Here is a 229,576-nt window from a genome sequence, read left to right as displayed (position 1 = left end):
CGCACGGCGGCCAAGTCGGAACCGGCGTTGGGCTCGGTCAGGTTCATGGTACCGGTCCATTCGCCGGTCACCATCTTCGGCACGTAGCGCTGCTTGAGCTCGTCGGAGCCGGCCACCAGCAGGGCCTCGATGGCGCCCTGGGTGAGCATGGGGCACAGGGAGAAGGCCATGTTGGCCGACTTCCACATCTCGTTGACCGGGGTGGAGATGATCTTGGGCAGGCCCTGGCCGCCGAATTCGGGGTCACAGGCCAGGGCGGTCCAGCCGTTCTCGGCGAACTGCTGGTAGGCGGCCTTGAAGCCGGCCGGCATGGTCACGGCGTTGTTGGCCCATTTGGCGCCTTCCTGGTCGCCGCTGTAGTTGAGGGGCGACAGGACATTGCCGGCGAACTTGGACGCTTCGTCGAGGATGGCATCGGCCAGGTCGGCGGTCGCTTCTTCGCAGCCGGGCAGCTGGGCAACCTGCTCCAGACCGGCCAGTTCCTGCATCACGAACTGCATTTCGCGAAGGGGGGCGATGTATTCAGCCATGGAAAGCTCTCCTTAATGGTGGATGCGTTGATTTGAGCAAGCGAACTACGGTCGTTCTGTTTTATTTTTTGGCCAGGTACTGGGCATCGTCGAACAGCGACACCCATTCGGGCCGGTAGATCACCATCAGGGTCACCACCATCCCGGCCAGCCATCCCTCAGAAAAGCCAAGCAGCAAAAAGTACGGCAGGTAATCCTCGAACAGCGTGCCGAAGGGGTAGAGCCCCGCACTGCCGAGGGCCAGCAGGACGGTCAGGCCGGTGAGGAACACCACCAGGGCCGAACCAAAGAATCCGTTGGCGAAGATGAAGACGAAGACGTTTTTGGGCAGGTAGCGGTCCCCCAGCCGGAACAGCCCCCAGCTGAGGCCCACCGGCAGGGCCACCATGAGCAGCGCATTGAGGCCGAAGGCCTCCCAGCCGGCACTGCCGTTGAGCGTCACCGCCGCCAGCACCGCGGTCAACCCGAGGAAAGCCAGGTTCGGCCCCACCTCCAGGGTGAACACCATGGCGCCGAGCAGGTGCAGGGACAGGCCGGGAAGCACTCCGGCCTTGAGGCTCCACAGCAGCGTCAGGGCGACGATGGAGCCGAGCCAGACATTGCTCAACCCACCGTCGGTGAGACGCCGCCACGGCGCCCAGCGCAGCGCCCCGGCCAGAATCAGCGCGAACAGCCCCCAGCCGACGCCGATCCAGGCGCTGCCGAGAAGGCCGTCCGGCAGGTTCATGGCCGGGGGCGGGCCGCTCAGAGGGCGGCGGTGAGCTGGGGCACGGCCTCGAAGAGGTCGGCCACCAGACCGTAGTCGGCCACCTGGAAGATCGGCGCTTCCGGATCCTTGTTGATCGCCACGATCACCTTGGAATCCTTCATGCCGGCCAAGTGCTGGATCGCGCCGGAGATGCCGACGGCGATGTACAGCTCGGGGGCGACGATCTTGCCGGTCTGGCCCACCTGGTAGTCGTTGGGCACGAAGCCCGCGTCCACCGCGGCGCGGGAAGCGCCCAGGGCGGCGCCCAGCTTGTCGGCCAGGGGCTCGAGCAGGGCCTTATAGTTGTCGCCGTTGCCGACACCGCGGCCGCCGGAGACGATCACCTTGGCGGCGGTCAGCTCGGGACGCTCGGACTTGGTGATCTCGCGACCCACCAGCTTGCTCTTGCCGAAGTCGGCAGCAGCGGCCACCGGCGCCACGCTGGCGGCACCGCCGTCGGCGGCAGCGTCGAAGGCGGTGGTACGGACGGTGATGACCTTCACCGCGTCGGCGGACTTGACCGTGGCCAGGGCGTTGCCGGCGTAGATCGGGCGGACGAAGGTGTCGGCGCCTTCAACACCGACGATGTCGGAGATCTGGGCCACGTCGAGCAGGGCGGCAACGCGCGGCAGGGCGTTCTTGCCGTTGGCGGTGGCGGGGGCCAGCACGTGGCTGTAGCCGCCGGCCTTGGCCACGTCGACGATCAGGGCGGCCAGGTTCTCGGCGGTCTGGTCGCCGTAGTGGGCGGCGTCGGCCAGCTTCACCTGGGCCACGCCGGCCAGCTTGGCGGCCTGGTCGGCCACGGCGGCGCAACCGGCACCGGCCACCAGCACGTGGATGTCGCCGCCGATCTTGGCGGCAGCCGTCACCGCATTGCGGGTGGCGGCCTTGAGTTGGGCGTTGTCGTGTTCGGCAATAACGAGAATGGCCATTTAGATCACCTTCGCTTCGTTCTTGAGCTTTTCCACCAGCTGGGCCACGTCGGCCACCATCACGCCGGCCTGGCGCTTGGCCGGCTCGGCGACCTTGATGGTGGTCAGGCGGGGGGCCACATCGACGCCCAGGTCGGCCGGCTTGACGGTGTCGAGCGGCTTCTTCTTGGCCTTCATGATGTTGGGCAGGGTGGCGTAGCGCGGCTCGTTCAGGCGCAGGTCGGTGGAGATCACCGCCGGCAGGCTGACTTCCAGGGTTTCCAGGCCGCCGTCCACTTCGCGGGTCACGGTGGCCTTGTCGCCGGCCACCACGACCTTGGAGGCGAAGGTGGCTTGCGGCCAGTTGGCTAGGGCGGCGAGCATCTGACCGACCTGGTTGGCGTCGTCGTCGATGGCCTGCTTGCCGCAGATCACCAGTTGGGGCTGTTCCTTGTCGGCCAGGGCCTTGAGCAGCTTGGCCACGGCCAGGGGCTGCAGGGTCTCGGCTTCTTCGGCGCTGGTTTCGATCAGGATCGCCCGGTCGGCACCGATGGCCAGGGCCGCGCGCAGGGTTTCCTGGCAGGCGGCGGCGCCGGCGGAAACGGCCACCACTTCGGTGGCAATGCCGGCTTCCTTGAGGCGGACGGCCTCTTCAACGGCGATTTCGTCGAAGGGGTTCATCGACATTTTCACGTTGGCGATATCCACGCCCGTGCCGTCGCTCTTGACCCGCACCTTGACGTTGTAATCCACCACTCGCTTGACTGGTACCAGGATCTTCAAGACTTTCTCCTCACAAGTGTCCTCTGTCCGAGGGAAACATGAGCGCACATGCTACGCCGGCGCACGCCCCTTTGCATGCCCCGCCGCCGGGCGGAGCATTCCGCAGCGCCCGCCCCGCCGCGGTTTGACAGCGAATGGGGCACCCCGGACAATAAGCCCATACCTTGCGGTATGGATTCGCATACGGTACCGTATGGAAAAAAACGCGTCAAGCCGTCGTCCCGCCCGGGTTTCCAGGCGCAAGGCCGGCCAAGCGCATCGCACCGCCACGGCGCTGCCCCCTCCCCCAACACTCTCGGGACCCGCCATGCCCCAGGAACGCGTCAAAACCCGTACCTCGCTGGACCGCAGCGACTGGATTCACGCCGCCCTCGACGTCCTGGCCGACAAGGGCCTGGACGGCCTGCGCGTGGAAGTGCTGGCAAAAGCCTTCGGCGTCACCAAGGGCAGCTTCTACTGGCACTTCAAGGACCGCCAGGATCTGCTTTCCGCCGTCCTCACCCTGTGGAAGGAAGGACGGATCAAGGACATCATCAAGCAGACCACCGCCGCTCCCGGCCGCACGCTGCCCCAGATCTACCACGTCATCGAGGTGTACTCGGCGGCCCGCAGCCGCAAGGGGATGAACATCGAACTGGCGATCCGCGACTGGGCCCGGCGCGATCCCGAAGCCGCCGCCGTGGTCGAAGAGGTGGACCGCTGGCGCCTCGAATGCGCCAGCCGCCTGTTCATCGAATGCGGCCTGCCGGAAAAGGAAGCGAAGAGCCGCAGCCTGCTGCTCTACGCCTACGTCTTCGGCCAGAGCCTGATGGTGTTCGACCAATACGACGCCGACGTGCCGAGCCTGCAAAGCTGGATCGCCGACGTCATCACCCTCCCCACCCCCCCGGCGTTCCCCGCCGGCAACGCCGTTCCGGCCACCCAATCATGACCACGCCCCTCACCCACGTCTGCGTCTACTGCGGCTCCAACACCGGCACCCGCCCCGAATACGCCGAGGCCGCCCAGCAGCTGGGCCGCCTGCTGGCCGAGCGGAGCCTGACCCTGGTCTATGGCGGTGGCAACATCGGCCTGATGGGCATCGTCGCCGACGCCACCCTGGCCGCCGGCGGCCGGGTCGAGGGCATCATTCCCCAGGCCCTGGTGGACAAGGAAGTGGCCCACCTGGGGCTGACCGAACTGGTCACCGTGGCCAACATGCACGAGCGCAAGCTGGAGATGGCCAACCGGGCCGGCGCTTTCATCGCCCTGCCTGGCGGCATCGGCACCCTGGAAGAGCTGTTCGAGGTGTGGACCTGGCTGCAACTGGGCTTTCACGCCAAGCCCGTGGCCCTGCTCAACACGGCCGGCTACTACGACCACCTGCTCAAGTTCATCGACCATCAGGTGGATGAGCGCTTCCTCAAGCCGCACCAGCGCGACCTGCTCCAGGTGAGCGCCGATCCGGCCGCCCTGCTCGACCGGATCGCCAGCTACCAGCCCGAAGCGGGCGACAAATGGTATTCGCGCCGCAATCTCGCCTGAATCTCGCCGAAAACCGACGCCAGCATCGCATTCCGCCCCCGAAAGCGGCGGATGAAACGGGAACAAAGGCCAAACCCGTCCGGTTTTTCTATACGTAACCCCCGCCGGATCGCAAGCAACCGCGCGGTGCCATAGCGAAAATGGCGACAAATTTATTTTGTTGCGTATAATATTTCATTGATATTTCAGATCAGCTTCAAAGCTGTCGAAAACATCAATAAAAATGCTTAAAAAATAAGAGCCGGCAGCAATGACCGGACAGCAGCGGCACGCTCAAGCAGCGCCGTTCCGCCCACCCCCCGCGAGACAAACACCCCATGAAGGCCAACCTCCCCGTCACCGGGGTCGAGCGCATGCTCGACCCCGGGCGCCCGATCGTCACCAAGACCGACACCAAAGGCCGCATCACCTACGCCAACGATGCCTTCGTGCAGATCAGCGGCTTTTCCGCCGCCGAACTGATTGGCCAGAACCACAACGTGGTGCGCCACCCGGACATGCCGCCGGAAGCCTTCGCCGACCTGTGGAGCACCGTCCAGGCCGGCCTGGCCTGGCGGGGTCTGGTCAAGAACCGCTGCAAGAACGGCGACCACTACTGGGTCGACGCCTATGTCACCCCCATCACCGAGGACGGCCACGCCGTCGGCTACATGTCGGTGCGCTCCCGCCCTTCCGCCGAGGATGTGCGGGCGGCGGAAAGCCTTTACGACGTCGTGCGCCGCCAGCAGGCCACCCTGCCCGCCACCGCCCGGCAGCGCCACCGCCTGTCGATCAAGCAATCCCTGCTGGCCTTTTCCGTGGCCTTGATCGCCCTGCCCCTGGCCGCCACCCAGGTGCCGGCCCCCTGGCTGCTCACCGTGCTGGCCGGCAACACCCTGCTCGCCCTGGCTTTTGCCGCCTGGCTGTTGAGCAACGTGCGCCTGCCCCTCAAGCAGGCCAACGCCATCATCCGGGAACTGAGCGAGGGCCGGCTCAACGCCGCCTTCGCGCCGCAGCACCGCTTCAAGCTCAACCGCCTGACCATGCGCCTGCAATCCCTGCGGGTGCATCTGCGCGCCATCTTCGCCGACGTGCTGGCCCATAGCCGGCAGGTGGAAGAAGAAGCCCATTCGATCCAGGCCCAGATGGCGTGCATCACCACCACAGCCCGGGAACAGGCCGGCCACGTGGAATCGGTGAGCGCCTCCATGGAACAACTGGCGGTGGCCTCGGCGGACATCGCCGGCCACGCCGGCACCGGCTTCAGCCTGGCGGAACAGGCCCTGGCCGAGGTAGGCCACGGCCAGGCCCAGATGGCCGAAACCCGGACCCTGTCGCACCAGGTGCTGGCAGTGGTCGGCTCCCTGCACGGTCAGCTCGAACGCCTGGGCCAGTCGGTGGGCCAGATCGGCTCCCTGAGCAACACCATCCGGGAGATCGCCGACCAGACCAATCTGCTCGCCCTCAACGCCAGCATCGAGGCCGCCCGGGCCGGCGAGGCCGGGCGCGGCTTTGCCGTGGTGGCCGACGAGGTGCGCAAGCTGGCCGAGCGCACCGGGGATTGCACCGCTGACATCGCCGCCACCCTGGTGGATATCGGCCGGGAATCCCAGGCCGCTCTGGACACCATGGGCGAAGCCGCCGCCCGGATCGAGCAGAGCGGCAGCCAGATCGAACGCTGCGACCAGAGCCTGGCCGCCATCCGCCAGGCCAGCGAATCGGCCCGCCGGGCCAGCGAGGAAATCCGCACCATGCTGGAGCAGCAGGCCAGCCTGACGGAGAACGTGGCCCAGACCCTGGAGCGTTTCCGCCAGAACCTGGAACAGGGGGTGGAGGACGTGGAGAAGGTGGGGGCCTCGGTGGAGGTTCTGACCCGCACGGCGGATGAGCAATACCAGCTGGTGCGCCACCTGGAAGGCCGGCTGGGCTGATTCCGCCCGGCGTCCTCACGGGCCGCCTGCGGGCGGTCTTTGCACTCATGGGTAGAGCGAACGGCCGGCGATGGGATCGCGGGCCGAACGCCCGGCACCTATCCCTTGCGCGACTGGAGCAGCTGAAACACCCGGTCGAGCAGTTCGGTGCCCTGGGCCAGGGCATCCTCGTCGATGCCAGCGAGCAGGTCCCGGCTGAAGGCATCGAGTTCCTGTTGCAAGCCTTCAGTCAGGATCAATCCTTCGGTGGTCAGGGTCAGGAGCTTGCTGCGCCGGTCCTTGGGATCGGTGCTGCGGACGACCCAGCCCTGCCCTTCCAGGCGGTCGAGCAGGCGCACCAGGGTCGGCCCCTCGATGGCCAGGCGCCCGGCCAGCTCGGTCTGGTTCATCGGCTCGGCCCGGTTGCGCAGGATCAACAAGGTGCGCCAGGTGGCCTGGGACAGGCCGGTGGGCTTGAGCCGCTGGTCCAGGGCCTGGCGGTAGAGGGCGGCGGTGCGGTGCAGCAGAAAGGCAAAACGTTGCGGCAGGTTGTCCATGTTCCTTCTCTCCGGAACGGGAATGGCGCCCGGGCATGTGGTATTGCGGCGCCGGACGGCACGGCCGCAGGCGCGGGCATGGGCGTCGAAGCGTTGCAGCGCCGGATCGGGCGGTGAACGGGCAGGTGAAGTTTCGTCGCGGCAATCGGCAATCGGCACTCAGCAATCGAAACTGCGCGCTCAACCGCTCCTGAAACTTCGTCACAATAATTAGCTTGCTAATTATTTCTCCGATACCTTATCATCTTTGCATTAGCCCGGCAAGGAAGGATCGCCGGTACTCGGCCCCAGCGCGCTCCGGCGCCCTCTTCCCGTCCATGACCGCTCCCCACACTCCGCCGCCCCATCCCCGCTCCCTGGCCGCCCTGCGCCAGCGCCACGGCGACGCCTACAAATGGCGCCTGCTCATCGCCATGTCCGTGGGCATGGTGGCGTCCGTCATGTCGGCCACCATCTTCAACGTGGCCACGCCCCACTTGATGCGCGACTTCGGCCTGGGCCACGACGCGGTGCAGTGGGCGGTGACCGCCTACATGGCGGCCATGACCGTGGCCATGCTGCCCACGGCTTGGCTGATCGACCGCTTCGGCTTCCGCCACGTCTTTCTCGGCGCCCTGGTCATTCTCGGCATCGGCAGCATCGGCGGCGCCCTGAGCCCGGCCTTCGGCGTGGTGGTGGCGATGCGCATCCTGCAAGGGCTGGCCGCCGGCATGCTGCAACCCATGTCCACCCTGATGGTGTTGCGCGCCTTCCCCCTCGAAGACCAGGGCCGAGCCATGGGCCTGCTCGGCTTCGGCATCGTCCTGGCCCCAGCGGTGGCGCCGGTGCTGGGGGGCTTTCTGGTGGACCACTTCGGCTGGCGGCCGATCTTTTTGATCGTCCTGCCCGGCTGCATCCCGGCCCTGATCATGGGCCACTTCCTGATGCCCCTGCGCGACGTGGATACCCCCTCCGGCCTGCCGCCCCGCCATGGCTTCGACTGGTGGGGCCTGGGCCTGCTCGGCACCGCCATCCTGGCCCTGTTGCAGACTGCCAGCGGCCTGCACGCCCACGGCTTCGCCTCCCTGCCGACCATGGTCGGGGTGAGCATTGCAACGGTGGCCCTGGCCCTGTTCGTCCGCCATTCGCGGCGCGTGCCCGGCGCCCTCATCCAGGCCAGCATCTTCCGCGACCGGCCGCTGCGCGTCGGCACCGTGGTGGCCTTCACTTACGGCCTGGGCCTGTTCGGCTCCACTTACCTGTTGCCGGTGTTCATGCAGACCGTGCTGCACTTCAACGCCACCTCCGCCGGCCTGGTGCTGCTGCCCAGCGGCATCGCCCTGGCCCTGATGATGCCGGTGGCGGGCAACCTGACCAACAAGCTCGCCACCCACCGCCAGACCGCCGCCGGCATGGCCCTGTTCGCCTTGGCCTTCTTCATGTTCTTCGCCGTGGCCTATGGCGAGCATCCGGCCTGGCTGGCCGCCGGCCTGACGGTAGCCGCCGTGGTCAGCCGCATCGGCCTGGCCCTGACCCTGCCGGCGCTCAACATCGGGTCGCTACGCACCCTGCCCAAGGACAAGACGGCCCAAGGCTCCAGCCTGACCAACTGCGTGCGCCAGGTGGGCGGCACCATGGGCATCAGCCTGGGGGCCGTGTTCGTCGAGACCCGCAGCCAGATGCTCGGCGGCGGCAACGGCGCCGAGCACGAGGCCTTTGCCGAAGCCTTCCTGATCATCGGCGCGCTGTTCGTCCTGGCCACCGTGATCGCCCTGGGCATGAAAGCAAAAACCGCCCAGCCCGAAACCGTTTCGGAGTGAGCGGCAAGGCATGGGCAGGAAGCGTGGCGGGGCGCCGGAGTCAGCCAGAGTCAGCTGTCGGCCGGGGTCAGCCCTCGGCCGGAGTCAGCGGAGTCAGCCAGTGGCAGCCATCGGTCGTTTGTCGGCCCGGTGCTGCCCCGGAATCTCCTGAACCCACGGCCCCCTCTCCCGCCCTCAGCCCCAGGCTTTCACCCGGGGCAAAATCGGCGTCGTATTTTTTTGGCCTGGCCGGAACACCGCGCCAGTGCTTGATCTCCAGGCACCCTACCCACAGCGCAAGAATTGGCGCGGCTCTCCAGGCATACCCCGTGAAAGTCCGCGCCAGGCCTAGGGTTTAGGGCAGCCGCTCGAAAGCGGCCCCGTAGCGCCGGCTGTCAACGCCGGATCAGCAGCCCTTCCACACCGCCGGACGCTTGGCAATGAAGGCGTCGATGCCCTCGGCCACGTCCTCGGCCATGGCGTTGCAGGCCATCACCTCGCCGGCCAGCTGGTAGGCGGACTCCAGCCCCATTTCCAGCTGGCGGTAGAACACCTGCTTGCCGGCGGCCACGGCCACCGGGGTCTTGGCGATGATGCTGGCGGCCAGCTTGTCCACCTCAGCGTCGAGCTGCTCCAGGGGCACCACCCGGTTCACCAGGCCCCGTTCCTTGGCCTCGGCGGCCGAGATGAATTCCCCGGTGAGCAGCATCTCCATGGCCTGCTTGCGCCCCAGGTTGCGCGACAGCCCCACCCCCGGGGTGGCGCAGAACAGCCCCACGTTGATGCCCGAAACGGCGAACTTGGCCACGTCGGCCGCCACCGCCAGGTCGCACATCGACACCAGCTGACACCCCGCCGCGGTGGCGATGCCATGGACCCGGGCGATCACCGGCTGGGGCAGCTTGGTCACGGTCATCATGACCTTGGTGCACTCCTTGAACAGGGCCTGCATGAAGGCCTTGTCATGGTTGGCACGCATTTCCTTGAGATCGTGGCCGGCACAGAACGCCTTGCCATCGCCGGCAATCACCACCACCCGCACCTTGGAGTCCTGGGCGATGGCATCCAGCTCGGCCTGCAGGGCGGCCAGCATCTCCTTGGACAGGGCGTTGAACTGGCTTGCGCGGTTGAGGGTGAGCGTCGTCAGGCCGTCGGGGCGGTCTTGGCGTAGGACGTAGGGGAGAATAGTCATTTAGCATGTCTCTTTAAAAATGAATTAACTTTCCATATTCCAAAACACTCTCACACCAACCCTTCCAAACAGAATAAAAACAATATAACCCCAAAGTAGCCGCACATCATAGCCACAACAACCCAACCTAATAGCCAACTAAAAATTATATTTTTGGGCCACTAAAATTCGCTTTTGGCGAATCATCCAGACCATCCAATTCAAGTCGACTATAAATAGCATTATCAACCAAATTAATATTTGTATTCGGCGAAATATCAGGACCCAATATAGTCTGAGCAACAATTAGATAACGAACTCCTCCATTAGCGCCAAGAAACCCCTTTACCGCATCAACACTTTCTTCATCAAAGTCAAGCTCGTACCCCTGAAAATATCTATTGGTCAAGCAGTATGAAAAATATTCGCAGTATGGGTAAACATTTCGGTCATTCTTATTAAGAACCAACAAATGACTAGTTGGCAGTGTGAAGGAACTAGCTTGGTGGGTTCCACTTTTTTCTTGGCAATCATAAAAAACAGTGCGATGAAAAGAAGAATTACTGCCATATCTTTTAAGCTGATCCTCATCGAGAGCTGCAAAACATGACTTGGACTCATCACTAGAGTTGTGGTAAATGCGCTTTGCTTCAAGGAAAGCAACACCTTCTAAAACCTTAGAGGAATCAAATATTAGTTGCACAAGGACACCAATATCACCATGCTTTTGCTCCATCCCCATTTCCATGGTGTTCTTATACACATCCCAGCAACACTTTATATTCTTCCCGCTTACCTTATCCTTCTCAATTGTAACTGAGGAGTGCTCATCTCTTAGCGCAGCCAAAAGATTTCTTGTGAGGTGATCCTCATCTTTCCAATCCCTCGGGTAACATTTCAAAAGAGACTCATTTACTGTCTTATTAACAGCCTCATGCCAATCAAACCATTTGCGGTATTTTTTCATTTCTTAACAAGGAGTAAAAATATCATAGGCTTTCATAAAAAAACGCACCACCTTGCAAAAAAACCTCATTATCTTTGCTTTCATTAGAAATGAATAAACAAAAAGCATTAATTATTCGTCTCTTTATTAAATAAATTATTTAAAATCGATCTTGTCGCAAAAATAAAACGCCCCGGACAGCAAAGCCCGAGGCGTTTTTAATCGCAAGCCGCTAAAACTTACTCAAACGCCGCCGTCGACTTCGCCCGGTCACGCAGCACGAACTTCTGGATCTTGCCCGTGGAGGTCTTGGGCAGGGCGCCGAAGATCACGCGCTTGGGCACCTTGAAGCGAGCCATGTGCTCGCGGCAGAACTCGATCATCTCTTCTTCCGTGGCGTTGCTGCCTTCGCGCAGTTCGACGAAGGCGCAGGGCACTTCGCCCCACTTCGGGTCGGGGGTGGCGACCACCGCCGCGGCCAGCACCGCCGGGTGCTTGTAGAGGGTGTCTTCCACCTCGATCGACGAGATGTTCTCGCCGCCGGAGATGATCACGTCCTTGGAGCGGTCCTTGATCTTGACGTAGCCGTCGGGCTGCATCACCGCCAGGTCGCCGGTGTGGTAGTAGCCGCCGGCGAAGGATTCGGCCGTGGCCTTCTCGTTCTTCAGGTAGCCCTTCATCACCAGGTTGCCGCGGAACATGATCTCGCCCATGGTCTCGCCGTCCCAGGGCACCGGGGCCATGGTGACGGGGTCGAGCACGGTGACGTCTTCCTGGCCGTGGTAGCGCACGCCCTGGCGGCCGTTGAGGGTCACCTGGTCGGCCAGGGGCAGACTGTCCCACTCGGTGTGCTTGGCGCACACCGAGGCCGGGCCGTAGGTTTCGGTCAGGCCGTAGACGTGGGTGATGTTGATGCCGATCTTGGCCATGCTCTCGATCATCGAGGCCGGCGGGGGGGCGGCGGCCACCAGGCCGGAGACGCCGTGGGTGATGCCTTCGCGCCATTCGGCCGGGGCGTTGGCGATCATGCTGTGCACGATCGGGGCGCCGCAGTAGTGGGTGACCTTGTGCTCGCGCATCAGGGTCAGGATCAGCTTGGCATCCACCTTGCGCAGGCAGACGCTGGTGCCGGCGTTGGCGGCCATGGTCCAGGGGAAGCACCAGCCGTTGCAGTGGAACATGGGCAGGGTCCACAGGTACACCGAGTGGGGCGGCATGCCCCAGGAGACGATGTTGGACACGGCGTTGAGGTAGGCGCCCCGGTGGTGGTAGACCACGCCCTTGGGGTTGCCGGTGGTGCCGGAGGTGTAGTTGAGGGAGATGGCGTCCCACTCGTCGTCGGCACCGCGCCAGGCGAAGTCTTCGCTACCGGCGGCCAGCAGGGCCTCGTAGTCGATCTCGCCGAGGCGCTCGCCCGGGCCGGTGTATTCAGGATCGTCCACGTCGATCACGGTGATGGCGCGGCCGAGCTTTTCCAGGGCGCCCTTGACGATGTGGGAGTATTCCTTATCGGTGATGAGAATCTTGGCCTCGCCGTGGTTGAGCATGAAGGCCACGGCTTCCGGGTCGAGACGGGTATTCAGGGTGTTGAGCACGGCGCCGGTGACGGGCACGCCGAAGTGGCACTCGTACATCTCCGGGGTGTTGTTGAGCATCACCGCCACGGTGTCGCCCTTCTTGATGCCCCGGGCGACCAGCGCCGAGGCCAGGCGCTTGGCCCGGGCGAAGGTCTGGCCCCAGGTGTAGCGGCGCTGGCCGTGGATCACCGACAGCCGGTCCGGGTAGATGTACGCCGAACGGGCGATGAAGGTCAGCGGGGTCAGCGGAACGTAGTTGGCCTGATTCTTTTCCAGGCCGATTTCGTAGATGTTTTGAGCCATGCGCAATCCTTCGATCCCTATTTGGATTCTGAATACTTAATTACGAAGCGAGCTTCGAACTATACCGCCCCTTCCTTACTTCGTCCTTGCGTCACGGCAAACCGCGCCGTTTTCGCTGTCGAGGCGGGCCACCAGCACGGCGGCATCCCGGTACAGGGCGTCCGCCGCCTGGGCCTGGGCCGCCACGCCGCCCCGGGCATCCGGCGTTGGCGCCGGCACCGCGTAGGCCACGTCCCGACCGGCCACCAGGCGCCGGCGGGCGTCAAGCACCGTCAGGCGCCCGGCCAGGCGGGCCTGGCTGGCGTCCGGCGCCGTGAAGGTCTGCTCGAACAGGTCTACCTCCACCCGCACCAGGCAACCGCCCTGCCCCGCCGCGCCAAGCTGGCGCCGCAACCGCGCCGCCAGCAACTGGGACGGCGCCGCCGCCCAACGGCTCTGGGCGTAGTCGCGGCGCCGGGTGGCGTCCTCATAGGCCAGCCGGTAGGTCATGGCCTCGCTGTCCATCCAGCCCGGCAGGCGCACCTCCACCGCCAGGGGATAGGGGTGCAGCGCCCCGGCGTCGGGCACCCCCAGGTCGAACGCCGCGACTGGCGCGGTGTTTCGGGTAGCACACCCGGAGAGGCCCGCCAGCAAAAGGATTCCGAGCACGATGCCCGGAAAGCCAATACTGGCGCGGGGTTTGGTGAAAGGTGATTTTAACGGCATAAACGGCCTCGTAAAGTCGGGACGCTCGAAATGGTGCAGCGGAGTAGCGCTTCAGCGGCCTGCAAGCCCGGCCACCGGCGACGGCCCTCAGGGCGCCGTGCCGCCGGCCGGCGCGGCAAAGCCGGCTTCGCCCGGACCCGGCGCCGCCGGTGGGGCGCCGAAAATCAGGCTCTGGGGATTGCGCTCCAGGTGCTTGAGCAGCCGGTTGAGCTGGCGCACGTCGGTGGCCACCTGGCCGGCCAGTTCGTCCCAGCGCGGCGAGAGCACGCCGAAGCCGCTGCCGGCGGATTCTTCCACGCCCCGGTCGAGGCGTTCGGCCACGGATTGCAGGCGCCCCGCCAGCTGCTGGGCCTCGCGCAGGGTGCCGGCGGCCTCTTGGGTGGCGGCGGCGGTGTTCTTGAGGGTGCTTTGCAGGGCGGCGACGTTCTCGGGCGAGACGGCGCTGCGCAGGCCGGCCAGGGTGGGTTGCAGCTCCCGGGTGGCGGCTTCCAGGTGGTCCAGGGTGGCGGCCATGCGCGCCCGGTTGTCGTCGTCGGTGAGCTTGTTGAGGTTGGTCACCAGCTGGCGTACCTGGCGCAGCACGTCGGCGCCGGAATCGGCCAGTTCATCCACCAGGGAGGGCTTCATGGCGATCACCGCCGGGGCCTGTTCCGTGGACACCAGGGGCGTGGGGTCGCTGCCCGATTCTTCGAGCTGCACGTAGGCGATGCCGGTGATGCCCTGGTAGCCGAGCTTGGCGGTGGTGCCGCGGGTGAGCGGCACGTCGTCGCGGATGCGGATGCGGATGTGGATCACCGCCGGATCGCGGTGGTCCAGGTCGATGCCCTGCACCCGGCCGACCCGGATGCCCCGGTAGCGCACCTGGCCCTGGGGGTTGAGGCCGGTGACGTTGGCCCGGGTCTCCACCACGTAGTCCCGGGTCTTCTCCTGCTTGTTGCCGAACCACCAGAAGGCAAAGGCCGCGGCGATCCCGAGCAGGATCACGAACAGGCCGGCAAGAAGGGCATGGGCACGATTTTCCACGGCAGGCAGTCGTCGTCAGGAAGTCAGGGTTGAGGGGCAGGCGCGCCGGCAAAGAAGGCCTGGATGAAGGGGTGGTCGCTGCGCCGCACCGCTTCCGGGGAGCCTACCGCCACCAGCTGGCCGTCGGCCAGCACCGCCACCTGGGTGGCGAGAGCCGAGAGGGATTCGACGTCGTGGGTGACCATCACCACGGTGAAGTGCAAGGCTTCCTGCAAGCAGCGGATCAAGTGCACGAAACTGCGGCTGCGGTCCGGGTCCAGGCCCGAGGTGGGCTCGTCGAGCACCAGCAGGTCCGGCTCCAGGGCCAGGGCCCGGGCCAGGGCAACGCGCTTGACCATGCCGCCGGACAATTCGGCCGGCATCAGGTGGGCGTGGCGCGGTTCCAGCTCCACCTGGGCCAGCTTCTGCAACACCAGGGCGCGGATCAGGTCCGGGTCGAACCACTTCAGTTCGCGCAGCGGAAAAGCGATGTTGTCATAGACCGACAAGGCCGAAAACAGTGCCCCTTGCTGAAAGAGCACGCCGAGGCGGCGCTTCAGGGCACGGCGCTCGTCCCCGGGCACCCGGTACAGGTCGGCGCCGAACAGGCGCACCTGGCCCTGCCAGGGCGGCAGCAGGCCGACCATCTGGCGCAGCAGGGTGGTCTTGCCGCTGCCCGAGCCGCCGACGATGGCGCACACGCTGCGCCGCGGCACCTCCAGGGAAATGCCCTGGTGGATGACGTGGCGGCCGTAGCGGGACCACACCTGGTCCAGGGCCACCGCCGGGGTCGGGTCGCAGGGGCCGTTCATTGGGCGGGAATCCCGATTTCCCGGGTGATCAGGGCGAAGATGGCGTCGGCCAGGATCACCACGGTGATGGCGGTGACCACCGAGCTGGTGGTGCGGGCCGACAGGCTCTCGGTGTTGGGCCGCACCTTGAGGCCGAAGTGGCAGGCGATCTGGGCGATGAGAAAGCCGAACACGGCGCCCTTGGTCAGGGCGATCCACAGGTTGGGCACCGGCACCGCCCGGGCCAGGCCGTGGAGCAGGAAGTCGAAGGTCAGCCCCAGTTGCAGGTGGGCCGAGACCATGCCGCCGAGCAGGCCCATGGCCGAGGTCCACACCACCAGCAGCGGCATGGCCAAGGTCAGGGCCGCCACCCGGGGCAGCACCAGGCGCAGGGTGGCGGGAATGCCCATGGTGGTCAGGGCGTCGATCTCCTCGGTGACCCGCATCACGCCGATCTGGGCGGTCATGGCCGAGCCGGAGCGCCCCGCCACCAGCACCGCGGCGAGTACCGGGCCAAGCTCGCGGATGATGGCCAGCCCCATGACGTTGACGATCAGGGGCTCGGCGCCGAAGTTGCGCAGTTGCAGGGCAGACAGGTAGCTGATCACCACGCCGACGAGAAAGCCCACCAGGGCCGTCACCGGCAGGGCCTGGGTACCGCTCTTGTAGACGGTGGCGGAAAACTCGCGGAAGGGAATCCGGCGCGGGTTGCGCAGCAGGCCCACGGCATCCAGGACGAGCCGGCCGAGCAACTCTGTGAGTTCGACGAAATTGCGCCCGGCGCGCAGCACCTGGTTGCCCAGGGCTTCCACCTCGGCGAAAGGCCGGCGCGGTGCCGGCGGCAGGGCCTCGGGCACCGCCGCGGCCCGAGCGAAGGCCACCCGCTCTTCGTCACCGAGGGCCACCTCGGCGGGCCAGGCCCGGCCCCAGGCCCGCCACACCAGGGTGGCGGCGGCGCTGTCGAGGCGCTCCACCCCGGTCAGGTCCCAGGGCAGGCGGCGGGCGGCGAAATCGGCGAGGCGGGCTTCGAGGACGTTGCGGGGCACGGGCTGGCGGACCAGGTTGGCCAGCGTCCAGTCGCCGGCCAGGACGATGCGTCCACCCTCTTCCTTGAGAACCAGTCCCCCGCCGGGCATTTAGGCGGCTTGGGTGAAGGCGCCCGGCACGACCCGGGGGGCCTCGCCCTCTCCCGGCAGGGCGACCACGTTGCCGCTGCGCTCGCCCCGTCCCCGGGGCTTGAGCCGGAACGTCAGGCCGACGCCGCGCCAAGCCTCGGCCTCGTCGTCCAGAGCGGCGGCGGTGAGCGGGTTGGCGGCCAGCCAATCGCCGGGCAGTTCGAGCAGGAAGCCCTTATCGCCGGCGCGCACGCCCCATTCGCTGGGCGGGTGGCTTTCCCGGGAGCGCATCAGAATGGTGGCCAGGCGCAGGGCAAAGACCATCAGCCAGTTCACGTCGCCGTAGGGCAGCGCCCCCACCTTCTGCAACTTGCCCTTGTGGCCGAGCACCAGCATGGCCAGGCGGGCCTGCTCCTTCTTGGAGAAGCCGGGCATGTCGGCAAAGGTGAGGATGTAGGCGCCGTGCTTGTGGTAGCCGTTGTGGGCCACCGACAGGCCCAGCTCGTGCAGCCGGGCCGCCCAGCACAGGAAGTGCTCGTCGTTGACGTGCTCCACCGGGTGGGTGTCGAGCCGCCCCGGGGTGAGGGCGCGGAACACGGTCAGGGCCACCTGCTCGACCCGGCCCGCCTGGGCGGAATCGACCTGGTAGCGGCGCATGAACTGGGTGACCGTGGCGTCGCGCATGTCGCTGTGGTGGAAGCGGCCGAGCAGGTCGTAGAGCACCCCCAGGCGCAGGGCGCCGTCGGTGTAGGTCATGCGCTCGATGTTTAGCTCCTGGAACACCGCCATCATGATCGCCAGGCCGCCCGGAATCACCGGCAGGCGGTCGGACTTGAGGCCTTCCAGGTCCAGGGCTTCCAGGGAGCCGGCCTTGATCAGCAGTGCCTTCATGCGCTCCATGCCGGCCCGGGTGATGCCGATGGCGCCCCCCGGGTTGAGGCCGTTCAGTTCCAGCACGTCGGCGATGGCCCGGGCCGAACCGGATGAGCCCACGGCCTCTTTCCAGCCCTGGCGCAGGTAGTCGTGGGCGATGGTCTGGATTTCCTTGCCGGCGGCCACCTCGGCCTCGCGGAAGCGCTTCTTGTCGATGCGCCCGTCCGGGAAGAAGCGCCCGGTGTAGCTGACACAGCCCATGTACAGGGATTCCATGGCCATGGGGTCGAAGCGCTTGCCGATGATGAATTCGGTGGAGCCGCCGCCGATGTCCACCACCAGCCGCTTGTGGGCCACCTGGGGCAGGGAGTGGGCGGCGCCGATGTAGATCAGGCGCGCCTCTTCGCGGCCGGCGATGATTTCGATGGGAAAGCCCAGGGCGGCCTCGGCCAGTTGCAGGAATTCGCCGGCGTTCTTGGCCACCCGCAGGGTGTTGGTGGCCACGGCCCGGACCTTTTCCGGCGGAAAGCCGCGGATGCGCTCGCCGAACTTGGCCAGGGCATCCAGGGCACGGCGCTGGGAGGCGTCGTCCATGTAGCGCTCGGCAGTCAGCCCCGAGGCCAGCCGGACCGCCTCCTTGAGGGAATCCAGGGTATAAATCTGGTCATCCACCACCCGCCCGACTTCGAGGCGAAAGCTGTTGGACCCGAGGTCGACAGCGGCAATCAATTCGTTTTGCATGATGGGCGGGAGGCGACGATGCGGCGCTAGGCCGGGATGGAAAACCGGGGCATTCTAACACCCCGGCACGGCGGAAAAGGGGTTGCAAACCGGTTGCAAACGCTTCGCACTACCGGGCCAAACCCCGCGCCAGTACTGGATCTTGGCCATACCGTGAAAAAATTCCGCCTGTCATCTTTGCGCAACAACCTTGTAACATAATTTGGCGCCCCAACACCGAATACTGCCCGCCGACAGAGCCCCCGACGCCATGAACCGCATGACCTTGACCCGCCGCTTTCCCCCGGAAAACTACCTGAACCGCGAACTGGGGCTGCTCGCCTTCAACCGCCGGGTGCTGGCCCAGGCCGAAGACGCCCGCATGCCCCTGCTCGAACGGCTGCGCTTCCTGTGCATCGTCTCCTCGAACCTGGACGAGTTCTTCGAAATCCGCGTCGCCGGACTCAAGGAACAGCTCAAGCTCGGCTCCACCACCCGCACCACCGACGGCAAGACGCCCCGGGAGGTGTACCGCCAGGTGAGCCATGAGGCGCACCGCATGGTGGCCGAGCAGTACACCCTGCTCAACCAGGAGATCCTCCCGGCCCTGGACGCCGAGGGCATCCGCTTCCTGCGCCGCACCACCTGGACCGACATCCAGCGGGAATGGATTCGGGACTACTTCTTCCGCGAGGTGATGCCGGTGCTCACCCCGATCGGCCTCGACCCCTCCCACCCCTTCCCGCGCATCCTCAACAAGAGCCTCAACTTCGCCGTGGAACTGGAAGGCCGGGACGCTTTCGGGCGCAATTCCGGCGTGGCCATCGTCCAGGCCCCCCGGGCCTTGCCCCGGGTCATCCGCCTGCCCGCCGAGCTGGCCGGGTGCGAGTACGGCTACGTCTTCCTCTCGTCGGTGCTGCACGCCTTTGTCGGCGAGCTGTTCGCCGGCATGACGGTGCGCGGCTGCTACCAGTTCCGCGTCACCCGCAATTCCGACCTGTTCGTGGACGAGGAAGAGGTCAAGAACCTGCGCACCAAGATCCAGGGCGAGCTGCCCCAGCGCCACTTCGGCGACGGGGTGCGCCTGGAAGTGGCCGACAGCTGTTCTGACACCATGTCCGAATTCCTGCTCAACCAGTTCGCCCTGGAGCCCCAGGACCTGTACCGGGTCAACGGCCCGGTGAACCTGGTGCGCCTGATGCAGGTGCCGGATTGGGTGGACCGCCCCGACCTGAAGTTCCCGCCCTTCGCCTCGGGCTTTCCCAAGGCCTTGCAGAAGAAGCGCAGCGTGTTTTCCGCCATGCGCGAGGGCGACATCCTGCTGCACCACCCCTACCAGAGCTTCGCCCCGGTGGTGCAGTTGCTCGAAGAGGCCGCCGACGATCCCCAGGTGGTGGCGATCAAGATGACGGTGTACCGCACCGGCACCGACTCGGTGCTGATGAACGCCCTGATCCGCGCCGCCCAGAACGGCAAGGACGTGACCGCGGTGGTGGAACTGCTGGCCCGCTTCGACGAAGAGGCCAACATCAACTGGGCCAACAAGCTCGAAGAGGTGGGCGCCCACGTGGTCTACGGCGTGGTGGGCTACAAGACCCACGCCAAGATGCTGATGATCGTGCGCCGCGAACGGGACGAGGACGCGGGCCGCAGCCGCCTGCGCCGCTACGTGCACCTGGGCACCGGCAACTACCACCCGCGCACCGCCCGGCTGTACACCGACTTCGGCCTGCTCACCAGCAACGAGGAAATGGGGGCCGACGTGTCGGAGGTGTTCAAGCAGCTCACCGGTCTCGGCCGCGCCCAGGCCCTGCATCACCTGTGGCAGGCGCCCTTCTCCCTGCATTCCAACGTGGTCGCCGCGATCAAGCGGGAAACCGAAGTGGCCAAGGCCGGCGGCAAGGGCCGCATCATCGCCAAGATGAACTCCCTGCTGGAGCCGGAAACCATCGCCACCCTCTACGAGGCCAGCCAGGCCGGGGTGGACATCGACCTGATCGTGCGCGGCGTGTGCGCCCTGCGCCCGGGGGTGAAGGGGCTGTCCGAGAACATCCGGGTGCGCTCGGTGATCGGCCGCCTGCTCGAACACCACCGCATCTTCTACTTCTGGGCCGAGGGTGAGGAAAACGTCTACCTGTCCAGCGCCGACTGGATGGAGCGCAACTTCTTCCGCCGCATCGAGCTGTGCTTCCCGGTGCGCGATCCGCGCCTCAAGAAGCGCGTCATCGCCGAGGGCCTGCGCATGTACCTGGCGGACAATCAGCAAGCCTGGGAGATGGATTCCAACGGCACCTACCACCGCAAGCGCCAGGGCCGGGCCAAGCCCCGGTCAGCGCAAAACGAACTGATGGCGGCCCTGGGCGGGGTCTGAGGGCGCGCGCCCTGCTCACCCGCCCCCCCTGAGCGCCGCACCGGGGCTGGCGCCAGGGCGGCCAACCCGGTCCCAAATCCGGCGCCGGGCCGGGTGATGCATGAGACCGGGCGTCCCTGCCGCCCCTTCGTTTTGCGCGGCGCCGCTATCGGCGCGCGCGTCCTCCGGGGAAGCTGGAAGGCCCGCCCAACCGGCGCGGGGTATGATCGGCAGCGAGGCAAGATGCCGCCTTGGCAAGCCCCGAACGATTGCAGCCGCCGGGCAGCGGTATGCGGCATGCCCCCGAACCTGGACAGCGAGGAGAGCGCCATGTTGATCAACAAGGCAAGCGAGCGGGAATGGATGGCGACCCACTACCCGGGCATCGAGCGCAGCCTGTTCCGCCACAACGAGGAAGGCGGGCGCTCGTCCCTGGTGCGCCTGACCCAGGGCGCCCATTTCCCCCGCCACCTTCACCTGGGCGGCGAGGAGGTGCTGGTGCTCGACGGGCGGGTGGCCATCGACGGGGTGGCGCTCGAAACCGGCGACTACCTCTACACCAGCCCCGGGGAGGAACACGACGTGGTGGCCCTGTCCGAGGCGGTGATCTTCGTCTCTTCCCAGAAGCCCACGCCCCTGGTCAATCGCTAGACAGACCAGGCTCCGCACGGGTCCGGATACGAAAAACGGGAAAGGTTCTCCCTTTCCCGTTTTCATGACGCTTCTGCCAAGCCCCGCGCCAGTGCTGGCGCGCAGGCTGCCCCGCTTACTTGGCCTGGGCGACGTCCGGCAGCACGATGTTGACTTCCAGCACCTCGAAGTTGCCCTGCTTTTCCAGGGAGACCTTGATGTCTTCCTGGTTCACCGAGACGTACTTGGAGATAACCTGGATCAGCTCCTGCTGTAGCTTTGGCAGGAAGTCCGGCGCGCCGGCGGACGCGTCGGTGCGTTCCCGGGCGATGATCAGTTGCAGGCGCTCCTTGGCCACCGAGGCGGATTTCGGCTTCTGGCCGAACAGAATGGAAAGCAGCGACATGGTCACTTCCCTCCGAAGATGCGCTTCAAGATGCCGGGCTTTTCATAGTCGACGAAGCGCAGGGGCTTGTCCTCGCCGAGGAAGCGGGACACCACGTCCTTGTAGGCTTCGGCCACGTCGCTGCCGTCCATGTGGATCGCCGGGGTGCCCTGGTTGGACGCCTGAAGCACGATCTCGGATTCGGGAGTGACGCCCAGCAGGGGGATGCGCAGCAGTTCCTGCACGTCCTTGTAGGACAGCATCTCGCCGTCCTCGACGCGCTTCGGGCTGTAGCGGGTCACCAGCAGGTGCTCCTTGACCGGCTCGTTGCCTTCCTTGGCGCGGCGGGACTTGGACTGGACGATACCCAGGATGCGGTCGGAGTCGCGCACCGAGGACACTTCCGGGTTGGTCACCACGACCGCCTCGTCGGCGAAGGTCAGGGCCATCACCGCGCCCCGCTCGATGCCGGCCGGGGAATCGCACACGGCGTAGTCGAAGCCCATGTGCTCCAGCTCCTTGAGCACCTTCTCCACGCCCTCTTCGGTCAGCGCGTCCTTGTCCCGGGTCTGGGAGGCCGGCAGGATGAAGAGGTTCTCGGCGTGCTTGTCCTTGATCAGGGCCTGGGATAGGTTGGCCTCGCCGTTGAGCACGTTCACCAGGTCATAGACCACCCGGCGCTCGCAGCCCATGATCAGGTCCAGGTTGCGCAGGCCGACGTCGAAGTCGATGACCGCGGTCTTGAAGCCGCGCAGCGCCAGGCCCGACGCGAAGGCGGCGCTGGTGGTGGTCTTGCCCACACCACCCTTGCCGGAAGTGACGACGATGATTTTCATGGGACCCCTTCTGATTTATCAGTGATTCGGTAGTGATTCGGATGCAGCGGAAGCGGCGGCCTCAGCGCAGGTTGAGCGGCTCCAGCCGCAGCTGCTGGCGCGCCGCGTCGGCGCCGCCGTCAAGGCGGACCTGGACCGGCTGGCCGGTGAGGGCTTTTTCCGAACCGGGCTCGAAGGTCCGGTAGACCCCGGCGATCGAGACCAGCTCGGCTTCGAAACAGGTGGTGAAGATGCGCGCCCCGGCATCGCCCAGGGCGCCGGCCAGGGCCCGGCCGCGCAGCGGCGCATAGACGTGGATGTTGCCATCGGCGATCACCTCGGCCCCCGGGTTGACCATGGCCAGTACGATCACGTCGCCGCCCCGGGCATAGACCTGCTGGCCCGAACGCAGGGGCCGGTCCACCACCAGGGTGCCGGTGAAGGCGGGAGTCGGCGCCGGAGCCGCCACGGGTTCGGGCGCAGCAGCAGGCGCGGACGGCACCGCGTCGGCGAACAGGTCGCCGATGGCGTTGGCGGAGGTATCGGCTTCAACGACGGCGGCAGGAAGCTGCTCATCCGCCGGCACCGGCGCAGCATCGCTGGCGCGGGCCGGGCGGGCGGCGGTTTCCACCTCCTCGGCGATCACCAGGCCGGCAGCCCGGGCGGCCTCGGCCTGGGCCGGAGAGGCGTTGCGCACGGCGAACGGGGTGAGCTGGTGGCGGCGCAGCAGGGGCAGCAGGGTGTCCCAATCGGGCAGCGCCTCGGGCGTCAGGCCGGCCAGGTCCACCACCGTGGGATCGTGGCTGAAGAAATCGGGGGCGGGACCGCACAGGTCGGCCAGGGTGCGTTCCACCGCGCCGGCGTCGGCGCTGCCCAGGGCGGCGTGGAGCACCGTCAGGGACAGGGTGGAACCCTTGAATTCGAGGATGGGGGCGGACTTCATCGGGGCCCAGGGCTTAAAAAAGGCGCAAGTCTAGCAGAGGCTGGCGACGGCAGCCCCGGGGGCGGAGCACCGGGCGGGACGGAACGGCGGCCAGGCGCGCGCTCATCCGCGCCGCGCCCCGACCACGCCGTCCACGTCGTGGATCAGCTTGAGCACCCGCTTCATCTGGGCCAGCTCGCCGATCTCCACGGTGAACCCCATGTGGGCCTTGCCCTGCTTGGAAAGGGTGTTCACCCCGATGACGTTGATCTTCTCCTTGGCGAAGATGTCCGAGATGTCGCGCAGCAGGCCCTGGCGGTCGTGGGCGTCCACCACGATGTCCACCGGGAAGATGCCTTCCGGCCGGCCGCCCCACTCCACCTCGATCACCCGTTCCGGGTGCAGGGCCGAGAGCATGGCGAAGTTGGGGCAATCGTGGCGGTGGATCGACACACCCTTGCCCCGGGTGACGAAACCGCCGATCTCGTCCGGCGGCGCCGGCTTGCAGCAGCGGGCCAACTGGGTGAGCAGCTTGTCCACGCCGACGATCAGGATGCCCCGGTCGGCAGGATCGACCTTGCTGCGCTTGCGCGGCGCCGGCTCGGCGGCGCGCTCGTCCGTGGGCGGCTCATGGCCGCGCACGGTGGCCTGGAACAGGCGCAGGCCCAGCTCGCCCCGGGCGGCGGCGATGTACAGGTCGTCGGCCTTGGCGAAGCCGAGCTTGCCCGCCAGCTCTTCCAGGTTGGCCCCGCCGGCGCCCAGGCGTTGCAGCTCCTTGGCGATGATGGTGCGGCCTTCGGCCAGGGTTTCTTCCAGGGCCAGGTTGGAGAACCAAGTGCGCACCTTGGTGCGGGCGCTCTTGGTGGCGATGTAGCCCAGGCTGGGGTTGAGCCAGTCCCGGGAGGGGCCGCCCTGCTTGGCGACGACGATCTCCACCTGCTGGCCGGTCTGCAACGCGGTGTTGAGGGGCACCAGGGCGCCGTTGACCTTGGCGCCGCGGCAGCGGTGGCCCAGGTCGGTATGCACCCGGTAGGCGAAGTCCACCGGGGTGGAGCCCTTGGGCAGATCCACCACCTTGCCCTGGGGGGTCATCACGTACAGGGTGTCGTCCAGGGCGGCCTGCTTGTAGTGCTTGACCCAGTCGGAGGAGTCGGTGACTTCTTCCTTCCAGGTGAGCAGTTGGCGCAGCCAGGCGATCTTGTCGTCGTAGCCCTCGTCGCTGCGCTTGCTACCTTCTTTGTAGCGCCAGTGGGCGGCGATACCCAGTTCAGCGTGGCGGTGCATCTCCCAGGTGCGAATCTGCACTTCCAGGCTGCGCCCGTCGGGGCAGCGCACCGCGGTGTGCAGCGAGCGGTAGTAGTTGCCCTTGGGGTTGGAGATGTAGTCGTCGAATTCCTTCGGGATCGGCGTCCAGATGTTGTGCACGATGCCCAGCACCGTGTAGCAGTCCTTGACCTCGTTGACGATCACGCGCAGGGCGCGGATGTCGTAGACCTCGGAAAACTCCAGGTCCTTCTTGCGCATCTTGTTCCAGATGGAATAGATGTGCTTGGGCCGGCCGTAGACCTCGGCCTGCACGCCCACCGCCGCCACTTCCCGCTTCACCCGCTCGGTGGCGTCGGCGATGAACTGCTCCCGCTCGACGCGCTTCTCGTCGAGCATCTTGGCGATCTTCTTGTAGGTGTCCGGGTGGAGGAAGCGGAACGACAGGTCTTCCAGCTCCCACTTCAGCTCCCACACCCCCAGGCGGTTGGCCAGGGGCGCGTACAGGTCCAGGGTCTCCCGGGCGACGTGGACGCGCAGTTCCTCGGGATGGGCGGCGTAGTAGCGCAGGGTCTGGGTGCGGGAGGCCAGGCGCAGCAGCACCACCCGGATGTCCTCGACCATGGAGAGGAGCATCTTGCGCAGCACCTCGACCTGGGCCTTCACCTCCTTGGGGTTGGCCTCGGTGTCGGCGACGAAGTCGCGGGTGATGGGGCGCAGCCGGTTGAGGCGGGAAATGCCGCTGACCAGATGCACCACTTCCTTGCCGAAATCGTTCTCGATGCGGACTAGGCCGTGCTCGTGGTGGCTGGGGGCGGCGAACAGCAGGGCGGCGACGCGGCTGTCGCAATCGAGTTTGAGGCCCACCAGGATCAGGGCCATCCCCAGGGCATGGGACCACACCCCCTCGCCGCTGCCCAGGATGGCGTCGCCATAGGCGTCCTGGGCGAACAGGGCGGCGGCGCGCAGCCGCTCGGCGTCCTCGGGGCCGAGGCCCTCGCTCAGGGTGGCGAGGGTCTGATCGAAGTCGGCCTGGGCGGCCACGGAATGAGCGACGGAAACCATGGTGACAATTATACGGTGCCTTGCCCCACCTGGCATGGGATTGCGGCGCAGATTACGCTGAAAACCGCGCCGGAGCGGGCAATCGCCCTGGCCCGGCGCCCTTGCCAGCGACATGGGGAAGGCCTACCGTGGCAGGCCGATTTCATCCGGAGCCCCCTATGGAACCCCGCATCAGCCTGATCACCCTGGGCGTTTCCGACCTGGAACGCTCCCGCGCCTTCTACCGCGACGGCCTGGGATTCACCCTGCGCCCGGAAAGCCAGGACGGCATCGCCTTCTTCGCCCTGAACGGGCTGTGGCTGGCCCTCTATCCCCGGGACGCCCTGGCCGAGGACGCCCGTCTGCCGCCCAGCCCGGCGGCGCCCGGGACCTTTCCCGGCTTCACCCTGGCCCACAACCTGCGTACCCGGGCCGAGGTGGACGAGGTGCTGGCCCACGCCGTGAAAGCCGGCGCCAAACTGGTGAAGCCCGCCGAGGAAGTGTTCTGGGGCGGCTACAGCGGTTACTTCGCCGACCCGGACGGCTTCCTCTGGGAAGTGGCGCACAACCCCTTCGTCTGGATCGAGTAAGGGCACCGCTTCCCCCATTCCCCTCCCTTTCCCGCCGCTCCGGCCGGACACCGCCGCCGGCGCTGTCGACGGCCCGGCCACGGGTGGCATAATCGCCTTCCCCAACCCGGCGCGGCCGTCAGGCCAACGCCGGAGCCCGCCCCAGAAAAACCAATAAACCGCCATGGCCCCCGAGTCCCGGGCGCACCTGCTGCGCCACCCCTACCTGCTGCTCACCCTCACCGCCCTGTTCTGGTCCGGCAACATGGTGCTGGGCCGGGCCATCCGCGCCGACGTGCCGCCCTTCGCCCTGGCCTTCTGGCGCTGGAGCCTGGCCTTGCTGCTGGTGCTGCCCCTGGCCCTGCCTCACTTGCGCAGCCAGTGGCCGATCCTGAGGAAGGGCTGGAAGCCGGTGGTGCTCCTCGGCGTCCTCGGCGTGGGCTGCTACAACACCTTCGCCTACATCGCCCTGCAATACACCGCCGCCACCAACGGGGTGCTGCTCAACTCGTTCATCCCCATCGCCACCATCGCCCTGTCCTGGGCCTTCCTCGGCAAGCGGCTGCGGCCCATCGAGGGGCTGGGCGTGGCCCTGTCCTTCGTCGGCGCGGCCACCATCATCTGCCGCGGCGACCTGGATGTGCTGGCGGGGCTGACCCTCAACCGGGGCGACCTGTGGATGCTCGCCGCCGTGCTGGTCTGGGCGGTGTACACGGTGGGGCTGCAATGGCGCCCGGCCGGGGTCGATCCCATGCTCATGCTGGCGGCCATGACCGTGGTCGGCGTGCTGGCACTGGCCCCGGCCTACGCCTGGGAGATGGTGGCGGAAGGACGCCATATCAACGTCCGTGCCGGCTCATTGGCGGGCATCGCCTACGTGGCGGTGTTCCCCGGCTTTCTCGGCTACGTCTTCTACAATCGGGGAGTGGCCGAGGTGGGCGCCAACAAGGCCAGCCTGTTCATCCACCTGATGCCGGTGTTCGGCACCCTGCTCTCGGCCCTGCTGCTCGGCGAGGTGCCCCACCTCTACCACTATGCCGGCATCGCCCTGATCTTCGCCGGCATCTACCTGACCACCGTCCTGGGGCCGCGGCTGAAGTGAACCGGAAGCCCGCACCATGATCCGCCGCCTGCTCGCCGCCCTGGGGCTGACCCATTCAGCCCCGCCGCCGGCCATCCCCGAGGCCCTGTGGCGCGACACCGTCGCCGCCCTGCCCTTTCTCGCCGCCCTCAACCGGGAGGAACTGGGCAATCTGAAGCAGCTGGCCGAGGCGTTCCTGGCCGACAAGTCGTTCACCGGCGCCGGCGGTCTGGAGTTGACCGACGCCATCTGCGTCTCGGTGGCGGCCCAGGGCTGCCTGCCGGTGCTCAACCTGGGGCTGCACTGGTACAAGGACTGGAGCGGCGTGGTGATCTATCCGGACGAATTCGTCATCCCGCGCCAGATCGCCGACGAGACCGGGGTGGTGCACGAGTACGACGAGGTGGCCTCCGGCGAGGCCTGGTCCGGCGGGCCCCTGATCCTGTCCTGGCGCGACGTGCAGATGGCCGGCGACGGCTACAACGTGGTCATCCACGAATTCGCCCACAAGCTCGACATGCGCGAGGGCGAGCCCGACGGGGTGCCGCCCCTGCACCCGGGCATGGACCGGGAACGCTGGATCGAGGTGCTGGACACGGCCTACGAGAATTTCTGGAACCGGGTCAATGCCGGCGAGGAAACCTGGATCGACCCCTACGGGGCCGAGCATCCCGGCGAATTCTTCGCCGTGGTGTCGGAAACCTTCTTCGAGTGGCCCGACGTGGTCCGGGACGAGTACCCGGCCCTCTACGACCAACTGGCCCGCTTCTACCGCCAGGACCCGGCCGCCCGCCAGCCCTACCCGGAACCGGTGCTCGCCGCCGACCGGCCGGCGGCCTGCGCCCCGGCGGTGCCTCCGGCCTTCCGCGGCAGCTGAAGCGTCCGGCCATGGCCCGGCTGCTGATCGTCTACCACACCCAGTCCGGCCGCACCGAGGAACTGGCCCGGGCCGCCCTGGCCGGCGCCCGGGAGGCGGCGCCGGCGGTGGATACCCGGCTGCAACGGGCCGCCGACACCGGCGCCGACGACCTGCGCAATGCCGACGGCTACCTGATCTGCACCCCGGAGAACTTCGGCTACATGGCCGGCCAGATCAAGGATCTGTTCGACCGCACCTTCTACCCCCTGGAGAACCAGACCACCGGCCGCCCCTACGCAGTGCTGGTGGCCTGCGGCAACGACGGCCGGGGGGCCCTGCGCGAAGTCGGGCGGATCGCCACCGGCTACGGCTGGAAGCCGGTCCATCCCGGCCACATCGCCCGCCAGCCCACCACCCCGGCCGACCTGGACGCCTGCCGGGAAATCGGCGGCCTGCTGGCCGCCGGGCTGGAGATGGGGCTGTTCTGACCCGGGATCGGGCTCAACGCCATCGAGGCCATCCAGGCCGCTTCCCCAAACCCCGCGCCCATGGCCGACCTCCACGGCATCACCCTGGAAAGCGGCGCCAATACTCGATGTAGAAACACGATGGCTGAAGATCGGCCATGGGCGCGGGGTTTCGCGGGGCGCTAATTTCCCCACATGTTCTCCCCCGACCGCCCTCCCCCGGCTTACAGCTGGTACGACTCCCCCACCCCGGCCATGGCCATTTCCACGGCCTTGCGGGTCAGTTGCGGGGCGAAATACTCGATGAAGTCGTATTCGAAGCGGCGCAGGTAGGTGCCGCGCTTCAGGCCGATGCGGGTGGTGTTGCGCTCGAACAGGTGGCTGGCGTCGAGCGCTTTGAGACCTGTATCCCGCTCGGCGTCGAAGGCCATGGCGGCGATCACCCCCAGCCCCAGCCCCAGGCCGACGTAGGTCTTGATCACGTCGGCGTCGATGGCCGCCAGCACCACGTTGGGGGTGATGCCGGCCCGCTCGAAGGCCCGGTTGATGCGGGAACGGCCGGTGAAGGCCGGGTCGTAGGTGATCAGGGGGTAGCGGGCCAGGGCTTGCAGGGTCAGGGACGGCTCGGCCAGCAGGGGATGCCCTTCCGGGGCGATCACCACGTGGGACCACTGGTAGCAGGGCAGCATCACCAGTTGGGGATACTGGTCCATGGCCTCGGTGGCGATGCCGATGTCGGCCTCGCCGCTGCTCACCCATTCGGCGATCTGGGTCGGGCTGCCCTGGTGCAGGGACAGGCGCACGTTGGGGTACTTGTCCACGAAGCGCTTGACCACCGCCGGCAGGGCGTAGCGGGCCTGGGTGTGGGTGGCGGCGATGGTCAGGCTGCCGGAGTCGCCCCCGGCGTACTCGGCGCCGACCCGTTTCAGGTTGTCCGCCTCTTTAAGTATGCGGCTGGAGATTTCCAGCACCGCCTTGCCCGGCTCGGTGACGCCCACCAGGCGCTTGCCGCTGCGTTCGAAGACGACGATGCCCAGCTCGTCCTCCAGCAGCTTGATCTGCTTGGAGACACCGGGCTGGGAGGTGTACAGGGCTTCCGCCGCTTCGGAAACGTTCAGCCCGCGCCGGGCCACTTCCACCAGATAGCGCAATTGCTGCAACTTCACGGCGACTCCTTTAAATAACAAAACGCTATAACAATCTAACCGGATATTCTTTTTGAATCAATAACCGGGTCTTACCATAGCGCCACTCCCAACTAGCAGGCCTGCACGGAACCTCCATGTACCGCTACGACGCATACGATCACGCCATCCTCCGCCAACGGGTCGCCCAGTACCGCGACCAGGTGCGGCGCTGGAAAAGCGGCGAACTGACCGACGACGAATTCCGCCCCCTGCGCTTGCAGAACGGCCTGTACATCCAGCGCCACGCGCCGATGTTCCGCATCGCCGTGCCCTACGGCCTGCTGTCGTCCACCCAGTTGCGCAAGCTGGCCGAGGTGGCCCGGGACTACGACCGGGGCTACGGCCACTTCACCACCCGGCACAACCTACAGCTCAACTGGCCCAAGGTGGAAGACACCCCTGACATCCTGGAAAAGCTGGCGGACGTGGAAATGCACGCCATCCAGACCTCGGGCAACTGCGTGCGCAACGTCACCACCAGCCATTTCGCCGGCATCGACCCGGACGAGATCGCCGATCCGCGCCCCTATGCCGAGCTGCTGCGCGAGTGGAGCACCTTCCAGCCCGAATTCGCCTTCCTGCCCCGCAAGTTCAAGATCGCCGTGAGCGGCTCCACCCGGGACCGGGCGGTGACCCTGGCCCACGACATCGGCCTCAACATCAAGAAGAACGCCGCCGGTGAGATCGGCTTCGAGGTGCTGGTGGGCGGCGGCCTGGGCCGCACCCCGATCCTGGCCAAGGTGATCGAGGAATTCCTGCCCTGGCAGCACCTGCTCACCTTCGTCGAAGCCATCCTGCGCGTCTATAACTCCTACGGCCGCCGCGACAACCCCTACAAGGCCCGCATCAAGATCCTGGTGCATGCCCTAGGGGCCGAGCAGTTCCGCAAGGAAGTGCTGGAAGAATGGGCCAACCTTAAGGACGGCCCGAGCACCGTCGGCGCCGAAGAGCTGGAGCGTATCGCCCGCCACTTCACCGCCCCGGACTACGCCGCCCTGCCGGCCAACGACGCCCGGGTCGACGCCCTGAAAGCATCCAACCCGGCCTTCGCCCGCTGGGTGGCGCGCAACGTGCATCCGCACAAGCAATCGGGCTATGCCGCCGTCACCATCTCCTTGAAGGACCCGCGCCAGCCGCCGGGGGACTGCACCTCGGAACAGATGGAAGCCGTGGCCGAACTGGCCGACCAATTCAGCTTCGGCGAACTGCGCGTCTCCCACGAGCAGAACCTGGTGCTGCCCGACGTGCCCGTTTCCGCCCTGCCCGAAGTCTGGGAAGCGGCCAAGGCCAAGGGTCTTTCCACCCCCACCGTGGGCCTGCTCACCGACCTGATCTGCTGCCCCGGGGGCGACTACTGCTCCCTGGCCAACGCCAAGTCGATCCCCATCGCCGCGGCCATCCAGGAGCGTTTTTCCGACCTGGACTACCTGTTCGACATCGGCGACCTGGACCTCAACATCTCCGGCTGCATGAACGCCTGCGGCCACCATCACGTCGGCCACATCGGCATCCTCGGCGTCGATAAGAACGGCGAAGAGTGGTACCAGGTCACCCTGGGCGGTCACACCGACGGCGTCAAGGGCCGGGAAACCGCCCTGGGCAAGGTGATCGGCCCCTCCTTCTCGGCCGCCGAAGTGCCCGAGGTGGTGGAAACCCTGGTGCGCACCTACGTGGCCCAGCGCCACGACGACGAGCGCTTCCTCGACACCTTCGAGCGCCTCGGCCTCGCCCCCTTCAAGGAAGCGGTCTATGCTGGCCGCCGCCCCGCCGCCCTCAACACCTCCGCCGCCCGTGAGTCGTCCCATGCCTGACCTGATCCGCCGCCCCCAGATCATCCGCTCCGCCCCGGCGCCGGCCATCGTCGCCGACGATTTCGCCCGGCTGGTGCTGACGGTCTCCGCCGACGCCCCGGAAAGCAACGAGAGCGCCGCCACCGTCGCCCTGCCCTCCGTCGCCGATGCGCCCAATCTGATCGTGCCCCTGGCCGTGTGGCAGGCCCGCCGCGACGAGCTGCTGGCCCGCCTGGCCCAGGGCGGCAAGCTCGGCGTGGTCCTGGCGCCGAACGAGGAGGCCGAACAACTGGCCGGCGACTTCGCCCACCTGGCCCTGATCGCCGTGGAATTCCCCAAGTTCGTGGACGGCCGCGGCTACACCAGCGCCACCCTGCTGCGCCGCCTCGGCTGGACCGGCGAGATCCGCGCCGTGGGCGACGTGCTGCGCGATCAGTTCTTCCTGATGCGCCGCTGCGGCATCGACGCCTTCGCCCTCAAGGAGGGCAAGGACCTGAACGACGCCCTGAAAGCCTTCGACGACTTCAGCTTCACCTACGCCGGGGCGGTGGACGATCCCCGTCCCCTGTTCCGCCGGGTGCATCGCGGCGACGCCAGCCTCGACGCCGGCAAGTCTTCCTGAGCGCTACGCCATGGCCAACTTCAACCCCGCCGTCCTCAAGGGCGACAATCCCCAGGCGCTGCAAAGCGCCCTGGCCAAGGCCGAAGCGGTGCGCGCCGTGCTCGCCGGCATCGCCGCCAAGCATGGCGCCGGCGCCGCCCTGGCCTCCAGCCTGTCCGCCGAGGACATGGTGCTCACCGACCTGATCGCCAAGGACAGACTGCCCATCGGCATCTTCACCCTGGACACCGGCCGCCTGCCGGCGGAAACCTACGACCTGCTGGCCGAGACCGCTAAGCGCTACCCGGACACCCCGGTGAGCGTGATCTTTCCCGAGGCGGCGGACGTGCAGACCTTCGTCGTGCGCTTTGGCATCAACGGCTTCTACGATTCGGTGGAAGCGCGCAAGGCCTGTTGCGGCGCGCGCAAGGTGGCGCCGCTCAACCGGGCCCTGACCGGCAAGGCGGCCTGGATCACCGGCATGCGCGCCGCCCAGTCCGCCACCCGGGCCGAGTTGCCGGTGGAAGACTTCGACAGCGACCGGGGCATCCCCAAGTACAACCCGCTTTCCGACTGGAGCGAGGCCGAGGTGTGGGCCTACGTGCGCCACTTCCAGGTGCCCTATAACGCCCTCCACGACCGCTTCTACCCGAGCATCGGCTGTGCTCCCTGTACCCGCAGCATCACCCCGGGCGAGGACGTGCGCGCCGGCCGCTGGTGGTGGGAGAACCCCGAAAGCAAGGAGTGCGGGCTCCACGTCAAGCAGGCCTGATTGAGGCCTGATTGCCATCTGGCCGACCGCTCCCCACGAACCGATTTCATTATTGCGATGAGTGCACCCATGACCACCCGCGTCACCCTCTCCCACCTGGACTGGCTCGAAGCCGAAGCCATCCACATCCTGCGGGAAGTGGCCGGCCAGTGCGAGAACCCGGCCCTCCTGTTCTCCGGGGGCAAGGACTCGATCTGCCTGCTGCGCCTGGCGGAAAAGGCTTTCCGTCCCGGCAAGTTCCCCTTCCCCCTGCTGCACATCGACACCGCCCACAACTACCCGGAGGTGATCGCCTTCCGCGACCGCCGCGCCTCTGAACTGGGCGAACGGCTGATCGTGCGCAGCCTGGAGGACTCCATCGCCCGGGGCACCATCGTGCTCAAGTCGCCCCTGGAATCGCGCAACCGCTTCCAGTCCGTGACCCTGCTCGAAGCCGTCGAGGAATTCGGCTTCGACTGCCTGATCGGCGGCGCCCGCCGCGACGAGGAAAAGGCCCGGGCCAAGGAACGGGTGTTCAGCTTCCGCGACGAGTTCGGCCAGTGGGACCCGAAGAACCAGCGCCCCGAGCTGTGGAACCTGTACAACGCCCGGGTGCGCAAGGGCGAGCACATGCGCGCCTTCCCCATCTCCAACTGGACCGAACTGGACGTGTGGCAGTACATCGCCCGGGAAGGCCTGGAGCTGCCCTCGATCTACTTCACCCACAAGCGCCAAATCGTGCGCAAGAACGGCCTGCTGGCCCCGGTCACCGACCTGACCCCGGCCAAGGACGGCGACGTGGTGGAAGAAATCGACGTGCGCTTCCGCACCGTCGGCGACATCCCCTGCACCGCGCCGGTGGAATCCACCGCCGACTCCATCGACAAGATCATCGCCGAGACTGCCAGCACCGCCGTCTCGGAACGGGGCGCCACCCGCCTGGACGACCAGACCAGCGAGGCCTCCATGGAACAACGCAAGAAGGAAGGGTATTTCTGATGGCTGCCCTGGAACGCATTCAAGACCACGGCCTGCTGCGCTTTCTCACCTGCGGCAGCGTGGACGACGGCAAGAGCACCCTGATCGGGCGCCTGCTCTACGACACCCGGGCGATCCTCACCGACACCCTGGCCCAGATCGAGCGCACCTCCCAGCGCCGCGGCCTGTCCGCCGTCGATCTGTCCCTGCTCACCGACGGCCTCTCCGCCGAGCGCGAGCAGGGCATCACCATCGACGTAGCCTACCGCTACTTCTCCACCGGCACGCGCAAGTACATCATCGCCGACGCCCCGGGCCATGAGCAGTACACCCGCAACATGGTCACCGCCGCCTCCACCGCCGACCTGGCGATCCTGCTGGTGGATGCGCGCAAGGGCCTGTCGGTGCAGACCCGCCGCCACGCCGCGGTATGCCACCTGCTCGGCATCCGCCACCTGGTGGTGGCGGTGAACAAGATGGACCTGGTGGAGTACGACCGGGCTGTGTTCGAGCGCATCCGCGCCGATTTCCAGGACTTCGCCGCCGGCCTGGGCCTGTCCGACACCACCCACGACGTCACCTTCGTGCCCATGTCCGCCCTCAACGGCGACATGGTGGTGGACCGGGGCGAAGCCCTGGCCTGGTACGAGGGCCCGACCCTGCTGGAACTCCTGGAAACCGCCCCCGGCGCCCACGGCGACGCGGCGGCCAAGGCCGAGCAGTTCCGCTTCCCGATCCAGTGGGTGTGCCGCCCCCAGGCATCCGACGACCCGGAGCTGCACGACTACCGCGGCTTCAGCGGCCGCATCGAGTCCGGCACCGTCCAGGTGGGCGACCGCATCCTGGCCCTGCCGGCTTGGATCGAGACCAAGGTGAAGGCCATCCACATCGGCGGCCAGCCCCTGACCTCGGCGGTGGCCGACCAGTCGGTGACCCTGCTGCTCGAAGACGAGATCGACCTGTCCCGGGGCGACATGCTGGTCAAGGCCGGCAGCAACGGCAGCACCGCCAGCGCCGCCAACGGCGACGGGGCCGTGCCGGAAGTGACCAAGCAGCTCGACGCCATGGTCTGCTGGTTTGCCGAGACGCCGCTCGACCGCAGCCGCAAGTACACCATCCGCCACACCACCCGCAGCACCCGGGCGGCGGTGGGCGAGATCGCCTACAAGCTGGACGTGAACACCCTGGAACAGCAGGGCGCCGAAAAGCTGGCCATGAACGACATCGCCCGGGTCAGCTTCCGCCTCGCCCAGCCGGTGTTCTGCGATTCCTACGCGAAGAACCGGGCCACCGGGGCCTTCGTCATCATCGACGAGGCCACCTTCGACACCGTAGGCGCCGGCATGGTGGTCTGAGGCGCCCGCCCATCCGAAGCGCTATAATCGCCCCCTTGGCCCGGCCGCCCACCAGCGGCCGGGCCGCATTCTTTTCTGCCGCAGGCCCCTACCGCCGGCCCGGCCGGTAGTGGGAAGAAACACCGCCGTTGGCGACACCATCGAGCCAATCCAAGTATTCAAAGAACAGCAACGGGAATCATGGAGAACCTCCAGACCGCGCCCATGATCGCGCTCAACGCGATCGCCAAGCGCTACCCCGGGCCCAGCCGCGACAGCGCCGCGGTGGAAGCCCTGAGCAACATCGACCTGACCATCGCCGAAGGCGAAATCTTCGGCATCATCGGCAAGAGCGGCGCCGGCAAATCGACCCTGATCCGCTGCATCAACCTGCTCGAACGCCCCAGCGCCGGCCAGGTGGTCGTCGCCGGCCGCGACCTGACCGCGTTGTCCGACGCCGAGCTGCGTGCCGCCCGGCGCGAGATCGGCATGATCTTCCAGCACTTCAACCTGCTGGCCAACCGCACCGTCTTCGCCAACGTCGCCCTGCCCCTGGAGCTGGCCGGCATCCCCCGGGCCGAGATCGCCGCCCGGGTGGACCCGCTGCTCGAACTGGTGGGCCTGGCCGCCCAGCGCGACCGCTACCCGAGCCAGTTGTCCGGCGGCCAGAAGCAGCGCGTCGGCATCGCCCGGGCCCTGGCCTCCCGGCCCAAGGTGCTGCTCTGCGACGAAGCCACGTCGGCCCTGGACCCGGAAACGACCCGCTCGATCCTGGCCCTGCTGCGCGACATCAACCAGCGCCTCAAGCTGACCATCGTGGTGATCACCCACGAGATGCAGGTGATCAAGGACCTGTGCGACCGGGTGGCGGTGCTCGACCACGGCCGCATCGTCGAATCGGGCCGGGTGTTCGAGGTGTTCACCGCCCCCACCCAGCCCATGACCAAGACCCTGATCGCCGACGTGATCGGCCACGAGTTGCCCGAGGGCCTGCTCGAACGGCTGGCCCAGCCGCACCTGCAAAAGGGCGGCCAGGTGGTGCGGCTGTTCTTCACCGGCGCCTCGGCCGACGCGCCCCTGATGTCGGCCCTGACCCGCCAGTTCGGCCTGGATGTGAACATCCTGCACGGCCAGATCGACGAGATCCAGGGCGAGCCCTTCGGCTCCCTGCTGGTGCTGCTCGAAGGCGACGTCGCCAACCGCCAGGGCGCCCTGACCTGGCTCGATCAACAAGGCATCCGCACGGAGGTGGTCAATGTCGCCTGAACTGCTTTCCCTGCTCTGGGACTCATTCATCGAAACCCTGGTGATGGTCGGCCTGTCCGGCGGCATCGCCACCCTGATCGGCATCCCCCTCGGGCTGCTGCTCGCCGTCACCGCCCCGGGCCACATCCTGGCCCGGCCGGCCTTCAACAAGATTCTGGGCCTGGTGGTGAACGCGGTGCGCTCCACCCCCTTCATCATCCTGATGGTGGCGATCATCCCCTTCACCCGCCTGATCACCGGCACCTCCATCGGCACCGCCGCCGCCGTGGTGCCCCTGGCCATCGCCGCCATCCCCTTCGTCGGCCGCCTGGTGGAAGGCGCCCTGCGCGAGGTGGACGGGGGCCTGATCGAGGCCGCCCAGGCCATGGGCGCCACGCCGATGCAGATCATCACCAAGGTGCTGGTGCCCGAATCCCTGCCCGGCATCCTCAACGGCCTGACCATCATGCTGGTCAGCCTGATCGGCTTTTCCGCCATGGCTGGCGCCGTGGGCGGAGGCGGCCTGGGCGACCTGGGCATCCGCTACGGTTACCAGCGCTTCATGCCCGAGGTGATGGGCATGGTGGTGCTGGTGCTGATCGTCTTCGTCCAGCTGGTCCAGTCCTGTGGCGACTGGCTGTCGCGGCGCCTGAACCATCGCTGATCACCGCTAATCAGCGCTGACGCCGGATCGCCCTTTTCCCTTGTTTCCGACCCTTAGCCAACAGGAGTCCCCATGAAAATCGCAAAAGCCCTCGCCACCCTGCTGTTGGGCGCCACCGCTCTAGCCAGCCTGACCAGCCTGGCCGCCCACGCCGACGACAAGGTCTACAAGATCGGCGTCACCGCCGGACCCCACGCCCAGGTGATGGAACAGGTCAAGAAGCTGGCCGAGAAGGAAGGCCTGAAGATCCAGGTGATCGAATTCTCCGACTACGTGCAGCCCAACGCCGCCCTGGCCGCCGGCGACCTGGACGCCAACAGCTACCAGCACCAGCCCTACCTGGACGACCAGGTGAAGTCCCGGGGCTACAAGCTGGTGTCGGTGGCCACCACGGTCAACTTCCCCATGGGCCTCTACTCCAAGAAGGTGAAGAGCGTGGCCGAGCTGGCCCACGGCGCCACCATCGGCGTGCCCAACGACCCGACCAACGGCGGCCGCGGCCTGCTGCTGCTGGAAAAGCAGGGCCTGATCAAGATCAAGCCGGGCGTGGGCCTCAAGGCCACGCCCCTGGACATCGCCGAGAACCCCAAGAAGTTGAAGTTCAAGGAACTCGACGCCGCCCAGCTGCCGCGCACCCTGGGCGACCTGGACGCCGCCACCATCAACACCAACTACGCCCTGCCGGCCGGCCTCAACCCGACCAAGGACGCCATCGCCATGGAAGCGGCCAAGGGCCCCTACGCCAACGTGATCGTGGTGCAGGAGAAGAACAAGGACGCGGCCTGGGTGCACAAGCTGATCAAGGTCTATCACAGCGCCGAGATCAAGAAGTTCATCGACACCGAGTTCAAGGGTTCCGTGCTGACCACCTGGTAAGCGCATCCCCAGGGGTTCTGCCCCATTGAAACGGCGACGCCCGGCTTGATGCCGGGCGTTTTGCTTTGTGGCAAGGCTGGGGAATGACGGCCGTGCGGCCTGACCTACTTGCCGCCGGCCGGCGCCGCCCGGTCGCCGCTGCCGGCGACGAAGGGATAGCGGGCGAAGATGGCGGCCACCGCCTTGTCCAGGGAGGATTGGGACACCGCTGCGGCCATGTCGTCCACCGTGCCGACGCCGACGCCTTCCCACACCAGCTGGCGCCGCCGGGCGTCCACCAGGTCCACGTTGAGGGTGCCCTGGGTGTACTGGATCACCTCCTGACCCCAGCCGTAGCCCGGCCAGGAGCCGTAGTAACCGCCCCGGTAGCCGTAATAGCCCATGGGCGCCGGGGTCGGCACCACGTCATACTTTTCCTCCAGCTTGGCGTTGAAGTTCACCAGCAGGTCGGGGGAGGCTTCCCGGTACACGTAACCGCGACGTTCCAGTTCGGCCCGGGCGGCGCGGCGCAGCCGGTCGGTCAGCAGGGTGCTGTAGCCGGAACGGTCGGTTCCCGCCGGCGAGAAGAAGGCGAAGGTGTGGTAGCGGGCGAAATCCGTCTGGGGATCGTAGTCGCTGCGCACGTTGGGACCGCTGGCGCAGGCCGCCAGCAGCAGGGGTGCGGCCTGCAGGGCGAGCCGCCCCAGAATCCGGCGCAGGCCGGCGGGTTGGACGAACAGGGTGACGAGGCGGGACATGGCGACCTCCTGAGCATGGATGGGCAATCTTCCGCTATCTTCCGGCGATGCGCCGGCTTTCCAAGAATAAGACGCCGGCTCCGCCCCCGCCGTTCCAGCGCGATCGCCGCCGACCTCCACGGCGCCGCCGAGCTGCCCCGCCCGGATGCTATCCGGGCGACACGGTCAGTGCTTGGTACCGAACAGCTTGTCGCCGGCGTCCCCCAGGCCGGGAATGATGTAGCCGTCGGCGTTGAGGTGGCTGTCCAGGGAAGCGGCGTGGATCGACACGTCCGGGTGGGCCTCGCTTACCGCCTTCACCCCTTCCGGCGCCGCCACCAGCACCAGGGCCTGGATCTGGCGACAGCCCTTGCGCTTGAGCATGTCGATGGTGGCGTTGAGGGAGCCGCCGGTGGCCAGCATCGGGTCGATGATCAGGGCCATGCGCTCTTCCAGGTTGCCCACCAGCTTTTCGAAATAGGGCTCGGGCATCAGGGTTGTCTCGTTGCGGGCGATGCCCACCACGCTCACCCGGGCACTGGGCATCAGGTCGAGCACCCCGTCGAGCATGCCCAGGCCGGCGCGCAGGATCGGCACCACGGTGACCTTCTTGCCCTTCAGCTGCTGCACCTCCACCGGGCCGCACCAGCCGTCCACCGTCACCGTCTCCACGGGAAAGTCGCGGCACGCCTCGTAGGCCAGCAGCCGGGCCAATTCCGCCGTCAGCTCGCGGAATTTCTTGGTGCTCATGTCCGCGGCCCGCAGCAAACCGATCTTGTGCTGGACGAGGGGGTGGTCGACGACGGTGAAGGGCATGGCGGTCTCGGCGGCAAGGAAATTGAACGGCGCGATTATCGCCCGGCGCGGCGGCGGCCGAAATAGCGGCGTACCGCCCGATGCCGCCCTCCGATCCGCCAGCCCTTGCGAACCCCGCGCCCAGCGCGCCTTTCCGGCCTGCCAGCGCCGGATGCCGCGCCCCTTGTGGTTTTCCACAACGCATGCCCGGAGAACGAGTACTGGCGCGGGGTTTCAATCCCCCTCGGGGCCGCGCCCTCTCCACGCCCCGTTCCGGCCGGGCTGCGCGGCGGGGATAATGCCGGCTTTTGCGCCCCCGGCGCCCGACCGCCATGCCCTCCCCCGCCTCCGTCCGCCATCCCCTCGCCCTGGGCGTGCTGTGCGCCCTGGGGGCCGGCCTGCTCTGGGGGCTGGTCTTCGTCGCCCCGCTGATCTTCGCCGACGTGGCCCCCGCCTCCCTGGCCCTGGGCCGCTACCTGGCCTTCGGCCTGGTGGCCCTGCTCCTGGCCGGCGCCGACCGCCCCCGTCTGGCGGCCCTGACCCGGGCCGACTGGAAGCGGGCCGTCGCCCTCACCCTGGTGGGCAACTTCATCTACTACGGCTGCCTGGCCGCCGCCCTGCAACAGGCCGGCGGCCCCCTGCCCACCCTGCTGATCGGCACCCTGCCGGTGGTCATCGCTGTATGCGCCAACCTGACCTCGCCGGACCTGCCCTGGCGGCGCCTGGTGCCGCCGCTGCTGGCCATTGCCACCGGATTGGCCCTGGTCCACGCCCAGGAGGCGGGCGCGGCCCCGGGGGACGGCTTTGCCGCCGGCCTTGCCCTGGCCGTGGGGGCGGTGGCCTGCTGGACCTGGTATCCCCTGGCCAACGCCGACTGGCTGCGCCGCCATCCGCGCCTGTCGCCCACCACCTGGTCCACCGCCCAGGGGCTGGCGACCCTGCCCCTGGCGGTGGCCGGCTTCGCCGTGCTGCTGGCCGTCCAGCCCACCGGGCGGATCTTCGGCGCCGACCCGGCGGCTTACGTCGCCGGCATGGCGGTGCTGGGGCTGGGCGCCTCCTGGGCCGGCACCCTGCTGTGGAACCGGGCCAGCCAGCTATTGCCGCCCGCCCTCACCGGCCAGCTGATCGTTTTCGAGACCCTGGCGGCCCTGGCCTATCTGTACCTGTACGCCGGGCGCGGTCCGACGTTTTTCGAGAAAGCTGGCATAACCTTGCTGCTTTGCGGCGTATTGCTCGGCGTGCGCGCCGTCCGCTCGGCGCAGCGCCATTAATGACGCCGAGGTGCTCATCGTGTACCCCTTCGCGCGGCGCACAAATTTCGTTTGCATAATCTTAAATTGCACCGGAATATTTCCCTTTCCTATAACGCAACCAGGCCTTTTTCAGGCCAATTTTGCAAAGGGGAAAAACCATGACGTCGCCGCACTCTCGTCCACCGCTCGCTCCCGAAGCCAGCTCCTGCCTCGAATGCCTGAGACTGCATCTCACCAGCAAACGCCCGGCGAGCACAGCGGCCCCTCCCTTCGACGATTGCCCCGGCGACTACCGCTGCCCGCTGCGTGAAGTGCGGGCCATCGGCCGCATCACCGACCGGGTCTACAAGGCCACCTGGGTGGCCCTGGTGGGCCTGGTGGGCATCATGATCACGGCCGTCCTGACCAACGTCTGATCCCGGCAGGGGCTCCTCGGAGCCCCTTTTTCGAGCACCGTTTTCCTACCCGCTCGCTTATTACAATAATTAATAAAATTAAAGGATTTTATTCTTTTTCAGCAGAAGGACCCGTCGATACAGTACGCCCATCCCCTTTCGATCATCCGACACCACGAGGATCACCATGGCGTACTCCAAACCCCTGCCCCGCCTGCTCGGCACCCTGGCCCTGGCCTTCTCCACCGCCTTCGGCGCGGCCCACGCGGCCGACATTAACCTGCTCAACGTTTCCTACGACCCGACCCGGGAGCTGTACCAGGACTACAACGGCGCCTTCGCCAAGTACTGGAAGGCCAAGAGTGGCGACAACGTGACCATCCGCCAGTCCCACGGCGGCTCCGGCAAGCAGGGCCGCTCGGTGATCGACGGCCTGGAAGCCGACGTGGTCACCCTGGCCCTGGCCTACGACATCGACGAGATCGCCGCCAAGGCCAAGCTGCTGCCGGCCGACTGGCAGAAGCGCCTGCCCCACAACGCCAGCCCCTACACCTCGACCATCGTATTCCTGGTGCGCAAGGGCAACCCGAAGAACATCAAGGACTGGGAAGACCTGGCCAAGCCGGGCGTCTCGGTGATCACCCCCAACCCCAAGACCTCCGGCGGCGCCCGCTGGAACTACCTGGCGGCCTGGGGCTACGCCCTGAAGAAGTACGGTAGCGAGGACAAGGCCCAGGAATTCGTCGGCCGCCTGCTCAAGAACGTGCCCGTGTTCGACACCGGCGCCCGGGGCGCCACCATCAGCTTCGTCGAGCGTGGCCTGGGCGACGTGCTGCTCGCCTGGGAGAACGAGGCCCTGCTGGCCACCAAGGAGATCGGCAAGGACAAGTTCGACATCGTGGCGCCGGAAACCTCGATCCTGGCCGAGCCGCCGGTGTCGATCGTGGACAAGAACGTGGACAAGCACGGCACCCGCAAGGTGGCCCAGGCCTACCTGGAATACCTGTACTCGCCGGAAGGCCAGGACATCGCGGGCAAGCACTACTACCGCCCGGTGGATGCCAAGGTGGCGGCCAAGTACGCCGGCCAGTTCCCCAAGGTCAAGCTGTTCACCATCAACGACGTGTTCGGCGGCTGGGAAAAGGCCACCAAGGCCCACTTCTCCGACGGCGGCTCCTTCGACCGCCTGGTCGGCGGCAACCGCTAACGGGAGCCCAGGCAACGCCATGACCGCCCTGGAAGCCCTGCACGACGTGGTCCGCTACTTCAACGACCACGCCTTCGCCCGCCCCACCGGCCAGCCGGCCCTGAACGTGACCCCCCAGCAGGTCGAGGGGCTGTTCACCGACCTGCGCCTGGAATCCCGCTACCAGCCCCTGATTTCGGTGCGGGACGGGGCCAGCGTGGCCCACGAGGCCCTGCTGCGCGCCTTCGGGCCGGACGGCACGCCCCTGTCGCCGGAAGACGTGTTCTCCCTGCCGGGAGGCAGCGAGGAGATGGTGCACCTGGATCGCCTGGTGCGCACCCTCCACGCCCTCAACTTCCTGGCCAACGGGGCTCGGGGCGACCTGCACCTGAACGTCCATCCCCAGCACCTGCTGGCGGTCCAGGGCGGCCATGGGCAAGTCTTCGAAACCATCCTGCGCCACCTGGGGTTGTCCCCCGCCCAGGTGGTGCTGGAAATCGTCGAAACCGGTGACAGCAGCGGCGGTGACGGCAAATCCTACGAGGCCCACCTGGCCCGGGCCATCGCCGGCTGGCGCGAACGGGGCTACCGCATCGCCCTGGACGACTTCGGCCGCGCCCACTCCAACGTGCACCGCCTGGCCTGGTTGTCGCCGGACATCGTCAAGCTCGACGGCACCCTGATCTACGCCGCCGAGCAGGACCGGCGCCACGCCAGCATCCTCAGCCGCATGGTGGCCATCGCCCACGACATCGGCGCGGTGGCGGTATGCGAGGGCATCGAAACCCCGCGCCACCTGGAGCTGGCCATCGCCGCCGGCGCCGACCAGGTGCAGGGCTACCTGTTTGGAAAACCCGCCTCCCTGGCCCAGCTACGCCAGGGCGACGGAGACGGCGGGGCCTCCCTGGGCGCCGCCCTGGACACCCTAAAGGCCCTGCTCGCCGAACTCGGCGAGGCGGCCAACGCCGGCACCGCGCCGGCCCAGCCCAAGGAGCTGGCGGCCTGAGTTTGCCTCTTGCCGCCTCCCCCTTCCCCCCAACGAAACCTCCAACGAAAAAGGCCCCGAAAGGGGCCTTTGCGTTTTGCGGACCGTCCGTCGCCGGCTCAGGCGCCCAAGCGGCGGCGCCGGGCTTCGAACAGGCAGACCCCGGCGGCCACCGAGACGTTGAGGGATTCGACGCTGCCGAGCATGGGGATGCTCACCAGGGTGTCGCAGGTTTCCCGGGTCAGGCGGCGCAGGCCCTCCCCTTCGGCCCCCAGCACCCAGGCGGTGGCGGCGGGCCAGTCGGCCTCGTAGAGGTTGGAGGTGGCTTCGCCGGCGGTGCCCACCACCCAGATGTCCCGCTCCTTCATCTCGCGCAGGCTGCGGGCCAGGTTGGTGACCACCACGTAGGGCACGGTTTCGGCGGCACCGGAGGCGGCCTTGATCGCCACGTCGGTAAGCCCCACCGCCCGGTCCTTGGGCGCCACCACGGCGTGGGCGCCGACCGCGTCGGCCACCCGCAGGCAGGCCCCCAGGTTGCGCGGATCGGTGATGCCGTCCAGCACCAGCAGCAGGGCCGGCTCGGCCAGGGTGTCGAGCACGTCGTCCAGGGTGACGTGGCGGATGCGGGCGTCCACCAGGGCGATCACCCCCTGGTGGCGGGCGCCGGGGGCCATGCCGTCGAGGCGCTTGCCGTCCACCGGGATGACCCGCACCCCGTGGGTTTCGGCATGGCGCAGCAGGTCCTTGGCCCGGGCGTCCTGGCGCTGGGCGTCCAGGTAGATTTCCTTCACCGCCTCCGGATCGTGGCGCAGCTTGGCGATGATGGCGTGAAAGCCGTGGATGGAACGGGTCTGGGAGCGGCTTTCGGCCATGGTGTCTACCTTGCGGAATGGGGAAACAGGGCGGCGATTGTAGCGGTTCGGGCGGCGGCGGCGAAACGTCCGCCGCCGCCGCCCGGCAACCTGCCCGATCAGCCGGCCTTGGTGCGCTTCACAGCCGGCTTGGCGGCAGCCTTGCTGGCGGTTTTAGGCGCCGTCTTGCGGGCGGCCTTCGGAGCCGCCTTGGGGGTCGCTTTGGGGGTCGCCTGGACCGCAGCCTTGGCAACCGGCTGTGCCGCCTTGGTCACGGATTTTGCGGGCTTGGCAGCCTTCGCACTGGCCTTGCCGGACGGCTTGGCCCGGGCGGGGGCGGCCTTCTTGGCCTTGCCGTCGGCCTTGGCCTTTGCCGCAGGTTTCTTGGCGGCCGCGGTTGCCGGCTTGGCCACCTTGGCCTTGGCGGGTTTCCCCTCTTCGGCACCCTTGCTCCGCTTGGTGGCGCTCGGTACCGGAACCTCTTCCACCCGCGGCAGCGGGACGCCGCCCAGCAGGGCGGCTACCGGGGCCTTGCGCCGCCGCGCCGGAACGGCCGGGATCGTGTCCCCCGCGCCGGACGCCGTGCCCTGGGGCGGACCGAAATAGGTGGTGGGCCGATCCTCGTCCGTCACCGGGCGCGGTGCGGGCCGGGACGCCGGACGTGCCTTGGCGACCGGGCCACGCGCTTCCGCACGAACGACCGGAGCCGCCTTGCCCCCCTTCCCTCCCTTGCCACTGCTCTTGCCCCGGGGGGCAACGGGAGCGGCATGCCGCTCCTCGTCACGGGCAGGAGCGGCTTCGTTGCGCCGGGCCGCCCGGCCGCCGGCCCCGTCCTTGACCAGGACGAAGTCCACCTTGCCGCTTTCCAGATCGGCCCGCACCAGCTTGACCTTGACCCGGCCGCCCAGGCGGTAGGAAACGCCGCTGCGCTCACCGACCATGGCGTGCTTGACCGGATCGTGGTGGAAGTAGTCCTCGCCCAGTTCGGAGACGTGCACCAGGCCTTCCACGTACACCTCGTCCAGGGCGACGAAGATGCCGAAGGGCACCACCGTGGAGATGGTGCCGTCGAACACCTCGCCGATGCGCTCCTTCATGTAGAAGCACTTCAGCCAGTTCTCCACGTCCCGGGTGGCCTCGTCGGCGCGGCGCTCGGTGGCCGAGCAGTGCAGGCCGATGGATTCCCAGTTGGCGTGGTCCTTGTCCTTGGGCGTCTCCGCCGGCAGGGCCTTGGCGGTCTTGGCCTCGGCGGGGCGCTGCTGGGCGCCGTTGCGCTTGAAGGGCTTTTCCGGAATCAGGATCAGGTCCTGGTAGCCCTCGGGCTTGTAGCGCTGGCCGGCCAGCACCGCCTTGATCGCCCGGTGCACCAGCAGGTCCGGATAGCGGCGGATCGGCGAGGTGAAGTGGGTGTAGGCCTCGTAGGCCAGGCCGAAGTGGCCCAGGTTGTCCGGGCTGTAGATGGCCTGGCGCAGGGAGCGCAGCATCACCGTCTGCAACAGCGGCGCGTCGGGCCGGTCCTTCACCTTGTCGAGCAGTTCGGCGTAGTCCCGGGCGCCCGGGGCATCGCCGCCGCCGATGGACAGGCCGAATTCCTTGAGGAAGTCGCGCAGGGCTTCGAGCTTTTCCGGCGTCGGGCCCTGGTGCACCCGGTACAGGCAGGTCTGCTTGTGCTCTTCGAGGAAGTTGGCGGCGCAGACGTTGGCCGCCAGCATGCATTCCTCGATCAGCTTGTGGGCGTCGTTGCGGATGACCGGGATGATGGTGTCGATCTTGCCCTGGTCGTTGAAGACCATCTGGGTCTCGGTGGTCTCGAAGTCGATGGCCGCCCGCTGGTCCCGGGCCTTGGAAAGCACCTGGAAGAGCTTGTAGAGGGTTTGCAGGTGGGGCAGGACCGCCACGTGGGCGTCGGCTTCGGGCTGCGCGGCACCGGAAATCCAGTTCCACACCTGGGTGTAGGTGAGGCGGGCCCGGGAGCGGAACACCGCCGGGTAGAAACGGTACTCCTTGATCCGCCCGGCGCTGGTGATCTGCATGTCGCAGACCATGGACAGGCGGATCACGTCCGGGTTGAGGGAGCACAGGCCGTTGGAGAGCTTTTCCGGCAGCATCGGGATCACCCGGCGCGGGAAATACACCGAGTTGCCCCGGGAGAAGGCGTCGTGGTCCAGGGCCATGCCCGGCTTGACGTAGTGGGAGACGTCGGCGATGGCCACCACCAGGCGGTAACCCCGGCCGACCTTTTCGGCAAAGACCGCGTCGTCGAAGTCCCGGGCGGTCTCGCCGTCGATGGTCACCAGGGGCAGATGGGTCAGGTCCTCGCGGCCGGCAGTATCGACCTTGCGCACCGTGTCCGGGATGGCCTTGGTCTCGGCCTCGGCTTCCGGCGAGAAATCGAAGGGCAGATCGTGCTTGCGCAGGGCGATCTCGATTTCCATGCCCGGGTCGGCGTAGTTGCCCAGCACCTCCTTCACCCGGCCGATGGGCTGGGTGTAGCGGGTCGGCTGCTCGATGATCTCGACCACCACCACCTGGCCGGTGCGGATCTCGGGCACGGCCCCGCGCTTCTTGCTCTTTTTGGCGCCCTCGGCCTTTTCCTCCGGGGCGAGCAGAATCTTCTGGTTGATGCGCCGGTTCTCGGGGACGACGAAGCGCACGCCGTGTTCCTCGAACACCCGGCCTACCACCAGAGAATTGGCCCGTTCCAGCACCTCGACGATGGCGCCTTCGCGGCGGCCGCGCCGGTCCACCCCGGTGACCCGGGCCAGGGCCCGGTCGCCGTGGAGCACCCGGTCCATCTGCTTGGGTTCCAGGTACAGGTCGTCGGACTGGTCGTCGGTGACGAGGAAACCGTAGCCGTCCGGATGGCCGATCACCCGGCCGGGGATCAGGTCCACCTTCTCGGGCAGGATCAGGGCGCCCTTGCGGTTGCGCAGCAGCTCGCCCTCCCGCTCCATGGCGCGCAGGCGGCGCTCGAACAGATCGCGTTCGAAGGGGGCGATATCGAGCAGGGTGCACAGGTGCTCGACGCTGACGGGACGGCCCTGCTCTTCCAGGGTCAGGGTGATGTATTCGCGGGACGGCAGCGGCGACGGATACTTTTGTACCTCCCGTTCGAAGAACGGATCGCGGCGGCGCACTTTCGACAGTTTGGGTGTTGACACTTTTTTGGGGGTCCTTATAATCCGGCCTTCTTCGATGTTCGCACATCGCCCAGATGGCGGAATTGGTAGACGCACTAGTTTCAGGTACTAGCGCCGCGAGGCGTGGAGGTTCGAGTCCTCTTCTGGGCACCAATCGCAGAAAAAAGCCAGCTTCCGAGCTGGCTTTTTTCATTTCTGCGTCGCCAGTTTCTCAGCGCCATCACGTTCTAGCCAGTGCATCCTTGGGTTTGCGGTGGCCCCCGCGGCAGCGGCACCCTTGGTGCCGGCCAGCACGGAGGCCGGAAAATCGATGCGTGCCAGCATGTCGGCATGGCAACGCAGGCAGATGATACCAGCCCCGGGCCATGTCTTCAGTTAAATCCCCGCCCGGGCCGTTCCGGCGCCGGCCATGGCTCGGCCCGACACCCCGGAACCGCCAAAATGGCCGATCCGCGCCTCGTCCGTGAAAATGGGCCGGAAAGTGCAAGAAAACGGACTCATCGGGAGAAATGGGGAGTCGACAGCGAATCCCCACGAAGGCTGGACCACGGCCCGATTGTCCTGGTTAGGGCGGGCGCGTAATAACGTTTGCGTTCCCGGCCTGAAGTCCCTATAATCCGCGCCTATTCGATGTTCGCACATCGCCCAGATGGCGGAATTGGTAGACGCACTAGTTTCAGGTACTAGCGCCGCGAGGCGTGGAGGTTCGAGTCCTCTTCTGGGCACCAATCGTAGAAAAAAGCCAGCTCCCGAGCTGGCTTTTTTCATTTCCGGGCCTAACCCCGTCCCAACGCCCATCCCAAGTCCTAAAAAGCGAACGGCCATGCCGATTCTGGCATGGCCGTTTGCGTTCGGCGGAAAAGACGCCGAGCCGGGGATTACAGCTGGCCCAGACGGCGGTACAAGGTGTTGCGGCTGATGCCCAGCTTGCGCGCCGCCGCCGAGATGTTGCCCCCCACCGCTTCCAGGGTGCGCTGAATCGCCTGGCGCTCCATCTCCTCCAGACTCACCATCTCGCCGCCCGGCATCAGGGGCCGGACCATCGCGGCCGAGGCCGGCATTTCCGCCATCGGCGCGACGATCGGCGCATCGGACGCGGCTTCGAGCAGGTCTTCGAGCAGGTGGCACTCGTTGATTTCCGACTCGTCGTCGTCGAGCAGGGCCAGGGCGACCCGCAGCACGCTGGTCAGTTGCCGGATGTTGCCCGGCCAAGGGTAAGCCTCGAACAGGCGCATGGTGCTTTCGGACACCTGCACCGCCCGGCCCTCGGCCTCGGCGCCGATGATGTTGTGCACCAGCTGGCGCAGGTCGGCCCGCTCGCGCAGGGGCGGCAGGGTGACGCTCAGGCCGTTGAGGCGGAAATACAAATCCTCGCGGAAGGCGCCCCGGGCCACCTCGTCGCGCAGACGGCGGTGGGTGGCGCAGACCAGGGCGATATCCACCGGGATGGTCTTGCCGCTGCCCAGGGGGGTGACGCAACGCTCCTGGAGGACCCGCAGCAGCCGGGCCTGGAGGGCCAGGGGCATGTCGCCGATCTCGTCGAGGAACAGGGTGCCACCGTGGGCTTGCTGGATCTTGCCCACGGCCCCTTCCTTGCGCGCGCCGGTGAAGGCGCCGCCCTGGTAGCCGAACAGTTCGGACTCGATCAGGTTTTCCGGAATGGCGGCGCAGTTGAGCGCCACGAAGGGGCGGTCGCGCCGCGGGCTGCTGTTGTGGAAGGCCTTGGCAAAAATCTCCTTGCCCGCGCCGGATTCGCCCTGGATGAGGATCGGGATGTCCCGGCCGATCACCCGGCGGGCCCGATCCACCGCGGCCTGGATGCGCGGGTCGCCGGTGCACAGGGACTCCAGGGTGATCTCCGCCGGCTCGGCGGGCTGCACTTCGGGCAGCCGCACCGGACGGATCGGTTCCTCCGCCACACCGATCACCCGGCCGCCGGCGCCGACGGCCGGCAGGTTGCCGCGCAGCCGCACATAAAAGGTCTTGCCTTCCCGGGTACGCAGGGCGATAGGCCGTTCCGGCTCGCGGCGCGCCTGATCCACCAGCCGGCCCAGCACGCCCTCGAAGATCACCGAAAAATCCCGGTTCATCACCTCCTGGCGGCGCAGGCCGAGCAACTCCAGGCCCGAGACGTTGACGGCCGAAATGAAGCCGTCGCCGTTCACCGCCAGCACGCCTTCGCCGAGGGTGCCCAGGTAATCGTCCCGGGAATGGAAGCACACCAGAATCTGGCGCGACTGCTCGAAGTCGAACAGACGGCGCTCCACCATCTGGGCGGACATGCGCACCAGACCGAAGGTGTGGGGCTGATAGCGGCGGAAATCGGTCGAAATATCCAGCACACCGATGACGTTCCCGTAGGAGTCGCGCAGGGGCGCCGAGCTACAGGTGAGAAAGCCGTTGTGGTCGAGGAAGTGCTCGGCCCCGAACACTTCCAGGGGGCGCTCCTCGACCAGGGCGGTGCCGATGGCGTTGGTGCCGCGCACCGACTCGTCCCAGGAGGAACCGGGCTGGAGGGCGACGCGCTGGGCCCGGGAAACGAAATCCGGGTCGCCCAGGCTGTGCAACAGCAGGCCGTTGCTGTCGGCCAGGACCACCACGCAGCCCGAATCGTGGATGTGCTCGTAGACGTGCTCCATCACGGGCAGGGCATAGGAGATCAGCGACCGGCTACGGTCCTGCTCCTGTTTGAGCACCTGCTCTGCCACCGGATCGGCGGCTACGCCACGGACGGCAGTCTCGATGCCGGACCGATGACAGCGCTGCCATGAGCGCAGCACCTCGGTACTGAGGAGCTCGCCAGGCAGATCGCCACGCTGGAAGAACAACTGTCGTGCCTTGAGGATGCGCAGGGTGCGCGCATCCTCGGCAACCAAAGCTTGCCGCATATCCCTCCTCCTTGTTCTCTGCTGCCTACCGCTGTCTCGCTCGACCGATTTCGTATCGGTTCATGTGTCACTTGTGTTGCAGAACGTAGCACCTGCCCAATTGTTTAGCAACGCATGTGTCGGTGCGAACCCGATCTAGCAACCTCCGTGCCTGGACAAGTTGCTGAAGCGTGCAACAAAACCCCTGTTTCACCGCCTGGCACGGGGCTTGCTGCCTGGCTCCCTGTCATGGGCCTCGCGGCCCCTCGCCGGCACAACACTACAAATCATTTCTTCGACCAAAGGAAACCAAGGTGAAACTGACCCTCCGCACCACGCTTCGATCGATCCCCGTCCTGCTGCTCGCGCTGATCGCCGCCAATGCCATCGCCCACGGCGACGTGGTTCCCCATGCGGTCGACACCACCGGCCTGGACAACCTGGGCAGCGAGTGGCGCGCCACCAACCCCTTCCGCAAGAACGAAACCGCCATCCGCATCGGCGATTCGGCCTTCAACCAGAACTGCGCCCGCTGCCACGGCCTGGGCGCCGTGTCCGGCGGCATCGCCCCGGACCTGCGCTACCTGCCCGAAGGTGACGAGGGCGACGAGATCTTCCTCAACCGCATCCGCCACGGTTCCACCCGGGATGGCCGGGTGTACATGCCCCCCTTCGAGGGCACCCTGTCCCAGGAAGCGATGTGGGCGATCCGCGCCTGGCTGGAGAAGGTCCATGTGGACTAAGCGCCGTACCTCCCTGCGCCTGCTGGCCGGCCTCGCCCTGGCCGGTCTGGCTTCCTTCGCCCGGGCCGGCGACGTCCCGGTACAACAGCCCGGCGTGCTACGCATCGCCGTCTATAACGATTTCGCCCCCTACTCGGCCAAGGGCCAGGGCATCGACGTGGACCTGGGCCGGGCCCTGGCGGAAAAGCTCGGGCTCAAGCCCGACTTCGTCTGGTTCAGCGCCGACGACGACATGGGCGACGACCTGCGCAACATGGTGTGGAAGGGCCATTACCTGGGCACCCGGCCGGCGGACGTGATGATGCACGTGCCGGTGGACACCCGGCTGGCCCAGGCCAACAAGCAGGTGACGATCTTCGCCCCCTACTACCTGGAAACCCTGGCGGTGGTGCGCGATCCCCAGCGGGTGCCGCCGGTGACCGGCTCGGCGGCGGTGGCCTTGGAGGTGTTCACCCGGGAAAAGATCGGCGTCGAAGTGGGCTCCCTGGCCGACTCCTTCCTGCTCGCCTCCCTCAGCGGCCGCATCCGCGACCAAGTGGTGCATTACCGTTCCGTGGCCAAGGCCGTCGGCGGGCTGCGCGCCGGCGAGGTGGCGGCGGTGATGGCGCCCAAGGCCGAACTGGAGGCCGCCCTGGGCAGTGCCCCGAGTCCCTACGCCATGGGACCGGTGAAGATGCCCGAGATGCGCATCAACGGCTGGGCGCTGGGGCTGGCGGTGAAGGCCGACAACCCGCAGCTCGCCGACACCCTGGGCCAGGCCATGGCCCAGCTGGAAAAGGACGGCACGGTGAAGCAGATCTTCGCCCGCCACGGCGTTACCCACCAGACCACGGGAGACTGACATGAACGCCCCCCTGCCCCGGCAGTCCCCGCTCCCGCGACTGGCTCTCCTGCTCGCCCTGGCCGGCATCGCCGGGCCGGGGTGGTGCGGTCCCAACGCCTACGTGCCGAACGAGAAGAGCGGCACGGTGAGCGTGATCGACACCGCCACCGACCAGGTGATCGGCCAGATTCCCGCCGGGGCCCGCCCCCGGGGTATCGCCGCCGACCCGGCCGGCAGCCGCCTGTACCTCACCGATGCCAAGGCCAACGGCCTGACCGTGCTGGACGCCGGCACCCGCCAGATCGTCCGCCAAGTGCCCCTGGGCGAATCGCCGGAAGGCATCTACATCTCCCGGGACGGCAGCCGCCTGGCGGTGGCCGTGGAAGGCACCAATGCGGTGGCCCTGGTGGATGCCGCCAGCGGCGCGGTGCAGGCCACGGTCAAGGTCCAGGGCAAGAACCCGGAGCACGCCGTGTTCAGCCCCGACAGCCGCTGGCTCTACGTCAGCGCCGAGGAGGCCGAGCAGGTGGACGTGATCGACGTGGCCCAGGGCAAGCAAGTGGCCAGCATCCCGGTGGGCAAGCGCCCCCGGGGCATTGCCTTCCTGCCCGACGGCTCCCGGGCCTACGTGGCCTGCGAACTGGCCGGGGCGGTGTACGCCATCGACACGGCCAGCCGCCAGGTGCTGGCGCGCATCCCCGCCGGCCAGATGTCCAACGGCGTCGCCGCCCTGCCCGACGGCTCCCGGGTGTTCGTCTCCAACGGCCGCGACGGCACGGTGATGGCCATCGACACCGCCAGCCACCAGGTGCTGGCCACCATCGAGGTGGGCAAGCGCCCCTGGAACATGGCGGTGACCCCGGACGGGCGCAAGCTCTACGTGGCCAACGGCCGCTCCAACAGCGTCTCGGTGATCGACACCGCCGGCCTGCGCCGCGTCGCCGACGTGGCGGTGGGCGAACTGCCCTGGGGAGTGGCGATCCGATGAGCGCGCCCCGCTACACCCGCACCGCCATCCTGCTGCACTGGGTGCAGGCTGCCCTCGTTCTCACCCTGCTCGGCCTGGGCTGGTACATGGCCGACCTGCCCAAGGGGCCGGACAAGACCGCCACCTACGCCCTGCACAAGTCCCTGGGGCTGTGCGCCCTGGCCCTGGTAGCGGTGCGCCTGCTGTGGCGCTGGCAGCACCGCCCGACGCCCCTGGCCCGGGTCACCACCCAGGAGCGCCTGGCGACGGCGGTGCACCATCTGCTCTACCTGCTGCTGGCGCTGGTGCCCCTGGCCGGCTACCTGTCGGCCTCGTTCACCAAGTACCCGATGAAGCTGTTCGGCATGCCGGTGTTCAAGGCCGGCTGGGCCGACGAGACGATCAACGGCATGTTCAACGCCCTGCACAAGGGCAGCGCCCTGATCCTCGCCATCCTGGTGGGCCTGCACGTGGCGGCAGCCCTCTACCACGGGCTACGCCGCGACGGGGTGCTGGCGCGCATGTCGCCCCACAATTCCCGCGCCGGCACCGCCCTGGAGTGACGCCGGCCCCCCCTGCTCCATTCCCGTTTTTTCCTCTCCCTTGCCAGGCCCCAGCAACACCGGGGCCTGTTTTTTTGCCCGCTATTTGCCCGCTTGCCGCTTTGGCAGCCCCGAGTTGTTGCAAAAGAAAACACCTGCTCCAAATTGGAGCAGGTGTCGTTTTCATTGGGTAAATCGGTTTTACCCTGTGGCGGCACTAAGCAGTGCAGCGCGGGCCGAACGCACCGCAATGCCTCCAGCGCCACCTCCCGATCAATCCAGGTTCAGCACCCATTCCAGGGCGGCGCGCAGGTCGGCGTCGTTAATGCGCTCCGGCGGATTGGGGGTCATGGGAATCTCGCCCCACACGCCGCTGCCGCCCTCCCGGACCTTCTTGGTCAGAATGGCCAGGGCGTTGGGGTTGCCCTTGTACTTGGCGGCCACGTCCTTGTAGGCCGGGCCCACCAGCTTCTTGTCCACCGCGTGGCAGGCGACGCAGCGCGCCTTCTTGACGATGGCCTCGGAAGCCGTGGCGCCGCCGGCTGCAACGGCGGCGGCGATGAGGAACAAGCAGTGCTGCACTTTCATGGGAATCCTTCCAAAAACAGGGCGACGAATGGGGGAAATCGGGGAGAGCAAAGAAACGGGGCGCCTCACACCAGGCCGGCCCGCTCCAGTTCGGTCCATTCCTCGTCGCTGAAAAAGCGTGAACGGGCGATGAAGCTGACGCCTTCCGGGCCTTCCAGGGAAAAGGTGTCGCCGTTGCCCGGGGCGACGTCGATCACCAACTGGGTGTGCTTCGAATACTCGTACTGGGACTGGCCGATGTAGAACGGGCAGCCGCCGATCTCGCCCAGATGCACGTCGTAGCGGCCGATCGCCAGTTCGCCGGCCAGGTAGCACATCGGGGCGCTGCCGTCGCAGCAGCCGCCGGATTGAAAGAACATCAGCCCCGCGCCGTGCCTGGCCTTGAGGCGCTCGATCAGCGCCAGGGCCGCCGGTGTTGCCACAACCCGATCCACCACGATCGTCTCCCGAAGAAAAAACGGGGCGGCAGGGCCGCCCCGAACATCAGCTCAAGCAACGTGGAGAGCAGAGGAGAGACTTAGAAGAAGCCCAGGGCCTTCGGGCTGTAGCTGACCAGCAGGTTCTTGGTCTGCTGATAGTGGTCGAGCATGACCTTGTGGGTCTCGCGGCCGATGCCCGATTCCTTGTAGCCGCCGAAGGTGGCGTGGGCCGGGTAGGCGTGGTAGCAGTTGGTCCACACCCGGCCGGCCTGGATGGCGCGGCCCATGCGGTAGGCAGTGCTGCCGTCGCGGCTCCACACGCCGGCGCCGAGGCCGTAGGGGGTGTCGTTGGCGATGGCCAGGGCTTCGGCTTCGTCCTTGAAGGTGGTCACGGCCAGCACCGGCCCGAAGATTTCCTCCTGGAAGATGCGCATCTTGTTGTGGCCCTTGAACAGGGTCGGCTGGATGTAATAGCCCTCGGCCAGCTCGCCGCCGAGATGGGCGCGATCGCCGCCGACCAGCACCTGGGCGCCTTCTTCCTTGCCCAGTTGGAGGTAGGACTGGATCTTGTCCATCTGCATCTGGGACGCCTGGGCACCCATCATGATCGAAGTGTCCAGGGGGCTGCCCTGCTTGATGGCACGGACGCGGGCCAGGGCGCGCTCCATGAACTTGTCGTAGATGGATTCCTGGATCAGGGCGCGGGACGGGCAGGTGCACACTTCGCCCTGGTTGAAGGCGAACAGCACCAGGCCCTCGATGGCCTTGTCGAAGAAGTCGTCGTCGGCGCGGGCAATGTCCTCGAAGAAGATGTTGGGGGACTTGCCGCCCAGCTCCAGGGTGGCCGGGATCAGGTTGGTGGCGGCGGCCTGGGCGATGACGCGGCCGGTGGCGGTGGAGCCGGTGAAGGCGATCTTGGCGATGCGCTTGCTGGTGGCCAGCGGCATGCCGGCTTCGCGGCCGTAGCCGTTGACGATGTTGAGCACCCCCGGCGGCAGCAGGTCGGCGATCAGCTCGACCAGCACCAGGATGGAAATCGGGGTCGACTCGGCCGGCTTGAGCACCACGCAGTTGCCGGCGCCCAGGGCGGGAGCCAGCTTCCAGGCGGCCATCAGGATCGGGAAGTTCCAGGGGATGATCTGGCCGACCACGCCGAGAGGCTCGTGGAAGTGGTAGGCGATGGTGTTCTCGTCGATCTCGGACAGGCTGCCCTCCTGGGAGCGCAGGCAGCCGGCGAAGTAGCGGAAGTGGTCGACGGTGAGGGGGATGTCGGCGTTGAGCGTCTCGCGGATCGCCTTGCCGTTATCGACGGTCTCGGCGTAGGCCAGCAACTCCAGGTTCTGCTCGATGCGGTCGGCGATCTTGAGCAGGAGGTTGGCCCGGTCGGCGGCCGGGGTCTTGCCCCACTTGGCGGAAGCGGCATGGGCGGCGTCCAGGGCCAGCTCGATATCCTCGGCGGTGGAGCGGGCGGCCTTGGTGTAAGGCTTGCCGGTCACCGGGGTGATCACGTCGAAATATTCGCCCTTGACCGGGGCGACCCACTTACCACCAATGAAGTTGTCGTATTTGGCCTTGTACTGGATCTTGGCGCCAGAATGGCCGGGCAGTTCGTAAATCATAGTCTCCTCCTTGGATAGGATGGGTTGGCAACGCTCTTGAGTGAAGGCGTTCTCTCCCTAGGCAGAGACCGTGCCAGCTTTTCGCCATCCCCCGTCACCCCTGGCCAAAACCGGCCTGGCCGGGCAAACCGGGGTCGCCGGGGGCAGGATGCCCGGTCACTCTGGAGCACCCCCTGTCTTAAAACGGGACAATTGCTCCACGACGCAACGCGCCCGCGCCGGAAAAACTCCTGAAACCCTGACCAGGAGCGGACTTCGGTCAGGCACGGATCATGCACCATTCATAAGATGGAACATGACGACGCCCCCACCTCGCCGATCCGCCGCTCCTGGGAGCGCTGCGCCGAACTCGGCCTCTCCCCCGGCCAGCCCCTGCCCGACGCCAGAGTCTCCCAGGCGATCCTGGCAGAGCGCCTGGCCGCCAACGAACGTCTGGTGGCCTACGCCCAGCCGGTCATCGAAAATCTCCACCAGCAGATCGCCCGGTCCTCGTCCACCGTGCTGCTGGCCGACAGCAGCGGCATGATCCTGCGCTCGGTGGGGGATCTGGACTTCCTCACCAAGGCCACCCGGGTCGCCCTCACCCCCGGTTCGGTCTGGTCGGAAACCCACATGGGCACCAACGCCATCGGCACCGCCCTGCTCGAACAGCGGCCGGTGGCGGTGTTCGGCGACCAGCACTACCTGACCCGCAACCACTTCCTCACCTGCATCTCCACCCCCATCCACGGGCCGGAAGGGGGGCTGCTCGGTGTGCTCGACATTTCCAGTGACGCCCGGGTGACCCATACCCACGCCCAGGCCCTGCTGCGCACCACCGCCGAGGTGATCGAGAACCGACTGATCGAAACCCTGCCCGGCGGCGTCCTGGCCCTGCGCTTCCACGCTGCGCCGGAAGCCCTGGGCACGCCTCTGGAGGGCCTGGTGGTGCTCGACGGGGCCGGCCAGGTGCTCGCCTGCAACCGCCGCGCCAGCCAGCTCCTCGGCGGCGAGAACCAGCCCGGCGCCCTGCAGCGCTACTTCCGCGGCAGCCTGCCCATGCTCATGGACCACGTACGCCGCCGCGGCGGCCAGACCCTGCTGCTGCGCGGCGCCAACGGCCGGGAATACGCCGCCACCCTGGCCCTGCTCGCCGCCGTCCCGGGCGCCCCCCCTGCGCCCTCGCCCCTGGCCGGCCGGAGCGCAGGCGGCGGCATTGAGGCGGCCGCCCCGTCATCACCGGGGCAACTCGGCGCGCCGACCCTGGCCGACCTGAGCCTGGGGGACCCGCGCATGGCCGAGGCGGTGCGCCTGGCCTCCTGCATCGTCGAGCGGGACATCCCCCTGATGATCCAGGGCGAAACCGGCTCGGGGAAAGAAGTGTTCGCCCAGGCCTTCCACCGCTCGTCGCGGCGCCGCGACGGCCCCTTCGTAGCGGTGAACTGCGCGGCGATCCCCGCCACCCTGATCGAGGCCGAACTGTTCGGCTACGTCGAAGGCGCCTACACCGGCGCCCGCCGCCAGGGCAGCAAGGGCAAGATCCGCGAAGCCCACGGCGGCACCCTGTTCCTCGACGAGATCGGCGACATGCCCCAGGCCCTCCAGGCGGTGCTGCTGCGGGTGCTGGAAACCCGGCGGGTGGCCCCCGTCGGCGGCGGCGCCGAGGAAATGGTGGACATCGCCCTGGTCTGCGCCAGCCACCGGCCCCTCAAGGCCCTGGTCAAGCAGGGTGAGTTCCGCGCCGACCTGTTCTTCCGCCTCTCCGGCATCACCGTCGGCCTGCCGCCCCTGCGCGAGCGCAGCGACTTCTCGGCCCTGGTGCGCCAGCTGCTGCGCGACGAATCGCCGCAGCGCCCCCTGCGCATCTCCCCCGAGGCCCTGGCGGCGCTGCACCGCCACCCCTGGCCGGGCAACCTGCGCCAGTTGCGCAACGTGCTGCGCCTGGCGGTGGCCATGGTCGGCGACGAAACCCTGCTCGACCTGCGCCACCTGCCCGAGGACCTGCTCGAAGAGTCCCGCGCCCAAGCTCCCGGCGGCGGCGCCACCGGCCAGAGCCTGCGCACCAGCGAGGCCCGGCTGGTGCGGGACACCCTGGCCCGCCACCGGGGCAACATCTCGGCGGCGGCCCGGGAACTGGGCATCACCCGCACCACCCTGTACCGCAAGCTGCGCCAGGACGAGCCCGCCGCCGACGGCGCCCCGCCCTTCCCCTTCGCCCCGCCCTCCCCTCCTGCCGGCCAGTGACCCGCGGCCGGTGCCTTTCATAACGACAACACATCCCCACCGCCACGCCCGAGACCATGAGCCTGTTCCCCTTCCGTTCCCGCCCCGCCGGCCCCCCGCCGCCCTCCCCCCACCGGCCCCACAGCGGCACCTTCGACTGCGGCGCCGCCACCGCCCTCGGCGATCCGGACCTGGCCGAGCAGGCCGGGCTGCTGTTCGCCTTCGTCCCCCCCGAGGCCGATTTCCCCCGGGTCAGCGCCGACCTGCAACGCCTGGCCAGCCCGGGGCGCAGCGTGATCAGCCTGTCGTCCACCGGGGCCTTATGCGCCCGGACCGACGGCTCGCCCTACTGCGCCATGGAGGGACGCCAGGGCAGCTGGCTGTGGCTGCCCGACGGCCTGGTGGCCCGCCACGAGGTGCACACGGTGGACCTGCACGTGAATGGCGGCAGCGCCCGGGACCGGGTCGCCGCCATCCGGGGCGAACTGGAACGCCTGCCGGTGGGCATGCCCCTGTCCGCCGGCCAGACCTTCGCCCTGGTGTTCTGCGACGGCCTGTCGGCCTCGGAAGGCTTCCTGATGCAGGCCTGGTACGAAAGCCGGCGCTTTCCCTGCCTGGCCATCGGCGGCTCCGCCGGGGGCCGGCTCGATTTCAGCGGCACCTACATGCGCGCCGCCGGGCCGGTGCTCCAGGGCAAAGCCCTGCTGGTGTTCTGCCAGATCGCCCCGGGCAAGCGCTTCGCCCCGTTCAAGAGCCAGAACTTCGAACCCACCCGCCAGCACTGGCTGGTGGCCGAGGCCGACCCGGTGGCCCGCACCGTGGCCTCGGTGTTCGGTCCCGACGGCCGGCCTCAGCCGGTCCTGGAGGCCCTGGCCGCCCACCTGCGCTGCCGGCCCGACGAGGTGGGTGCCCGCCTGGCGGGCAAAACCTTCGCCGTGAAGGTGGGGAACGAATACTTCATCCGCTCGGTGGCCGCCTTCGAGGGCGAGCGCATCCGCTTCTTCTGCGACCTGGAATTCGGCGACCGGCTCCACCTGCTGGAGGCCACCGATTTCCACGGCGCCACCCAGCGCGACTGGGACCGTTTCCTCGCCGGCAAGGGCCAGCCCGTCGGCGTGCTGCTCAACGACTGCGTGCTGCGCCGGGTCGGCAACCCGGGCAAGCTGGAAGGCGCCCGCTTCTTCGGCGGCCTGCCCGCCGCCGGCTTTTCCACCTTCGGCGAGATCCTCGGAGTGCCGATCAACCAGACTCTGTCAGCCCTGGTCTTCTTCGACGGCCCGGGGGACGACCTGATGGCCGACTTCCCCATGGCCTACGCCGACTACGCCGGCCACTACGCCCAGCGCGCCTTGTACCGCTGGGAGGCGCTGCACTCGCTGCAAAGCGCCGTGGTGGAAAAGGTGGTGGATTACCAGCACGGCCTGTCGCCCCTGCTCTCCAGCCTGCCCCAGCTGGAGGCGGCCACCCGCCAGCAGGCCGGCACCCTGGACCTAGCCCAGGCCAGCATCGGCGCCATCAGCGGCGCGGTGGCCCAGACCTGCGAGGCCCAGGCGCGGCTGGACGGCGAGCTGGACAACCTGGAAGGCATTTCCCAGGCCATCGGCAAGATCACCGGCGGCATCAGCGCCATTGCCGACCAGACCAACCTGCTGGCCCTCAACGCCGCCATCGAGGCCGCCCGTGCCGGTGAAGCCGGGCGCGGCTTCGCCGTGGTCGCCGACGAAGTGCGCAAACTGGCGCAGTCGGCCAAGGGCCAGGCCGATGCCACCGCCGGCAGCATCCGCCAGGCGGTGGCCGCCATCGCCAGCATCCGCCAGGTGGCCGGGGAGACCGTGGACACCATGCAGGACATGGCCCGCACCAGTTCCGATGCCGCCGCCCAGATCGGCCGCATGAGCCAGGAATCGGCCCTGGAGCGGGACAGCGTGGGAGCCAGCCTGGCCCGGCTGGAGACCCTGGCGAGCGGCCTGGACGCCATGGAGGCGGCCATCCACCAGCTCACCGACTTGCAGGCCATGGCGGCGCACTGAACGGTCGTGGCCCAACGACAAAGGCCCGGGAGCCATGCTCCCGGGCCTTTGCCTTGAATGCCGAGCCACGCCGGACGTCACGGCCCGGCGCGGTGCCTCCGGTACTTACTCCCGGTAGTAGCCGACGCCGACCAGGTTGCCGCCCTCGCGGCGGATGAAGGTGTGCTTCTTCTCCACGGCGTTGGTCAGGGGGTTGCGCCACACATAGTCCACCTCGCCCTCGCCGCGCCGCTTGGCCAGGTCGATCATCTGCTGGATCAGGGGGTGGCCTTCCACGTCGGTCAGGTCCCGGGCGTCGCTGCCGGTCATGGCCGGATTGGCGCCCATGGCCTCGAAGCGGCCGTTCTCCAGGTTCACCGCGAACACGTAGAGGTCGCCGTTGAAGAAGCCGCCCACCGGATCGTTGAAGCTTTCCCGGGCCTTGTCCATGCCGTCCTTGCGCACCAGGGCCACGGCCCGGTTGAGCATGCGCCGGGCGTCATTGGCGGTGGAGCGGGGAGCGTAGTAGCCCACCCCCAGCACGTAGTCGCCGCTGCGGTGCAGGAAGGTGACTTTCGGTTCGACCTTGTTGCTCGCCCGGTTGAGCCACACGTAGCGCACCTGGGCGTCGCTCTGGCCCTTCACCGCGTCGAGCATGTTGCGGAACAGGGGGTTGCCCGCCGCATCGCGGCTTTCCAGCACGTTCAGGCCCACCAGGCTGTCGGCGGCGGCGCCGCTGGCCCGGTAGACGCCCTGCTGGTCGATGGCGAAGACGTAGAGGTCGCGCTTGACGAAGCCTCCCTTGGGGTTGTTGAAGGCGGAAAAGGCCTTCTCCGGCCCGTTGGCCTCCAGGTACTTGACCGCCGAGGCCAGCAGGGCCTGGGCCTGGCGGGCGGTGGAATGGTTGGCATTGTTGGCAATGTTGGAATTGTCGGCGGCGGCCTGGGCCAGGGCGGGCAGGCACAGCAGGGCCAGCAGCATCCCGGCGCGGCGCAGCAGATTGACGGCTCTCATCTCGGTGTCACTCCCTCGTTCGTAGCAAAAAGAAAAACGGCGGCGGTGGCGGTGCTTACGGCACCCGTCACACTGCCGCCGGTTGCAGTTCCACCAGGCCGTAGCGCGCCGCCAGGCGGAACAGGGCCAGGTCGTTGTCCACCTCCAGCTTCTGGCGGATGGCGGACAGGTGGTTGAATACGGTCTTGGGGCTCAGGTGCAGGCGGGTGGCCACGGCCCCGGGGGCCTCGCCCCCGGCGGTGAGGCGCAGCACCTCGAATTCCCGGGGGGTGAGGCGGGCCAGTTCGCCGCTGCCTTCCAAAGCCAGCCGGGCGAGCAACTGGGCCACGTCGTCTGAGAAGGCCTGCTGGCCCTGGGCCACCTTGCGGATCGCCGCCACCATCTCCAGGGGTTCGGAATGCTTGGTCAGGTAGCCCACCGCCCCGTTGCGCAGGGCCTGGGTCACGTAGGCCGACTGGTGGTGCATGGAAAACACCAGGATGCGCAGGTCCGGCTGCCGGTCGAGCAAGCGGCGGATCGCCTCCAGGCCGCTACCCTGGCGCAGGGACAGGTCCATCACCACCACGTCCACCCGGGGCGCGTCGCGCAGGGCGGCGCAGGCCTCGTCGGCGCTGGCCGCCTCGGCCACCACGGTGAAGCCGGGCTCGGCGTCGATCAGGCGACGGTAGCCGGTACGCACCACCGCGTGGTCGTCCACCAGCATCACGTTGAGGATCATCTCCACTCCTTCCTGTTATCGCTACAGCGGAATCCGCGCCACCAGGCGCAGCCCCCGGGGGGCGGCATCTTCCACGGCCAGGACGCCGCCGCACATGGACAGGCGCTCGCGCATGCCGAGCAGGCCGCCGCCGCTGCGTCCCGCCACTTCCTGAGCGCGCCCCCGGCCGTCGTCTTCCACCGACAGCCTGATCGCCCCGTCCGCCACCCCGCAGGCCACCCGCACCAGGCCGGCGCCGCTGTGGCGAAGCACGTTGGTGAGGGCCTCCTGGAGCACCCGGTAGAGGGCCAGGCCGGCGGAGGCCGGCAGGGCCGGCAGCGGCTCCAGTCGGCATTCCAGGGCGATTTCCGGAGCCCGGGATTTCCAGCCGCCGGCCAGGTCCTCCAGGGCGGCGGCCATGCCCAGGCCCTCCAGGCCGTGGGGCCGCAGTTGGGCGAGCAGACCGCGCACGTGGCCGGCGATGCGGCGCGATTCCCGGCCGATCTCCTGGGCGCACTCGGCCACCTGGGCCGCCGGTGCCGTGGCGGCGTGGCGCTCGACGAAGGCGGCCGAGGCGCCGATGGCGGCCAGGGACTGGCCGAACTCGTCATGCAATTCACGGGCCAGTTCCCGCCGCTCGGCCTCCTGCACTTCGAGCAGGCGGCGGGTGAGCTGGTGCTGGGTGTCCCGGGACTGGGCCAGGCGCTCCCCCAGCCAGGCCACCGCCCGGCCGATGCGGTCGAACTCGCGCAACTCGAAACGGGGCAGCCCGGGATCGGCTTCGCCCCGTTCCAGCCGGGCCAGGCCCAGCTCCAGTTCGCGCACCGGCGACAGGGCCCGGTGCACCGCGTACCAGGCTGCCGCCAGGGAAACTGTTGCAAATAGGAGCAACACCAGGAACAGGCGGGCCGAGTCGCGCCATTTTTCAACAATCTCGCTGCCCGGATCGGGGCGGATCACCAGGGTGGCCTCCCCCAGGGGAATACGGTGGGCAGAGGCGGCGGCCGGGGGCACCAGCCAGTCCGGCAGGATGCTGTCTTCCAGGGGGGCGGGGTCGGCCGCCGGCCCGCCTGGCCCGGCCTCATTCCGTTCCAGGATGGCCTGGACGTGGCGCAGGCCGCCCCGCTCGATCAGGGCCTGCACCGCCGCCAGATCGGCGGCGCCCTGGCTCTGGGAGGCCCGGGTGGCGGCGAGCAGCAGGTCGGCCAGGCGCGACGAGGCGGCCTGTTCCTCGACGGCGTCCTGGCGCAGGGCCAGCAGCCAGACCAGGGCGACGGCCGCCGCCAGCACGGCGAAGAAGCCGGCCAGGCGGACCACCAGGAGACGGCGCAAATCCATGACGTTGCCCTTGCAAGCGATGACGGGCGGTTCAAGCAGGAAGCATTCCACCGGCGGGAACCTTTCCCGGCCACGGCAGGCGCTTTTCCCGGGACGGAAACGGGGGGGCTTTTCCATACTGCCCCGAGCACTGGAGACCCCACTGGAGACCCATCGGCCCGGTGCGCCCCATAACGATCAGGAGACGACCCCGTGAAACTGCATGCCAACGCCTCATCCCGCCCCCAACGCCTGGCCCTCGGCCTGGCCGCCGCCGCGCTGGCGGTGGGCCTGGCCTTTCCCGCCCAGGCCGCCGGAAGCAAGGTGACCTGGGACGACATCGCCAACGACGACAAGACCCCCGGCGACGTGCTCACCTACGGCCTGGGCCTGAAGGCCCAGCGCCACAGCACCCTGGCCAAGATCAACACCCGCAATGTGGCCGGCCTGGTGCCGGCCTGGAGCTTCTCCTTCGGCGGCGAGAAGCAGCGCGGCCAGGAAAGCCAGGCCCTGGTGCACGACGGGGTGATCTACGTCACCGCCTCCTACTCCCGCATCTACGCCCTGGACGCCCGCACCGGCAAGCGCCTGTGGGAATACGAGCACCGCCTGCCCGAGGACATCCGCCCCTGCTGCGACGTGGTCAACCGGGGCGCGGCGATCTACGGCGACAAGGTCTATTTCGGCACCCTGGACGCCTCGATCGTGGCCCTCAACAAGGACACCGGCAAGGTGGTGTGGAAGAAGAAGTTCGGCGACCACAAGGTCGGCTACACCATGACCGGCGCGCCCTTCGTGGTGAAGGACCAGAAGAGCGGCAAGGTGCTGCTGGTGCACGGCTCCTCCGGCGACGAGTTCGGCGTGGTGGGCTGGCTGTTCGCCCGGGACCCGGACACCGGCGAGGAAGTGTGGGCCCGCCCCCTGGTAGAAGGCCACGTGGGCCGCCTCAACGGCAAGGAAAGCACGCCTACCGGCGATCCCAAGGCCCCGTCCTGGCCCCGGGACAAGGACGGCAACCTGGTGGAAGCCTGGCACCACGGCGGCGGCGCCCCCTGGCAGACCGCCAGCTTCGACGCAGAGACCAACACCATCGTGATCGGCGCCGGCAACCCGGCCCCCTGGAACACCTGGAAGCGCACCCAGGAAGGGGACGACCCACGCAACTGGGACAGCCTGTTCACCTCCGGCCAGGCCTACGTGGACGCCAGCACCGGCGAACTGAAAGGCTTCTTCCAGCACACCCCCAACGACGCCTGGGACTTCTCCGGCAACAACTCGGTGGTGCTGTTCGAGTACAAGGACAAGAACGGCAAGCTGGTGAAGGCCTCGGCCCACGCCGACCGCAACGGCTTCTTCTTCGTCACCGACCGGGAAAAGCTGGCCACCGGCGCCGGCTACCCGAACAAGCCCACCTCCCTGATCGGCGCCTGGCCCTTCGTGGACGGCATCACCTGGGCCTCCGGCTTCGACCTCAAGACCGGCCGCCCGATCGAGAAGAACAACCGGCCGCCCCTGCCCAAGGACGGCGCCGACAAGGGCGAATCGATCTTCGTCTCGCCGCCGTTCCTGGGCGGCACCAACTGGATGCCCATGTCCTACAGCCCGGTCACCGGCCTGTTCTACATCCCGGCCAACCACTGGGCCATGGACTACTGGACCGAGCACCTGACCTACAAGGCCGGCTCCGCCTACCTGGGCCAGGGCTTCCGCATCAAGAAGCTGCACGACGACCACGTGGGCGTATTCCGCGCTATCGACCCCAAGACCGGCAAGATCGTCTGGGAGCACAAGGAGAAGTTCCCCCTGTGGGGCGGCACCCTGACCACCGCCGGCGGGCTGCTCTTCTCCGGCACCTCGGACGGCTTCGTCAAGGCCCTCGACGCCAAGACGGGCAAGGAACTGTGGAAGTTCCAGACCGGCTCCGGCGTGGTCTCCGTGCCCATCACCTGGGAAATGGACGGGGAACAGTACGTGGCCATCCAGTCCGGCTACGGCGGCGCCGTGCCCCTGTGGGGCGGTGACATGGCCGACCTGACCAAGCAGGTCACCCAGGGCGGTTCGGTCTGGGTGTTCAAGCTGCCCAAGCAGGTGGCGTCCCGCTAAGGCCCCGGGCGGGCGCGGCCTGGGCCGCGTCCGCCTCTATCGCTTTTTCCACTTTTTCCACTTTTCCCACCGGAACCCATTCGCCACGAGGGTGCCATGCACAGAATCCTTTACCTGATGCTGCTCGCCGCGGCCTGCCTGCCGGCGTCGCCGGCCTGGGCCGAGCCGGCGGGCGATCCGCCGGTGATCAACGGTTGCGGCATCTGGCCCCACGCCCGCTGCCGCGGCGCCGACCTGCGCCACGCCGATCTTTCCGGACGCAACCTGGCCGGCGCCGACCTGACCGGGGCCAAGCTGGCCCGGGCCGACCTGCGCGCCGCCAACCTGGCCGGCGCCATCCTCGACGGGGCCGACCTGAGCGGCGCCCGGCTGAACAAGGTCAACGCCCCGGGGGCCTCGTTCAAGGGCGCCACCCTGGTGGGGGCCGACCTGGAATTCGCCCGCATCATGCGCGCCGACTTCAGCGGTGCCGACCTGACCGCCGCCAACCTGGAAGCCGCCCGGGCCAGCTTCGCCTGGTTCGTCGGCGCCCGCATCGTCAACGCCAACCTGCAGGAAACCAAGTTCGTGACCGTCAATTTCAAGGACGCGGTGATGGAAGGCTGCCTGACCCGCTACACCATCTTCCCGGACGCCTTCACCGAAGGCTGCGCCGGCTGCCCTAAGGACTGGTGAGCCATGACCGCCCCCCTGATTTCCCCGGTGCGAAACGCCGCCCTGGGCCGCGCCCTTCGCCCCCTCCTCCTGGCCGCGGGTCTGGCCTTGGGAAGCGCCCCCGCCCAGGCCTACGAGGTGGTGCGCCCCGACGTGGACCTGTCGGCCTTGCCACCCCTGGGCGACGCCTGGCGTGACGACAACCCCTACCGGGGCAACCCGGTGGCGGTGGCCGCCGGCCGGCAGGTCTTCAACCAGGCCTGCGCCCAGTGCCACGGCAGCGACGCCGATCCCCGCCAGGGCATGCCGGCCCCGGACCTGCGCCCGCTGCACCGCTTCTGCCAGCGCATCCCCAGCCCGGAACTGAAGGGGGCCTGCATGCGCGACAACGACGCCTTCTTCGCCACTTCGGTGCGCTTCGGCAAGGTGCGGGTCGGGGTGGTGCACATGCCGCCCTGGCAGGGCATCCTGCCCCAGGAAGCGGTGTGGGCGGTGCAGGCCTTCATCGAGTCGGTGGCGCGCTGACCCGGCATGGGCGAGCGGCCGATTCGTCCCCCAGAAGCGAAAACGGCACGGGCGCCGCAGCGCCCGTGCCGTCGTCATTGCCGGTGCGTCCCGGGGGACGCTACCGCTGCACCGGTCAGGACTTGTGCAGCTTGAACACCCAGACCGAACCGCCCTGCTCCAGGAAGTTCACGCGCTTGGCCACGTCGCCGCCCCACAGGGGAACGGCGCCGCCCCAGCCGGTGACCACGGCGACGAACTGCTCGCCGTTCTGCTCCCAGGTGACCGGGGGCGCGACGATGCCGGTGCCGGCCTGGAACTTCCACAGTTCCTTGCCCGACTTGGCGTCCAGCGCCTTCAGGTAGCCTTCCGGGGTGCCGTAGAACACCAGGCCGCCGCCGGTGGCCAGAGCACCGCCCCACAGGGGAGCGTAGTTCTTGTTCTCCCAGACGATCTTCCCGGTGACCGGATCCACGGCGCGCATGGCGCCGATGTAGTCGTCGTGCAGGGCCTTGATGGTGAAGCCGGCACCCAGGTAGGCCGCGCCCTTCTTGTAGGAGACGGGCTCGTTCCAGATGTCCATGCCCCACTCGTTGGCGGGCACGTAGAACAGGCCGGTCTGCTGGCTGTAGGCGATCTGCTGCTGGTTCTTGCCGCCGAGGAAGGACGGCGCCGAGAACACCACCTTGCCCTTGCTGCCGTCGCTGCCGGCGGCCGGGTCGCCCGGGCGGTTTTCGTCGTTGTAGATCGGCCGGCCAGTCTTGAGGTCGATGCCCTTGGCCCAGTTCAGGTCATGCACGAAGGGGAAGGCATTGAGCAGCTTGCCGTTGGTCCGGTCGTTCACGTAGAAGAAGCCGTTGCGGTCAGCCTTGCCGCCGGCCTTGACCACCTTGCCGTCCTTGCCCTTGTAGTCGAAGGAGACGAACTCGTTCACCCCGTCGAAATCCCAGCCGTCGTGGGGGGTGTTCTGGTAGTGCCAGACGATCTTGCCCGAGTCGGGATCGATGGCCAGGGTGGAGGACGAGAACAGGTTGTCGCCGGGGCGCAGGTGGCTGTTCCACGGGGCCGGGTTGCCGGTGCCGACGAAGATCAGGTTGGTGTCCGGATCGTAGGTGGCGCCGTTCCAGGTGGAGGCGCCGCCGGTCTTCCACATGTCGCCGGACCAGGTGGCGTTGAGGGTGCCGCTGATGCCGTTCTCGACCTTGGTGCCGTTCTCGTAGCGGTAGCCCATGTGGCCTTCCACCGTCGGGCGGCTCCACAGCAGCTTGCCGGTCTTGGCATCCCGGGCCTCGAGGCGACCGACCACGCCGAACTCGCCGCCGGACACGCCGGTCACCACCATGCCCTTGACGATCAGGGGGGCCGCGGTCATGGAATAGCCGGCGGCGTAGTCGTCCACCTTCTCCTTCCACACCACCTTGCCGGTGTCCTTGTTGAGGGCCACCAGCTGGGCGTCCAGGGTACCGAAGATGACCAGGTCGCCGTACAGGGCCGCACCCCGGTTGATCACGTCGCAGCAGGGCATGATGCCGTCGGGCAGGCGGTGCTCGTACTTCCACAGCTTCTTACCGGTGGCCACGTCCAGGGCAAAGATGCGCGAGTAGGAGGCGGTCACGTACATCTTGCCGTCGTAGATCAGGGGCTGGGATTCCTGGCCGCGCTGCTTCTCGCCGCCGAAGGAGAAGGACCATACCGGCACCAGATCCTTCACCGTCTTGGTGTTCACCTTGTTAAGGGGGCTGTAGCGCTGGCCCTGGGTGCCCATGCCGAAGCTGACCACGTCGCCGGTGGTCTTGGCGTCGTTGACGATGTCGGCGTCGGTCACCTCCTTGGCCGATGCCTGGCCAAAGGCCAGCAGCGCCGACGCCAGCAGCGTCAGGGCCAGTGCTTTGTTTCGTGGGGTGCGGCTGCGTTTCATGAAGATGCCTCCTCGGTTGTAATAGCTATGGGTTCGGGTGACGGCGGCCCGCGCGCCGATCCGGTCGCGCGGGGGCGCAAGGCGGGCCGCCGCCCCCCCTTTCTGCAATCCCCATGCCAAAAACGTGGATCGGGAAGAATTCCCGGCCCCGAGGCACTCTCCTCCCGTCCGCCCTCGCCGCCGGGCTCCCGGCACTGCTTCAAATGTCATCACCTGTACCAAAGTGCGACACCCGGGGACGCCCCGGCGGGCAGCGCCCCGGCATCGGCCCCGCCCCCGGGCGGCGTCGGCTCCCCCCGCCAGGTCGCGGCATGGCGATTGCTTAAGACGGAAACGAGAAAACCGAATCCCGATCGAGATGCGGCGCCCACGCAGGCGCCGCCAAGGAGGAGACATGAGGAAGACCCTGCGCGCCGCCGGCGCGCTGCTGCTGCTCGCCCCCTGGCTGGCCCTGGCCGCCCCGGCGGCCAAGCCCCCCGCCGCCCCGGACCCCCTGGATTCGGCCCGCTGGGAGGACATGCGCCGCCAGCTGTTCGCCGACGCCCCGGTGGCGTTCGACGCCCGCATCAAGGTGAGCGCCCCGTCCATGGCGGAAAACCCGCTCAACGTGCCGATCACCGTGGACGCCACGGCCCTGGCCCGGGATCTGCCGGGCAGCGTGCGCGAGATCCTGGTCTTCGCCGACTTCAACCCGATCGTCCAGATCCTGCGCTTCTACCCGGGCCAGGCCACGCCCTTCCTGGGATTCCGCGTCAAGCTCCAACAATCCACCCCCCTGCGCGCCGCGGTGCGCGGCGACGACGGCGTGTGGCGGGTTGGGGGCGCCTGGGTCAACACCACCGGCGGCGGCTGCACCGCCCCGTCCGTAGGCTCCGCATCCCCCGAATGGCAGCGCCGCCTCGGCGAAGTCAGCGGCCGGCTGTTCGCCCGGGCCACCGACGGCGGCCAGGGCCAGGAACGGGTCCGGCTGCGCATCGTGCATCCCATGGACACCGGCCTGGTGGGCGGCATTCCAGCCTTCTTCATCCAGGAGTTGGTACTGCGCGACGGCCAGGGCCGGGACCTGATGCGCATCGAGCCCAACGAGCCGGTCAGCGAAAACCCGGTGTTCACCGTAGACCTGGCCGGCAACGACACCCGCCGCATCCAGGTGAGCGGCCGGGACAACAACGGCAACCTGATCCAGGCGTGGCTCGAATGAAAACCGTCATCCGCGCGCTCCCGGCCCTGGCCGCCCAGGTTGCCCAAATTGCCCTATTCGCCGCCCTGGCCCTGCCCGCCGCCGCCCGGGCCGGCGAAGAGAGCTACCAGAACTACGACTACGCCCTGGCGCCGCGCCGCATCGCCGCCGACACCTACGTGCTGGTGGGGCGCAACGAGGACTTCACCCCGCGCAACGGCGGCAACATCGTCAACACCGCCTTCATCGTCACCGACGACGGCGTGGTGGTGATCGACACGGGCCCCTCGCGCCGCTACGGCGAGCAACTGCGCCAGGCCATCGCCCGGATCACCGACAAACCGGTGGTGCGGGTGTTCAACACCCACCACCACCCGGACCACTTCCTCGGCAACCAGGCCTTTGCGGCCCCGACCCTGGCCGCCCTGCCGGGCACCATCGACGGCATCCGCCGCGACGGCAACGCCTTCGCCGAAAACCTCTACCGCCTCTCCGGCGACTGGATGCTCGGCACCGAGGCGGTGGCCCCCGCCGCCCCGGTGGCCGCCGGCACCCAGAACTTCGGCCGGCACCGCCTCGAAGCCATTGCCGACCTGGGCCACACCGACGCCGACCTGGTGCTGCTCGACACCGCCACCGGCGTGCTGTTCGCCGGGGACCTGCTGTTCCACGGCCGGGCCCCGACCACGCCCCACGCCGACATCGCCCACTGGCTGGCGGCCCTGGACCACCTGGAACGCCTCGCCGCCAGCGGCCGGGTGAGCCTGGTGGTGCCCGGCCACGGGGAGGTGGCCCCCCCCGCCGAACCGATCCGCCAGACCCGCCACTACCTGCGCTGGCTCGACGCCACCCTGCGCCAGGCCGCCGACGACGGGCTGGACATGAACGAGGTGCTGGCCCTGCCCCTGCCGCCGGACATCGCTGCCTTGGCGGTTTCCGAAGCCGAATACCGGCGCTCCGTCGGCCACCTTTTCCCGGCCATCGAGCAGGAAGCCCTGGCCCGGCACGGAGGCCGCCCCTAGGGCGGGAGCCATGGCCGCCACCCTGGCCCTTACCGCCCCGGCCGGCGCTCCGCCCCGGCTGTTCGTCGTGGCCCTGGGCCTGTCCCTGGCCCTGCACGGGGCGGTGCTGTTGCTGCCCCGGGCGACCCATGGCGCGCCGCCGGACCTGCCGCCGTTGCAGGTCACCCTGTACCTGGATGCCGCAGCGTCGGCCCCTCTGCGTTCCCCCCAATCGCCGTCCCCCCCCGCCGCGCCGGCGGCAACGCCGCCTGCGCCCGCCGCCCCCCAGGCCCGTCACCGCCCGCTTCAGGCCGCCCCCCGGGCGGAAGCGCCCCGCCCCCTGGCCGTGCCCGTCCAAACCGCCGCCCAATCGGCCCTCACCGCGCCCGCCCTTCAGGCGGACACCGGCCCGGCCGGCGCCAAAGCCGCCAGCGGTACCGCCGAAACGTCCACCGCACCTTCCACCGTCGCCGCCCAAGGCCCGGCCCAGGCCCGAGACGCCGCCGCCCCGGGGGACAACGATCCCAACGCCCTGGCCCGCTACGGCCGCGCCCTGTCGTCCCTGCTCGAACGGCAGCAGCACTACCCCCGCCTGGCAGCCATGCGCGGCTGGGAAGGAGAGGTGCGCCTGCAACTGAGCATCGCCCGCAAGGGCACCATCGTCGCCATCCAGATCGCCCATTCCAGCGGTTTCGACGTGCTCGACCGGAGCGCCCTGGAACTGGTCCAGCAGTTGCCCGAGGCCCTGCTGCCTCCGGTGCCCGCCGCCCTGCGGGAGCGGGAATTCCAGATCGTCGTGCCGATCCTCTACCAGCTGCGCAAGCCGGCCTGAACCCAGCGACGACCACCATGCGCGCCCTGCCCCTCCACACCCGCATCGGCCTGGTCCTGACGGCCCTGGCGGCGGCCATGTTGCTGGTCCTGGGGCTGGTGTGGACGCGCAGCGTCCAGACGTCGATCCACGAAGAGGTGGAAGCCGCCAGCCGGGTGGCCGAACAGTGGCTGAAGGTCCTGGCCGGCGAGACCCGCCAGGCCGGCCCCGCCCCCCTCCTGGCGCGGATTTCCGCCGTGGGCCGGATTCGCGCCAACAGCCTGGAAGTGCTCGGCGCCGACGGCACCCGGCTCTACCATTCGCCCCCTTCCGGCTACAAGGCGGGACGAGTGGCCCCGGCGTTCTTCGCCGCCCTGGTGGAGCCGGACTTTCCGCCCCGGCGCATCCAGGCCGGAAACCTGACCCTGGTGCTCTCCCCGGACCCCTCCCGGGCCACCCTGGACGCCTGGGACGGGCTGTGCGCCCTGGCGGGCTGGGCCCTGGGCCTGCTGGCCCTGCTCTTTCTCGGCTGCCTGCTCGCCCTCCACCGGGCCCTGGCCCCCCTGGGCCGGCTGATGGCCGCCCTGGACCGCACCGGCAACGGCCGCTTCGACACCCGCCTGCCGGCGACTGGCGCCCCGGAACTGGCGCGCCTGGCCCGGGCCTTCAACGGCATGGCCGACCGGCTAGCCGAAGCGGTGGACGAGAACGTGCGCCACGAAAGCGCCCGGGAAGTGTCCCGCCGCCTTCAAGGCCGGCTGGAGGACGAGCGCCGCGACATCGCCCGGGAACTGCACGACGAACTGGCCCAGGGCATCACCGCCGTGCGCGCCCTGGCCGGCGCCATCGTCCAGCGCAGCGCCGCCGAGCCGGCCCTGGCCGATCACGCCCGCAACATCGTCGCCGTCACCGGCGACATCCAGGACGGGGTGCGGCGCATCCTGCACCGGTTGCGCGAGCCCGCCGGCAGCAGCCTGGCCGCCGCCCTGGAGGCCCTGGCCGACGCCTGGCGGCAGCGGCACCCGGAAACCGTGCTGGTGGTGAATCTCGCCCCGAATCCGACCCTGGAGCGGGACGACCTGCCCGCCCCCTTCGCCCAGGCGGTGTTGCGCATCGTCCAGGAAGGGCTGACCAACATCGCCCGCCACGCTCGGGCCAGCCGGGCTGAGTTATCCCTGCACGGCGAGGCCGGGGGCCTGTGCCTGCGCCTGACGGATAACGGCATCGGCGCCGCCGCCCTGCTGTCGCCCTCCCCCTCCGTTTCACCCGCCGAATTTTCCGCCATATCGCCCGCCACTGGCTGCGGCCTGGGGCTGGCCGGCATGGGCGAGCGGATCGCCGCCCTGGGCGGCCGGTTACGCCTCGACACCCCGCCCGAGGGCGGCTTCCGCATCAGCGCCTGGCTGCCCGCCACCCACCCCGACCCCGCCGTACAGGAGGACCGCCCATGAGCCCCCGCCTCGACGCCACCCGCGTCCTGCTCGCCGACGACCACGCGGTGGTCCGCCTCGGCTTCCGCCTGCTCCTCGAAGGCGCCGGCGCCCACGTCTGCGGCGAGGTCGACAGCGGCGAGGCGGCCCTGCGCCGCTATGCCGAACTGGCCCCGGACGTGCTGGTGATCGACGTGTCCATGCCCGGCATGGGCGGCCTGGCGGCCCTGGAACGCCTCCTCGCCCGCCACCCGGAGGCCCGGGTGCTGGTTTTTTCCGCCCACCAGGACGCGGTCATCCCCAGCCGGGCCCTGCGCCTGGGCGCCCGGGGCTACCTGTGCAAGCGCTGCGCGCCGGAGGAGTTCCTGCGCGCCGTGGCCCGGGTGGCCGCCGGCGAACGCTACCTGGACCCGGAACTGGCGCCGGCGGTGGCCCTGGCCCAACTGGGCAGCGCCGCCCATCCGGTGGAGGCCCTGACCGAAAAGGAATTCGAGGTCTTCCTCCAGCTCGCCCAGGGGCGCTCGGTCAACGACGTGGCCAAGGACTTCTTCCTCAGCCCGAGCACGGTGGGCAGCCACCTCTACCACATCAAGCAGAAGCTCAACCTGCAGAACGCCGCCGAAATGGCCCTGCTGGCGGTGCGCAGCGGCCTGGTGGAAGCCTGAGCCTGAGCCTGAACCTCTGACTCCGTTCCATCCCGGCCGCCCGGTCCGGACTCATGATTTTCGCTAGGGCTGGTTGGCGAATCCCCCGGCGACCGGCGGGGGCGCGGTGGGAATAATCGTTTCCATGGTGCGGCAAGGTGCCGCCCACCCATAACGACAACATCGAGACATCCACATGCCCGTCCGTTCCACGCCCCTCTTCTTCGGCCTCGCCGCCATGGCGCCCTTCGCCGCCGCCGGCGCCACCGATGCACCGGAAGCGATCCTCGACCCGGTAGTCATCAGCGGCAGCCGCAACGAGCATTCCAGCTTCGACCTGCCCGCCTCCATCGATGTGGTGGGTGCGGACCGCATCGGCGCCGCCCAGGCCAAGGTGAACGTCTCCGAAGCCCTGTCCTCGGTGCCCGGGCTGGTGGCCCTCAACCGGCAGAACTACGCCCAGGACTTGCAGATCTCGTCCCGGGGCTTCGGCGCCCGTTCCGCCTTCGGCGTGCGCGGCATCCGCCTGATCGCCGACGGCATTCCCGCCACCATGCCCGACGGCCAGGGCCAGGCGGCCACCTTCGACCTGGACGCGGCGGAGCGCATCGAGGTGCTGCGCGGCCCCTACTCCGCCCTCTACGGCAACCACTCCGGCGGGGTGATCCAGATGTTCACCCGGGACGGCCAGGGCCGCCCCACCCTGGAAGGCTCGGTCAGCGCTGGCAGCTACGGCACCTGGAAGGGCGATGTGAACGCCCAGGGCGAAGCCGGGGGCGTGGGCTACGTGCTGGACGGCTCCCGCTTCAGCACCGATGGCTACCGCCCCCACAGCGCCGCCACCCGGGACCAGGCCATGGCCAAGCTGACCACCCGGCCCGATACCGACAGCAAGCTCACCCTGGTGGCCAACGGGCTGTGGCAGCACGACACCCAGGACCCCCTGGGCCTGACCTGGGGCGCCTACCAGAAGAACCCGCGCAGCGTGGACCCGGCGGCCCTCACCTACAACACGCGCAAGAGCATCGACCACACCCAGGGCGGCGCCACCTACGAGCGCCGCTTTGGCGAGGACGTGTTGCAGATCACCGCTTACGCGGGCAGCCGCCAGGTGACCCAGTACCAGGCCATCCCCAAGGCGGCCCAGATCAACCCGCGCAGTTCCGGCGGGGTGGTGGATTTCGACCGCAGCTTCGGCGGGGTCAACCTGCGCTGGATCATGTCCCGGGCCCTGGGCAGCGGGCGCCTGACCACCACCGCCGGCCTGGACTACGACCGCTCCAGCGACGACCGCAAGGGCTACGAGAACTTCATCGGCAACACCTTCGGGGTGATGGGCAAGCTGCGTCGCAACGAGGTGGACACGGTGTCCAACCTGGACCCCTACGTGCAGACCGAATGGCAGAACGAGCGCTGGTCCCTCACCGCCGGCCTGCGCCACAGCCGGGTGCAGGTGGAGGTGGACGACAAGTACCTGGCCAACGGTAACGACAGCGGCAAGCTCACCTACAGCCAGACCACGCCCATGCTGGGGGTGGTGTACAAGGCCACCCCGGCCCTCAACTTCTACGCCAGCGCCGCCCGGGGCTTCGAGACGCCGACCCTGAACGAGCTGTTCTATTCTGGCAACGGCAACGGCTTCAACTTCGGCCTCAAGCCGGCCCGCAGCACCCACCTGGAAGTGGGGGCCAAGGCCTTCCTGGGCAGCGACACCCGGGCCAACCTGGCCCTCTTCCAGGTGCGCACCGACGACGAACTGGTGGTGGACATTTCCAGCGGCGGGCGCACCAGCTACAAGAACGCCAGCCGCACCCTGCGCCAGGGTGTGGAGCTGGCGGTGGACAGCACCTGGAGCCACGGCTTCACCAGCCGGGTGGCGCTCACCGGCCTGCGGGCGGTGTACGACGACAGCTTCACCAGCACCAGCAGTGGCACCGTGCCCGCGGGCAACCGCATCCCGGCGGTGCCCGCCGCCACCCTGTTCGGCGAACTGGCCTGGAAGGACCCGCTCACCGGCCTGAGCGCCGGGGTGGAAACCATCGCCCGGGGCAAGATGTACGTGGAAGACAGCAACACCCAGCAGGCGGCGCCGGGCTACGCCCTGATCAACCTGCGGGTGGGCGCCGAGCAGAAGAGCGGCCCCTGGGTGTTCAAGCAGTTCGTCCGGGTGGACAACCTGTTCGACCGCCAGTACATCGGCTCGGTGGTGGTGGGCGACGCCAACGGCCGCTTCTACGAGCCGGCCCCGGGCCGCAACTGGCTGGCCGGGGTGAGCGTGCGCTACCGCTACTGACCGCCGTTCCGGCGGTCCCGTTTTTTCCTCCTTTTTCTCTCTGCCACCTCCCGTTTCGTCTCCTGTTGTTTCTTGTTGTTTCCTCCTCCTTTTCACGCCCCGGCCTCCGGGGCGTTTTTTTTGCTGCATTGCCGCAAACGAAAACAGGCGGGAGCAACAGCCAAGCCAATGATTATGAAACGAAAAAAACTGTTTCAGAGTGGGCCAGACGGCACGCCCCAGGCTGCAACAATGTCGAAATAATCGACACCGCCGTAAGTTACGACTGGTGTCAAAAAACGAAAAAATCGTCCTGAAATCGACAACCCTATTGATTGTTGCGATTACGCGTCATGGACCCTGTGTTCATGGCACGTCCCTCGCGCCTATGCATCCATCCCGCCTACCGGGGCGGGACTCAAGGAGGAGTCCGGGACGCCCTTTTTGCGGCCCCCCGGTATCCAGATCAAAAAGATGCATGGAGACTATCAATGACCCATTCCCAGATCCTGCGCCCCCTGGCGCTCGCCCTGCTGGCCATCGGCCCCGGCGCCGCCCAGGCGGTGAGCTTCACCCAGGGTGACGTGACCATGGACATCAACGGCACCGTGAACGGCTTCATGGTGACCCGGGAAATGCAGCTCACCAGCCGCGCCACCGGCCAGACCGTGAAGACCACCGACAGCAGCTTGACCAACGGCCTCTTGCCCGGCTGGATCAACTTCGTCGCCACCACCACCGCCAACGGCCAGGACATCAAGGCCCACATCAGCTTCGCCCCGGGCATCTCCAACCAGTCCACCATCGTCGGCCTGCCGTCGAACAACTCCAACGTCCAGGCCCTGGGCCTGAACAACCCGCCCAACAGCCCCTACAGCCAGGTGGACACCCGCAACGTGTACTTCCAGTTCGGCAACAAGGACTGGGGCAACATCAAGTTCGGCCGCGACATCGGCCTCTTTGGCCAGAACATCATCCTCTCCGACATGACCCTGCTCGGCGTGGGCGGCACCTCCTGGGCCAGCATCCCCTTCAACACCACCTTCGGGATGATCGGCCACGGCTACATGTACACCGGCTTCCAGCCCCAGATCACCTACACCACCCCGACCAAGAACGGCTTCTCCGGCGCCGTGGGCATCTTCCAGCCGAGCAAGTTCGCCGGCAACGAGACCAAGACTCCGGGCGTGCAGGCCATGGCCCAGTACGACTGGAAGGGCACCACCACCGGCAAGGTGTGGGGCGGCCTGATCCAGCAGAACACCAGCTGTTCCAACACCACCTTCGGCGGCGACAGCTGCGCCGGCGTGCGCACCTACAGCGCCAGCGGCCAGGAACTGGGGGCCAAGGTCGGCTACGGCAACTTCGAGGCGGTGGCCTACGGCTTCACCGCCCGGGGCCTGGGCCTGTCCACCGTGGGCGCCCTGTTCAACGGCGGCGGCAACCCGGCCACCGGCGAGCGGGTCCGTTCCAACGGCTACTTCCTGCAGACCACCTACAAGTTCGGCGACACCAAGGTGGGCGTGAACTACGGCCGCAACAGCGACAAGGACGGCCAGCTGGTCAATGCCGGCCGCCAGATCCGCAACCAGGCGGTGACGGTGGGCGTCTACCACTCCCTCAACAAGTACGTGACCCTGGTGGGGGAAATCAACCGGGAAAAGATCGACAACGTGCTCGACCTGAATGCCGACGCCAAGAACACCACGGTGTCGCTGGGGGGCATCATCTTCTTCTGACCTCCCGGTTCTTCGCGATTACCTTCTGCTTGGCGGCACCCCTGGTGCCGCCTTTTTTACGTCCGCGCCGTTCTTCCGGATAATGGCCGCTTCCCGCCACCGTTCCCCTGCCTTCCCGCCACGTTCCCGGTCCCCATCGATCCCATGCTCCGCCTTCCCGCCCGCCTGCGCCGCCTCTGCCTGACGCTGCCGTTCGCCGCCACCGCCGCCCTGGCCCAGGGTCCCGAGCTGGTGGCCACGCCCCTGCCCACCGGCGACTACGCCGTGGCCCGGGACGCCCTGGTGGAAGCGGTGGAAGCCAAGGGGCTGGTGCTCGATCCACCCAGCCGCTTCGGCGAGATGCTCAAGCGCACCGGCCCGGACCTGGGCATGGGGGCGCCGGTATATGCCCAGGCCGAGGTGTTCCACTTTTGCAGCGCCCGCATCGCCTGGACCCTGGCCCAGGAAGATCCGCGCAACGCCGCCATGTGCCCACTGTCCATCGCCCTCTACGCCCTGCCCCCCCAGCCCGGCAAGGCGCCGGCGGTGTACGCCACCTACCGTTCGCCGGGGGATGCCACCCCGGGCCAGCGCCAGGCCGAAGCCCTGCTGCGCGCCATCGTCGCCGACATCCAGGCCAACGCCGCGCCCTGAGCCCGAGCGAGGCTGCCGCCGGGGCTGCACCATGCAAAACGGCCCGGGGACATGCAGTCCCCGGGCCGTTTCCGTTGAGGCTCGATGATCGGCAATCACATGAAGCGGTAGCGCACCCCCACCACGTAGGAGCGGGGCGCCCCCGGGGCGACGAAGCGGGCCTCGCCGGAATCCTGGGCGTTCACGTGGGGCTTGAGCAGCTGGCCGTTGGGAAACACGTCCTGGGCAAGCAGGCCGAAGGTCTCGTAGCGCCGGTCGAACAGGTTGTAGACCCCAGCGTAGAACTCCGTGGCCTTTTCCGGCCGGTAGGAGAGGCGCAGGTTGAACAGGGCGTAGCCGGGGATGCCCCAGTCGGCCACCTTGGGGGCCTTGCCCGGCACCGGGTCGGCGCGCAACCCGTCTTCGTTGCCGGCGGTGACGCGTCGGGAATAGGCCACCATGTCCATGCCCACCGTGAATTTGCCGGTGGCCGCCCAGTCGGCGCCGAGCTTGATGGTTTCCCGCGGCAGGCCGGCCATCTGCATGCCCGGCTTGACCTGGATGGTGCGCTCGCCGGCGTTGATGGTGCCGGTGGCGTCGTAGGTGGCTTCCAGGTGGCTGTAGTTGAGGCGCAGGGTGACATCACCGATGCGCTTGCGGGCGCTCAGGTCCACGCCCTGGTAGCGGGTCCGGTCGAAGTTGGCGAAGTAGCCCATCTGGCTCGCCGTGGCGTTCATGAACAGGATGTCGTCATGGTTAAGGGTCTGGTAGACCGACATGGACAGGTAGGCATCGGCCGAGGGCTGCCAGCGGAAGCCGGCTTCCACGGTGCGCGACACCACCTGCTTGAGGTAGGGGTCGGACTGGAGGCCCACCGGCAGGCGGCAGGGCTGGGTCGGGTCGGCGCAGCCCAGCTCGATCACCGTGGGCACCCGGTTGCTCTGGGAGGCGGAGGTGAACAGGGTGACGCCGCCGCCCACCTTCTGGGCCAGGCCGATGGCCGGGTTGAACTTGCGGTAGGTGAAGCTCTCCCGGGGCTGGTCGCCGCCGTTGGGATCGAGCAGGGTGTTGGTCACCCGGGCCTGGTTCCAACGGCCGGACAAGGTCAGGTGGGTGCCGGGAAGCAGCGCCCAGGTGTCGGCCCCATAGACCGCCACGTTCTCGGCGTGGCCGCGAACGCCCGCTTCCATGGTGCGGGGCGAGGTCGGGTCGGCCACCACGCCCCGGTCGGCGGTGAACCAGCCAAGCTGCTCGTAGCGGTAGTAGCTGGAACGGCTGGCGTCGTAAGCCGCCCCAAGGGTCAGGTGGTGGTCCCGGGTTTCCTTGAACAGGTTCACCGTGGCGCCGTAGCTGTCCTGGCTGGCCTGGGTGTCGTTGAGCACCGCGTTGTTGAGGGCGGCGCCCTGGGCCCGGGTGTAGGGGCACTTGGCCGGTTTTTTCGGGGTGCCGTTGGCGTTGAAGCCGTTTTCGCAGTCCTCCACGTAGTCGGCGTATTCGTCGTTGACGTCGCCGTTGGTGCCGCTGCGCCGGCTGCTGCGGCTGTAGACCATGCCCGCCAGCTGGGTTTTGTCGTCGAGCCAGTGGCTGACGTTGAAGGCCACCTGGTTGAGGCGGTTGCGGGTTTCGTCCGGGTAGGAATAGACGGCGCTGCGGCTGTCCTCGTAGAGGCCGTTCTGCAAGCGGCCGTCGGCCCAGCGGTAGCTCGGCACCAGGCCGTTGCCGAGCAGGCGGCTGGAGCCGCCCAGGTAGGTGAGATCCCAGCTGGTGGCGCCCAGAGTACGGCCGATCTTGAAGAAGCCGTTGCCCAGGTCGCTGGGGGAATGGTCGCGCCAGCCGTTTTCGGCGAACAGGGTGCCGGCGGCGAAGGCGTGCCAGCCGTCGCCGCCGCGCCAGCCGTAGCCCAGGTCGAGGCGCTGGCGGTTGTTGCTGCCGTAGGACAGGTCGGCGGTGAAGCCCGGGTGGGTCAGGCCCGACTTGGTGGTGAAGGCCAGGGCGCCGCCCAGGGTGTTGAGGCCGTAGACCGGGTTGGAGCCGGGCACCAGGGTGGTTTCGGCAATGGCCGCCTCGGGCAGCATGTCCCAGTTGACCACGTCGCCGAAGGGCTCGTTGACCCGCACCCCGTCCAGGTAGACCGACAGGCCCTGGGGCGTGCCGAGGATCGACGAGGCGCGGAAGCCGCGGAAGGTGACGTCGGTCTGGAACGGGTTGCCCTGGATGTTGTTGGTGTTCACCCCGGTCAGGTTGCGATCCATGAAGTCCGTCAGGTTGAAGGACAGGGAACGGGCCACGTCGTCACTGGAGGCGGTCTGCACCTCGTAGGGCAGCAGGTCCCGGTCGATGCCCAAGCCGGGCAGGGGCGCGGTGCCGACGATGGTCACCGGCGGGGCTTCGGCCTGATCCGGGGAAGAAACGGCGGAAGCGGTGGCAGAAGCGGCGGCGGAAGAATTCCCGGCGGCGATGGCCGGGTGGGCCAGGGCCTCGGCCACCAGGGCCTCGGCCACCAGGGCGGCGGCAACGATCAGGCGGAAGGCCGGGGGCATCGCGCGTCTCGCCCCGGAGCGGGATGCGGAACGGCGGGATGGCAGGCGGGGGCGCGGTAACGACATGGAGCAGGTCTCCTCTTGGTATAGGTGTCCCCTCCAAGAGGCAAGCTCCATTCCCCCCGACCCGGGAATTCTTCCCGACGTACGCGCCCCATCCTGAGCAAGGGAAGAATGCCCGGTCCCGAGCGGCTTTCCGGCCCCTCGCCTGCTGCCTCGGGCCAGCGGCAGCGGGCCGTTCGCCGCCCGGAAGATTTCCCGCCCGGCCTCCGGCTGTGCCGGATTGGAACAACCGGAGGCCGGCGTGCCGCCTCTGTTCCAGGACGGCACACCGGGTACGCCCGGGTCAGTGCGCCGGCCGGGCCGGCTTGGCCAGGTTGGGCAGGAAGGCGGCGCAGATGCCGAGCAGGGGCAGAAACGAGCACAGCCAGTACACGTATTCGATGCCCCAGGCATCGGCCAGCCGGCCCAGCACCGCGGCGCCGATGCCGCCCATGCCGAAGGCGAAGCCGAAGAACAGGCCCGACACGGTGCCCACCTTGCCCGGGATCAGTTCCTGGGCGAACACCAGGATGGCGGAGAAGGCCGAGGCCATGATGAAGCCGATGATCACCGTCAGCACGCCGGTCCAGAACAGGTTGGCGTAGGGCAGCGCCAGGGTGAAGGGCGCGGCCCCCAGGATCGACGCCCAGATAACCCGCTTGCGCCCGATGCGGTCGCCGATGGGGCCGCCCAGGATGGTGCCGGCGGCGACGGCGAAGAGGAACAGGAACAGGTGCACCTGGGCCGATTGGATCGACAGGCCGAAGCGGCTGATCAGGTAGAAGGTGTAGTAGCTCTGCAAGCTGGTCAGGTAGAAATACTTGGAGAAGATCAGCAGCATCAGCACGCCCATGGCCAGGGCCACGGTGCGGCGCGGCAGGGGCGAAGCCTGGGCCTTGGCGTGGCCCCCCCGGGCCCGTTGCAGGGCCTGCTGGACCCGGTACCAGCGGCCGATCTGCCACAGCACGGCGATGGCCAGCAGGGCCGCCAGGGCGAACCAGGCGACGCTGGCCTGGCCGTTGGGGATGATGATCCAGGCCGCCAGCAGGGGCCCCACGGCGCTGCCGCCGTTGCCGCCCACCTGGAAGATGGACTGGGCCAGGCCGTGGCGCCCGCCCGAGGCCATGCGCGCCACCCGGGACGATTCCGGGTGGAAGATCGACGAGCCGGTGCCCACCAGCATGGCGGCCCCCAGCACGGTGATGAAGTCGGGGGCCACCGCCAGCAGCAGCAGGCCCGCCAGGGTGCAGCCCATGCCCACCGAGAGGGAATGGGGCTTGGGGTGGCGGTCGGTGTACAGCCCCACCAGGGGTTGCAGCAGGGAGGCGGACAACTGGTAGGCCAGGGTGATCAGGCCGATCTGGGCGAAGCTCAGGCCGAAGTTGCCCTTGAGCAGCGGGTAGATGGCCAGGATCAACGACTGGATCATGTCGTTGAGGAAGTGGGCGAAGCTGATCGCCCCGAGCACCCGGAAGCCGGTGCGCTGGGCATCCCCAGCGGCGGCAGCGGGCGTGGCGAGGGTGTTTTCCATGGGGTTGGGGTGCCGGATCAGGCCGGCTTGTTGTGATCGAAGCGGCATCCTAACGGCGAAAAATTCGCCCGTCCTGCGATAATGAGACAACACCTTTCGCGAAACAGACATGACCAGCCACCATTTCGACGACGGCCTGGACCGTAGCGACCTGCCCGTCACCGGACTGGCGGCGGACTACCGCTCCGGCGAGATCACCTGCCGCCATTCCCACCTCAACGCCCAGCTGATCTACGCGGTGGAAGGAGTGATGGTGGTCAACAGCCCGGAGGGCCGCTGGATCGTCCCCCCCACCCGGGCGATCTGGATGCCGGGGGGCACCGAGCACTGGAACCGCATGGTCGGCGGGGTGCGCATGCGCACCGTGTTCATCCGCCCCGATGCGGCCCCCGGCCTGCCCCGGGACTGCTCGGTGATCGGCGTCTCGCCGCTGCTGCGCGAGCTGATCGTCGCCGCGGTGGCGGTGCCCCTGCCCTACTCCGCCGACTCCCGGGACGGCCGGCTGATGCGCCTGCTGCTCGACGAGATCACCCAGATGGACGTGCTGCCCCTGCACTTGCCCACGCCCCGGGACGAGCGCCTGGCCCGGCTGTGCGACGGGTTGCTGGCGGCCCCCGACGACACCACGCCGCTCGGCGACTGGGCCGGCCGGCTGGGGGTGACAGAAAAGACCCTGCAACGCCTGTTCCGCCGCGATACCGGCATGACCTTCGGCGAATGGCGCCAGCAGGCCCGGCTGCTCGAAGGGCTGGAACAGCTGGCCACCGGCAGCAAGATCGTGGACGTGGCCCTGAACCTGGGCTATAGCAGCCCGAGCGCCTTCGCCACCATGTTCAAGCGCCAGTTCGGCGTACCGCCCAGCGCCTATTTCGCCGACGCGGCGGGGGGCTGAGGGGCAGCCTGCTGTCCGCCTTCCGATCCCGTTGGAACAAAGCAAAAGGGCCGACATCTGTCGGCCCTTTTGCTGTCGCGGGGAGCGATCCCCTGTTCCGCTCAACCGTTGAACGGGTGGCGGCGCAGGATCGTCTCTTCCCGGTCGGGACCGGTGGAGATGATGTCGATCGGGGTCTCGGTCAGCGCGGCGATGCGGTCCAGGTAGGCGCGGGCAGCCGCCGGCAGGGCGTCCAGGCTCTTGGCGCCGACGGTGCTCTCGGACCAGCCGGGCATCTCTTCGTAGATCGGCTCGCAGCGGGCGGTTTCCTCGGCGCCCACGGGCAGGATGTCCACCACCTTGCCGTCCAGCTTGTAGCCGGTGCACAGCTTGATGGTTTCGATGCCGTCGAGCACATCGAGCTTGGTGATGCACAGGCCGGACACGCCGTTGATCTGGATGGAGCGCTTCAGCGCGGCGGCGTCGAACCAGCCGCAGCGGCGGGTGCGGCCGGTGACGGTGCCGAACTCGCGGCCCACGGTGGACAGGTGGTGGCCGACGCCGCCTTCCGGCTCCAGCGGCAGTTCGCTGGGGAAGGGGCCGCCGCCGACGCGGGTGGTATAGGCCTTGGTGATGCCCAGCACGTAGTGCAGCATGCCCGGGCCGACGCCGGCGCCGGCCGCAGCCTGGCCGGACACACAGTTGCTGGAGGTGACGAACGGGTAGGTGCCGTGGTCCACGTCGAGCAGGGTGCCCTGGGCGCCTTCGAACAGCAGGTTCTGGCCGGCCTTGTGGGCGGCGTGGATCAGCACCGACACGTCGGCCGCCATGGGCAGGACGCGGGGCGCCAGGGCCAGGGTGTCGTCCAGGACCTTCTGGTAATCCACCGCCTCGGCGTTGTAGTAGCGGGTCAGCATGAAGTTGTGGAAGTCCATCAACTCCTTGAGCTTGTCGGCGAACTGGCCCGGGTTGAACAGGTCGAGCACCTTCAGGGCGCGGCGCGCCACCTTGTCCTCGTAGGCCGGGCCGATGCCCTTGCCGGTGGTGCCGATCTTCTTGTCGGCGCACTTGGCCGCTTCCCGGGCCAGGTCCACGGCGCGGTGGAACGGCAGGATCAGGGGACAGCCGACGCTCACCTTGAGGCGGGAGCGCACATCGATGCCGCCCGCTTCCAGGGTGTCGATTTCCTTGAGCAGGTGCTCGATGTCGAGGACGACGCCGTTGCCGATGTAGCAGGCGACGCCTTCACGGACGATGCCCGAGGGCACCAGGTTGAGCTTGTATTCCTTGTCGCCCACCACCAGGGTGTGGCCGGCGTTGTGGCCGCCCTGAAAGCGGACCACGCCGCTGGCGTTCTCGGTCAGCCAGTCGACAATCTTGCCCTTCCCTTCGTCGCCCCATTGGGTGCCGACGACGACGACGTTCTTAGCCATGTACTTCAGTCCTTCGAGATAGGTTCGAGAATCCAGGAGTCATTGACCCGGGCGATGCGCCGGTCGAAGGCCACGCCTTCCACCGCCGTTTCGCCGGGCAAGAGTTCGATGACGGTTTCGCCCGAGCGGCGTAGAGCCGCCACCGCCGCCGCCAGGCCGGCGTCGTCGCCGGCGTAGGGGGCCAGGATGGCGCCCGCCTGGGGCGCCGTCGGGGCGTAGCGGGCCAGCTCGCGCAGGTCCAGGGAGAAACCGGTGGCCGGGCGGGCCCGGCCGAAGGCGCTGCCGACGCCGTCGTAGCGGCCGCCGTGGGCCACGGCGCTGGGCACCCCGGCGGTATAGACGGCGAACACCACACCATTGTGATAGTGGTAGCCGCGCAAATCCGCCAGGTCGAACGACAGGGGCAGGCCCGGCAGGGTGTCGGCCAGGGTACGCAGGTCGGCCAGGGCGGCGGCGACGGCCGGCAGGTCTGGCAGGATGCGGGCGGCCTCGTCGAGCACCTCGCGGCCGCCGTAGAGGTTGGGCAGGGCCTGCAGGGCGGCGCCGATCTCGGCAGGCAGGCCCTGGACCACGGCGGCCAGGCCCGGCACATCCTTGCTTTGCAGCAGGGAGAACACTTCTTCGGCCCGGTCGCCGGACAGGCGGGCGGCCTCGGCCAGGGCGGTGAAGATGCCGAAGTGGCTGAGGTCGATGCGGGTGGCCGGAACGCCGGCGGTGTCGAGCACCGTGGCGAGCAGGCGAATGATCTCCCGGTCCCCTTCCAGGCCGGCGTAGCCATACAGCTCGGCGCCGAGCTGGATCGGCTCCCGGGTGCCGTGCAGGGAGGCCGGCAGGGTGTGCAGCACACTGTCGCAGTAGCACAGGCGCACCACGCCGTTACGGTTGAGCAGGTGGGCGTCGATGCGCGCCACCTGGGGCGTCATGTCGGCCCGCACCCCCAGGGTGCGCCCGGACAGCTGGTCCACCAGCTTGAAGGTGCGCAGCTTGAGGTCCTGGCCCGAGCCGGTAAGCAGGGATTCCAGGTATTCGAGCAGCGGCGGAATGACAAATTCATATCCATGGACGCGAAAAACGTCCAGCAGGGTGCGGCGCAGGCGCTCGATGCGGGCCGCCTCGGCGGGCAGCGCATCGGCCAGGTGTTCGGGGAGAAGCCAGTTCATCAACGGAAGACCATCAACAGCATCAGCCCGGCCAGCATGACGGTCAGGCCGATGAAGCGGATCTGACCGTCGTTGAGCTGGACGAGGCGGGAAAAGGTGTCTTTCCAGGCCTTGGGGGCGAGGAAAGGGAGCACGCCTTCGAGCACCAGCATCAGCGCGAAGGCGAGCAGCAGGTTTTCACTCATTTACCGCCCTTGCCTACGTTCTTCATGTACTTGAAGAAGTCGGAGGACGGGTCCACCACCAGCACGTCGCTCTTGCTCTTGAAGCTGTTGCGATAGGCGTCGAGGCTGCGGTAGAAGGCGTAGAACTCAGGATTCTGGCCGAAGGCCTGGGCGTAGATGGCGGAGGCTTTGCCGTCGCCCTCGCCCTTGACCACCTGGGCATCCCGGTAGGCTTCGGCAATGATCACTTCGCGCTGCTTGTCGGCGTCGGCGCGGATCTTCTCGGCCTCGGCGGCGCCCTGGGAGCGCAGCTCGTTGGCGACCCGCTTGCGCTCGGCCTCCATGCGGCGGTAGACCGATTCGGACACTTCGAGGGGCAGCTCGACGCGCTTCAGGCGCACGTCCACGATCTGCACGCCGATCTTGCGCGCATCCAGGTCGGCTTTGACGCGCATGTCTTCCATGATCTTGTCGCGGCCGCCGGACACCACGTCGTGCACCGTGCGCTTGCCGAACTCCTCGCGCAGACCGGCGTTCACCGTCTGGGAAAGCCGGGTACGGGCGCGGGATTCGTCGCCGCCCACCGAGATGTAGTAGAGCTTGGGATCGACGATGCGCCACTTGACGAAGGAATCGACCAGGACGTTCTTCTTCTCGGAGGTGATGAAGCGTTCCGGCTCGTTGGAGTCCAGGGTCAGGATGCGGCGGTCGAAGTAGCGCACGTTCTGAATGAACGGCCACTTCAGCTTGATGCCGGGCTCGGTGATGATCTGCTTGACTTCGCCGAGCTGGAAGACCACGGCGTACTGACGCTGATCCACGGTGAACAGGCACATGGCCAGCACGGCGAGAGCGAGGGCGGCGATGCCACCAAGGAGGCTGAGGTTTCTTTTCATGGCGTCGTCCCCTTACCGGGCTTCCCGGTCGCGGGACCGGAGGGAATCGCGGTTGCGGTAGTCGGACTGCTTTTCCACTTGGGGCGGCACGTCATTGGGAATGACCGTGGGCGCGGCGCTGCGCGGGGCGGACTCGGCAGGAGCGGCACCGCCCTGTGTCGGCGCAACGGCGCCGGTAGCCTGCATCAGCTTGTCCAGGGGCAGGTAGAGCAGGTTGCCCTGGCCCCGGGCGTCCACCATCACCTTGCTGGTGTTGGAGAAGATTTGCTGCATGGTATCCAGGTAGAGACGCTGGCGGGTCACTTCGGGGGCCTTGGCGTACTCGGTGACCACCTGCTTGAAGCGGGAGGCGTCACCCTCGGCCTGGGCGATCACGCGCTGCTTGTAGCCGGTGGCCTCGGCAAGCAGGCGGGCCGCCGTGCCCTTGGCCTTGGGGATCACGTCGTTGGCGTAGGCCTGGCCTTCGTTCTTCTGCCGCTCCCGGTCCTGGCCGGCCTTGACCGCATCGTCGAAGGCAGCCTGCACCTGCTCGGGCGGCTGGGCGTTCTGCAAGGTGACCTTGGAGATCAGCACGCCGGTCTTGTAGCGATCCAGGATGTCCTGCATCAGCTTCTGGGCCTGGGCGGCGACCTGCTCGCGGCCTTCGTAGAGGACAAAGTCCATCTGGCTCTTGCCGACGATTTCGCGCATGGCGGTTTCGGCGGCCTGCATCACCGCGTCGTCCGGACCTCGGTTGTTGAATAGGTATTCGACCGGGTCCTTGAGGATGTACTGCACCGCGAACTGGATGTTGATGATGTTCTCATCGTCGGTGAGCATCAGTGCTTCCTTGAGCACCTTGTTCTTCTCGCTACCCCGGTAGCCGACCTCGACGGTGCGTACGCCGGTCAGGTTGACCACTTCGTGGGACTCGATCGGGTAAGGCAGGCGCCAGCGCAGGCCCGGCTCGGTGGTTTCCTTGAAACGGCCGAACTGCAGCACCACGCCGCGCTGGGAGGCATCGACGATGTAGAAGCCGCTGGCCAGCCAGGCGAGCAGCACCAGGCCCGCGACGACGCCGATACCGCCACCGAACAGCTTGGGATTCATTTCGGGCATGCCGCCATTACCGCCCCGACCGCCATCGCCACCGCCCTTCTTGCCGAAAATGCCGGAAAGCTTGCGGTTGAAATCGCGCCACACTTCTTCCAGGTCCGGCGGCCCCCCTTGCGGGCGGCGGCCGTCGTTGCCCCCGCGACCCCACTGGGGGTCATTGAGGGACATGAGCAGTCCGATGGTCGAAATCATAGGGTTCGTTCAGGTTGGTAGAGCGGTCAGAGGGAGGAGCCAACTCCGCACTGTCGCCGCTGTCGCGGGAAGGCGGGAGGCTCGCTGCGGGTTCTGCCTGGAAAGCATCATCCACCGGAGGCGGAGCGGCATGGCGGGTTTTATCCCGGGCAATCTCGGCCAGGGCGTCGCGCAACAGATCGAGCCCCGCGCCAGTCCTGGCGCTGATACGAACGCGGCGGATTCTACCATACTCGTCCCGCTCGACTGCCGCGGGCAGGCTGGTCAGATCGGCCTTGTTGAGCACCAGCACCTGGGGCACCGCCGCGGCACCGATCTCGTTCAGGACCTTGTTCACTTCGGCGATCTGCTCGTCCCGGGCCGGGGAGGCGCTGTCCACCACGTGCAGCAGCAGGTCGGCCTGGGCCGTGGCCTCCAGGGTGGCCTGGAAGGCCGCCACCAGGGAGTGGGGCAAATCGCGGATGAAGCCCACCGTGTCGGACACCACCACCTGCCCCACCTCGGACAGCCACACCTTGCGAGAGGTGGTGTCCAGAGTGGCGAACAGCTGGTCGGCGGCGTACACCCCGGCCTTGGTCAGGGCGTTGAACAGGGTGGATTTTCCGGCATTGGTGTAGCCCACCAGGGAGACGTTGAGCTGGTCGCCGCGCATCCGCGCCTTGCGCTGCACGCCGCGCTGGCGCGACAGTTTGGCCAGGCGCTCCTTGAGTGCCTTGACCCGGATACCGAGCAGGCGGCGGTCGGTTTCCAGTTGGGTTTCGCCGGGGCCGCGCAGGCCAATGCCGCCGCGCTGGCGCTCCAGGTGGGTCCAGCCGCGCACCAGGCGGGTGGACAGGTGTTCGAGTTGGGCCAGCTCGACCTGTAGCTTGCCCTCGGCGCTCTGGGCGCGCAGGGCGAAGATGTCCAGGATCAGGCTGGTGCGGTCCACCACCCGGCACTTCAGCTCCCGCTCCAGGTTGCGTTGCTGACCCGGAGAAAGCTCGTGGTTGAAGACCACCAGGTCGGCCTGGGCGGCGCGCATGGCGGCGCCGATTTCCTCGACCTTGCCCTTGCCCGCGAACATGGCGGGATCGGGGGACTGGCGGCGCCCGGTGACCTCGGCGACGACCTGGCCGCCGGCGGATTCGATGAGGAGGCGGACCTCCTCCATGTCTTCCTGTATGTCGCGGCGGCCGAAGTCGAGTTGGACGACAACGGCGCGCTCGCCGGCGGAAGGACGTTCAAACATGGTGTTCTCAGTAGGCGCGGATGCGGAAAAGGAAAAACTCGGCTGCCTTGCCGCAGCGAAAACCGCCACGGCACCGCACGCGCCCCGTCAGACGACGCGGCCGGCAGAGCCGGCCGCGCAGGTGTCTTGCCAGGCAGGATCGATCAGGAATCCTGAGACTGTTCGTGCTGAAGGTTGACCGGGCGGGCGGGAACCACGGTGGAGATGGCATGCTTATAGACCATCTGGGTAACCGTGTTCTTGAGCAGCACCACATACTGATCGAAGGACTCGATCTGGCCCTGCAGCTTGATGCCATTGACCAAATAGATCGAAACCGGGACATGCTCCCGGCGCAGGGTGTTGAGGAACGGGTCTTGTAAAAGTTGCCCTTTATTGCTCATGGTCTTGGCTCCATGGGTTAGTTGTTTTAAAAATATGAGTAAAGCTTAAAGGGATTTGGCGTAACCGCCAACGGAATTCCTGTAACGAAACACGACGCGGCGTTCCCTCCCCCTTCAGGAAGTCTTGCCGAAACGCCGCTCCTGCTTCTTCTTGAAGGTGTCGCGCTTGCTTTCCAGGCGCCGCTTCGGCTCTTCGTCCACGTACGGGTTGTGGGTCACGTTGAACTGGATGCGCAGCGGCGTGCCCTCCAATTTGAACGCATCCCGATAAGTCCGTTCCAGGTAACGCTTGTAACTGTCGGAAATATGATCCAGGGCATTGCCGTGGACCACCACCACCGGCGGGTTGGAACCGCCCTGGTGGGCGTAGCGGGGCTTGGGGCGGAACAGGCCGTGGCGCGGCGGGGCCTGCTTGGCCACGGCGTCGATCAGCACCCGGGTCAGTTGCGGGGTGGACAGCTTGATCATGGCGGCGTTGTAGGCGCCGTCCACCGACTTGAGCAGATCGCCCAGCCCCTGGCTCTTGAGGGCCGAAATGGGGTGGAAGCGGGCGAAGTCGAGGAACTTCAGCTTGTCGAGCAGCCGGGTCTTCACCTGGTCCCGCTCGTAGGCGCTCATGCCGTCCCACTTGTTGATGGCCACCACCAGGGCCCGCCCGGATTCGACGATGAAGCCGGCGATGTGGGCGTCCTGGTCGGAGATGTCGGCCTGGGCGTCGAGCACCAGCACCACCACGTTGGCGTCCTCGATGGACTGGAGCGTCTTCACCACCGAGAACTTCTCGATGGCCTCGAACACCTTGCCCTTGCGGCGCAGGCCCGCCGTATCGATCAGCGTGTATTTGCGGCCGTTGCGCTCGAAATCGACGAAGATCGAATCCCGGGTGGTCCCGGGCATGTCGAAGGCGATGACCCGCTCTTCGCCGATCAGGGCGTTGATCAGGGTGGACTTGCCCACGTTGGGACGGCCGACGATGGCTACCCGGGGATGGCGGTCCCTGGCCTCTTCCTCGCTGGGTTCCGGATAGGGTTCCAGGGCCAGGTCCACCAGACCCTTGACGCCTTCACCATGGGAGGCGGAAATGGCCCAGGGCTCGCCCAGGCCCAGTTCATGGAAGTCGGCGCTGGTGACGCCCTTGTCCATGCCCTCGGTCTTGTTCACCGCCACGAATACCGGCCGATCGTGGCGGCGCAGCTTGTTGGCGATGTCCTTGTCGTGGGCGGTGATGCCCTGGCGGCCGTCCACGACGAAGATCACCACGTCGGCCTCGGCGATGGCCTGCTCGGTCTGGCGCGCCATCTCGTGCAGGATGCCTTCCTTGGCCAGGGGCTCGAAGCCCCCGGTATCCACCACCAGAAAAGGCTTGACGCCGACCTTGCCGTGACCGTAGTGACGGTCCCGGGTCAGGCCGGGCAGATCCGCCACCAGGGCGTCCCGGGTCTTGGTCAGGCGGTTGAACAGGGTGGACTTGCCCACGTTGGGGCGCCCCACCAGGACGACGGTAGGTTTCATTGCAGATCCAGGGCGAACACCCCGCCCTTCTGGGTTTCCACGACGAACCCGGCGCCCTGGGGCACCAGGGGGGCGGTCACCGGGCTGCCGTCGGTGGCGCTGCGACCGATGAAGGCACCGGTATCCCGGTTGAGCACGTGGACGCGCCCTTCCAGGTCCGCCGTCACGACCACGCCGCGCCGCACCAGGGGCGTCGTCAGCTGACGGTTGGACAGCTTGTCCTGCTTCCACACCGAGGAACCGCTGAAGCGGTCGAAGGCCTGGATAGTGCCCTTGTCGTCCACGGCATAGACCTGACGGTTGTCGATGGCCAGGCCGGCGGTGGAAGAAAAGTCCCGGGCCCACAGGGAGTTGCCGGTTTGCAGGTCGAAGCAGGCGATGCGGCCCTGGTAGGCCACGGCGCAAATCTGGTTGCCTTCCAGCACGGGGCCGGCCACCACGTCGGCGATGCGGTCGAGTTCGGTGGTGCCCTTGGGCAGGGCCACGGTGCCTTCCCACAGGGCGGCGCCGTTGTTGCTGGCCACGGCCACCAGCTTGCCGCCGGGGAAGCCGGAGAAGACGTAGCGGTCCACCACCAGCACCGGCGCGGTGGAGCGCAGGGCCAGGGGCGGGGTCTGGCGCTGGTAGGTCCACTTCTTGCGGCCGTCGGCCGGGTCGAAGGCGAACAGGCGGTAGTCGCTGCCCTTTACCACCACCAAGTCGCTGGTGACGGCGGGGGGCGCCAGCACTTCGCTGCCGGCCTTGGCGCGCCACAGCACCTTGCCGTCGTCGGCGGACAGGGCGATTACGTCACCCTTGGAGGTGGCGACCACCACCAGCTTGCCGTCGCTGCCGACACCGGCGGAGAGCTTCTGGTCCACGTCGGTCTTCCACAGCCGCTTGCCGTCCTCAAAGGCGGCAACGACGCCGTTGCGTCCGGCGGCGAAGACCTTCTGGCCGGCCACGGCCGGGGTGAACACGTAGCCCTCGGCCTTGGGTACGGACTCGGACCACAGGGTCTTGACGTCCACGCTGGCCTGGATGGGCTTGAGCTCGGCGACCTTGATCTTGTCGCCGCTGGAGAAGGGATTGAGGCTGGAGCAGCCGGTCAGGCCCGCCAGCAGCGTGACCAGGACCAGCGGAGCAGCGGAAATACGGTAATGGCGGCGCATCAGGCCCCTCCCAGCGCGTCGAGTTTCTGTTGCAGGAGATCCTTGTAGGGACCAGCGGCCTGGGCGGCCACGCTGCTGCCCTCCCCTGCCTTTTCGGCGCCCAGCTTGGCCAGGGCGTCCTGGTAGGCGCTACGTGCCTCGGCGGACTTGCCCTGGGCCAGCAGCACGTCGCCCTTGAGTTCAGCGAAGCGGGCGGCAAAGCCTTCGGCGGGAGCGGGCTCCAGGGCCTTGAGGGCCTCGTCGTAGGCCTTGTCGTCGAGCAGCACCGCCGCCAGGCGCAGGCGCGCCACGTCGCGCAGTTCGCTGCTGCCGTGCTCGCTGGCCCAGGTCAGCTGGGCCCGGGCGGACTTCAGGTCGCCGGAATCGAACAGCATCTTGCCGGCCACCAGGGCGCCCATGGGCGCGTAGCCCGTGCCGCTGTACTTTTCGACCAGCTCGCCGGCAGCCGCCTTGACCTTGGCGCTGTCCTTGGCTTCCGCGGCCTGGGCCAGTACGCCGTAGATGGCTGAGGCTTCGGCGGCCTGCCTGTTCTGGTAGCCCTGCCAGCCGAAATAGCCGCCCACACCCACCGCGGCCACCACGACGGCGCCGGTGATCAGGTTGCCGTACTGCTGCCAGAAGGCCTTGGCATTGGCGATCTGCTCTTGTTCTTCAAGGTCGTAGGCTGCCATGTCAATCTTCCCAATCCATGAGGGTATTCATGATGGTGTCGGCCAGATCGTCGGCCTTCACGCGCTGTTGTTCGGCCCGGGAGGCGGGGTCCTGGCCCTCGCCGCGCAGCGGCTTGAGGCTGACTTCGCCGGCCGCCGCCTCGTCGTCGCCAATGATCACGGCGAAGGCGGCATGGCTGGCGTCGGCCCGCTTCATCTGGGCCTTGAAACTGCCGCCGCCACAGTGCAGCAGGGTGCGGATGCCCACGTCGCGCAGCTGCTCGGCGACGCGGAAGGCTAGGCGGCTGGCTTCGTCGCCCTGGTGCACCACGTACACTTCCACCCCCTCGGGGGCGGGAGTGCCGCCGGCATCTTCGATTAGGGCGATCAGCCGTTCCACGCCCATGGCGAAGCCGCAGGCCGGGGTCGGTTTGCCGCCCAGTTGGCCCACCAGGCCGTCGTAACGGCCGCCGGCGCAGACCGTGCCCTGGGCGCCGAGGCGGTCGGTGACCCATTCGAACACGGTCAGGTTGTAGTAATCGAGACCGCGCACCAGGCGGGGGTTGATCTCGTAGGGAATGCCAGCATCGCGCAACACCCGCTGGACGCCCTCAAAGTGGGCCAGGGATTCGGCGCCGAGGAAATCGATCAACTTCGGCGCGTTGGCGCACAACTCCTGCATCGCCGGGTTCTTGGTATCCAGGATGCGCAGGGGGTTGGTGTGCAGGCGGCGCTGGGCGTCCTCGTCGAGCAGCTCGGCGTGGCCTTCGAAGTAGGCGATCAGGGCGGCGCGGTGCTGGGCCCGCTCCTCCGGCTGACCCAGGCTGTTCAATTGCAGGCGGATGCCGTCCAGCCCCAGGTCGTCCCACAGCCGGGCGCCCATCAGGATCAGCTCGGCATCCACATCCGGGCCGGCAAAGCCGATGGTCTCCACGCCCACCTGGTGGAACTGGCGGTAACGGCCCTTCTGGGGGCGCTCGTGGCGAAACATGGGGCCGAAGTAGTAGAGCCGCTGGGGAATCTGGTTGGCGATGCCGTGCTCGATCACGGCGCGCACGCAGCCGGCGGTGCCCTCGGGGCGCAGGGTCAGCAGGTCGCCGTTGAGGCTATCCTCGAAGGAGTACATCTCCTTCTCGACGATGTCGGTGACCTCGCCGATGGCCCGCTTGAACAGCGGGGTGGGCTCGACGATGGGCATGCGGATCGGCCGGTAGCCGTAGCCCTTCAGCCAGGAGCGGACGGTTTCTTCGAAGACTTCCCAGAACTCGGCGGCGTCGGGGAGGATGTCGTTCATCCCCTTGACGGCCTGGAGCGCTTTCTGTGCGGGTTTGCTCATGCGTTGCTTTTGTTAGAGGTGTGCGGCAGGGTTGATCTTGCGTTGGTAGGTGCGGGCCACGTAGCGGTCGATGATGGCCTTGAACTCGCCGACGATGTTGTCGCCGCGCAGGGTCACGGTCTTGGCGCCGTCCTCGAACACCGGGGCGGCCGGGGCCTCGCCGGTGCCGGGCAGGGAAATGCCGATGTTGGCGTGCTTGGACTCGCCCGGCCCGTTCACCACGCAGCCCATCACCGCCAGGGTCATGTTCTCGACCCCGTCGTACTCGGCCCGCCAGGCCGGCATCTGGGCGCGCACGTAGCCCTGCACCTCGGAAGCCAGCTCCTGGAAGAAGGTGCTGGTGGTGCGGCCGCAGCCCGGGCAGGCGGCGACCATCGGGGTGAAGGCGCGCAGCCCCATGGACTGGAGGATTTCCTGGGCGACGATCACCTCCTGGGCGCGGCTGCCGCCGGGCTCGGGGGTGAGGGAAACGCGGATGGTGTCGCCGATACCGCCCTGAAGCAGGATGGCCAGGGCCGCGGTGGAGGCGACGATGCCCTTGCTGCCCATGCCGGCCTCGGTCAGGCCCAAGTGCAGCGGATAGTCGCACTTGCCCGACAGATCCTTGTAGACGGCGATCAGGTCTTGGACGCTGGACACCTTGCAGGAGAGCACGATGCGGTCGCCGGGCAGGCCCAGCTCTTCCGCCTTGGCGGCGGATTCCAGGGCCGAGGTCACCAGGGCCTCGCGCATCACCTCGATGGCGTCCTTGGGTTGGGGCCGGCTGGCGTTCTCGTCCATCACCCGGGCAAGCAGATCCTGGTCCAGACTGCCCCAGTTCACGCCGATGCGGATCGGCTTGCCGTACTGGATGGCGAAACCGACCATTTGGGCGAACTGCTCGTCGCGCTTCTTGCCGTGGCCGACGTTGCCGGGATTGATGCGGTACTTGGCCAGCAACCGGGCGCAGTCCGGATGGTCGGCGAGCAGGCGGTGGCCGTTGTAGTGGAAGTCGCCGATGATCGGCACGTCCAGCCCCAGGCGCTCCAGGTGCTCGACGATCTTGGGCACGGCGGCGGCGGCTTCCGGCGTATTGACGGTAATGCGCACCATCTCCGAGCCGACCCGGGCCAGTTCGGCGATCTGCAAGGCGGTGGCCAGGTAATCGGCGGTGTCGGTGTTAGTCATCGACTGGACCACCACCGGGGCATCGCCGCCAAGGAGGACCCGGCCGATACGGACCTGGCGGGTCGATTTACGCACAACGGGACTGACGGAACTCACGGACGAACGAACCTTATTGGACGGACAGGCGGGCCACGTCGCTGGCCCCGTTGGGGGTCAGGGCCACCGGCTTGCCGTTGTAGAACACTTTGACGGTGCTGGCGTTGCCCACCACCAGGCTGAAGGGGGGAGTGCCGGCCAGTTCTTTCTGGCTGCCGGCGGGCTGGAGCTGGGACAGCAGGATCTGGCCGCTCTTGTCCTTCACCTCGACCCAGGAAGGCTTGGCAAACTCGAAACTCAGCTTGCCCTGGCCCGGCGGCGTGATGGCGCCCTGGGCCGCCGGCACCGGGGCAGGCGCAGGTTGGGCGGCGGGGGGCGCGGCCACGGCGGCCGCAGGCTTGTCGGCCACGGGCGCAGCCGGGGCCGAAGCCGAAATCGGGGCGGGGGCGGCAGCGGGGGTTTCTGCCGTAGCCGGGGCGGCCGAAACGGCGGCAGCGTTGACATCGCCGGCCACGGCATCGGCGGGAACCGCAGGTGCGGCGGCCTGGGGAGGCTCGGGCTGGGGCTCGGCCTCGGGGGCCTTCTCTTCCACAGCCGGTGCCGGCGTGCTGACCAGCAGGGGCTCCACCGTGTCTTCCCAGAAGTTGTCCGGCAGCAGGAAGTAGATGCCCAAGGCCACCACCACCATGCCCGCGGCCCCCAGGGCCACTACCATGTCGCGGCGCCGGGCGGAACCGGGCCGGGGCAGCTCGCCCGAGGCGGTGCGCGCCAGTTCGATCTTGACCGGCTCCGGCGCCAGACTGGCTTCCAGGTGGGCAAGCAGCATGTCGCCGTCGAGTTGCAGCAGGCGGGCGTAGTTGCGCAGGAAGCCCCGGGCAAAGGTCTGGCCCGGCAGGCGCTGCCAGTCGTCGGCCTCGATGGCTTCCACCTGGCGGACGCTCAGCTTGAGCAGGCTGGCCACTTCGCCGACGGAAACGCCCCGTTGCTCGCGGGCGGCACGCAGGTACTGGCCGACGCTCTGCTGGGGCGCCGCGGCGGTTTCGTTATCGATGGGCAGGATTGCTTCGGTCACGCTATTCATCTTCCCTCCCCTTTCATTTCCTGGGCTTCGGGCGAATCGGGGAAACGGCGGCGCAGTTGGGTGGCGTAGCTCATCTCGGCGCTGCGGTCGCCCAGGGCGCGCTCGATGCGCACGCCCAGCCAGAGGGCCTGGGGCCCCGGTTCTTGAAGTCGGTTCATATCCATCAGCAGTTGGCGGGCCTGGCGCGCCTCACCGCGCTTCAGGCGCAGGTTGGCGAGTTCGAGCATGGTGGCCGGGTTGTTCGGGCCCAGGCGATAGGAACGTTCGATGTATTGCAGGGCCAGGGCGTCGTCGCCCATGCGGGCGGCGCACTGACCGGCGTTGAGATAGGCCCGATCCGGCGTCGGATAGAGCGGGTCCTTCACGGCGATGAGGAAGTATTGCAGGGACTGGCGCGCCCGGCCGGTCTGGCAGAGGAAATAGCCGTAGTTGTTGTTGATCTCGGGATCGTTGCGGGACAGGGACAGGGCCTGCTGGAAGCTGGCCTCGGCCTCGCCGTGCTCGCCCAGGAAGAGGTGGATCAGACCCTTGACGTTGTAGGCCTGGGCGTAGGTGGAACTGGCGTCGAGGGCCTGGCGGATTTCGTCCAGGGCCACCGCCATGTTGCCTTCGCTGTAATACAGCGAGGCAAGTTCGGTGTGGAGCTTGGCCCGCTTCAGCGCATCGGCCTTGACCGGTCCCTGGGGCGGGGCTTCCTGCACCGTCGGCGCGGCGGAAGCGGGGGACGCGAGGCGGGGGGCGGAACCGCAGCCGGCCAGGACGGCCGCCAGGGCAAGTGCCAGTGCTGCCGGGGCGCTGCGGCGAAGACGGAAGAACGGGGTCATCCGCGGATCTCCGAGATGGGAATGATCGGCGCGCCGCCGGCGGCCGCCTTGGCGGCCAGCTGGGCAGTGCGCCGGGTCTTGTCCTTCACCTGGCCGGCAAGCTGGCCGCAGGCGGCGTCGATGTCGTCGCCCCGGGTCTTGCGCGTGGTGGTGACGATGCCGGCCTGGATGAGGATTTCGGCGAAGCGGCGAATGCGCGGCGCCGGGGACTTGCGGAACGGCGATCCCGGGAAGGGGTTGAACGGGATCAGGTTGAACTTGCACGGCACGTCCCGGGTGAGCGCGATCAGCTCCCGGGCGTGGGCCTCGGAATCGTTCACCCCGTCGAGCATCACGTACTCGAAGGTGACGAAATCCCGGGGCGCCTTCTCCAGGTAGCGGTTGCACGCCGCCATCAGCTCGGCCAGAGGGTATTTCTGGTTGATCGGCACCAGCTCGTCGCGCAGGGCGTTGTTGGGTGCGTGCAGCGACACGGCCAGGGCCACCGGGCATTCGTCGCGCAGCCGGTCCATGGCCGGCACCAGGCCGGAGGTGGACACGGTGACGCGGCGCCGCGACAGGCCGTAGGCGTTGTCGTCGAGCATCAGGCGCAGGGCCGCCACCGTGTTGTCGAAATTGGCCAAGGGCTCGCCCATGCCCATCATCACCACGTTGCTGATGATGCGCTCGCCCTTGGGATCGGCGCCGAGCAGGCGGTTGGCCTGCCACAGCTGGCCGATGATCTCGGAGACATCGAGGTTGCGGTTGAAGCCCTGCTTGCCGGTGGAGCAGAAGGCACAGTCCAGGGCGCAGCCCGCCTGGGTGGAGATGCACAGGGTGCCCCGGTCGTCCTCGGGAATGAACACCGACTCCACCGCATTGTGGTTGCCCACGTCGAGCAGCAACTTGCGCGTACCGTCCTCCGACAGCTTGTCGGACACCACGGCCGGCGCCTTCACGACCGCCTCCGCCTGGAGCATGCTGCGCAGGCTCTTGGCGATATCGGTCATGGCATCGAAATCGCTCTGCCCGAACCGGTGGATCCAGCGCAGCACTTGTTTGGCGCGAAAGGGCTTCTCACCCCGGGCGGCAAACCAGGCGGTCATGGCATCGGCGTCGAAATCGAGCAGGTTTTGCATAACTGAAATTCGCTACATCCAAAAAACACTTTGGGCGCCTTCCAACGGTGCCGCCAGGGCACCGCCGGAATGCGCCCGCGTCAGCTCCTTAGCGGGAGTAGACGTTCATGCCGGGGAAGAAGAAAGCCACTTCCACGGCAGCGGTTTCGGGGGCGTCGGAACCGTGCACGGCGTTGGCGTCGATGGACTCGGCGAAGTCGGCGCGGATGGTGCCCGGGGCGGCCTTCTTCGGATCGGTGGCGCCCATCAGGTCGCGGTTCTTGGCGATGGCGCCTTCACCTTCCAGCACCTGGATCATCACCGGGCCGGAAACCATGAAGGACACCAGGTCCTTGAAGAAGGGGCGTTCCTTGTGCACAGCGTAGAACTGGCCGGCTTCCAGCTCGGACAGGTGAACCATCTTGGAAGCGATGATCTTGAGCCCCGCATCTTCAAAACGCTGGTAGATCTTGCCGATCACGTTCTTGGCGACGGCATCCGGCTTGATGATGGACAGGGTACGTTCGATGGCCATGGTAAAACTCCAAACTCGATATTGGTTGGTGAAACGCTTGATTTTATCAGGTTTTCCCTGGGGCACTAAGGCCACGCATGGAAGTTGAAAACGGAACGGCCGCCCCCTCCCCCGCGCCGGCCCGCCAACCCGGCATCCCTTGAATTGCCACAGCAAATCGTCCGGCGAAAAAAAACGCGCGCCGGTTGCCCGGACGCGCGCCAACTCAACGCAAGCTTGTTGTTCTTTCTACCGGAACGAATCCGTCAGGAAATCATTCCCAGGGTCTTGGGCAGCCACAGGGAGATCCAGGGCACGTAGGTGATCAGCACCAGGAACACCAGCATGGTCAGCAGCCACGGCCAGACGGCCACTGTCAGCTCTGTTATCCCCATCTTGGTGATGCCGGAGGCCACGTACAGGTTCAGGCCCACGGGCGGGTGGCACATGCCCACTTCCATGTTCACCGTGATCAGGATGCCGAAGTGGATCGGGTCGATGCCCAGCTTCATCGCCACCGGGAACAGGATCGGCGCCATGATCAACACGATCGAGGACGGTTCCATCACGTTGCCGGCCAGCAGCAGCAGGACGTTGACCGCCAGCAGGAAGGTGATCTGGCCCAGGCCCTTGTCGAGCAGCCACTCGGCGAGGATCTGCGGGATGTTCTCGTTGGTCATGATGAACGAGAACAACACGGCGTTGGTGATGATGTAGAGGAGCATCGCCGACATGTTGGCGGAGTCCATCAGCACCTTGGGCACCCGCTTCAGCGGCATGTCGCGGTAGACGAACACGGCGACGAAGAAGGCATACACGGCAGCCATGGCGGCGGCCTCAGTGGGGGTGAACACGCCGGTGTAGATACCGCCCATCACCACCACGATCAGCATCAGGCCCCAGATGGAGTCGCGCAGGGCCTTGCCGCGCTGGCCCCAAGTCGCCTTGGGCATGCGCGGGTAGCCGTTCTTCCACGCACGATACCAGGTGGTGGCGCCGAGGAAGGCGGCCAGCATCAGGCCCGGCACCACGCCGGCCATGAACAGGGCACCCACTGAGGTGTTGGTGGCCACCGAGTACATCACCATCACGATGGACGGCGGGATCAGGATGCCCAGGGCGCCGGAAGTGGCGATAACGCCAGCACCGAAGCGGTTCGGGAAACCCTGCTTGACCATTGCGGGCAGAAGGATCGAGCCGATCGCCACCACGGTGGCCGGGGACGAACCGGACACGGCGGCGAACAGGGCGCAGGCGAGCACGCCGGCCATGCCCAGACCACCGTGCCAGTGGCCGACCATGGAGGTGGCAAAGTTGATCATCCGTCGCGCCACACCACCGTGGGTGAGGAAGTTACCGGCAAGAATGAAGAACGGGATCGCCATGATCTCGAACTTCTCGATACCGGTGAACAACTTCAGCGCCACCGACTCGATGGGCACGTGGGTCATGGTGAACAGGAAGGTCAGAACGGTCAGACCCAGCGAAATGGAGATCGGCATGCCCGTCAACATCAGGGCGAGCAGCAGGCCGAAAATGATGGCGGCGTTCATTACTTGTCGCCCTCCTTGGTGTGATGGGGATGACGCTTGGCCCACTCTTCGTCGGACAGGCCGGCGTGGCCGTGCTCGCGCTCTTCGCCGAGCTCGAAGGCTTCGCCGACGAGAACGGGCGCGCCTTCTTGCGCGGTTTCCGCGGTTTCCTCTTCCAGACCCTCAACGTGGCCATGGTCGTGGTGCGGCAGCTCGCCGGTCTTCCAGAAGGTGAAGAACACCTGCAGGAAGCGATAGCACATCAGGCCGGAACCCAGGGGGATGGCGGAATAGACGATCCAGGTCGGCCACTCCAGGTCGGGCGTGGTCGGGCCTTCGGGCACGTCGCCCACATCCAGACCGAGGAAGGTGAAGATGGCGTGGTGTGCGCCGTTTTCCCAGACAAAGGTGCCGCCCAGGGTGGCCACGATCCCGGTGAACAGGGCGCCGGCACCGAGACCGAACAGGACGAAACGACCCCGATTCTTCTCGGACAGCTGGTTGATCAGCACGTCGACACCCACGTGGATGCCGGTACGCACACCGTAGGCGGCGCCGAACTTGGCCATCCACACGAACATGATGATGCACAGTTCCTGGGCCCAGCCGAAGTTGAGGGAGAGCAACCAGTCCTGCAGGCCGGGGATGTCCATGCCCGAAGCGTAGCGGTGCATCACCGCCACGAAAATGATGAGGGTCGCCGCTCCCATCAGGAAGGTGATGATCAGCTCTTCCAGATGGTTAAGTAGTTTATTCATAAGCACACTCCTCCTGCCCGCGCCCGGCCTGCGTTGGGCCGCCGCGGCGGAGATCACCGGATCGGTTGTTATGCTGCACGCGGGCTACCCGCACTCTCTCGAGCCGGGTAGCCGCGTCTGCAACTCTGTCGGGGGCCGCGTTGCACGGCCCGGTTGCTGCTTAGTTGGCGGTGAAGCCGGTTTCCTTGTACACCGCTTCGATCGTTTCCTTACCGATGCGGCCTTCCATCTTGTGGTGGACCGGGGTCAGGGCCTTCTTGAAGGCATCGCGCTCGGCCTTGGTGGGAACGTAGACCTGGGTCTTGCCGGACTTCTTCACGGCTTCCAGGGCCTGGTCGTTCTCTTCCTTGGCGATCTTGTTGGCGTACTGGGTCGCATCCTTCATCGCAACTTCCAGCTGGCCGCGCACGTCGGCGGGCAGGCCGTCCCAGAACTTCTTGTTCACGATCACCGCGTAGCCCAGGTAACCATGCTCGGTCATGGTCAGGTACTTCTGCACTTCGTGCATCTTCTGGGTGTACAGGTTGGAGATCGGGTTCTCGGTGCCGTCGACCACGCCGGTCTGCAGGGCCTGGTAGACCTCGGAGAAGGCCATCACCTGGGGCAGGGCGCCCAGGGAGCGCATCTGCTCTTCGAGGACCTTGGAGGACTGGATGCGCATCTTCTTGCCGCGCAGGTCGGCCGGGGCCTTGATCGGGGTGTTGGCGGAGAAGGACTTGAAGCCGTTGTCCCAGTAAGCCAGACCCTTGATGCCCTTGGGCTCGAGCTTGGCGAACAGCATCTGGCCCACGGGACCGTAGGTCACCTTATGCAGCTCTTCGTAGTTGTCGAAGATGTAGGGCAGATCGAAGAGTTCGAATTCCTTCACGCCGATCGGACCGAACTTGGCCAGGGACGGAGCGAGCATCTGCACGGCGCCCAGTTGCAGGGCTTCCATCTCTTCCTTGTCCTTGTAGAGCTGGCTGTTGGCATAGACCTCGACCTTCACCTTGCCCTTGGTCAGCTCATTGGCACGCTTGGCGAAGAACTCGGCGGCCTTGCCCTTCGGGGTGTCGGTAGCCACCACGTGGCTGAACTTGATGACGATCGGGGTTTGGGCGGCAGCCACCAGGGGCAGCGCGCAGACCAGCAGGCCGGTCAGCAATTTCGAAATCTTCATATTTTCTCCTCCAGAAAATAGTTGCTCATTATGGAATCAACTCCGGGGCGGAGTATTGCCAAAGGGGGGGCTGGGTTCTACTGTGGATTTCCACATAGTCCCGGCCCCATTATATGGACGTCATATAAACAAGACGGCTCACGCCTGCTGGCGCGGCGGCATCAGGGCCGGTTCGCCTTCGGCCCGCTCCTGGGCGTCCATCAGGGCCGCCTCGTCCGGATCGACGTCAATATCGCCGTCCAGCACGCGTTTCATACGCTTTTCGTCCAGGGAACTCTCCCAACGGGACACCACCACGGTGGCCACGCCGTTGCCGATCAGGTTGGTGATGGCGCGGGCCTCGGACATGAAGCGATCCACGCCGAGCAGCAGAGCCAGGCCTTCCACCGGCAGCTTGCCGCCCAGGGACGCCAGGGTGGCCGCCAAGGTGATGAAGCCGCCGCCGGTGACCGCCGCCGCGCCCTTGGAGGTCAGCAGCAGCACCGCCAGGATGCTCAGTTCTTCCCACAGGCTCAGATCCACATTGGTGGCCTGGGCGATGAAGATCGCCGCCATGGTCAGGTAGATCGAGGTGCCGTCCAGGTTGAACGAGTAGCCAGTGGGGATCACCATGCCGACCACCGACTTGCGGCAGCCCAGGTTCTCCATCTTGGTCATCATGCGCGGCAGGGCCGACTCCGAGGAGGAGGTGCCGAGCACGATCAGGATTTCCTCCTTGATGTACTTGAGGAACTTCCAGATGCTGAAGCCGTTGTAGCGGGCGATGGCGCCCAGCACGATGAAGACGAACAGGAAACAGGTGATGTAAACGTTCGCCATCAGGAAGCCCAACTGCTTCAGGGAGCCGATGCCGTACTTGCCCACGGTGAAGGCCATGGCGCCGAAAGCGCCGATGGGGGCGAAGTGCATGATCAGGCCGATGGCACCGAACAGGGTGTGGGAGAACTGGTCGAGAACCTTGACCAGGGGCTCGACCCGGTTACCCAGGCGGGCAAGAGCCAGGCCGAACAGCACCGAGAAGAGCAGCACCTGGAGGATTTCACCCTTGGCGAAGGCATCCACCACCGTGTTGGGAATGATGTTGAGCAGGAACTCGACGGTGCTCTGGTGCTTGGCGGCCTCGGCGTAGGCGGCGATGCCCTTGGTATCCAGGTGGGCCGGGTCCACGTTCATGCCGGCACCGGGCTTGAGCAGATTGACCACCACCAGGCCGATGGCCAGGGCCACGGTGGTCACCACTTCGAAGTAGACCAGGGCCTTCAGGCCAACCCGTCCCACTTCCTTCATGTCACCCATCTTAGCGATGCCCACCACCACGGTGGTGAAGATGATCGGCGCGATCATCATCTTGATCAGCTTGATGAAGCCGTCACCCAGCGGCTTCATGGTCGCCCCGACGTCGGGGTAGAAGGTACCCAGGGAAACACCTATGGCGATGGCCACGATGACCTGGAAGTAAAGGCTCTTATAGATGGGTTTGGAATGGTGGGTTTCGGGAACCATGGCGACCTCCCGCACTGTCAAGATGACAAAACGCCGCCGCTTCCCTGCCCGTTGCCGTCGTGCGGGACGGCGGGCTCGACACCCGAAAGCCGCAGCAATACGGGGGCGTATTGTGTTTCACACGTATGACCCCAACCATTGTGGTCAACCGCAGCGCCCCCTTAGCGCCTCGGGCAGCAGGCCGGCGCAATCGTTCAAGACAAATCCGCCCGGGGTAGGCGAAGCGCCCTAAAATTGCCGGATCATGAGCGAATACGACTCCGCCTCCGCGCCCCCGGCCGCCCACCAGGCGCCCCCGCCCCCCTCCCCCTGGGCAGGCACCTACCTGCTGATGCCCAAGCTGGCCATGGGCCTCCTGGTGGTCTCCCTGATCAGCCTGCTGTGGATCCTGCACCGCAACGAGGTGGACGAGCAGCGCGCCACCCTGATCAAGGACATCCTGTGGATGGAGCAGAACCTGCGCTTCCATCTTTCCGGAGTGGAAGACCAGCTTTCCCAGCTCAGCCTGGACCTGTCCCAGGACACCGCCCCCGACACCACCTTCCAGGTACGGGCCCGGCACATGGTCAAGAACAACCTGGAACTGGAACAGGTGCTGTGGCTCGACGCCAACGGCCGGCCCAAGGCCGCCGTACCCACCGCCACCACCGGCCGGCAGATCCTGGAGCCCTTCGGCGACACCAGCGTCGATTCCGCGGTGGCCTACGCTTTCGACGCGGCGCGAAAACTGGGCAAGCCGGTCTATGGCCAGCCCTATTCCGTCCCCCTGCGCGGCACCGAGATCGAGCTTTACGTGCCGGTGTTCCGCGACAGCCATGTAAGCGGCATGCTGGTGGGGGTCTTCTCCCTGAACAGCCTGCTCAGTTCGGCGGTGCCCTGGTGGTTCGCCGAGAAATACCAGTTCCATATCCTCGACAGCAACGGCGCCGTGCTCGCGGCCAAGTCCAACATCGTCGGCGACCTGGGCCTGGACTACCGCATCCCCTTCGACCCGCCCGGCCAAGGCCTGGTGCTCGAAGCCGCCACCTACAGCAGCCCGGGCAACATGGCCCAGCGGGTGCTGGCGGCGGTGATCGTGGTGCTGGCCGCCGCCGTTTCCTGGAGCCTATGGGCGATCCGCGGCCACATCCTGCGCCGCCTCGAAGCCGAGCAGGCCCTGCGCGAGGAGCACGCCTTCCGCAAGGCCATGGAAGACTCCATGGTGGTCGGCATGCGCGCCCGGGACATGGAGGGCCGCATCATCTACGTGAACCCGGCCTTCTGCCGCATGAGCGGCTATTCCCCCGACGAACTGATCGGCACCCGCCCCCCCATGCCCTACTGGGACCCGGAGCACATGGACATGCACGAGTTCCAGAGCACCCGGGTGCTCACCGGAAAATCGCCCCAGGAAGGTTTCGAATCGCGCATCCGCCACAAGGACGGCCACATGGTGCACACCATGGTCTACGCCACACCGCTGATCGACGCCTCGGGCAAGCAGCGCGGCTGGATCAGTTCGGTGTTCGACATCACCGAGCGGAAGCGCATCGAGGCCCTGCAACGCCAGCAGCAGGAAAAGCTGGAACAGACCGCCCGGCTGGTGACCATGGGGGAAATGGCCTCCACCATGGCCCACGAACTCAACCAGCCTCTGTCCGCCATCGCCAGCTACGCCGCCGGCTGCGCCAACATGCTGCGTAGCGAGGAGCGCGCCCCCGACCGGCAGGCCCTGCTGGGGGTGATCGAAAAGCTGTCCGCCCAGGCCCAACGCGCCGGCCGGGTGATCCGCCGCATCTACGACTTCGTGCGCAAAAGCGCCCCCCAGCAGGAAGCGGTGCGACTCGACGAGGTGGCCGAGGAAGCCGTGGGCTTTCTCGAAGGCGAGGCCAAGAAGCGCGGCGTCACCCTGGGCCTGGCCCTGCCCCCAGGCCTGCCCGCCGTGGAAGGGGACCGCCTGCTGCTCGGCCAGGTGATGATCAACCTGCTGCGCAACGCGGTGGAGGCCGTCTCCGACCAGCCCCTGCACCGGCGCCGGGTGCAGGTGGTCGCCCGGGTCCGGGACGACCAGGTCGAGGTGCGGGTCGAGGACACCGGGCCGGGCATCCCGACCGAACAGGCGGACAGCCTGTTCACCCCCTTCTACACCACCAAGGCGGAAGGCATGGGCATGGGCCTGCCCATCTGCCGCTCGATCATCGAATCCCACCACGGCAACCTGCGCTTCGAGCCGCGGGACGGCGGCGGCAGCGTTTTCGCCTTCCGCCTGCCCCGGGAGGGCGCTACCATGGCGCCTGACGCGCCGCCCCCGGCCCCAAATGCCCAGGCGGCGCCCGCCGTGCAAACGCTGCAAACCGCACAATCCACACAACCCGCCCCGCGCGATCAAACCCATCACGCCGCACCATGAACGGAACCGTCCACATCGTCGACGACGACGAAGCCATCCGCGACGCCCTCGGCTGGCTGCTGCAATCCCGCGGGCTGGCCTGGCAAGGCTACGACTCGGCCGAAGCCTTCCGCCAAGCCGTGGACGACGCCCGGGCCGGCTGTCTGGTGCTGGACATCCGCATGGGCGGCATGAGCGGCCTGGAACTGTTCCACCAGCTGTCCGAAGAAGGCTTTCCACTGCCGGTGATCTTTCTCACCGGCCACGGCGACGTGCCCATGGCGGTGGGCGCCCTCAAGAAGGGAGCCTTCGATTTCTTCGAAAAACCCTTCAACGACAACGACCTGGTGAACCGGGTGATCGAGGCTCTGGAAAAGGATGCGGGGCGCCGCTCCCAGGAGACCGCCTCGGATTCGGTGCGGCAGCGGCTGGAAACCCTGACGCCCCGCGAGCGGCAGATCATGGACCTGATCCTGGCTGGCAAATACAACAAGGTGATCGCCGACGAACTGTCGATCAGCATGCGCACGGTGGAAGTGCACCGGGCCAACCTGCTCGACAAGATGGGCGTGCGCACCGCCGTGGAACTGGCCCGGCTGTTGCAACCCAAGGGCTGACGCGCCACCGGCCCTTGGCGGCTTGATGGGTAACGCCCCGGGGCGGGCTCAGTACCACCCCGCCAACGCTGCCCTACTCCCTTCCCTCGTCCTCGCTGCCCGGCGGCGGCACCCAACAGGGCAGCACCCCGGCCTCCCCCGGTGCGGCCCGGCTGTCGCCGTCTACGCCGACGCCGGCCAGCCAGAGCAGGCGCCCGCCGGCCTCCAGGGCCGGCAGCCAGGCCCGGCGCCAGGGCGGGATTCCCGCCTCCTGGAACAGCCGCTGGGCATCGCGGCGATGCCGCCCCGGCGCCGGCCGCAGCACATCCCGGGAACGGCGCACGCGCAATTCAGCACCGTCTGCCAGCAGATCGGCGCGAATCCTCGCGCCCTCACCATCCTCACTACGGGCAAGCAGCACCTTGCCGTCGCCGAAAGTCATGATGTCCTCGCCGTTCCAGCGACAGGGCAATGGCGCCACGTCCCGGGGCAGACGTTCGACGAACAGTTCGCCCCGCCACGCCGCCACCTGGTAGTTCCCCACCCCGATGCGCGGCGCATCTCCCTGCCCGGCCAGGAACTGGCGCTCCATCTCCGCCAGCACCGCCTCTTCCGGCATGGGCGCGCCGGCGCGGCGCAGCCAGTAGCGCAACAGGTTGCGCCGACGCGGCGGCGACAAGGCGGCCAGCCCGGCCAGGGCCAGCCGCCCCGAGGGCGCCCGGGCCAGGGCGGCATCCTCGGCGGCCCGCTCGTCGAGCAGCGCCGCCGCCTCGGCAAAATGGCCGGCGGCCCGGGCCAGGACGGCACCGGCTTTGGGAAAGCGGGATTCCAGCCGGGGCAGGATGTCGTGGCGCAAAAAGTTGCGGGCGTGGCCCGTATCGGTATTGCTCGGATCGTCCACCCAACCGCCGCCCTGGCCTTCCAGCCAACGCTGGAGGCGTTCCCGGGGCTCTTGGAGCAGCGGCCGCAGCAAGAGGAGCGGCGGCCGTTCCGTCTCGCCCATCCGCGGCATGGTCCGCGCCGCGGCCATGGCGGCGGCGCCATTCACGCCGCTGCCGCGCAGCAGGCGGAACAGCAAGGTCTCGGCCTGATCGTCCTGATGGTGAGCCAGGGCCACGGCATCGGCGCCGCAGTCCAGGAAGGCACCGTAGCGCGCCTCCCGGGCAGCCCCTTCCAGGCCAGCCGGATGGGCTTTATCCACCCCGACCCGGACCACCGCCAGGGGCACCCCCAGCTCGTCGCACAGGGATTGGCAGAATCCTGCCCAAGCGTCGGCCTGGACGGCCAGGCCGTGGTGGACGTGCAGGGCCGACAGGCGAACGCCCGCCAGGCCATGGGCCAAACTGCCGCAGACGGCATGGCAGAGGCGCAGCAAGGCCACGGAATCGCGTCCGCCGGATAGGCCGACGCACAGGTGAGCGGAGGGGGAAAGGTGTTGCCGCAGAAAAGCGGCGAGCCGGCCGGGCAGGTCGTCCGGCGCCGGCCGGGCGGCCGGGGCTATGGGAGGGAAAGAGACGTCGGCCGGGGCGGCAGCCGTGCGGCCTTCCGCCCCGGTGGAGCCCGCCGGATCAGCGGGGGTCTTCTTCCTTGAAGCGGCCATAGGCCATCAGGCGCTCGAAGCGGGTTTCCAGCAGTTCGGCGGTAGACATCCCGGATACCTGCTTCAGGGCGTCCTGGAGGGACTTCTTGAGGGACTGGGCCATGGCCGCGTGGTCCCGGTGGGCGCCGCCGGTGGGCTCGTGCACCACCTTGTCCACCAGCCCCAGGGTCTTCAGGCGGGCCGCGGTGATGCCCATGGTCTCGGCGGCCTCGTTGGCCTTTTCGGCGCTCTTCCACAGGATCGAGGCGCAGCCTTCGGGGGAGATCACCGAGTAGGTCGAGTATTGCAGCATCTGCACCACGTCGCCCACGGCGATGGCCAGGGCGCCGCCGGAACCGCCTTCGCCGATGATGGTGACGATGATCGGCGTCTTCAGCTCGGCCATCACATAGAGATTACGGCCGATGGCCTCGGACTGGCCCCGTTCCTCGGCGTCGATGCCGGGATAGGCGCCCGGGGTGTCCACGAAGGTGAACACGGGAATCTGGAACTTCTCAGCCAGCTTCATCAGGCGCTCGGCCTTGCGGTAGCCCTCGGGGCGCGGCATGCCGAAGTTGCGGAAGATCTTTTCCTTGGTGTCGCGGCCCTTCTGGTGGCCGATCACCATGCAGGGCTGACCGTTGAAGCGTGCCAGGCCGCCAACGATGGCCTTGTCGTCGGCAAAGCTACGATCGCCGTGCAGTTCTTCAAAATCGGTGAAGATGCGCGAGACGTAGTCGAGGGTGTAGGGACGTTGCGGATGGCGCGCCACCTGGGCGGTCTGCCAGGAGGAAAGCTTGGCGTAGATGTCCTTGGTGAGCGTCTGGCTCTTCTTGGACAGACGTTCGATCTCTTCCGAGATGTCCACCGCCGAGTCTTCCTGCACGAAGCGCAGTTCCTCGATCTTGTTCTCCAGTTCGGCGATGGGTTGTTCGAATTCTAGAAAGCTGGTTTTCATCAGCAGCAGACGCCCCTTTGAGGGGGCCGTACTTGTAAGGGGCGCCCATTTTACCCGAATCGGGGCGCCACCCCCGCCTTTCCGCGCCGGCCCCGTCAGGCGGCGCGTTGCAAGGCCAGGCGCAGATAGGCCAGGCCGAGCCACAGGGCGAACAGGACGAAGAAGGTGAACACGGCCACCGCCCTGGGCCCGAAGGCGGCCGGCAGCAGCCACCGCACCGTTCCGGTGGCGGGGGCGGTGACGATGCAAAAGGCCCGGTAGATGGGATTGCCGTCGCGCCGGCCACCGGCCAGCAGCCCCAGGATGCCCTGGCCGAGCAGGCACATCCCCGCCACTTCGACCAAGGCCCGCATCATGCCGATCAGGATCACCGCGCCGTCCGCCATCGCCGTCTCCGGGGCGTAGTACCCCGGCTTGCTCCCTGTGCCCATGTGTTATTGCGCCGCCCCGGCCGGGACGGCTGGGGAGGATTATGCCTGAAGCGGCCATCGCGCCCGGTGGCTGGACGCAGCGGGTCGCGCCGGGCTGCCGCTGCTTGGCGCTCAGGCAAGCATGTCGGGCGGCGGTAAATCGCTCCCCTCTTCGCCCCGCGGGGTACGCACGGCGATCGCGTACTTTTCCAGCAGGCGGTAGAGGGTGACCCGGGAGACGTCCAAATCCCGGGCACTGCGGGTCAGGTTGTAGGCGTTGCGGCGCAGGGCGGCCCGGATGGCGGCCTCCTCGGCCTGCTGCCGGGCCGCGTCCAGGGTGAGTACGGTCTTTTCCACCAGTTCGCCCCCCAGTCCCAGGTCGTCCGGGCGTATCAGGCGGCCCTCGCACATCACCACGGCACGGCGCACCCGGTTGATCAGTTCCCGCACATTGCCCGGCCAGTCGTAGCGGTGCATGGCCTCCTGGGCCTCCCGGGAGAAGCCGCGCAGGGTGCCGCGCCGGCTGCCGGAGAATTGGTTGAAGTAGTACTGGCCGAGCAGGCCGATGTCCTCGTCCCGCTCGCGCAGGCTCGGTGTACGCAGGGCGAGCACGTTCAGGCGGTGGTAGAGGTCCTCGCGGAAACGGCCCTCGGCCACGGCCCGGGTCAGGTCCACGTGGGTGGCGGCGATGACCCGCACATCCACGCTGATGGAGCGGGAGCCCCCGATCCGGTCGATCTGCCGCTCCTGGAGAAAGCGCAGCAGGTGCACCTGCAGTTCCATGGGCAGGTCGCCGATCTCGTCGAGGAACAGGGTGCCCTGGTCGGCGGATTCGATGCGCCCGGCCTTAGCCTGGGTAGCACCGGTGAAGGCCCCTTTTTCGTAGCCGAACAGTTCGGACTGGATCAGGGAGGCGGGAATGGCGGCGCAGTTGATGGCCACCATGGGGCCGCCGGCCCGGGGCGAGCGCTCGTGGATCGCCCGGGCGGTCAGTTCCTTGCCGGTGCCGCTTTCGCCCAGGATGAGCACGGTGGCGTCGGTGGCGGCTACCTTGCGCAGGCTGCGGAAGAACTGGGTCATGACCGGGCTACAGCCGACCATTTCCTCTTCGTTGCCCGCACCGCCCGTTGCCGCATCGCCGGAAGGGGAGCGCAACTGGGCCATGCCATAGGTATGACCCAGGGTATTCAGCATCCGTGGCAGGTCCACGGGCAGGGTGTGAAAGTCCGTGAACAGGTCGGCGATCATTTCCCGCACCGGCGGCGACTGGACATTATCCCGGTGCAGCAGGGCGATCCATTCCATGTTGCGTCGATGCAGCAGGTCCTGATAGCGCCCGGCCTGCTTCAACGTATCCTCGCCTTTATCGAAATGAAATACGCCAATATCAAAATCGCGCCGCCGCAATAACTGCCGGGCTTCTTCCGGCGACGAAGCCGGACATGGCAACCAGCCCGCATGTTCCAGGGCCGGGAAATTCCGCATGCATGGCGACGATGGGTTCAAATAAAGCAACTGCCGCGGTTGTTGTTCTACTTCCACAACACACCCCTTTCACTGCTCCGCCACGACGACCCGACGGAATAAATTCTTATTGCATATTAAGAAACAGGAATCAGGCGCTTACAAGATAGCGCATTTTCCCTGAGCTGCAATACCTTACGAATACTGCCCTTCGACCGCATTGCAGGCAAAGGAAGTTCCCTCCCCTCGCGATTATCGATAGCAAAAAAGGAAAAAATCGACACCTTCATTCAAGGCATCGCAAACAATTTTCATCACGCCAAGATCGTTAAATAAATGAAACGTTTCACCAGAGAAACAAAACCGGCTCTTCACAAAGCCAATTACAAAAACACACCAACCTCGTGAAAAAATTAGGCTTTTACAAAATCAAAATTTTTCACGCCAGATAATCAATAGAAAAACAAAGCAAAAAAAATCAAAAGCATCAATGAGTTATACCCAACAACCGATGCTTAAAACATAACCAAGAACACGAACGCCACTGCTCCTTTGGGCTTACAGATCCCCCTTTCCTGTCCTTGGGAAAATCCAAAAAAAACACAAAAATCAATAAAAACAACCAGTTAAAAAGCTGGCACGCTCTCTGCTGATTGGGGCCATCCCTCCGCAGTTCGCAGTTCAGGCGAAGCGGGGTTTCCCGAGCAAGGATGCAGAGAGCGCCATGAAGACCTCGTCAAACACCACCCTGAAGCTGCTGTGCGCAGGCATTGCATCCGCCATGGCGCTATGCCTGGTGCCGGCTTGGGGTGACGAGACGCCACAGGAACAGGCGGCTGCCAGCAGCGCCCCCGTAGCGTCCAGCCTCGGCGTGGGGCCTTCTTTGCAGTTCCTTGATGCCGAGCAGGCGCTTGGCGACGACGAGTTGTCCGTCACGACAGGGCGCGGTCTCGAACATGCCCCGCTGCAAGGACAAGAGAAGGTCGGCGTCATCCTCTGGGACGAAGGCAAAACGCCGTGCTGCACGCAGGGCGGCGGTGCCCAGGCGGTACAGATGCAAGGTTCGTCGCCCACCGCCGGAGTGGACCAACTGCGCTGGATTCAGCGCTAAGGCGGACCGACGAGGCTGAACGGGGAGATGACCATGCGACTGGGAATAGCGGTAACTCTAGGCAAGACACTCCGCTTGAGACAAGCCCGGCGCCCGAATGCACCGGCCTCGATGGTGCAAAGGTTGGTGGAAAACCTGCTGCCCGCCGCCATCCTTCTTCTGTTGATCGAAGCAGGCGTATTGCCTGGCGTAGCCCGCTCGGAACCTGGCGACATCATTATTCAGCGCAAGGTTCCGGCCCGGGTGGCGGAGCGCGCCCCCCTGACCCCCAGCCCGGACGTCGTATCGGTCAATCCGTCGCCGAACAGGATGATTCAGGGGATGTTGAACGGCAATTCCCCATCCGCCTCTGTGCAGCGTGAATTGGGGGACGGCGAGATCGCCGCCATCGTCACCGGCGCCGTCGGCATCAACCGTTCCAATGCAGGCCGTGGCACCTCCCTGGTCACTCCCGGGGCCCTGGGCAGTACGGGTGTTGGCGGATCGGTCACCGGTGCCGTTCTCCCCACATCCGGGGGCGGATCGCCTGTGGGTAACGTTGGCGGGATGGTCAATTCTGCCGTGGGTGACGCCATGCGCGGCGCCGGCCTTATCAAGTAGGAGGAAGCCGCCATGTCCATGCCCTCCTCCAAAACGCAACTGATGCGGGCGCTGCACACCGCGCTGCTGTGCGGCAGTTGCCTCCTCGCCGCCACTCCCGCTGCGGCCCAGATAGTTCTGTTGCCTGCTCCGGCCGACGGCCTGGTCCGCGATACCAGCGTGATCGGCGAAGGCGCCATGAGCGGCGTCAGCGGCATCAGCAGCGTCAATAGTTCCGCCGGCGATTTCAACCAGCAGGCCAACGTCCGCGCCATCAGCATCAACCCGGGCGGCACGGCCAATGCCCAGAACCAGGTGAGCCAGTTCCAGGGCCCAGAGTTTTCCACCCCGGTGGGCCAGGCGGACGTACAGATCAGGGCAGGTGCCTACACCGGCTCCATGGGAATCATGGGGGTGAATCAGGCGGCAGGCATCGCCAACAGTCAGGTCAATGGCTTGGCCATTGGCATCGGAACACGCGTCGAAGCCGTGGGGGACAGCACGCTGGCCACCATGGCTCCACGGGTGAGCAGTCTGGGCGGCAACACGCCGGGCGCTTCCAGCAACCAGAAGGTCGGGGTCGACGACACCGCCTTCGCGGGTGCACGGGGCATCCTGCAGCTCAACCAGACGGCCGGCACGGGCAACCGTTCGGCCAACACGCTGGGCATCCAGATATCCCGGTAGCCCGGAGTTCTTACGCAGCAACCTCTCTCAAGGAGCGCATCATGAACACTCGCACCAAAATCACGCCCGTTGCCCTGGCGCTGCTTGCCATGGGTGCTTCCAGTGTCTGGGCCGGCGAAGACGGCGGCGGAGATGGCCGTGGTGGCGACCGCCACCATCGCATGCCCCCGCCGCCCCCCCCGACCTACGCCTCCGCCACGGTGAACGACACCCAGAACAACGTAGCCAACGTCGGCGTCAACGACGAGCTGGAAAACAAGGCCAGCCTCAGCGGTGGCTCCCTGTCGGGTGCATCGGGCAACATCGGCGTGAACATCGGCGCCGGCGACAACAACCAGCAGGCCAATGCCGCCGCCCTATCATCGGCCGACGCCTCCTTCGTCTTCGACCATGCCACGGCCAGCGCTACCGCCAGCCAGTACAACGCCAGCAACCTCACCTCCAACGCCGGGGTGACCAACTCGGCGACCCTGGACGGCGGTTCCCTGAGCGGTGCTTCGGGCAACATCGGGGTCAACATCACTGCCGGCAACAACAACCAGCAGAAGAACGACCTGACTGCCTCGGTGGCGAACGCCAAGAACACCAGCGCATCCGTGACTGCCAACCAGAACTCCACCAGCAATACCACCACCAACTCGCCGGTGCGTATCTACCAGACCACCTATGAGACGGTGACACTGCAAGGTGGCATGTTCGGCGGCTATCAGGGCAGCACCGTGTCCTGGGAGCCTAGCAGCGGTCACGGCGACGATCATGGCCGCGGCGGCACGGAGTACGGCTACGAGGCCGGCGACATCGCCCTGGCCGGTTGCTTCACCGCCAACATCCCGGTGCAGACCCTGTCGGTGAACAAGCTGACCACCAACACCGCAACCCTTGGTGGCGGCTCCCTGTCAGGCGCGTCGGGCAACATCGGCGTGAATATCGCTGCCGGCACGGGTAACCAGCAGTTCAACGGCCTGTCCATCGTTGCCGCGACGAAGTAAGACAGTCGTACGCATCTGCCCGGAGCGGAGGGCGGCTCGCCGTCTTCCGCTCCACATGTCCTTTTTGCCGGGAGGATATTCATGTGCCAACGTACTTCGCTTTCGTCGGCAAGCGGTCGTAACGGAATACCCCGTCCCCTCGGGCTGGCAGTTCTGATCGGACTGGCATTGCTCACCCCTGCCGTGGTTTTCGCCGGCAACGTGCCTCTGGCAGGCGTCGTACCGGGAACCGTCATCTCGAAACAGGTGCAGAGTGCCCGGGAGCGCAAGTTCGAAGACGTCGTCGAGCAGAAGACCGATTTCAGTTGCGGCGCTGCGGCACTGGCCACCATCCTCCAGGAGGCCTATCACCGCGACCTCAGTGAAAACCAGGTGGTCCAGGCGATGCTAAAGATCTCAGACCCTGCCGTTGTCCGCGAGCAGGGTTTTTCGTTGCTGGACGTCAAGCACTACCTGGAAACCCTGGGCATGCGCGGCCGGGGCTATCGGGTCCCTCCCGAAGTCCTTAAGGAGGTGAAGGTGCCGGCGATCGTGCTGCTCAACTACAAGGGATACAAGCATTTCGTAGTGTTGCGCCGTGCCACGGATGAACAGGTGTACCTGGGCGACCCCGCCCTGGGCAACCGGGTGATGCCCCTCGACGAGTTCGCCAAGGGGTGGAACGGAGTGATCTTTGCCGTGATCGGCAACGATTACGACCAAGGCAATGCCCTCCCCCACCCCCGGGAGGCCCTGACGGTCTGGACGTCGATGAACCGCTTCACTCCGGTTCCGGAGCCATCCCTGCGGGACTTCGGTTTCATCCGTGCCGACTTTTTCTAAAGGACATGCCCAGCATGTCCGGGAGGTTTTCATGATCCACGCGAACTCCCCCACGCCCCGGCGAAAGCTGGCTGTATTGGCGCTCGCCCTGACCAGCCTGACCCCTGGTCTGGCCCATCCGATGACGACCACCGATCTGATGGCCAGCGAGGTCAGCGACGATGATCTGGCCAGCATGCGCGGCCGCTACATCGCGCCGAACCAGATTCTCAGTTTCGGCGTGCAGATGAGCACCACCTGGCAAACTCCCGGGGGCGGCATCGTCTCCACCGTGACCTTCCAGGTGAATCCCCAGTTCCAGCCGACCATCACCATCGACACCACGCCCCAGGGCGCCTCATCGCCCCAACCCCAGACCGCCACATCCCCGGCATCCACGTCCGTCGTCACAGCGGGCGGTATCGGCAACGTTGCAGGCGTCACCCAGACCATCCAGACCGCCGGCAACAGCAATGACGTGGCCAACAACATCCAGTTGAACCTGACGAGTTCATCGCAACCCACCTCGCCTGGCGCCGGCAGCAACACCATCGTCATCACCGGCCCCGGTACCTATACCCAGACCCAGGGCAATACCAAAACGACGGTAGTGCTGGATAGCAATGGTCTGGCACTCAACCTCTCCATGCCCGGCGAGGGTTCGACCCTGCAACAGGTGGGCAGCCAAGGGCTGCGTCAGAGCGTCCAGATAATCAGCGATTTAAACCTGGTGCGTAATTCCATGGTTGCCATCGCCCAACTCAAGACACCTATGCTGGGAACCGAAACCCTTGGGCGAACCCTAAACTCCCTACAGGGGCTATCCAAGACGGGCGGATGGTATTAATTCTCAACAATGCGGGCCTCACAAATGAGGCCCTTTTTTTGCCATTCACCATGTTAATTGCATGGAAAAATGGCAATTTGGTTTTAACATTGGCTACATGTTACTGACTGCTGGCCAGATAGTTCTTTAGCGCTTTTGCAGGGTTTTTCCACTTAACAGGGGATGGAAAATGAATCACCCGAAAAAAGTAGTGCTTGCCGTATTAATCGCCTCCGCATTTTCAACCACTGCATTTCCGGCATTTGCCGAAAGTGACGACATCGCCCAATTGAAGCGTCAGTTGCGCGAATTGACCGAGCGCTACGAGTCCCAGCGGGTCGCCACCGAACAGCTTGAGGTCCGCATACGACGCCAGGAAGCCCTCCTGGCCGCCTACACCAACGGCAATGCCCAGCTGGCCCAGGCCGATGCGCCGGCCCGGGGCCGCTTCTTCCGCACCGCCGACGGCGCGGCGGGCGATGCCGGCGCAGCCGGAGCCAGCGGCAACGCCGAAAGCACCTCGCCCGGCAGCGGCGGCGACACCCTCAAGGCGCCTCCGCCGTCACGCAGCGCCCAGGCGGTCTACCAGGAACAGGCCGGCGGCGTGTTCGGCCAGCCACGGCGCTGGACCTTCGAAACGGGGCTGACCTACACCCACTACGATTCGCGCCAGCTGCTGCTCAACGGCTTCCTGGCCCTCGACACCATTTTCCTCGGCAACATCAACGTCAACCGTATCCAGGCCGACATGCTGACCCTGGACCTGACCACCCGCTACGCCATTTCCGACCGGGCCCAGGTGGACTTCAACGCCCCCTTCCTCTACCGCCGCAGCAACTTCCAGTCCGGCGGCGCCGGCGGCGCGGCCGGCGCCCTGTCCGAGGCCACCGTCACCCAGTCGCCGCGGCTGGGCGACGTGAACATGGGCTTCTACTACAAGCTGCTGGCCGAAACCAAGGACAACCCGGACGTGGTGTGGAACGTCCGCCTCAAGGCTCCCACCGGCAGCAACCCCTACGGTGTGAAGATCGTCACCGACAGCGGCAACAACAACCTTCAGTACCCCTCCAAGCTGCCCTCGGGCAACGGGGTGTGGACCCTGTCGAGCGGCTTCTCCTTCATCAAGACGGTGGACCCGGCGATTCTCTTCGCCAACGTGGCCTACTACCACAACTTCAAGCGCTCTTTCGGCGACATCAGCTCCACCGAGGGCACGGTCACCCCGGGCAGCGTCAAACTGGGCGACGTATTCCAGTGGGGTGTGGGCACTGCCTTCGCCCTCAACGAGCGCAGCAGCCTGAGCCTGGGCTTCACCCAGGCCATCTCCCAGCGCAGCAGTCTCCAGCCCGACGGCCAGTCGGCCCAGACCATCGTCGGCAGCAACGCCAACGCGGCGACCTTCAACGTGGGCCTGACCTTCGCCTCTAGCGACCGGACCACCATCATCGGCAACCTGGGCATCGGCCTCACACCGGACGCGCCCAACTTCACCATCGGCCTGAAGATTCCCTACACCTTCTGATCGGCCGGCACGCCATGAAAAAACCCGCCTTACGGCGGGTTTTTTCATGCTGGGCGATGGCCCCGTAGCCAAGCCTTGCCTGTGCCTCTCAATCGTCGCCCTCATCCACCCCGTACTGCTTGTCCAGCCGCTTCATGTAGCGGGCGTAGAACCAGATGATCAGCACATAGACGATCAGGCTGCCCTGGGCGGCCATGTAGAAGCCCAGGGGAAAGCCGGCGAAAACGACATCGTTGAGCTCCCGGGCGTAGTAGCTGGTGACGAAGGTGACGAGAAACCACAGCACCAGCAGCAGAGCCGTCACGGTCAGGTTGCGGCGCCAGTATTCCTGAAGCTTTGGAGTCACTTTCACGGCCGGTACCTCGATGCGCGGGAACGGGCATGGAAAAGGCGCATCGTCAAAAGCCCTCCCGCTCCAGGCGCGGGTAGCGGATGCGGGTCACCACGTTCTGGGTTGCGGGCGGTGGCGGCGGGGTCAGCAGGCTCACCACCACGATGGTGATGAAGCCCAGGGGCACCCCCCAGACGCCGGCGGCGGTGGAATCGATGCCGAACCAGGGCTCCATGGCGATGCCGTGCAGCCCCAGCCAGGGAATGCTGTCGAACTGGACCCGCACCATGTAGTAGAGCGTCACCCCCAGCCCCACGAGCATCCCCGCCACTGCCCCGGCCCGGTTGGCGCGGCGCCAGAAGATGCCCATCACCAAGGCCGGGAAGAAGGCCGCCCCGGCGATGGAGAAGGCCCAGGCCACCATGTAGAGGATGGTGGAGGGCCGCTGGGCGGCCAGGGTGGCGGCGCAGATGGCCACCACCAGCAGCAAGGACTTGGACACCACCAGCCGCCACTGGGTCGAGGCCTGGGGACGGAAGATCTTGTAATAGACATCGTGGGACAGGGCGCTGGTGATCACCAGAAGCAGCCCGTCGGCGGTGGACAGGGCCGCCGCCAGGCCGCCGGCGGCCACCAGGCCGGAGACCACGTAGGGCAGCCCGGCGATTTCCGGAGTGGCGAGCACGATCACGTCCGGATTGAGCGACAGTTCGGCCCATTGCAACAGGCCGTCCCGGTTGATGTCCTCGATGTGCACCAGCCCCACCTTGCCCCAGGCCGCCACCCAGGAGGGCAGCTTGATGATGGGGGTGTTGATCAGGCTGGAGAACACTTCCAACTTGGCATACACCGCGTAGGCCGGCGCCGCGATGTAGAGCATGAGGATGAACAGCAAGGACCAGAACACCGAGTCCCGGGCCTCCTGGACCGTGGGGGTGGTGTAGTAGCGCATCAGCACATGGGGCAAGGCCGCGGTGCCGATCATCAGGCAGAACATGAGGGACAGGAAATTGAGCCTGGCCTGACCCGGATCGCTGCCCGGCCGCGGCTCGAAGGCATCGGCATGGCGGATCGGCTGGGCGCCCCGGTCCGCCGCCTCGCGCATCTGGGATTCCCATTTCACCCGGGCCTCTTCCGGGCTGCGGGGCAGTTCGCGCCGCTCCTTTTCCACCGCCACGATGTCGCGCAGCAGGGCGTTGTTGGCCTTCATCTCATTGAGTCGAGTGGTCAGCCGGGCCCGTTCCTCCTCCAGGGAATCCGGCAGGCGCACGATGCGCTCGTAGATGGCATCCGCCCGGGCCCGGTAGAGGTCCCGGGCTTCCTTTTCGGCGGGCAGATCGAAAATCTGCTCCTCCAGCCGGGATACCTGTTGCACCGCCTCGCCGTAGGCCACCGGCGGCACCATGCTGCCGCTCACCTTGTAGCCGAGGATGCATACCGGAGTCAGGTAGGCGATGATCAGGATGACGAACTGGGCGACCTGGGTCCAGGTCACCGCCCGCATGCCGCCCAGGAACGAGCAGACCAGGATGCCGGCCAGGCCGACGAACACACCGATCTCGAACTGGAGGCCGACAAAGCGGCTGGTGATCAGCCCCACGCCATAGATCTGGGCCACCACGTAGACGAACGAGGCCAGGATGGCAGCCACCACCCCCACCAGGCGCGGCAGGGTGCCGCCGTAGCGGGCGGCGAGGAAGTCGGGAATGGTGTACTGGCCGAACTTGCGCAGGTAGGGGGCGAGCAGCAGGGCCACCAGCACGTAGCCCCCGGTCCAGCCCATCACGTAGGCCAGGCCCTGGAAGCCCGAGAGGAAGAGCATGCCGGCCAGGCCGATGAACGAGGCGGCGCTCATCCAGTCGGCCCCGGTGGCCATGCCGTTGAAGATGGCCGGCACCCGACGGCCTGCCACGTAGTACTCGGTCACGTCGGAAGTGCGCGACAGGATGCCAATGGTGGCGTAGAGCAGGATGGTAAACAGCAGGAAGGCGTAGCCGATCCAGCGCGGCGGCATGCCCATCTGTTCCAGCCCGGCCAGGGCGAGCACGAACAGGATGAACCCGGCGGTGTAGGCCAGATAGTAGCGGCGCAGCTGGGGCACGAACCCGGCCCCGCCGCGAATCGCTCCGAACCAGCGCATCAATCCTCGGGCCATGGCGTTCCCCGTTCAGGCGCTGCGGCGCAGCCAGCGCCGGGCCTTTTCGATCTCGATGAAGGACTGGGGGCTTTCCGAGCCCCGGCTCGAGGCCTTGGCCATGGCCACTTGCAGCAGCATGGCGGTGGCCAGGGAATCGGACACGGCGTTGTGGCGCTGGATGTTCTCGATGCCGAACACCGCCAGCCAGTGGTCCAGCCCCACGTGCCCGTCGAGCATGTCCTTGTACAGTTCAGGCACCACCCAGGCCAGGTCGATCCATGCGTGGTCGGTCTTCACCCCCAGGTAGCGCACCATGGCCCGTTCGATCATGGTCTTGTCGAACAGGGCGTGGTAGGCGACCAGGGGCGACTTGCCCACGTAATCCAGGTAGGCCAGCAATGCCTCGGCGGGCTCGACCCCGCCCTGCTGGGCCTGGCCGCCGATGCCGTGGATGAGGATGTTGTCGGTGTCGCTCACCACGTCCTGGCGCAGGATCACCTCGAAGGCATCGGCCGGGTCGATCACCCCGTCCACCACCGCCACGGCGCCGATGGAAATGAGCCGGTCCTTACCCATGTTGAGGCCCGAGGCCTCCACGTCCACCACCACGTAGCGGCTGCGGTAGTGGGACAGGCCCATATCAGCCGCGGGCAGGGCCTGCCAGCGGGCCAGGCGCGCGGCCTGGTCCGGCGGCAGGATCACGGCCGGGGGGCGCTGGAAGAAGCGGGTCAGCCAGTTCATTGCCGCCTCCTCAGAGTTGGTAGTCCAGCTTCAAGCGCTGTTGCAGCTTGCGCGCCTGGCGGAAGGCTTCCTTGAGGATGCGCCGGTCCAGTTCGTGGAGCTTTTCCGGATCGATGCGGTTGTCGCCGGGCCGGCCCCCGTCGGTTTCCAGGTGCTGGTGGCGCAGCCGCAGCAGCTGGATGTAGTTGAAGGCCTCCACCGCCGCCGACACGTCGTCCTGGCTCTGGCCCAGCTTGGTGGCGGTCTGGCGCAGGCGCTGCACGGTGTTGGTGTTGTGCACCCCGGCCGCCAGGGAGTAGATGCGGGCCACGTCGATGAACAGGCGGGCGCCGTACTTCTTCAGGTCGATGGTGCCCGGGTAGTCCGCCTCCAGGTCGGTGACAAAATCCCGGATCTTGCCCAGGGGCGGCACCACCTGGAGGGCGTTGGCCGCCATCATGCGCAGGAAGGCGGGGTTGATCTGGGTCAGGCCGAACAGGGACATGCGCAGCCGGTCGGCCAGGTAGCCCTTGCCGTAGAGGGGGCGGAAATCGAAGAAGATGGTGGCGTTGAGCAGGGCCACCGGATGGGGCTTGCGCACCCAGTCGAAGAAGCGCTCCTGCCACTCCTCCAGGGTCAGGCACCACTCCGGGTTGCTGGCCATGATGTTGCCCTTGCAGCGCGGGAAGCCGCAGGCGTCCAGGTCGTCGTTCACGTCCCGGGCGAACTCCAGCAGGCGCAGCTGCAACTGCTCCCGGTCCATGGTGTCGGGGCAGATGTAGATGATCCCGTTGTCCTGGTCGGTGCAGAAAGTCTGCTCCTCGCGCCCTTCGGAGCCGAAGGACAGCCAGGCCCATTCGATGCCGTAAAGGTCGTGGCGTGCCAGGGCCAGCTCGATGATGCGCCGGGTCAGGGTATCGTTGAGGGCCGAAATGAACTGGGTCAGCTGCTCGGCGCCGACGCCCTGGGCAAGCATGTTCATGGCCAACTGGGCCACGTCCTCGCTGGCCTGCTTGAGGGTCGCCATGTCCGGCGCCTTCTCGATCGACTGGCGGATTTGGCGCAGGCCCACCCGTTGCAGGGTGAACAGGTCGCGCTCGGAAATCACGCCCTTGAGCCGTCCCTCCTCATCCACCCCGAGCACGTGGCGGATGCCGTGCATGGCCATGGCCAGTGCCGCGTCGTAGGCGGTGGCGGTCTGGCGCAGGGTGTGGGGATGGGGGGTCATCACCTGCTCGATGGCCGTCTCCAGCGCCAGGCCGGGCAGCACCACGCGCTTGAGCAGGTCGCTCTGGGTGAAGATGCCGATGGGCTTGTTCTGCTCGTCCACCACCACCATCGAGCCCAGGTGCTCCTCGGCCATGGCCTCCAGCACCTGGCGCAGGGTAACGCCGGCGCCGACGCTCACCGGCGGGCGCTTGAGCAGGTTGGCCAGGGAGGTGTTGAGGGTCTGCTGCTCCGCCGCCCGCTGGGCGAACTGGACCTGCAACTGCTTGCGCGACTGGTTGAGCAGGGAGGCGATGTACTGGGTGCAGAACAGGTTGAAGACCTGACTCATGCGCATCAGCGCGAAGAAATCGTCGGCGTCGAGCTGGTAGCAGAAGGTGTCTTCCAGGGCGGCGTAAAGATTGGTGGACGCCCGCTGGGCGGTCACCGCGCCGATGGGGAAGCACTCCCCCACGCCCAGGGTCAGGCTGGAATACTCGGTGACGTTCACCTCACCCACCTGGCTGGCACCGACCTTGCCGCGCTGGATGATGTAGAAGGTCTTGGGAGGGCCGGACTCCGGCGTGAGGATGCGGGTGTCCTTGGCGAAATAGCCGAGCTTGGCCCGCTCGGCGAGAAAGCGCAGGGCGTCTGGCTCCATGCGGTCGAACGGGGAATGCTGGCGCAGTGAATCCGCCGTCGCCTTCACCAGCATCTGGGTCGCGCTGTTGCTCATGGTCTGCTTATTCTCCCTTGTTCCATCCCCAGGCCGCCAGCATCGGGCGGCCGCCGCATGTCAAATGGATCGACTCATGGCTGCGGCAGAAAAGAATGAGGCCGACGCGTCTGCACGCGCCGGCCCGAATGGCGGTTTATTTGTAATGGTCCGCCCCGATCAGGGCTGCCGGACCCATCCCCCGGGTCCGGCAGTGTCTCCCCCTCGCTCCTCGGATCTGTTCTTGAAGCGTGTTATCAGCCGGCGGCTTGCTGGAGCTGCTCGAGGATGGCCGGGTTTTCCAGGGTGGAAACGTCCTGGGTGATTTCCTCGCCCTTGGCCAGGGAACGCAGCAGTCGGCGCATGATCTTGCCGGAACGGGTCTTGGGCAGGTTCTCGCCGAAGCGGATGTCCTTGGGCTTGGCGATGGGGCCGATTTCCTTGCCCACCCAGTCCTGCAGCTCCTTGATCACCTTCTTGGCCTCGTCGCCGGAGGGACGGGCACCCTTGAGCACCACGAAGGCGCAGATGGCCTCGCCGGTCAGATCGTCGGGACGGCCCACCACGGCGGCTTCGGCCACCAGGGGGTTGGAAACCAGGGCCGACTCGATCTCCATGGTGCCCATGCGGTGGCCGGAGACGTTCAGCACGTCGTCGATGCGGCCCATGATGGTGAAGTAGCCGTTCTTGGCATCGCGCACCGCACCGTCGCCGGCCAGGTACAGGGTGCCGCCCAGGTCTTCGGGGAAGTAGGACTTCTTGAAGCGCTCCGGATCGCCCCAGATGGTGCGGATCATGGAGGGCCAGGGCTTCTTGACCACCAGGAAGCCGCCCTTGCCCCATTCCACGTCGGCGCCGGTCTCATCGACGATGGCGGCCTGGATGCCGGGGAACGGCAGGGTGCAGGAACCGGGCACCAGCGGGGTGACGCCGGGCAGCGGAGTGATCATGTGGCCGCCAGTCTCGGTCTGCCAGAAGGTATCGACGATGGGGCAACGGCCGCCGCCCACGTTCTCGTAGTACCACATCCAGGCTTCCGGGTTGATCGGCTCGCCCACGGAACCCAGCAGGCGCAGGGAGGACAGGTCGTAGCTCTTGGGGGCCACGGCCGGGTTGGCCTCGGAAGCCTTGATCAGCGAGCGGATCGCGGTGGGAGCGGTGTAGAAGATGGAGACCTTGTGGTCCTGGATCATCTTCCAGAAACGGCCGGCGTCCGGGTAGGTTGGCACGCCCTCGAAGACGATCTCGGTGGCGCCGCAGGCCAGGGGGCCGTAGGTGATGTAGGTGTGGCCGGTGACCCAGCCGATGTCGGCGGTGCACCAGAAGACGTCGTTGGGCTTGACGTCGAAGGTCCACTTGGTGGTCAGCACCGCGTGCAGCAGGTAGCCGCCGGTGGAGTGCTGCACGCCCTTGGGCTTGCCGGTGGAGCCGGAGGTGTAGAGCAGGAACAGGGGATGCTCGGCATCGACCCACTCGGGCTCGCAGACCTCGGACTGGCCGTCGGCGATGTCGTGCCACCACACGTCGCGGCCGGCCTTCATGGTGCAGGGGCCGTCGGTGCGCTGATAGACGATCACGCTCTTGATCGCGCCCTTGCCGGCGACCAGATCGAGAGCCTCGTCCACCGCGGGCTTGAGGGGGATGGCCTTGCCGCCGCGGCACTGCTCGTTGGCGGTGATCACGGCCACGGCGCCGGCGTCGAGGATGCGCTCTTCCAGGGACTTGGCGGAGAAGCCGCCGAACACCACGGAGTGGGTGGCGCCGATGCGGGCGCAGGCCTGCATGGCCACCACGCCTTCGATGGACATGGGCAGGTAGATGATGACCCGGTCACCCTTCTTGATGCCCTGGGCCTTCAGCGCGTTGGCGAACTTGGCCACGCGGGAGAGCAGGTCCTTGTAGGTGACCTTGGTCACCTGGCCGCCATCGGCTTCGAAGATGATGGCGACCTTGTCGCCGTTGCCGGCCTCGACGTGCTTGTCGAGACAGTTGTAGGAGACGTTGAGCTTGCCGCCGGAGAACCACTTGTAGAAGGGGGCGTCGGACTCGTCCAGGGCCTGGGTGAAGGGCTCTTTCCAGACCACGTGTTCCTTGGCCAGGCGTGCCCAGTAGCCGGTGTAGTCACGGTCGGCCTCGGCGCACAGGGCCTGATAGGCCTCCATGCCGGAAACGGTGGCCTGCTTCACGAAAGCCTCGGAAGGGGCGAATACCCGGTTTTCCTGGAGGACGGATTCGATCTGGGACATGCTTCATCTCCTCTGTAATGGTCGTGTGTCGCGGATCGCCCCGCTTCGTCGGCATTCGCCAACCGCGGCGGCGCCGCGCACGGATTACTGCGGACTTCTAGCGCGGTGACGGCGATTTAACGCGCTACGCCTTACAGCCCCCTTACATTTTCGTGGTGCAGTGCGTCAATACGAAGCCGTATCCACCAAGCGTTTGCGGGGTCTTTGGTGCTAAACTTTTGCAGTTTTGTGGCGCCTGGCTCGCCCCTGGTTTCCGCCCTCCCCTTTTTACCCAGACGTCCTGATGAAACCCGCCATTCAAAAGCTCGAAAACTTCATCTTTTTCAGCCGCTGGTTGCAGGCCCCCCTCTACCTTGGCCTGATCGTCGCCCAGGGGATTTACGTCGTCCAATTCATGGTGGAACTCTCCCACCTGGTGGTCGACATCGGCCACCTGGACGAAACCAAGACCATGCTGGTGGTCCTCGGCCTGATCGACGTGGTGATGATCGCCAACCTGCTGATCATGGTCATCATCGGCGGTTACGAGACCTTCGTCTCCCGCCTCGACCTGGAAGGCCATCCGGACCAGCCGGAGTGGCTGTCCCACGTCAATGCCGGCGTGCTCAAGGTCAAGCTGGCCACCGCCCTGATCGGCATTTCCTCGATCCACCTGCTCAAGACCTTCATCAACGCCGCCCAGCTCGACGATCGGGTGATCATGTGGCAGGCCATCCTGCACGGCATGTTCCTCGTCTCCGCCTTCATGATGGCGCTGACCGACAAGGTGATGAACCAGACCTTGCTGATGCAGCACAAGGAGCACTGAGCGGCGCGGGCCGCCGGCCCCGCCGGCCACCCCTTGCCGCTTGCTGCCCGCACGATATTCACGCGACCTCCGCGCAATTTCCGCGACCTTTCCACCACGAGCCCAGCCATGACGACCATCCGCCAGGAAGACCTCATCCAGTCGATTGCCGACGCGTTCCAGTACATCAGCTTCTACCACCCCCTGGACTACATCAAGGCCCTGGGCGAAGCCTACGAGCGCGAGGAATCCCCCGCGGCCAAGGACGCCATCGCCCAGATTCTGACCAACTCCCGCATGGCCGCCGAAGGCCACCGCCCCATCTGCCAGGACACCGGCATCGGTATGGTCTTCCTCAAGGTCGGCATGAACGTCCGTTGGGACGACGCCACCATGAGCCTGCAGGAAATGGTCGATGAAGGCGTCCGCCGCGCCTACGCCAACCCGGACAACCCCCTGCGCGCCTCCGTGCTGGCCGACCCGGCCGGCGCCCGCAAGAACACCAAGGACAACACTCCGGCCGTGGTGCACTTCGAGATCGTCCCGGGCGACCACGTGGAAGTGATCTGCGCCGCCAAGGGCGGCGGCTCCGAAGCCAAGTCCAAGTTCGCCATGCTCAACCCCTCCGACGACCTGGTGGACTGGGTCCTCAAGAAGATCCCCGAAATGGGCGCCGGCTGGTGTCCTCCCGGCATCATCGGCATCGGCATCGGCGGCACCCCCGAGAAGGCCATGCTGCTGGCCAAGGAATCCATCATGGCCCCGGTGGACATCCATGACCTGCAGGACAAGGCCAAGAGCGGCGCCAAGCTGACCCGGGCCGAAGAGCTGCGTCTGGAACTGTACGAAAAGGTGAATGCCCTGGGCGTCGGCGCCCAAGGCCTGGGTGGCCTGACCACCGTGCTCGACGTGAAGGTGCTGGACTACCCCTGCCACGCTGCCAACCTGCCCGTAGCCCTGGTGCCCAACTGTGCCGCCACCCGCCACTGCCACTTCCACCTGGACGGTTCCGGCCCCGCCAAGATCGAGCCGCCCAAGCTGGAAGACTGGCCCGCCGTGACCTGGACCCCGGACCTGAAGGCCGCCACCCAGGTCAATCTGGACACCCTGACCAAGGAAGAAGTCGCTTCCTGGAAGCCTGGCCAGAAGCTGCTGCTCAACGGCAAGATGCTGACCGGCCGCGATGCCGCCCACAAGCGCATCCAGGACATGCTGGCCAAGGGCGAGAAGCTGCCGGTGGACTTCACCAACCGGGTCATCTACTACGTGGGCCCCGTGGACCCGGTGCGTGACGAAGTGGTCGGACCCGCCGGCCCCACCACCGCCACCCGCATGGACAAGTTCACCCGCATGATGCTGGAGAAGACCGGCCTCATCTCCATGATCGGCAAGTCCGAGCGCGGCCCCGTCGCCATCGAGGCCATCAAGGACAACAAGTCCGCCTACCTGATGGCCGTGGGCGGTGCCGCCTACCTGGTGGCCAAGGCCATCAAGAGCGCCAAGGTGGTGGGCTTCGCCGACCTGGGCATGGAAGCCATCTACGAGTTCGACGTGCAGAACATGCCCGTCACCGTGGCCGTGGATTCCTCCGGCACCAGCGTGCACAACACCGGCCCGAAGGAATGGCAGGCCAAGATCGGCAAGATCCCGGTCACCGTCGCCTAAATCCTGGCAATCCTGGCCCGCCTGGTATTTCCCAGGCCGTCAGCAAGAAGCCGGCTCCGTGCCGGCTTCTTTTTTATCTGGAGCCCCCATGACCATCCAACGCCACGGCGTCACCCGCCGCTACGCCGACAGCACCGCCTTCGCCGGCACCGCCTACCTGGTGGAAGTGCCCCAGTCCCTGGAGGCCGACGCCGCCACCCAGACCGGCGAAATCCTTACCAGCCTCGACCGCCTGCTCGCCCAGGCCGGCTCCAGCAAGGAGCGCCTGCTGCTGGTCACCATCTACTTGGCCGACATGGCCGACTACGACGCCATGAACGCGGTGTGGGACGCCTGGGTGCCCGAAGGCCACGCCCCGGCCCGGGCCTGCGTCCAGGCCCGGCTGGCCAATCCGGGCTACAAGGTGGAGATGGTGGTGATCGCCGCCCAGGGGTGAGCATCGCCAGGGACCGCGAGGGGGAGAAACCGAAACCCCGCGCCAGTAGGGCATCTCCACGATGCCCAAATGAAACCCCGCGTCCCTATTGGCTTTCCGGCCACCCACTTTCAAACCCGGCGCCCCGCCTGGTGCTCCGGCACGGGTATAAAAAAACCGGCCTGCCACCTTGCGGTAGCAGGCCGGTTTTTCCTTGGGGGCCGGAGTAGCGGAATAGCGGACTGCTCCACCACTCCGGCCCGTCAGGAGCAAACGACCAAGACCAAGGGCGGTCAGCCCGCCAGCAGCTGCTTGATCTGCTCCAGGGCGGTCGGGTCCTCGATGGTGGTCATGTCGCCAGCGTCGCGGCCTTCGGCCAGGGCTTGCAGGGAGCGGCGCAGCAGCTTGCCGGAACGGGTCTTGGGCAGGCCGGTGACGAAGTGCACCCGGCTGGGGCGGGCGATGGCGCCGAGGCTTTCGTCCACCTTGGCCATCACTTCCTTCTCCAGCTGCTGGCGCTGCTCGGCGGTGGCGATGCGGCTGGCGTCCTTGACCACGGCGAAGGCCATCGGCATCTGGCCCTTGAGGGCGTCGTTGACGCCCACCACCGCCACTTCGGCGATGGCGGAGTGGCCTTGCACGGCCTCCTCGATCTCCCGGGTGCCGAGGCGGTGGCCGGCCACGTTGATCACGTCGTCGGTACGGCCGAGGATGAAGTGGTAGCCCTCGTCGTCCTTGATGCCCCAGTCGAAGGAGGAATAGACCTGGGGTTCGGTGAACAGGCTGAAGTAGGTCTTGACGAAGCGGTCGTCGTCGCCCCACACGGTGGACAGGCAGCCGGGCGGCAGGGGCGGGACGATGCCGACGATGCCTTTTTCGTTGGCGTCGCAGATCGAACCGTCCTCGCGGAAGATCTTCAGGTTGTAGCCATAGACCGGGAAGCTGGGGGAGCCGAACTTGAGCTTGGTCTTTTCCACGCCGGGCACGGAGGACAGGATCGGCCAGCCGGTTTCGGTCTGCCAGTAGTTGTCGATCACCGGAATCTTCAACTCGCCCATGATCCACTCGTGGGTCGGCTGGTCCAGGGGCTCGCCGGCCAGGAACAGGTGCTTCAAGCTGGAAAGGTCGTACTTGTGCATGTACGCCGGGTCCTGCTTCTTCAGGACGCGGGCCGCCGTGGGAGCGGAGAACATCACGTTGACCTTGTACTTCTCGACGATCTGCCACCAGATGCCGGCGTCCGGGCGCAGCGGGGTGCCCTCGTACATGATGGTGGCCATGCCGGCGAGTAGCGGGCCGTAGATGATGTAGGAGTGGCCCACCACCCAGCCGATGTCGGAGGTGGAGAACATGGTCTCGCCCTCGCCGCCGCAGTAGATGTGCTTCATGGTGGAGGCCAGGGCCACGGCGTAACCGCCGGTGTCGCGCTGCACGCCCTTGGGCTTGCCGGTGGTGCCGGAGGTATACAGGATGTAGGACGGCTCGGAGGATTCCAGCCAGATCACGGGCACCTGGGCGTCCATGTACTGGGCACGCAGTTCGGCGTAATCCACGTCGCGGCCGGCCACCTTGGGGAAGCCCTTGTCCAGGCCGCGGTCCACGATCAGCACTTTTTGCGGCGGGGTCTGGGCCAGGGCGCAGGCCTCGTCCACCAGATGCTTGTAGGGCACGGCCTTGCCGCCGCGCATGCCGGCGTCGGCGGTGACCATCAGCTTGGGCTGGGCGTCGTCGATGCGGGTGGCCAGGGAGCCGGAGGCAAAACCGCCGAACACCACCGAGTGGATGGCGCCGATGCGGGCACAGGCGAGCATGGCGAAGCAGGCCTCGGCGATCATCGGCATGTAGATCAGCACCCGGTCGCCCTTGGTCACGCCCAGGCTCTGGTAGATGGCGGCCATGCGCTCCACCTCGCGCTGCAGCTCGGCGAAGGTGTAGACCGTCTCGGTGTCGGTCTCGGTGGAGATGAAGATCAGCGCCCGGTCGTTGGGGCGCTTGGCGGCGTGACGATCCACCGCGTTGTAGCAGAGGTTGGTTTCGCCGCCGACGAACCACTTGGCGAACGGCGGACGGGAGAAGTCGCAGGCTTGCTCGAACGGCTTGTGCCAGTCGATCAGCTTGGCCTGCTCGCCCCAGAAGGCGTCGGGCTGGTCGATCGACTGCTGGTAGAACTCCTGGTAACTCGTACTGCTGGACATGGATCTTCTCCCTCGGTGATTCGGTTCTTTTGTGAAGTCGCTATCCCGGTCCGGCAGTACGCATTCGTCAGCCGGTTTGTCCGGGATGATGCTGGTTGAGTTGGCGTTCCAGCTCGTCCACTGGAAGCTGCCATTGTAATTCATAATTCAAAAACCGAAGCAGAGGCAGCAGGCGCCGGGCCACGTCCTGGCTGCTGCCGCGCACCATGTCGCCCCGGCCGGCTTCCAGCAGGGCCAGGGCCCGTTCCAGGGTGATGGCGTCGGGGCGGCGCCCCTCGGCCTCGCAGCCCACCACCCGGTTGCCGCCGGCGGCGATGGCCTCGCCCATGCGCTCCCCGGCCAGGGCCAGCAGATGATTGGCGGCGGCGGAACGGTCGTCACAGTTGTTGGCGATGCCGATGCTCACCGACAGATCCACCCGCTGACCGTGGAAGGCCACGTGGGCGGTTTCCACCGCTTCTTTGAGGCGCAGGGCGAAGGAGCGGCACGAGGCCCCCGGGGTGCCCGGCGAGACGATGGCGAACTGGGCCGTGCCGAAATGCCCCAGGCTGTCCTCGCGGCGGATCTTGCTGGCCAGCAGGCGGCCGAACTGGGCCACCAGCTGCTCCACCACCGAGGCGCCGTATTGTTCGGTGAGTGCCGCCAGCCGGTCGAAGCCGATCATCAGCAGCGACACCTCGCCCCCCTTGCGCTGGGCCAGGGAGCAGGCCTGGTCGGCCTGGTTTTCCAGGTAGCGGCGGGTGAACAGGCCGGTCAGGGGATTCTTCACCGCATCGTCCCGCACCGCGTCCAGGGCCTCTTCGGCCTGGGCCAGGCGGATCTGGGCGTCGAGACGGGTGAGCAGTTCGGCGGTGCCCACGCCCTTGGAGATGAAGTCCGAGGCGCCGCCGGCCTGGGCCCGGTTGCAGGCGTCGTCGTCGTCCTCGCCGGAAATCATGATCACCGGCAGGCGGCGGATGCGGCCAATTTTGGACTGGCGGATGCGCTCCAGCAGGCCGAAACCGTCGAGCACCGGCATCGACAGGTCCGAGATCACCGCCTGGATGGTCGGGTCGAGCACCAGGGTCTGCCAACCTGCCTCCCCGTCTTCCTCCTCCCGAACCTCGTAGCGGCTCTTGATGTGGCGGATCAGGGAAGCCCGGACGATGCGCGAATCGTCGACGATCAGGACCTTGGGCGGCACCACCGCGTCGTTCATGGTCACCCTTCCAGGGACGGGTTCACCGCCACCACCGTGCGGCCCTTGACCTGGCCGGCGATGAAGGCGTCGAAGGCCGCCGGCAGGTCATCCAGGGCCACCGTCCGGGTCACTTCGTCCAGATGCCGGGGCTTCAGGTCGCCGGCCAGCCGGTCCCAGATGCGCTGACGGATGGGGAAGCCGATGTAGCCTGAATCGACGCCGAGCAGGCTGACGCCGCGCAGAATGAAGGGGGCCACGGTGGTCGGCAGGTTCATGCTGGCGGCCAAGCCGATGGAGGCCACGGTGCCGGCCTGCTGCATGGTGGAGAGAATCCAGGCAAGCACCTCGCCGCCCAGGTTGTCCACCGCCCCGGCCCAGCGGGCGTTGTCCAGGGGGCGGATCTTGGCCAGGTCTAGGTCGCCGCGCAGCAGGACGTCCTTGGCACCCAGGGATTTCAGGTAAGCCTCTTCCTGGGGCTTGCCGGTCAGGGCGGTGACCGCGTAGCCCAGGCCGGCCAGCATGTCCACCGCCAGGCTGCCCACCCCGCCGGTGGCGCCGGTGACGATCACCGGCCCCTTGTCCGGGGTCAGGCCGTTGTCTTCCATGCGCTGGACGCCCAGGGCGGCGGTGAAGCCGGCGGTGCCCAGGGCCATGGCCCGCTTCAGGTCCATGCCGGCAGGCAACCGGACCACCCAGTCGGCCGGCACCCGGGCGAACTCGGCGTAGCCGCCGTGGTGCGCCACGCCGATGTCGAAGCTGGTGGCGATCACCTTGTCGCCCGGTTCGAAGCGCGGATCGGTGCTGGCCTCCACCACGCCGGACAGGTCGATGCCGCCCACGCAGGGAAAGCGGCGGATGATCTTGCCCTTGCCGGTGGCCGCCAGGGCGTCCTTGTAGTTGACGCTCGAATAGGCGACCCGGATGGTCACCTCGCCCGGGTCCAGGTCGGCCTCGGTCAGGGTGGTGAGCCCGCTGACCACGGCCTTCTTGCCCGCAACGTCCCGCTCCTCGATCAACAACGCCTTGAATGCCTGCACGGTAGCTCCTGGAATCGTCATGAGCCGGACCCAGGCGCATTGCGGGCCGGACCGGCGGTTGTCTGGAAGCCCCGATTATAGCCAGCCCGGACGCCCCTGCCCCGGTCCGGCGGCGATCCGGCCGCATGTTCATCGGAAATGGCACAGATGACGGCAAAATTCCCTATCGCTTCAAAGGCTTTACAAGAGACTGATTCTCAAATAAAGTCCGGACCCATGCGCAAAAAAACCCTCAAATTCCTGACGGCCTTGGCTGCGGCGATTCTCGTCTCCGCCCCCTTCTCCGTCTCGGCAGATGAGCTCAAAGGCGACGAACAGAGCTTCTTCCAACGCTATTCCAGCGGCGTTCAGGAACTGATCATCAAGGGGCTGGAATTCGTCGGCGTCCCCTACCGGCGCGGCGGTACCAACCCCGACGTGGGCATGGACTGCTCCGGCTTCGTCCAGCGCGTTTTCTCCGAATCCATCGGCATCAGCCTGCCCCGCACCGCCCGCGAGATGAGCGACGTGGGCGAGCAGATTTCCAAGACCGAACTCAAGCCAGGCGACCTGGTGTTCTTCAACACCATGCGCCGCGCCTTCTCCCACGTGGGCATCTACCTGGGCAACAACCAGTTCGTCCACGCCCCCCGTCCCGGCGGCGAAATCCGCGTCGAGGATATGCGCCAGGCCTATTGGACCCAGCGCTACGACGGTGCCCGGCGGATCACCGAGAAGTAAAGCGATCCAGGTTCAAACCGATCGTCCCGCAGAAAACCGGCCCCTGGCCGGTTTTTTCGTTTCCGGGCCGGCGATTGCCGATTGAGCATCTCCCCACGTCGTTAACAAGAAATCTTCTCATTTACATTTCTTTACAGGCTGACTAGAATCTGCCGGGACGATTCCTGCACACGGCCCTGTGCCACCGCGGCCTGTTGCCCGCCCCGCCCGGGCCAAGCCATCCCCCCGGGAATCGCTCATCCAGACGCCCACCGGAGCCCGCCCGATGAAGAAACCGCACGAGAAGAAGACCCCGTTCGCCCGCCCCCTGGGCACCCTGATCCTGGCCCTGGCCGGCGCCGGGTTCTCCGCCACCCTGGCCCAGGCCGCCGAGGAAAAGGTGCTCAACCTCTACTCCGCCCGCCACTACCAGACCGACGAAAAGCTCTACGAGAACTTCACCAAGCAGACCGGCATCAAGATCAACCGCATCGAGGCCAAGGAAGACGAGCTGCTCGAACGCATCAAGAACGAGGGCGCCAACAGCCCGGCCGACGTGTTCCTCACCGTGGACGCGGCCCGCCTAGCGGTGGCCCACGAACTGGGCCTGTTTGCCCCGGTCAAGTCGAAGCTGCTCGAATCCCGCATCCCGGCCAACCTGCGCACCGACGACTGGTTCTCGTTTTCCACCCGGGCCCGGGTGATCGTCTACAACAAGGCCGCGGTCAAGGCCGCCGACGTGCAGAATTACGAAGACCTGGCCGATCCCAAGCTCAAGGGCAAGTTCTGCTCCCGCTCCGGCTCCCACCCCTACAACCTGTCCCTGATGTCGGCGATCATCGCCCATCAGGGCGAGGCCAAGGCCGAGCAGTGGGCCCGGGGCCTGGTGGCCAACTTCGCCCGTGCCCCCAAGGGCGGCGACACCGACCAGATCAAGGCCGTGGCCGCCGGCGAATGCGGCGTGACCATCTCCAACACCTACTACGTGGCCCGCATCATGCGGTCCGACAAGCCCGAGGACAAAAAGACCATGGAGGCCGTGGGCGTGATCTGGCCCAACCAGAAGTCCTACGGCACCCACATCAACGTTTCCGGCGGCGGCATGCTCAAGACCGCCCCGCACAAGGAAGCGGCGGTGAAGTTCCTCGAATACCTGGCCTCCGACGACGCCCAGCGCTACTTCGCCGACGGCAACAACGAGTGGCCGGTGGTGGCCGGGCTCAAGTTCGCCAACCCGGCCCTGGACAGCCTCGGCAAGTTCAAGGCCGACGCCCTGCCGGTGGGCTCCCTGGCCATGTACCGGACCAAGGCCCAGGTGGTCTTCGACCGGGCCGGCTTCCGCTAAGTCCTGGCCGGGCACAACGCTCTGCCACCGGCCCCGGCCCGTGGCGGAGCCGTACCAACGCAAACGCCCCGCAGTCGCGGGGCGTTGTCGTTTGCGGCGCCAACCGGACGCGCCAATTACCAGGTTCCGGCAGTGCCGCAGCCGCAGATGTTTGCCGGCAATCGGGCGGGGGACAGCAAGCCGCGGCCGGGCAATTCATTAATAAAATTAATACAACCGCTCAACCAAAAACCCAAGGTCCGCGCCAGTTCTTGAGTTTCATCAGACAAGCCTTCGAATACATGAAGAAAATTAATGTATCGAGGGCTGTCCTCTGTCATTCCGCTGATGCCACCCGCACCAGGGCCGGGTCGGCCGCCCGTTCGAGCAGCGCCCGTACCCGCCCCTGCCACAGGGCGCGAAAATCGGCCTGCATGGCCTCGTCGGCCTCCCCCGTCAGGCAGGCCCCCATCAGGGCGCCCGTTTCCGGGTTCGCCGGCACCAGGCCCAGGTCCAGGACCACATCCACCGCCGCCCCCGTGGCCAGCCGCGTCAATCGGACGTCTCCCGGCACCCCGCGCCCGAAGCCAAGCAGGTTGCGGCGGTTGAAGCGCCCCGCCAGGCCGCGGAAGCCCGAATCCTCGGTGGCGCCGGTGACCAGAGTGAACACGCTGGCGGTGACCCCGGTCACCCCCTCGTCGCGCCGCCCGGGAAGCTCCACCAGGATGCCGCCCCGCTCCGGCAGGCCCTCCGGGTAGAGGGCCGCCAGACCGCGGCAGGCCATCAGCCAGGCCCCAGCCACGGTGGGGCAGGAATGGCCGGCCAGGCGCACCGCGTCGGTGTAGGCGTAGGTGAGCACGCCCTCCTCCGCCGCGCCTAGGAAGTCGGCCAGGGGATCGCGCACCGTCAGGGTCGGGGCAAAGGCAAAAAAGTCGGGCATGGGCACGGCCGGGCTCCTTCAGGCAGGCACCGGCCGGCGCGCGGGGCGCCACGGGGCCGGCGAAAAGCAGGTGGGGACAAGGGAGCGGGCAGTGTGGCGGCCCCGGCCCGCCACGGCTTTGGCCTGGGTTAAATCCACGGAGCGGCGCCTGGATTCCGGATTTCGCCGAACGCCGGGAATCCACCAGCAGCAGGGACGCGGGAAAAACGCTAGAAAGGAAGGCCGCCCACCGCCCCATAGGCCGGAAGGCCCCAGTGGCTCCGGCCCCGCGACCGCGCCCTCACCCCCTGCGACTGCGGGCGATCTGGCGCGACAGGGCGATCAGGGGCAGCAGCCCCACGGCAACGATGGCCAGGGACGGCAGGGCCGCCTCGGCCAGGCGCTCGTCGGCGGCCAGGGTGTAGGTCTGGGTGGCCAGGGTGTCGAAGTTGAAGGGCCGCATCACCAGGGTGGCGGGCAGTTCCTTCATCACGTCCACGAACACCAGCAGGGCGGCGGTGAGCAGACTGCCGCGTAGCAGCGGCGCATGGACCCGGGCCAGGATGCGCCCCTGGGTCAGACCCAGGCTACGCGCCGCCTCGTCCATGTGCGGGGTGATCTTGCCCAGGCTGGCCTCCACGGTCTGTAAGGCGATGGCGAGGAAACGCACCAGGTAGGCATAGACCAGGGCGCTGATGCCGCCGGTGATGAGCAACCCGGGATTGCTGCCGAACCAGGCCAGCCACTGGCCCGCCAGCCAGTTGTCGAGGCGCGTCACCGGGATCAGCACCCCCACCGCGATCACCGAGCCAGGCACGGCGTAGCCCAGCCCCACCAGCCGGTTCAGCACCCGGGCCGCCGGACGCTTGGCCAGCCGCGCCCCGTAGGCCAGCAGCAGGGCCAGCAACACCGCCGCCAGGGCGGTGAGGGTCGCCAGGGTGGCACTGTTGCGCGCCAGCAGGGCGAAGCGCTGCCAGCCCAGGCCTTCCTCGCTATCGCCCAAGGCCAGCCGCACCAACAGCAGGGCGGGCAGGACGAAACCGGCCAAGAGCGGCAGGGTGCAGCCCAGGGTCGCCAGCCAGCCCGTGGCCCCGGTGAGGCGGCTGCGCGCCGGGCCGCGCCGCTGACTGCCGCCGCCGAAGCGGGCGCGCCCCCGGGAGGAGCGCTCCAGTACCAGCAGCAGGGCGACAAAGCCGAGCAGGCAGGCCGCCAGCTGGGCGGCGGCCACCCGGTCCCCCAGGGAGAACCAGGCCCGGTAGATGCCGGTGGTGAAAGTCTGCACGGCGAAGTAGGCCACCGTGCCGTAGTCGGCCAAGGTCTCCATCAGCGCCAGGGCCACCCCGGCGGCCACCGCCGGCCGGGCCAGGGGCAGGGAGATGCGCAGGAAACTGGCCCAGGGCGACAGGCCGAGCATCCGTCCAGCCTCCAGCAGCCCGCCGCTGCGCTCCAGGAAGGCGGTGCGGGCGAGCAGGTACACATAGGCGTAGAGCACCGCCACGAACATGGCGATGGCCCCGCCCAGGCTGCGCACCTCGGGGAACCAGTAGTCGCCGCGCTGCCAGGCGAAGGTCTCGCGCAGGGCCGTCTGCAAGGGCCCGACGAATTGCAGGAAGTCGGTATAGACATAGGCCAGCACGTAGGCCGGCATGGCCAGGGGCAGCACCAGGGCCCATTCGAAGAAGCGCCGCCCGGGGAACTCGTGCATGGTGGTCAGCCAGGCCGCCCCCACCCCCACGGCCGCCGTGCCCGCCCCCACCCCCAGGCACAGCCAGACGGTGTTGAGCAGGTATTCGGGCAGCACGGTGCCGGCCAGGTGGCTCCAGGTACCGCTGGTGCCGCCCTGGGCCAGGTTGGCCAGGACGCTGGCCACCGGCAGGCCGACCAGGGCCGCCACCGCCAGGGCCAGGACGAGCAGAGGGGAAAAGGCGCGGCGGAGGCGAAAAGGGGAACGGAACGGGTGGCGGAGGGAAGTCACGGAAATCGCCGAAAGGCGCGCGGGATGGACTGAACGAGCTGAACGGGGAAGGCGGCGTTTTTTTGCCCATTATAATGGGCGAGATGAGAATGCTTCTCCCCAAACCCGCCGCCGCCCCCGGGCGCAACGCCCGCCGCTGACCCCTGCCGTGCCCATGGCTCACCTCGAACTCCGCAACGTCGTCCAGCGCTATGCCACCCCGGACGGCTTCCACACCGTGGTCGATGGCATCAGCCTGACCGTTTCCCCCGGCGCCATCGGCTGTCTGCTCGGCCCCTCGGGCTGCGGCAAGACCACCCTGCTGCGCTGCATCGCCGGCTTCGAGGAGATCGCCGCCGGCGAAATCCGCCTGGCCGGCGAGACGGTTTCCTCCCCCGGCGCCCACCTGGCTCCGGAAAAACGTCGCATCGGCATGGTGTTCCAGGACTACGCCCTCTTCCCCCACCTCACTGTGGCCGCCAACGTGGCCTTCGGCCTGGGCCACCTGCCCCGGGGCGAACGCGCCCCCCGGGTGGAGGAGATGCTGCGGCTGGTGGGCCTCACCGGCCAGGGGGCAAAGTATCCCCACGAGCTTTCCGGCGGCCAGCAGCAGCGCGTCGCCCTGGCCCGGGCCCTGGCCCCCAGGCCCCGCCTGGTGCTGCTCGACGAGCCCTTTTCCAACCTGGATACGGAACTGCGCGAGCGCCTCTCCCTGGAAGTGCGCGACATCCTCAAGCAGAGCGGCACCACCGCCATCCTGGTCACCCACGACCAGCACGAAGCCTTTGCCATGGCCGACGAGGTAGGGGTGATGCACGGCGGCCGGCTGCAACAGTGGGACACCCCCTACAACCTCTACCACCGGCCGGCCAATCGCTTCGTCGCCGACTTCGTCGGCCAGGGCGCCTTCATCCCCGGGCGGGTGGTGAGCCCCACCGAAGTGACGGTGGAACTGGGCCGGCTCGAATCGGCGGTGCCCCTGGAGTGCGGCGCCGCCAACCCCGCCGGCCAGTCCTGCGCCACCTGCCCCAAGGCCGAATCGGGCTGCCACGTGGACGTGCTGCTGCGCCCCGACGACGTGGTGCACGACGACCTGAGCCCGATCACCGCCGCCGTCGAGCACAAAGCCTTCCGCGGCGCCCAGATCCTCTACACCCTGCGCCTGGACAGCGGCGCCCGGGTGCTCGCCCTGGTGCCCTCGCACCACAACCACGCCCTGGGCGAGAAGATCGGCATCCGCCTCGACGTGGACCACGTGGTGACCTTCCAGGCGCCGGCCACGGCCGCAATCTCCCCGACCACCGCTGCCTCCGCCGCGCCATGATCCCCTGGCTGCGCCCCGGCGCCGCACCCCGCTTCCCCCCCACCGGCCTGGCCCTGGACGAGCCCAACGGGCTCCTGGCCGCCGGCGGGGAGCTGTCCGCCGCCTGGCTGCTGGCCGCCTACCGGCGCGGCATCTTCCCCTGGTACGGGAACGACCAGCCGATCCTGTGGTGGTCACCGGACCCGCGCATGGTGCTGTTTCCCGGCGAATTCAAGCTTTCCCGCTCCCTGGCCCGGCGACTGCGCCAGGGGCGCCTGGCCAGCGGCCCCTACCAGGTGCGCCTGGACACGGCCTTCGCCGAGGTCATGGCCGCCTGCGCCGACATGCCCCGGCCGGGCCAGGACGGCACCTGGATCGTGCCGGCCATCCACCGGGCCTATGGCGAGCTTCATGAACTGGGCCGCGCCCATTCGGTCGAAGTCTGGGTGGAGGAACGGTTGGTGGGTGGGCTGTACGGCGTAGCCATCGGGCGCATGTTCTATGGCGAGTCGATGTTTTCCCGGGAGAGCGATGCTTCCAAGGTGGCCCTGGCCCATCTCGTCCGTTTCCTCCACAGCCACCGTTTCGGGCTGATCGACTGCCAGATGCGCACCCCCCACCTGGCCTCCCTGGGGGCCCGGGAAATCCCCCGGGGCGAGTTCGAGGCATGGCTGGCCGAACTGACCGGAGCGCCCGAGGCGTATCCTGACGGACTCTGGCCCGCCGACGGGGCCCGACTTCCGCCGCAATCACCCTGGCAAGACTGACGACTGACCATGGCGCTGCTCGACGATTCCGAATTGCCCTTCTCGCTGCTGCAGTTCTACGCGACGTCGCCCTATCCCTGCAGCTATCTGGCGGACCGCACCGCCCGCTCCCAGGTCGCCACCCCCACCCACCTGATCACCACCGAGGTCTACAGCTCCCTGGTGCGACGCGGCTTCCGCCGCAGCGGCGTGTTCACCTACCGCCCCTGGTGCGACCACTGCCGGGCCTGCGTGCCGGTGCGCCTGCCGGTGGAGCGCTTCGTCCCCGACCGTTCCCAGCGCCGCGCCCTGCGCCGCAACGGCCACCTGGCCGTGCGCGAACTGCCCCTGGGCTTCTACGACGCCCACTACGACCTCTACAACCGCTACCAGGCGGCCCGCCACCCGGGGGGCGGCATGGACCAGGACAGCCAGGAGCAGTACGCCCACTTCCTGCTGCAAAGCCGGGTGGACACCCGGCTGGTGGAATTTTCCGACGCCGGCCGGGTGGTCATGGTCAGCGTCATCGACGTGCTCACCGACGGCCTGTCGTCGGTCTACACCTTCTTCGACCCGGACCTGACCCAGGCCAGCCTGGGCACCTACAACATCGTCTGGCAGGCCAGCCAGTGCCTGGCCAACCACCTGCCCTACCTGTACCTGGGCTACTGGATCCGAGAGAGCCCGAAGATGGCCTACAAATCCCGCTTCCGCCCCCTGGAGGGGCTGGTGGACGGCGAGTGGCGGGCGCTGACCGAGGCCGACCTGCAAGGCCCCGTCCCCGGCTGACACGGGCAAACCGACTCAGCCAAACCCCGCGCCAGTGGCCGATCTCCAGAGGGTCATTGCGCAGAACCAGCATCGGCGCGCCATCCCGCGATGGCATCGTCGAGGTCCGCGCCCTGCCTGGGGTCCGGGCCGATGGTCGGCCGGCTCCCGGGGCTGGGGTAAAATGGCGGGATGCTCTATACCCTGCTCCGCTCCGCCCTCTTCTCCTTCGACCCCGAGACCGCCCACCACCTGGGCCTCTCCGGGATGAACTTCACCGCCGCCTGCGGTCTCTCCCGCCTGCTGGCCCCCGCCATTCCCGCCCACCCGGTCGAGGTGATGGGCCTGACCTTCCCCAACCCGGTGGGCCTGGCCGCCGGCCTGGACAAGAACGGCGAGTACATCGACGGCCTGGCCGCCATGGGCTTCGGCGCCATCGAGATCGGCACCGTCACCCCCCGCGCCCAGCCGGGCAACCCCAAGCCCCGCCTGTTCCGCCTGCCCGAGGCCCAAGCCATCATCAACCGCATGGGCTTCAACAACCACGGGGTGGACGGCCTGCTCGCCAACGTGGCCAGGTCCCGCTTCGCCCAGAGCGGCGGGGTGCTCGGCATCAACATCGGCAAGAATTTCGACACCCCCATCGACAAGGCCGCCGACGACTACCTGACCTGCCTGAACAAGGTTTACAGCGTATCGAGCTACGTCACGGTCAACATCTCCAGCCCCAACACCAAGAACCTGCGCGAGCTGCAACGGGACGATGCCCTGGATGACCTGCTCGGCCAGCTCAAGGCGGCCCAGACCCGCCTGGCCGACCAGCACGGCCGCTACGTGCCTCTGGCGCTGAAGATCGCCCCGGACCTGGAGCCGGCCCAGATCGTGGCCATCGCCGACGCCCTGAAGCGCCACCGCATCGACGGGGTGATCGCCACCAACACCACCATCGGCCGCGAAGGGGTCGAGGGCCTGGCCCACGCCCAGGAGGCCGGCGGCCTGTCCGGCGCGCCGGTGCGCCTCAAGTCCGACGCCGTGGTGCGCGCCCTGGCCGAAGCCCTGGCCGGCGAAGTGCCGATCATCGGCGTGGGCGGCATCCTCAACGGCCTGGACGCACGCAAGAAGGCCGAGGCCGGCGCCAGCATGGTCCAGCTGTACACCGGCTTCATCTACCGGGGCCCGGATCTGATCCGAGAAGCCGCCACCGAACTGGCCAAGGTCCTGCCGCGCAAGGGCTGACGCCGGCCGTTCCGGGGCCGGCCGGCCCCGGAAAACATCCTCACCGGCGCAGGGGAAAGCTTGGATTTCACGGGCTTTCCCGGTCTCTCTGACCGTATCCTGTCCAAAAATACCTCATCCACCCCGACGGCATGGTTGAAGCCCGGCCCGGGGAAGCCGATAATCCGGGCCAGCCAATGCAGTTCACACAGCCATTCGAGCCAATGCACTTCTTGCTATGAGCCATTACCTGTTCGTGGTCGTCGGCGCGGTGCTGGTCAACAACGTCGTGCTGGTGAAAATCCTCGGGCTCTGCCCGTTCATGGGCGTTTCCAAGAAACTGGAGACCGCCCTCGGCATGGGCGCCGCCACCACTTTCGTGCTCACCGTAGCCACCGGCGCGTCGTACATCATCGACCATTTCCTGCTGCTGCCCTTCGGCCTGGAATACCTGCGCACCCTGTCGTTCATCGTCACCATCGCCGCCATCGTCCAGCTCACCGAGATGGCGATCCAGAAGTCCTCGCCGGTGCTGCACCAGACCCTGGGCATCTACCTGCCGCTGATCACCACCAATTGCGCCGTCCTCGGCGTACCCCTGCTCAACGTCACCAACCGCCACGATTTCGTCGAATCCCTGCTGTTCGGCGCCGGCTCGGCGGTGGGCTTTTCTCTGGTGCTGATCCTGTTCGCCGGCATCCGCGAACGGATCGAGGGCGCCGACGTGCCGGCCTACTTCAAGGGCACCGCCATCGCCATGGTCACCGCCGGGCTGATGAGCCTGGCCTTCATGGGCTTCTCCGGCCTGGACAGGTACCAGTGATGCTGTCCGCCATCGCCGTCATGGCCCTGGGCGCCCTGGTTCTGGGCGCCGCCCTGGGATACGCCTCGATCCGCTTCAAGGTCGAGGGCGATCCCCTGGTGGACAAGATCGACGCCTGCCTGCCCCAGACCCAATGCGGCCAGTGCGGCTTCGCCGGCTGCCACCCCTACGCCGAGGCCATCGCCAAGGGCGAGGCCGACATCAACCAGTGCCCCCCCGGTGGCGAAGAAGGCATCCGCCGCCTGGCCGACCTGCTCGGCCGCGAATTCAAGCCCCTGTCCGCCGACCACGGGGTGGAAAAACCCAAGGCCGTGGCCCTGATCGACGAGCAGACCTGCATCGGCTGCACCCTGTGCATCCAGGCCTGCCCGGTGGACGCCATCGTCGGCGCCGCCAAGCAGATGCACACCGTGGTCGAATCCCTGTGCACCGGCTGCGAGTTGTGCCTGCCGCCCTGCCCAGTGGAATGCATCAGCATGGAACCCATCGCCGAGGACATCGCCACCTGGAAGTGGAAGTACCCGGTGACGGCGATCCGGCCGGCGGCGGCCACGCCGCCCCACCCATCTCCCGCGCAGGCAGCCTGATGGGCATCTTCTCCTTCAAGGGCGGGGTCAAGCCCGCCAGTCACAAGGCCGAATCCACCGCCCTGCCTATCGCCGAGGCGCCCCTGGCGGCGCGCTACGTGGTGCCATTGCACCAGAGCATCGGCGGCACACCACGGCCCTGCGTCGCCGTAGGCGATGCCGTGCTGCGCGGCCAGCGCATCGGCGAGGCCGACGGCTGGATCTCGGCGGCGGTGCACGCCCCCACCTCGGGCACCGTGGTGGCCATCGAGGACGCCCCCATGCCCCACCCCTCGGGCCTGCCCGCCCTGGCGGTGGTGATCGAGGCCGACGGACGCGACGCCTGGATCGAGCGCCAGCCGGCGGACCCGGCAGCCCTGGGCCCGGACGGGGTGCGCGCCTACCTACAGCAGAGCGGCGTAGTCGGCCTGGGCGGGGCGGTATTTCCCTCCCACGCCAAGCTCAGCGCCGGCAAGGCCGGGGCCCTGGACGAGCTGGTGATCAACGGCGCCGAGTGCGAGCCCTACATCACCTGCGACGATCTGCTGATGCGGGAGCGGGCCGAGGGCATCGTCGCCGGCACCGCCCTGTTCCGCGATCTGCTCAAGCCCAAGCGGGTGCTGATCGGCATCGAGGACAACAAGCCCGAGGCCATCGCCGCCATGCAGGCCGCCGTGGCCAAGGCCGGCGAAGACTTTGCCGTGGTGGCGGTGCCCACCCGCTACCCCACCGGCGGCGCCAAGGAGCTGATCCGGGTGCTCACCGGCAAGGAAGTGCCCGCCGCCCAGCGCTCCACCGACCAGGGCGTGCAGTGCTTCAACGTCGCCACCGCCTACACCGCCTGGCGCGCCGTGGCCTTTGGCGAGCCGGTCACCTCCCGGCTGGTCACCGTCACCGGCAACGTGGGCAGCGCCCGCAACTGGGACGTGCGCATCGGCACCCCCATCGCCGAGGTGATGGCCCTGGCCGCCCCCAGGCCGGATACCGATGGCGTGGTCATGGGCGGGCCGATGATGGGGGTGATGCTGCCCGACACCGCCGCTCCGGTGGTCAAGGCCACCAACTGCCTGATCGCCCATTCGCCGGCCCTGTTTCCGCCCAAGCCGGCGGAAATGCCCTGCATCCGCTGCGGCGAATGCGCCCGGGCCTGCCCCCACCAGTTGCAACCCTTCGAGCTGTACTGGTGGAGCCGCGCCAAGAACTTCGGCAAGGCCCAGGAATACGCCCTGTTCGACTGCATCGAATGCGGTTGCTGCAACTTCGTCTGCCCCTCCCACATCCCCCTGGTGTCCTACTTCCGCTTCGCCAAGAGCGAGATCTGGGCCCGGGAAAAGGAAAAGGCGGCGGCCGAAGCGGCCAAGACCCGTTTCGAATTCAAGCAACTGCGCGACGAGCGGGAAAAGGCCGAGAAGGCCGAGCGCCTGGCCAAGGCCGCCGCCCGCCAGGCGGAAAAGACGGCACCGGCCGCCACGGCGTCGGAGCGACCGGCGCCGGCGGCCCCCGGCGCCGACGTCACGACTAGCGCTACCGTGGCCGCCCCCTCCCCGGCCGCCGACGGCAACGGCGATGCCGAAGCCGCCAAGAAGGCCGCCATCGCCGCCGCCCTGGAACGTGCCCGGGCCCAGCGCGCCAGCGCGGTGCCGCGCAACACCGACGGCCTGAGCCCGGCCCGTCAGGCCGAGATCGCCGCCATCGACGCCCGCCGCGAGTCCGCCACGCCAGCCACCGCGCCGACACCGGTTGCAAGCGCAGCCCCAGTCCCGGCCGACGCCACCACGGACGAGGAAGCGGCCAAGAAGGCCGCCATCGCCGCGGCCATGGCCCGCGCCCGGGCCCAGCGCGCCGCCGCCAAACCGCGCAACACCGATAATTTGACGCCGGCCCAGCAGGCGGCGGTGGCGGCCATCGACCAGCGCCGCGAGAGCACCGGGCTGGCCTCCCCGGCTGGTGCGACCGGCACGGCCGCCGCCCCCCTCTCCACCGATCCCCACGCCGCACCGGCCTCTTCGCCCCCCCCGGCCGATGCCGACCGCACCAGCACGCCCTGACGTCATGATCGACCAACCCGCGCCCTATCTGCTCAAGCCGGCCAGCGTCACCCGGGTGATGGCCCAGGTGCTGCTCGCCCTGGTGCCAGGCATCGCCGCCTACGTCTGGTGGTTCGGCCCGGCCATCCTGGTCCAGCTGGCCATCGCCAGCGCCACAGCACTGGCAGCCGAGGCCGCCATGCTGGGCCTGCGCGGCAAGCCGATGGGGCCTGCCCTCGCCGACCTGTCGGCCCTGGTCACCGCCTGGCTGCTGGCCCTGACCCTGCCCCCTATCGTGCCCTGGTGGCTGACGGTGGTGGCGGTGCTGTTCGCCATCGTGGTGGCCAAGCACCTCTACGGCGGCCTGGGCCAGAACCCCTTCAACCCGGCCATGGTGGGCTTTGCCGTGGTCATCGTCTCCTACCCGGCCCTGATCTCCCAGTGGCCGGGTATTTCCGGCCCGGACGCCTTCGCCGCCCAGCTCGACGCCATCCTCGGCCACCGGGCTGGGCTGGACGCCCTGACTGGCGCCACCCCCCTCGACCACCTGAAGACCGCCCTCAAGCTGGCAGAAGGCAACGGCAGCGTCGCCGCAGTGCTGGCCGACGCTGGCATCTACGGCCCCCTGGGCGGCCGGGGCTGGGAATGGGTGGGGCTGGGCTACCTGGCGGGCGGCCTGTTCCTGGTGGCGCGGCGGATCATGACCTGGCACGTGCCGGCGGCCTACCTGGGCGCCATGGCCGTCCTGGCCGGCGCCCTGTGGCTGTTCGACGGCGCCAGTTTCGCCTCGCCCCTGTTCCACCTCTTCTCCGGCGGCACCCTGCTCGGTGCCTTCTTCATCGCCACCGACCCGGTGTCGGGCAGCACCACGCCCCGGGGCAAGCTGCTTTTCGCCGCCGGCGCGGCGACCCTGGCCTACCTGATCCGGGTGTTCGGCGGCTACCCGGACGGGGTGGCCTTCGGCGTGCTGTTGATGAACCTGTGCGTGCCCCTGATCGACATGTACACCCAGCCCCCCATCTTCGGCGCCAAAGCCATGGCCGAACTGGGCCGCAAGGAAGGCCGCTGACATGCACGGCCCCCAACCCCCAATGCCCGGGACGACGCCCCCGGCGCCGGCCGGCGTGATCGGCGCCGCCGCCATGGCGCGGCGCACCGCCCTGATCCTGTTCGTCTTCGTCATCGTCTTCACCGGCCTGCTGGCCGGGGCCTACCGCCTCACCCGGCCGGCCATCGAGGCCTCGGCCCGGGAGGAGAAGATGCGCCTGATCAACGAGGTGCTGCCCCCGGGCAGCTACGACAACGACCTGCTGGCTGACGCCCTGGCCCTGCCCGCCACCCCGGAACTGGGGCTGCCCGACGGCGGCCAGGTGCTGCGCGCCCGCAAGCAGGGCCGGCCCGCCGCCCTGGTGCTCGAAGCCGTGGCGCCGGATGGCTACGCCGGGGCGATCCGCCTGGTGCTGGCGGTGGGGGCCGACGGGCGGCTGCTCGGCGTGCGCGTCACCCAGCACAAGGAAACCCCGGGCCTGGGCGACTACATCGACCCGAACAAGGACAAGAACAAGGCCCATCCCTGGATCGGCCAGTTCGCCGGACTGTCCCTGGCCGACGTGCCGGCATCGGGCTGGCGGGTGAAGAAGGACGGCGGCCGCTTCGATTCCGTGGCCGGCGCCACCGTCACCCCCCGGGCCGTGGTCAAGGCGGTGAAGAAGGCCCTGGACTTCGCCGCCGCCCGGGGCGAGGCCCTCTACGCCGTCAGCGCCAAGGAGCAACCATGATCCGCCGCGACGAATTCGCATCGATCGCCAACAACGGCTTGTGGAAACAGAACAGCAGCCTGGTGCAGATCCTCGGCATGTGCCCGCTGCTGGCGGTGACCACCAACGCCACCAACGGCGCCATGCTGTCCCTGGCCACCCTGCTGGTGATGGCCCTTTCCGGCGCCGCCGTGGCCAGCCTGCGCCACCTGATCCCCCACGAGATCCGTATCCCGGTGTTCATCCTCATCGTCGCCACCCTGGTGACGATGGTGGACCTGGCCTTCAACGCCGGCCTGCACGGGCTCTACCTGGTGCTCGGCATCTTCATCCCGCTGATCGTCACCAACTGCATCGTGCTCGCCCGGGTGGAAGCCTTCGCCGCCAAGAACCCGCCCCTGCACAGCGCCCTGGACGGGGTGTTCATGGGCCTGGGCATGCTGTGGACCCTGAGCCTGCTCGGCGGGCTGCGCGAACTGATCGGCGCCGGCACCCTGCTGTCGGGCATCGAGCTGGTGATTCCCGGCACCCACGCCCTGCGCCTCCTGCCGGAAGACTACCCGGGCCTGCTGCTGGCCTCCCTGCCCCCCGGCGCCTTCATCCTGCTCGGCTGCCTGATCGCCTGGAAGAACTGGATGGAGGCCCGCGCCGCCCGGGCCAAACGGCCGCCGCTGCCCCATTCGCCTTCCAGCCCCGCTCCAGCGGCCGCCGGCCCCCAGGGATGACCCCGTGAACGCCGCCAAACGACAGGAAATCTTCCGCCGCCTGGCCGCCGCCATGCCGGCGCCCACCACCGAGCTGGAATACGACAGCCCGTTCCAGCTGCTGATCGCCGTGATCCTCTCGGCCCAGGCCACGGACGTGGGCGTGAACAAGGCCACCCGCCTGCTCTTCCCGGCGGCCCCCACCCCGGACGCCATGCTCGCCCTGGGCGAAGCCGGCCTGAGCGAGTACATCAAGACCATCGGCCTCTACCGCACCAAGGCCAAGAACGTCATCGCCACCTGCGCCCTGCTGCTCGAACGCCACGGCGGCGAGGTGCCCCAGACCCGGGACGCCCTGGAAGCCCTGCCCGGCGTGGGCCGCAAGACCGCCAACGTGGTGCTCAACACCGCCTTCGGCCACCCCACCATCGCGGTGGACACCCACATCTTCCGCGTCGCCAACCGGACCCGGCTGGCCCCGGGCAAGACGCCCCTGGCGGTGGAGCAGGCCCTGGAGAAGGTCGTGCCGGCCGTCTACAAGCAGGACGCCCACCACTGGCTGATCCTGCACGGCCGCTACACCTGCAAGGCGCGCAAGCCCGACTGCGGCGCCTGCTGCATCGCCGACCTGTGCGAGTACCCCGGCAAGACCGCGGACACGCCGCCGCCCTTATGACCCACCGATGACCGTCGCCTAATGACCGTCGCAACCGCCCTCGTCGCTGGTGTCGATGCCCTCCCTGGCCTGGTGGACCAGGCCGTGGCCCAAGCGCAGGCCAAGCTTGGCGGCCAGCATCCCCGGGCGGCCCTCCTGTTCCTGTCCGAGGAATTCACCCGCATCGCCCGGGAAACCCTGCGCCAGGCCACCCGGGCCACCGCCACCACCCAGATCGCCGGGGCCGTGGCCATGGGCGTGTGCACCGAAGAAGGCTGGGTGGTGGACCGCCCTGCCGTGGCCGTCATGCTGTTCTGCGACGACGACGGCCTGGCGCCAAGCGGCAGCGGCATGCCCCTGTCCCTGGCCGGCACCCCCCATCTGTTGCCGGACTGGCAGGGCGGCCCGCCCCGCTTCGGCGGGAGCTTCAGCCCCCTGGGCGGCAGCTTCAGCCCGCTGCACGTGCCGCCGGCCACGCCGGTCTGGAGCCAGTCGCGCCTGGCCAGTGACGGCCGGGCCGAAGCCTATTTCCCCGGACTGACCCTGGACTGGAACGTCTCCCTGGGCCTGGAACTGCTCGCCCCACCGGCCCTGGTCACCGGTGTGGAGGGCTACGACCTGCACACCCTGGGCCAGCGCCCCGCCCTGGAAGCCCTGCTGGCGGCCCTGCCCGAAGCGGTGCGGCAGCGTACCCCCCTGCCCCTGCACCAGCTGGTGGCGGTGGTCGCCGACGGCAAACCCGACGAGGCCCTGGCCGCCGGCCGAGCCCGCATCGTCCCACTGCTCGCCGCCAACCTGGACCGTTCCATCACCCTGGCCCGCCGGGTCACCCCGGGGGCCCAGGTAACCTGGGGCCTGCGCCAGCCCCAGGGCGCCGAGCACGAAATGGAAACGGCCATGGAACGCTTGCGCAAGCGAGCACCCCGTCCGGAATTCGGCCTGATGTTCTCGTGCATCGGCCGCGGTCCCTACTTCTACGGCAGCGACGACCTGGACCTGCGCGCCTTCCGCAACGCCTATCCGGGGCTGCCGATCATCGGCGCCTACGGCTGCGGCCAACTGGTGCCCAACCCCGGCGGCGGCGCGCGCCAGCTCAACAACAGCGTGCTGGCGGTGGTCGCCTCCCGAGCCGGCTGACGACCGCTCCCTTCACTCTCTTCCCCCTCTTCGATTCCCGGCCTTGCAGCCCCACCCAGCGAGCAACACCATGTTCAACCCCAGCCGTGACCAGGTGCGCCAGTTCTTCTGCGACACCTACCGCAAGTGGCGCGATGGCGCCGTCCTCTCCGGCGCCGAAATCCCGGCCGCCGACATCATCGCCCTGCATCCCGAATACCACGGCCTGCTGGCCGACCCCGAGGCCCTCGGCAAGGAATGGACGCCCGAGCAAGGCACGATGAACCCCTTCCTGCACCTGTCGCTTCACCTGGCGGTGGCCGAGCAGTTGTCGATCGACCAGCCCCGGGGCATCCGCGCCGCCTACGACGGGCTGCGCCGCCGCTTCGACGACGAGCACGAGGCCCTGCACCGCCTGCTCGAATGCCTGGGCGAAGCCGTCTGGAAAGCCCAGCGCAACGGCGGGGTGATGGACGCGGAGGGCTACCTCGAATCGATCCGCAGGAGCTCTCCCGGCGCCTGAAAAACCGTGCTCTAATCAACGCCGCAGCATTTCCAACCGTGACAGGCGCCCACAGAGGTCAGCCGTCCCAAGAGCCACCAGGAGGAGAGCAACATGCTGGAAAGTCTGCGCCTGCGCACCAAGATGCTGGTCATCACCGCCACCGTGATGATCGGACTGATCCTGATCACCGCACTTGCCGCTTTCAACACCCGCCATGAGCTGATCGAGGGGCGCAAGGCCCTGGTCCGCACCCAGGTGGAAAACGCCTACAACGTCATCGCCGGCCTCCAGGCCCTGGAAGCGGCAGGCACCCTGACCCGGGAAGAGGCCCAGGGCCGGGCCAAGGAAATGATCCGTCTGGCCCGCTACGGCGGCGCCGACGGCAAGGCCGAATACCTCTACGTCTGGTCCACCGAGGGGGTGAGCGTGATGCACCCGGTCAAGCTCGACTGGGCCGGCAAGAACATGAGCGACCAGATCAAGGACGCCAAGGGCCGCTTCACCATCCGGGACATGCTGGCCGGCGTGGCCAACGCCCCGGCGGCCTACGTGGACACCGCCTTCCCCCGCCCCGGCCAGCCACCGGAAAAGGCCGTGCCCAAGCTCCAGTACGTGATGAAGTTCGCCCCCTGGGGCTGGGTGGTGGGCACCGGCATCTACCTCGATGACGTGGACAGCGAATTCCGCGAGCGCATGGCCGTCAACCTCACGGTGGCCCTCGCCATCCTGCTCGCCACCGGGTTCATCACCTTCCTGATCAGCCGCAGCATCCTGCGCCAGGTGGGCGGCGAGCCCGCGGAAGCCATCGACCTGATGGCCCGGGCCTCCGCCGGCGACCTGACGGTGAGCGTGCCACCGGCCCCCGCCGGCTCCATGCTCGCCTCCTTCGCCACCATGGTCGCCGCCATCCGCGCCATGGCCCGGGAAATCGGCCAGGGCTCGGAAACCCTGGTGACCAACGCCGAGCGCATCAGCACCGCCGCCCGGGAAGTCTCGATTTCGTCCCACCAGCAGGCCGACGCCACCTCGGCCATGGCCGCTGCCATCGAGCAGATGACGGTGAGCATCAACCACATCTCGGCCAGCGCCCAGGACACCCGCAACGAGTCCCTGCGCTCGGCGGAACTGGCCGAGCAGGGCGAAGGCCGGGTCGAAGATGCGGTGCGGGCCATGACCACCATTTCCGAGAGCGCCAGCCAGACTGCGGAGCGCATCCGCTCCCTGGAAGAGCGGGCCCAGCAGGTCTCGTCGATCGCCGGGGTGATCAAGGAGATCGCCGCCCAGACCAACCTGCTGGCCTTGAACGCCGCCATCGAGGCGGCCCGGGCCGGCGAGGCCGGCCGCGGCTTCGCCGTGGTGGCCGACGAGGTGCGCAAGCTGGCCGAACGCACCTCCACCGCCACCGTGGAGATCGAGGAGATGCTTCAGGGTATCCAGAGCGAAACCAGCGAAGCGGTCCAGGTCATGGGTGCCGCCCTGCCTCAGGTCAACGCCGGCGTCGACATGGCCCAGAACGCGGCCGAATCCCTGCGCGGCATCCGGGAAAGCGCCGCCAACACCCTGGACCGCATCAACGACGTAGCCGACGCCACCCACGAGCAAAGCGCCGCCAGCACCAGCATCGCCCAGAAGGTCGAGCACATCGCCCAGATGGTCGAACAGACCAGCGCCGCCATGCAGAACACCGCCGCCACGGCGGAAAGCCTGGAAAAGCTCGCCGCCGAACTGAACACCCTGGTGCGGCGCTTCAAGTACTGACGGGGCCAATCCCCAGGTGGGGCGCCCCACTCGCAAGGGGCATCGCCAAACACCGCGCCCATTCTTGCTTCCAGAGCATGTCGCCTGGAATGCCAGGATGGGGGCGGTGCTTTCGAAGGTAGTGGGTGCCGCCAGCATGTGGCAGCACTCATGGCCATGACGGCGCGGGGTATGCCCCGCCCCGCAGACAGGCGTTCAGGGACGCCCAGGCGACAACCGGCGCAAGGCCTCGATACGGGCCTGGGTATCCGGGTGGGAGGCAAGCAGGTCGCCACCGGGCACCGCGTCGCGGCTGCCGTGGCCGTCATGGCCCGGCTGGCCTCGGTCCAGGCGGGCGAGCATCTGCCCCAGCAGCTCGGGGGACAGCCCCGCCTGACGCAGCCGGTCGGCCGCGTAGCGGTCCGCCTCCGACTCGAAATCCCGGGAGTAGCGGGATTCCAGCACCAGGGCGGCCATGCCGCTGGCCAGGGACGACACGTCGCCCAGGTAGAGGCCGACCGCGTAGGCCACCACCGAGCTTTGCAGCAGCTGGCGCAGGCCGTGGCGATAGGCCACATGGCCCAGTTCGTGGGCCATCACCGCCACCACCTCGTCGTCGCTGCCGGCCAGTTTCACCAGGGAGTCGAATACCACCACGTCGCCGCTGGGCAGGGCGAAGGCGTTGGGCATCGGCCCCTGGCGGAAATGCAGCGCGTAGGCCGGGCGCCCGGCACCGCCTTGCGGCGGGCCGAGCACGGCCGCCATCCGGCTGCGCAGTGCCTGCTGGCGCTCCTCCGGCAGGGCCGAGGGCTTGAGCAGGGTCCTGTCCAGGGTCGACAGGGCCGCGTCCGAGATGTGCTGGGTCAGCGCCGCCGGAATCCGGGGGGCCACGATTCCCGCGGCCCAGGGCAGCCCCCACTGGTAGGCGGCGGCCAGGGCCGCCACGGTGACGACGAGGGACGCCAGGGCCACCGTCCAGCGGCGCTGAAGGCGGGCCACGGCGCCGCTGGCCCCGTCCCGGGCGCCGAGCCTGGCTCCGAGCTGGGCCAGGAGGTCTGCGCCACCGCTCGTGCGGGGGATCTCGCAGTGCCCGCCGTCAGGCAGGGCCAGCACCCGGGGAGCCCCGCCCAGGGGTTCGTCCAGGCGGCATGCCTCAATGGGGTAGGAGCGGCTCCCGACCTCGCCATCCAGGCATAGCCGCTCGCCGTCCAGGCGCAGGACAACCCGCTGGCGGCGGGCGCTGCGGCCGTCGTAGAAATCGATCGAGGCGGTCATCGAGCGGTGAGATTGGTCTATGAAAGGCCCACTCAGAAGGCCACGTCCAGGTCGAACATATCGGCCGCCTCGTCGCCCAGGGCGCTCGCCCGGGTACTCTCGCCGGCCACGAAGGACTCGAGTCCGCCCCAGGCGGTGAGGGACAGGCAGGCGGCCCGGTAGCGGGCCAGGCGCACCTTGGCCCAGGGCCAGAACAGGCCCAGGGTGCAGATCGTCGCCAGCCAGTTGGTCGCCACCAGGAAGAAGTACGGCAGCACCCGCAGCCGGCTGGCGAAACCGTGGTCGGCCAGACGGGTATGGTTCCACACCAGGTTGGTCATGCCGACGATGACGTAGGGCATGAACAGCAGCTGGAAGCCCAGCACTGCCACCATCAACAGCAACGGCACCATCGGCGCGACGGAATCGCCCAGTTGCCAAACCAGGAAAACCAACGCGGCGACCAGGACCACACCGCCCAGCAGGGGCTTTAGGAAAAGGGCGAAGAACGGCCCCGACGTGGCGGTGCAGGTGAACGGCGCCGAACCGTAGCGCAGGTTGTCGAGCACGAAGCGCTTCTGCCGTTGCAGCCACAGGGGAAACAGCAGTCCCAGGCTGAGCAGGGTGAGCAAACCGAAGCCGACGAAGGTGCTCAGGGCCTGGCGATAGGTGCCGTGGAATGAAAAACGCAGCCCCCGGTAGCTGGTGTTGTGGGCGCGGAAGCGGAAGGCCCGCACCGCCAGCCACGGCACCAGGGGCACCAGGGCCAGCAAGGCGAGGCCATGGGCCACTGGGCCGGCTTTCTCGGCCACCGACAGGGCCATCAGCAGGACGAAGGCCACAGCCCGCCCCTTGAGGATGGCCTGGGGCTTGGCATGGTAGGTGAAGCCGCTGCCGTCGAGCAGCAGGTTGCGGTGGAAGAATTGTTCGCGGCGCACCTTGGCCCAGGCCGAGTAGATGCCCAGGGTCAGGATCGAAAGCAGGAGGTTCACGATCCAGATGCGGAAATACTCGCCGCCGCTGCCGACGAATTCGAAATCGAAGCGCTGGGCGCCGTCCCCCGAACCACCGCCATAGGACGGCGGCGTCGCCGGCGTGCCGCCGCCGGGCGAGACGCTGCGCACCGCGCGGCCCTCCCGGTCACCACCACCGTCCAGCCGGTGTTCGACGCCGGCGCGGGACGCGGGCGGACAGGCGGCGTCGTAAGCGCCCCGGGCCGTCGGGTCGGACAGGGTCCGGTATGCTCGGCTCAAGGCATCCAGAGCCTCGGGGCCCGGCGCGGTGCCGGTGTTCAGGCCATGCTGCAGCCGGGCCAGGCCGCGCCGGTAGGCGGCGTTCACTTCAAGCGGGGACGCATCACGTGCGATCCCGAGCACTTCGTAATGGTCGGCGGCGGTATCCCGGACCGTCATGGCATCCTCTCCCGGAGGTCAGTTATTGACGAGAGGCTGACGCTTCCCGCGGGAGAGGATTTTACGTCGTCGTCATTGTATTTGTATCGATCCGAAGACAATCCGGCGAAAAAAATCAGCCGCCCACATCCACCACCAGGCGTCCGCGCACCTTGCCATCGACGATGTCGTGGGCGGCGCCGATCACCTCCGCCAAACCGATGTGGCGGGTCATGGCGGCGAGCTTGGCCGGGTCCAGGTCCCGGGCCAGGCGCTGCCAGGCGGCCAGGCGCAGTTCAAGGGGGGCCATGACGCTGTCGATGCCGCATAGGGTGACACCGCGCAGGATGAAGGGCGCAACGGTCGACGGGAAATCCATGCCCTGGGCCAGGCCGCAGGCGGCCACGGCGCCCCGGTAGCGGGTCCCGGCACAGACGTTGGCCAGGGTGTGGCTGCCCACCGTATCCACCGCACCGGCCCAGCGCTCCTTGGCGAGAGGCCGGCCCGGGGCGGCCAGTTCGGCCCGGTCGATGACGGTGGCGGCACCCAGCTGCCTGAGATAGTCCGTCTCGGCGAGACGGCCAGTAGAAGCGATCACCGCGTAACCGAGCTTGGCCAGCAGCGCTACCGCCACCGAGCCCACCCCGCCGGCGGCACCGGTGACCAGCACCTCGCCCTTGTCCGGGGTGACGCCGTGGGCTTCCAGGGCCAGCACGCAGAGCATGGCGGTGTAGCCAGCAGTGCCGATGGCCATCGCCTGGGCAGGCGTGAAGGCCGCCGGCAACGGCACCAGCCATTCGCCCTTGATCCGGGCCTTGGCGGCGTAGCCGCCCCAGTGGCCTTCGCCCACGCCCCAGCCGTTGAGGATCACCTGGTCGCCAGGCTTCCAGGAAGGGTTGGCGCTCTCCAGCACGGTGCCGGCGAAGTCGATGCCCGGCACCATCGGGTAGCGCCGCACCACCGGGGATTTGCCGGTAATGGCCAGGCCGTCCTTGTAGTTGACCGTGGAGGCGGCCACCGCCACGGTGACGTCGCCTTCGGTGTTGGCGATCAGGTCGCTGTCGTTGAGTTGGACCAGCCGGGCGCTGACCGCTCCCGTATCGCCGGACTTTTCCACCAGGATGGCATCGAACATGTATGGTCTCCAGAGCGTCTATTGAAGCGATAGCCAAAAGGAAATACCCGGCTGTGACATGAAAACCGCCGGCGTGCCGTACAATCGGCACCAAGATACGGAATAAGTAAAACGGTTGCTCAAAACATAATCCGCGATCAGGCCGGGCAGCGGGGCGTGCGATCCACACCCGCCGGCGGCCTCGCCCTGCAGGAGAGAACATCATGGCCGATCTTTTCGCCCCCGTCGACCCGGGGGCCATGCCCCGCAATGGCGGCATCGGAATACCCCGGCGGCATCGGCACGGCAACCGCCGTGCATATCGCCAACATTCCCGGTTCCCCCTCTGGTAGCTTGGGCCGCACCGCTCCCGCCCTGCCGCATCGCCCCCCCGGCCAACCCCTCCCCAGGCCACGCTTCCGGCCCCGTTCCAGCGTTCAGACCCGCCCCATGACCTCTCCCCGTTTCAGCGGCACCGACCGCTACGTCGCCCCGCCCGACCTGACCCTGGCGGTGAACGCCGCCGCCACCCTGCAGCGCCCTCTGCTCATCAAGGGCGAGCCGGGCACCGGCAAGACCCTGCTGGCCGAGGAAGTGGCCCGGGCCCTGGGGCTGCCCCTGTTCCAGTGGCACATCAAATCCACCACCAAGGCCCAGCAGGGGCTCTACGAGTACGACGCCGTCTCGCGCCTGCGCGACGGCCAGCTGGGAGATCCGCGGGTCCACGACATCGCCAACTACATCGTCCCCGGCGTGCTGTGGCAGGCCTTTGCCTGCGACACCCCGTCGGTGCTGCTGATCGACGAGGTGGACAAGGCCGACATCGAGTTCCCCAACGACCTGCTGCGGGAACTCGACCGCATGGAGTTCCACGTCTACGAGACCCGCGAGACGATCCGCGCCAGGCACCGGCCCATCGTCATCATCACCTCGAACAACGAGAAGGAACTGCCGGACGCGTTCCTGCGCCGCTGCTTCTTCCACTACATCCGCTTCCCCGACCGGGACACCATGGCCGGCATCGTGGACGTGCATTACCCGGGGCTGAAGAAGGAGTTGCTGGCCGAGGCCCTGGAAGTCTTCTTCGGCCTGCGCGACGTGCCCGGGCTGAAAAAGAAGCCTTCCACCTCGGAGCTGATTGACTGGCTCAAGCTGCTGCTCGCCGAGGACATCCCGCCGGATGCACTGCGCGCCAAGGACGGCAAGGCCGCCCTGCCGCCACTGCACGGCGCCCTGCTCAAGAACGAGCAGGACGTGCATCTCTTCGAGCGCCTCATCTTCCTCAACCGGCAAGGACGCGGCTGACCCCCACCCCATGCTCACCGACCTTCTCGATCTCAGCCCCGAGCACAGCCGCCCCGGCGACTCCGCCGACATCGATACGGCCGACGCCCGGGCCAAGGCGCTGCTCGAAATGTTCCCGGTGCCGGTCACGGTCTCGCGCCTGAGCGACGGCCTGCTGTTCTACTGCAACCGCCGGGCCGAGGACCTGCTGGAAATCGGGGGTGTGGACTGGCACGACATCCAGTCCACCCGCTTCTACGCCAACCACGACGATCGGGCCGAGATGGTGCGGGAGCTGCTCATCGCCGGCCGGGTCACCGACAAGGACATGCGCTTCCGCAGCTGGAGCGGACGGGAATTCTGGGCCCACCTGTCGGCCCAGCGCTGCCGCTTCGGCGACGACGAGGCGCTCATCGTCTCGTTCCACGACGTGGACCAGCAGCGCCTCCTGGCCGAGGCCACCCGTTCCCGGGAAGCCTTCCTGCGCGGCCTGTTCGACGCCCTGCCGATCGCCGTGCTGCAAACCGACCGGCAAGGCAGGATCGAATTCATCAACAACGCCAGCCAGGCCCTGTTCGGCCTGTCGCTGCACGAGTTCCGCCGCCGCGACTGGTGGCGCACCTTGTTTCCGGACAAGGATTACCGAGCTTTCGCCTCGGAACACCTGACCCGGCTGATGGATCAGGCCCGCCAGCGCCGCAGCCGGATGGAAGTCGGCGCCAACGGCTCCAGCGACCGCATGGAACTGAAGGCGGTCTGCTACCACCCCCGGCGCGAAGAGCGGGACCTGGAATTCCTCTACGTAGACATGGACAGCCACGGCCTGTGGACCCTGGTGGACGTGACCGAACAGAACCAGGCCGAGCGCTCCCTGCTCGCCGCCAACCTGGATCTGCAACAGCAACTGGCCGAAAACCAGCGCCTCCAGGAACAGCTGCGCGAGCAGGCGGTGCGCGACCCTCTCACCGGCCTGTTCAACCGCCGCTATCTGGACGACATCCTGGACGGCGAACTGGCCCGGGCCCGGCGCCAAGGCTACCCGGTGGCCGTGGTGATGCTCGACATCGACCACTTCAAGCGCCTCAACGACACCTACGGCCACCAGGCCGGCGACGAGGTGATCCGCCGCCTGGGCGGCACCCTGCGCCGCAACTCGCGCAGCGGCGACCTGCTCTGCCGCTACGGCGGCGAGGAATTCATCCTGGTGCTGCCCAACATGGGCCAGGACGACGCCCTGGTGCGCTGCGAGGCGTTGCGCCGCTCTTTCGCCAGCGAGCCGGTGCGCTTTGGCCGCCAGGAACTGTCCGCCACCCTGTCCGGCGGACTGGCCCTCTTCCCGTTCCACGGCGAGGACCGGGACCAGCTCATCCGGGCCGCCGACGGCGCCCTCTACGCCGCCAAGGCCGCCGGACGCAACCGCCTGCGCCTGGCCGACGCCCCCCTGGCTTCGGTGGAGTCCGACTGCGGCGACGGGATGCTTCCGTGCTGATCGACTTCTTCCTCCACCTCAAGCAGCGCGGGCTACCCGTATCCGTCACCGAGTTCCTCACCCTGCTCGAAGCCTTGCAGGCCCGGGTGGTGGCCGTGGACAGCGAGAGTTTCTACCTGCTTGCCCGCACCACCCTGGTCAAGGATGAATCCCGCTACGACCTGTTCGACGCCGCCTTCGGCGAGTACTACCAGGGGCTGGCCGCAGCCCCCGACCCGCTTGCCGATCTGCAACGCGCCCTGCCCCGGGAATGGCTGGAACTGCTGGCCAAGCGGGTGCTTTCGGCGGAGGAACGGGCCGCCCTGGAAAAGCTCGGCTGGGACGAACTGTTCAAGCGCCTGGAAGAGCGCCTGGCCGAACAGAAGGAACGCCACGCCGGCGGCAGCAAATGGATCGGCACCGGCGGCACCTCCCCCTTCGGCCACGGCGGCTACCACCCGGAAGGCATCCGCATCGGCGGCCCCTCGGCGGGCAATCGCACCGCGGTGAAGGTCTGGGAGAAACGCGAATACCAGAACCTGGCCGACGACGTGGAACTGGGCACCCGCAACATCAAGGTGGCCCTGCGCCGGCTGCGCCGCTTCGCCCGCCAGGGCGCCGCCACCGAGCTGGACCTGGACGCCACCATCGCCGGCACGGCGCGCAACGCCGGCACCCTAGACCTGCACCTGCGCCCGGAGCGGCACAACGCGGTGAAGGTGCTGCTCTGCCTCGACGTGGGCGGTTCCATGGACGACCACGTGCGGGTCTGCGAGGAACTTTTCTCGGCAGCCCGCAGCGAGTTCAAGCACCTGGAGCACTACTACTTCCACAACTGCGTCTACGAGAACCTGTGGCGCGACAACCGGCGCCGCCACGACGAGCGGGTGCCCACCTGGCAGGTGCTGCACACCTACCCGGCGGACTACCGGCTGATCTTCGTCGGCGACGCCACCATGAGCCCCTACGAGATCATCCAGCCTGGCGGCAGCGTCGAGCACTGGAACGAGGAGCCCGGCGCCGCCTGGCTCAAGCGCATGCTCGCCGCCTACCCCCGGGCGGTGTGGCTGAACCCGGTGCGCGAATCCCACTGGCCCCACAGCCATTCGCTGCGCATGGTGCGGGAGCTGATGGGCGAACGGATGTTCCCCCTCACTCTGGACGGCCTGGGGCGGGCTATCCGCGCCCTGTCCCGGCCCTCCTGAGCGGCCTCGCCACGCCCTTTGCCGGGGCTACGCCGGCACGACGGCATGACGAAGCGGTGTTAATGGGGCAGAATCTCGCCTAATATGGCTTACGTCATATTCGTTTCGGCCACATTCCGGCGGTCGTCCCCTGCCCATTCCCACGTTCTTGCTCCGTCCAGGGTCCCTGGCGGGCGTCTACCCGTGCTCCATTCCCTCCTCGCTGCCACCCGTTCCCGCGCCACGGCCCGGTGCCGCCTCCTTGCGGCCGTCGCAGCCTGCTTGCTCCCGATCCTCGCCGGTCCGGCGGCGGCCCAGGGCGGCCGCCTGGTGGAGGTGCAGAACCGGGGCGAGGTGCGGGTCTGCATCTGGCCCGACTACTACGGCATTTCCTTCCGCAACCCCAAGACCCGCCAGGTGGTGGGCGTGGATGCGGACATGGCCCGGGAACTAGCCAAGGAGTTGGGCGTGCGGCTGCGTTTCGTGGACAGCTCCTTCGCCACCCTGTCGGACGACCTGCTCGGCAACCGCTGCGACCTGGCCATGTTCGCCATCGCCGTCACACCGGCGCGCAACGCCGTGCTGCGCTTCACCCACCCCCACCTGCGTAGCGACATCTACGCCATCACCACCCGGGCCAACCGGCGCATCAAATCCTGGAGCGACATCGACACCGCCGGCGTGGTCGTGGCGGTGGCCAAAGGCACCCTCCACGAAAACATCATGCGTGAGCGGCTGCGCCACGCCACCCTGCTCGTCACCACCACGCCCCACGAACGGGAGCAGGAGGTGGAAGCGGGCCGCGCCGATGTGTTCATGACCGACTTTCCCTACAGCCGGCGCATGCTCGAATTCGCCGACTGGGCCCGGGTGCTGGCGCCGCCGGCCCCCTACCACCTGTCGGACTACGCCTACGCCATGAAGCCCGGCGACGACCGCTGGTACGCGCGCATCGAGCGTTTCGTCGCCGACGTGCAGCGCGACGGCCGCCTGCTCGGCGCCGCCCGACGCTACGGCCTCGACCCCATCGTGATCGCTCCGAGCCGCTGAAAGCCCTCCCGTGGCCTCGTCTTCCGCCGCACCATCCGACGCTAGGCGCCGGCCTGGCCTTTCCCTTCTGGCCGTCACCGCCCTGGGGGCCGCGCTGCTCACCCTGGCGGCCGGCCGCCTCGTCTGGGAACAGCGGGAGGAGCGCCTGGCCCGGGGCGAGGCTCTGGTGTCGATGCACACCCGCCTGGCGGAAGACCAGCTGACCACCAGTCTGCAACTGCTCGAACTGGGGCTCGACAGCCTGGCGCCCCGGGTGGCGGCAGAAGCGGCGCCGGCCCGGCAGAACACCCAGCTGCGCAACGCCCTCGCCCATGCCCCCATGCTGCGCTCCCTCAGCGTGGTGTCGCCCCAAGGGGTGATCGTGGCCAGTAGCAACCCGGCCAACCTAGGAATGCGTCCCGACCCCCAGGGGCTGGTGTCCACCGTCGCCACCTCCGGCGATGCCTTCCGCATCGGTATCCCCTGGTCCGGCCGCGATTTCGCCGACGGCGCCCCCATCCAGGCCCGGGACTCCGGACGCACCGACCGGCCCATCCACATGGAATTTCTGCCGGCCCTGTATACCCCGGGCGGTTCCACCAGCGACGGCGTCACCCTGCTGGCGGCGATCAACCCGGACTACTTCATCAACCAGTTCCTGCTCAACCTGGAAGGCGTCCAGGGCATGGTCCGGGTGCTGCGCTACGACAACCGGCTGCTCTTCTCCACCCGGGAAACGGACGACGCCCTGCTCGGCCAGCGCCTGCCCGGCGCCCTGTTCATCAGCCGCCTGCGCGATAGCGAATCCGGCTCGGGCGTGCAGCTCCTGGAGGATGAAGGTCCCTGCCTGGCGGCCTTCCGCGCCTCCAAGCGCTACCCGGTGGTGGTGATGGCCCAGGCGCCCCAGGCGGTGCTGCTGGAAGGCTGGCTGGCGGAAACCCGCCGCTTGCTCCTGCTCGGCATCCCCGCCCTCCTCGGCCTGCTGGTCCTGGCCGCCCTGTTCGACCGGGAACGTCGGCGGCGGCACGCCGCCGCTGCACACGACGACGCCCGGGAGCAGCGCCGCCTGGGCGCCGTGCTCGCCGCCCTGCCGATGGGCGCCGCCCTGCTCGGCCGGCAAGGCCAGGTGCTGCAAGGCAACGCCGCTTGGCGCCCCGAACCGGCACTGGACGAAGCGGCGCTACGCGCGCTGCTCGACGAAGGCACGCCCATCGACCTGGAAACGCCGGCGGGTCCGGATGCCGAAGCCAATAGCCTGGCCTGGCTACGCCTCCAGGCCACCCCGGTGACCCTGCCGGCAGCCGACGGCCCGGCGCCGTGCAGTGCGGTGGCCGTACAGTCCGACATCACCGCCCGGAAGCTGGCCACTGAGCAGTTGCAGCTCCACGCCCACATCTTCGACCACAGCAGCGAAGGCATCTTCGTCTGCAACGCCGACAACGAAATCCTGTGGGCCAACCGGGCCCTGCTGGAGCTGACCGGCTACAGCGCGGCGGAAATCCTCGGTCAGAATCCGGCCATGTTCGGCGCCGGCACCCACGATGGCGGCTTCTACGCCCAGATGTGGCGCGACCTGGCCCACACCGGCCTGTGGCAGGGCGAGATCGCCAACCGGCGCAAGAACGGCGATCTGCTTCCCGGCTGGCTGACCATCGTCGCCATCAAGGACGAGGGGGGGGCCGTGGCCCGCTACGTGGCCCTCTTTTCCGACATCACCGAACACAAGGCTTCGGAAGCCCGCATCCGCTTCCTCTCCGAGCACGACTTTCTCACCGGCCTGCCCAACCGGACCCTGTTCGCCGATCGGCTCGGCCAGGCCATCAGCCGGGCCGGTCGCCACGGCCAGCGACTGGCGGTGCTGCACATCGACCTGGACCGCTTCAAGGCGGTGAACGATTCCCTGGGCCATGGCGCCGGGGACCGGCTGCTCCAGGAGACGGCCCAGCGCATCTGCACCTGCGTGCGCAGCAGCGACACAGTCTGCCGCCAAGGCGGCGACGAATTCCTGATCCTGCTTGAAGAAGTGGGTGATGCCGATGCCGCCGCCCGGGTGGCGGTGCACCTGATACAGGCCATTTCCCGCAGTTGCGCCATCGACGGCCAGCAGGTGATCGTCACCCCCTCCATCGGCATCGCCATGTACCCCGAGGATGGCGCCACCGTCGAAACCCTGGTCAGCTGCGCCGACATGGCCATGTATTACAGCAAGGGACGGGGGCGCAACGCCTTCCATTTCTTCGCGCCGGCCATGACCGCCCAGGCCACCGAGCGGCTGGCCATCGAATGCGGCCTGCGCGGGGCCCTGGACAAGAACGAGTTCACCCTGCACTACCAACCCCAGGTCAGCCTCGGGGATGGTGCCATCGTCGGCGTCGAGGCCCTGATCCGCTGGAACGATCCCCAACGGGGCCTGCGCAGCCCCAACGAATTCATCGCCCTGGCCGAGGAAACGGGCCTGATCGTGCCCATCGGCGACTGGGTGCTGCACGAAGTCTGCCGCCAGGCGCGGCGCTGGCGCGACCAGGGCCTGGCGCCGATCCCGGTGGCGGTGAACGTGGCCGCGCCCCAGTTCTACCGGCCCGGCTTCGCCGCGTCCGTCGGCGCAATCCTGGCCGCCCACGACCTGCCGGGGGACGCCATTGAGCTGGAAGTGACCGAACGCCTCATCCTCGAAACCCGGGACGAGCAACTGGAGCTGCTCCAGGAGCTGCGCCGCCTCGGCGTGAAGCTGTCGATCGACGATTTCGGCTCGGGCTATTCGTCCCTGGCCTACCTGCACCGCCTGCCCATCGACAAGCTGAAGATCGACCACGCCTTCATCGCCAACCTGGACAACCAGGGCAGCGACGCCACCATCACCGAAACCATCATCCACCTGGCCCACGATCTGGGCCTGACGGTGCTGGCCGAGGGCGTGGAGCGGGAAGCCCAGCGGGATTTCCTGCGCGACCGGGGCTGCGACGCCTATCAGGGCTACCTGTTCAGCCCGCCCCTGGACGGCGACAAGCTCGCCGACCTGCTGCGCCGCCAGGCGGGCGGCATCGGCACGGCGCACGCCGCCTGAGCGCGCACCGGCCGCCGGCGGCTCTCCCCACTCAGCCCTGGCTGGCCGGGGGCGCCACCTTGACCACTTCTTCGAGGGTGGTGGCGCCCGCCGCCACCTTCATCGCGCCGGACACGCGCAGAGGTTTCATGCCTTCCCGGTAGGCCAGTTCGCGAACCCGGGCCACATCGGTCTGGGGCTGGACCAGCTTGCGCATCTCCGGGCTGAGCAGCAGGATTTCGTACAGGCCGACCCGGCCCAGGTAGCCGGTCATGCGGCATTCGAGACAGCCTTCCGGGTGGGGCAGCTGGGCCGGAGCGTTGGCCCGCCAGGGCACCACCAGGTTCTTCCACACCTCTTCCTCTTCCGGGCGCAGCGCCTCGTTCTTCTTGCAGTGGGGGCAGAGGGTGCGCACCAGGCGCTGGGCCATCACCCCCAGGACCGTGGCGTTGATCAGGTAGGACGGCACCCCCAGGTCGAGCAGGCGGGTGATCGCCGAAGGGGCGTCGTTGGTGTGCAGGGTGGACAGCACCAGGTGACCGGTGAGCGCCGCCTGGATGGCCATTTCGGCGGTTTCCAGGTCGCGGATCTCGCCGATCATGATGATGTCCGGGTCCTGGCGCATCAAGGCCCGCACCCCGTCGGCAAAGCCCAGCTCGATGCCGTGCTGCACCTGCATCTGGTTGAAGGCGGACTCGACCATCTCGATCGGGTCCTCGATGGTGCAGACGTTCACCTCCGGGGTGGCCAGCTGCTTGAGGGTGGAATAGAGAGTGGTGGTCTTGCCCGAGCCGGTGGGGCCGGTGACCAGGATGATGCCGTTGGGTTGGGCGGTCATCCACTTCCACTTCTGCTCGTCTTCCTCGGAAAAGCCCAGGTCGATGAAGTCGCGCACCAGCACTTCCGGGTCGAATACCCGCATCACCAGCTTCTCGCCGAAGGCGGTGGGCAGGGTCGACAGGCGCAGCTCGATCTCCTGCCCCGCCGGGGTCAGGGTCTTGATGCGGCCGTCCTGGGGGCGGCGCTTCTCGATCACGTCCATGCGTCCGAGCAGCTTGATGCGGCTGGTCATGGCGGTCATCACCGCCATGGGCACCTGGTACACCTGGTGCAGCACGCCGTCGATGCGGAAGCGCACGATGCCCCGCTCCCGGCGCGGCTCCACGTGGATGTCGGAGGCGCGCTGCTCGAAGGCGTACTGCCACAGCCAATCGACGATGTGCACGATGTGCTGGTCGTTGGCGTCGAGCTGGCGGTTGGTCCCGCCCAGCTGCACCAGCTGTTCGAAGGACGAGAGGCCCGACACCGAGGTGCTGCCCTTCTTCTGGGCGCCCTTGACCGACTTGGCCAGGTTGTAGAACTCCACCAGGAAGCGGGAGATCGCCAGGGGGCTGGCGATCACCGGGCGCACTTTCTTGCGCAGGATGCCGCGCAGCTCCCCCTGCCACTCGGTGAGGAAGGGCTCGGCGGTGGCCACCACCACTTCGTCGGCTCCCACCTCCACCGGCAGGATGGTGAAGCGGCCGGCGTAGGCCGAGGACGCCACCTCGGTCACCGAGGAGACGTCGATCTTGAGCGGATCGATGTGGTAGTAGGGCATGCCCACCCGGCCGGCCAGCCATTCGGCCAGGGTGTCCAGGGTCAGGGGCTTGCCCGAGCGGGCGTCCTTGTAATGCTGGTCGGCCACCACCACCAGGGGATGGACCTGGTCCCGGTAGAGGCGTCGCTCGCGGCCGAGCTTTTCGCCCTCGTCCGGGGTGAGCACCCCATCTTCCATCAGCCACAGCAAGACCCCCTGGAGGGTCAGGCGCTGTTGGCCGTGGCCGCCCCCCCGCCCGCCGCTACCGGCGCCGCTGCCAGAGCGCGACGAGTGGGAAGTGGCGGTGGATGGGGCGCTGGACGGGGGCATGGGACGGATATACCGAAAATGGAAGATGGGGCGCGCCCACCGCCCGCAAGCGGAACGGGCGGAGGCCATGCGGCCGGGATGATTCTCCGCCCGACTCTATCCCAACCGCCTGACACCCTCAATGGCGCCCCGCGCCAGCGGCAGGGCGGGGATGGCAAGCGGTGTGCGACCTGGATGCGGTCGAGCCGCGATCCGGGCGGCCATGGCCCAGGCAACTCGGCCGATCAGGCCGGGTAGTTGGACACCTCGATCAGGTTCAGGTCCGGGTCGCGGAAGTAGAACGACTGTATCGGCCCGACGGCGCCGGTGCGAGCCACCGGGCCTTCGACGATGGTCACCCCGGCGGCGCGCACGTGGGCCATGGCCGCCTCCAGGGGCGTGGCAGTGATGAAGCACAGGTCGGCGGAGCCGGGGGTGGGCCGCTCGGCCTTGGGCTCGAATTCCTTGCCGGCCTGGTGCAGGTTGATCTTCTGCCGGCCGAAGGAAAGGGCGCGGCGCCCGGCACCGAAGGTCACCGCCTCCATGCCCATCACCCGGGCGTAGAAGTCGCAGGTGGCGTCGATGTCGCGGACGGTGAGGACCAGGTGGTCGAGGCGGTCGATCTGCATGGGGTATCTCCGGGGAATGCTGCCGGCGTCGCTGTTATGGATGGCACCGCAACGACCACAGCGGCCGCCGGACACCCCGGGCACCCCAGACACCATCTGCCGGCGGTGGAGGTTAGGCAGTGCCCGGACCGCCAGCTTAACAAACCTCACCGAGCCTGCTGGAAGTCCGCGCCAGTCGGCCATCTCCAGCCCCCCTGCCCGAAGCACCAATGAAAACGGGCATCTCCAGGGATGCCCCTTGAAGATGCCCGTCTGGCGCGGACTTTCGGGGCATGCCCGAAAATCCACGGCATTACTGGCCGCTCACTTGCCGGAGATGGCCAACATCAGCGCGTTCATGCGCTTGACGAAGCCGGCCGGGTCTTCCAGCTGGCCGCCTTCAGCCAGGATGGCCTGTTCGAACAGCAGGTGGGCCCAGTCGTTGAACTGCGCTTCGGCTTCGCCCTTCAAGCGCACCACCGCCGGGTGCTCCGGGTTGATTTCCAGGATCGGCTGGTAGGCCGGGGCCTGCTGGCCGGCCTGCTTGAGGATGCGCGCCAGGTTGCCGGACACGTCGTGCTCGTCGGACACCAGACAGGCCGGGGAATCGGTCAGGCGCAGGGTGATGCGCACGTCCTTGACCTTGTCGCCCAGGGCGCCCTTGACCTTCTCGGTCAGGTCCTTGAACTCGTCGGCGACCTTCTCGGCGGCCTTCTTCTCTTCCTCATCCTCCAGCTTGCCCAGGTCCAGGCCGCCCTTGGCCACGGACTGGAGCTGCTTGCCGTCGAACTCGGTGAGGTGACCCACCACCCACTCGTCCACCCGGTCGGAGAGCAGCAGCACCTCGATGCCCTTCTTGCGGAAGACTTCCAGGTGGGGGCTGTTCTTGGCGGCGGCGAAGGTGTCGGCGGTGACGTAGTAGATCTTCTCCTGCCCTTCCTTCATGCGCGCCACGTAGTCGGCCAGGGACACGGTCTCGTCGGCGGCGTCGGTATGGGTGGAGGCGAAGCGCAGCAGGCCGGCGATGCGCTCCTTGTTGGCGAAGTCCTCGCCCACGCCTTCCTTGAGCACCTTGCCGAATTCCTTCCAGAAGGTGGCGTACTTGTCCTTGTCGGCCTGCTCGTCGCTGTTGGCCAGGCTTTCGAGCATGCCCAGCACCCGCTTCACGCAACCGCCGCGGATGGTGTCGATCTCACGGCTTTCCTGGAGGATTTCCCGGGAGACGTTGAGCGGCAGGTCGTTGGAATCGACCAGGCCGCGCACGAAGCGCAGGTAGGACGGCATCAGCTTCTTGGCATCGTCCATGATGAAGACACGCTTCACATAGAGCTTGACGCCATGGCGCACGCCGCCGTCCTGGCCCCGGTCCCACATGTCGAAGGGGGCGCGGCCGGGGATGTACAGCAGCTGGGTGTATTCCTTGGTGCCCTCGACCTTGGCATGGACCCAGGCAAGCGGGTCCTCGAAATCGTGGGCGACGTGCTTGTAGAAAGCCTTGTACTCGTCCTCGGAAATCTCGGCCTTGGGCCGGGTCCACAGGGCGGAGGCCTGGTTGACCGTCTCGTCCTCGTCCTTGACCACGGACTCGCCCTTCTCCTGGTCCCATTCTTCCTTCTTCATGACGATGGGCAGGACGATGTGGTCGGAGTACTTGCGCACCAGGCTCTTCAGGGTCCAGGCGGAGAGGAACTCGTCCTCGCCCTCTTTCAGGTGCAGGACGATGTCGGTGCCGCGGCCGGCCTTGTCCACCGCTTCCACGGTGTAGTCGCCCAGGCCGGCGGATTCCCACTTGACGCCCTCGCCCGCCGGCAGGCCGGCGCGGCGGGAGATGACGGTGACCTTGTCGGCGACGATGAAGCTGGAGTAGAAGCCGACGCCGAACTGGCCGATCAGGTGGCTGTCCTTCTGCGAATCGCCAGTCAGGCTGGAGAAGAATTCCTTGGTGCCGGACTTGGCGATGGTACCCAGGTGGCGCACCGCCTCGTCACGGCTCATGCCGATGCCGTTGTCGGAGATGGTCAGGGTGCGGGCGGCCTTGTCGTAGGACAGGCGCACCTTCAGGTCGCCGTCGCCCTCGAACAGCTCGGGCTTGCCCATGGCCTCGAAGCGCAGCTTGTCGCAGGCGTCGGAGGCGTTGGAAATCAGCTCGCGGAGGAAGATTTCCTTGTTGGAATAGAGGGAGTGGATCATCAGGTGCAGCAGCTGCTGCACCTCGGCCTGAAAGCCCAGGGTTTCCTTGGTGGCGGTGGTCATGTCGGAACGTGGTCGCGGTTGATGAACGGAACACGCCCCAGATGGGGGCACCGCCGGGGATTTCAAGCCCCCGACGAAAGCGGAGAAAGCGGCGGGTAAAGCGAAGCAAACAGGGGGGCCCAAAGACCAGGAGCCGCCCAGCGCCAGTGCCGGTCAGCTCAGGGCGCCGTTGTTGAACACCGCCTGGTTGCGGCCGTTACGCTTGGCTTCGTAGAGCGCTTCGTCGGCCCGGGCGAAGAGGCGGTCGAGCACGTCGTCCCGCTCCACCCGCACGGTCACGCCGATGCTCACGGTGAGGCGCAGGGGCACGCCGTCGGCAAGCAGGAAGGGGGTGGATGCCACTGCCTGGCGCAGCCGTTCGGCCACCTGCATGGCGCCCACGCCGTCGGTTTCCGGCAGAACCATGGCGAATTCCTCGCCGCCCATGCGGCCGAGCCGGTCCACCTCGCGCACGCCGATTCCCAGGCAGGAGGCGATGTGCTTGAGGGCGGCGTCGCCGGCGGCATGGCCGTAGGTGTCGTTGATGCGCTTGAAGTGGTCCACGTCGATCATCAGCACCGCCAGGGGGTGGCCGAAGCGGCGCGAACGGGCCCACTCCTCGGCCGATGCGTCGAGGAAGCGGGAGCGGTTGGCCAGGCCGGTGAGGGTGTCGGTGGTGGCCAGGCGCTGCAACTCGGCGGAGGCCCGGGAACGCTCGATGGCGATCGCCGCCATCTTGCACGAGTGGTCCAGGGTTTCCTGTTCCAGGGGCGTGGGGCGGCGTGCCTCGTCGAGCAGCAGGGTGAGCACGCCGAGGGTTTCGCGCCCCGGAGACATGATCGGGGTGGACCAGACCGCCGACGCCGCCAGCCGCTCCAGCACCTCCCGGCTCTGGTCGAAGCGGGAATCGGCGGCCACGGCGTCGCTCAGGTGCTGGACGCCGAAGTGCAGGGCCGGACCGCAGGTGGCATCCCCCGGGAACAGCCGGTTGTGTGCCAGGGTCGCCCGGTACCAGGCAGGCAGGGACGGGGCGGCACCGAAGGCCACTGGGATGGCGCCGTCCTCGTCCACCGGGCCGTCGCGCAGCAGCACCATGGCCCGGGCCTGGGACACGGCCTTCTCGATCTTGCTGCACAACAGCTCCAGGGTGCGCTGCAAGGGCGCGTCCTCGGCGATCAGGCGCAGCACCTGGCGCTCCACCGCCAGCATGGTCTCGGCGTGTTTGCGCTCGGTGATGTCCACCGCCGCCGCGATGGTCAGCTGGCGGCGGCCGAGGCGGATGGCGCGGCGGTACGACAGGTAATGGCGCGGAGTGCCGCTGTCGCCGGCCATGCGCTCCTCGCGCACCACCACCTTGCCCGTCTGGGCGGCCTTCTGGTCGTCTTCGCGCAGGCGCTTGACCGCTTCCTCGGGCAGCACGTCCGAATCGAGCAGCCCGACCAGGTCGGGCTTGCCCTTGCCCAGCACGGCGGCGGCGGCCTCGTTGACCACCACGAAGCGGCCGGACTCGTCGCGCACGGTAAGCATCACCGGCAGGGTGTCGAGGATCGACTCGGTCAGGTTGGACTGCTGGGCCAGTTGCTGCCGGCTTTCCGCCAGGTCCTGCTCGGAGCGACGCTGCTCGGACAGGTCCGAGAAGACGCAGATGTAATTGGAAACGATGCCAGCAGCGTTGCGCACGGCGGTGATGGTCATGGATTCCGGATAGATCTCACCGTTCTTGCGCCGGTTCATGATCTCGCCCCGCCACTCGCCGTGCCGGGCGATCTGCTCGTACATGGTTTCGTAAAAGCTCCGGTCGTGCAGGCCGGATTTGAGCAGGCGGGTGTCGCACCCCACCGCCTCCTCGGCCTCGTAGCCGGTGATCAGGGAGAACGCCGGGTTCACCGAGCGGATCGTCTGGCGATGGTCGGTGATCATGATCGCTTCCAGGGAGGCCTCGGCCACCTTGGAAGCCAGCGCCAGGGCTTGCTCCGACTTCTGTAGGCGCAGGGCCTGGTCGGCCAGGGCAGCCTGGAGCTCGCGCACGTATTCCTGCTCGACGCTGTCGAGGATGTCGGCGTAGCTGAGCAGGCCGACGACACTGCCGTCCGCGCCCTGGACCCCCAGGTGGCGGATGCGCCGTTCGGCGAAGAGTTGGCGCGCCTGGTAGAGGGTGGCGTCCCGGGGTACCACCACCAGGGGGAAGGAGGCCACCCGCCCGGCGTTGAGGTTCAGGGTGCCCTGGCTGATCAGGCGCAATACGTCCTGACCGGTGAGGATGCCGAGCACCCCCTTGGCGGAGACGATGGCCGCATCGCTGCGCGCCTGGCGCATCTGGGCCACCACCTGGGACATGGGCGCTTCGGCGTCCACCTGCAAGGGCCGGCTCTTGACCACCGACTCGACGTTGCGCAGATGTACGTAGAACTCGATGCCCTGGTTGTTCACCACGTCGGTCTGGGACACCACGCCGAGGGGCCGCCCGGCGTCGTCCACCACCAGCAGGTGGCGGATGCTGTCCTGCTTGAAGCGGACCGCCGCCTCGCCCAGGGTGGCGCCCTCGCCCAGGGTCTTCACCGGCGAGCTCATCACCTCGGCCACCGGCCGCTCCAGAGCGTTGGGGTTGTTGAAGTCGAGGGACAGGGCGTCCTTTTCGGTCCAGATGCCGAGAATCCGCTCGGGCATGGCCTCGTCCACCACCAGGATCGAGCCGCAGCGGGCCTCGTGCATGCGCGAGGCGGCCACCGCCAGGGAAGTGTCCGGGCTGCACACCAGCAGCTCACGCTGGAGGATGCGCGCAACCGGCAGGTCGTAATGCATGAGTGTGCTCAATCCCAGACCTCGTAGCGAATCTCGACAATCTCGATTTCCCGCAGCCCCGCCGGGCTCTGGAAACGTACCACGTCCCCTTCCCGGGCCTTGAGCAGCGCCCGGGCCAGGGGAGAAATCCAGCTGATGCGGCCCCGGGTCACGTCGGCCTCGTCCACCCCGACGATGGTGTAGGTGGCCTCGCCACCCGTTTCGTCGCACACCTGCACGGTGGCGCCGAAGAACACCTGCTCCACGTTCTCCTGCCGGCTCGGGTCCACCACCTGGGCGATGTCCAGCCGCTTGGTGAGGAAGCGGATGCGGCGGTCGATCTCGCGCAGGCGCTTCTTGCCGTACAGGTAGTCGCCGTTCTCGGAACGGTCGCCGTTGCTCGCCGCCCAGGACACCACCTCGACCACCTTGGGCCGTTCCCGCTTGATCAGGTCGTCCAGTTCGGCCTTGAGCCGGGCGAAGCCCGATGGCGAGATGTAGTTGCGGGTGCCTTGAGGCAGGCGCAGCGCCGGGGCGAGGTCCTCGTCCTCGTCGTCTCCGTCGCTTTCCCGTACGAATGCCTTGTTCATGGCTGGCCGCAAAACCTCGATTCTAGGCGATCGCCGGGGCGACCACCACCTGCAACGCAAAACGCCAACGCCCGACACATGGCCGGGCGCTGGCGGCAAAACCCGGCGGCCGGGCCGCCGGAATGCTTAGAAGCCGATCTGGAAAGCCTGAACGTCGATGCGCACCGTGGGCCGCTGCAACACGGCCGCGGTATTGCGGGCGAAGCTCTGGCCCCAGGAATTGCCGGCGCCGAAGCGGGATTCGCCGCCGTACTTGGCCACGTTGAGAATCTTGTCGATGATCAGCACCTTGCCCATGGGGTTGGTGGGCTCGCATTCCAGTTCGACGAATTCCTTGTCGAACCACTGCCGCGCCTCTGCCTCGCTGGTGCCTTGCAGGTCGGTTTCGGTGAAGCGGAAGGAATACTCCCGGTCCCGGCCATAAACCACCACCACGTCATACTGCATTGTCCCCTCCTTGCTTGAATTGTGGATGTGCTGAGAGAACCCCATTCTAACGCCAAAGCCGGCGCCGCCAAGAGGCCCCGCGCCGGTGCCCGCCCCCCGCGCCGCCGATGCCAGTAAACGATTGTTTTTGTCATTGCCCCGCCCTACCATTGCGGGCAATGCTTCGGAGACCCACGCCGTGACCCTCACCCCGGAAGAAACCGCGGAAATTCAATCCCGTCTGCGCAACCTGCAGATGGAGCACCGGGATCTCGACGAGGTCATCGCCCGCCTGACGGTCAATCCGCCCAACGACCAGTTGCTCATCCGGCGTCTCAAGAAGCGCAAGCTCTACCTCAAGGACCGCATCACCCAGCTTGAAGGCATGCTGGTCCCCGACATCCCGGCCTGAGCCCGCGCAACCGCGCTCGGCCCCACCACTTAGGAGACCTCCCATGGCCGGAATCGACGGCTATTCGCTGGATACGCTCGCCCTGCACGCCGGCACCCCGCCCGACCCCGCCACCGGCGCCCGGGCCCTGCCGATCCACCTGACCACCTCCTTCGTCTTCCGCGACGCCGACCACGCCGCCGCCCTGTTCGACCTGGAGCGGGCCGGCCACGTCTATTCGCGCATTTCCAACCCCACCGTGGCCGCCTTCGAGGAGCGCATCGCCGCCCTGGAAGGGGGCATCGGTTCGATCGCCACCGCCAGCGGCCAGGCCGCCCTGTTCCTCGCCCTGTCCACCCTGATGGGGGCCGGCGGCCACGTGGTCGCCTCCCGGGCCCTATACGGCGGCTCCCACAACCTGCTCGCCTACACCCTGCCCCGCTTCGGCATCACCACCACCTTCGTCGATCCCCGGGACCCGGACGCCTGGCGCGCCGCCATCCGCCCCGAGACCCGGGCCTTCCTGGCCGAGACCCTGGGCAACCCGACCCTGCCGGTGCTCGACATCCCCGCCGTCGCGGCCATCGCCCACGAGGCCGGCATCCCCCTGGTGGTGGACGCCACCCTGACCCCGCCGACCCTGCTGCGCCCCTTCGACCACGGTGCCGACATCGTGGTGCACTCCGCCACCAAGTACCTGTCCGGCCACGGCACCGTGGTGGGCGGCGTAGTGGTGGACGGCGGCCGCTTCGACTGGGAGGCCAACGCCGACCGCTTCCCCCTGCTCACCGCGCCCTACGACGGTTTCCACGGCATGGACTTCGCCGAGGAATCGCCGGTGGCGGCCTTCCTGCTGCGTGCCCGGCGCGAGGGCCTGCGCGACTTCGGCGCCTGCCTGTCGCCGATGAACGCCTTCCAGATCCTGCAAGGCATGGAAACCCTGGGCATCCGCATGGAACGCCACTGCGCCAACGCCCGCACCGTGGCCACCTTCCTCGCCGACAGCCCGGTGGTGGAATCGGTGTCCTACCCGGAACTGGCCACCCACCGCGACCACGCCCTGGCGCAGAAGCTGCTGCCCAAGGGCTGCGGCGGGGTGATGACCTTCGACGTGCAGGGCGGCCGCGAGGCCGGCAAGCGCCTGATCGAATCCCTGCGCCTGTTCTCCCACCTGGCCAACGTGGGCGACGCCAAGTCCCTGGTGATCCACCCGGCCACCACCACCCACTTCCGCATGGACGACGCCAGCCTGGCTCAGGCCGGTATCGGCCCAGGCACCATCCGCCTGTCGGTGGGCCTGGAAGATCCGGCCGACCTGATCGAGGACCTCTCCCGCGGCCTGGCCGCCGTCGCCAAGCTGCTCAAGGGCTGAGCCCGAAACCGGACCGATCATGGAACTGACCGTCAACCACCATCCCGTCTTCGTCTACACCGGCGGCGTCGCTTTCGATCCCGCCCGCCCCGCCGTGGTGTTCATCCACGGCGCTGCCCACGACCACAGTGTGTGGGCGTTGCAGACCCGCTACCTGGCCCACCACGGCTACGCCGTGCTGGCCCCGGACCTGCCGGGCCACGGCCGCTCCGGCGGCGAGCCCCTGGCTTCGGTGGAAGCCCTGGCCGACTGGGTGATCGCCCTGCTCGACGCCGCCGGCGTGGAAAAGGCCATGCTGGCAGGCCACTCCATGGGCGCCATGACCGTCCTCGAAGCCGCCGCCCGCCACCCGGCCCGGGTAAGCAAGATCGCCCTGCTCGGCGCGGCCTTTCCCATGGGCGTTTCCGAGGCCCTGCTCGCGGCCGCCCAGGACGATCCGGAAACGGCCTACAAGATGGTCAACCTGTGGTCCCACGCCCCCGCCACCCACGTCGGCGGCAACCCCAACCCAGGGGTGTGGCAAACGGGCCTCAACCTGGCGATCATGCGCCGCTCCAGGCCCGGCGTGCTGCACCGGGACCTGCTCAACTGCCAGGCCTACCTGGGTGGGCTGGAAGCCGCCGCCAAGGTGGCCTGCCCGGCCCTGCTGGTGTGCGCCGAGCGGGACCTGATGACCCCGCCCCGGGCCGTCCAGGGGCTGCGCGACGCCATTCCCGGCGTCAAGGTGGCGACCATCGCCGGGGCCGGCCATGCCATGATGGCCGAGCGCCCCGACGCAGTGCTCGATGCCCTGCGGGCCTTCGTCTGACCTTCCGGAAAGCGCCATGACCCGCCCCGCCCACCTCCCCATGCTGCCCACCCTGCCAAGCCTTGCATTGGTGGCCGTCCTGGTACTGGCCGGCCCGGCCCGGGCGCAGGCCCAGGAACTCCCCCCCCTCTCCCGGGGCCAGACCCTCTACCTGCCGGTGTATTCCCACCTGTGGCACGGCAACCGGGACAAGCAGGGGCGGCCGGAAATCGTTTACCTGTCGGCCCTGGTCAGCATCCGCAACACGGACCCGACCCGCTCCCTGCGCGTCACCCAGGCCCGCTACTACGACACCGCCGGCAAGTCCCTGCGCGACTTCGTCAGCCAGCCCCAGACCGTGCCGCCCCTGGGCACCCTGGAGCTGTTCATCGAGCGGCGCGAGGCCGAGGGCGGTTCCGGCGCCAACTTCCTGATCCGCTGGCAGGCCGACGGGGCCATCAACCCGCCCCTGGTGGAAGCGGTGCACACCGACCTCTACGGCAACCGGGCCATCTCCTTCTCCACCCAGGGCCGGCCGATCAACGCTGGCGAGTAAATTTCCCGCACCCACCGTCAACGGCAACGGCCTCCCACGGGAGGCCGTTCGTCTTTCCACAACGGCACCGTGCCCGACATCCGGCCGGGCACGACGCGGGGATACGGCAGCAACCTCAGCGGGCGGCGGCCCGGCTGTCAGGGACCACCCAACGGCCCTTGACCTTGCACATCACCTCGTCCTGGCTGCCGCGGGTCTGGCCGTGGGCATTCTCGATGCGCACCTGGCGGCACCCTTCCCGCCCTTCCGGCGCCGCGCCCGGGGTGACGCTGCCGCTGCTCCCGGTCTTGTCGTTGCGCCAGGTCACGGTCTGGCCGTCCGGCGCATTGTCCAGAGCGTCCTGAAGGGTTTTCTGCATCAGCGCCGTATCGACCTTGGTGAACTTGCCCACGGCGGTGTTCTTGAGGAAGTCGGTATTGCCGGCCAGTGCCGCTCCGGACAGGCACGCCAACAGGACGGCAGATACGCGGGATACGCCAACGCAACGACGATGGAAGGTGCTGCGGATAGTCACCATGGTTTCCTCCATGTGGATTTAACCGGGCCAGCTTGCACCACCGTCACGGCCTGCACAAGCAAAACGGCCCGCGGATCACTCCGGCGGGCCGTTCGCGGCACTGGCGGCAGGATCGGTCAGAGCACCAGGCTGCCCAGCCACCAGGCGATGGCCGCCACCAGGGCGCTGGCCGGAATGGTCAGAATCCACGCCCAGACGATGCCCCCCGCCACGCCCCAGCGCACGGCGGACACCTTGCGCGCCGAGCCCACGCCGACGATAGCGCCGGTGATGGTGTGGGTGGTGGAGACGGGAATACCCAGCATGGTGGCCAGGAACAGGGTGATGGCCCCGCCGGTTTCGGCGCAGAAACCGCCCACGGGCTTGAGCTTGGTGATGCGCTGGCCCATGGTCTTGACGATGCGCCAGCCGCCGAACAGGGTGCCCAGGCTGATGGCCACGTAGCAGGCCACCACCACCCAGACCGGGATCGGGTCGCTCTTGCCGGTCATTCCGGCGGCGATGAGCAGCATCCAGATGATGCCGATGGTTTTCTGCGCATCGTTGCCGCCGTGCCCCAGGCTGTAGAGGCCCGCCGAGATCAGTTGCAGGCGGCGGAACCAGCGGTCGATCTTGCGCGGGGTGGTGCGGCGGAACAGCCAGGCCACCACCACCATCAGCAAGGTCCCGAGCAGGAAGCCGAGCAGGGGCGAGACGAAGATGAAAGCCACGGTCTTGAGGATGCCGCCGGCGATCAGGGAATCGGGACCGGCCTTGGCCAGGCCCGCCCCCACCAGCCCGCCGATCAGGGCATGGGACGAGGACGAGGGGATGCCGTAGTACCAGGTGATGATGTTCCAGACCACGGCGCCGATCAGGGCGCCGAAGACCACCACGTGGTCCACGATGGAAGGGTCGATGGTGCCCTTGCCGATAGTGGTGGCCACGTTGAGGTGGAACACCGCCACGGCGATGAAATTGAACATGGCCGCCCAGGCGACGGCTTGGTGGGGTTTGAGTACGCCGGTGGAGACGACGGTGGCGATGGCGTTGGCCGCATCATGAAACCCGTTCATGAAGTCGAAGGCCAGCGCCAACGCCACCAGCACGATCACGACCCCCAGGCTGATGGTCACGGTATCCATGGGAGTCGATCAGGAGTTTTCGAGGACGATGCCTTCGATGATGTTGGCCACATCCTCGCAGCGGTCGGTGACGGTTTCGAGGATTTCGTAGATGGCCTTGAGCTTGATCAGCTGGCGCACGTCCGGCTCGTCGCGGAACAGCCGCGAGATGGCGCCGCGCATGACCCGGTCGGCGTCGGATTCGAGCCGGTCGATTTCCTGGCAGGTCTTGAGAATGGCCTGGCCCTGGTCGAGGGTGGGCAGGAGCGACACGGCGTGGCGCACCCGCTCGCAACAGGACAGGCAGATCTCGGCCAGCTGCTTGGCTTCCGGCGTGCCGCGGCGGATGTCGTAGAGAGTCAGGGTCTGGGCGGCGTCCTGGATCAGATCGAGGATGTCGTCCATGCGGGTGATCAGCTGGTGGATCTCGTCCCGGTCCAGGGGGGTGATGAAGGTCTTGTGCAGCAGCGAGACCGTCTCGTGGGTGATCTTGTCGGCCCGGGTCTCGGCGATGTCCACCGCCTCGGCGTTGGCCCGAGTTTCCTCTTCGGACTTGCCTAGCTGGGTCATCAGCCCGACCAGCGCTTGGCCGCCCTGGACGATCAGCTCGGCGTGGGCATTGAACAGGTCAAAAAATTTGCCCTCTTGGGGCATGAAGCGACCGAACATGGGGGGTGTCGTGAAATAAAAAAGAAATATTTTACACCCTCCCCCACCGCCCTCGCTTCCCTCTGCCTGACTTTTGTTGAAATCGAAAAGCGGGACGGGCAAAAACACCGTATCGCGTTTCTTTGCCAACCGACTTCATGCCCTTGTCACCGTAATCGCTTATGATCAAGTTATTCTGCATTGCAAACTTTGATGTGGAATGTGCCTTGATCAATATCAAACCGGTCATGTTGCACTGCAACTAAAGTAGCCGAATAACCCCCGGACCATTTTCATAAGGGATACTCCATGTTTAACCTGAACGGAAAAAAAGGCCTCGTGGTTGGCGTCGCCAACGATAAAAGCATCGCCTACGGCTGCGCCAAGGCCTTTCGGAGCTGCGGCGCCGAAATTGCCCTGACCTACCTGAACGCCAAGGCCGAACCCCATGTTCGCCCCCTGGCCGAATCCCTGGGCGCAAGCCATTTCCTGCCCCTCGACGTGGAACAACCCGAGCAGATGGAGGCGGTTTTCGCAGCCCTCGAAGAAAGCTGGGGGAAACTCGACTTTCTCGTCCACTCCATCGCCTTCGCCCCGCAAAACGACCTGCACGGCCGCGTGGTGGACTCCAGCCGCGAGGGCTTCCTGCGCGCCATCGACATCTCCGCCCACTCCTTCGTGCGCATGGCCAAGCTGGCCGAGCCCCTGATGAAGGACGGCGGCTGCCTGCTGACCATGAGCTACCTGGGCGCCGACGAAGTGGTCGAAAACTACGGCATCATGGGTCCGGTCAAGGCCGCCCTGCAGTCCGCCACCCGTTACCTGGCCTCGGAGCTGGGCCCCCAGGGCATCCGCGTGCACGCCATCTCCCCGGGTCCCCTGCTGACCCGGGCCGCCTCCGGCATCGCCCACTTCGACCACCTGATGCAGGACGCCATCGAGCGCTCGCCCCTGCACCGCCTGGTGTCGATCGACGACGTGGGCGCCCTGGCGGCCTACCTGGTCAGCGACGTGGCCACCACCCTGACCGGCGGCACCATCTATATTGATGGCGGTTACAACATCGTCGGCGGCTGACGCCGCACGGCATCCGCTCCCGACCCCCTGACCCGGAGGCCCCATGCACAGCCAGAACCAAGACGACTTCATCGAGAACCGCACGTACGACGAGATCAAGGTGGGAGATTCCTCCCACCTGGTGCGGACCCTGCGTCCCGAGGACATCCAGCTCTTCGCCGTGATGTCCGGCGACGTGAACCCCTCGGTGGTGGACCCGGAATTCGCCGCCAGCGGCCTGTTCCGCGAAGTGGTGGCCCACGGCATGTGGTCGGGAGCACTCATTTCCACCGTGCTCGGCACCCAGTTCCCCGGCCCGGGCACCATCTACATCGACCAGACCCTGCACTTCTCCCGGCCGGTGACCATTGGCGACACCATCACCATCACTATCACCGCCCAGCAGAAGTTCGATCACAACAAGCACATCCTGTTCGACTGCGTCTGCATCAACCAGGAAGGCCTGCAAGTGGTGCGCGGCACCGCCGAGGTGCTGGCCCCCACCGAAAAGATCCGCCGGCCGCGCATGCACCTGCCGCAGATCACCATCGCCGACAAGGAAGCCCGCTACCAGGCCCTGATCGCCCGGGCCCGGGGCGACAAGCCGGTGGAAGTGGCGGTGGCCCACCCCTGTGACCCCGAATCCCTGAAAGGCCCGATCCAGGCCGCCCGGGAAGGGCTGATCGACCCGATCCTGGTCGGTCCCGAAGCCAAGATCCGCCAGCTGGCCGAAGAACTGGGCCTGGACATTTCGCCCTACCGCATCGTCAACACCCGCCACAGCCACGAATCCGCCGCCCTGGCGGTGACCCTGGTGCGCAACGGCGACGCCGAGGCGCTGATGAAGGGCAGCCTGCACACCGACGAGCTGATGGGCGAGGTGGTGGCGCGCACCACCGGGCTGCGCACCGAGCGGCGCATCTCCCACGTCTTCTACATGGACGTGCCGACCTACCACAAGCCGATCATGATCACCGACGCGGCGATCAACATCGCCCCGACCCTGGAAGACAAGGTCCACATCACCCAGAACGCCATCGACCTGGCCCACGTGCTCGGCATCGAGCAGCCCAAGGTGGCGATCATGTCGGCGGTGGAAACGGTCAATCCCAAGATCCAGTCCACCCTGGAGGCCGCCGCCCTGTGCAAGATGGCCGACCGGGGCCAGATCAAGGGCGGTCTGCTCGACGGCCCCCTGGCCTTCGACAACGCCGTGTCGATCGTCGCCGCCAAGACCAAGGGCATCAAGTCCGCGGTGGCCGGCGACGCCGACATCCTGATGATGCCCGACCTGGAGTCCGGCAACATGGTGGCCAAGCAGCTCGAATACCTGGCCAACGCCCTGTCCGCCGGCATCGTGCTGGGCGCCCGGGTACCCATCGTGCTCACCTCCCGGGCCGACACCGCCGAGACCCGCACCGCCTCCTGCGCCATCATGGCCCTGATGGCCCAGGCCGCCCGCAAGAAGGGAGACGCTGCATGAGCCTGCCCCCGTACTATCCCGACAACGAGAAGCCCTGCGTCCTGACCCTCAACGCCGGCTCCTCGTCGATCAAGTTCTCCCTGTTCGAACTCAACGCCACCGCCCCGGCCCTGGTCGGCCAGATCGACGGCATCGGCGCCCAGCCCCACATCAAGGCCAAGGACGGCGCCGGCAACAAGCTCGACGATGTGGACCTGGACATCACCGGCTCCCAGGAGCGCCAGCACCACCAGGCCCTGCTCTACCTGGTGAAGTGGCTGCGCAGCCACGGCGAAGGCTGGAAGGCCAAGGGCGTCGGCCACCGGGTGGTGCACGGCGGCGAAAAGTACGCCGCTCCGGTGCTGCTCACCCCGGAAATCCGCCGCGAACTGACCTCCTTCGTGTCCCTGGCGCCCCTGCACCAGCCCCACAACCTGGACGGCATCGACGCCATCGGCGAGATCCTGCCGGACGTGCCCCAGATCGCCTGCTTCGACACCGCCTTCCACCGCAGCCAGCCGGTGCTGGCCCAGACCTTCGCCCTGCCCCGGGCGCTGACCGACGAGGGGGTCAAGCGCTACGGTTTCCACGGCCTCTCCTACGAGTACATCGCCCGCAGCCTGCCTGCCCACACCGACCGGGCCGACGGCCGGGTAGCGGTGGCCCACCTGGGCAACGGCTCCAGCATGGCCGCCATGGTCGGGCGCAAGAGCGTCGCCTCCACCATGGGCTTCACCGCGGTGGACGGCCTGATGATGGGCACCCGCACCGGTAACCTGGACCCGGGCGTGGTGCTCTACCTGCTCGAAGAAAAGAAGATGGATGCCGCCGCCATCACCAAGCTGCTCTACAAGCAGTCCGGGCTGCTCGGGGTTTCCGGCATCTCCCAGGACATGCGCGAACTGCTGGCCTCGGACCACCCCCACGCCAAGGAGGCGGTGGACCTGTTCTGCTACCGCATCTCCCGGGAACTGGGTTCCCTGGCGGCGGCGGCCGGCGGCCTAGACGTGCTGGTGTTCACCGCCGGCATCGGCGAGCACGCCGCCCCGGTGCGCGAGCAGGTCTGCGCCCAGGCCGGCTGGCTGGGCATCAAACTCGACCGGGAGGCCAACAACGCCCCCTCCAAGCTGCCGCGCCGCATCAGCACACCGGACAGCGCAGTGGAGGTGCTGGTGCTGCCCACCGACGAGGAATGGATGATCGCCCACCACACCCAGCACCTGCTCGGGCTGTAAGGGCAGCGCCCCCGTTGGGGACGCACCGCGGGGGCCGCCGGCGCAATCAGCCGGCGGCCCCCGCGCCGTTTCAGAAAGTGGGGCGCGTTGCGACGCGAGGAAGCGGCGAGCCTCATCGCCAAACCCCGCGCCAGTAGCCGATCTCCAGGCAACCGCTCTGCGCATCGAGCATCGGCGCCACTTTCCGGATGCCATGCCCGAAGGTCCGCGCCCCGCCTAGGTTTCCGGGCAGCGGCAAATTGGGGGAACAGCGGGCGGAGGCAACGAACGCCCGCCCCGGTTCAGCCTTCCAGCCGCCCGGCGTTGAGCTTCAACACCCGGGAGCAGCGGGCCGCCAGGTGTTCGTCATGGGTCACGAGGATCAGGGTAGTGCCCTCGTCGGCGTTGAGGGCGAACATCAGGTCGATGATCTTCTCGCCGGTGGCCGCGTCCAGGTTGCCGGTGGGCTCGTCGGCCAGCACCAGCCGGGGCGAGGTGGCGAAGGCCCGGGCGATGGCGACGCGCTGCTGCTCGCCGCCGGACAAATGCTTGGGGGTGTGGGAAAGCCGGTGCTCCAACCCGACCCGGGCCAGCCAGCCCCGGGCCACCGCCGCGGCGTCGCGCCGGCCGGCCAGCTCCAGGGGCAGCATCACGTTTTCCAGGGCCGACAGGGCCGGCAGCAGCTGGAACGACTGGAAAACAAAGCCCAGGTGCTGGCCGCGCAGGATCGCCCGGCGGTCCTCGGACAAGGGCGCCAGGTCGATGCCGGCCAGGCGCACCTGGCCGCCGCTGGGGGTGTCCAGGCCGGCCAGCAGGCCGAGCAGGGTGGACTTGCCCGAGCCGCTCGCCCCCACCACCGCCACCGTTTCCCCCGGCCTCACGGCAAAGCTGATCTCGTGCAGAATGGGCAACGGCGCGCCTTCGGCGGTGGTCACGGTCTTCGACAACGCCACCGCCTCGATCACCGGGGCCGGCGCCGACGCCGATGCTTCAGCCGCGCCGGAAGGCGTGGCGGCTTCCAACAGGGAACTGGCAGTAACCATGGATAAGGACATGAAGAGGATGAACGGCGGGGCGGATCGCCCCTCGGCCCGGAGCGGGCGGACCCCCGGCATTATCGCCCGGATCGGGCGCCGGCTGGCAGGCGAGGCCGAGCGCCCCGGGCCGGGCCATTCCGCCCGCCGCGCCGCGCTGCGCCTGATCCTGCTGGCGGCCCTGCCCCTGATCGGGATCGCCCTGCCCGCCCCCGCCCTGGCGACGGGGGCCGCGCCGCGCACCGTGCTGGTGTTCGGCGATTCCCTGTCCGCCGGCTACGGCATCCGCCAGGATGCGGCCTGGCCGTCCCTGTTGGCCAAGCGGCTGAAAACCAAGGCGCCGGGCTACACCGTGCTCAACGCCAGCATTTCCGGCGAGACCACGGCCGGCGGCGTATCGCGTCTGCCGCCGCTGCTGGCGAAACACAAGCCGGCGGTGGTGGTGATCGAGCTGGGCGCCAACGACGGCCTGCGCGGCCTGCCGGTGGGCGAGATGAAGAAGAACCTGGTGACCATGACCCGGGCGGCCAAGGCCGCCGGCGCCAAGGTGCTGCTGGTGCGCATCGAGCTGCCGCCCAACTACGGGGCCTACGCCCGCACCGTGGGGGCGGCCTTCGATGAGGTGGCCAAGGCGGAAAAATTGCCGGTGCCGCCCTTCCTGCTCGATCAGGTAGCGAGCGACCGCCGCCTGTTCCAGGCCGACGGCCTGCACCCGGTGGCCGAGGCCCAGGGCCGGCTGCTCGACAACGTCTGGCCAGCCCTGGCGCCCCTGCTCAAATAAGGGAGCTACATGCTGGCCTTGCCTCGTGCAAGGTAAAGGCGAGGCGAAGCGCCAAGACACCGAGGGGCGCCAGGTCGGACGGCGAATCGCTGTTCCTTGGTGAAGCGTGGTGCTCTTGGTGCCTTGGTGGTTCGCTTTTCAGCATTGTCTTCACCTGGCGCCGGCCCAATCGGCAACGCCGGGTTTCGCCTGACGGCGAGCTACTTTCTGTCCGGCGACAGAAAGTAGCCAAAGAACGCCGTGCCCGCTCCCCCGCCGGCAGACCAATAAAGCCGGCCTGCCGGTGCCCTGCGCTACTCGCCCGGGACGGGGGCTGCGGAACTCGGCCTGCGGCCTCGGACAGTCCTCGCCCTTTTCCGTCCCGGCCTGCGTTGCTCGGCGGGGCAGAAGGGCGCACGGGAGTGCTCGGTTTGAGGCACTGCCCGGAAAGCCACGACTGGCGCGGCGTTTGAAGGCATGCCGGCCGAGAGCCGCGCCGGTATTGGCTTAGCGTGAAGGTGCCTTGTAGATCGAGTATTGGCGCGCCTTTCCAGGCCGGGCACAAAAACTGACCACTGCATAGACACCTGCCTTCCCGCCGCGCCTCTGCAACTCTGGTTGCTCGCGGTTCAGCCGGTTTCCTCGGAGCCCCCTTGGGGTCCGGGGCGCCTTGGCGGTCCGCGTCTCAGCGCTTAGGGCGTCAAACAGACACGCCCCTTAGACAAGCCGTAGGCGCGGCGCTTCGCTTGCCGTTGCGGCCAGCTCGCCGATGGCGGCGGCCTCGGCGAAGCCGGCCTCGCGGAAGGTGGCCAGCACCGCTTCGACCTGGTCCGGCGCGCAGGCCACCAGCAGGCCGCCGGAGGTCTGGGGATCGGTCACCAGCTTCTGTTCCCAGCCGTTGGCGTCCATACCCGGGGCCAGTTCCACCTGGTCGCCGTAGCCGGCCCAGTTGCGGGTGGAAGCGCCGGTGGCAATGCCGTCCTTGACGTGGGCCACGGCCTCGTCGATCAGGGGCAGGTCGGCGAAGCGTACCCGGGCATCCAGCGTCGAGCCGCGGCAGATTTCCAGCAGGTGGCCGGCCAGGCCGAAGCCGGTGACGTCGGTCATGGCATGGACCGCGTCCAGCCCGGCCAGGGTGGCGCCCACCTTGTTGAGGGTGGTGGTCCAGCGCACCATGGTCTGGTAGCCCTCGGGAGTCAGCTTGCCCTTCTTCAGCGCCGCCGAGAGGATGCCCACGCCCAGGGGCTTGCCCAGGATCAGCACGTCGCCGGCTTGGGCCCGGTCGTTGCGCTTGACCCGCTCGGGATGGACCACGCCCAGGCCGACCAGGCCGTAGATCGGCTCCAGCACGTCGATGGAGTGGCCGCCGGCCACGGGAATGCCGGCCTCGCGGCAGATGCTGGCGCCACCTTCGAGGATGCGCCCGATCACGTCCAGGGGCAGCTTGTCGAGGGGCATGCCCACCAGGGCCAGGGCCAGCACCGGGGTGCCGCCCATGGCGTAGACGTCGGACAGGGCGTTGGTGGCGGCGATGCGGCCGAAGTCGTAGGGGTCATCGACGATCGGCGTGAAGAAGTCGGTGGTGGCCACCAGGGCCTGGCTGTCGTTGAGCCGGTACACCGCCGCGTCGTCGCTCGATTCGGTGCCCACCAGCAGGTCCGGGGGAATCACCCCGGGAGGCATGGTGGCGAGGATTTTTTGCAGGACGGCAGGGGCGATTTTGCAGCCGCAGCCGCCGCCATGGGAAAATTGCGTCAGTTTGACTTCCATGATGTCCTCTCCCGGGCGTCCCACCGAGCCGAACCAAGTCGGCCACGTAATTGGCGGGCTTCACGCCACGGAATCTAAGTCCATGAAAAACGGGGTTGCCACCGTAGCACAGCTTGCGGAATTCGACGAAATCATCGACGTCCGCTCCCCCCTCGAATTCGCCGAAGACCACATCCCCGGCGCCATCAACTGTCCTGTGCTGAACGACGAGCAGCGGGCCGAGGTGGGCACCCTGTACAAGCAGGTGTCTCCCTTCGAGGCCAAGAAGCTCGGCGCCGCCTACATCTCGGCCAACATCGCCGCCCACCTGCGCGAACGCTTCCTCGACCGGCCCAAGGGCTGGAAGCCCCTGGTCGCCTGCTGGCGGGGCGGAATGCGCTCCGGCGCCATGGTCACCGTGTTCCGCTCCATCGGCTGGAACGCCCAGCAGCTCGAAGGCGGCTACAAGGCCTACCGTCACATGGTGGTCGCCGACCTGGAAACGCTGCCGCCGCGCTTTGCCTGGAAGGTGGTGGCCGGCGCCACCGGCAGCGGCAAGAGCCGGGTGCTGCACCACCTGGCCGCCGCCGGCGCCCAGGTGCTCGACCTGGAAGCCCTGGCCTGCCACAAGGGCTCGGTGCTGGGCGTGCTGCCCGGCGCCCCCCAGCCCAGCCAGAAATGGTTCGAGACCGGGCTGCGCCAGGCCCTCCAGGGGTTCGACGCGGCCCGACCGGTGTACGTGGAGGCCGAATCGCGCAAGATCGGCAAGGTGCACGTGCCCGAAGCCCTGATCACCGCCATCCGCGGCGGCGCCTGCCGGGTGGTGTCGGCCAGCGTGCCGGCCCGGGTGGACTTCCTGCTGCGCGACTACGACTACTTCCTGGCCGATCCGGAATGGCTGGTGCAGCGCCTGGGCGGCCTCAAGGCCCTGCGCGGCGGCGAGACCATCGCCCGCTGGAGCGAGCTGGCCCGGGCCGGCAACTTCCGCGCCCTGGTGGAAGAACTGCTCACCGGTCACTACGACCCCCTCTACGCCGCCTCCCAGGACCGCAACTACACCGGCCTGGCCACCTCCCGGGAATTCGCCACCGACGACCTGTCGGAAACCGGCATCGCCGCCCTGGCCGCCAGCATCCTGGCGGCCGACACCCAGGACGCTGTGGACGCCACGGTCACGGCCTGACGCAGGTCGGATTGTTCTAGCAGGCGCCACCAGGTGCCGCTGCCTCCGCCACCGTGGCTTGCCCGGCAGCCCACGTTCACCTGAAGGACCGGCGGGGCGGCAGGCCCACCCCGCCAAAGTCAGCGCCAGGCGCGGACTTTCAGGCAGGCATCGCGGAACGCAAGAGCTGGCGCGGCTCTCCAGCCATGCCATGCGGAAAGCCAGGCTGGGCGCGGGGTTTCAGAATCAAGGCAATCCGCACGCCCGATCCCCCTTCCCTCAGGCCGCCGCCAGCCGGGCCGCCTGGCGCCGCCGGCCCCAGGCATTGAGCGCCAGGGCCGCCCCCATCACCGCGCCGCCGGCCAGCAGCCGGCCCAGGTCGGTTTCGTGGCGCCACACCAGCAGGCTCAGGGCCAGGCCGGCGGGGATGTGCATGTTGTTCATGATGCCCAGGGTGCCCGCATCCACCTGGCAGGCGCCCTTGTTCCAGAAGTAGAAGCCCAGGGCCGAGGCGCCCAGTCCCATGAAGGCGAGCACGCCCCATTGCAGGCCGGTGGCGGGCAGTTTGGCCGGATTGCCGAAGATCAGGAACGACGGCAGGGCCACCGCCAGGGCGCCAAGGAAGAAGAAGCCGAAGGTGCGGTAGGCCGGCCAGGGGCTCGGATAGCGCGCCACCACCCGGCGGTAGCCCACCTGGCCGGCGGCGAAGGTCAGGTTGGCCAGTTGCAGCAGGAAGAAGCCGGTGAGGAAGTGGCCGCTCAGGCCACCGTAACGGATGATCAGCGCTCCGCCCACCGCCACCAGGGCGGCGAGGCTGGCCCAGGGGTTGAAGCGCCGCGCCAGCAGGTCGTCGAGCAGGGTCACGTAGACCGGGGTAAAGATGGTGAACAGCAGTACCTCGGGCACCGTCAGGTAGCCGTAGGAACGGTACAGGCACAGGTAGGTGACGCCGAACTGGAGCGCCCCGGCGGCCACGGTGCCCCACAGCAGGGGCGCCGGCACGCCGCGCCAGCGGGTGAAGGGCAGGAAGGCGGCGCCGGCCAGCACCACCCGGGTGAGCACGGCGAAGTCGCTGTCCACGCGCCCGGCGATGAATTCGCCGATCAGGTTGAAGGACAGGGCCCAGACGAAGGTGATGAAGATCAGGTAAGGCATGGCGGCAGACGATGGAGGCCGAGTGGAGGCCGAGTGGAGACCGAGTGGAGGCCGAGGTGCAGGCGCCGGCCGGGGCAAAGCCGGCCATTATCCGCCTTCCGGCAGGCCGTCCTTGCCGGGGAGCAACGTGGGCAACGGGAACGACCAGGGCAACCGCAGCGGGTGAAGCAAGCGGGGGGCGGCGGGATGCTACGCCGAGGGGTTTCCCGGATAGGCGGGCCCGCCGGGAAGCGCTATCGTCCCGCCCCGTGGCTACGGAACCGGTGGGCAGGCTACAGCCGCACCGCCACCTCGCCGGCCACGGCGCACAGGCGCTGCACCACGGCCGGACGCTGGCCCGCCGCGCCTCCTACCTCCCCCTCTTCGAAGGCCACCACCCGCCAGCCCAGGGCTTGCGCCCAGGCCAGCAGTTCCTGGGGGCGCAGCAGGAAATCGGGGCGGGACGGCTTGCCGTGGCGCTCGTTGCCTACCATGAAGGTTTCGTAGATGAGTACCCCGGTGGCGTCGAGCAGGGCCGCCAGGTCCGGCAGGCGCGGACGGTGCAGGTAGTTGGCGACGACGATGCCGGCAAAGCGCCGCCCGGCCAGGGGCCAGGGCGCATCCAGCGGGCCTTCCAGGTCGGCGGCCAGGGTCGTCACCCCCGCCACGCCGGCCAGGGACGCCAGGGCTGCGGCGTCCCGATCCACCGCCAGCACCGGGTGGCCCAGGCCGGCCAGGAGGCGGCTGTGGCGGCCGCCGCCGCAGGCCAGGTCGAGGGCGGTGCCACCGGCCGGAACGAGCGGGGCGAAGCGCGCCACCCAGGGCGAGGGCGCCGTAGCGGCGGCAGGAGAGAAATTATCCGTAATCATTGGCACAATCCGAAATTCAAACCGCTTTCGAGCCGACGGTCGGGCCCGGCAGCGGCCCACGGCGGGAACCCCGCCCCGAAGCACGACTGAAACCCCAACCCGCCGGAAACAGGGGGCGGATTATGACAGTCCCGCGCCTCTTGATCTGGCGCAAACAAAACGACGTCATGGCCCGTTGCCCTATTCCCCGGTTATGGTAGATTGCTGCAACGCACAATTCCCATTTTCCGGGGCTTGGGCGGGCAGCGCCGACAATAATCAGCGCCCCTCGCACGACGGGCGTTCCGTGGAAAAGCTCAGAGTTCAGCTATGGTCGAAGAACACTATCTCACCCCCCTATTCGAACCCAAATCGGTTGCCGTGATCGGCGCCTCGGACCGGGAAAACTCGGTGGGCAGCGTGATCTTCCGCAACATGATCGGCGCCGGCTACAAGGGCCGCCTGTTCGCCGTCAATCCCAAGCACGCCGAGGTGCACGGCACCCAGTGCTACAAGACCATCGAGGATGTGGGCGTGCGGGTGGACCTGGCGGTGATCGCCACCCGGCCCCAGACCGTGCCGGGCATCATCGAGCAGTGCGGCCGCGCCGGGGTGAAGTTCGTGGTGATCATCACCGCCGGCTTCTCCGAGGCGGGTCACCAGGGCGCTGCCCTGGAGCGCAAGATGCTGGAGATCGCCCGCAGCTACGGCGTGCGCATCCTCGGCCCCAACTGTCTGGGCCTGATCCGCCCCACCCTGGGCCTCAACTCCACCTTCGCCAACGTCAATGCCAAGCCCGGCAACCTGGCCCTGGTGTCCCAGTCCGGCGCCCTGTGCGCGGCCATTCTCGACTGGGCCAAGGTCAACGACGTGGGCTTTTCCTCGGTGGTGTCCCTGGGCAGCTCGTCGGACATCGAGTTCGGCGAGATCCTCGATTACCTGGTCTACGACAACCGCACCCACTACATCCTGCTGTACGTGGAAGGCATCCGTAACGCCCGCCGCTTCATGAGCGCGGTGCGTTCCGCCGCCCGCATCAAGCCCATCGTGCTGCTCAAGGCCGGCCGCTACGAATCGGGCTCCGCCGCCGCCCTGCTCCACTCCGGCGTCAAGGCCGGCTCCGACGCCGTGTTCGAGGCCGCCATCAAACGCGCCGGCGTGGTGCGGGTGTCCAACATCGGCCAGCTGTTCTACGCCGCCAAGGGCATGGCCACCAAGTTCCGCCCCCAGGGCAACCGTCTGCTGATCATGACCAACGGCGGCGGCCCCGGCGCCATGGCCGCGGACCACGCCGCCGAGCTGAAGATTCCCCTCGCCGAGCTGTCCCAGAACACCCTCGGCGCCCTCAACGGCTGCCTGCCGGCCAACTGGTCCCGGGCCAACCCGGTGGACATCGTCGGCGACGCCACGCCGGAACGCTACCAGGCCGCCATCGCCGCCTGCATGGACGACCCGGGCATCGACGGCCTGCTGGTGATGCTCACCCCCCAGGCCATGACCGACCCGATGGGCGTGGCCAAGGCGGTAATCGCCGCCATGGACGCGGGCAGCAAGCCCATCGTCGCCTGCTGGATGGGCGAGGCCCAGACCTTCGAGGCGCGCAAGGTGCTCACCGAGGCCGGCATTCCCGCCTTCCGCATGCCCGAGACGGCGGTGGAATTGTTCTATCACATCTCCACCTACTACAAGCACCAGAAGCTGCTGCTGCAAACTCCAGAACCCGTCTCCCGCCAGGCCAAGACCGAGACCGAAGGCGCCAAGATGCTGATCGAGGCGGTGCTCGCGGAACGGCGCAAGGTGCTCTCGGAAATGGAATCCAAGTCGGTGCTGCGCGCCTTCAAGATTCCCGTGGCCCAGACCATGGTCGCCCGCACCGCCACCGAGGCCCTGCTGCTCGCCGAGCAGATCGGCTTCCCGGTGGCGATGAAGGTCGATTCCCCGGACATCCAGCGCAAGACCGAGGCCGGCGGCGTGCGCCTCAACGTCACCAATGCCGGGGCAGTGCGCAACGCCTACCTGGACATTCTCGACACGGTGGCGCGCAACCATCCCAACGCCCGCATCAACGGCGTTTCCATCGAGCCCTTCGTCGCTCGCCCCAACGGCCGCGAGCTGATGGTGGGCGTGGTGCGCGACCCGACCTTCGGCCCGGTCATCACCTTCGGCGCCGGCGGCCAGGAATGCGAGATCTTCTCCGACCGCGCCGTGGCCCTGCCGCCGCTCAACGCGGTGCTGGCCGAGGACCTGATCCGCTCCACCAAGGTCCATGCCCTGCTCGGCGAATACCGCAACCAGCCGGCGGTGAACATGGACGCCCTGGAGGACGTGCTGCTGCGCATCTCCGAAATGGTCTGCGAACTGCCCTGGCTCCAGGAGCTGGACCTCAACCCGCTGATCATCGACGAGAACGGCGCCATCGCCGCCGACGCCCGCATCGTCATCGACTTCGCCCCGGTCACCGGCGACCGCTACTCCCACATGGCCATCCACCCCTACCCCAGCCACATGGTGGAGGAATGGGTGCTGCCCGACGGCCAGGTGGTACACATCCGCCCGATCCGGCCCGAAGACGCGGAGATGGAAAAGGATTTCGTCGCCCACATGTCCGACGAATCCAAGTACTACCGCTTCATGGACACCATCCGCGAACTGACCCAGTCCATGCTGGTGCGCTTCACCCAGATCGACTACGACCGGGAAATGGCCTTCGTCGCCGTCACCGAGGAAGACGGCAAGGAGGTCCAGGTGGGCGTCTCGCGCTACGTGCTCAACCCGGACGGCGAGACCGTGGAATTCGCCCTGGCCGTGGCCGATGCCTGGCAAAAGCGCGGCGTCGGCCGCAAGCTGATGAGCGCCCTGATCGAAGCCGCCCGCCTCAAGGGCTACCGGGCCGTGGTCGGCGACGTGCTGGCCCTCAACTCCAAGATGTTCAAGCTGATGACCAGCCTGGGCTTCACCATCCACCCCCACCCCGAAGACCCGGCGGTGAAGCGCGTGATCAAGCCGTTGCAGAACTGACGTCCAGCGCAACCACCCGCGGGGCACCGTCCCCGCGGCGCTCCGTGTATAGGGGGCGGGATCGGGCCCGGCCGGCATGACCGTCCGGTACCAAGCATCCCGCCCCCGCCATTTTCAGGCCCTGTGCTACAGCCTGGTGCAACGCCGGGCCCGGTTACGGCCTTGCACCGTAGCGACCGGCGGCACGCCCCGTTCTTTGGAACACCGCGCCAGTAGGGCATCTTCAGGCATCCACTTCCAAATACCGCGCCGAATCTGGCGCCCCATCGCCATAGTCTGAAGCACCGCGCCAATCCTGGGGTTTGGCCATCCCTCTCAGTACCGCATACATACCGTGCCACCCGGTAGCCGCCCACGACACCGCCATTGCCGACAATACGGCCGCACCACCGGGCGCAACCCGGGAGCGATCCCATTGCCCAATAAATGGGGCACCGCAGGGTCGGTGCCTAGTGTTTCATCTCGTGGAGAAAGGCAATGGTCAGCAAAAACACGATCTGTCTGTGGTTCGACGGAACCACATTGGAAGCTGCCCAGTTCTACGCCAAGACCTTTCCGGACAGCACGGTGGGCGCCATCCACCGCGCCCCCGGCGACTACCCCGCCGGCAAGGAGGGCGACGTCCTGGTGGTCGAACTCACCGTGATGAGCATCCCCTGCATCGGCCTGAACGGCGGGCCGGAATTCACCCACAGCGAGGCGTTCTCCTTCCAGGTGGCAACCGACGACCAGGCCGAAACCGACCGCCTATGGGATTCAATCGTCACCAACGGCGGCCAGGCCAGCGCCTGCGGCTGGTGCAAGGACAAATGGGGCCTGTCGTGGCAGATCACCCCCCGCGCCCTGATCACCGCCTACACCGACCCCGACCGCGCAGCGGCCAAGCGCGCTTTCGAGGCGATGATGCAGATGGCAAGATCGACATCGCGGCGATTGAAGCGGCTCGGCGCGGCTAATGTTCATCGCTTCGTGGCGGGGCGAGCCATACGGCAGATATTGGGGGAAATCAGGAGTTGAGGAGCGGTAACAGAAAAGCTCGATATATCTTTCAAAAAAAGAGAAATGGCCACTCTTGCGAGTGGCCATTGCTCTTAGTGATTCGAGTTGCTGAAATTTTCCAAATACTGATTCAACCAACAAAAAGCATTCAATTATTAATACAAGTGGATTACCAAGCAAATGGACGGAGAAATACAATCCCAGAGCATCCGCGCACAAAATTCATAGAATAATGCCAAACAGTTATTGCTTGAGAATTTTTGACGCCTGCCTAAGGAATTCCCAGAACTTTATATTTCCTTGGTCATTACATTCGCCTGATGTAGCACCTTCAGAAACTTTCCGGGCAATTGAAGATGTAACATTTGGTTCAGCCGTGGCATTCATAACATCCTCGAAATCTTGTTGAGAAAGTTTCCCCTTCAATCCTTTTGCATTTATTTCAAGCGCACTGGCAAATCTTTCTAACTGCGGACTAGGGCTACTAGTAACAGGCACTCCACATGCAACCGATAACGCGATCCTGTACTTTGTATCTGAAACAATTTTAATAGCGCCATCTAGATCACTCCGCTCGGCAGCACCGACATGGGAGGATAGGAAGATAAAAAAACCAAACATAACTTCCCGGCCATATACCTTTTTTAATGTCATTTAAATTCCTGGTGAAAAATTAACACGAAACCAATCTGCAACCGGAGTTCTTAAGGAAACCATCTAATACACCATTACTGTGTTTCCCGACTAAGCACAGGTTAACTAATCGCCCGTAATTCCACATGAAAACAACAGAATGGCGCGGCCAGAAAAAAAGCCGCTTCATTTACATTACTATTTAACCTAGTGCTTTCTAGAAAGCGCCGCAGAAGAAATTCATGGCTTGAGTAGTCTCATCAACACACATTACACGCCCGCCATATTTTAATGCCTTAGTCATTATACATAGGTCATATTCAAAATCATAACAAGAGGGTAGCAACGCCAACTTTGGAAATGAATCATCGACCGTGGGCTTCTGGCCGAGAGCAGTCTGGTCTTGATGGGCTCCAGCGCCTTCTGAGTTCCCTGGCATCAGAACTCATGTTCTTTTGAGACGGTGAAACACCGCGCTAGTTGGACAACCCCGCGCCAGTCGTGGCTTTCCAGGCAGTCACCTTTCCCACCCTAGCCCCACCTCACCCCAACCGCCCCCACACCTCCGGTAGCTGCGCCAGAGCGGTATCAATCTCCGCCGCTGCAATCCCCCCATACCCGAACAGCAACCCTGGCACCGGGGGCTGGCCGGCGTAAAAGGCCGAGACGCCGTAGAGGCTGATGCCGGCGGGGCGGGCGGCGGCGATCAGTGTGGCTTCGTCGTGGCCGGGGGCCAGGCGGGCGGCGAGGTGGATGCCGGCGGCGGGTTCCAGGGCTTCCAGCCAAGGCGAGAGGGGGCCGCGCAGGTGGGCGAGCAGGCGGGCGCGGCGATCGGCGTAGTGTTTGCGGGCCCGGCGCAGGTGGCGGGCGAAGTGGCCTTCGGCCATGAAGGCGGCCAGGGCGGCCTGGGTCAGGGCGCAGCCGTGCCAGTCCCCCACCTGGCGGGCCCGGCGCAGGGCGCCGACCAGGGAGGGCGGCGGCACCGCGTAGCCGATGCGCAGGTCGGGGAAGAGGGTCTTGGAGAAGGTGCCCACGTAGGCCACCCGGCCGGCCCGGTCCAGGCTCTTGAGGGCGTCCAGGGGGCGGCCGGCGAAGCGGAATTCGCCGTCGTAGTCGTCCTCGATCACCAGGGCGTCGCGTCGGCCGGCCCAGTCGAGCAGGGCCAGGCGCCGTTCCAGGCTCATGGACATGCCCCAGGGGAACTGGTGCGAGGGGGTGACATAGACCAGCCGGGCGTTGTCCGGCAGACGCTCGACCACCAGGCCCTCCCCGTCCACCGGCACATCCGCCAGCACCGCGCCCTGGGCGGCGAAGCTGGCCCGCACCGGGGGGTAGCCGGGGGATTCCAGGGCCACCACGTCGCCGGGGCGCAGCATCACCCGGGCGAGCAGGTCGATGGCCTGCTGGGCGCCCTGGGTGACCACCACTTCGTCCCGGGCGCAGGCCACGGCCCGGCTGAAGGCCAGGTAGCGGGCGATCTCGCTGCGCAGGGCGGGGTCGCCGGCCGGGTCCAGGTAGCCGCTGCGCCGCCGCGCCTGGGCGGCCAGGGCCGTGTCCAGGCAGCGCCGCCAGGCGGCGAAGGGAAAGAGACGCTTGTCGGTGACGCCGCCGCGAAAGTCGTAGGGGGCCAGGGCCTCGCCGGCGGGCAGGGCCAGGGCCTCGGGTAGCCCGGCCCAGAAAGGGGATGGCGCAAGGGGCCGAATGGCGGAGGTGCTGGCCGGACCCGCTTCCCGGGCCAGGCCGGCGGCGACGTAGGTGCCGCCGCCGGGGCGGGTGGCCAGGTAGCCTTCGGCGATCAGCCGGTCGAAGGCGTCCAGGGTGGTCTTGCGCGACACGCCGAGCTGGGCGGCCAGTTCCCGGGTGGAGGGCAGCTTGGCCCCGGCGGCCAGGCGGCCGGCCAGGATGGCCTCGCGCAGCTGGCGGAAGAGCTGGCCAGCCAGGTCGCGGCGGCCTTCGAGGATGAGGTGCAGGTCCATGAACTGGTCACCTGAAAAACGCGTGAACTGGTCATTTTGCCAGACCGGTTGACGGCCTATGCTCCATCCATCGTCCCGCTGCGGGACCGCTCACGAGGAACCACCATGGAACATCGTCTCAACTTCTACCAGGCCAGCCCCGGCGCCATCCAGGCCATGCGCGGCCTGGAGGCCCACCTGGCCAAGAGCCCCCTGGAAGCCCCGCTCAAGGAGCTGGTGCGGCTGCGCGCCTCCCAGATCAACGGCTGCGCCTACTGCGTGGATCTGCACACCAGCGATGCCCGCAAGGGCGGCGAGGACGACCGCCGCCTGGCCACGGTGTGCGTCTGGCGCGAGACGCCGTTCTTCAGCGAACGGGAACGGGCCGCCCTGGCCTGGACCGAGTCCCTGACCCTGGTGGCCACCGACCGGGTGCCCGACGCCACCTGGGAGGCCATGCTGCCCCACTTCACCCCGGAAGAGATCGTGGACCTGACCCTGCTGGTGGGTACGATCAACGCCTGGAACCGCTTCGCCGTGGCCTTCCGCAAGGTGCCGGAATAAAGGCATAAGTCGCATTGGGTGCCGCCGATTTTCCAGCACCCCGGCCAAACCCCGCGCCAGTAGGGCATCTTCGGGCAGGCAGGGCCAAACCCAAGGACTGGCGCGGACTTTCATGGGCATATAGTGAAGGTCCGCGCCAGTATTGGGTTTCCGGGCAGCCGGTCATGACAGCGACGAACATCGCTACCGCCGCACCTGCCTCCCGACCCCGACCCGGCGGCACGGCAGCCCGAAGCCCGGCACAAAAAAAAACGGCAAGGCCGAGCGCCTTGCCGTTTTTCGTCGTGCCACCGTGGGTTCAGGCGAGAAAGGTCTTCTGCTCCTTGAACAGCTTGCGCGCGTCGCTGTGGGCCTGGTCCAGGTTGCGCAGAGACGGATCGTCGTCGTGGGGGCTGAAGTATTCCTTGTCCTGGGCGGCCATCACCAGGGCAATCGCCGCCTCGTCGCTCAGGTCGTACTTCTCGGTGATCAGGGTGGTCACTTCGTCCAGGTACTCTTCGTAGGTCATCGGGCGTGGGGGCATGGCAGCGCTCGGAAAATAATGGGGATGATGGGCAAGGCGCCCCCGCGAACGACGGCGGGCGCCACGGCCGGCATTATCCTCCGGTAACGGCTGGACGAGGGTGGCCCTGGTTGGCCAGCCTCCCCAGGGCGTTCAGGCCGCCTCGGTTTTCGGTTGGGCGCCGGGTCCGCAGGATTCGACGGATACGGTAAATTCATCGCCGCCCCCCATCCCTGCCCGGCGCGCCGCCTTGCCCACCCGGGCACGGCGCTTCTTCAGCCAGATGATCAGGCCGGTGACGCACAAGAGGGCCACCGCCGCTCCGAGCAGGGACACCAGGATGCGCCCCGGCACGCCCAGGATGCGCCCCGAGTGCAGGGGGAACTGGGCTTGCAGGAAGATATCGCCGGCACTGCCCTCCCCCGGCACCTGGCGGCCCACCAGGCTGCCGTCCTCGACGTCGAAGTACAGCCAGGGGTTGCCCAGGCCGCCGTCGCCATGGCTGTTGCCCGGGGCGAAGAAGCCCACTCCGATCACGCCGAATTCCGGCGCCGCGAATACCCCGCCGGCGGGGCGGGTCCAGCCCAGGCGGCGGGCTTCGGCCTCGGCCCGGGTCACGGCCTCGGCCATGGTCAGGCGCGGTTCCCGGGCCTGTTCCGGCGGCAATGGCGTGCGGCTGGCGAAGGGCGACGGCGAGAGGGGCGATAGCGCCGCCACCAGGGGCCGCACCACTTCCCGTTCCAGGTTCATCGACACCGAGGTGACCGCCAGGATCAGCAACAGCAGCCACAGCCATACCCCGCCGGAACGGTGCAGGTCGAAGGCCAGCTTGTAGCCGCCCTGGCGCCAGCGAAAGGCAAACGACTTGCGCCACTGGGCCGGATTGGGAAACGACAGCCACAGAGCCACCAGGCAGTCCACGGCCCAGCCCAGGGCGATCAGGCCCATCAACCAGATGCCCCAGCGGATGCCTGCCCCATCCGGTATGTGCATGCTGTAGTGCAGCTTGTAGAGAAAGGGCAGCAGATTTTCCCGGGTCAGGGACACCTCGCCCCACATGCGCTTGCCCAGCACGGCCCCGGTCACCGGGTCCACCGCCACCTGGTTGTAGCCGGGCGCAAACAGCTTGCCGGTGGACGGATCGACCCGGGGTTCCACCGATGCGGTGAAGCTGTGGCCGGGTTCGATATTCAGGGGCATGAAGCGCACCCGCACCCGGGGGTCCGCCGCCTCCACCGCCCGGGCCAGGGCGTAGGCCGGCTGGGGCTGGCCCGGCGTGGCGGCGTGGAACAGGTGGGGATTGAGCCACTCGTCCAGCTCGTGGTCCCAGGAGATGACCGCGCCGGTGGCCCCGGCGACGAACAGGAACAGGGCGGCGGCCAGGCCGAACCAGCGGTGCAGACGGACGAGCAGGGGACGCATCGGCGGCAAGCCTTAGAACTTGACCGTGACCGACACGCTGCCGTTGATCGGCGCGCCGTAGTAGGCCTGGTCCCAGTACAGGCTGGTCAGGTACTTCTCGTTGGTCACGTTGTACAGGTTGGCGGATACGCTCACGTCCCGGCTCACGTCGTAGCGGGCCATCAGGTTGACCAGGGCGTAGCCGGGCTGGCGGGTGACGATGCCGTTGCCCTGGTTGCGGTAGATGGCGTCCTGCCAGTTGATGCTGGCCCCCACCTTGACCTGATCGGCGAATGGCAGCCGGTAGGTGGTGGACAGGCGCAGCAGGTTGCGCGGCACGTAGGTGCGGCTGTCGTTGCCCTGGTCGTCCTTGATGCGCAGGTGGGTGAAGCCGGCGCTGCCCTGGAGGCGGGAGGTGATGCTGCCCGAGGCGTCGAGTTCGTAGCCTTCCGAATTGGCGTCCACGCCCCGGTAGTAGGCCTTCGGCCCCAGGTAGCCGGCCTGCTCGGCGGCGTTGTGCTGCTTGGTCTTGAACACGGCCAGGGAGGCGTTGAGCTTCTTGTCGAACAGCTCGCCCTTGACGCCGGCCTCGTAGCTGCGGCCGGTGAGGGGCTTGAGGGGCTGGCCCTGGCTGTCGATCTGGCTCTGGGGATTGAAGATGTCGGTGTAGCTGACGTAGGCCGAGACGTTGGGCGTCAGGTCGTAGATCAGCCCCACGTAGGGGGTCACGTCGTGGGCGCTGGTCTGGCGGCTCACGCCGTAGCTGGCGCCGCTGCCCTGGGCGCTGGTGGAACGGGCCCCGGCAACCAGCTTCCAGTCGTCCGCCAGATTGAAGCGGGCCGCCGCGTAGGCGCTGCGGCGCCGGTCCACGAACGAACTGCCGTCCGTGGCGGCGTCGAAGGACGGTTCCGGGTAGCTGCCGTTCCAGCCTTGCAGGGGCGGCAGGGCGGTGCCAATGCCCACGCCGTAGCCCGACAAGTCGCTCAGGGAGGCCCGGGACCAGCTCACCCCCAGGGTCAGGTCGTGACGCCGCCCGCCCAGGGTGAATTTGCCGCTGGCGTAGAGGTCGGCGATGGTCTGGTTGCTGTCCGACTGGTAACTGGACGGATAGCTGTAGAGCCCCAGGCCGGTGGCCCGGTCGGGGGTACCGTACACATAGAACATCTTGCTCGACGAGGTCTGCACGGTGTGGGTCAGGACGAAACGGGCCTGCCAGCTCTCGCCAAGCTGCTGGGCGAGCTCGGTGAAGGTGGTGGTGGTGCGGTTGTTCCAGTAGGACCAGTCGGCGGCGGTGCTGGTGGAGCGGGAATAATTGGTCGGCGTGCCGTCGGTGTAGTAGAGCGGCAGGGCGCCCCACAGGGGACGCTTGGCGTAGCCGTCCTGGATGCTGTGGCCGAAGGCCAGAGTGGTGCTGTCGCTCAGGTCGGCTTCCAGCACGCCGTAGAACACGTTCTTGGCCAGGGAGTAGCGGGCCAGGTAGGAATCCCGGTCGGACACGGCCCCCACCAGGCGGGCGCGCAGGGTGCCCGCCTCGTTGAGGGCGCCGGACACGTCCGCATCCAAACGGCGCTGGTTCCAGGAACCCACGGTGGCGGTGGCCGCCCCCTGGAAGCCCAGGGTCGGGCGCTTGCGCACGAAGTTGACGGTGGCCGAGGGGTTGCCGGTGGCCGACATCAGGCCGTTGGCGCCGCGCACCACCTCGACCCGGTCGTAGATCGCCGTATCCAGGTCGCCATAGAGGTTGCCATAGACGAAGGGGACGCCGATGCCGTCCACCTGGAAGTTGGTGATGTCGAAGCCCCGGGAGGTGTAGTAGGTGCGATCGGTCTCGACCCGTTCCACCGTCACCCCGGTGGTGCTCTCAAGCACGTCGTTCACGCTGTCGAGCTTGAAGTCGTCCATCTTCGCCCGGGTCACCACCGACACGGACTGGGGCGTTTCGCGCAGGGACAGGTCCAGCCCGGACGAGGCGCGGCTCTTGCGCACCGTGTAGGCGCCGGTTTTTTCCGACGAAACGTCGCCCCCCTGGGCATCGGTGACCACCACTTCACCCAGGGTGCGGTCCCCGGCGGCGGTGTCGGCGTGGGCTTGCGCAGCCAGGGCAGCCCAGGAAGCGGCAAGCAGAATGGAAACAGGACGCCGCGCAAAGGCGCGCGGCAGCGCATCGGCCAAGGCCATGAAGACTCCCGAGAGATAGCGAATGCGATCTGGCGAGCGGCCTGGCGGGTGCGTGGGTGGCTGGCGTGACGCGGTGGCGTGGTGTTGTGGTGTTGTGGTGTTGTGGTGTAGGCCGGGCGTAAAGCCCGAGGGTGAGCATTATACGAGAACAATTCGCAAACAGGAATCGTTCTCAAAAAACACGCCACCGGCAAAAGAAAAACGGCAAGGTCGAAACCTTGCCGTTCTCGCTGCAAACCCGCTGTGGAACTTGGTGGGCTTACTTGGTGGTCACGTCGTAGGGGTAGGACTTCTGCGCCACCTTGGATTCGTCGCTGCGCTTCAGCTCATCCAGGGTCTGCGGGCGGTCCCACCACAGGGCGCGGCCCTTGGCCTGATCCTCGACCCAGGCCGGGTTCTCGGCCAGCGCCTCGTCGATGAACTTGGTGTGGTCAGACACGTAGTCGGAAATGACGCGTCCCATCGATTGTCCCCTCGATCGTCGAAAAAAGCGGAATTATACCGGCTCCGCGCCGCTTTTCCGGCAATTGGGCCGGAGCATAAGCCCCGGCGCCGGATTCAATGGAAACTGATCGGTTGGGTCGTGCCTTCGCAATAGTCGGCAAGGAAAGCGTCAATCTCGTCGCTGTCGCCCTGCTGTTCGGTGACGACCTGGCGCATGGCGGCATGGAAGTGATCCGCCCGCGCTCCCTGGATGAACAGCATGCGGCCGGAGTCCTTCTCCACCAGCTCGTAACCGTGCTGGGCCACGTAGGACACCACTGCATAGTGCTCGCTGTTGAAGACCACTTTCATGACGGCTCCTTTCCGAAACGACTGCTCAGTCTCCAAGATGGGGCGCAGAGGGTCGTTTTCAAGGGTTCGGACTTTTCCACCGGGAAAAAGTGCCGGGCCGCCGTGAGGAAAAGTGTGCCTATTTGTCGCCGGACGTAACGGCGGGGCCGTCCGCCACCGCGGCAGCCGCCGCCAGGGCTTCGGCTTCCGCCTCTTCGGCGGCCCGGGCCGCGGCCCGCTCGGCCTTCCAGGCCTCCACATAGGCGGCCAGATCCTCGCCGATGCCCAGGCGCTCGCGCTGTTCCTTCCAGAAGGTCCACATGTTGCAGAACAGGGCGCCCTGCTCCAGGGCGTCGTCCAGGGCCACGTGGGTGTGGGGAAAGTCCTCGAACCAGGCTTGGGGCAGGCGCGGCTTGACCGTCTTGCGGTAGGGCAGCCCGGTCAGGCTCATGGCGAAGGTCTTGATGTCCAGGGCCGACCAGGAGAACGGGCAGCAGCCGGCGAAGCGCATCAGGTACCAGAACATGTAGGTGAAGTCGAAGCCGGCCGGGTAGGCGACGAACACCGGCTTGCCCGGCAGCGCCTCGACCCACTTGGCGTACTCGGGCATCACCTCTTCCGGCGGCCGGACGTTTTCACGGTGGGCAGCCCAGGCGGCCGGCTCGCTCTTCCACCAGCGCATGGTTTCCGGATGGCCGGCGGCGCCGGGGAGCAGTTCCAGGTTGGCGCTGTAGGTGGCGATCAGCTCCTTCTCCTGGGTGTAGACCGCCGAGGCGAAGGACAACATGGAATGGGGACCGGGGATGGGGCCGTCCGCCTCCACGTCGGTACTGACGAAAATCTCTGCCATGAAAAAACGCCCTTGAATCGTTTGAAGCGACGACAAGGGCGCATTGTAAGGGACAGCGGCCTTTGCCGCCGTCCCGCCGAGCGATCGTGCGCTCAGTAGTCGAACTTGAGCTTGGCGAAGAAGGTGCGCTGCGGGTAGGGGTGGGGGCTGACGAAGTACTTGTAGTTGTTCAGGTTGTCCACGCCCACCGAGGCGCTCCACTGCCGGGCCAGCTGGTAATTGACCTTGGCGTCCACCACCAGGAAGCGGCTGGCGCCGCCGTAGGTGTCGGGATTGCTGTCGGTGTTGCCCAGGGAGTTGTACTGGCGGCCGCTGTAGCGGGCAGCCAGGGTGTAGGACAGCCGCGCCGAGGGCCGGTAGGTGCCCACCAGGGTGGCCCGCCAGTTGGGAATGCGGGGCTGGATGTTGCCGGCCACCGCCGGGTTGCGGGCATCCTCCAGGATTTTCGAGTGGGCGTAGGTGACGCTGCCCGCCAGGTCCAGCCCGCGCACCCACAGGTCGGTCATTTGCAGGGCGGTTTCGACGCCCTGGGTGCGGATCTTGTCGATGTTCTGGATGCTGGTCACGCTGGGCGACACCGTGGTGTCGGTCTGGGAATACAGGGCGTCGCGCTTGTCCTCCTGGAACAGGGAGACGCGCCACAGCCCGTTTTTCAGCCCGCGCATCGCCGTCAGTTCGGTGGACACCACCTGCTCGGGCTTCAGGTTGGGATCGTTCTGCAAGGTGGTCACGCCGCCCAGCGAGGTGGTCTGAAACAGCTCGCTGACCGTGGGGTAGCGGTAGGCTTTGCCCAGGGAGGCGCGCAGCTCCCAATCCGGCGTGGCCTGGAAGAACAGGGCCAGTTTGGGCGAGAAGTTGGTCTGGTCCCGGTTGGCGTAGTTCTGGGTCGCGGCGCCCTTGGAGTTGCTGCCACCGTAGGCGTTCCAGTTCTCCAGCCGGCCGCCCAGCACCACCTTCCAATCGGGCTTGAAACGCCAGGCATCCTGGAGGTAGACGGCCTGGGTGCGGGTGTTGCCGAACGAGGAGGACGTCAGGGCGCCCAGGCTGCCGCGCAGCCAGTCGGACGCCACGTTGTAGGTGCGGGAACGCAGGGCGTAGAGGTCGTAGTGGTAGCCGAAGCTGACCTGGTGGGCGCTGGCCAGGGAACCGCCCGGGCGCCATTCGCCGCGCAGGTCGAGGGTGTCCCAGCCGGTGCCGTCCATGTAGGTGGCCTGGCCGCCCGGACGCACCGTGCCCAGGCCCGAATCGGTACCCACGTTGGCCGCCGTGCGCGACATGTCCTTGTCGTAGTGGTAGGTGCTGACGAGCGCCTCGCCGTCCCATTCGCCGCCAGTGTTGGACTTGAGCGAGAAGGCCTGCATCAGATGCTCGCTCTCGCTATGGCCCGGGTTCACGCCGGAGACGGTGTAACGCTGCCCGCCGATGCTCACGTACTGGCCCGTCGGAGTGTTGTAGTAGGGGTTGCCGTTGACGTCGCGCAGGTAGGTCTGGGCGGCGGTGTCCGAGGTGTTCTGCCACAGGCCCAGGGTATAGGTGGCGCGCAGGGTCGGGGAGAAATCGTAGGCCAGCTTGAGCTTGCCGTTGTCCTGGACGGTGTGGTCGATGCTGTAGGCGCCGGTCACCACCCGGGGCGCCCCGTTCTGGTCCAGGTCCCGGTAGGCGCCGGTGACCGTGGTGCCGCCAGCGCCGCCCTTCAAGCCGGCGGTGCCGAAGCTCATGGGGTGGCCGTGGGTGTTCAGGTGGTCGGCACTGAGCCAGAACGACAGGTCCCCCACCTTGTTGCCCAGGGAGGCGGTGGCGTGGGTGCCGTTGTTGGTCTCATCGGTGCCGTAGAGCTTGAAGCGTTCCTGGAAGCCCTGGATGCTGGCGTGGGCCTCGAACTTGGTCGGCATGCGGGTGCTCATCAGCACCACCCCGCCCATGGCGTTGCCCGGATAAAGGGCCGAGAACGGGCCGTAGATCATGTCCACCCGGTCGATCTCTTCTGGCGACACCATGCCCCAGCGCGGCGGGTAGCTGTAGCTGTTGCCGAGGAAGTTGGACAGCAGCAGGCCGTCGGCATAGACGATGGAGTTGGCGCTGGACACGGTGCCGCTGGTGCGGGTCGAGACGATGCCGTTGCGGTCGCCGATGTAGCGCTCGCGCACCACGATGCTGGGCAGATACTTGAGGGTTTCGGCGGCGGTCACCGCGTTCACCTGCTGGTCGATCTGCCGGGCGGTGACGCTCTCCACCGTGGCCGGCAGGTTGGCGGGCACCGCCGGCGCACTGTCCTTGCCCCCCTGGACGACCATCTCGCCCAACTGTTTTTCCACGCCCTCATCGGCCGCCCAGGCCGCGCCCAGATGCCCGAAGGCCATCGCAACGGCTACGGCCAGCCGCGTTCTTTGCAGGTGTTTCCCCACGTTTTTCCCCGATTCTTTCGACTGCTGATTTCTGAATTGCTGTGCTGTCTGCCCCGCTTCCGGCACCAATCCCGGCCGGAGCGGCAGCAGCGGCGCAAGACGCGCCCTCCCCCCGCCGTGCACCCCGTGCGACGTCGGGCGGGGCGCATGATGCGCGCCGGCGCCGCGGCCGCACATGTGGCATTTTGTCGCGCGGGCAGGCCGCACCCCGGCTGTTAGCATGGGAGCATTGGTCGGCGGGCAGCCTGCGGGTTGCCTTCTTCGGCGGCTCCTCTCCTTGCCCCGCCCGGCTTGTCCGTATTTCTCCCGCCCGTGCTTTTCCCGCTCCCGCGCCACCCGGTTTCACCGCCATGCCCGCTCCCCTGTTCCGCATCGTCGCTCCACGCCCTGTTTCCGTAGGGAGCGCGCTCTTCGTCCTGCCCCTGCTGTCTGCGCTGTTCGCGGCAACCATCCCGCCGGCCCGCGCCCACGAGGGCCATGAAGGCCACGGCGCACCCACGGCTTCAAAGGGCGCCAAGGCGCCCCGCCCGCCCCTGGCGGTGGGCGCCGCCTTCGACGGCAGCGGACGGCTGTGGCGGGTGCGGGTCGCCCCGGAGCAAGGCGGGCGGCTGGTGGTGGACCACTCCGACGACCTGGGCGCCCACTTCTCGGCGCCGGTGGCCGTCAACGCCGTGCCCGAGCCGGTGGCGGCCGAGGGCGAACTCCGTCCGGACATCCTGGCGGCCCTGCCCGACGCACCGGCAGGCACCGCTCCCCCGCCTGCTCAGGTCTGGGTGGCCTGGACTTCGCCCCTCGCCAACGTGCCCTACGCCGGCCACGTGCGCTTCGCCCGCTCCACCGACGGCGGCCACAGCTTTTCCGCGCCGATCACGGTGAACGACGATACGGCCCCCATCACCCACCGCTTCCAGACCCTCTCCCGGGGACCGGACGGGCGCCTCTACCTGGCCTGGATCGACAAGCGCGAGGGCGAGGCGGCCAAGCGCCAGGGACAGGCCTACCGGGGTGCGGCGATCTACTACGCCGAATCCCGGGACGATGGCGCCACCTTCGGCGCCAACGCCCGCCACGCCGCCCACACCTGCGAATGCTGCCGCATCGCCCTGGCCAACGACCCCGCCGCCCCTGCCGGCAGCCGCCCCCTGGCCCTGTGGCGCCACGTCTATGCCGACGCCCAGGGCAAGAGCATCCGGGACCACGGCCTGGCGCCCTTGGGCGGCATCGCCGATGGCGCCGAGCCGCCCAAGGGCAGCGACGACCGTTGGCAGGTGGATGCCTGCCCCCACCACGGCCCGGCCCTGGCAGTGGCCGGCGACGGCACCCGCCACCTGGCCTGGTTCAACCTGGTGGGGGCTGCTCCGTCCCTGCAATACCAGGCCCTGGATCGCAACGGCGCCCCCCTGGCGCCGCCCCGCCGCGTCGGTGGCGAACTGGCGTCCCACCCGGCCCTGTTCGTCCGGGGCAACGCGGTCTGGCTGGCCTGGAAGGAATTCGACGGCCAGGCAACCCGGGTCTTCGCCCAGCACTCCACGGACGGCGGCCGCACCTGGGACGCCCCTCGCCCCCTGGCCGAAAGCGGCGGCGCCTCGGACCATCCCCAACTGATCGGCGACCGGGGCCGCCCCTACCTGTCCTGGAACAGCCAGCCCGAGGGCTACCGCCTGATCGCCCTGGAATCCCCAGAACCTCCGGCTGCCCCGGCGCCCCACCGCCACTGACGCCGACACGCCCCCCGACGATGTCCGCCCTCCGCTCCCGTCCTACCCTCCGCCGCCTCGACACCATGACCCGCCTGCTCGCCCGCTTCGCCGCCCTCCTGCTGCTCGGCGCCGCCCTGCCGGCCCTGGCCGGCGCCCTGACGCCGCTCCAGCCCGGCGACTACGCCCGCATCAAGTCCGCCCGTAGCGGCAAGCCCTTCATCGTCACCCTGTGGGGGCTGGACTGCCCCTACTGCAAGGGCAACCTGGCCATGCTGGGCGCCGCGGCCAAGGCTAACCGCCAGCTGGACCTGGTGGTGATCGCCACCGACACCCCGGACGACGCCCCGGCCCTAGCGCCGCTGCTGCGCCAGGCCGGGCTGGGGGAGCGGCGCACCTGGGTGTTCGGCGACGCCGCCCCGGAGCGGTTGCGCTTCGAGATCGACCGCCAGTGGCACGGCGAAATGCCCCGCACCTACCTGTTCGACGCCGACCACCAGGCCACCGCCGTAAGCGGCTCCCTGGCGGCGGAAGACTTCCACCTGTGGCTGCGGCGCAACGGCCTGGAAGCCCCCCGGGCGGACCGTCCCTGATCTTGCCCAGGCCGCGCCCGGCAAGGCGCGGCGAATGAAACGCCATGGCCGCCGGCGCCATCCCAAGGACAACGCCGGCCCGCACCCCTGGAATCCCATTCGCGAAATCCCCACCCGCGAAATCCCTTAAGATAGCCCTCTGTCCCGATGCAGCCCCAGCGCCGCCCCGCGACATTCCACAAGGGGGTCTCCGTTGTCACAAGAACAAACCGAACAATCCGCCCAGGCCGGTGAAAGCCGCATCCGCTGGGGCCTGCGCGCCCGCACCGCCCTGCTGCTGTTCGGCCTCGCCGCCGTGCTGGTGGTGGCCGGCCTGCTGGTCGGCCGTCAGGTCACCGGCGACATCCGCGGCCACTTCGGCGCCGCCTTCGCCCGCAATAACGCCCTGCTCACCCAGCAGCGCATCCTGTCCCTCCTCGGCCGCGAGCTGGCCCTGGCCGAGCGCCTGGCGGATTCGGCCCTGCTGCGCGAATGGATCGAGGACGAGAACAACCCGGAAAAGCGTCAGCGCTTCTTCCGCGACGGCGACAGCTACCGGCGCGGCTTCGCCGACCAGAACTTCTTCCTCGCCAGCGCCCTGAGCGGCCACTATTACCTGAGCGACAAGGACGCCGACCTGAGCGATCGGCCCCGCTACACCCTGCACCGGAATTCCCCCGACGATGCCTGGTTCTACGCCACCCTGGACAAGGTCAAGACCCACGCCGTCAACGTGAACCCGGACGAGAAGCTGCGGGTCACCAAGGTGTGGACCAACGTGGTGGTGCACGACCGGGCCGGGCGGCCCATCGCCCTGACCGGCACCGGCTTCGAGTTTTCCCGCTTCCTCCAGGATTTCGTCACCTCCCCGGAGCCCGGGCTGACCACCCTGGTCATCAACCAGACCGGCACCATCGTCGCCCACCCGGACCCGTCCAAGGTCGAATACGCGGCGGTGAGCAAGGCCGATTCGGACAAGAGCATCTTCCGCCAACTCGACGACGATGACGCCCGCGACGCCCTGCGCGCCGCCCTGGCCGAGAGCGCCGCCGACAGCGGCCGGGCGGTCACCTTGCAGACCCGGCTCGACGGGCAGGACCGGCTCCTCGCCCTGGCCTACATCCCCTCCCTGGACTGGACAGTGGTCACGGCGGTGGACCTGGCGGCGAGCAAGGTCCTCGACCAGGGGATGATCGTCGCCGTGGGCATCGGCGGCGCCGTTTTGCTGCTGCTCATCTTCGCCCTCACCACCGCCGGCTTCGACCGCTTGGTGCTGCTGCCCCTGGCCCGCCTCACTGGCTCGGTGCGGCAGATCGCCGCCGGCCGCTACGACGTGCGGCTGCGCTCGCGCCGCCGCGACGAGATCGGCGAACTGACCCGGGCCTTCGACGCCATGGCCCAGCAGGTGCGGGCCCATACCGAGGAACTGGAACGGCGGGTGGAGGAACGCACCGCCGACCTGGCCGACGCCAACCGCAAGATGGCCGAAACCCACCGCAAGCTCACCGACAGCATCCGCTACGCCAGCCTGATCCAGAGCGCCATCCTGCCCGACCGGGACCTGTCCCAGGCCTTCCACGGCGAATACTTCGTCCTGTGGCTGCCCCGGGACGTGGTGGGGGGCGACCTCTACCTGTACCGGGCCAACGACGACGGCTGCCTGTTCGGCGTGGTGGACTGTGCCGGCCACGGCGTGCCCGGCGCCTTCATGACCATGATCGCCCACGCCGCCATCGGCGTGGCCGCCGCCGACACGCCCTGGAACGACCCGGCCGCCCTGCTCGCCCGCACCGACGAGGTGGCCCGCACCATGCTGCCCAGCGACGACCGCTTCGGCCAGATCGCCACCAACATGGACATGGGCCTGTGCTACGTAGACCTGCGCCGCGGCCTGGTGCGCTTCGCCGGAGCCAAGCTGTCCCTGTTCTGGAGCGACGGCACCCAGTGCCACGAGATCCGCGGCCAGCGCCGCGGCCTCAACGACCGCAAGCCCGGCACCTACGAAAACCGGGAGGTGGGGCTGGAACCGGGCCGCACCTTCTACCTGGCCACCGACGGCCTGCTCGACCAGGCCGGCGGCGAACACGGCTACGGCTTCGGCGAGCGCCGCCTGAGCGACTGGGTCCAGGCCAACGCCGAGGCACCCCTGGCCGAGCAGCGCGACCGCCTGGCGGCCTATCTGGAAGCCTACCGGGGCGCCCTGCCCCAGCGCGACGACATCACCGTGATGGCGTTCCGCTTCGACAATCGCCCGTAACCATTAAAATACCGCGTCCCCTGGGGAGTCATACATGGAGCAACTGGACGTTTATTCGCTGCGCGAGGTCTTCAACCGGCAGAAGATCATGCTCTGCTTCAACGGGCCGTTCACCGCCACCTTGATCGAGGAAATCGGCAAGGCCCTGCGCAAGCACATGGAAGGGTTGCAGGAATCGCCCTCCTCGGTGTCGGACGTGTTCTCGGTGTACATCGAACTGACCCAGAACATCCGCCGCTACACGGTGCTGAACAACCTGCAAGAACATGCCGCCACCTCGACCATCGTGGTTTCCCACGACGACGAAGGCCGCCACGTGGTCAGCGCCGGCAACGTGGTGCGGGCCGGCGACGGCGCCACCTTGGCCGCCCGCATCGCCAGCCTGGCCGGCATGGACAAGAACGAATTGAAGGCCGCCTTCAAGGCCCAGTTGCGCCAGCCCCGGGACGAACTCAACAACAACAGTGCGGGCCTCGGCCTGATCGACATGGCGCGCAAGGCCTCCCAGCCTTTGATCTGCTCGCTGCGCCCGATCGACGGCGAGTGGTCCTTCTTCAGCCTGCGCGTGGTCCTATAAAAATGACAACCGACAACCTGAACATCAGCGAAACCAGTTCCACCCCCGCCATCCAGGCCAACTGGGAGGACGGCACCGTCCACATGCAGGGCGATTCCTACCCGGAAAATTCCTTCGAGCTGTTCCAGCCGGTGATCGACTGGGTGGAACGCTTCCTCCGGGAGGCCAAGCGCCCCCTGCGCCTGGAACTGGACCTGCTCTACCTCAACACCAGCAGCATCCGCGCCCTGATGGACATCCTCGACATGCTCGAGGAAGCCCACACCCGGGGCACCGGCATCAGCGCCGTGTGGCGCTACGACGCGGCCAACGAGCGGGTCGGCCAGCTGGCCGAGGAATTCAAGGAAGACTGCACCTTCCCCTTCGAAATCACCGCCCGGACGTAAGCCGTGTCCAGCCGACCCGACGACGACGAACTCGACCAGCGCATCGAGACCCTGCTGCGCGCGGAGCACGACGGCAACCCGTTGCGCCCGGCGCTGGAGGCGCTGTTCGACCGTTACCGGACCCAGCAGCGCCTGCTGGATCGGCTGACCCGCATTTCCGACCACTTCCAGCAGGCCGAGCGGGACCGGGGCCTCAACTACGCCGACCGCTACCAGCGCAAAGTGCGCCAGATCGAAAAGATCGTGCGCATCAGCGACCGCTACCAGACCATGCTGCGGGAGCTGAACGACCGGCTGCACCTGATCTCCACCCGGGACGAGCTGACCGGCCTGCCCAACCGCCGCTACCTGCTGGAGCGCCTGGACACCGAGATCAGCCAGGTGGCGCGCAATGGCGGCACCTTCTCGGTGGGCCTGGCCGACATCGACCACTTCAAGTCGGTGAACGATACCCGGGGCCACGCCGCCGGCGACGCGGTGCTGGCCCACACCGCCCGCTGCATCCAGGACAGCATCCGCGACTACGACGTCTGCGCCCGCTGGGGCGGCGAGGAATTCCTCATCCTCTTCCCCCAGTGCGCCGAGGACGACGCCTTCCGGCTGGCGGAGCGGGTGCGCCACGTGGTCGAGGACCAGACCCGGGCCCTGGGCCTGTCGCCGGCCATCACCCTGAGCATCGGCGTCACCGAGTTCCAGCCCGGCGAATCCCTGGACGCCACCCTCAAGCGCGCCGACGACGCCCTCTACCGGGCCAAGGAAGCCGGCCGCAACCGCACCGTCGGCAGCGCCCCCGACGGGGCCTGATTCGCCTCTAATCCGGGCTTGGCGTGGGTCTGATCCGCAGCCCCGCTCCAGCCTCGCCCCTCCCAGCTCCACCCCCACGGCGGGCCGCCCGCCTTGGCGCCGTGCCCGCCGCCGTCCACAATGCCCCCAGGCACCGACAACGCGACGGAGGCGGCCATGGCCAAGCGAAAACTCCCCCTGGGCAAGGTCTACGCCCTGCTCGAACCCGGCCCGGTGGTGCTGGTCAGCACCTTCGACGGCGAGCGGCCCAACGTCATGACCCTGTCGTGGCACACCATGATGGAGTTCGAGCCGCCCCTGGTCGGCTGCGTCATGAGCGGCCGGGACCATTCCTTCGCCGCCCTCTCCGAGCAGGGCGAATGCGTCATCAACATCCCCACCGCCGACCTGGCCCGCCAGGTGGTCGGCTGTGGCAACTGTAGCGGCCGCGACACCGACAAGTTCGCCCGCTTCGGCCTCACTCCGGTCCCGGCCGGCCAGGTTGCGGCACCGCTCATCGCCGAGTGCTACGCCAACCTGGAATGCACCGTGGCCGACACCGCCCTGGTGGAGCGCTACAACTTCTTCGTCCTCGAAGTGATCCAGGCCTGGATCGACCCGGCGGTGAAGGACCCACGCACCCTGCACCACCGGGGCCACGGCACCTTTGCGGTGGACGGGGAGATCGTCAAGCTGCGCTCGCGCATGAAGTGAGGCAGCCCCCCCGGGCGCCGGCATCCACCCTCCCGGCTGCCACCAGGCCAACGCCCCGCAGCCGCTGCCAGCCTCCCCCGCCTCCCCTCAACCCATTTTCCAGGCGGGCATAACCATATCGGTTTTTCTTCCTTAACCCCCGGGCCGCCCCTGCCTACCATGCCCCCCTGTTCAACCGCCGCCCGCCGCTCCGCCGCGCGGGCCCTCCGGCTTTGGGGAGCGCCATGTCGTCACGTCAGGACCGGCTCATCCACTGGCTGCTCGGCAGCCTGGACCTGGATACCACCCTGTTTCACCTGGGCCAGTATTGCGGCACCTGGAAGGCTTCGATCACCGGCCTTTCCCGGGCCGGCTTCCACGTGGTGCTCAACGGCCGATGCTGGCTGCACCTGCCCGAAACCGGCGAGCGCCGCCCCCTCCAGGCCGGCGACGCGGTGTTCTTCCTGCGCGACGTGCCCCACGTGCTCAGCCCCGAGGCCGACCCGGCCCGGGCCGCCGACGCGCCCCGCGCGGCCATGGCGCCCCTGGACCGCTCCGTCCCCGGCAGCGTAGCCCTGGCCTGCGGCTTCTTCGAATTCCGCACCCGGCTCACCGACCTGCTGCTCGGCTCCTTCCCCGACTACGTGGTGATTCCCGACGGGGACGGCGAACTGGCCGAGGCCCGGCCCCTCTTCGACCTGATCCTGGCCGAAGCGGAACGGGCCGGCGACGCCCCCTCGCCCCTGGTGGCGCGGCTGGTGGAGCTGCTCTTCTTCTACGTCGTCCGCCACCTGTGCCGGCGCCGGGAAGTGAGCGCCGGGCTGTGGGCGCTGCTCGCCCAGCCCGGCTTCGCCCCCCTGCTCGACGCCCTGATCGCCGCCCCGGAACGGGAGTGGACCGTGGAAGCCATGGCCGATCTGACCCACATGTCCCGGGCCACCTTCTTCAAGCGTTTCCAGCACGTGTGCGGCACCTCCCCCAGCCAGTTCCTGCTGCAACTGCGCATGAAGGTGGCGAGCCAGTTGATCCGCCAGGGCACGAGCCTGTCCCGGGCGGCTGAACAGGTCGGCTACCAATCGGACGCCGCCTTCTCCCGGGCCTTCAAGAAGGCCACCGGCGTGCTCCCCGGGGCCTACCGGCGCCGCTGCCAGCCCGAGGCCGCAACACCCCAGGCGGCCTGAGCGCCCGGCCCCGGCCGGGCGAGACGAACGAGCAAAAGATGCGGACGGCCACGCATTGAGGCCATCCCGGCCCGGCCGGGACAATCCCCGTAGCGTATCGACGCCCTGCCCACCGTCCGCACTCCACAAAGGAAGCCCCATGTCCCGCCTCACCCTGCAAACCCTCGAATCGGCCCCGGAAGCCAGCCGCCCCTATCTGGAAAAGGCCCTGGCCAAGAACGGCTTCATCCCCAACCTGCTGGGGGTGCTGGCCAACGCCCCGACGGCCCTGGAAACCTACCTGACCGTGGGCGAGATCAACAGCCGCAGCAGCTTCACCCTGGCCGAGCGGGAAACCGTGCAGATCACCGCCGCCGTCATCCACGGCTGCACCTTCTGCGTCGCCGGCCACACCGCCATCGCCTACAAGCAGGGCAAGCTGGCCGAGGACCTGGTGGAGGCCCTGCGCCGGCAACAGCCCCTGCCCGACGCCAAACTCGACGCCCTGGCCGTGTTCACCCGGGCGGTGATCGCCCGCCGCGGCGCCGTCACCGGCGCCGAGCTGGACGCCTTCCTCTCCGCCGGCTATGGCGAGCAGCAGGTGCTCGAAGTGATCCTCGGCGTCAGTCTGGCCACCCTGTGCAACTTCAGCAATTCCCTGGCCCAAACCGAACTCAACCCGGAGCTGGCGGCCTACCGCTGGCAGCCGCCGGGCGAGAACGGCGCCGCCTGACCATGCGCGCCGCCGCCCCCGCCCCTTTCCCCCTGGACGACGCCCCCCTGCTCGACGCCCGGGGGCTGTCCTTCGCCTACGGCCCCCAGCCGGTGTTCGCCGGGGTGGACCTGACCATCGGGCGGCGGGAAATCGTCTGCCTGATCGGCGCCTCGGGCTGCGGCAAATCGACCCTGCTGCGCCTGCTGGCCGGCCTGGCCGAGCCCGGGGCCGGCGAGGTGCGCCTGCACAGCGAGGCCACCGGTAATAGCAGCGGCAAGGCCCGGGCGGCGGCGGCCAGCGTGGTGTTCCAGTCCCCGGCCCTGCTGCCCTGGCTGACCGTGGCCGGCAACGTGGCCTTCGGCCTGGATTTCGCCTGCCGCGCCAAGGAATCCCGCACAGTCCAGGCCGCCCGGGTGAACAAGGCCCTGGCCCAGGTGGGCCTGGCTGGCCACGCTGCCAAGCGCCCTCAGGCCCTTTCCGGCGGCATGGCTCAGCGCGTCGCCCTGGCCCGCGCCCTGGCCCGGGACCCGGAAATCGTCTACCTGGACGAGCCCTTCTCGGCCCTCGACGCGGTAACCCGGGAGGCCATGCAGGACCTGCTGGTGGAACTGGCGCACCGGCGCCAGGCGGCGGCCCTGCTGGTCACCCACGACATCGACGAGGCCCTGCGCATCGGCGACCGGGTGCTGCTGCTCGCCGGCCACCCGGCGCGCATCGTCGGCGAATGGCGCCCGGACGGCCGGGCGCCGCGCCTGCACCGCTCCGCCGCCCTCAACGCCCTGCGCGAGGAAATCCTCGACACCCTGGCGGCCCCGGCCGCCCCCCGCCCCTGTATCCACTCCACTTGAGGCCCGCTCCATGCTCGATCTCGATCCGACCGCCCCGGCCCACGCCGCCGACCCCGACGCTGCCTTCGACCGCCAGTCCCTCTCCCGCCGCGACTTCCTGCGTCTTTCCGCCCTGCTCACCGGCGCCGTGGCCCTGCCCGGCCTGGCCCGGGCGGCCAATCCGGACGACCCGGTGCGCATCGGCTACCTGCCCATCACCGACGGCGCCCCCCTGCTGATCGCCCACGCCCGCCAGCTGTTCGAGGCCGAAGGACTCAAGGTCGAGGCGCCGCGCCTGTTCCGCTCCTGGGCCCAGATCGTCGAAGCCTTCATGGCCGGCCAGGTGAACGTGGTGCACCTGCTCTCGCCCATGACCGTGTGGGCCCGCTACGGCAGCCGCTTCCCGGCCAAGGTGGTGGCCTGGAACCACATGGCCGGCTCGGCCCTGACCGTGGCCCCGGGCATCCAGCAGGTGAAGGACCTGGGCGGCAAGAAGGTCGGCGTGCCTTTCTGGTACTCGATCCACAACGTGGTGCTGCAACACCTGCTGCGCGAGAACGGCCTGACCGTGGCGACCAAGCCCACCGGCGCCCTCAAGCCCAACGAGGTGGCCCTGGCGGTAATGGCCCCGGCAGACATGGGGCCGGCCCTGGCCAACGGGGCGATCGCCGGCTTCATCGTCGCCGAGCCCTTCAACGCCGCCGCCGAGACCAACGGCATCGGCCGCATCCTGCGCTTTACCGGCGACGTGTGGCGCGACCACGCCTGCTGCGTGGTGACCATGCACGAGCGGGACCTGAACGACCGGCCCGAGTGGTCCCAGAAGGTGGTCAACGCCGTGGTCAAGGCCCAGCACTGGCTGCGCGACCACCGCCAGGAAGGCGCCCAGCTGCTGGCCAAGGACGGCCCGGGCAAATACACCCCCTTCCCCCTGCCGGTGCTGGAGCGGGTGCTGGTGAACAACCAGGAGCTGGAGCAGCGCTACATCGCCGAGGGGGCCATCCGCCACAAGGAGTGGAAGGAAGCGCGCATCGACTTCCAGCCCTACCCCTTCCCCTCCTACACCGAGCAACTGGTCAAGCTGCTCAAGCACACCCAGCTCGAAGGCGACAACGGCTTCCTCGCCACCCTGGACCCGGCCGCCGTGGCCAAGGACCTGGTGGACGACCGCTTCGTGCGCAAGGCGGTGGCCTCGGTGGGCGGCTTGAAGGCCTTCGGCCTGCCCGAGAAGTACGTGCGCAGCGAGACCCTCCAGGCATGAGCCGCTTCGCTCCGGCGGACGGCGTGGCCGCAACCACGGCTGCAATCACTGCCACAATCCGCCTCGCCGTCCGGGGCGTCCGCCTGGCCGGCTGGCCCCTCCTGGGGCTGGCCGCCAGCGGCGCCCTGTGGTGGCTGGCGGTCCACAGCCTGGGGCGGGACACACCCCTGGGTCTGATGGCCGGGCGATTCTCGCCGGAGAATACCTGGCACGCCGCCCAGTCCCTGTGGCAGGGCGGCGAGATCTGGCACCACGCCCGGGTCAGCCTGCAACGGGTCGGCCTGGGGCTGCTGCTCGCCCTGCTGGCGGGGGTGCCCCTGGGCCTGCTGGTGGGCACCCTGCGCCGCTTCGAGCAGGCCACCTCGGTGGTCTTCCAGTTCCTGCGCATGATCTCGCCCCTCTCCTGGATGCCCCTGGCGGTGATGGCCCTGGGGGTGGGGGACGCCCCGGTGGTCTTCCTGCTGGTGTGCGCCGCGGTGTGGCCCATCGTGCTCAACGTGGCCGCCGGCATCGCCGCCATCGACCCCCAATGGCTGACCCTGGCCGATAGCCTGGGAGCCAACCGCCGCGAGCGGCTGTGGCGGGTGGTGGCCCCGGCCATCGCCAGCCACCTGCTCACCGGCATCCGCCTGGCCATCGGCCTGATCTGGGTGGTGCTGGTGCCCGCCGAAATGCTCGGCGTGGACGCGGGCCTGGGCTACTTCATCCTCGACACCCGGGACCGGCTGGCCTACGGCGAGCTGATGGCCACCATCCTGTTCATCGGCCTGCTCGGTTTCATCCTCGATTGCCTGGCCCGCCAGGCCCACCGGCGCTGGGCCGGGGCCTGATCTTCGCCTCTCCCGCCTCCCTGTTTCACGAAAGACCCGCCATGACCGCCTCCGCCGCCCCTGCCACCGACCTGCCGACCGACCTGCCCACGGCAATCCCCGGCGTCGACCTGGACGCCCTCGACGCCCTGATCGCCCGCCAGCTGGCGCCCCGGGTCAACCAGATCGACCAGGACGGGGAATACCCGGAAGACTTTCTGCGCGAACTGGGCCGCCTGGGCGGCTACGCCCGGGTGGCGGCGCCGGCCTGGGGCGGCGCCTGGGAAAAGGGCGGCAGCGGCCTGGCCGAAACCATCGCCATCATGGCCCGGGTGGGCGAAACCTGCCTGTCCACCGCCTTCGCCGTGTGGTGCCAGACCGCCTGCGTGCGCTACCTCCAGCTTTGCGACAACGCCGCCCTGCAAGCCGAGCTGCTGCCGGATCTGGCGGCGGGCCGGCGCCTGGGCGGCACCGGGCTTTCCAACACCTTCAAGGCCTGCTGCCGGATCGAGCGCTTCCTGCTCAGCGCCCGGCGCGTCGAAGGCGGCTACGAGATCAACGGCACCCTGCCCTGGGTATCCAACCTGGGGCCGGACCATGTCTTCGTCACCGGCTGCCCGGTGGAGGGCAACGATGGGGACGGCGGGCTGGTGTTCTTCGCCGTGGATTGCGGCCAATCCGGCTTCAAGCTCGCCGACGGGGCCAACTTCACCGCCCTGGAGGGCACCCGCACCTTCGCCTGCCAGTTCCGCAACGTGCGCATCGACGACGCCCGGGTGCTGGCCCACCCGGACCGCGCCGCCGACTATCTGGCGCGCATCCAGCCCGGCATGATCCTGGCCCAGCTGGGCATGGGCCTGGGACTGGTGGAAGACTGCATCCGCCTGGTGGACGGCACCGCCCGCACCCACCAGCACATCAACCGCTTCGAGGACGACCAGGCCGACGACCTGCGCCGGGTGCTGGCCGCCGCCCGTAGCGAAACCCGCCGCCTGGCCGAGCTTGCCGACACGGTGCCCGACGGCGCGGCCCAGGCCGAGCTGCTCACCGACATCCTGCGCCTGCGCCTGGCCGGCGGCGAACTGTCCCTACGCGCCGCCCAGGCCGCCATGCTGCACCAGGGCGCCCGGGGCTACCTGCGCAACGCCACGGCCCAGCGCCGCCTGCGCGAAGCCTACTTCGTGGCCATCGTCACCCCCTCGCTCAAGCACCTGCGCCAGCAACTGGCCCTGCGCGAGGGCGAGGCCGGCACCGCCCACGCCACGGCCTGACGCGGCCTGATCCGGCCTGATGGGGTTCGGCGTGGTCTGGCGTGGTCTGGCGCAACCGGGCACCGCCTCTCGGTGCGGCTGCGGGACGGGGAAACTCGCAGCTTGAGGCTGCCACGCAGGCGATACATGAAAAAAATTAATACGTTTCTACAGCAAAAAATCGAATGTCCGCGCCAGTAGCCGAGTTTCAAAAAACGCCCGGCGCAAAACATTAAAAAAATTCAAGTATTGGGGTCAGTTCTATCGGCAGCGGCGCCTGGACGCTTACCGCCCCCCTTCTCGCCCCCCTTCTCGCCCCCCTTCTCGCCTTCTTTCCCACCTTCTTTCCCCCCATCCACCTACCTCGGACAACCGCAGGCGGCAAAATCGACGCGGGGCCCGGACCGGCCCGGAACGCCCCCCTTGCCCCACGCCGTGCAGCCGGACGATTGCGGACGGCCACGGCAGGCGGAAGGCCGGTGGCGCGGCCCCAATTCCCAGGATTCATCGTCCCGACATGCGGGGCGCGCAGGCTTGGCAGGGCTCCGGAAAACGCAGGCCGGCGGGGTGGATACATGCTGTTGCAAAACTTCCCTTGAACTCCCTCCGGCCAGCCGTCATCCTCTTGGATTGGCAATCCCACGACGCCCCGGCGTGCCCGCGCCACAAGCCCGGCCACGGCCCGCGTCACGAGAAGAAACAACGACGATGGCCTCTCAGTACCCCCAGCCTCCAGGCGCGCCCCGGCGGCGGGCCCTTGCCTCACCAGGCATCCTCCCTCCCCTCCTTGCCCTCGCCCTGGCGGGCTGCGCCGCGGTGGGCCCGAACTACCAGGCCCCCAAGCTCTCCCCGACCGACGTGCCCAACCATTGGACGTCGAGCACCGCCCTGGCCACCCCAGGTACTCCTGACGCCCCGGACGCAAAATCCTCCGTCCCCGACGGCGGCGTGGCCCGCACCGCTCCCTGGTGGGAAGAACTGTCCGACCCGGTGCTCGACCACCTGATCGCCGAAGCCTTCGCCAGCAGCCCGACCCTGGAAGCGGCCACGGCCAAGCTCCGCCAGTCCCGTTCCCGCACCGGCCAGGCCAACGCCGCCGGACAGCCGACCGTGGACGGCAGCGCCAACGCCCAGAGCGGGGTGAGCGATTCCTCGGGCAAGAGCCTGAGCGAATCCTGGCTGTCGATGAACGCCTCCTGGGAAATCGACCTGTTCGGCGCCGTGCGCCGCGGCAAGGAAGGCGCCCTAGCCCGGGAAGCGGCTCAGGCGGCGACCCTGGCCGACGTCCGGGTGAGCCTGGCCGCCGACGTGACCGACGCCTACCTGAGCTACCGTGCCTGCCAGTCCTACCTGGCCCTGAGCGGGCAGGATCTGACCTCGCGCCAGGCCACCGCCCGGCTCACCGCCGCCAGCGTCAAGGAAGGCTTCACCGCCCCCTACCAGGCGGTGCGCAGCACCGCCTCGGTGGCCGAAGCCAAGACCCAACTGGCGGCCACCCGGGCCTCCTGCGAACGGCTGGAGAACCAGCTGACCCGCCTCACCGGCATCCCCCGCCCGGCCCTGATGCGCGCCCTGGCCGACCAGCCCACGGGCCTGGGGCGCCTGCCGGTGCCCCGGCACTTCAGCATCGCCATCCCCAAGGACGCCCTGACACAGCGCCCCGACCTGCGCGCCGCCGAGCGGCGGCTGGCGGCGGCGTCCGCCGACATCGGCCTGGCCGAGGCGGACCGCTATCCGCGCCTGACCCTCAACGGCGACCTGGGCTACACCGTGTCGGAAACCAGCGGCGGCGGCGCCCTGTCCTTCGGCACTTGGTCCTTCGGCCCGTCCCTGAGCCTGCCGATCTTCGACGGCGGCCGGCGCAAGGCCGCCGTGGAGATCGCCAAGTCCCGCTACGACGAGGCCCTGGCCGACTTCAAGGCCGAGACCCGGGCGGCCATCCAGGAGATCGAGGACGCCCTGACCCGCTACGCCGCCGCCCACGAGCGGGCCGAGAACGCCCGGGTGTCCGCCAGCCAGTACCAGCGCTTTTTCGACTCGGTGGACGTGCGCTTCCGCGAGGGCGCCAGCAACCTCTTGGAACTCGAAGATGCCCGCCGCTCGATGCTGAGCGCCCAGCAGACCCTGTTGAGCGTGCAGCAGGAACGCCTGCAAGCCTGGGTGGCGCTCAACCGCGCCACCGGCGGCGGCGCCCAGTACAAGCCGAACGCCCAGCCCGGGGCGACGCCTGGGGCAACACCCGATGCCAAGCCTGGGGCCGCCCCCGCCACTCAACCCGATGCCGTGTCGGCCCAGGCCGCCCCGGCGGCGGCCGTCCAGACCGTTCCCCTGGCCGAAGTCCGCCATCCCGATTGAGCGAACCATGATGCCCTCCAGCCCCTCCCGCCTCTCGTCCATCGCCGCCCTGGCCAAGCTCCGTCTGCCGGAAAAGCGCCTCGCCGCCCTCCTCGCCCTGACCGTGCCCGCCGCCCTGGTGCTCGGCGCCGCCAGCCTGTCCAACGCCGAAACCGCCGGCGGCGACGCCGCCCCGGCCACGAGCCAAGCGGCCCAGGCGGCAGTGCAACCCCCAGCGGCCGTCCCGCCGCCCAAGCCGGTTCCCGCCGTGGCGGTGGTCCATCCCCGCAACGAATCCTGGCCCGACCTGATCGAGGCCAGCGGCAACGTCATGCCCTGGCAGGAAACCAGCATCGGCGCCGAAGTGGGCGGGCTGCGCCTGTCCAAGGTGCTGGTCACCGTGGGCGACACGGTCAAGAAGGGCCAGCCCCTGGCCCGGCTGGACGCGGCCACGGTGGAAACCGATCTGGACGCGGCCAACGCCCAGCTGTCCGAAGCCCAGGCCGCCCTGGCCCAGGCCACCGCCACCCTGGAGCGGGGCCGGCGCCTGGCCGCCTCCGGCGGCGTCAGCCAGCAGGAGCTGACCCTCTTCGAGACCCAGCGGCGCACCGCCGAGGCCCGCCTGAGCGCCGCCCAGGCCCAGGTCAAGCGCCAGCAGCTGCGTCTGGACAACACCACCCTGGTGGCGCCGGACGACGGCATGATCTCGGCCAGCAGCGCCGCCGAGGGCACCATCGTCTCCGCCGGCAGCGAACTGTTCCGCCTGATCCGCCAGGGGCGCCTGGAGTGGCGCGCCGAGGTCAAGGGCGAAACCCTGCTACGCCTTTCCCCCGGCCAGGAGGTGACGGTGAAGAGCCCCCTGGGCCCCGAGGTCAAGGGCCGGGTGCGCCAGGTGTCCCCCACCATCAACGTGACCACCGGCAACGGCCTGGCCTACGTGGACCTGCCCGCCGGCACCAACCTCAAGGCCGGCCTCAACGTCTCGGGCACCATCAGCATGGGCAAGCGCAAGGCCCTGGCCCTGCCCAAATCCGCCGTGGTCCGCGACCCGGGCAGCGGCAGCGCCCGGGTGCTGACGGTGAACGACGAGAGCAGGATCGACACTGTGGACATCAAGACCGGCCGCAGCAAGGACGGCCTGGTGGAGATCGTGGCCGGCCTGGACGAGCGCGCCCAGGTGGTACTCAAGGGCCAGAAGGGCCTGGCCGTCGGCGATGCGGTCAAGACCGGCGCCGACGCCAACTGATCCGTCCGCCATCAACGACAACGCCGCCCGTTGGGGCGGCGTTGTCGTTTGGGGGCTTGCCCGACTTCCGGCCTCACACCAGGGTCAGGGTCACGTCGATGTTGCCCCGGGTGGCGTTGGAATAGGGGCAGACCACGTGGGCCTTGTCCACCAGGGCCTGGGCCGCGTCCCGGGCCATGCCCGGCAGGGCGATGCGCAGTTCGACCTCGATGCCGAAGCCGGAGGGAATGGGGCCGATGCCGACCCGGCCATCGATGGCGGCATCTTGCGGGAAGGCGATCTTCTCCCGGGCGGCGACGAACTTCATGGCGCCCATGAAGCAGGCCGAATAGCCGGCGGCGAACAGCTGCTCCGGATTGGTGCCGTCGCCCCCGGCACCGCCCAGTTCCTTGGGCGTGGTCAGGCGCACTTTCAGGTGGCCGTCGCTGGTGGCGGCGTGGCCGTCGCGGCCGCCGGTAACGTGGGCTTCGGCGCGGTACAGGACTTTTTCGATCGACATGGTGCGTTTCTCCTAGGAGTGGGGGAACTGCCTGCGATGACTTCGGACCGCCCGGGCGCATCGCCTGCCTTAAACTTTGCTATTGAATAGCGCGCTATACGTTAGGTGCAGGGAAAAACCGTTCCCTGCCGGCTCATTCGTACTGCAACAGACGCTGGCGCAACTCTTCCAGTTCATTCTTGAGCCGGCCCAGATCGTCGGGGGTGCAGGCGGCGGCGCACAGCATGGCGGCCGGCACCTCTTCGGCCCGCCCGCGCAGGGCCCGGCCGGCCTCGCTCAGGCTCACCACCACCTGGCGCTCGTCGCTCGCCGCCCGGCTGCGGCTAACCAGTCCGGCCGCCTCCAGGCGCTTGAGCAGGGGCGTCAGGGTGGCGGAATCGAGGCCCAGGGGCTCGCCAATCTGGGACACCGTCTGCCCGTCCCGCTCCCACAGCACCATCATCACCAGATACTGAGGATAGGTCAGTCCCAGGGGGGCGAGCAGCTTGCGGTACACCTTCTGCATCGCCAGGGTGGTGGCGTAGAGGGCGAAGCAGAACTGGTTATCCAACAGCAGGGCGGCCGGGGTAGCGGCAGGGGGGGTGGCGTTGTTCATGCACGCACTATAAATAGCGCGCTATTAAATTGCAAACTATCGCCAGAATAGGTCGGATGCATCGGAGCGGCCCTCCCCCCGCCTAAAGGCCGGCGCGAACCTAGCGTTCGCCGGCGAAGCGCACCGCCCGCTTGCCGCTTTTCTTGACTCCGTACATGGCCTCGTCGGCCCGTTGCAGGAGGCTGGCGACGTCCTGGCCGTGGTCGGGGAAGACGGCGATGCCGATGCTGGCGCCGACGTGGCAGGGCGTGCCGTAGAGGTCCACGGGGTGGCAGACCTCGGCCAGCACCTTGTCGGCCACCACGTTGATACCGTCCAGGTCGTCCACGTGGGACAGGATGATGACGAACTCGTCGCCGCCGATGCGCCCCACGGTGTCGGACTTGCGCACGCAGGCTTCGAGGCGCCCGGCGATGGCCCGTAGCAGGTTGTCGCCGGCGGCGTGGCCGAGGAAATCGTTGATGCGCTTGAAACCGTCCAGGTCGATGAACATCACCGCGCTGCGGAAGCCGTCCCGGGCCGCCAGGGTGGTGGTCTGGCGCAGCCGGTCGGTGACCAGGCGCAGGTTGGGCAGGCCGGTCAGGGGATCGTAGTTGGCCAGGTTCTCCGCCTCGCGCAGGCGTTGGCCGGCGAGCACGGCGGCCAGGTGGGCGCCCACAGCCTGGACCGTTTCCACGTCGCTGGCCCCCAGGCGGGGCAGGAAGGGGCGTTGCTCGCGTAGGCGCCCGGTGACCAGCAGGGCGACGACGTCGCCGTTCAGCACCACCGGGGTCGAGATCAAGTAGGGCAGGCCCAAAGCGCCGCGCACCGCGGCCAGCCGGTCGTCCGGGTCGGCCCGGGTGACCAGCACCGGCCGCAGGGGGTCGAGCATTTCGCCGGGCAGGGCGAGGCGCAAGGCCTGCATGGCCGCCCCTTCGTCCGGGTCGTAGCCCTGGAGCACCCGGGGCGAGAAGGTGTCGTCGCCGTTGGGGACGAGCACGGCGGTGCGTTGCATGTTGAGGGCGCCATTGATGCGCCGGCTGATGGCGGCGAAGGCGCTGTCGTGGTCCATGTCCTGGCCCAAGGTGGCGGCCAGTTCGCCCATCAGGGTGAAGCCGCGGCGCTTCTGCTCCAGTTCGTGGCGGATCGCCGCGGCGACGGTATCGCCCCGCACCAGGCTGGCGGCGAGCTGCTCGGTCCGCTTGCGCAGGTAGGCCACCTCGCGGCGCAGCTCGGCCGCCTCCTCCGGCGCCACGGGCTGTCCGACGGCGGGGTCGTGGAGATCGAAGTCGTCGCTGTCGGCCATATCAGACGCTGAACAGACAGAACACGCCGGTCCAGTCCAGGGCCCGGGGGCGGCCCAACACGGCGCCGACCTCGACCCCGGTGTAGAGACCCAGCAGGGGCACCCGGTCGCCCACCACCCGCTGCACTTCCGCCGCGTCCTCGGCGTCGATACCGGCAAAGCCGGCGGCCCGGCCGGCGCAATCGATGTACAGGGCGAACACGGGACGACGCCCCTCCAACTTGCGGAACAGACCCTCGATCCGGGGGGCGATGTAGTCCAGGTTGAGGCTACGGTGCATGATCTGGAAGCGGGTGCCGGCCACCATGTCCGGCTCGAACATGACCAGGCCGCCGCGCTTGTGGTCGACCTTCAGACACATGCGGTTGACATATGCCGACTCGTCGAAATCACCCCACCGGTCGCCCATGTTCACTCCCAGGGTAAGGAAGAAGCCGTAGTCTTCCGGCGCGATGGCGCCGGCGAAAATGTCGCCGATCACGTCCAGGGCCGGCCGGCCATCGATCTCCAGGATGGTCTGGGCATCGGCCCGGGTCACCGTATAGTAACCGGTACAGGGCTGGCAGCCATGCATGATGACGCTGTCCATGCGCACGCCGCCAGAAAAGAGCAGCGCCAGGGCCTGGCGCTCGGCCAGACCGTCGCCGGTCCATTGCCAGCCCGGGGTGCCCAGCATGTCGCCGGCCAGCCCTGCCCCCACCACGTCGGGCAGCCCCCCCAGGGCGCTTTCGATGCCGGCCAGCAGCGGCGTGGCCATCAGCATGCGCATCGCCCCCCGGGTCCGGTCCACCGTGTCGTAGAGCAGCAGCACCGGCGAATCGGCCGCCACGCCGGCCTCCGCCAGGGCCTCGCCGATGCGCCGGCCGACGGGTTCCTCGCCCTGGGCCAGGTCGCCCTCGGCGACGATGTCGCAGGCCGTGGTGTCGAAGCGGAACACCGCCAGCCCCACCTGGTCGCCGGCATAGCCGAGGTCCCAGTTGGTCAGGGCCCCCACCGCCCAGCCGCCGGCGATGCGGGCCCGGGGCCCGGCCGCCGCCGCCACGGCCCGGCGCAGGGCCTGTGGATCGTGGCGGGACGTGGAAAACAGCAGCACCAGGTCGCAGCCGTCCAGGCCGGCCTGGTCCAGGGCCTGCCGGACTGCCTGGGCCCCGGCGGCGGCCGAATCCGGATTGTCGCTGTAGCCGACACCGACCCGCATCGCCGGCCTAGTCCAGAATGACGGTGCTGCTGGTCACCGGAATCGGCGCAAGCAGGGTGTTGAGGATGGCCGACTTGCGGTCCAGGGTTTCCTTGCTGCGGCGCAGTTGCTCGGCGCTGCCCTTGCCCTTGAGCCGGACCGTGTAATGGACCCCGGAGGCGCCGCAGGGCACGCTGCGGTCGATGCCGAGCACGCCGAGCAGGTTCCAGTCCACCTCCGCCTCCACCTCGATGCTTTCCAGCTCGGTACCGAACAGGGCGGCGTTGGCGGCGATGCCGGCGGTCAGGCAGCCGCAGATGGCGGCGGCCAGCATTTCCCCGGGATTGGGGTGGGCGTCGTGGCCGCCCATGGGCGGCGGCTCGTCCATGGACAGGGTGAACGAGCGCCCCGGCCGGGACGCTGGCTGGCCGTTGGCGTAGAACTCGGCGATGTGGGCGTCGCAGCGGGCGCCGCCCTTCCATTCCGAGCGGGCGACGAACTTGACCTGGGCCGCCGCCGGGTCGGCCTTGGCGGCGTCGGCGAATGCGGTGATCGAGGCCAGGTCGACGCCGTTGTTGTCGTGGCTCATGGGTTTGTCCTGCTTTCGTGTTGTGGGTGCCGGGTCATGCTTCAGGGGAGGCATGCGACTCAATCCGCCTCGCCGTGGACCAAGCGGCGGATGTAGGCGGGCACCCGGCCGACGCCGCGCACCTCGTGGCGGTACTTGGAGGTGAAACCGGCCTTGAGGCCGAGCATGACCTCGGCCGTGTCCACCGCGCCGATCCAGCACTCTTCTTGCAAGCCCACGCCGGTGGCGTAGCCGCCCACCAGCCAGACCCCGTTGTGGCCTTGCAGGGCGGGCAGGGATTCCTGGGCCTGGTAGGAGGCCATGTCCATGATGTTGTGCTTGAAGCTGAACATGGTGCAGCCCCCGCTGCTTCCCCTCTTCCCGCGCGGCAGGATGATGCTCTCGTCGGGCAGGGGATTGACCGGGTTGAGGGTGCAGAAGAAGTTGGGCAGGTAGCTCTGGGCGCGGAACTCCTCGTTCTGCCAGTTGTAGTCCGGGTTGGCCGGATCGTTCTGGTGGCGGTTGCACCAGTAGGTCATGGTGTAGCCGATGTGCTCCGGCGCGTAGTCCCGGGGGATGTTGAGGTTGTAGGTGCTCCAGGCGTTGGCGTTGGGCGGCAGCACCCCGGTGGCGTTGTGCACGAATACCTGGTCCTCGGAGAAGCGGAAGCGGGCCAGGGTGTCCGCCAGGCCCGGCGCCGCCTGGGATGGGTCCTCGAAGCGCCCGAGCACGTCCCAGGCCTGCTTGGCGACGATCACGGCGTCGAAGCTTTCCACCAGCGGCTTGGCGTCGGGGGAGCGGGCGGGGCGGGAGCTGACCAGGACGGCGCCCGAGGCTTCGACCCGGAAGGCGGCGTAGGTATTGACCCGCAGGGCATCGGTGGAGGTGGAGCCGTCGAAGCCCGGGTCCAGGTAGGCGCACAGGGCGTCGACCCAGCTGCGCACGCCGTCGACCCAGTACATGCGCTCCGGGTCCGGGGTCGGCCGGCGGCCCAGGCCTTCCTGGAGGTAGTAGTAGTGCAGGATGACGCGGAACGGCAGGTCGCCGGGGGGCACCTTGCTGGTGAAGTACATGCCGACGATGCGCGGGTAGAGGCAGCGTTCGACGAACTGGGTGTTACGCGCCAGCCCCGAGGTTTCGAGGAACTGGGCCACGGTCATGTACTTGTAGTGGGGATCGTCGCTGTCCATCAGCTCCTGCAGGTGGTCCTCGCAGTAGCGGCGGAAATCCAGGAAGCCCTGCTCGATCTCCGGCGAGGCCTCGGTGCTCCAGCCCTTCTCGATGGTGAAGCCGGTCTCGATCTCGGAGGTCGGGGTACCGTCCCGAGCGATGGTGGAATAGGACGCCACGTCCTGCAACGGCCGGTACTGGACGTTCAGGCTGTCCATCACCTTGACCAGCTCCTGGTAGCCGGTCTTGGAAAAGTCGTTCACCCCCAGGTCCACCCAGCGGGTGCGCCCGTCCCCCAGGCCGATGTCCAGGTTGCGCACCGTGCGCATGTTGCCGCCCATGTGGTGCACGTCCTCGAACACGGTGAAGGCCACCCCGTTCTGCTTGCACACGTAGGCGGCGGCCAGGCCGCTCAGGCCGCCGCCGATGATGGCCACCTTGCCGATCTTTTTCATGTCATCTCCCTCCCTGCCGTCGATTGCATGGCGCCGGGCCGGTGGATGCCGGCCCGGGCCGCGAAACGGCCGCTCGCGGGGCGGGCGGCCAATATAGCAACGTCATTTTTACTTTTACCGGTTTTCCCCAGGCAGAAGCTGGCAAAAACTGGCGGAGGGAAAATTGAAAGGCGCCATAAATCACGGCGCCCGATATTTCATCGGCAGTGCGGCGACGCCTGCGGGATAAAAAAACGGCGGGCCCGAAGGCCCGCCGTTGCCGAAGCGACGAATTACCGCCGCTGTCATGCCCGCAGTTATGCCCGCAGTCATGCCTTCTTGAAGCGCATCACCCCGTTCTCGCAGGTGACCCGGATGCTGTCCTTGGGCCCGAATTCGCCTTGCAGGATCAGCCGCGCTAGGGGGTTCTCGATCTCGCTCTGGATGGCGCGCTTCAACGGCCGGGCGCCGAACACCGGGTCGAAGCCGGTCTGGGCCAGTTCGGCCAGGGCGCTGTCGTCCACCTGCAAGCCCATCTCCATCTTCTCCAGGCGCTTTTCCAGGTATTGCAACTGGATTCTGGCGATGTTCTTGATGTGGGCCTCGCCCAGGCTGTGGAACACCACCACCTCGTCGATGCGGTTGATGAACTCGGGGCGGAAGTAGCTCTTTACCTCGGCCATTACCGCCACCTTGATCACGCCGTAATCGTCGCCGGCCATCTGCTGGATCATCTGGCTGCCCAGGTTGGAGGTCATGACGATCACCGTGTTCTTGAAGTCCACCGTGCGGCCCTGGCCGTCGGTCATACGGCCGTCGTCGAGCACTTGCAGCAGCACGTTGAACACGTCCGGGTGGGCCTTTTCCACCTCGTCGAGCAGGATCACGCTGTAGGGCTTGCGCCGCACGGCTTCGGTCAGGTAACCGCCCTCCTCGTAGCCCACGTAGCCCGGAGGCGCGCCGATCAGGCGGGCCACGGAGTGCTTCTCCATGAACTCGCTCATGTCGATGCGGATCAGGTGCTCCTGGGAATCGAACAGGAACTCGGCCAGGGCCTTGCACAGCTCGGTCTTGCCCACGCCGGTGGGGCCGAGGAAGAGGAAGGAGCCGTAGGGCTTGTTCTCGTCCGACAGGCCGGCGCGGGAACGGCGGATGGCGTCGGACACCAGCCGCACCGCCTCATCCTGGCCGACCACGCGCTGGTGCAGGCGGTCTTCCATCTTGAGCAGCTTCTCGCGCTCGCCCTGCATCATCTTGCTCACCGGGATGCCGGTGGCGCGGCTGACCACCTCGGCGATCTCCTCGGCGCCGACCTCGGTGCGCAGCAGCTTGAACTTCTTCGCCTTGCTTTCCTTATCGCCGGCCTCGGCGGCCTTCAACTGGGCTTCGAGCTGGGGCAGCTTGCCGTACTGCAATTCGGACATCTTCTGCCAGTCGCCCTTGCGCTTGGCCTCGTCCATTTGCAGGCGGATCGCCTCGATCTGCTCCTTGATGTGCTGGGAGCCCACCACCTGGGCCTTCTCGGCCTTCCAGATTTCTTCCAGATCGTTGTATTCCCGTTGCAGGCGTTCCAGTTCCTCTTCGAGCAGTTGCAGGCGCTTCTTGGAGGCCTCGTCGGTCTCCTTCTTCATCGCCTCCCGCTCGATCTTGAGCTGGATCATGCGCCGCTCCAGCTTGTCCATGGACTCGGGCTTGGAGTCGATCTCCATCTTGATCCGGGCGGCGGCTTCGTCGATCAGGTCGATGGCCTTGTCCGGCAGGAAGCGGTCGGTGATGTAGCGGTGACTCAACTCGGCCGCGGCGACGATGGCTGGGTCGGTGATGTCCACGCCGTGGTGCACCTCGTACTTCTCTTGCAGGCCGCGCAGGATGGCGATGGTGGCTTCCACGCTGGGCTCGTCCACCAGCACCTTCTGGAAGCGCCGCTCCAGGGCGGCGTCCTTCTCGATGTACTTGCGGTATTCGTCCAGGGTGGTGGCGCCGATGCAGTGCAGCTCACCCCGGGCCAGGGCCGGCTTCAACATGTTGCCCGCGTCGATGGCGCCCTCGGCCTTGCCGGCGCCGACCATGGTGTGAATCTCGTCGATGAAAACGATGATGCGGCCCTCTTCCCTGGCGATGTCGTTGAGCACCGCCTTCAGGCGCTCCTCGAATTCGCCCCGGTACTTGGCGCCGGCCAGGAGCGCCGCCATGTCCAGGGACAGGACCTTCTTGCCCTTGAGGGTTTCCGGCACTTCCTCGTTGACGATGCGCTGGGCCAGGCCCTCGACAATGGCGGTTTTACCCACGCCGGGCTCGCCGATCAGTACCGGGTTGTTTTTGGTGCGCCGTTGCAGGATCTGGATGGCGCGGCGGATCTCGTCGTCCCGGCCGATCACCGGGTCGAGCTTGCCGCGGCGGGCCCGCTCGGTCAGGTCCACCGTGTATTTCTTGAGCGCCTCGCGCTGGGATTCGGCCTCCTGGCTGCCCACGTTCTGGCCGCCGCGCACGGCGGTGATGGCCGCTTCCAGGGATTTCTTGGCCAGGCCGTGCTGTTTGGCCAGCCGGCCCGCCTCACCCTTGTCGTCGGCAAGCGCCAGCAGGAACAGCTCCGAGGCGATGAACTGGTCGCCGCGCTTTTGTGCTTCCTTGTCGGTCAGGTTGAACAGGTTGTTCAGGTCGCGGCTCACCGTCACCTCGCCGCCGCTGCCCTGGACCTGGGGCAGGCGCTTGAGAGCCTGCTCCACGTCGTTCCGCAGGGCGGGCACGTTCACCCCGGCCCGGGCGAGCAGGGAGGTGCTGGCGCCGTCGTCCTGGTTGAGCAGGGCCAGCAGCAGGTGCAGGGGTTCGATGTAGGGGTTGTCGCCGCCCACGGCCAGGCTCTGGGCGTCGGCGATGGCCTGCTGGAATTTGGTGGTGCACTGGTCGAAGCGCATGGATCGGTCCTCGCGGCAATTAATGTGTGATGCCATGTATGTGGGTGCCCCGCCGTGGATTTCAAGCGCGGCCGCAAGAATTGCCAGCCCCCTTGCGCTCCCCGCACCGGACGGGCATCTTCACAGCCCAGGCGTGGAGATCCACGACTGACGAGGCGTTCCAGACCCCCATCGCCAAACCCCGCGCCAGTCGTGGCTTTCCGGGCATCGGCAAAAAGTCTCCGGATGGAGACTGTTACGGTCTGTCATGGAACCGTCAAAAACGCCCTGTATTCATGCGCTTATGCCCAGCCTGGCGCAACCCTCGCCGGCCAGTCTATGGGCGGAACACCCGACCTGCTCCCCGCCGGCCGTTTCCGTCCCATTTCGGGGACTGGCCGGGTCTTCCCCCGCCCCCCGGGACCGCCCGGCCGGACGATAGCCATGGAACATCAAGCGCTTAAGGCGAGTCTATGGGAATGGGCACGAGGGTTGCTAAGAGGGCATGTCCGGCCCAGGCCGAACCACAAAAACATTTAGTGTGAGAGGAGCAACAATGAGCTTTTTAATCGTGCTGGCGGCGCTCGCGCTGCTGATGTTCGTGGCCTACCGGGGCTACAGCGTGATCCTGTTCGCCCCCGTGGCGGCCCTGGGCGCGGTGCTGCTGACCGACCCCTCCCTGGTGGCGCCGATGTTCACCGGCCTGTTCATGGACAAGATGGTCGGCTTCGTCAAGCTGTACTTCCCGGTGTTCCTGCTCGGCGCCATCTTCGGCAAGGTGATTGAGCTGTCCGGCTTCTCCAAGTCGATCGTCGCCGCCGTGATCAAGGTGGTGGGCGCCAAGCGGGCCATGCTGTCGATCGTGCTGGTGGGCGCCATCCTCACCTACGGCGGCGTGTCCCTGTTCGTGGTGGTGTTCGCGGTCTATCCGTTCGCCGCCGAGATGTTCCGCCAGAGCAACATCCCGAAGCGGCTGATCCCGGGCACCATCGCCCTGGGCGCCTTCACCTTCACCATGGATTCCCTGCCGGGCACCCCGCAGATCCAGAACATCATCCCCTCCACCTTCTTCAAGACCGACACCTGGGCCGCCCCCTGGCTGGGCACCCTGGGTGGCCTGTTCATCCTGGCCCTGGGCATGGTCTACCTGGAATGGCGCCGCCGCCAGGCCGCCGCCGCCGGTGAAGGCTACGGCACCAACCTGGTCAACGAGCCGGAGCCCTTCGAGCACACCAACCTGCCCAACCCGCTGATCGCCCTGCTGCCCCTGGTGCTGGTGGGCGTGATGAACAAGGTGTTCACCCTCCTGATCCCCGAGTTCTACGGCAAGAGCCATTCCTTCGTGCCGGCGGTGATCGGCAAGGCCGCCCCGGTGGTCCAGGAAATCTCCAAGATCGTCGCCATCTGGGCGGTTGAAGGGGCGCTGCTGGTGGGCATCCTCACCGTGTTCATCTTCGGCGGCAAGGCCGTCATCAGCCGCTTCGCCGAAGGCTCCAAGGCCGCCATCGCCGGCTCCCTGCTGGCCTCGATGAACACCGCCTCGGAATACGGCTTCGGCGCCGTGATTGCCGCCCTGCCCGGCTTCCTGGTGGTGGCGGACGGCCTGCGCGCCATCCCCAACCCCCTGGTCAACGAAGCCATCACCGTCACCGCCCTGGCCGGCATCACCGGCTCGGCCTCCGGCGGCATGAGCATCGCCCTGGCCGCCATGGCCGATACCTTCATCCAGAGCGCCCAGGCCGCCGGCATCCCCCTGGAAGTGCTGCACCGGGTCGCCGCCATGGCCTCCGGCGGCATGGACACCCTGCCCCACAACGGCGCCGTCATCACCCTGCTGGCGGTGACCGGCCTGACCCACCGCCAGTCCTACAAGGACATCTTCTCGATCACCCTGATCAAGACCCTGGCGGTGTTCTTCATCATCACCCTGTACTACGCCTTCGGCATCGTCTGATCGCCCCGGCAGCAACCAGGCAGCCCTCCGGGGCTGCCTTTTTTTCGACTAGGTTTCGACTAGGAGTAAGCAATGACCCAATCCGCACAACGCATCGCACTCGTCACTGGCGCCATGGGCGGCATCGGCTCGGCGGTCTGCC

The 229,576-nt window shown here is 67.7% G+C and carries 198 protein-coding genes, 2 tRNA genes and 1 pseudogene (1 of these 201 cut by a window edge); 103 read left to right on the top strand and 98 right to left on the bottom strand.

The genetic code is table 11. The features are described 5' to 3' along the window. From V7Z98_RS06425 to V7Z98_RS06410, 4 genes are all read right to left on the bottom strand, one after another. Positions 1–530: the start of an acyl-CoA dehydrogenase gene (locus V7Z98_RS06425; RefSeq protein ID WP_334157387.1), read on the bottom strand. Its footprint begins 1,264 nt before the window's first position; 530 of the gene's 1,794 nt are visible here — the first part of the coding sequence; its start codon is at positions 528–530; the stop codon falls past the left edge of the window. A 61-nt stretch (positions 531–591) separates the two neighbouring features. Beyond that, positions 592–1,257, bottom strand: a complete 666-nt coding sequence (locus tag V7Z98_RS06420; RefSeq protein ID WP_334157386.1) for an energy-coupling factor ABC transporter permease — start codon at positions 1,255–1,257, stop codon at positions 592–594. 17 nt (positions 1,258–1,274) lie between these two features. Continuing rightward, the gene (locus V7Z98_RS06415; RefSeq protein WP_293261665.1) at positions 1,275–2,210 is read right to left on the bottom strand and encodes an electron transfer flavoprotein subunit alpha/FixB family protein; all 936 of its coding nucleotides are present in this window, start codon (positions 2,208–2,210) and stop codon (positions 1,275–1,277) included. Further along, positions 2,211–2,972: an electron transfer flavoprotein subunit beta/FixA family protein gene (locus tag V7Z98_RS06410; RefSeq protein WP_334157385.1), complete on the bottom strand. Its 762-nt coding sequence runs from the start codon at positions 2,970–2,972 to the stop codon at positions 2,211–2,213. A 307-nt stretch (positions 2,973–3,279) separates the two neighbouring features. On the opposite strand from V7Z98_RS06410, the gene V7Z98_RS06405 reads away from it, so the two are divergent. From V7Z98_RS06405 to V7Z98_RS06395, 3 genes are all read left to right on the top strand, one after another. Further along, a complete protein-coding gene (locus tag V7Z98_RS06405) occupies positions 3,280–3,903 on the top strand; it encodes a TetR/AcrR family transcriptional regulator (protein WP_293261671.1) in 624 nt (207 codons plus the stop codon). Further along, entirely contained in the window at positions 3,900–4,496 is a 597-nt protein-coding gene (locus V7Z98_RS06400; protein ID WP_334157384.1) for a TIGR00730 family Rossman fold protein, read from the top strand. Before V7Z98_RS06405 ends, V7Z98_RS06400 begins: the two co-directional genes overlap by 4 nt. A 317-nt stretch (positions 4,497–4,813) precedes the next feature. Further along, complete coding sequence (locus tag V7Z98_RS06395) at positions 4,814–6,406, top strand: methyl-accepting chemotaxis protein (RefSeq protein ID WP_334157383.1); 1,593 nt, start codon at positions 4,814–4,816, stop codon at positions 6,404–6,406. A gap of 98 nt (positions 6,407–6,504) precedes the next feature. Here the strand turns inward: V7Z98_RS06395 and V7Z98_RS06390 are convergent, their stop codons facing one another. Next, positions 6,505–6,942: a MarR family winged helix-turn-helix transcriptional regulator gene (locus V7Z98_RS06390; protein WP_334157382.1), complete on the bottom strand. Its 438-nt coding sequence runs from the start codon at positions 6,940–6,942 to the stop codon at positions 6,505–6,507. A gap of 317 nt (positions 6,943–7,259) precedes the next feature. On the opposite strand from V7Z98_RS06390, the gene V7Z98_RS06385 reads away from it, so the two are divergent. Further along, a complete protein-coding gene (locus V7Z98_RS06385; protein ID WP_334157381.1) occupies positions 7,260–8,741 on the top strand; it encodes a DHA2 family efflux MFS transporter permease subunit in 1,482 nt (493 codons plus the stop codon). A 385-nt stretch (positions 8,742–9,126) separates the two neighbouring features. Here V7Z98_RS06385 and V7Z98_RS06380 read toward each other — a convergent pair whose 3' ends face one another. The 8 genes from V7Z98_RS06380 to ppx all read right to left on the bottom strand — a co-directional run bounded on the left by V7Z98_RS06380 (position 9,127) and on the right by ppx (position 17,932). Further along, positions 9,127–9,912, bottom strand: coding sequence for an enoyl-CoA hydratase (locus V7Z98_RS06380; protein ID WP_334157380.1), 786 nt, complete (start codon positions 9,910–9,912; stop codon positions 9,127–9,129). Positions 9,913–10,057: 145 nt separating this feature from the next. After that, on the bottom strand, positions 10,058–10,858 hold the full coding sequence (locus tag V7Z98_RS06375) for a hypothetical protein (RefSeq protein ID WP_334157379.1): 801 nt from the start codon (positions 10,856–10,858) through the stop codon (positions 10,058–10,060). A gap of 218 nt (positions 10,859–11,076) precedes the next feature. Beyond that, on the bottom strand, positions 11,077–12,717 hold the full coding sequence (locus V7Z98_RS06370) for an acyl-CoA synthetase (RefSeq protein ID WP_334157378.1): 1,641 nt from the start codon (positions 12,715–12,717) through the stop codon (positions 11,077–11,079). 75 nt (positions 12,718–12,792) lie between these two features. Further along, a complete protein-coding gene (locus tag V7Z98_RS06365) occupies positions 12,793–13,284 on the bottom strand; it encodes an ABC-type transport auxiliary lipoprotein family protein (RefSeq protein ID WP_334157377.1) in 492 nt (163 codons plus the stop codon). 225 nt (positions 13,285–13,509) lie between these two features. Continuing rightward, a complete protein-coding gene (locus V7Z98_RS06360) occupies positions 13,510–14,445 on the bottom strand; it encodes an MlaD family protein (RefSeq protein WP_334157376.1) in 936 nt (311 codons plus the stop codon). Positions 14,446–14,468: 23 nt separating this feature from the next. Then, positions 14,469–15,236: an ABC transporter ATP-binding protein gene (locus V7Z98_RS06355; protein WP_334157375.1), complete on the bottom strand. Its 768-nt coding sequence runs from the start codon at positions 15,234–15,236 to the stop codon at positions 14,469–14,471. After that, positions 15,233–16,351, bottom strand: coding sequence for an ABC transporter permease (locus V7Z98_RS06350; RefSeq protein WP_334157374.1), 1,119 nt, complete (start codon positions 16,349–16,351; stop codon positions 15,233–15,235). The genes V7Z98_RS06355 and V7Z98_RS06350 overlap by 4 nt, the downstream gene beginning before the upstream one ends. Then, positions 16,352–17,932 (bottom strand): exopolyphosphatase, encoded by a 1,581-nt coding sequence (ppx, locus tag V7Z98_RS06345; protein WP_334157373.1) that lies wholly within the window; start codon positions 17,930–17,932, stop codon positions 16,352–16,354. Positions 17,933–18,194: 262 nt separating this feature from the next. On the opposite strand from ppx, the gene ppk1 reads away from it, so the two are divergent. Next, on the top strand, positions 18,195–20,294 hold the full coding sequence (ppk1, locus tag V7Z98_RS06340) for a polyphosphate kinase 1 (protein WP_334157372.1): 2,100 nt from the start codon (positions 18,195–18,197) through the stop codon (positions 20,292–20,294). A 276-nt stretch (positions 20,295–20,570) separates the two neighbouring features. Beyond that, positions 20,571–20,924 (top strand): cupin domain-containing protein, encoded by a 354-nt coding sequence (locus V7Z98_RS06335; RefSeq protein WP_293261714.1) that lies wholly within the window; start codon positions 20,571–20,573, stop codon positions 20,922–20,924. 115 nt (positions 20,925–21,039) lie between these two features. Here V7Z98_RS06335 and minE read toward each other — a convergent pair whose 3' ends face one another. The 4 genes from minE to V7Z98_RS06315 all read right to left on the bottom strand — a co-directional run bounded on the left by minE (position 21,040) and on the right by V7Z98_RS06315 (position 25,353). Next, positions 21,040–21,309 carry a cell division topological specificity factor MinE gene (minE, locus tag V7Z98_RS06330; RefSeq protein ID WP_293261717.1) on the bottom strand — a complete coding sequence of 90 codons (270 nt, stop codon included), beginning with the start codon at positions 21,307–21,309 and terminating at the stop codon, positions 21,040–21,042. Between the two features lie 2 nt (positions 21,310–21,311). Next, positions 21,312–22,124, bottom strand: coding sequence for a septum site-determining protein MinD (gene minD, locus V7Z98_RS06325; RefSeq protein ID WP_293261720.1), 813 nt, complete (start codon positions 22,122–22,124; stop codon positions 21,312–21,314). Positions 22,125–22,185: 61 nt separating this feature from the next. Continuing rightward, positions 22,186–23,046: a septum site-determining protein MinC gene (gene minC, locus V7Z98_RS06320; protein ID WP_334157371.1), complete on the bottom strand. Its 861-nt coding sequence runs from the start codon at positions 23,044–23,046 to the stop codon at positions 22,186–22,188. 102 nt (positions 23,047–23,148) lie between these two features. Continuing rightward, positions 23,149–25,353, bottom strand: coding sequence for a RelA/SpoT family protein (locus V7Z98_RS06315; RefSeq protein ID WP_293261726.1), 2,205 nt, complete (start codon positions 25,351–25,353; stop codon positions 23,149–23,151). 158 nt (positions 25,354–25,511) lie between these two features. On the opposite strand from V7Z98_RS06315, the gene V7Z98_RS06310 reads away from it, so the two are divergent. From V7Z98_RS06310 to V7Z98_RS06295, 4 genes are all read left to right on the top strand, one after another. Next, positions 25,512–25,922 carry a VOC family protein gene (locus V7Z98_RS06310; RefSeq protein WP_334157370.1) on the top strand — a complete coding sequence of 137 codons (411 nt, stop codon included), beginning with the start codon at positions 25,512–25,514 and terminating at the stop codon, positions 25,920–25,922. 163 nt (positions 25,923–26,085) lie between these two features. After that, entirely contained in the window at positions 26,086–27,003 is a 918-nt protein-coding gene (locus tag V7Z98_RS06305) for a DMT family transporter (protein WP_334157369.1), read from the top strand. 16 nt (positions 27,004–27,019) lie between these two features. Continuing rightward, the gene (locus V7Z98_RS06300) at positions 27,020–27,859 is read left to right on the top strand and encodes a zinc-dependent peptidase (RefSeq protein WP_334157368.1); all 840 of its coding nucleotides are present in this window, start codon (positions 27,020–27,022) and stop codon (positions 27,857–27,859) included. 11 nt (positions 27,860–27,870) lie between these two features. Next, on the top strand, positions 27,871–28,329 hold the full coding sequence (locus V7Z98_RS06295) for a flavodoxin family protein (protein WP_334157367.1): 459 nt from the start codon (positions 27,871–27,873) through the stop codon (positions 28,327–28,329). Between the two features lie 203 nt (positions 28,330–28,532). Here V7Z98_RS06295 and cysB read toward each other — a convergent pair whose 3' ends face one another. Further along, positions 28,533–29,474, bottom strand: coding sequence for an HTH-type transcriptional regulator CysB (cysB, locus tag V7Z98_RS06290; protein WP_293261741.1), 942 nt, complete (start codon positions 29,472–29,474; stop codon positions 28,533–28,535). Positions 29,475–29,590: 116 nt separating this feature from the next. On the opposite strand from cysB, the gene V7Z98_RS06285 reads away from it, so the two are divergent. From V7Z98_RS06285 to V7Z98_RS06250, 8 genes are all read left to right on the top strand, one after another. Next, positions 29,591–31,306, top strand: a complete 1,716-nt coding sequence (locus tag V7Z98_RS06285; RefSeq protein WP_334157366.1) for a nitrite/sulfite reductase — start codon at positions 29,591–29,593, stop codon at positions 31,304–31,306. After that, positions 31,299–31,907, top strand: a complete 609-nt coding sequence (locus V7Z98_RS06280; protein WP_334157365.1) for a DUF934 domain-containing protein — start codon at positions 31,299–31,301, stop codon at positions 31,905–31,907. Before V7Z98_RS06285 ends, V7Z98_RS06280 begins: the two co-directional genes overlap by 8 nt. Positions 31,908–31,917: 10 nt before the next feature. Continuing rightward, positions 31,918–32,658 (top strand): phosphoadenylyl-sulfate reductase, encoded by a 741-nt coding sequence (locus V7Z98_RS06275; protein ID WP_334157364.1) that lies wholly within the window; start codon positions 31,918–31,920, stop codon positions 32,656–32,658. Between the two features lie 69 nt (positions 32,659–32,727). Next, entirely contained in the window at positions 32,728–33,636 is a 909-nt protein-coding gene (cysD, locus tag V7Z98_RS06270) for a sulfate adenylyltransferase subunit CysD (protein WP_334157363.1), read from the top strand. Next, complete coding sequence (locus V7Z98_RS06265) at positions 33,636–34,970, top strand: sulfate adenylyltransferase subunit 1 (protein ID WP_334157362.1); 1,335 nt, start codon at positions 33,636–33,638, stop codon at positions 34,968–34,970. The genes cysD and V7Z98_RS06265 overlap by 1 nt, the downstream gene beginning before the upstream one ends. 180 nt (positions 34,971–35,150) lie before the next feature. Next, a complete protein-coding gene (locus V7Z98_RS06260) occupies positions 35,151–36,215 on the top strand; it encodes a methionine ABC transporter ATP-binding protein (protein ID WP_334157361.1) in 1,065 nt (354 codons plus the stop codon). Continuing rightward, a complete protein-coding gene (locus V7Z98_RS06255) occupies positions 36,205–36,858 on the top strand; it encodes a methionine ABC transporter permease (RefSeq protein WP_293261762.1) in 654 nt (217 codons plus the stop codon). Before V7Z98_RS06260 ends, V7Z98_RS06255 begins: the two co-directional genes overlap by 11 nt. Positions 36,859–36,930: 72 nt before the next feature. Beyond that, entirely contained in the window at positions 36,931–37,734 is an 804-nt protein-coding gene (locus V7Z98_RS06250; protein ID WP_334157360.1) for a MetQ/NlpA family ABC transporter substrate-binding protein, read from the top strand. A 104-nt stretch (positions 37,735–37,838) separates the two neighbouring features. Here the strand turns inward: V7Z98_RS06250 and V7Z98_RS06245 are convergent, their stop codons facing one another. Both V7Z98_RS06245 and upp read right to left on the bottom strand, forming a co-directional pair. Further along, entirely contained in the window at positions 37,839–38,471 is a 633-nt protein-coding gene (locus V7Z98_RS06245) for a DUF4136 domain-containing protein (RefSeq protein WP_334157359.1), read from the bottom strand. 165 nt (positions 38,472–38,636) lie between these two features. Next, the gene (upp, locus tag V7Z98_RS06240) at positions 38,637–39,266 is read right to left on the bottom strand and encodes a uracil phosphoribosyltransferase (protein ID WP_293261771.1); all 630 of its coding nucleotides are present in this window, start codon (positions 39,264–39,266) and stop codon (positions 38,637–38,639) included. A 311-nt stretch (positions 39,267–39,577) separates the two neighbouring features. On the opposite strand from upp, the gene V7Z98_RS06235 reads away from it, so the two are divergent. The 4 genes from V7Z98_RS06235 to V7Z98_RS06220 all read left to right on the top strand — a co-directional run bounded on the left by V7Z98_RS06235 (position 39,578) and on the right by V7Z98_RS06220 (position 43,085). Beyond that, positions 39,578–40,516 carry a DMT family transporter gene (locus V7Z98_RS06235; RefSeq protein WP_334157358.1) on the top strand — a complete coding sequence of 313 codons (939 nt, stop codon included), beginning with the start codon at positions 39,578–39,580 and terminating at the stop codon, positions 40,514–40,516. 140 nt (positions 40,517–40,656) lie between these two features. After that, positions 40,657–40,914 (top strand): hypothetical protein, encoded by a 258-nt coding sequence (locus tag V7Z98_RS06230; protein WP_293261777.1) that lies wholly within the window; start codon positions 40,657–40,659, stop codon positions 40,912–40,914. Between the two features lie 166 nt (positions 40,915–41,080). Then, on the top strand, positions 41,081–42,100 hold the full coding sequence (locus tag V7Z98_RS06225) for a sulfate ABC transporter substrate-binding protein (RefSeq protein WP_334157357.1): 1,020 nt from the start codon (positions 41,081–41,083) through the stop codon (positions 42,098–42,100). A 19-nt stretch (positions 42,101–42,119) separates the two neighbouring features. Further along, entirely contained in the window at positions 42,120–43,085 is a 966-nt protein-coding gene (locus V7Z98_RS06220) for an EAL domain-containing protein (RefSeq protein WP_293261783.1), read from the top strand. A 98-nt stretch (positions 43,086–43,183) separates the two neighbouring features. Here V7Z98_RS06220 and rlmB read toward each other — a convergent pair whose 3' ends face one another. Both rlmB and rnr read right to left on the bottom strand, forming a co-directional pair. Next, positions 43,184–43,936, bottom strand: a complete 753-nt coding sequence (rlmB, locus tag V7Z98_RS06215) for a 23S rRNA (guanosine(2251)-2'-O)-methyltransferase RlmB (protein WP_293261785.1) — start codon at positions 43,934–43,936, stop codon at positions 43,184–43,186. A 98-nt stretch (positions 43,937–44,034) separates the two neighbouring features. Then, positions 44,035–47,076: a ribonuclease R gene (rnr, locus tag V7Z98_RS06210; protein ID WP_334157356.1), complete on the bottom strand. Its 3,042-nt coding sequence runs from the start codon at positions 47,074–47,076 to the stop codon at positions 44,035–44,037. A 47-nt stretch (positions 47,077–47,123) separates the two neighbouring features. Here rnr and V7Z98_RS06205 point away from each other — a divergent pair. After that, positions 47,124–47,208 (top strand) — tRNA-Leu (locus V7Z98_RS06205). 490 nt (positions 47,209–47,698) lie between these two features. Further along, positions 47,699–47,783, top strand: a tRNA-Leu gene (locus V7Z98_RS06200). Between the two features lie 150 nt (positions 47,784–47,933). Here V7Z98_RS06200 and V7Z98_RS06195 read toward each other — a convergent pair. Next, entirely contained in the window at positions 47,934–49,943 is a 2,010-nt protein-coding gene (locus tag V7Z98_RS06195) for a sigma-54-dependent Fis family transcriptional regulator (RefSeq protein WP_334157355.1), read from the bottom strand. Between the two features lie 299 nt (positions 49,944–50,242). Between V7Z98_RS06195 and pedF the strand changes: the two genes are divergently transcribed. The 4 genes from pedF to V7Z98_RS06175 are packed head-to-tail and all read left to right on the top strand — an operon-like array spanning position 50,243 to position 53,018. Continuing rightward, complete coding sequence (pedF, locus tag V7Z98_RS06190) at positions 50,243–50,665, top strand: cytochrome c-550 PedF (protein ID WP_442951818.1); 423 nt, start codon at positions 50,243–50,245, stop codon at positions 50,663–50,665. Next, a complete protein-coding gene (locus V7Z98_RS06185) occupies positions 50,655–51,506 on the top strand; it encodes a substrate-binding periplasmic protein (RefSeq protein WP_334157354.1) in 852 nt (283 codons plus the stop codon). Before pedF ends, V7Z98_RS06185 begins: the two co-directional genes overlap by 11 nt. Before the next feature lies 1 nt (position 51,507). Then, positions 51,508–52,476 (top strand): YVTN family beta-propeller repeat protein, encoded by a 969-nt coding sequence (locus V7Z98_RS06180; protein WP_334157353.1) that lies wholly within the window; start codon positions 51,508–51,510, stop codon positions 52,474–52,476. Next, the gene (locus V7Z98_RS06175) at positions 52,473–53,018 is read left to right on the top strand and encodes a cytochrome b (RefSeq protein WP_334157352.1); all 546 of its coding nucleotides are present in this window, start codon (positions 52,473–52,475) and stop codon (positions 53,016–53,018) included. The genes V7Z98_RS06180 and V7Z98_RS06175 overlap by 4 nt, the downstream gene beginning before the upstream one ends. 252 nt (positions 53,019–53,270) lie before the next feature. Here the strand turns inward: V7Z98_RS06175 and V7Z98_RS06170 are convergent, their stop codons facing one another. The 3 genes from V7Z98_RS06170 to exaC all read right to left on the bottom strand — a co-directional run bounded on the left by V7Z98_RS06170 (position 53,271) and on the right by exaC (position 55,623). Beyond that, positions 53,271–53,585, bottom strand: coding sequence for a c-type cytochrome (locus tag V7Z98_RS06170; RefSeq protein WP_293261805.1), 315 nt, complete (start codon positions 53,583–53,585; stop codon positions 53,271–53,273). A gap of 65 nt (positions 53,586–53,650) precedes the next feature. Continuing rightward, on the bottom strand, positions 53,651–54,022 hold the full coding sequence (locus tag V7Z98_RS06165) for a DUF779 domain-containing protein (protein ID WP_293261808.1): 372 nt from the start codon (positions 54,020–54,022) through the stop codon (positions 53,651–53,653). 80 nt (positions 54,023–54,102) lie between these two features. Beyond that, positions 54,103–55,623, bottom strand: a complete 1,521-nt coding sequence (gene exaC / locus V7Z98_RS06160) for an acetaldehyde dehydrogenase ExaC (RefSeq protein WP_334157351.1) — start codon at positions 55,621–55,623, stop codon at positions 54,103–54,105. Between the two features lie 288 nt (positions 55,624–55,911). Between exaC and V7Z98_RS06155 the strand changes: the two genes are divergently transcribed. Continuing rightward, positions 55,912–57,846 (top strand): sigma-54-dependent Fis family transcriptional regulator, encoded by a 1,935-nt coding sequence (locus tag V7Z98_RS06155; protein ID WP_334157350.1) that lies wholly within the window; start codon positions 55,912–55,914, stop codon positions 57,844–57,846. Between the two features lie 56 nt (positions 57,847–57,902). Then, the gene (locus V7Z98_RS06150; protein WP_334157349.1) at positions 57,903–59,855 is read left to right on the top strand and encodes a methyl-accepting chemotaxis protein; all 1,953 of its coding nucleotides are present in this window, start codon (positions 57,903–57,905) and stop codon (positions 59,853–59,855) included. Positions 59,856–59,960: 105 nt separating this feature from the next. On the opposite strand, the gene V7Z98_RS06145 is transcribed toward V7Z98_RS06150, so the two are convergent. The 3 genes from V7Z98_RS06145 to V7Z98_RS06135 form a co-directional block, all read right to left on the bottom strand. Then, positions 59,961–60,848, bottom strand: coding sequence for a cache domain-containing protein (locus V7Z98_RS06145; protein ID WP_334157348.1), 888 nt, complete (start codon positions 60,846–60,848; stop codon positions 59,961–59,963). A 67-nt stretch (positions 60,849–60,915) separates the two neighbouring features. After that, positions 60,916–61,566 (bottom strand): response regulator transcription factor, encoded by a 651-nt coding sequence (locus V7Z98_RS06140; RefSeq protein WP_334157347.1) that lies wholly within the window; start codon positions 61,564–61,566, stop codon positions 60,916–60,918. Between the two features lie 21 nt (positions 61,567–61,587). Further along, positions 61,588–62,883 carry a histidine kinase gene (locus V7Z98_RS06135; RefSeq protein WP_293261826.1) on the bottom strand — a complete coding sequence of 432 codons (1,296 nt, stop codon included), beginning with the start codon at positions 62,881–62,883 and terminating at the stop codon, positions 61,588–61,590. Positions 62,884–63,075: 192 nt separating this feature from the next. Between V7Z98_RS06135 and V7Z98_RS06130 the strand changes: the two genes are divergently transcribed. The 3 genes from V7Z98_RS06130 (at position 63,076) to V7Z98_RS06120 (ending at position 66,144) form a co-directional block, all read left to right on the top strand. After that, a complete protein-coding gene (locus V7Z98_RS06130) occupies positions 63,076–64,965 on the top strand; it encodes a methanol/ethanol family PQQ-dependent dehydrogenase (protein WP_442951816.1) in 1,890 nt (629 codons plus the stop codon). 96 nt (positions 64,966–65,061) lie between these two features. After that, positions 65,062–65,640 carry a pentapeptide repeat-containing protein gene (locus V7Z98_RS06125; protein WP_334157346.1) on the top strand — a complete coding sequence of 193 codons (579 nt, stop codon included), beginning with the start codon at positions 65,062–65,064 and terminating at the stop codon, positions 65,638–65,640. A 3-nt stretch (positions 65,641–65,643) separates the two neighbouring features. Beyond that, positions 65,644–66,144 (top strand): c-type cytochrome, encoded by a 501-nt coding sequence (locus V7Z98_RS06120; RefSeq protein WP_334157345.1) that lies wholly within the window; start codon positions 65,644–65,646, stop codon positions 66,142–66,144. A gap of 115 nt (positions 66,145–66,259) precedes the next feature. Here the strand turns inward: V7Z98_RS06120 and V7Z98_RS06115 are convergent, their stop codons facing one another. Next, the gene (locus tag V7Z98_RS06115; protein ID WP_334157344.1) at positions 66,260–68,041 is read right to left on the bottom strand and encodes a PQQ-dependent methanol/ethanol family dehydrogenase; all 1,782 of its coding nucleotides are present in this window, start codon (positions 68,039–68,041) and stop codon (positions 66,260–66,262) included. 394 nt (positions 68,042–68,435) lie between these two features. Between V7Z98_RS06115 and V7Z98_RS06110 the strand changes: the two genes are divergently transcribed. The 8 genes from V7Z98_RS06110 to V7Z98_RS06075 all read left to right on the top strand — a co-directional run bounded on the left by V7Z98_RS06110 (position 68,436) and on the right by V7Z98_RS06075 (position 77,751). After that, the gene (locus tag V7Z98_RS06110) at positions 68,436–69,242 is read left to right on the top strand and encodes a quinoprotein dehydrogenase-associated SoxYZ-like carrier (RefSeq protein ID WP_293261838.1); all 807 of its coding nucleotides are present in this window, start codon (positions 68,436–68,438) and stop codon (positions 69,240–69,242) included. After that, complete coding sequence (locus tag V7Z98_RS06105) at positions 69,239–70,243, top strand: quinoprotein relay system zinc metallohydrolase 1 (RefSeq protein WP_334157343.1); 1,005 nt, start codon at positions 69,239–69,241, stop codon at positions 70,241–70,243. Before V7Z98_RS06110 ends, V7Z98_RS06105 begins: the two co-directional genes overlap by 4 nt. Before the next feature lie 10 nt (positions 70,244–70,253). After that, complete coding sequence (locus tag V7Z98_RS06100; RefSeq protein WP_334157342.1) at positions 70,254–71,054, top strand: energy transducer TonB; 801 nt, start codon at positions 70,254–70,256, stop codon at positions 71,052–71,054. Positions 71,055–71,071: 17 nt separating this feature from the next. After that, positions 71,072–72,484 (top strand): HAMP domain-containing sensor histidine kinase, encoded by a 1,413-nt coding sequence (locus V7Z98_RS06095; RefSeq protein WP_334157341.1) that lies wholly within the window; start codon positions 71,072–71,074, stop codon positions 72,482–72,484. Next, positions 72,481–73,128 (top strand): response regulator transcription factor, encoded by a 648-nt coding sequence (locus tag V7Z98_RS06090; RefSeq protein WP_334157340.1) that lies wholly within the window; start codon positions 72,481–72,483, stop codon positions 73,126–73,128. The genes V7Z98_RS06095 and V7Z98_RS06090 overlap by 4 nt, the downstream gene beginning before the upstream one ends. Positions 73,129–73,303: 175 nt before the next feature. After that, positions 73,304–75,400, top strand: coding sequence for a TonB-dependent receptor family protein (locus V7Z98_RS06085; RefSeq protein WP_334157339.1), 2,097 nt, complete (start codon positions 73,304–73,306; stop codon positions 75,398–75,400). 470 nt (positions 75,401–75,870) lie between these two features. Continuing rightward, positions 75,871–77,118 carry a porin gene (locus V7Z98_RS06080; protein WP_293261856.1) on the top strand — a complete coding sequence of 416 codons (1,248 nt, stop codon included), beginning with the start codon at positions 75,871–75,873 and terminating at the stop codon, positions 77,116–77,118. Between the two features lie 144 nt (positions 77,119–77,262). Beyond that, on the top strand, positions 77,263–77,751 hold the full coding sequence (locus tag V7Z98_RS06075) for a DUF302 domain-containing protein (protein WP_334157338.1): 489 nt from the start codon (positions 77,263–77,265) through the stop codon (positions 77,749–77,751). 95 nt (positions 77,752–77,846) lie between these two features. Here V7Z98_RS06075 and V7Z98_RS06070 read toward each other — a convergent pair whose 3' ends face one another. Next, positions 77,847–80,270, bottom strand: coding sequence for a TonB-dependent receptor (locus V7Z98_RS06070; protein ID WP_334157337.1), 2,424 nt, complete (start codon positions 80,268–80,270; stop codon positions 77,847–77,849). Positions 80,271–80,616: 346 nt separating this feature from the next. Further along, positions 80,617–81,843 carry an MFS transporter gene (locus tag V7Z98_RS06065; RefSeq protein WP_334157336.1) on the bottom strand — a complete coding sequence of 409 codons (1,227 nt, stop codon included), beginning with the start codon at positions 81,841–81,843 and terminating at the stop codon, positions 80,617–80,619. 109 nt (positions 81,844–81,952) lie between these two features. Between V7Z98_RS06065 and V7Z98_RS06060 the strand changes: the two genes are divergently transcribed. After that, positions 81,953–82,735 carry an AraC family transcriptional regulator gene (locus V7Z98_RS06060; protein WP_334157335.1) on the top strand — a complete coding sequence of 261 codons (783 nt, stop codon included), beginning with the start codon at positions 81,953–81,955 and terminating at the stop codon, positions 82,733–82,735. 101 nt (positions 82,736–82,836) lie between these two features. On the opposite strand, the gene V7Z98_RS06055 is transcribed toward V7Z98_RS06060, so the two are convergent. The 20 genes from V7Z98_RS06055 to V7Z98_RS05960 all read right to left on the bottom strand — a co-directional run bounded on the left by V7Z98_RS06055 (position 82,837) and on the right by V7Z98_RS05960 (position 103,585). After that, positions 82,837–84,147 carry an adenylosuccinate synthase gene (locus V7Z98_RS06055; protein WP_293261879.1) on the bottom strand — a complete coding sequence of 437 codons (1,311 nt, stop codon included), beginning with the start codon at positions 84,145–84,147 and terminating at the stop codon, positions 82,837–82,839. Positions 84,148–84,152: 5 nt separating this feature from the next. Continuing rightward, entirely contained in the window at positions 84,153–85,307 is a 1,155-nt protein-coding gene (locus V7Z98_RS06050) for an ATP phosphoribosyltransferase regulatory subunit (RefSeq protein ID WP_334157334.1), read from the bottom strand. Further along, positions 85,307–85,492, bottom strand: coding sequence for a DUF2065 domain-containing protein (locus tag V7Z98_RS06045; protein WP_293261885.1), 186 nt, complete (start codon positions 85,490–85,492; stop codon positions 85,307–85,309). Before V7Z98_RS06045 ends, V7Z98_RS06050 begins: the two co-directional genes overlap by 1 nt. After that, complete coding sequence (hflC, locus tag V7Z98_RS06040; protein WP_293261888.1) at positions 85,489–86,367, bottom strand: protease modulator HflC; 879 nt, start codon at positions 86,365–86,367, stop codon at positions 85,489–85,491. The genes V7Z98_RS06045 and hflC overlap by 4 nt, the downstream gene beginning before the upstream one ends. Before the next feature lie 12 nt (positions 86,368–86,379). Then, positions 86,380–87,630 carry an FtsH protease activity modulator HflK gene (hflK, locus tag V7Z98_RS06035; RefSeq protein WP_334157333.1) on the bottom strand — a complete coding sequence of 417 codons (1,251 nt, stop codon included), beginning with the start codon at positions 87,628–87,630 and terminating at the stop codon, positions 86,380–86,382. Then, a complete protein-coding gene (gene hflX, locus V7Z98_RS06030; protein WP_293261894.1) occupies positions 87,617–88,882 on the bottom strand; it encodes a GTPase HflX in 1,266 nt (421 codons plus the stop codon). Before hflX ends, hflK begins: the two co-directional genes overlap by 14 nt. 143 nt (positions 88,883–89,025) lie before the next feature. Further along, positions 89,026–89,265 (bottom strand): RNA chaperone Hfq, encoded by a 240-nt coding sequence (hfq, locus tag V7Z98_RS06025; protein ID WP_293261897.1) that lies wholly within the window; start codon positions 89,263–89,265, stop codon positions 89,026–89,028. A gap of 114 nt (positions 89,266–89,379) precedes the next feature. Next, positions 89,380–90,777, bottom strand: a complete 1,398-nt coding sequence (gene der, locus V7Z98_RS06020; protein WP_293261900.1) for a ribosome biogenesis GTPase Der — start codon at positions 90,775–90,777, stop codon at positions 89,380–89,382. Continuing rightward, positions 90,774–91,928 (bottom strand): outer membrane protein assembly factor BamB, encoded by a 1,155-nt coding sequence (bamB, locus tag V7Z98_RS06015; RefSeq protein ID WP_334157332.1) that lies wholly within the window; start codon positions 91,926–91,928, stop codon positions 90,774–90,776. The genes der and bamB overlap by 4 nt, the downstream gene beginning before the upstream one ends. Next, positions 91,928–92,599 (bottom strand): YfgM family protein, encoded by a 672-nt coding sequence (locus tag V7Z98_RS06010; RefSeq protein ID WP_293261906.1) that lies wholly within the window; start codon positions 92,597–92,599, stop codon positions 91,928–91,930. Before V7Z98_RS06010 ends, bamB begins: the two co-directional genes overlap by 1 nt. Before the next feature lies 1 nt (position 92,600). Next, positions 92,601–93,914 carry a histidine--tRNA ligase gene (hisS, locus tag V7Z98_RS06005; RefSeq protein WP_293261909.1) on the bottom strand — a complete coding sequence of 438 codons (1,314 nt, stop codon included), beginning with the start codon at positions 93,912–93,914 and terminating at the stop codon, positions 92,601–92,603. Between the two features lie 12 nt (positions 93,915–93,926). Beyond that, the gene (gene ispG / locus V7Z98_RS06000) at positions 93,927–95,177 is read right to left on the bottom strand and encodes a flavodoxin-dependent (E)-4-hydroxy-3-methylbut-2-enyl-diphosphate synthase (protein WP_334157331.1); all 1,251 of its coding nucleotides are present in this window, start codon (positions 95,175–95,177) and stop codon (positions 93,927–93,929) included. A gap of 13 nt (positions 95,178–95,190) precedes the next feature. Next, entirely contained in the window at positions 95,191–96,198 is a 1,008-nt protein-coding gene (locus V7Z98_RS05995; RefSeq protein WP_293261914.1) for a helix-turn-helix domain-containing protein, read from the bottom strand. Next, complete coding sequence (pilW, locus tag V7Z98_RS05990; protein ID WP_334157330.1) at positions 96,195–97,022, bottom strand: type IV pilus biogenesis/stability protein PilW; 828 nt, start codon at positions 97,020–97,022, stop codon at positions 96,195–96,197. Before pilW ends, V7Z98_RS05995 begins: the two co-directional genes overlap by 4 nt. Continuing rightward, on the bottom strand, positions 97,019–98,140 hold the full coding sequence (rlmN, locus tag V7Z98_RS05985) for a 23S rRNA (adenine(2503)-C(2))-methyltransferase RlmN (protein ID WP_293261920.1): 1,122 nt from the start codon (positions 98,138–98,140) through the stop codon (positions 97,019–97,021). Before rlmN ends, pilW begins: the two co-directional genes overlap by 4 nt. 88 nt (positions 98,141–98,228) lie before the next feature. Further along, a complete protein-coding gene (gene ndk / locus V7Z98_RS05980; RefSeq protein WP_293261923.1) occupies positions 98,229–98,654 on the bottom strand; it encodes a nucleoside-diphosphate kinase in 426 nt (141 codons plus the stop codon). Between the two features lie 245 nt (positions 98,655–98,899). Next, positions 98,900–100,186: a TRAP transporter large permease gene (locus tag V7Z98_RS05975; protein ID WP_293261926.1), complete on the bottom strand. Its 1,287-nt coding sequence runs from the start codon at positions 100,184–100,186 to the stop codon at positions 98,900–98,902. Continuing rightward, positions 100,186–100,923 (bottom strand): TRAP transporter small permease, encoded by a 738-nt coding sequence (locus tag V7Z98_RS05970; protein ID WP_334157329.1) that lies wholly within the window; start codon positions 100,921–100,923, stop codon positions 100,186–100,188. The genes V7Z98_RS05975 and V7Z98_RS05970 overlap by 1 nt, the downstream gene beginning before the upstream one ends. Positions 100,924–101,083: 160 nt before the next feature. Continuing rightward, a complete protein-coding gene (locus V7Z98_RS05965) occupies positions 101,084–102,082 on the bottom strand; it encodes a TRAP transporter substrate-binding protein (protein ID WP_293261932.1) in 999 nt (332 codons plus the stop codon). 138 nt (positions 102,083–102,220) lie between these two features. Beyond that, complete coding sequence (locus V7Z98_RS05960; RefSeq protein ID WP_293261935.1) at positions 102,221–103,585, bottom strand: dicarboxylate/amino acid:cation symporter; 1,365 nt, start codon at positions 103,583–103,585, stop codon at positions 102,221–102,223. Positions 103,586–103,829: 244 nt separating this feature from the next. On the opposite strand from V7Z98_RS05960, the gene V7Z98_RS05955 reads away from it, so the two are divergent. Further along, the gene (locus tag V7Z98_RS05955; RefSeq protein ID WP_334157328.1) at positions 103,830–105,974 is read left to right on the top strand and encodes a two-component system sensor histidine kinase NtrB; all 2,145 of its coding nucleotides are present in this window, start codon (positions 103,830–103,832) and stop codon (positions 105,972–105,974) included. Continuing rightward, positions 105,971–106,570, top strand: coding sequence for a response regulator transcription factor (locus V7Z98_RS05950; protein WP_334157327.1), 600 nt, complete (start codon positions 105,971–105,973; stop codon positions 106,568–106,570). The genes V7Z98_RS05955 and V7Z98_RS05950 overlap by 4 nt, the downstream gene beginning before the upstream one ends. Positions 106,571–106,643: 73 nt before the next feature. Here the strand turns inward: V7Z98_RS05950 and tilS are convergent, their stop codons facing one another. From tilS to V7Z98_RS05930, 4 genes are all read right to left on the bottom strand, one after another. Beyond that, positions 106,644–108,149 (bottom strand): tRNA lysidine(34) synthetase TilS, encoded by a 1,506-nt coding sequence (tilS, locus tag V7Z98_RS05945; RefSeq protein ID WP_334157326.1) that lies wholly within the window; start codon positions 108,147–108,149, stop codon positions 106,644–106,646. Next, positions 108,118–109,086 (bottom strand): acetyl-CoA carboxylase carboxyltransferase subunit alpha, encoded by a 969-nt coding sequence (locus V7Z98_RS05940; protein WP_293261945.1) that lies wholly within the window; start codon positions 109,084–109,086, stop codon positions 108,118–108,120. Before V7Z98_RS05940 ends, tilS begins: the two co-directional genes overlap by 32 nt. Positions 109,087–109,181: 95 nt before the next feature. Continuing rightward, the gene (locus tag V7Z98_RS05935; protein ID WP_334157325.1) at positions 109,182–109,517 is read right to left on the bottom strand and encodes a hypothetical protein; all 336 of its coding nucleotides are present in this window, start codon (positions 109,515–109,517) and stop codon (positions 109,182–109,184) included. Positions 109,518–109,628: 111 nt separating this feature from the next. Then, the gene (locus tag V7Z98_RS05930) at positions 109,629–111,038 is read right to left on the bottom strand and encodes a sigma-54 dependent transcriptional regulator (protein ID WP_334157324.1); all 1,410 of its coding nucleotides are present in this window, start codon (positions 111,036–111,038) and stop codon (positions 109,629–109,631) included. A gap of 646 nt (positions 111,039–111,684) precedes the next feature. Between V7Z98_RS05930 and V7Z98_RS05925 the strand changes: the two genes are divergently transcribed. The 7 genes from V7Z98_RS05925 to V7Z98_RS05895 all read left to right on the top strand — a co-directional run bounded on the left by V7Z98_RS05925 (position 111,685) and on the right by V7Z98_RS05895 (position 117,475). Continuing rightward, positions 111,685–112,071, top strand: coding sequence for a hypothetical protein (locus tag V7Z98_RS05925; RefSeq protein WP_334157323.1), 387 nt, complete (start codon positions 111,685–111,687; stop codon positions 112,069–112,071). A gap of 126 nt (positions 112,072–112,197) precedes the next feature. Then, the gene (locus V7Z98_RS05920) at positions 112,198–112,671 is read left to right on the top strand and encodes a hypothetical protein (RefSeq protein ID WP_334157322.1); all 474 of its coding nucleotides are present in this window, start codon (positions 112,198–112,200) and stop codon (positions 112,669–112,671) included. 12 nt (positions 112,672–112,683) lie between these two features. Beyond that, positions 112,684–113,337: a hypothetical protein gene (locus V7Z98_RS05915; RefSeq protein WP_334157321.1), complete on the top strand. Its 654-nt coding sequence runs from the start codon at positions 112,684–112,686 to the stop codon at positions 113,335–113,337. 41 nt (positions 113,338–113,378) lie between these two features. Then, positions 113,379–114,326 carry a hypothetical protein gene (locus V7Z98_RS05910; RefSeq protein WP_293261963.1) on the top strand — a complete coding sequence of 316 codons (948 nt, stop codon included), beginning with the start codon at positions 113,379–113,381 and terminating at the stop codon, positions 114,324–114,326. Positions 114,327–114,407: 81 nt separating this feature from the next. After that, positions 114,408–115,148 (top strand): C39 family peptidase, encoded by a 741-nt coding sequence (locus V7Z98_RS05905; protein ID WP_334157320.1) that lies wholly within the window; start codon positions 114,408–114,410, stop codon positions 115,146–115,148. Between the two features lie 31 nt (positions 115,149–115,179). After that, positions 115,180–115,974, top strand: coding sequence for a hypothetical protein (locus tag V7Z98_RS05900; protein WP_293261969.1), 795 nt, complete (start codon positions 115,180–115,182; stop codon positions 115,972–115,974). Between the two features lie 280 nt (positions 115,975–116,254). Then, positions 116,255–117,475, top strand: coding sequence for a hypothetical protein (locus tag V7Z98_RS05895; RefSeq protein ID WP_334157319.1), 1,221 nt, complete (start codon positions 116,255–116,257; stop codon positions 117,473–117,475). An 88-nt stretch (positions 117,476–117,563) separates the two neighbouring features. Here V7Z98_RS05895 and V7Z98_RS05890 read toward each other — a convergent pair whose 3' ends face one another. The 5 genes from V7Z98_RS05890 to acs form a co-directional block, all read right to left on the bottom strand. Continuing rightward, positions 117,564–117,827 (bottom strand): DUF4212 domain-containing protein, encoded by a 264-nt coding sequence (locus V7Z98_RS05890; RefSeq protein WP_293261975.1) that lies wholly within the window; start codon positions 117,825–117,827, stop codon positions 117,564–117,566. Positions 117,828–117,873: 46 nt separating this feature from the next. Further along, positions 117,874–119,946, bottom strand: coding sequence for a sodium:solute symporter family protein (locus tag V7Z98_RS05885; protein ID WP_334157318.1), 2,073 nt, complete (start codon positions 119,944–119,946; stop codon positions 117,874–117,876). Positions 119,947–119,973: 27 nt separating this feature from the next. Then, positions 119,974–120,684: a 3'-5' exonuclease gene (locus V7Z98_RS05880; protein ID WP_293261981.1), complete on the bottom strand. Its 711-nt coding sequence runs from the start codon at positions 120,682–120,684 to the stop codon at positions 119,974–119,976. Positions 120,685–120,694: 10 nt separating this feature from the next. Then, positions 120,695–122,605, bottom strand: coding sequence for a DUF294 nucleotidyltransferase-like domain-containing protein (locus tag V7Z98_RS05875; RefSeq protein ID WP_293261984.1), 1,911 nt, complete (start codon positions 122,603–122,605; stop codon positions 120,695–120,697). A 236-nt stretch (positions 122,606–122,841) separates the two neighbouring features. Next, complete coding sequence (gene acs, locus V7Z98_RS05870) at positions 122,842–124,830, bottom strand: acetate--CoA ligase (RefSeq protein ID WP_293261987.1); 1,989 nt, start codon at positions 124,828–124,830, stop codon at positions 122,842–122,844. A 283-nt stretch (positions 124,831–125,113) separates the two neighbouring features. Here acs and V7Z98_RS05865 point away from each other — a divergent pair, with 283 nt between their 5' ends. The 3 genes from V7Z98_RS05865 (at position 125,114) to V7Z98_RS05855 (ending at position 127,718) form a co-directional block, all read left to right on the top strand. Further along, complete coding sequence (locus V7Z98_RS05865; RefSeq protein ID WP_293261990.1) at positions 125,114–125,638, top strand: TIGR00645 family protein; 525 nt, start codon at positions 125,114–125,116, stop codon at positions 125,636–125,638. Positions 125,639–125,746: 108 nt separating this feature from the next. Beyond that, a complete protein-coding gene (locus V7Z98_RS05860; RefSeq protein ID WP_293261993.1) occupies positions 125,747–127,282 on the top strand; it encodes a fumarate hydratase in 1,536 nt (511 codons plus the stop codon). An 88-nt stretch (positions 127,283–127,370) separates the two neighbouring features. Then, a complete protein-coding gene (locus V7Z98_RS05855; protein ID WP_293262032.1) occupies positions 127,371–127,718 on the top strand; it encodes a RidA family protein in 348 nt (115 codons plus the stop codon). A gap of 272 nt (positions 127,719–127,990) precedes the next feature. Here the strand turns inward: V7Z98_RS05855 and V7Z98_RS05850 are convergent, their stop codons facing one another. The 3 genes from V7Z98_RS05850 to V7Z98_RS05840 form a co-directional block, all read right to left on the bottom strand. Beyond that, positions 127,991–129,892, bottom strand: coding sequence for a propionate--CoA ligase (locus V7Z98_RS05850; RefSeq protein ID WP_334157317.1), 1,902 nt, complete (start codon positions 129,890–129,892; stop codon positions 127,991–127,993). A gap of 67 nt (positions 129,893–129,959) precedes the next feature. Beyond that, on the bottom strand, positions 129,960–131,090 hold the full coding sequence (locus V7Z98_RS05845; RefSeq protein WP_293262038.1) for a diguanylate cyclase: 1,131 nt from the start codon (positions 131,088–131,090) through the stop codon (positions 129,960–129,962). A 2-nt stretch (positions 131,091–131,092) separates the two neighbouring features. After that, positions 131,093–132,109, bottom strand: a complete 1,017-nt coding sequence (locus V7Z98_RS05840; protein ID WP_334157316.1) for an oxidoreductase — start codon at positions 132,107–132,109, stop codon at positions 131,093–131,095. Between the two features lie 216 nt (positions 132,110–132,325). Between V7Z98_RS05840 and V7Z98_RS05835 the strand changes: the two genes are divergently transcribed. Together V7Z98_RS05835 and V7Z98_RS05830 are read left to right on the top strand one after the other, a co-directional pair. Next, positions 132,326–132,829 (top strand): C40 family peptidase, encoded by a 504-nt coding sequence (locus tag V7Z98_RS05835; protein ID WP_334157315.1) that lies wholly within the window; start codon positions 132,326–132,328, stop codon positions 132,827–132,829. Positions 132,830–133,094: 265 nt separating this feature from the next. Beyond that, positions 133,095–134,153, top strand: a complete 1,059-nt coding sequence (locus tag V7Z98_RS05830; RefSeq protein WP_442951815.1) for a Fe(3+) ABC transporter substrate-binding protein — start codon at positions 133,095–133,097, stop codon at positions 134,151–134,153. 316 nt (positions 134,154–134,469) lie between these two features. On the opposite strand, the gene V7Z98_RS05825 is transcribed toward V7Z98_RS05830, so the two are convergent. Both V7Z98_RS05825 and V7Z98_RS05820 read right to left on the bottom strand, forming a co-directional pair. Next, complete coding sequence (locus tag V7Z98_RS05825; RefSeq protein ID WP_334157314.1) at positions 134,470–135,072, bottom strand: hypothetical protein; 603 nt, start codon at positions 135,070–135,072, stop codon at positions 134,470–134,472. Positions 135,073–135,352: 280 nt separating this feature from the next. Next, on the bottom strand, positions 135,353–137,026 hold the full coding sequence (locus V7Z98_RS05820; protein WP_334157313.1) for an ABC transporter permease: 1,674 nt from the start codon (positions 137,024–137,026) through the stop codon (positions 135,353–135,355). Between the two features lie 154 nt (positions 137,027–137,180). Here V7Z98_RS05820 and V7Z98_RS05815 point away from each other — a divergent pair, with 154 nt between their 5' ends. The 14 genes from V7Z98_RS05815 (at position 137,181) to V7Z98_RS05750 (ending at position 150,948) form a co-directional block, all read left to right on the top strand. Next, positions 137,181–138,329 carry an ABC transporter ATP-binding protein gene (locus tag V7Z98_RS05815; protein WP_334157312.1) on the top strand — a complete coding sequence of 383 codons (1,149 nt, stop codon included), beginning with the start codon at positions 137,181–137,183 and terminating at the stop codon, positions 138,327–138,329. Further along, complete coding sequence (aat, locus tag V7Z98_RS05810; protein WP_293262055.1) at positions 138,326–139,075, top strand: leucyl/phenylalanyl-tRNA--protein transferase; 750 nt, start codon at positions 138,326–138,328, stop codon at positions 139,073–139,075. Before V7Z98_RS05815 ends, aat begins: the two co-directional genes overlap by 4 nt. A 9-nt stretch (positions 139,076–139,084) precedes the next feature. After that, a complete protein-coding gene (locus tag V7Z98_RS05805; protein ID WP_293262058.1) occupies positions 139,085–139,843 on the top strand; it encodes an arginyltransferase in 759 nt (252 codons plus the stop codon). 171 nt (positions 139,844–140,014) lie between these two features. Next, a complete protein-coding gene (locus tag V7Z98_RS05800; protein WP_334157311.1) occupies positions 140,015–141,058 on the top strand; it encodes a quinone-dependent dihydroorotate dehydrogenase in 1,044 nt (347 codons plus the stop codon). 217 nt (positions 141,059–141,275) lie between these two features. Next, on the top strand, positions 141,276–141,860 hold the full coding sequence (gene rsxA, locus V7Z98_RS05795) for an electron transport complex subunit RsxA (protein ID WP_293262064.1): 585 nt from the start codon (positions 141,276–141,278) through the stop codon (positions 141,858–141,860). Next, positions 141,860–142,447, top strand: a complete 588-nt coding sequence (gene rsxB / locus V7Z98_RS05790) for an electron transport complex subunit RsxB (RefSeq protein ID WP_334157310.1) — start codon at positions 141,860–141,862, stop codon at positions 142,445–142,447. Before rsxA ends, rsxB begins: the two co-directional genes overlap by 1 nt. Then, positions 142,447–144,474, top strand: coding sequence for an electron transport complex subunit RsxC (gene rsxC, locus V7Z98_RS05785; protein WP_334157406.1), 2,028 nt, complete (start codon positions 142,447–142,449; stop codon positions 144,472–144,474). The genes rsxB and rsxC overlap by 1 nt, the downstream gene beginning before the upstream one ends. A 4-nt stretch (positions 144,475–144,478) precedes the next feature. Next, entirely contained in the window at positions 144,479–145,522 is a 1,044-nt protein-coding gene (locus V7Z98_RS05780; RefSeq protein WP_334157309.1) for an RnfABCDGE type electron transport complex subunit D, read from the top strand. Between the two features lie 22 nt (positions 145,523–145,544). After that, positions 145,545–146,231: an electron transport complex subunit RsxG gene (gene rsxG / locus V7Z98_RS05775; RefSeq protein ID WP_442951817.1), complete on the top strand. Its 687-nt coding sequence runs from the start codon at positions 145,545–145,547 to the stop codon at positions 146,229–146,231. Then, a complete protein-coding gene (locus V7Z98_RS05770) occupies positions 146,228–146,935 on the top strand; it encodes an electron transport complex subunit E (RefSeq protein ID WP_293262076.1) in 708 nt (235 codons plus the stop codon). Before rsxG ends, V7Z98_RS05770 begins: the two co-directional genes overlap by 4 nt. 4 nt (positions 146,936–146,939) lie before the next feature. After that, on the top strand, positions 146,940–147,590 hold the full coding sequence (nth, locus tag V7Z98_RS05765) for an endonuclease III (protein WP_293262079.1): 651 nt from the start codon (positions 146,940–146,942) through the stop codon (positions 147,588–147,590). A 21-nt stretch (positions 147,591–147,611) separates the two neighbouring features. Beyond that, complete coding sequence (locus V7Z98_RS05760; protein WP_334157308.1) at positions 147,612–148,706, top strand: FIST C-terminal domain-containing protein; 1,095 nt, start codon at positions 147,612–147,614, stop codon at positions 148,704–148,706. A gap of 70 nt (positions 148,707–148,776) precedes the next feature. Next, on the top strand, positions 148,777–149,208 hold the full coding sequence (locus tag V7Z98_RS05755) for a DUF1841 family protein (RefSeq protein WP_293262085.1): 432 nt from the start codon (positions 148,777–148,779) through the stop codon (positions 149,206–149,208). 93 nt (positions 149,209–149,301) lie between these two features. Further along, a complete protein-coding gene (locus V7Z98_RS05750; protein WP_334157307.1) occupies positions 149,302–150,948 on the top strand; it encodes a methyl-accepting chemotaxis protein in 1,647 nt (548 codons plus the stop codon). A 195-nt stretch (positions 150,949–151,143) separates the two neighbouring features. On the opposite strand, the gene V7Z98_RS05745 is transcribed toward V7Z98_RS05750, so the two are convergent. The 3 genes from V7Z98_RS05745 to acuI form a co-directional block, all read right to left on the bottom strand. After that, a complete protein-coding gene (locus V7Z98_RS05745) occupies positions 151,144–152,202 on the bottom strand; it encodes a M48 family metallopeptidase (RefSeq protein WP_334157306.1) in 1,059 nt (352 codons plus the stop codon). 32 nt (positions 152,203–152,234) lie between these two features. After that, on the bottom strand, positions 152,235–153,593 hold the full coding sequence (locus tag V7Z98_RS05740) for a DUF898 family protein (RefSeq protein ID WP_334157305.1): 1,359 nt from the start codon (positions 153,591–153,593) through the stop codon (positions 152,235–152,237). Positions 153,594–153,708: 115 nt separating this feature from the next. After that, positions 153,709–154,707 carry an acrylyl-CoA reductase (NADPH) gene (gene acuI, locus V7Z98_RS05735; RefSeq protein ID WP_334157304.1) on the bottom strand — a complete coding sequence of 333 codons (999 nt, stop codon included), beginning with the start codon at positions 154,705–154,707 and terminating at the stop codon, positions 153,709–153,711. A gap of 429 nt (positions 154,708–155,136) precedes the next feature. On the opposite strand from acuI, the gene V7Z98_RS05730 reads away from it, so the two are divergent. From V7Z98_RS05730 to V7Z98_RS05710, 5 genes are all read left to right on the top strand, one after another. Continuing rightward, entirely contained in the window at positions 155,137–155,991 is an 855-nt protein-coding gene (locus tag V7Z98_RS05730; protein WP_334157303.1) for an AAA family ATPase, read from the top strand. 10 nt (positions 155,992–156,001) lie between these two features. Continuing rightward, positions 156,002–157,459, top strand: a complete 1,458-nt coding sequence (locus V7Z98_RS05725) for a sensor domain-containing diguanylate cyclase (protein ID WP_334157302.1) — start codon at positions 156,002–156,004, stop codon at positions 157,457–157,459. After that, the gene (locus V7Z98_RS05720; RefSeq protein ID WP_334157301.1) at positions 157,453–158,643 is read left to right on the top strand and encodes a vWA domain-containing protein; all 1,191 of its coding nucleotides are present in this window, start codon (positions 157,453–157,455) and stop codon (positions 158,641–158,643) included. Before V7Z98_RS05725 ends, V7Z98_RS05720 begins: the two co-directional genes overlap by 7 nt. A 261-nt stretch (positions 158,644–158,904) precedes the next feature. Continuing rightward, the gene (locus V7Z98_RS05715) at positions 158,905–159,672 is read left to right on the top strand and encodes a substrate-binding periplasmic protein (RefSeq protein WP_293262112.1); all 768 of its coding nucleotides are present in this window, start codon (positions 158,905–158,907) and stop codon (positions 159,670–159,672) included. Between the two features lie 10 nt (positions 159,673–159,682). Then, positions 159,683–162,715 carry a bifunctional diguanylate cyclase/phosphodiesterase gene (locus V7Z98_RS05710; protein ID WP_334157300.1) on the top strand — a complete coding sequence of 1,011 codons (3,033 nt, stop codon included), beginning with the start codon at positions 159,683–159,685 and terminating at the stop codon, positions 162,713–162,715. A 31-nt stretch (positions 162,716–162,746) separates the two neighbouring features. On the opposite strand, the gene V7Z98_RS05705 is transcribed toward V7Z98_RS05710, so the two are convergent. From V7Z98_RS05705 to V7Z98_RS05680, 6 genes are all read right to left on the bottom strand, one after another. Beyond that, positions 162,747–164,603: a GspE/PulE family protein gene (locus tag V7Z98_RS05705; protein WP_334157299.1), complete on the bottom strand. Its 1,857-nt coding sequence runs from the start codon at positions 164,601–164,603 to the stop codon at positions 162,747–162,749. 224 nt (positions 164,604–164,827) lie between these two features. Next, entirely contained in the window at positions 164,828–165,211 is a 384-nt protein-coding gene (locus V7Z98_RS05700; protein WP_293262121.1) for a VOC family protein, read from the bottom strand. Positions 165,212–165,514: 303 nt separating this feature from the next. Further along, positions 165,515–167,443: a molecular chaperone HtpG gene (gene htpG / locus V7Z98_RS05695; RefSeq protein WP_334157298.1), complete on the bottom strand. Its 1,929-nt coding sequence runs from the start codon at positions 167,441–167,443 to the stop codon at positions 165,515–165,517. A 153-nt stretch (positions 167,444–167,596) separates the two neighbouring features. Then, complete coding sequence (locus tag V7Z98_RS05690) at positions 167,597–170,236, bottom strand: diguanylate cyclase (RefSeq protein WP_334157297.1); 2,640 nt, start codon at positions 170,234–170,236, stop codon at positions 167,597–167,599. After that, positions 170,233–170,793, bottom strand: coding sequence for a transcription elongation factor GreB (gene greB, locus V7Z98_RS05685; RefSeq protein WP_293262130.1), 561 nt, complete (start codon positions 170,791–170,793; stop codon positions 170,233–170,235). Before greB ends, V7Z98_RS05690 begins: the two co-directional genes overlap by 4 nt. 126 nt (positions 170,794–170,919) lie before the next feature. Beyond that, entirely contained in the window at positions 170,920–171,240 is a 321-nt protein-coding gene (locus V7Z98_RS05680) for a hypothetical protein (protein ID WP_293262133.1), read from the bottom strand. Between the two features lie 178 nt (positions 171,241–171,418). Between V7Z98_RS05680 and V7Z98_RS05675 the strand changes: the two genes are divergently transcribed. From V7Z98_RS05675 to V7Z98_RS05660, 4 genes are read left to right on the top strand one after another with little or no spacing between them, the layout of a single operon-like run. Next, positions 171,419–171,631, top strand: a complete 213-nt coding sequence (locus tag V7Z98_RS05675) for a YdcH family protein (protein WP_442951814.1) — start codon at positions 171,419–171,421, stop codon at positions 171,629–171,631. A gap of 43 nt (positions 171,632–171,674) precedes the next feature. Next, the gene (locus tag V7Z98_RS05670; protein WP_293262139.1) at positions 171,675–172,982 is read left to right on the top strand and encodes an O-acetylhomoserine aminocarboxypropyltransferase; all 1,308 of its coding nucleotides are present in this window, start codon (positions 171,675–171,677) and stop codon (positions 172,980–172,982) included. 19 nt (positions 172,983–173,001) lie between these two features. Next, the gene (locus V7Z98_RS05665) at positions 173,002–173,790 is read left to right on the top strand and encodes an alpha/beta fold hydrolase (protein WP_293262142.1); all 789 of its coding nucleotides are present in this window, start codon (positions 173,002–173,004) and stop codon (positions 173,788–173,790) included. Positions 173,791–173,806: 16 nt separating this feature from the next. Continuing rightward, a complete protein-coding gene (locus V7Z98_RS05660; protein ID WP_334157296.1) occupies positions 173,807–174,325 on the top strand; it encodes a DUF3124 domain-containing protein in 519 nt (172 codons plus the stop codon). A gap of 115 nt (positions 174,326–174,440) precedes the next feature. Here V7Z98_RS05660 and V7Z98_RS05655 read toward each other — a convergent pair whose 3' ends face one another. From V7Z98_RS05655 to V7Z98_RS05645, 3 genes are all read right to left on the bottom strand, one after another. Beyond that, positions 174,441–174,842, bottom strand: a complete 402-nt coding sequence (locus V7Z98_RS05655; RefSeq protein WP_334157295.1) for a hypothetical protein — start codon at positions 174,840–174,842, stop codon at positions 174,441–174,443. Positions 174,843–174,958: 116 nt separating this feature from the next. Beyond that, positions 174,959–175,966: an inorganic phosphate transporter gene (locus V7Z98_RS05650; protein ID WP_293262151.1), complete on the bottom strand. Its 1,008-nt coding sequence runs from the start codon at positions 175,964–175,966 to the stop codon at positions 174,959–174,961. 9 nt (positions 175,967–175,975) lie between these two features. Further along, positions 175,976–176,614: a DUF47 domain-containing protein gene (locus V7Z98_RS05645; RefSeq protein WP_334157294.1), complete on the bottom strand. Its 639-nt coding sequence runs from the start codon at positions 176,612–176,614 to the stop codon at positions 175,976–175,978. 288 nt (positions 176,615–176,902) lie between these two features. Between V7Z98_RS05645 and fabI the strand changes: the two genes are divergently transcribed. Genes fabI through V7Z98_RS05630 form a run of 3 tightly spaced genes read left to right on the top strand, consistent with a single transcriptional unit; the run spans position 176,903 to position 180,346 of the window. Continuing rightward, positions 176,903–177,670 carry an enoyl-ACP reductase FabI gene (fabI, locus tag V7Z98_RS05640; RefSeq protein WP_293266280.1) on the top strand — a complete coding sequence of 256 codons (768 nt, stop codon included), beginning with the start codon at positions 176,903–176,905 and terminating at the stop codon, positions 177,668–177,670. 43 nt (positions 177,671–177,713) lie between these two features. Continuing rightward, positions 177,714–179,132 carry a bifunctional enoyl-CoA hydratase/phosphate acetyltransferase gene (locus V7Z98_RS05635; protein ID WP_293266278.1) on the top strand — a complete coding sequence of 473 codons (1,419 nt, stop codon included), beginning with the start codon at positions 177,714–177,716 and terminating at the stop codon, positions 179,130–179,132. Further along, positions 179,129–180,346 (top strand): acetate/propionate family kinase, encoded by a 1,218-nt coding sequence (locus V7Z98_RS05630; protein ID WP_334157293.1) that lies wholly within the window; start codon positions 179,129–179,131, stop codon positions 180,344–180,346. The genes V7Z98_RS05635 and V7Z98_RS05630 overlap by 4 nt, the downstream gene beginning before the upstream one ends. Before the next feature lie 281 nt (positions 180,347–180,627). Here the strand turns inward: V7Z98_RS05630 and V7Z98_RS05625 are convergent, their stop codons facing one another. Then, the gene (locus tag V7Z98_RS05625) at positions 180,628–181,368 is read right to left on the bottom strand and encodes an ABC transporter ATP-binding protein (protein WP_334157292.1); all 741 of its coding nucleotides are present in this window, start codon (positions 181,366–181,368) and stop codon (positions 180,628–180,630) included. 10 nt (positions 181,369–181,378) lie between these two features. On the opposite strand from V7Z98_RS05625, the gene V7Z98_RS05620 reads away from it, so the two are divergent. Further along, positions 181,379–182,140: an arylesterase gene (locus V7Z98_RS05620; protein ID WP_334157291.1), complete on the top strand. Its 762-nt coding sequence runs from the start codon at positions 181,379–181,381 to the stop codon at positions 182,138–182,140. Positions 182,141–182,836: 696 nt separating this feature from the next. Here the strand turns inward: V7Z98_RS05620 and selD are convergent. Further along, positions 182,837–183,892, bottom strand: a complete 1,056-nt coding sequence (selD, locus tag V7Z98_RS05615; RefSeq protein ID WP_334157403.1) for a selenide, water dikinase SelD — start codon at positions 183,890–183,892, stop codon at positions 182,837–182,839. A gap of 79 nt (positions 183,893–183,971) precedes the next feature. Here selD and mnmH point away from each other — a divergent pair, with 79 nt between their 5' ends. Then, a complete protein-coding gene (gene mnmH / locus V7Z98_RS05610; protein ID WP_334157290.1) occupies positions 183,972–185,051 on the top strand; it encodes a tRNA 2-selenouridine(34) synthase MnmH in 1,080 nt (359 codons plus the stop codon). 258 nt (positions 185,052–185,309) lie between these two features. Here the strand turns inward: mnmH and V7Z98_RS05605 are convergent, their stop codons facing one another. Both V7Z98_RS05605 and V7Z98_RS05600 read right to left on the bottom strand, forming a co-directional pair. Further along, positions 185,310–186,185, bottom strand: a complete 876-nt coding sequence (locus V7Z98_RS05605) for a DMT family transporter (protein WP_293266268.1) — start codon at positions 186,183–186,185, stop codon at positions 185,310–185,312. Between the two features lie 272 nt (positions 186,186–186,457). Next, entirely contained in the window at positions 186,458–187,033 is a 576-nt protein-coding gene (locus V7Z98_RS05600; RefSeq protein WP_334157289.1) for a class I SAM-dependent methyltransferase, read from the bottom strand. A gap of 309 nt (positions 187,034–187,342) precedes the next feature. Here V7Z98_RS05600 and V7Z98_RS05595 point away from each other — a divergent pair, with 309 nt between their 5' ends. Together V7Z98_RS05595 and V7Z98_RS05590 are read left to right on the top strand one after the other, a co-directional pair. After that, a complete protein-coding gene (locus V7Z98_RS05595) occupies positions 187,343–190,030 on the top strand; it encodes a bifunctional acetate--CoA ligase family protein/GNAT family N-acetyltransferase (protein WP_334157288.1) in 2,688 nt (895 codons plus the stop codon). A gap of 477 nt (positions 190,031–190,507) precedes the next feature. After that, positions 190,508–190,986, top strand: a pseudogene (locus V7Z98_RS05590) (VOC family protein). Between the two features lie 286 nt (positions 190,987–191,272). Here the strand turns inward: V7Z98_RS05590 and V7Z98_RS05585 are convergent. Beyond that, positions 191,273–191,683 (bottom strand): hypothetical protein, encoded by a 411-nt coding sequence (locus V7Z98_RS05585; RefSeq protein ID WP_334157287.1) that lies wholly within the window; start codon positions 191,681–191,683, stop codon positions 191,273–191,275. Between the two features lie 521 nt (positions 191,684–192,204). Next, complete coding sequence (pdxR, locus tag V7Z98_RS05580) at positions 192,205–193,638, bottom strand: MocR-like pyridoxine biosynthesis transcription factor PdxR (protein ID WP_334157286.1); 1,434 nt, start codon at positions 193,636–193,638, stop codon at positions 192,205–192,207. A gap of 105 nt (positions 193,639–193,743) precedes the next feature. Between pdxR and V7Z98_RS05575 the strand changes: the two genes are divergently transcribed. Continuing rightward, positions 193,744–194,181, top strand: coding sequence for a carboxymuconolactone decarboxylase family protein (locus tag V7Z98_RS05575; protein ID WP_334157285.1), 438 nt, complete (start codon positions 193,744–193,746; stop codon positions 194,179–194,181). A 298-nt stretch (positions 194,182–194,479) separates the two neighbouring features. Here the strand turns inward: V7Z98_RS05575 and V7Z98_RS05570 are convergent, their stop codons facing one another. From V7Z98_RS05570 to V7Z98_RS05540, 7 genes are all read right to left on the bottom strand, one after another. Beyond that, positions 194,480–194,704, bottom strand: a complete 225-nt coding sequence (locus tag V7Z98_RS05570) for a hypothetical protein (protein WP_334157284.1) — start codon at positions 194,702–194,704, stop codon at positions 194,480–194,482. A 132-nt stretch (positions 194,705–194,836) separates the two neighbouring features. After that, positions 194,837–196,105, bottom strand: a complete 1,269-nt coding sequence (locus V7Z98_RS05565) for a PepSY-associated TM helix domain-containing protein (protein ID WP_334157283.1) — start codon at positions 196,103–196,105, stop codon at positions 194,837–194,839. A gap of 12 nt (positions 196,106–196,117) precedes the next feature. Continuing rightward, positions 196,118–198,262 carry a TonB-dependent siderophore receptor gene (locus tag V7Z98_RS05560; RefSeq protein WP_334157282.1) on the bottom strand — a complete coding sequence of 715 codons (2,145 nt, stop codon included), beginning with the start codon at positions 198,260–198,262 and terminating at the stop codon, positions 196,118–196,120. A 259-nt stretch (positions 198,263–198,521) separates the two neighbouring features. Next, complete coding sequence (locus V7Z98_RS05555) at positions 198,522–198,725, bottom strand: DUF3460 family protein (protein ID WP_293266246.1); 204 nt, start codon at positions 198,723–198,725, stop codon at positions 198,522–198,524. A 95-nt stretch (positions 198,726–198,820) separates the two neighbouring features. Further along, positions 198,821–199,057: a DUF3567 family protein gene (locus V7Z98_RS05550; protein WP_293266244.1), complete on the bottom strand. Its 237-nt coding sequence runs from the start codon at positions 199,055–199,057 to the stop codon at positions 198,821–198,823. Positions 199,058–199,175: 118 nt separating this feature from the next. Beyond that, positions 199,176–199,886 (bottom strand): exonuclease, encoded by a 711-nt coding sequence (locus tag V7Z98_RS05545; RefSeq protein ID WP_293266242.1) that lies wholly within the window; start codon positions 199,884–199,886, stop codon positions 199,176–199,178. 92 nt (positions 199,887–199,978) lie between these two features. Then, positions 199,979–202,246, bottom strand: a complete 2,268-nt coding sequence (locus tag V7Z98_RS05540; RefSeq protein ID WP_334157281.1) for a TonB-dependent receptor — start codon at positions 202,244–202,246, stop codon at positions 199,979–199,981. Between the two features lie 395 nt (positions 202,247–202,641). Here V7Z98_RS05540 and V7Z98_RS05535 point away from each other — a divergent pair, with 395 nt between their 5' ends. From V7Z98_RS05535 to V7Z98_RS05465, 15 genes are all read left to right on the top strand, one after another. Next, positions 202,642–204,009, top strand: a complete 1,368-nt coding sequence (locus tag V7Z98_RS05535; protein ID WP_334157280.1) for a sialidase family protein — start codon at positions 202,642–202,644, stop codon at positions 204,007–204,009. 20 nt (positions 204,010–204,029) lie between these two features. Continuing rightward, positions 204,030–204,581, top strand: a complete 552-nt coding sequence (locus tag V7Z98_RS05530) for a hypothetical protein (protein ID WP_334157279.1) — start codon at positions 204,030–204,032, stop codon at positions 204,579–204,581. Between the two features lie 193 nt (positions 204,582–204,774). Then, the gene (gene siaA, locus V7Z98_RS05525; RefSeq protein WP_334157278.1) at positions 204,775–206,817 is read left to right on the top strand and encodes a biofilm regulation protein phosphatase SiaA; all 2,043 of its coding nucleotides are present in this window, start codon (positions 204,775–204,777) and stop codon (positions 206,815–206,817) included. A 34-nt stretch (positions 206,818–206,851) separates the two neighbouring features. Then, the gene (gene siaB, locus V7Z98_RS05520; protein ID WP_293266232.1) at positions 206,852–207,394 is read left to right on the top strand and encodes a biofilm regulation protein kinase SiaB; all 543 of its coding nucleotides are present in this window, start codon (positions 206,852–206,854) and stop codon (positions 207,392–207,394) included. 2 nt (positions 207,395–207,396) lie between these two features. After that, entirely contained in the window at positions 207,397–207,780 is a 384-nt protein-coding gene (gene siaC, locus V7Z98_RS05515; protein WP_293266230.1) for a biofilm regulation phosphoprotein SiaC, read from the top strand. A 3-nt stretch (positions 207,781–207,783) separates the two neighbouring features. Beyond that, positions 207,784–208,584 carry a biofilm regulation diguanylate cyclase SiaD gene (gene siaD / locus V7Z98_RS05510; RefSeq protein ID WP_293266228.1) on the top strand — a complete coding sequence of 267 codons (801 nt, stop codon included), beginning with the start codon at positions 207,784–207,786 and terminating at the stop codon, positions 208,582–208,584. A gap of 156 nt (positions 208,585–208,740) precedes the next feature. Then, entirely contained in the window at positions 208,741–209,277 is a 537-nt protein-coding gene (locus V7Z98_RS05505) for a flavin reductase family protein (protein WP_293266226.1), read from the top strand. A gap of 224 nt (positions 209,278–209,501) precedes the next feature. Beyond that, on the top strand, positions 209,502–210,437 hold the full coding sequence (locus tag V7Z98_RS05500) for an AraC family transcriptional regulator (RefSeq protein WP_293266224.1): 936 nt from the start codon (positions 209,502–209,504) through the stop codon (positions 210,435–210,437). A gap of 139 nt (positions 210,438–210,576) precedes the next feature. Continuing rightward, positions 210,577–211,149, top strand: a complete 573-nt coding sequence (locus V7Z98_RS05495; RefSeq protein WP_334157277.1) for a carboxymuconolactone decarboxylase family protein — start codon at positions 210,577–210,579, stop codon at positions 211,147–211,149. A 2-nt stretch (positions 211,150–211,151) separates the two neighbouring features. Then, positions 211,152–211,979, top strand: a complete 828-nt coding sequence (locus V7Z98_RS05490; protein ID WP_334157276.1) for an ABC transporter ATP-binding protein — start codon at positions 211,152–211,154, stop codon at positions 211,977–211,979. Between the two features lie 10 nt (positions 211,980–211,989). Then, positions 211,990–213,219: an ABC transporter substrate-binding protein gene (locus V7Z98_RS05485; RefSeq protein ID WP_334157275.1), complete on the top strand. Its 1,230-nt coding sequence runs from the start codon at positions 211,990–211,992 to the stop codon at positions 213,217–213,219. Further along, on the top strand, positions 213,216–214,049 hold the full coding sequence (locus V7Z98_RS05480) for an ABC transporter permease (RefSeq protein WP_334157274.1): 834 nt from the start codon (positions 213,216–213,218) through the stop codon (positions 214,047–214,049). Before V7Z98_RS05485 ends, V7Z98_RS05480 begins: the two co-directional genes overlap by 4 nt. A gap of 41 nt (positions 214,050–214,090) precedes the next feature. Then, entirely contained in the window at positions 214,091–215,299 is a 1,209-nt protein-coding gene (locus tag V7Z98_RS05475; protein WP_334157273.1) for an acyl-CoA dehydrogenase family protein, read from the top strand. A 687-nt stretch (positions 215,300–215,986) separates the two neighbouring features. Then, positions 215,987–217,633: an efflux transporter outer membrane subunit gene (locus V7Z98_RS05470; RefSeq protein ID WP_334157272.1), complete on the top strand. Its 1,647-nt coding sequence runs from the start codon at positions 215,987–215,989 to the stop codon at positions 217,631–217,633. A 7-nt stretch (positions 217,634–217,640) separates the two neighbouring features. Further along, positions 217,641–218,858, top strand: a complete 1,218-nt coding sequence (locus V7Z98_RS05465) for an efflux RND transporter periplasmic adaptor subunit (protein WP_334157271.1) — start codon at positions 217,641–217,643, stop codon at positions 218,856–218,858. A 73-nt stretch (positions 218,859–218,931) separates the two neighbouring features. Here the strand turns inward: V7Z98_RS05465 and V7Z98_RS05460 are convergent, their stop codons facing one another. From V7Z98_RS05460 to clpB, 7 genes are all read right to left on the bottom strand, one after another. Further along, a complete protein-coding gene (locus tag V7Z98_RS05460; RefSeq protein WP_293263862.1) occupies positions 218,932–219,357 on the bottom strand; it encodes an organic hydroperoxide resistance protein in 426 nt (141 codons plus the stop codon). Between the two features lie 133 nt (positions 219,358–219,490). Then, on the bottom strand, positions 219,491–219,952 hold the full coding sequence (locus V7Z98_RS05455) for a MarR family winged helix-turn-helix transcriptional regulator (protein WP_334157270.1): 462 nt from the start codon (positions 219,950–219,952) through the stop codon (positions 219,491–219,493). 100 nt (positions 219,953–220,052) lie between these two features. Then, a complete protein-coding gene (locus tag V7Z98_RS05450) occupies positions 220,053–221,237 on the bottom strand; it encodes a sensor domain-containing diguanylate cyclase (RefSeq protein ID WP_334157269.1) in 1,185 nt (394 codons plus the stop codon). A gap of 1 nt (position 221,238) precedes the next feature. Beyond that, positions 221,239–222,435, bottom strand: coding sequence for an FIST N-terminal domain-containing protein (locus tag V7Z98_RS05445; protein WP_334157268.1), 1,197 nt, complete (start codon positions 222,433–222,435; stop codon positions 221,239–221,241). Positions 222,436–222,442: 7 nt separating this feature from the next. Next, positions 222,443–223,003, bottom strand: coding sequence for an OsmC family protein (locus V7Z98_RS05440; protein ID WP_334157267.1), 561 nt, complete (start codon positions 223,001–223,003; stop codon positions 222,443–222,445). A 59-nt stretch (positions 223,004–223,062) separates the two neighbouring features. Next, entirely contained in the window at positions 223,063–224,607 is a 1,545-nt protein-coding gene (locus V7Z98_RS05435) for an NAD(P)-binding protein (RefSeq protein ID WP_334157266.1), read from the bottom strand. Between the two features lie 308 nt (positions 224,608–224,915). Continuing rightward, complete coding sequence (clpB, locus tag V7Z98_RS05430; RefSeq protein ID WP_334157265.1) at positions 224,916–227,501, bottom strand: ATP-dependent chaperone ClpB; 2,586 nt, start codon at positions 227,499–227,501, stop codon at positions 224,916–224,918. Between the two features lie 535 nt (positions 227,502–228,036). On the opposite strand from clpB, the gene V7Z98_RS05425 reads away from it, so the two are divergent. Continuing rightward, complete coding sequence (locus V7Z98_RS05425) at positions 228,037–229,434, top strand: GntP family permease (RefSeq protein ID WP_334157264.1); 1,398 nt, start codon at positions 228,037–228,039, stop codon at positions 229,432–229,434. Positions 229,435–229,576: the final 142 nt, after the last annotated feature.

Origin of the sequence: Oryzomicrobium sp., assembly GCF_036820405.1 — a bacterium.
GTDB lineage: Bacteria > Pseudomonadota > Gammaproteobacteria > Burkholderiales > Rhodocyclaceae > Oryzomicrobium.
The sequence above is the reverse complement of the archived record's forward strand: the minus strand, read 5'-3'. Positions and strand labels throughout refer to the sequence as shown.

Bases quoted from the DNA above. Each gene is read 5' to 3' on its own strand.
- V7Z98_RS05565 (WP_334157283.1), bottom strand. From the start codon at position 196,105: ATGCGTCCCCTGCTCGTCCGTCTGCACCGCTGGTTCGGCCTGGCCGCC.
- V7Z98_RS06265 (WP_334157362.1), top strand. From the start codon at position 33,636: ATGGCTGCCCTGGAACGCATTCAAGACCACGGCCTGCTGCGCTTTCTC.
- V7Z98_RS06335 (WP_293261714.1), top strand. From the start codon at position 20,571: ATGCCCCCGAACCTGGACAGCGAGGAGAGCGCCATGTTGATCAACAAG.
- V7Z98_RS06115 (WP_334157344.1), bottom strand. From the start codon at position 68,041: ATGAAACGCAGCCGCACCCCACGAAACAAAGCACTGGCCCTGACGCTG.
- V7Z98_RS05605 (WP_293266268.1), bottom strand. From the start codon at position 186,185: ATGCCTTACCTGATCTTCATCACCTTCGTCTGGGCCCTGTCCTTCAAC.
- V7Z98_RS06315 (WP_293261726.1), bottom strand. From the start codon at position 25,353: ATGGTTTCCGTCGCTCATTCCGTGGCCGCCCAGGCCGACTTCGATCAG.
- V7Z98_RS05815 (WP_334157312.1), top strand. From the start codon at position 137,181: ATGGCTCACCTCGAACTCCGCAACGTCGTCCAGCGCTATGCCACCCCG.
- V7Z98_RS05450 (WP_334157269.1), bottom strand. From the start codon at position 221,237: ATGGCCGACAGCGACGACTTCGATCTCCACGACCCCGCCGTCGGACAG.
- V7Z98_RS06065 (WP_334157336.1), bottom strand. From the start codon at position 81,843: ATGGAAAACACCCTCGCCACGCCCGCTGCCGCCGCTGGGGATGCCCAG.
- V7Z98_RS05540 (WP_334157281.1), bottom strand. From the start codon at position 202,246: ATGGCCTTCGGGCATCTGGGCGCGGCCTGGGCGGCCGATGAGGGCGTG.
- V7Z98_RS05530 (WP_334157279.1), top strand. From the start codon at position 204,030: ATGTCCGCCCTCCGCTCCCGTCCTACCCTCCGCCGCCTCGACACCATG.
- hflK (WP_334157333.1), bottom strand. From the start codon at position 87,630: ATGTCCCTCAATGACCCCCAGTGGGGTCGCGGGGGCAACGACGGCCGC.
- V7Z98_RS05425 (WP_334157264.1), top strand. From the start codon at position 228,037: ATGAGCTTTTTAATCGTGCTGGCGGCGCTCGCGCTGCTGATGTTCGTG.
- V7Z98_RS05830 (WP_442951815.1), top strand. From the start codon at position 133,095: ATGAAGAAACCGCACGAGAAGAAGACCCCGTTCGCCCGCCCCCTGGGC.
- V7Z98_RS06225 (WP_334157357.1), top strand. From the start codon at position 41,081: ATGGCGTACTCCAAACCCCTGCCCCGCCTGCTCGGCACCCTGGCCCTG.
- V7Z98_RS06300 (WP_334157368.1), top strand. From the start codon at position 27,020: ATGATCCGCCGCCTGCTCGCCGCCCTGGGGCTGACCCATTCAGCCCCG.
- hflX (WP_293261894.1), bottom strand. From the start codon at position 88,882: ATGTTTGAACGTCCTTCCGCCGGCGAGCGCGCCGTTGTCGTCCAACTC.
- V7Z98_RS05630 (WP_334157293.1), top strand. From the start codon at position 179,129: ATGAGCCTGCCCCCGTACTATCCCGACAACGAGAAGCCCTGCGTCCTG.
- V7Z98_RS06220 (WP_293261783.1), top strand. From the start codon at position 42,120: ATGACCGCCCTGGAAGCCCTGCACGACGTGGTCCGCTACTTCAACGAC.
- V7Z98_RS05955 (WP_334157328.1), top strand. From the start codon at position 103,830: ATGAGCGAATACGACTCCGCCTCCGCGCCCCCGGCCGCCCACCAGGCG.
- V7Z98_RS05635 (WP_293266278.1), top strand. From the start codon at position 177,714: ATGCACAGCCAGAACCAAGACGACTTCATCGAGAACCGCACGTACGAC.
- V7Z98_RS06150 (WP_334157349.1), top strand. From the start codon at position 57,903: ATGAGCCTGTTCCCCTTCCGTTCCCGCCCCGCCGGCCCCCCGCCGCCC.
- V7Z98_RS06135 (WP_293261826.1), bottom strand. From the start codon at position 62,883: ATGGATTTGCGCCGTCTCCTGGTGGTCCGCCTGGCCGGCTTCTTCGCC.
- V7Z98_RS05470 (WP_334157272.1), top strand. From the start codon at position 215,987: ATGGCCTCTCAGTACCCCCAGCCTCCAGGCGCGCCCCGGCGGCGGGCC.
- V7Z98_RS06090 (WP_334157340.1), top strand. From the start codon at position 72,481: ATGAGCCCCCGCCTCGACGCCACCCGCGTCCTGCTCGCCGACGACCAC.
- V7Z98_RS05600 (WP_334157289.1), bottom strand. From the start codon at position 187,033: ATGATTACGGATAATTTCTCTCCTGCCGCCGCTACGGCGCCCTCGCCC.
- V7Z98_RS05730 (WP_334157303.1), top strand. From the start codon at position 155,137: ATGACCTCTCCCCGTTTCAGCGGCACCGACCGCTACGTCGCCCCGCCC.
- V7Z98_RS05490 (WP_334157276.1), top strand. From the start codon at position 211,152: ATGCGCGCCGCCGCCCCCGCCCCTTTCCCCCTGGACGACGCCCCCCTG.
- V7Z98_RS05700 (WP_293262121.1), bottom strand. From the start codon at position 165,211: ATGCAGATCGACCGCCTCGACCACCTGGTCCTCACCGTCCGCGACATC.
- V7Z98_RS06110 (WP_293261838.1), top strand. From the start codon at position 68,436: ATGAGGAAGACCCTGCGCGCCGCCGGCGCGCTGCTGCTGCTCGCCCCC.
- V7Z98_RS05740 (WP_334157305.1), bottom strand. From the start codon at position 153,593: ATGACGGTCCGGGATACCGCCGCCGACCATTACGAAGTGCTCGGGATC.
- V7Z98_RS05495 (WP_334157277.1), top strand. From the start codon at position 210,577: ATGTCCCGCCTCACCCTGCAAACCCTCGAATCGGCCCCGGAAGCCAGC.
- V7Z98_RS05560 (WP_334157282.1), bottom strand. From the start codon at position 198,262: ATGGCCTTGGCCGATGCGCTGCCGCGCGCCTTTGCGCGGCGTCCTGTT.
- V7Z98_RS05445 (WP_334157268.1), bottom strand. From the start codon at position 222,435: ATGCGGGTCGGTGTCGGCTACAGCGACAATCCGGATTCGGCCGCCGCC.
- V7Z98_RS05835 (WP_334157315.1), top strand. From the start codon at position 132,326: ATGCGCAAAAAAACCCTCAAATTCCTGACGGCCTTGGCTGCGGCGATT.
- V7Z98_RS05670 (WP_293262139.1), top strand. From the start codon at position 171,675: ATGGCCGGAATCGACGGCTATTCGCTGGATACGCTCGCCCTGCACGCC.
- V7Z98_RS06390 (WP_334157382.1), bottom strand. From the start codon at position 6,942: ATGGACAACCTGCCGCAACGTTTTGCCTTTCTGCTGCACCGCACCGCC.
- ppk1 (WP_334157372.1), top strand. From the start codon at position 18,195: ATGAACCGCATGACCTTGACCCGCCGCTTTCCCCCGGAAAACTACCTG.
- V7Z98_RS05935 (WP_334157325.1), bottom strand. From the start codon at position 109,517: ATGGGCACAGGGAGCAAGCCGGGGTACTACGCCCCGGAGACGGCGATG.
- minE (WP_293261717.1), bottom strand. From the start codon at position 21,309: ATGTCGCTGCTTTCCATTCTGTTCGGCCAGAAGCCGAAATCCGCCTCG.
- V7Z98_RS06355 (WP_334157375.1), bottom strand. From the start codon at position 15,236: ATGAACGGCCCCTGCGACCCGACCCCGGCGGTGGCCCTGGACCAGGTG.
- V7Z98_RS06375 (WP_334157379.1), bottom strand. From the start codon at position 10,858: ATGAAAAAATACCGCAAATGGTTTGATTGGCATGAGGCTGTTAATAAG.
- V7Z98_RS06120 (WP_334157345.1), top strand. From the start codon at position 65,644: ATGACCGCCCCCCTGATTTCCCCGGTGCGAAACGCCGCCCTGGGCCGC.
- acs (WP_293261987.1), bottom strand. From the start codon at position 124,830: ATGTCCCAGATCGAATCCGTCCTCCAGGAAAACCGGGTATTCGCCCCT.
- V7Z98_RS05805 (WP_293262058.1), top strand. From the start codon at position 139,085: ATGGCGCTGCTCGACGATTCCGAATTGCCCTTCTCGCTGCTGCAGTTC.
- V7Z98_RS06350 (WP_334157374.1), bottom strand. From the start codon at position 16,351: ATGCCCGGCGGGGGACTGGTTCTCAAGGAAGAGGGTGGACGCATCGTC.
- siaC (WP_293266230.1), top strand. From the start codon at position 207,397: ATGACAACCGACAACCTGAACATCAGCGAAACCAGTTCCACCCCCGCC.
- V7Z98_RS05925 (WP_334157323.1), top strand. From the start codon at position 111,685: ATGAAGACCTCGTCAAACACCACCCTGAAGCTGCTGTGCGCAGGCATT.
- V7Z98_RS06080 (WP_293261856.1), top strand. From the start codon at position 75,871: ATGACCCATTCCCAGATCCTGCGCCCCCTGGCGCTCGCCCTGCTGGCC.
- rsxC (WP_334157406.1), top strand. From the start codon at position 142,447: ATGGGCATCTTCTCCTTCAAGGGCGGGGTCAAGCCCGCCAGTCACAAG.
- V7Z98_RS05505 (WP_293266226.1), top strand. From the start codon at position 208,741: ATGGCCAAGCGAAAACTCCCCCTGGGCAAGGTCTACGCCCTGCTCGAA.
- upp (WP_293261771.1), bottom strand. From the start codon at position 39,266: ATGCCCTTCACCGTCGTCGACCACCCCCTCGTCCAGCACAAGATCGGT.
- V7Z98_RS05865 (WP_293261990.1), top strand. From the start codon at position 125,114: ATGAAACCCGCCATTCAAAAGCTCGAAAACTTCATCTTTTTCAGCCGC.
- V7Z98_RS05660 (WP_334157296.1), top strand. From the start codon at position 173,807: ATGACCCGCCCCGCCCACCTCCCCATGCTGCCCACCCTGCCAAGCCTT.
- pdxR (WP_334157286.1), bottom strand. From the start codon at position 193,638: ATGGACCTGCACCTCATCCTCGAAGGCCGCCGCGACCTGGCTGGCCAG.
- V7Z98_RS05550 (WP_293266244.1), bottom strand. From the start codon at position 199,057: ATGAAAGTGGTCTTCAACAGCGAGCACTATGCAGTGGTGTCCTACGTG.
- V7Z98_RS05745 (WP_334157306.1), bottom strand. From the start codon at position 152,202: ATGACCGCCTCGATCGATTTCTACGACGGCCGCAGCGCCCGCCGCCAG.
- V7Z98_RS06415 (WP_293261665.1), bottom strand. From the start codon at position 2,210: ATGGCCATTCTCGTTATTGCCGAACACGACAACGCCCAACTCAAGGCC.
- V7Z98_RS05585 (WP_334157287.1), bottom strand. From the start codon at position 191,683: ATGACATTAAAAAAGGTATATGGCCGGGAAGTTATGTTTGGTTTTTTT.
- clpB (WP_334157265.1), bottom strand. From the start codon at position 227,501: ATGCGCTTCGACCAGTGCACCACCAAATTCCAGCAGGCCATCGCCGAC.
- V7Z98_RS06140 (WP_334157347.1), bottom strand. From the start codon at position 61,566: ATGATCCTCAACGTGATGCTGGTGGACGACCACGCGGTGGTGCGTACC.
- V7Z98_RS06280 (WP_334157365.1), top strand. From the start codon at position 31,299: ATGCCTGACCTGATCCGCCGCCCCCAGATCATCCGCTCCGCCCCGGCG.
- minD (WP_293261720.1), bottom strand. From the start codon at position 22,124: ATGAAAATCATCGTCGTCACTTCCGGCAAGGGTGGTGTGGGCAAGACC.
- V7Z98_RS05575 (WP_334157285.1), top strand. From the start codon at position 193,744: ATGGAACATCGTCTCAACTTCTACCAGGCCAGCCCCGGCGCCATCCAG.
- V7Z98_RS05915 (WP_334157321.1), top strand. From the start codon at position 112,684: ATGTCCATGCCCTCCTCCAAAACGCAACTGATGCGGGCGCTGCACACC.
- V7Z98_RS06010 (WP_293261906.1), bottom strand. From the start codon at position 92,599: ATGGCAGCCTACGACCTTGAAGAACAAGAGCAGATCGCCAATGCCAAG.
- V7Z98_RS05555 (WP_293266246.1), bottom strand. From the start codon at position 198,725: ATGGGACGCGTCATTTCCGACTACGTGTCTGACCACACCAAGTTCATC.
- V7Z98_RS05780 (WP_334157309.1), top strand. From the start codon at position 144,479: ATGATCGACCAACCCGCGCCCTATCTGCTCAAGCCGGCCAGCGTCACC.
- pilW (WP_334157330.1), bottom strand. From the start codon at position 97,022: ATGACCCCGTTCTTCCGTCTTCGCCGCAGCGCCCCGGCAGCACTGGCA.
- V7Z98_RS06285 (WP_334157366.1), top strand. From the start codon at position 29,591: ATGTACCGCTACGACGCATACGATCACGCCATCCTCCGCCAACGGGTC.
- V7Z98_RS06260 (WP_334157361.1), top strand. From the start codon at position 35,151: ATGGAGAACCTCCAGACCGCGCCCATGATCGCGCTCAACGCGATCGCC.
- V7Z98_RS05950 (WP_334157327.1), top strand. From the start codon at position 105,971: ATGAACGGAACCGTCCACATCGTCGACGACGACGAAGCCATCCGCGAC.
- V7Z98_RS06170 (WP_293261805.1), bottom strand. From the start codon at position 53,585: ATGAAAGTGCAGCACTGCTTGTTCCTCATCGCCGCCGCCGTTGCAGCC.
- greB (WP_293262130.1), bottom strand. From the start codon at position 170,793: ATGAACAAGGCATTCGTACGGGAAAGCGACGGAGACGACGAGGACGAG.
- V7Z98_RS05725 (WP_334157302.1), top strand. From the start codon at position 156,002: ATGCTCACCGACCTTCTCGATCTCAGCCCCGAGCACAGCCGCCCCGGC.
- V7Z98_RS05480 (WP_334157274.1), top strand. From the start codon at position 213,216: ATGAGCCGCTTCGCTCCGGCGGACGGCGTGGCCGCAACCACGGCTGCA.
- V7Z98_RS06060 (WP_334157335.1), top strand. From the start codon at position 81,953: ATGACCAGCCACCATTTCGACGACGGCCTGGACCGTAGCGACCTGCCC.
- mnmH (WP_334157290.1), top strand. From the start codon at position 183,972: ATGAAAAACGGGGTTGCCACCGTAGCACAGCTTGCGGAATTCGACGAA.
- V7Z98_RS06155 (WP_334157350.1), top strand. From the start codon at position 55,912: ATGGAACATGACGACGCCCCCACCTCGCCGATCCGCCGCTCCTGGGAG.
- hflC (WP_293261888.1), bottom strand. From the start codon at position 86,367: ATGAAAAGAAACCTCAGCCTCCTTGGTGGCATCGCCGCCCTCGCTCTC.
- V7Z98_RS06185 (WP_334157354.1), top strand. From the start codon at position 50,655: ATGTGGACTAAGCGCCGTACCTCCCTGCGCCTGCTGGCCGGCCTCGCC.
- V7Z98_RS05435 (WP_334157266.1), bottom strand. From the start codon at position 224,607: ATGAAAAAGATCGGCAAGGTGGCCATCATCGGCGGCGGCCTGAGCGGC.
- V7Z98_RS06380 (WP_334157380.1), bottom strand. From the start codon at position 9,912: ATGACTATTCTCCCCTACGTCCTACGCCAAGACCGCCCCGACGGCCTG.
- rlmB (WP_293261785.1), bottom strand. From the start codon at position 43,936: ATGGCCGAAAGCCGCTCCCAGACCCGTTCCATCCACGGCTTTCACGCC.
- V7Z98_RS06180 (WP_334157353.1), top strand. From the start codon at position 51,508: ATGAACGCCCCCCTGCCCCGGCAGTCCCCGCTCCCGCGACTGGCTCTC.
- V7Z98_RS05750 (WP_334157307.1), top strand. From the start codon at position 149,302: ATGCTGGAAAGTCTGCGCCTGCGCACCAAGATGCTGGTCATCACCGCC.
- V7Z98_RS05625 (WP_334157292.1), bottom strand. From the start codon at position 181,368: ATGGTTACTGCCAGTTCCCTGTTGGAAGCCGCCACGCCTTCCGGCGCG.
- V7Z98_RS06175 (WP_334157352.1), top strand. From the start codon at position 52,473: ATGAGCGCGCCCCGCTACACCCGCACCGCCATCCTGCTGCACTGGGTG.
- V7Z98_RS05875 (WP_293261984.1), bottom strand. From the start codon at position 122,605: ATGAGCAACAGCGCGACCCAGATGCTGGTGAAGGCGACGGCGGATTCA.
- V7Z98_RS05885 (WP_334157318.1), bottom strand. From the start codon at position 119,946: ATGCGCTGGTTCGGAGCGATTCGCGGCGGGGCCGGGTTCGTGCCCCAG.
- V7Z98_RS05905 (WP_334157320.1), top strand. From the start codon at position 114,408: ATGTGCCAACGTACTTCGCTTTCGTCGGCAAGCGGTCGTAACGGAATA.
- rsxA (WP_293262064.1), top strand. From the start codon at position 141,276: ATGAGCCATTACCTGTTCGTGGTCGTCGGCGCGGTGCTGGTCAACAAC.
- V7Z98_RS06385 (WP_334157381.1), top strand. From the start codon at position 7,260: ATGACCGCTCCCCACACTCCGCCGCCCCATCCCCGCTCCCTGGCCGCC.
- V7Z98_RS06050 (WP_334157334.1), bottom strand. From the start codon at position 85,307: ATGAACTGGCTTCTCCCCGAACACCTGGCCGATGCGCTGCCCGCCGAG.
- V7Z98_RS05705 (WP_334157299.1), bottom strand. From the start codon at position 164,603: ATGCCCCCGTCCAGCGCCCCATCCACCGCCACTTCCCACTCGTCGCGC.
- V7Z98_RS05595 (WP_334157288.1), top strand. From the start codon at position 187,343: ATGGTCGAAGAACACTATCTCACCCCCCTATTCGAACCCAAATCGGTT.
- V7Z98_RS06045 (WP_293261885.1), bottom strand. From the start codon at position 85,492: ATGAGTGAAAACCTGCTGCTCGCCTTCGCGCTGATGCTGGTGCTCGAA.
- rsxG (WP_442951817.1), top strand. From the start codon at position 145,545: ATGCCCGGGACGACGCCCCCGGCGCCGGCCGGCGTGATCGGCGCCGCC.
- V7Z98_RS05970 (WP_334157329.1), bottom strand. From the start codon at position 100,923: ATGAATAAACTACTTAACCATCTGGAAGAGCTGATCATCACCTTCCTG.
- V7Z98_RS05475 (WP_334157273.1), top strand. From the start codon at position 214,091: ATGACCGCCTCCGCCGCCCCTGCCACCGACCTGCCGACCGACCTGCCC.
- V7Z98_RS06195 (WP_334157355.1), bottom strand. From the start codon at position 49,943: ATGCGGCAAGCTTTGGTTGCCGAGGATGCGCGCACCCTGCGCATCCTC.
- V7Z98_RS05855 (WP_293262032.1), top strand. From the start codon at position 127,371: ATGACCATCCAACGCCACGGCGTCACCCGCCGCTACGCCGACAGCACC.
- der (WP_293261900.1), bottom strand. From the start codon at position 90,777: ATGAAACCTACCGTCGTCCTGGTGGGGCGCCCCAACGTGGGCAAGTCC.
- tilS (WP_334157326.1), bottom strand. From the start codon at position 108,149: ATGGCCGCTTCAAGGAAGAAGACCCCCGCTGATCCGGCGGGCTCCACC.
- V7Z98_RS05800 (WP_334157311.1), top strand. From the start codon at position 140,015: ATGCTCTATACCCTGCTCCGCTCCGCCCTCTTCTCCTTCGACCCCGAG.
- V7Z98_RS06420 (WP_334157386.1), bottom strand. From the start codon at position 1,257: ATGAACCTGCCGGACGGCCTTCTCGGCAGCGCCTGGATCGGCGTCGGC.
- V7Z98_RS06100 (WP_334157342.1), top strand. From the start codon at position 70,254: ATGGCCGCCACCCTGGCCCTTACCGCCCCGGCCGGCGCTCCGCCCCGG.
- V7Z98_RS06145 (WP_334157348.1), bottom strand. From the start codon at position 60,848: ATGAGAGCCGTCAATCTGCTGCGCCGCGCCGGGATGCTGCTGGCCCTG.
- V7Z98_RS06055 (WP_293261879.1), bottom strand. From the start codon at position 84,147: ATGGCTAAGAACGTCGTCGTCGTCGGCACCCAATGGGGCGACGAAGGG.
- V7Z98_RS05665 (WP_293262142.1), top strand. From the start codon at position 173,002: ATGGAACTGACCGTCAACCACCATCCCGTCTTCGTCTACACCGGCGGC.
- minC (WP_334157371.1), bottom strand. From the start codon at position 23,046: ATGAAGTCCGCCCCCATCCTCGAATTCAAGGGTTCCACCCTGTCCCTG.
- V7Z98_RS06295 (WP_334157367.1), top strand. From the start codon at position 27,871: ATGGCCCGGCTGCTGATCGTCTACCACACCCAGTCCGGCCGCACCGAG.
- ndk (WP_293261923.1), bottom strand. From the start codon at position 98,654: ATGGCCATCGAACGTACCCTGTCCATCATCAAGCCGGATGCCGTCGCC.
- V7Z98_RS05650 (WP_293262151.1), bottom strand. From the start codon at position 175,966: ATGGATACCGTGACCATCAGCCTGGGGGTCGTGATCGTGCTGGTGGCG.
- V7Z98_RS05770 (WP_293262076.1), top strand. From the start codon at position 146,228: ATGATCCGCCGCGACGAATTCGCATCGATCGCCAACAACGGCTTGTGG.
- V7Z98_RS05825 (WP_334157314.1), bottom strand. From the start codon at position 135,072: ATGCCCGACTTTTTTGCCTTTGCCCCGACCCTGACGGTGCGCGATCCC.
- V7Z98_RS05440 (WP_334157267.1), bottom strand. From the start codon at position 223,003: ATGAGCCACGACAACAACGGCGTCGACCTGGCCTCGATCACCGCATTC.
- V7Z98_RS05880 (WP_293261981.1), bottom strand. From the start codon at position 120,684: ATGAACTGGCTGACCCGCTTCTTCCAGCGCCCCCCGGCCGTGATCCTG.
- V7Z98_RS05620 (WP_334157291.1), top strand. From the start codon at position 181,379: ATGAAGAGGATGAACGGCGGGGCGGATCGCCCCTCGGCCCGGAGCGGG.
- V7Z98_RS06400 (WP_334157384.1), top strand. From the start codon at position 3,900: ATGACCACGCCCCTCACCCACGTCTGCGTCTACTGCGGCTCCAACACC.
- V7Z98_RS05460 (WP_293263862.1), bottom strand. From the start codon at position 219,357: ATGTCGATCGAAAAAGTCCTGTACCGCGCCGAAGCCCACGTTACCGGC.
- V7Z98_RS05860 (WP_293261993.1), top strand. From the start codon at position 125,747: ATGACGACCATCCGCCAGGAAGACCTCATCCAGTCGATTGCCGACGCG.
- V7Z98_RS06085 (WP_334157339.1), top strand. From the start codon at position 73,304: ATGCCCGTCCGTTCCACGCCCCTCTTCTTCGGCCTCGCCGCCATGGCG.
- V7Z98_RS06405 (WP_293261671.1), top strand. From the start codon at position 3,280: ATGCCCCAGGAACGCGTCAAAACCCGTACCTCGCTGGACCGCAGCGAC.
- V7Z98_RS05680 (WP_293262133.1), bottom strand. From the start codon at position 171,240: ATGCAGTATGACGTGGTGGTGGTTTATGGCCGGGACCGGGAGTATTCC.
- hfq (WP_293261897.1), bottom strand. From the start codon at position 89,265: ATGAGCAATAAAGGGCAACTTTTACAAGACCCGTTCCTCAACACCCTG.
- V7Z98_RS05760 (WP_334157308.1), top strand. From the start codon at position 147,612: ATGACCGTCGCAACCGCCCTCGTCGCTGGTGTCGATGCCCTCCCTGGC.
- V7Z98_RS06305 (WP_334157369.1), top strand. From the start codon at position 26,086: ATGGCCCCCGAGTCCCGGGCGCACCTGCTGCGCCACCCCTACCTGCTG.
- V7Z98_RS06370 (WP_334157378.1), bottom strand. From the start codon at position 12,717: ATGGCTCAAAACATCTACGAAATCGGCCTGGAAAAGAATCAGGCCAAC.
- V7Z98_RS05940 (WP_293261945.1), bottom strand. From the start codon at position 109,086: ATGAAAACCAGCTTTCTAGAATTCGAACAACCCATCGCCGAACTGGAG.
- V7Z98_RS06275 (WP_334157364.1), top strand. From the start codon at position 31,918: ATGGCCAACTTCAACCCCGCCGTCCTCAAGGGCGACAATCCCCAGGCG.
- V7Z98_RS06230 (WP_293261777.1), top strand. From the start codon at position 40,657: ATGACGTCGCCGCACTCTCGTCCACCGCTCGCTCCCGAAGCCAGCTCC.
- V7Z98_RS05995 (WP_293261914.1), bottom strand. From the start codon at position 96,198: ATGAATAGCGTGACCGAAGCAATCCTGCCCATCGATAACGAAACCGCC.
- V7Z98_RS05845 (WP_293262038.1), bottom strand. From the start codon at position 131,090: ATGAACGACGCGGTGGTGCCGCCCAAGGTCCTGATCGTCGACGATTCG.
- fabI (WP_293266280.1), top strand. From the start codon at position 176,903: ATGTTTAACCTGAACGGAAAAAAAGGCCTCGTGGTTGGCGTCGCCAAC.
- htpG (WP_334157298.1), bottom strand. From the start codon at position 167,443: ATGACCACCGCCACCAAGGAAACCCTGGGCTTTCAGGCCGAGGTGCAG.
- V7Z98_RS05570 (WP_334157284.1), bottom strand. From the start codon at position 194,704: ATGCCCCCACGCCCGATGACCTACGAAGAGTACCTGGACGAAGTGACC.
- aat (WP_293262055.1), top strand. From the start codon at position 138,326: ATGATCCCCTGGCTGCGCCCCGGCGCCGCACCCCGCTTCCCCCCCACC.
- V7Z98_RS06250 (WP_334157360.1), top strand. From the start codon at position 36,931: ATGAAAATCGCAAAAGCCCTCGCCACCCTGCTGTTGGGCGCCACCGCT.
- rsxB (WP_334157310.1), top strand. From the start codon at position 141,860: ATGCTGTCCGCCATCGCCGTCATGGCCCTGGGCGCCCTGGTTCTGGGC.
- V7Z98_RS06245 (WP_334157359.1), bottom strand. From the start codon at position 38,471: ATGTCCCGCCTCGTCACCCTGTTCGTCCAACCCGCCGGCCTGCGCCGG.
- rlmN (WP_293261920.1), bottom strand. From the start codon at position 98,140: ATGCAAAACCTGCTCGATTTCGACGCCGATGCCATGACCGCCTGGTTT.
- V7Z98_RS06075 (WP_334157338.1), top strand. From the start codon at position 77,263: ATGCTCCGCCTTCCCGCCCGCCTGCGCCGCCTCTGCCTGACGCTGCCG.
- acuI (WP_334157304.1), bottom strand. From the start codon at position 154,707: ATGTTCGATGCCATCCTGGTGGAAAAGTCCGGCGATACGGGAGCGGTC.
- V7Z98_RS05455 (WP_334157270.1), bottom strand. From the start codon at position 219,952: ATGAACAACGCCACCCCCCCTGCCGCTACCCCGGCCGCCCTGCTGTTG.
- V7Z98_RS05465 (WP_334157271.1), top strand. From the start codon at position 217,641: ATGATGCCCTCCAGCCCCTCCCGCCTCTCGTCCATCGCCGCCCTGGCC.
- V7Z98_RS05900 (WP_293261969.1), top strand. From the start codon at position 115,180: ATGATCCACGCGAACTCCCCCACGCCCCGGCGAAAGCTGGCTGTATTG.
- V7Z98_RS05655 (WP_334157295.1), bottom strand. From the start codon at position 174,842: ATGGTGACTATCCGCAGCACCTTCCATCGTCGTTGCGTTGGCGTATCC.
- siaB (WP_293266232.1), top strand. From the start codon at position 206,852: ATGGAGCAACTGGACGTTTATTCGCTGCGCGAGGTCTTCAACCGGCAG.
- V7Z98_RS05975 (WP_293261926.1), bottom strand. From the start codon at position 100,186: ATGAACGCCGCCATCATTTTCGGCCTGCTGCTCGCCCTGATGTTGACG.
- V7Z98_RS05535 (WP_334157280.1), top strand. From the start codon at position 202,642: ATGCCCGCTCCCCTGTTCCGCATCGTCGCTCCACGCCCTGTTTCCGTA.
- V7Z98_RS05965 (WP_293261932.1), bottom strand. From the start codon at position 102,082: ATGAAGATTTCGAAATTGCTGACCGGCCTGCTGGTCTGCGCGCTGCCC.
- V7Z98_RS06125 (WP_334157346.1), top strand. From the start codon at position 65,062: ATGCACAGAATCCTTTACCTGATGCTGCTCGCCGCGGCCTGCCTGCCG.
- V7Z98_RS06095 (WP_334157341.1), top strand. From the start codon at position 71,072: ATGCGCGCCCTGCCCCTCCACACCCGCATCGGCCTGGTCCTGACGGCC.
- V7Z98_RS06070 (WP_334157337.1), bottom strand. From the start codon at position 80,270: ATGCCCCCGGCCTTCCGCCTGATCGTTGCCGCCGCCCTGGTGGCCGAG.
- V7Z98_RS05500 (WP_293266224.1), top strand. From the start codon at position 209,502: ATGTCGTCACGTCAGGACCGGCTCATCCACTGGCTGCTCGGCAGCCTG.
- V7Z98_RS05910 (WP_293261963.1), top strand. From the start codon at position 113,379: ATGAACACTCGCACCAAAATCACGCCCGTTGCCCTGGCGCTGCTTGCC.
- V7Z98_RS05850 (WP_334157317.1), bottom strand. From the start codon at position 129,892: ATGTCCAGCAGTACGAGTTACCAGGAGTTCTACCAGCAGTCGATCGAC.
- V7Z98_RS06310 (WP_334157370.1), top strand. From the start codon at position 25,512: ATGGAACCCCGCATCAGCCTGATCACCCTGGGCGTTTCCGACCTGGAA.
- V7Z98_RS06395 (WP_334157383.1), top strand. From the start codon at position 4,814: ATGAAGGCCAACCTCCCCGTCACCGGGGTCGAGCGCATGCTCGACCCC.
- exaC (WP_334157351.1), bottom strand. From the start codon at position 55,623: ATGATTTACGAACTGCCCGGCCATTCTGGCGCCAAGATCCAGTACAAG.
- V7Z98_RS06235 (WP_334157358.1), top strand. From the start codon at position 39,578: ATGCCCTCCCCCGCCTCCGTCCGCCATCCCCTCGCCCTGGGCGTGCTG.
- V7Z98_RS06255 (WP_293261762.1), top strand. From the start codon at position 36,205: ATGTCGCCTGAACTGCTTTCCCTGCTCTGGGACTCATTCATCGAAACC.
- V7Z98_RS05960 (WP_293261935.1), bottom strand. From the start codon at position 103,585: ATGGTTCCCGAAACCCACCATTCCAAACCCATCTATAAGAGCCTTTAC.
- V7Z98_RS05645 (WP_334157294.1), bottom strand. From the start codon at position 176,614: ATGTTCGGTCGCTTCATGCCCCAAGAGGGCAAATTTTTTGACCTGTTC.
- V7Z98_RS05755 (WP_293262085.1), top strand. From the start codon at position 148,777: ATGTTCAACCCCAGCCGTGACCAGGTGCGCCAGTTCTTCTGCGACACC.
- V7Z98_RS05485 (WP_334157275.1), top strand. From the start codon at position 211,990: ATGCTCGATCTCGATCCGACCGCCCCGGCCCACGCCGCCGACCCCGAC.
- cysD (WP_334157363.1), top strand. From the start codon at position 32,728: ATGACCACCCGCGTCACCCTCTCCCACCTGGACTGGCTCGAAGCCGAA.
- hisS (WP_293261909.1), bottom strand. From the start codon at position 93,914: ATGAGCAAACCCGCACAGAAAGCGCTCCAGGCCGTCAAGGGGATGAAC.
- bamB (WP_334157332.1), bottom strand. From the start codon at position 91,928: ATGCGCCGCCATTACCGTATTTCCGCTGCTCCGCTGGTCCTGGTCACG.
- V7Z98_RS05545 (WP_293266242.1), bottom strand. From the start codon at position 199,886: ATGGCAGAGATTTTCGTCAGTACCGACGTGGAGGCGGACGGCCCCATC.
- V7Z98_RS06105 (WP_334157343.1), top strand. From the start codon at position 69,239: ATGAAAACCGTCATCCGCGCGCTCCCGGCCCTGGCCGCCCAGGTTGCC.